The organism is Sphingobium indicum B90A, from assembly GCF_000264945.2.
Classification (GTDB): Bacteria; Pseudomonadota; Alphaproteobacteria; order Sphingomonadales; family Sphingomonadaceae; genus Sphingobium; species Sphingobium indicum.
This window is the reverse complement of record NZ_CP013070.1, coordinates 670820-900877: the sequence shown is the minus strand read 5'-3', so window position 1 is coordinate 900877 and position 230058 is coordinate 670820. Positions and strand designations below refer to the sequence as shown.

Annotated in this window: 205 protein-coding genes, 1 tRNA gene and 1 pseudogene (2 of these 207 only partly in view); 70 read left to right on the top strand and 137 right to left on the bottom strand. The window is 63.9% G+C overall.

Annotated elements, in window-relative coordinates:
* Nucleotides 1–236: the 3' end of a DUF3089 domain-containing protein gene (locus SIDU_RS04430; protein ID WP_007686470.1), read on the top strand. Its footprint begins 895 nt before the window's first position; 236 of the gene's 1131 nt are visible here — the last part of the coding sequence; its start codon lies off the left edge, out of view; its stop codon occupies nt 234–236.
* Between the two features lie 2 nt (nt 237–238).
* On the top strand, nt 239–709 hold the full coding sequence (gene ruvX, locus SIDU_RS04425) for a Holliday junction resolvase RuvX (RefSeq protein WP_007686471.1): 471 nt from the start codon (nt 239–241) through the stop codon (nt 707–709).
* 276 nt (nt 710–985) lie between these two features.
* Here ruvX and SIDU_RS04420 read toward each other — a convergent pair whose 3' ends face one another.
* From SIDU_RS04420 to wecB, 6 genes are all read right to left on the bottom strand, one after another.
* Entirely contained in the window at nt 986–2527 is a 1542-nt protein-coding gene (locus SIDU_RS04420) for a L,D-transpeptidase family protein (protein ID WP_457852760.1), read from the bottom strand.
* An 11-nt stretch (nt 2528–2538) separates the two neighbouring features.
* Complete coding sequence (locus SIDU_RS04415; protein WP_007686476.1) at nt 2539–2799, bottom strand: hypothetical protein; 261 nt, start codon at nt 2797–2799, stop codon at nt 2539–2541.
* Nucleotides 2800–3399: 600 nt separating this feature from the next.
* Nucleotides 3400–5493 carry a GumC family protein gene (locus SIDU_RS04410; RefSeq protein ID WP_007686479.1) on the bottom strand — a complete coding sequence of 698 codons (2094 nt, stop codon included), beginning with the start codon at nt 5491–5493 and terminating at the stop codon, nt 3400–3402.
* Nucleotides 5493–6203 (bottom strand): polysaccharide biosynthesis/export family protein, encoded by a 711-nt coding sequence (locus SIDU_RS04405; RefSeq protein ID WP_007686481.1) that lies wholly within the window; start codon nt 6201–6203, stop codon nt 5493–5495. The genes SIDU_RS04410 and SIDU_RS04405 overlap by 1 nt, the downstream gene beginning before the upstream one ends.
* A 110-nt stretch (nt 6204–6313) precedes the next feature.
* Nucleotides 6314–7624, bottom strand: a complete 1311-nt coding sequence (gene wecC, locus SIDU_RS04400) for a UDP-N-acetyl-D-mannosamine dehydrogenase (RefSeq protein WP_007686484.1) — start codon at nt 7622–7624, stop codon at nt 6314–6316.
* Between the two features lie 158 nt (nt 7625–7782).
* Nucleotides 7783–8925 (bottom strand): non-hydrolyzing UDP-N-acetylglucosamine 2-epimerase, encoded by a 1143-nt coding sequence (gene wecB / locus SIDU_RS04395; RefSeq protein WP_007686486.1) that lies wholly within the window; start codon nt 8923–8925, stop codon nt 7783–7785.
* Nucleotides 8926–9082: 157 nt separating this feature from the next.
* Between wecB and SIDU_RS04390 the strand changes: the two genes are divergently transcribed.
* Both SIDU_RS04390 and SIDU_RS20200 read left to right on the top strand, forming a co-directional pair.
* Complete coding sequence (locus SIDU_RS04390) at nt 9083–10402, top strand: UDP-glucose dehydrogenase family protein (RefSeq protein WP_013040480.1); 1320 nt, start codon at nt 9083–9085, stop codon at nt 10400–10402.
* Nucleotides 10402–10527 (top strand): hypothetical protein, encoded by a 126-nt coding sequence (locus SIDU_RS20200; RefSeq protein ID WP_007685378.1) that lies wholly within the window; start codon nt 10402–10404, stop codon nt 10525–10527. The genes SIDU_RS04390 and SIDU_RS20200 overlap by 1 nt, the downstream gene beginning before the upstream one ends.
* A 126-nt stretch (nt 10528–10653) precedes the next feature.
* Here the strand turns inward: SIDU_RS20200 and SIDU_RS04385 are convergent, their stop codons facing one another.
* Entirely contained in the window at nt 10654–11502 is an 849-nt protein-coding gene (locus tag SIDU_RS04385) for an ABC transporter permease (RefSeq protein WP_039979964.1), read from the bottom strand.
* Nucleotides 11503–11621: 119 nt separating this feature from the next.
* Between SIDU_RS04385 and SIDU_RS04380 the strand changes: the two genes are divergently transcribed.
* Entirely contained in the window at nt 11622–12287 is a 666-nt protein-coding gene (locus SIDU_RS04380) for a GcrA family cell cycle regulator (RefSeq protein WP_007685383.1), read from the top strand.
* Nucleotides 12288–12367: 80 nt separating this feature from the next.
* Here the strand turns inward: SIDU_RS04380 and SIDU_RS04375 are convergent, their stop codons facing one another.
* Nucleotides 12368–12793, bottom strand: coding sequence for an organic hydroperoxide resistance protein (locus SIDU_RS04375; RefSeq protein WP_007685385.1), 426 nt, complete (start codon nt 12791–12793; stop codon nt 12368–12370).
* A gap of 134 nt (nt 12794–12927) precedes the next feature.
* On the opposite strand from SIDU_RS04375, the gene SIDU_RS04370 reads away from it, so the two are divergent.
* The 3 genes from SIDU_RS04370 to SIDU_RS04360 all read left to right on the top strand — a co-directional run bounded on the left by SIDU_RS04370 (nt 12928) and on the right by SIDU_RS04360 (nt 16676).
* Nucleotides 12928–13365, top strand: a complete 438-nt coding sequence (locus SIDU_RS04370) for a MarR family winged helix-turn-helix transcriptional regulator (protein ID WP_007685387.1) — start codon at nt 12928–12930, stop codon at nt 13363–13365.
* A gap of 61 nt (nt 13366–13426) precedes the next feature.
* Complete coding sequence (gene parE / locus SIDU_RS04365) at nt 13427–15403, top strand: DNA topoisomerase IV subunit B (RefSeq protein ID WP_073507121.1); 1977 nt, start codon at nt 13427–13429, stop codon at nt 15401–15403.
* 217 nt (nt 15404–15620) lie between these two features.
* A complete protein-coding gene (locus tag SIDU_RS04360) occupies nt 15621–16676 on the top strand; it encodes a transglutaminase-like cysteine peptidase (RefSeq protein ID WP_039979969.1) in 1056 nt (351 codons plus the stop codon).
* A gap of 240 nt (nt 16677–16916) precedes the next feature.
* Here the strand turns inward: SIDU_RS04360 and SIDU_RS04355 are convergent, their stop codons facing one another.
* The 12 genes from SIDU_RS04355 to recO form a co-directional block, all read right to left on the bottom strand.
* Nucleotides 16917–18191 carry an HlyD family type I secretion periplasmic adaptor subunit gene (locus SIDU_RS04355; protein ID WP_007685402.1) on the bottom strand — a complete coding sequence of 425 codons (1275 nt, stop codon included), beginning with the start codon at nt 18189–18191 and terminating at the stop codon, nt 16917–16919.
* The gene (locus SIDU_RS04350) at nt 18188–19138 is read right to left on the bottom strand and encodes a cell wall hydrolase (RefSeq protein WP_007685404.1); all 951 of its coding nucleotides are present in this window, start codon (nt 19136–19138) and stop codon (nt 18188–18190) included. Before SIDU_RS04350 ends, SIDU_RS04355 begins: the two co-directional genes overlap by 4 nt.
* A 131-nt stretch (nt 19139–19269) precedes the next feature.
* The gene (locus tag SIDU_RS04345; protein WP_007685406.1) at nt 19270–21429 is read right to left on the bottom strand and encodes a type I secretion system permease/ATPase; all 2160 of its coding nucleotides are present in this window, start codon (nt 21427–21429) and stop codon (nt 19270–19272) included.
* Between the two features lie 53 nt (nt 21430–21482).
* Entirely contained in the window at nt 21483–22877 is a 1395-nt protein-coding gene (locus SIDU_RS04340) for a TolC family protein (RefSeq protein ID WP_020821156.1), read from the bottom strand.
* 12 nt (nt 22878–22889) lie between these two features.
* Complete coding sequence (locus tag SIDU_RS04335; protein WP_233431869.1) at nt 22890–23546, bottom strand: OmpA family protein; 657 nt, start codon at nt 23544–23546, stop codon at nt 22890–22892.
* 88 nt (nt 23547–23634) lie between these two features.
* Nucleotides 23635–32376 carry an Ig-like domain-containing protein gene (locus tag SIDU_RS04330; protein WP_007685412.1) on the bottom strand — a complete coding sequence of 2914 codons (8742 nt, stop codon included), beginning with the start codon at nt 32374–32376 and terminating at the stop codon, nt 23635–23637.
* 735 nt (nt 32377–33111) lie between these two features.
* Nucleotides 33112–33753 carry a tetratricopeptide repeat protein gene (locus SIDU_RS04325; protein WP_007685414.1) on the bottom strand — a complete coding sequence of 214 codons (642 nt, stop codon included), beginning with the start codon at nt 33751–33753 and terminating at the stop codon, nt 33112–33114.
* A 291-nt stretch (nt 33754–34044) separates the two neighbouring features.
* On the bottom strand, nt 34045–34836 hold the full coding sequence (locus SIDU_RS04320) for a LysR family transcriptional regulator (protein WP_007685416.1): 792 nt from the start codon (nt 34834–34836) through the stop codon (nt 34045–34047).
* The gene (apaG, locus tag SIDU_RS04315; RefSeq protein ID WP_007685418.1) at nt 34833–35231 is read right to left on the bottom strand and encodes a Co2+/Mg2+ efflux protein ApaG; all 399 of its coding nucleotides are present in this window, start codon (nt 35229–35231) and stop codon (nt 34833–34835) included. Before apaG ends, SIDU_RS04320 begins: the two co-directional genes overlap by 4 nt.
* Before the next feature lie 33 nt (nt 35232–35264).
* Complete coding sequence (metZ, locus tag SIDU_RS04310) at nt 35265–36473, bottom strand: O-succinylhomoserine sulfhydrylase (RefSeq protein WP_007685420.1); 1209 nt, start codon at nt 36471–36473, stop codon at nt 35265–35267.
* A gap of 10 nt (nt 36474–36483) precedes the next feature.
* Nucleotides 36484–37530, bottom strand: coding sequence for a 3-isopropylmalate dehydrogenase (leuB, locus tag SIDU_RS04305; protein ID WP_007685422.1), 1047 nt, complete (start codon nt 37528–37530; stop codon nt 36484–36486).
* A 61-nt stretch (nt 37531–37591) separates the two neighbouring features.
* Nucleotides 37592–38326 carry a DNA repair protein RecO gene (gene recO / locus SIDU_RS04300; RefSeq protein ID WP_007685424.1) on the bottom strand — a complete coding sequence of 245 codons (735 nt, stop codon included), beginning with the start codon at nt 38324–38326 and terminating at the stop codon, nt 37592–37594.
* A 223-nt stretch (nt 38327–38549) separates the two neighbouring features.
* Here recO and SIDU_RS04295 point away from each other — a divergent pair, with 223 nt between their 5' ends.
* Nucleotides 38550–40223 (top strand): sensor histidine kinase, encoded by a 1674-nt coding sequence (locus SIDU_RS04295; RefSeq protein ID WP_013040498.1) that lies wholly within the window; start codon nt 38550–38552, stop codon nt 40221–40223.
* Nucleotides 40220–40879, top strand: a complete 660-nt coding sequence (locus tag SIDU_RS04290; protein ID WP_007685429.1) for a response regulator — start codon at nt 40220–40222, stop codon at nt 40877–40879. Before SIDU_RS04295 ends, SIDU_RS04290 begins: the two co-directional genes overlap by 4 nt.
* 190 nt (nt 40880–41069) lie before the next feature.
* Here SIDU_RS04290 and SIDU_RS04285 read toward each other — a convergent pair whose 3' ends face one another.
* From SIDU_RS04285 to SIDU_RS04165, 25 genes are all read right to left on the bottom strand, one after another.
* On the bottom strand, nt 41070–41600 hold the full coding sequence (locus tag SIDU_RS04285) for an A24 family peptidase (protein ID WP_007685431.1): 531 nt from the start codon (nt 41598–41600) through the stop codon (nt 41070–41072).
* Complete coding sequence (locus SIDU_RS04280) at nt 41597–42409, bottom strand: tetratricopeptide repeat protein (protein WP_007685433.1); 813 nt, start codon at nt 42407–42409, stop codon at nt 41597–41599. Before SIDU_RS04280 ends, SIDU_RS04285 begins: the two co-directional genes overlap by 4 nt.
* A complete protein-coding gene (locus SIDU_RS04275) occupies nt 42406–43182 on the bottom strand; it encodes a tetratricopeptide repeat protein (RefSeq protein ID WP_007685435.1) in 777 nt (258 codons plus the stop codon). The genes SIDU_RS04280 and SIDU_RS04275 overlap by 4 nt, the downstream gene beginning before the upstream one ends.
* 19 nt (nt 43183–43201) lie before the next feature.
* Complete coding sequence (locus SIDU_RS04270; protein WP_007685437.1) at nt 43202–44170, bottom strand: type II secretion system F family protein; 969 nt, start codon at nt 44168–44170, stop codon at nt 43202–43204.
* A 4-nt stretch (nt 44171–44174) separates the two neighbouring features.
* The gene (locus tag SIDU_RS04265; RefSeq protein ID WP_007685439.1) at nt 44175–45176 is read right to left on the bottom strand and encodes a type II secretion system F family protein; all 1002 of its coding nucleotides are present in this window, start codon (nt 45174–45176) and stop codon (nt 44175–44177) included.
* Complete coding sequence (locus SIDU_RS04260) at nt 45176–46531, bottom strand: CpaF family protein (RefSeq protein WP_007685441.1); 1356 nt, start codon at nt 46529–46531, stop codon at nt 45176–45178. Before SIDU_RS04260 ends, SIDU_RS04265 begins: the two co-directional genes overlap by 1 nt.
* Complete coding sequence (locus tag SIDU_RS04255; RefSeq protein ID WP_007685442.1) at nt 46531–47766, bottom strand: AAA family ATPase; 1236 nt, start codon at nt 47764–47766, stop codon at nt 46531–46533. The genes SIDU_RS04260 and SIDU_RS04255 overlap by 1 nt, the downstream gene beginning before the upstream one ends.
* Nucleotides 47763–48410: a TadE/TadG family type IV pilus assembly protein gene (locus SIDU_RS04250; RefSeq protein ID WP_007685444.1), complete on the bottom strand. Its 648-nt coding sequence runs from the start codon at nt 48408–48410 to the stop codon at nt 47763–47765. The genes SIDU_RS04255 and SIDU_RS04250 overlap by 4 nt, the downstream gene beginning before the upstream one ends.
* The gene (locus SIDU_RS04245) at nt 48407–48916 is read right to left on the bottom strand and encodes a TadE family protein (RefSeq protein ID WP_007685445.1); all 510 of its coding nucleotides are present in this window, start codon (nt 48914–48916) and stop codon (nt 48407–48409) included. The genes SIDU_RS04250 and SIDU_RS04245 overlap by 4 nt, the downstream gene beginning before the upstream one ends.
* Before the next feature lie 5 nt (nt 48917–48921).
* The gene (locus SIDU_RS04240; protein ID WP_007685447.1) at nt 48922–50592 is read right to left on the bottom strand and encodes a pilus assembly protein TadG-related protein; all 1671 of its coding nucleotides are present in this window, start codon (nt 50590–50592) and stop codon (nt 48922–48924) included.
* 22 nt (nt 50593–50614) lie between these two features.
* On the bottom strand, nt 50615–50884 hold the full coding sequence (locus SIDU_RS04235; RefSeq protein WP_007685449.1) for a hypothetical protein: 270 nt from the start codon (nt 50882–50884) through the stop codon (nt 50615–50617).
* Between the two features lie 14 nt (nt 50885–50898).
* Nucleotides 50899–52383 (bottom strand): type II and III secretion system protein family protein, encoded by a 1485-nt coding sequence (locus SIDU_RS04230; RefSeq protein WP_007685451.1) that lies wholly within the window; start codon nt 52381–52383, stop codon nt 50899–50901.
* 10 nt (nt 52384–52393) lie between these two features.
* Complete coding sequence (gene cpaB / locus SIDU_RS04225; protein WP_174550387.1) at nt 52394–53323, bottom strand: Flp pilus assembly protein CpaB; 930 nt, start codon at nt 53321–53323, stop codon at nt 52394–52396.
* Between the two features lie 75 nt (nt 53324–53398).
* A complete protein-coding gene (locus tag SIDU_RS20330) occupies nt 53399–53878 on the bottom strand; it encodes a Flp family type IVb pilin (protein ID WP_409349301.1) in 480 nt (159 codons plus the stop codon).
* A gap of 390 nt (nt 53879–54268) precedes the next feature.
* Nucleotides 54269–55054, bottom strand: coding sequence for a DUF2569 family protein (locus SIDU_RS04215; protein ID WP_039979946.1), 786 nt, complete (start codon nt 55052–55054; stop codon nt 54269–54271).
* 146 nt (nt 55055–55200) lie between these two features.
* On the bottom strand, nt 55201–56856 hold the full coding sequence (locus tag SIDU_RS04210; RefSeq protein WP_007685363.1) for a sensor histidine kinase: 1656 nt from the start codon (nt 56854–56856) through the stop codon (nt 55201–55203).
* Nucleotides 56857–56997: 141 nt separating this feature from the next.
* On the bottom strand, nt 56998–58911 hold the full coding sequence (gene uvrC, locus SIDU_RS04205; RefSeq protein WP_007685362.1) for an excinuclease ABC subunit UvrC: 1914 nt from the start codon (nt 58909–58911) through the stop codon (nt 56998–57000).
* Between the two features lie 335 nt (nt 58912–59246).
* The gene (locus SIDU_RS04200) at nt 59247–59873 is read right to left on the bottom strand and encodes a F0F1 ATP synthase subunit B family protein (RefSeq protein ID WP_025160884.1); all 627 of its coding nucleotides are present in this window, start codon (nt 59871–59873) and stop codon (nt 59247–59249) included.
* Nucleotides 59866–60360 carry a F0F1 ATP synthase subunit B family protein gene (locus tag SIDU_RS04195; protein WP_007685360.1) on the bottom strand — a complete coding sequence of 165 codons (495 nt, stop codon included), beginning with the start codon at nt 60358–60360 and terminating at the stop codon, nt 59866–59868. Before SIDU_RS04195 ends, SIDU_RS04200 begins: the two co-directional genes overlap by 8 nt.
* 88 nt (nt 60361–60448) lie before the next feature.
* Nucleotides 60449–60676, bottom strand: a complete 228-nt coding sequence (locus tag SIDU_RS04190; RefSeq protein ID WP_004207392.1) for a F0F1 ATP synthase subunit C — start codon at nt 60674–60676, stop codon at nt 60449–60451.
* A gap of 53 nt (nt 60677–60729) precedes the next feature.
* The gene (locus SIDU_RS04185; RefSeq protein WP_007685348.1) at nt 60730–61515 is read right to left on the bottom strand and encodes a F0F1 ATP synthase subunit A; all 786 of its coding nucleotides are present in this window, start codon (nt 61513–61515) and stop codon (nt 60730–60732) included.
* A gap of 51 nt (nt 61516–61566) precedes the next feature.
* Nucleotides 61567–61887, bottom strand: coding sequence for an AtpZ/AtpI family protein (locus tag SIDU_RS04180; RefSeq protein ID WP_007685346.1), 321 nt, complete (start codon nt 61885–61887; stop codon nt 61567–61569).
* A gap of 189 nt (nt 61888–62076) precedes the next feature.
* Entirely contained in the window at nt 62077–62478 is a 402-nt protein-coding gene (locus SIDU_RS04175) for a YdbL family probable chaperone protein (protein ID WP_007685344.1), read from the bottom strand.
* A complete protein-coding gene (locus tag SIDU_RS04170) occupies nt 62475–62663 on the bottom strand; it encodes a YnbE family lipoprotein (RefSeq protein ID WP_007685342.1) in 189 nt (62 codons plus the stop codon). Before SIDU_RS04170 ends, SIDU_RS04175 begins: the two co-directional genes overlap by 4 nt.
* The gene (locus SIDU_RS04165) at nt 62660–65893 is read right to left on the bottom strand and encodes an intermembrane phospholipid transport protein YdbH family protein (protein WP_007685340.1); all 3234 of its coding nucleotides are present in this window, start codon (nt 65891–65893) and stop codon (nt 62660–62662) included. The genes SIDU_RS04170 and SIDU_RS04165 overlap by 4 nt, the downstream gene beginning before the upstream one ends.
* A gap of 86 nt (nt 65894–65979) precedes the next feature.
* Between SIDU_RS04165 and radC the strand changes: the two genes are divergently transcribed.
* Nucleotides 65980–66717 carry a RadC family protein gene (radC, locus tag SIDU_RS04160; protein ID WP_409349300.1) on the top strand — a complete coding sequence of 246 codons (738 nt, stop codon included), beginning with the start codon at nt 65980–65982 and terminating at the stop codon, nt 66715–66717.
* A gap of 250 nt (nt 66718–66967) precedes the next feature.
* Here radC and SIDU_RS04155 read toward each other — a convergent pair.
* Together SIDU_RS04155 and SIDU_RS04150 are read right to left on the bottom strand one after the other, a co-directional pair.
* Nucleotides 66968–67041, bottom strand: a tRNA-Gly gene (locus tag SIDU_RS04155).
* A 61-nt stretch (nt 67042–67102) separates the two neighbouring features.
* The gene (locus tag SIDU_RS04150; RefSeq protein WP_007685335.1) at nt 67103–68035 is read right to left on the bottom strand and encodes a sugar kinase; all 933 of its coding nucleotides are present in this window, start codon (nt 68033–68035) and stop codon (nt 67103–67105) included.
* A gap of 179 nt (nt 68036–68214) precedes the next feature.
* Here SIDU_RS04150 and SIDU_RS04145 point away from each other — a divergent pair, with 179 nt between their 5' ends.
* Nucleotides 68215–69786, top strand: a complete 1572-nt coding sequence (locus SIDU_RS04145) for an ATP-binding protein (protein WP_039979950.1) — start codon at nt 68215–68217, stop codon at nt 69784–69786.
* Between the two features lie 249 nt (nt 69787–70035).
* On the opposite strand, the gene SIDU_RS04140 is transcribed toward SIDU_RS04145, so the two are convergent.
* Nucleotides 70036–70395, bottom strand: coding sequence for a DUF2794 domain-containing protein (locus SIDU_RS04140; RefSeq protein WP_007685330.1), 360 nt, complete (start codon nt 70393–70395; stop codon nt 70036–70038).
* Nucleotides 70395–71105, bottom strand: coding sequence for a serine O-acetyltransferase EpsC (gene epsC, locus SIDU_RS04135; protein WP_007685328.1), 711 nt, complete (start codon nt 71103–71105; stop codon nt 70395–70397). The genes SIDU_RS04140 and epsC overlap by 1 nt, the downstream gene beginning before the upstream one ends.
* Nucleotides 71106–71265: 160 nt before the next feature.
* On the opposite strand from epsC, the gene SIDU_RS04130 reads away from it, so the two are divergent.
* A complete protein-coding gene (locus SIDU_RS04130) occupies nt 71266–72039 on the top strand; it encodes a sulfite exporter TauE/SafE family protein (RefSeq protein ID WP_007685327.1) in 774 nt (257 codons plus the stop codon).
* Nucleotides 72040–72078: 39 nt separating this feature from the next.
* Nucleotides 72079–73005: a hydrogen peroxide-inducible genes activator gene (locus tag SIDU_RS04125; protein ID WP_025772707.1), complete on the top strand. Its 927-nt coding sequence runs from the start codon at nt 72079–72081 to the stop codon at nt 73003–73005.
* 16 nt (nt 73006–73021) lie between these two features.
* On the opposite strand, the gene SIDU_RS04120 is transcribed toward SIDU_RS04125, so the two are convergent.
* From SIDU_RS04120 to pgsA, 3 genes are read right to left on the bottom strand one after another with little or no spacing between them, the layout of a single operon-like run.
* Nucleotides 73022–73462, bottom strand: a complete 441-nt coding sequence (locus SIDU_RS04120; RefSeq protein WP_007685323.1) for a molybdenum cofactor biosynthesis protein MoaE — start codon at nt 73460–73462, stop codon at nt 73022–73024.
* On the bottom strand, nt 73459–73713 hold the full coding sequence (gene moaD, locus SIDU_RS04115) for a molybdopterin converting factor subunit 1 (RefSeq protein WP_007685321.1): 255 nt from the start codon (nt 73711–73713) through the stop codon (nt 73459–73461). The genes SIDU_RS04120 and moaD overlap by 4 nt, the downstream gene beginning before the upstream one ends.
* Before the next feature lie 3 nt (nt 73714–73716).
* Nucleotides 73717–74280, bottom strand: coding sequence for a CDP-diacylglycerol--glycerol-3-phosphate 3-phosphatidyltransferase (gene pgsA, locus SIDU_RS04110; RefSeq protein WP_007685319.1), 564 nt, complete (start codon nt 74278–74280; stop codon nt 73717–73719).
* Nucleotides 74281–74436: 156 nt separating this feature from the next.
* Between pgsA and SIDU_RS04105 the strand changes: the two genes are divergently transcribed.
* Entirely contained in the window at nt 74437–75732 is a 1296-nt protein-coding gene (locus tag SIDU_RS04105; protein ID WP_007685317.1) for an MFS transporter, read from the top strand.
* Nucleotides 75733–75756: 24 nt separating this feature from the next.
* On the opposite strand, the gene SIDU_RS04100 is transcribed toward SIDU_RS04105, so the two are convergent.
* Nucleotides 75757–75957, bottom strand: a complete 201-nt coding sequence (locus tag SIDU_RS04100) for a hypothetical protein (protein ID WP_007685315.1) — start codon at nt 75955–75957, stop codon at nt 75757–75759.
* 109 nt (nt 75958–76066) lie between these two features.
* Here SIDU_RS04100 and SIDU_RS04095 point away from each other — a divergent pair, with 109 nt between their 5' ends.
* From SIDU_RS04095 to SIDU_RS04060, 9 genes and pseudogenes are all read left to right on the top strand, one after another.
* Entirely contained in the window at nt 76067–78136 is a 2070-nt protein-coding gene (locus SIDU_RS04095) for a transglycosylase domain-containing protein (protein ID WP_007685313.1), read from the top strand.
* 379 nt (nt 78137–78515) lie between these two features.
* Entirely contained in the window at nt 78516–78938 is a 423-nt protein-coding gene (locus SIDU_RS04090) for an iron-sulfur cluster assembly scaffold protein (RefSeq protein WP_021223149.1), read from the top strand.
* Between the two features lie 14 nt (nt 78939–78952).
* On the top strand, nt 78953–80773 hold the full coding sequence (locus SIDU_RS04085) for a monovalent cation:proton antiporter-2 (CPA2) family protein (protein WP_007685309.1): 1821 nt from the start codon (nt 78953–78955) through the stop codon (nt 80771–80773).
* Complete coding sequence (locus SIDU_RS04080) at nt 80770–81096, top strand: DUF423 domain-containing protein (RefSeq protein WP_007685307.1); 327 nt, start codon at nt 80770–80772, stop codon at nt 81094–81096. The genes SIDU_RS04085 and SIDU_RS04080 overlap by 4 nt, the downstream gene beginning before the upstream one ends.
* 52 nt (nt 81097–81148) lie before the next feature.
* Nucleotides 81149–81619, top strand: a complete 471-nt coding sequence (locus SIDU_RS04075; protein WP_007685305.1) for a Fur family transcriptional regulator — start codon at nt 81149–81151, stop codon at nt 81617–81619.
* Nucleotides 81620–81674: 55 nt separating this feature from the next.
* On the top strand, nt 81675–83600 hold the full coding sequence (dxs, locus tag SIDU_RS04070; RefSeq protein WP_007685303.1) for a 1-deoxy-D-xylulose-5-phosphate synthase: 1926 nt from the start codon (nt 81675–81677) through the stop codon (nt 83598–83600).
* 19 nt (nt 83601–83619) lie between these two features.
* Nucleotides 83620–83847, top strand: a pseudogene (locus SIDU_RS20170) (vanillate O-demethylase oxidoreductase VanB); the annotation flags it as partial.
* 109 nt (nt 83848–83956) lie between these two features.
* The gene (locus SIDU_RS20165) at nt 83957–84118 is read left to right on the top strand and encodes an SRPBCC family protein (RefSeq protein WP_335682227.1); all 162 of its coding nucleotides are present in this window, start codon (nt 83957–83959) and stop codon (nt 84116–84118) included.
* A complete protein-coding gene (locus tag SIDU_RS04060) occupies nt 84105–84434 on the top strand; it encodes an ArsR/SmtB family transcription factor (protein WP_007685302.1) in 330 nt (109 codons plus the stop codon). Before SIDU_RS20165 ends, SIDU_RS04060 begins: the two co-directional genes overlap by 14 nt.
* 16 nt (nt 84435–84450) lie before the next feature.
* Here the strand turns inward: SIDU_RS04060 and SIDU_RS04055 are convergent, their stop codons facing one another.
* The 8 genes from SIDU_RS04055 to gpmA all read right to left on the bottom strand — a co-directional run bounded on the left by SIDU_RS04055 (nt 84451) and on the right by gpmA (nt 92612).
* Complete coding sequence (locus SIDU_RS04055; protein WP_007685300.1) at nt 84451–84861, bottom strand: DUF3035 domain-containing protein; 411 nt, start codon at nt 84859–84861, stop codon at nt 84451–84453.
* Nucleotides 84861–85376 carry a signal peptidase II gene (lspA, locus tag SIDU_RS04050; protein ID WP_007685298.1) on the bottom strand — a complete coding sequence of 172 codons (516 nt, stop codon included), beginning with the start codon at nt 85374–85376 and terminating at the stop codon, nt 84861–84863. The genes SIDU_RS04055 and lspA overlap by 1 nt, the downstream gene beginning before the upstream one ends.
* A gap of 118 nt (nt 85377–85494) precedes the next feature.
* Nucleotides 85495–88455, bottom strand: coding sequence for an isoleucine--tRNA ligase (gene ileS, locus SIDU_RS04045; RefSeq protein WP_007685297.1), 2961 nt, complete (start codon nt 88453–88455; stop codon nt 85495–85497).
* Between the two features lie 126 nt (nt 88456–88581).
* Nucleotides 88582–89520 (bottom strand): bifunctional riboflavin kinase/FAD synthetase, encoded by a 939-nt coding sequence (locus SIDU_RS04040; protein ID WP_007685295.1) that lies wholly within the window; start codon nt 89518–89520, stop codon nt 88582–88584.
* Between the two features lie 8 nt (nt 89521–89528).
* Nucleotides 89529–90053 (bottom strand): dihydrofolate reductase, encoded by a 525-nt coding sequence (locus tag SIDU_RS04035; RefSeq protein WP_007685293.1) that lies wholly within the window; start codon nt 90051–90053, stop codon nt 89529–89531.
* Between the two features lie 132 nt (nt 90054–90185).
* Nucleotides 90186–91256, bottom strand: a complete 1071-nt coding sequence (locus SIDU_RS04030; RefSeq protein WP_007685291.1) for a 5-(carboxyamino)imidazole ribonucleotide synthase — start codon at nt 91254–91256, stop codon at nt 90186–90188.
* A 1-nt stretch (nt 91257) separates the two neighbouring features.
* Nucleotides 91258–91752: a 5-(carboxyamino)imidazole ribonucleotide mutase gene (purE, locus tag SIDU_RS04025; RefSeq protein ID WP_007685288.1), complete on the bottom strand. Its 495-nt coding sequence runs from the start codon at nt 91750–91752 to the stop codon at nt 91258–91260.
* A gap of 173 nt (nt 91753–91925) precedes the next feature.
* Nucleotides 91926–92612 (bottom strand): 2,3-diphosphoglycerate-dependent phosphoglycerate mutase, encoded by a 687-nt coding sequence (gpmA, locus tag SIDU_RS04020; RefSeq protein WP_007685244.1) that lies wholly within the window; start codon nt 92610–92612, stop codon nt 91926–91928.
* A 155-nt stretch (nt 92613–92767) separates the two neighbouring features.
* On the opposite strand from gpmA, the gene sppA reads away from it, so the two are divergent.
* A complete protein-coding gene (sppA, locus tag SIDU_RS04015) occupies nt 92768–94666 on the top strand; it encodes a signal peptide peptidase SppA (protein WP_007685247.1) in 1899 nt (632 codons plus the stop codon).
* A 273-nt stretch (nt 94667–94939) separates the two neighbouring features.
* Nucleotides 94940–97303: a ribonuclease R gene (gene rnr / locus SIDU_RS04010; RefSeq protein ID WP_007685249.1), complete on the top strand. Its 2364-nt coding sequence runs from the start codon at nt 94940–94942 to the stop codon at nt 97301–97303.
* Between the two features lie 103 nt (nt 97304–97406).
* Here rnr and SIDU_RS04005 read toward each other — a convergent pair whose 3' ends face one another.
* The 5 genes from SIDU_RS04005 to SIDU_RS03985 form a co-directional block, all read right to left on the bottom strand.
* A complete protein-coding gene (locus SIDU_RS04005) occupies nt 97407–97727 on the bottom strand; it encodes a hypothetical protein (RefSeq protein ID WP_007685251.1) in 321 nt (106 codons plus the stop codon).
* A 100-nt stretch (nt 97728–97827) separates the two neighbouring features.
* Nucleotides 97828–99204 carry an MATE family efflux transporter gene (locus tag SIDU_RS04000; protein ID WP_007685253.1) on the bottom strand — a complete coding sequence of 459 codons (1377 nt, stop codon included), beginning with the start codon at nt 99202–99204 and terminating at the stop codon, nt 97828–97830.
* Nucleotides 99204–100133: a DUF808 domain-containing protein gene (locus tag SIDU_RS03995; protein ID WP_007685255.1), complete on the bottom strand. Its 930-nt coding sequence runs from the start codon at nt 100131–100133 to the stop codon at nt 99204–99206. The genes SIDU_RS04000 and SIDU_RS03995 overlap by 1 nt, the downstream gene beginning before the upstream one ends.
* Nucleotides 100134–100247: 114 nt before the next feature.
* A complete protein-coding gene (locus SIDU_RS03990) occupies nt 100248–100496 on the bottom strand; it encodes a hypothetical protein (protein ID WP_007685258.1) in 249 nt (82 codons plus the stop codon).
* Complete coding sequence (locus SIDU_RS03985) at nt 100493–100834, bottom strand: hypothetical protein (RefSeq protein WP_007685260.1); 342 nt, start codon at nt 100832–100834, stop codon at nt 100493–100495. The genes SIDU_RS03990 and SIDU_RS03985 overlap by 4 nt, the downstream gene beginning before the upstream one ends.
* 203 nt (nt 100835–101037) lie before the next feature.
* Here SIDU_RS03985 and SIDU_RS03980 point away from each other — a divergent pair, with 203 nt between their 5' ends.
* Nucleotides 101038–101343 (top strand): hypothetical protein, encoded by a 306-nt coding sequence (locus SIDU_RS03980; RefSeq protein ID WP_007685262.1) that lies wholly within the window; start codon nt 101038–101040, stop codon nt 101341–101343.
* A gap of 29 nt (nt 101344–101372) precedes the next feature.
* Here SIDU_RS03980 and SIDU_RS03975 read toward each other — a convergent pair whose 3' ends face one another.
* From SIDU_RS03975 to SIDU_RS03960, 4 genes are read right to left on the bottom strand one after another with little or no spacing between them, the layout of a single operon-like run.
* A complete protein-coding gene (locus tag SIDU_RS03975; RefSeq protein ID WP_007685263.1) occupies nt 101373–102005 on the bottom strand; it encodes a trimeric intracellular cation channel family protein in 633 nt (210 codons plus the stop codon).
* 16 nt (nt 102006–102021) lie between these two features.
* The gene (locus SIDU_RS03970) at nt 102022–102561 is read right to left on the bottom strand and encodes a glutathione peroxidase (RefSeq protein ID WP_007685265.1); all 540 of its coding nucleotides are present in this window, start codon (nt 102559–102561) and stop codon (nt 102022–102024) included.
* A 34-nt stretch (nt 102562–102595) separates the two neighbouring features.
* On the bottom strand, nt 102596–103321 hold the full coding sequence (locus SIDU_RS03965) for a VIT1/CCC1 transporter family protein (RefSeq protein WP_007685267.1): 726 nt from the start codon (nt 103319–103321) through the stop codon (nt 102596–102598).
* Nucleotides 103322–103380: 59 nt separating this feature from the next.
* Nucleotides 103381–105240, bottom strand: coding sequence for an ABC-F family ATP-binding cassette domain-containing protein (locus SIDU_RS03960; protein ID WP_007685269.1), 1860 nt, complete (start codon nt 105238–105240; stop codon nt 103381–103383).
* A gap of 138 nt (nt 105241–105378) precedes the next feature.
* Here SIDU_RS03960 and SIDU_RS03955 point away from each other — a divergent pair, with 138 nt between their 5' ends.
* The 5 genes from SIDU_RS03955 to SIDU_RS03935 all read left to right on the top strand — a co-directional run bounded on the left by SIDU_RS03955 (nt 105379) and on the right by SIDU_RS03935 (nt 109161).
* Nucleotides 105379–106107 carry an SIMPL domain-containing protein gene (locus tag SIDU_RS03955; RefSeq protein WP_007685272.1) on the top strand — a complete coding sequence of 243 codons (729 nt, stop codon included), beginning with the start codon at nt 105379–105381 and terminating at the stop codon, nt 106105–106107.
* A gap of 196 nt (nt 106108–106303) precedes the next feature.
* Nucleotides 106304–106642: a hypothetical protein gene (locus tag SIDU_RS03950; RefSeq protein WP_007688182.1), complete on the top strand. Its 339-nt coding sequence runs from the start codon at nt 106304–106306 to the stop codon at nt 106640–106642.
* Nucleotides 106643–106677: 35 nt separating this feature from the next.
* On the top strand, nt 106678–107343 hold the full coding sequence (locus SIDU_RS03945) for a response regulator transcription factor (protein ID WP_007688191.1): 666 nt from the start codon (nt 106678–106680) through the stop codon (nt 107341–107343).
* A gap of 163 nt (nt 107344–107506) precedes the next feature.
* A complete protein-coding gene (locus SIDU_RS03940; protein ID WP_007688194.1) occupies nt 107507–108811 on the top strand; it encodes a sensor histidine kinase in 1305 nt (434 codons plus the stop codon).
* Nucleotides 108811–109161, top strand: coding sequence for a YbaN family protein (locus tag SIDU_RS03935; protein WP_007688196.1), 351 nt, complete (start codon nt 108811–108813; stop codon nt 109159–109161). Before SIDU_RS03940 ends, SIDU_RS03935 begins: the two co-directional genes overlap by 1 nt.
* A 246-nt stretch (nt 109162–109407) precedes the next feature.
* Here SIDU_RS03935 and SIDU_RS03930 read toward each other — a convergent pair whose 3' ends face one another.
* Complete coding sequence (locus SIDU_RS03930; RefSeq protein WP_039980378.1) at nt 109408–110631, bottom strand: polyhydroxyalkanoate depolymerase; 1224 nt, start codon at nt 110629–110631, stop codon at nt 109408–109410.
* Between the two features lie 125 nt (nt 110632–110756).
* Between SIDU_RS03930 and SIDU_RS03925 the strand changes: the two genes are divergently transcribed.
* Complete coding sequence (locus SIDU_RS03925; RefSeq protein WP_007688200.1) at nt 110757–111413, top strand: glutathione S-transferase; 657 nt, start codon at nt 110757–110759, stop codon at nt 111411–111413.
* Between the two features lie 85 nt (nt 111414–111498).
* Here SIDU_RS03925 and SIDU_RS03920 read toward each other — a convergent pair whose 3' ends face one another.
* From SIDU_RS03920 to acnA, 3 genes are all read right to left on the bottom strand, one after another.
* Nucleotides 111499–112200, bottom strand: coding sequence for a glutamine amidotransferase (locus SIDU_RS03920; RefSeq protein WP_007688202.1), 702 nt, complete (start codon nt 112198–112200; stop codon nt 111499–111501).
* Nucleotides 112201–112271: 71 nt separating this feature from the next.
* Complete coding sequence (locus tag SIDU_RS03915; protein ID WP_007688204.1) at nt 112272–112511, bottom strand: CBU_0592 family membrane protein; 240 nt, start codon at nt 112509–112511, stop codon at nt 112272–112274.
* A 300-nt stretch (nt 112512–112811) separates the two neighbouring features.
* Nucleotides 112812–115481: an aconitate hydratase AcnA gene (gene acnA, locus SIDU_RS03910; protein WP_007688206.1), complete on the bottom strand. Its 2670-nt coding sequence runs from the start codon at nt 115479–115481 to the stop codon at nt 112812–112814.
* Between the two features lie 414 nt (nt 115482–115895).
* Here acnA and SIDU_RS03905 point away from each other — a divergent pair, with 414 nt between their 5' ends.
* The gene (locus SIDU_RS03905; protein ID WP_007688207.1) at nt 115896–116159 is read left to right on the top strand and encodes a hypothetical protein; all 264 of its coding nucleotides are present in this window, start codon (nt 115896–115898) and stop codon (nt 116157–116159) included.
* A 19-nt stretch (nt 116160–116178) separates the two neighbouring features.
* Here the strand turns inward: SIDU_RS03905 and SIDU_RS03900 are convergent, their stop codons facing one another.
* The 5 genes from SIDU_RS03900 to SIDU_RS03880 all read right to left on the bottom strand — a co-directional run bounded on the left by SIDU_RS03900 (nt 116179) and on the right by SIDU_RS03880 (nt 120365).
* Nucleotides 116179–116379: a DUF5818 domain-containing protein gene (locus SIDU_RS03900; RefSeq protein WP_007688209.1), complete on the bottom strand. Its 201-nt coding sequence runs from the start codon at nt 116377–116379 to the stop codon at nt 116179–116181.
* A 3-nt stretch (nt 116380–116382) separates the two neighbouring features.
* Entirely contained in the window at nt 116383–116571 is a 189-nt protein-coding gene (locus tag SIDU_RS03895) for a DUF1328 domain-containing protein (RefSeq protein ID WP_007688211.1), read from the bottom strand.
* Nucleotides 116572–116648: 77 nt separating this feature from the next.
* Nucleotides 116649–117623: a copper resistance protein B gene (locus SIDU_RS03890; RefSeq protein ID WP_007688212.1), complete on the bottom strand. Its 975-nt coding sequence runs from the start codon at nt 117621–117623 to the stop codon at nt 116649–116651.
* Nucleotides 117620–119323 carry a copper resistance system multicopper oxidase gene (locus SIDU_RS03885; RefSeq protein WP_007688213.1) on the bottom strand — a complete coding sequence of 568 codons (1704 nt, stop codon included), beginning with the start codon at nt 119321–119323 and terminating at the stop codon, nt 117620–117622. The genes SIDU_RS03890 and SIDU_RS03885 overlap by 4 nt, the downstream gene beginning before the upstream one ends.
* A 43-nt stretch (nt 119324–119366) precedes the next feature.
* Entirely contained in the window at nt 119367–120365 is a 999-nt protein-coding gene (locus SIDU_RS03880) for a 2-hydroxyacid dehydrogenase (protein WP_007688214.1), read from the bottom strand.
* Nucleotides 120366–120483: 118 nt separating this feature from the next.
* Between SIDU_RS03880 and SIDU_RS03875 the strand changes: the two genes are divergently transcribed.
* Nucleotides 120484–120954 (top strand): SH3 domain-containing protein, encoded by a 471-nt coding sequence (locus tag SIDU_RS03875; protein WP_007688215.1) that lies wholly within the window; start codon nt 120484–120486, stop codon nt 120952–120954.
* Between the two features lie 7 nt (nt 120955–120961).
* On the opposite strand, the gene SIDU_RS03870 is transcribed toward SIDU_RS03875, so the two are convergent.
* Nucleotides 120962–122482, bottom strand: a complete 1521-nt coding sequence (locus SIDU_RS03870; protein ID WP_007688216.1) for a peptide MFS transporter — start codon at nt 122480–122482, stop codon at nt 120962–120964.
* A gap of 139 nt (nt 122483–122621) precedes the next feature.
* Here SIDU_RS03870 and SIDU_RS03865 point away from each other — a divergent pair, with 139 nt between their 5' ends.
* Together SIDU_RS03865 and SIDU_RS03860 are read left to right on the top strand one after the other, a co-directional pair.
* Complete coding sequence (locus SIDU_RS03865; protein WP_013040566.1) at nt 122622–123200, top strand: nitroreductase family protein; 579 nt, start codon at nt 122622–122624, stop codon at nt 123198–123200.
* Between the two features lie 72 nt (nt 123201–123272).
* The gene (locus SIDU_RS03860) at nt 123273–123617 is read left to right on the top strand and encodes a GntR family transcriptional regulator (protein ID WP_007688218.1); all 345 of its coding nucleotides are present in this window, start codon (nt 123273–123275) and stop codon (nt 123615–123617) included.
* A gap of 173 nt (nt 123618–123790) precedes the next feature.
* Here SIDU_RS03860 and prsR read toward each other — a convergent pair whose 3' ends face one another.
* From prsR to SIDU_RS03830, 7 genes are all read right to left on the bottom strand, one after another.
* The gene (gene prsR / locus SIDU_RS03855; protein ID WP_007688219.1) at nt 123791–125155 is read right to left on the bottom strand and encodes a PEP-CTERM-box response regulator transcription factor; all 1365 of its coding nucleotides are present in this window, start codon (nt 125153–125155) and stop codon (nt 123791–123793) included.
* Nucleotides 125155–127224 carry an XrtA/PEP-CTERM system histidine kinase PrsK gene (gene prsK, locus SIDU_RS03850; protein ID WP_007688220.1) on the bottom strand — a complete coding sequence of 690 codons (2070 nt, stop codon included), beginning with the start codon at nt 127222–127224 and terminating at the stop codon, nt 125155–125157. The genes prsR and prsK overlap by 1 nt, the downstream gene beginning before the upstream one ends.
* Nucleotides 127221–128609 carry a TIGR03013 family XrtA/PEP-CTERM system glycosyltransferase gene (locus tag SIDU_RS03845; RefSeq protein WP_007688221.1) on the bottom strand — a complete coding sequence of 463 codons (1389 nt, stop codon included), beginning with the start codon at nt 128607–128609 and terminating at the stop codon, nt 127221–127223. Before SIDU_RS03845 ends, prsK begins: the two co-directional genes overlap by 4 nt.
* A 177-nt stretch (nt 128610–128786) precedes the next feature.
* Nucleotides 128787–129038 (bottom strand): hypothetical protein, encoded by a 252-nt coding sequence (locus tag SIDU_RS03840; RefSeq protein ID WP_007688222.1) that lies wholly within the window; start codon nt 129036–129038, stop codon nt 128787–128789.
* Nucleotides 129039–129086: 48 nt separating this feature from the next.
* Nucleotides 129087–129743, bottom strand: a complete 657-nt coding sequence (locus tag SIDU_RS03835; RefSeq protein WP_007688223.1) for a sigma-70 family RNA polymerase sigma factor — start codon at nt 129741–129743, stop codon at nt 129087–129089.
* A gap of 113 nt (nt 129744–129856) precedes the next feature.
* Nucleotides 129857–129991, bottom strand: coding sequence for a hypothetical protein (locus SIDU_RS20195; protein WP_007688224.1), 135 nt, complete (start codon nt 129989–129991; stop codon nt 129857–129859).
* A gap of 92 nt (nt 129992–130083) precedes the next feature.
* Complete coding sequence (locus SIDU_RS03830) at nt 130084–130878, bottom strand: response regulator (protein ID WP_007688227.1); 795 nt, start codon at nt 130876–130878, stop codon at nt 130084–130086.
* A 351-nt stretch (nt 130879–131229) separates the two neighbouring features.
* Here SIDU_RS03830 and SIDU_RS19960 point away from each other — a divergent pair, with 351 nt between their 5' ends.
* The gene (locus tag SIDU_RS19960) at nt 131230–131484 is read left to right on the top strand and encodes a NepR family anti-sigma factor (RefSeq protein ID WP_125445834.1); all 255 of its coding nucleotides are present in this window, start codon (nt 131230–131232) and stop codon (nt 131482–131484) included.
* 164 nt (nt 131485–131648) lie between these two features.
* Nucleotides 131649–133226, top strand: coding sequence for a sensor histidine kinase (locus tag SIDU_RS03825; RefSeq protein WP_174550400.1), 1578 nt, complete (start codon nt 131649–131651; stop codon nt 133224–133226).
* 45 nt (nt 133227–133271) lie between these two features.
* Here the strand turns inward: SIDU_RS03825 and trxB are convergent, their stop codons facing one another.
* The 5 genes from trxB to SIDU_RS03800 all read right to left on the bottom strand — a co-directional run bounded on the left by trxB (nt 133272) and on the right by SIDU_RS03800 (nt 138570).
* Nucleotides 133272–134234: a thioredoxin-disulfide reductase gene (trxB, locus tag SIDU_RS03820; RefSeq protein ID WP_007688234.1), complete on the bottom strand. Its 963-nt coding sequence runs from the start codon at nt 134232–134234 to the stop codon at nt 133272–133274.
* Between the two features lie 225 nt (nt 134235–134459).
* On the bottom strand, nt 134460–135197 hold the full coding sequence (locus SIDU_RS03815) for a peptidase (RefSeq protein ID WP_007688235.1): 738 nt from the start codon (nt 135195–135197) through the stop codon (nt 134460–134462).
* Nucleotides 135198–135221: 24 nt separating this feature from the next.
* On the bottom strand, nt 135222–136091 hold the full coding sequence (locus SIDU_RS03810) for a transglutaminase family protein (protein ID WP_007688236.1): 870 nt from the start codon (nt 136089–136091) through the stop codon (nt 135222–135224).
* A 15-nt stretch (nt 136092–136106) separates the two neighbouring features.
* Nucleotides 136107–137039, bottom strand: coding sequence for an alpha-E domain-containing protein (locus SIDU_RS03805; protein WP_007688237.1), 933 nt, complete (start codon nt 137037–137039; stop codon nt 136107–136109).
* Between the two features lie 121 nt (nt 137040–137160).
* A complete protein-coding gene (locus tag SIDU_RS03800; RefSeq protein WP_007688238.1) occupies nt 137161–138570 on the bottom strand; it encodes a circularly permuted type 2 ATP-grasp protein in 1410 nt (469 codons plus the stop codon).
* Between the two features lie 385 nt (nt 138571–138955).
* On the opposite strand from SIDU_RS03800, the gene SIDU_RS03795 reads away from it, so the two are divergent.
* On the top strand, nt 138956–140179 hold the full coding sequence (locus tag SIDU_RS03795) for a hypothetical protein (RefSeq protein WP_007688239.1): 1224 nt from the start codon (nt 138956–138958) through the stop codon (nt 140177–140179).
* 301 nt (nt 140180–140480) lie between these two features.
* Here SIDU_RS03795 and SIDU_RS03785 read toward each other — a convergent pair whose 3' ends face one another.
* The 12 genes from SIDU_RS03785 to SIDU_RS03735 all read right to left on the bottom strand — a co-directional run bounded on the left by SIDU_RS03785 (nt 140481) and on the right by SIDU_RS03735 (nt 149372).
* Entirely contained in the window at nt 140481–140681 is a 201-nt protein-coding gene (locus SIDU_RS03785) for a hypothetical protein (protein ID WP_007688241.1), read from the bottom strand.
* A gap of 26 nt (nt 140682–140707) precedes the next feature.
* Entirely contained in the window at nt 140708–141250 is a 543-nt protein-coding gene (locus tag SIDU_RS03780) for a hypothetical protein (RefSeq protein WP_007688243.1), read from the bottom strand.
* A 127-nt stretch (nt 141251–141377) separates the two neighbouring features.
* Nucleotides 141378–141596, bottom strand: a complete 219-nt coding sequence (locus SIDU_RS03775; protein ID WP_007688244.1) for a hypothetical protein — start codon at nt 141594–141596, stop codon at nt 141378–141380.
* Between the two features lie 233 nt (nt 141597–141829).
* Nucleotides 141830–142573 carry a PGN_0703 family putative restriction endonuclease gene (locus SIDU_RS19200; RefSeq protein WP_148663242.1) on the bottom strand — a complete coding sequence of 248 codons (744 nt, stop codon included), beginning with the start codon at nt 142571–142573 and terminating at the stop codon, nt 141830–141832.
* A gap of 58 nt (nt 142574–142631) precedes the next feature.
* Nucleotides 142632–143705 (bottom strand): competence protein CoiA, encoded by a 1074-nt coding sequence (locus SIDU_RS03770; protein WP_233431867.1) that lies wholly within the window; start codon nt 143703–143705, stop codon nt 142632–142634.
* Between the two features lie 51 nt (nt 143706–143756).
* Nucleotides 143757–144518, bottom strand: a complete 762-nt coding sequence (locus tag SIDU_RS03765) for a GIY-YIG nuclease family protein (RefSeq protein WP_007688249.1) — start codon at nt 144516–144518, stop codon at nt 143757–143759.
* Entirely contained in the window at nt 144515–145291 is a 777-nt protein-coding gene (locus SIDU_RS03760) for an NYN domain-containing protein (RefSeq protein ID WP_007688251.1), read from the bottom strand. The genes SIDU_RS03765 and SIDU_RS03760 overlap by 4 nt, the downstream gene beginning before the upstream one ends.
* A gap of 24 nt (nt 145292–145315) precedes the next feature.
* Nucleotides 145316–146005 (bottom strand): hypothetical protein, encoded by a 690-nt coding sequence (locus SIDU_RS03755; RefSeq protein ID WP_007688252.1) that lies wholly within the window; start codon nt 146003–146005, stop codon nt 145316–145318.
* A 13-nt stretch (nt 146006–146018) separates the two neighbouring features.
* Nucleotides 146019–146666, bottom strand: a complete 648-nt coding sequence (locus SIDU_RS03750) for a hypothetical protein (RefSeq protein WP_007688253.1) — start codon at nt 146664–146666, stop codon at nt 146019–146021.
* The gene (locus tag SIDU_RS03745) at nt 146663–147667 is read right to left on the bottom strand and encodes a helix-turn-helix transcriptional regulator (RefSeq protein ID WP_233431866.1); all 1005 of its coding nucleotides are present in this window, start codon (nt 147665–147667) and stop codon (nt 146663–146665) included. Before SIDU_RS03745 ends, SIDU_RS03750 begins: the two co-directional genes overlap by 4 nt.
* Nucleotides 147668–147675: 8 nt before the next feature.
* A complete protein-coding gene (locus SIDU_RS03740; RefSeq protein WP_007688255.1) occupies nt 147676–148692 on the bottom strand; it encodes a hypothetical protein in 1017 nt (338 codons plus the stop codon).
* Nucleotides 148689–149372 carry a hypothetical protein gene (locus tag SIDU_RS03735; protein WP_007688256.1) on the bottom strand — a complete coding sequence of 228 codons (684 nt, stop codon included), beginning with the start codon at nt 149370–149372 and terminating at the stop codon, nt 148689–148691. The genes SIDU_RS03740 and SIDU_RS03735 overlap by 4 nt, the downstream gene beginning before the upstream one ends.
* Before the next feature lie 305 nt (nt 149373–149677).
* Here SIDU_RS03735 and SIDU_RS03730 point away from each other — a divergent pair, with 305 nt between their 5' ends.
* Genes SIDU_RS03730 through SIDU_RS03710 form a run of 5 tightly spaced genes read left to right on the top strand, consistent with a single transcriptional unit; the run spans nt 149678 to nt 161883 of the window.
* Nucleotides 149678–152287 carry a PD-(D/E)XK nuclease family protein gene (locus SIDU_RS03730; RefSeq protein ID WP_007688257.1) on the top strand — a complete coding sequence of 870 codons (2610 nt, stop codon included), beginning with the start codon at nt 149678–149680 and terminating at the stop codon, nt 152285–152287.
* Complete coding sequence (locus SIDU_RS03725) at nt 152284–155682, top strand: UvrD-helicase domain-containing protein (protein WP_233431865.1); 3399 nt, start codon at nt 152284–152286, stop codon at nt 155680–155682. The genes SIDU_RS03730 and SIDU_RS03725 overlap by 4 nt, the downstream gene beginning before the upstream one ends.
* A gap of 60 nt (nt 155683–155742) precedes the next feature.
* Nucleotides 155743–156909, top strand: coding sequence for a DUF6361 family protein (locus SIDU_RS03720; RefSeq protein WP_007688260.1), 1167 nt, complete (start codon nt 155743–155745; stop codon nt 156907–156909).
* Nucleotides 156899–158761, top strand: a complete 1863-nt coding sequence (locus SIDU_RS03715) for a phospholipase D family protein (protein ID WP_007688262.1) — start codon at nt 156899–156901, stop codon at nt 158759–158761. The genes SIDU_RS03720 and SIDU_RS03715 overlap by 11 nt, the downstream gene beginning before the upstream one ends.
* Entirely contained in the window at nt 158758–161883 is a 3126-nt protein-coding gene (locus SIDU_RS03710) for a C-terminal helicase domain-containing protein (RefSeq protein ID WP_007688264.1), read from the top strand. Before SIDU_RS03715 ends, SIDU_RS03710 begins: the two co-directional genes overlap by 4 nt.
* Here the strand turns inward: SIDU_RS03710 and SIDU_RS03705 are convergent.
* Genes SIDU_RS03705 through SIDU_RS03695 form a run of 3 tightly spaced genes read right to left on the bottom strand, consistent with a single transcriptional unit; the run spans nt 161865 to nt 163352 of the window.
* Nucleotides 161865–162557, bottom strand: a complete 693-nt coding sequence (locus tag SIDU_RS03705) for a HEPN domain-containing protein (RefSeq protein WP_039980356.1) — start codon at nt 162555–162557, stop codon at nt 161865–161867. The two genes, SIDU_RS03710 and SIDU_RS03705, sit on opposite strands and share 19 nt — an antisense overlap.
* A gap of 48 nt (nt 162558–162605) precedes the next feature.
* Nucleotides 162606–162845, bottom strand: coding sequence for an AlpA family transcriptional regulator (locus tag SIDU_RS03700; protein WP_007688267.1), 240 nt, complete (start codon nt 162843–162845; stop codon nt 162606–162608).
* A 45-nt stretch (nt 162846–162890) separates the two neighbouring features.
* Nucleotides 162891–163352 carry a hypothetical protein gene (locus SIDU_RS03695; RefSeq protein WP_039980357.1) on the bottom strand — a complete coding sequence of 154 codons (462 nt, stop codon included), beginning with the start codon at nt 163350–163352 and terminating at the stop codon, nt 162891–162893.
* A gap of 350 nt (nt 163353–163702) precedes the next feature.
* Between SIDU_RS03695 and SIDU_RS03690 the strand changes: the two genes are divergently transcribed.
* The 18 genes from SIDU_RS03690 to SIDU_RS03605 are packed head-to-tail and all read left to right on the top strand — an operon-like array spanning nt 163703 to nt 181768.
* The gene (locus SIDU_RS03690) at nt 163703–164032 is read left to right on the top strand and encodes a hypothetical protein (protein WP_007688276.1); all 330 of its coding nucleotides are present in this window, start codon (nt 163703–163705) and stop codon (nt 164030–164032) included.
* A gap of 26 nt (nt 164033–164058) precedes the next feature.
* Complete coding sequence (traL, locus tag SIDU_RS03685) at nt 164059–164346, top strand: type IV conjugative transfer system protein TraL (RefSeq protein ID WP_007688277.1); 288 nt, start codon at nt 164059–164061, stop codon at nt 164344–164346.
* 11 nt (nt 164347–164357) lie between these two features.
* On the top strand, nt 164358–164930 hold the full coding sequence (locus SIDU_RS03680) for a type IV conjugative transfer system protein TraE (RefSeq protein WP_007688278.1): 573 nt from the start codon (nt 164358–164360) through the stop codon (nt 164928–164930).
* Entirely contained in the window at nt 164930–165688 is a 759-nt protein-coding gene (locus tag SIDU_RS03675) for a type-F conjugative transfer system secretin TraK (protein WP_007688279.1), read from the top strand. Before SIDU_RS03680 ends, SIDU_RS03675 begins: the two co-directional genes overlap by 1 nt.
* Complete coding sequence (locus SIDU_RS03670) at nt 165681–167021, top strand: TraB/TrbI/VirB10 family type IV secretion system protein (protein ID WP_039980360.1); 1341 nt, start codon at nt 165681–165683, stop codon at nt 167019–167021. The genes SIDU_RS03675 and SIDU_RS03670 overlap by 8 nt, the downstream gene beginning before the upstream one ends.
* The gene (locus tag SIDU_RS03665) at nt 167018–167920 is read left to right on the top strand and encodes a DsbC family protein (RefSeq protein WP_007688281.1); all 903 of its coding nucleotides are present in this window, start codon (nt 167018–167020) and stop codon (nt 167918–167920) included. Before SIDU_RS03670 ends, SIDU_RS03665 begins: the two co-directional genes overlap by 4 nt.
* A 4-nt stretch (nt 167921–167924) precedes the next feature.
* On the top strand, nt 167925–168734 hold the full coding sequence (locus tag SIDU_RS03660) for a hypothetical protein (protein ID WP_007688282.1): 810 nt from the start codon (nt 167925–167927) through the stop codon (nt 168732–168734).
* Nucleotides 168734–171277, top strand: a complete 2544-nt coding sequence (gene traC, locus SIDU_RS03655; RefSeq protein WP_007688283.1) for a type IV secretion system protein TraC — start codon at nt 168734–168736, stop codon at nt 171275–171277. Before SIDU_RS03660 ends, traC begins: the two co-directional genes overlap by 1 nt.
* A 29-nt stretch (nt 171278–171306) precedes the next feature.
* Nucleotides 171307–171699 carry a hypothetical protein gene (locus SIDU_RS03650; protein ID WP_007688285.1) on the top strand — a complete coding sequence of 131 codons (393 nt, stop codon included), beginning with the start codon at nt 171307–171309 and terminating at the stop codon, nt 171697–171699.
* Nucleotides 171696–172103, top strand: coding sequence for a type-F conjugative transfer system protein TrbI (locus tag SIDU_RS03645; RefSeq protein ID WP_007688287.1), 408 nt, complete (start codon nt 171696–171698; stop codon nt 172101–172103). Before SIDU_RS03650 ends, SIDU_RS03645 begins: the two co-directional genes overlap by 4 nt.
* Nucleotides 172090–172614 (top strand): S26 family signal peptidase, encoded by a 525-nt coding sequence (locus SIDU_RS03640; RefSeq protein ID WP_007688289.1) that lies wholly within the window; start codon nt 172090–172092, stop codon nt 172612–172614. The genes SIDU_RS03645 and SIDU_RS03640 overlap by 14 nt, the downstream gene beginning before the upstream one ends.
* Nucleotides 172611–173258, top strand: a complete 648-nt coding sequence (gene traW / locus SIDU_RS03635) for a type-F conjugative transfer system protein TraW (RefSeq protein WP_039980363.1) — start codon at nt 172611–172613, stop codon at nt 173256–173258. Before SIDU_RS03640 ends, traW begins: the two co-directional genes overlap by 4 nt.
* Nucleotides 173259–173311: 53 nt before the next feature.
* Nucleotides 173312–174283 (top strand): conjugal transfer pilus assembly protein TraU, encoded by a 972-nt coding sequence (traU, locus tag SIDU_RS03630; protein WP_007688293.1) that lies wholly within the window; start codon nt 173312–173314, stop codon nt 174281–174283.
* On the top strand, nt 174280–175044 hold the full coding sequence (gene trbC, locus SIDU_RS03625; protein WP_039980364.1) for a type-F conjugative transfer system pilin assembly protein TrbC: 765 nt from the start codon (nt 174280–174282) through the stop codon (nt 175042–175044). Before traU ends, trbC begins: the two co-directional genes overlap by 4 nt.
* A complete protein-coding gene (locus SIDU_RS03620) occupies nt 175041–176768 on the top strand; it encodes a conjugal transfer protein TraN (protein ID WP_039980366.1) in 1728 nt (575 codons plus the stop codon). Before trbC ends, SIDU_RS03620 begins: the two co-directional genes overlap by 4 nt.
* Nucleotides 176749–177594: a conjugal transfer protein TraF gene (locus SIDU_RS03615; protein WP_007688300.1), complete on the top strand. Its 846-nt coding sequence runs from the start codon at nt 176749–176751 to the stop codon at nt 177592–177594. The genes SIDU_RS03620 and SIDU_RS03615 overlap by 20 nt, the downstream gene beginning before the upstream one ends.
* A 1-nt stretch (nt 177595) precedes the next feature.
* Nucleotides 177596–179032: a conjugal transfer protein TraH gene (locus SIDU_RS03610; RefSeq protein ID WP_007688302.1), complete on the top strand. Its 1437-nt coding sequence runs from the start codon at nt 177596–177598 to the stop codon at nt 179030–179032.
* 33 nt (nt 179033–179065) lie between these two features.
* Nucleotides 179066–181768 carry a conjugal transfer protein TraG N-terminal domain-containing protein gene (locus SIDU_RS03605; protein ID WP_007688304.1) on the top strand — a complete coding sequence of 901 codons (2703 nt, stop codon included), beginning with the start codon at nt 179066–179068 and terminating at the stop codon, nt 181766–181768.
* 3 nt (nt 181769–181771) lie between these two features.
* On the opposite strand, the gene SIDU_RS03600 is transcribed toward SIDU_RS03605, so the two are convergent.
* The 11 genes from SIDU_RS03600 to SIDU_RS03550 form a co-directional block, all read right to left on the bottom strand.
* Nucleotides 181772–181990: a hypothetical protein gene (locus tag SIDU_RS03600; RefSeq protein ID WP_039980386.1), complete on the bottom strand. Its 219-nt coding sequence runs from the start codon at nt 181988–181990 to the stop codon at nt 181772–181774.
* 147 nt (nt 181991–182137) lie between these two features.
* The gene (locus SIDU_RS03595; protein WP_050983563.1) at nt 182138–186883 is read right to left on the bottom strand and encodes a DEAD/DEAH box helicase; all 4746 of its coding nucleotides are present in this window, start codon (nt 186881–186883) and stop codon (nt 182138–182140) included.
* A 110-nt stretch (nt 186884–186993) separates the two neighbouring features.
* A complete protein-coding gene (gene brxL, locus SIDU_RS03590; protein ID WP_007688312.1) occupies nt 186994–189072 on the bottom strand; it encodes a BREX system Lon protease-like protein BrxL in 2079 nt (692 codons plus the stop codon).
* Nucleotides 189073–189081: 9 nt separating this feature from the next.
* Nucleotides 189082–191583: a BREX-1 system phosphatase PglZ type A gene (pglZ, locus tag SIDU_RS03585; protein ID WP_007688314.1), complete on the bottom strand. Its 2502-nt coding sequence runs from the start codon at nt 191581–191583 to the stop codon at nt 189082–189084.
* 2 nt (nt 191584–191585) lie between these two features.
* Nucleotides 191586–195122 carry a BREX-1 system adenine-specific DNA-methyltransferase PglX gene (gene pglX, locus SIDU_RS03580; RefSeq protein WP_007688316.1) on the bottom strand — a complete coding sequence of 1179 codons (3537 nt, stop codon included), beginning with the start codon at nt 195120–195122 and terminating at the stop codon, nt 191586–191588.
* A complete protein-coding gene (locus tag SIDU_RS03575) occupies nt 195122–195673 on the bottom strand; it encodes a hypothetical protein (RefSeq protein WP_007688318.1) in 552 nt (183 codons plus the stop codon). Before SIDU_RS03575 ends, pglX begins: the two co-directional genes overlap by 1 nt.
* Nucleotides 195670–196842, bottom strand: a complete 1173-nt coding sequence (locus SIDU_RS03570) for an AAA family ATPase (RefSeq protein ID WP_007688320.1) — start codon at nt 196840–196842, stop codon at nt 195670–195672. The genes SIDU_RS03575 and SIDU_RS03570 overlap by 4 nt, the downstream gene beginning before the upstream one ends.
* Entirely contained in the window at nt 196842–200411 is a 3570-nt protein-coding gene (gene brxC / locus SIDU_RS03565) for a BREX system P-loop protein BrxC (RefSeq protein WP_007688323.1), read from the bottom strand. Before brxC ends, SIDU_RS03570 begins: the two co-directional genes overlap by 1 nt.
* A gap of 9 nt (nt 200412–200420) precedes the next feature.
* A complete protein-coding gene (locus tag SIDU_RS03560; protein WP_007688325.1) occupies nt 200421–201032 on the bottom strand; it encodes a DUF1788 domain-containing protein in 612 nt (203 codons plus the stop codon).
* Nucleotides 201032–201655 (bottom strand): DUF1819 family protein, encoded by a 624-nt coding sequence (locus SIDU_RS03555; protein WP_039980369.1) that lies wholly within the window; start codon nt 201653–201655, stop codon nt 201032–201034. The genes SIDU_RS03560 and SIDU_RS03555 overlap by 1 nt, the downstream gene beginning before the upstream one ends.
* Nucleotides 201652–202524 (bottom strand): WYL domain-containing protein, encoded by an 873-nt coding sequence (locus SIDU_RS03550; protein ID WP_039980388.1) that lies wholly within the window; start codon nt 202522–202524, stop codon nt 201652–201654. Before SIDU_RS03550 ends, SIDU_RS03555 begins: the two co-directional genes overlap by 4 nt.
* Nucleotides 202525–202932: 408 nt before the next feature.
* On the opposite strand from SIDU_RS03550, the gene SIDU_RS03540 reads away from it, so the two are divergent.
* From SIDU_RS03540 to SIDU_RS19955, 4 genes are read left to right on the top strand one after another with little or no spacing between them, the layout of a single operon-like run.
* Complete coding sequence (locus SIDU_RS03540; protein ID WP_007688341.1) at nt 202933–203574, top strand: S24 family peptidase; 642 nt, start codon at nt 202933–202935, stop codon at nt 203572–203574.
* 12 nt (nt 203575–203586) lie between these two features.
* The gene (locus SIDU_RS03535; RefSeq protein ID WP_007688343.1) at nt 203587–204012 is read left to right on the top strand and encodes a thermonuclease family protein; all 426 of its coding nucleotides are present in this window, start codon (nt 203587–203589) and stop codon (nt 204010–204012) included.
* Nucleotides 204009–204314: a DUF5818 domain-containing protein gene (locus SIDU_RS03530; protein WP_007688345.1), complete on the top strand. Its 306-nt coding sequence runs from the start codon at nt 204009–204011 to the stop codon at nt 204312–204314. Before SIDU_RS03535 ends, SIDU_RS03530 begins: the two co-directional genes overlap by 4 nt.
* Nucleotides 204314–204511 carry a DUF6961 family protein gene (locus SIDU_RS19955; RefSeq protein WP_007688347.1) on the top strand — a complete coding sequence of 66 codons (198 nt, stop codon included), beginning with the start codon at nt 204314–204316 and terminating at the stop codon, nt 204509–204511. Before SIDU_RS03530 ends, SIDU_RS19955 begins: the two co-directional genes overlap by 1 nt.
* Nucleotides 204512–204534: 23 nt before the next feature.
* Here SIDU_RS19955 and SIDU_RS03520 read toward each other — a convergent pair whose 3' ends face one another.
* The 4 genes from SIDU_RS03520 to SIDU_RS03505 are packed head-to-tail and all read right to left on the bottom strand — an operon-like array spanning nt 204535 to nt 210528.
* Nucleotides 204535–204843 (bottom strand): hypothetical protein, encoded by a 309-nt coding sequence (locus SIDU_RS03520; RefSeq protein ID WP_007688348.1) that lies wholly within the window; start codon nt 204841–204843, stop codon nt 204535–204537.
* 1 nt (nt 204844) lies between these two features.
* Nucleotides 204845–207772: a MobF family relaxase gene (gene mobF / locus SIDU_RS03515; protein WP_007688350.1), complete on the bottom strand. Its 2928-nt coding sequence runs from the start codon at nt 207770–207772 to the stop codon at nt 204845–204847.
* Nucleotides 207773–207809: 37 nt separating this feature from the next.
* On the bottom strand, nt 207810–210206 hold the full coding sequence (locus SIDU_RS03510; RefSeq protein ID WP_007688353.1) for a type IV secretion system DNA-binding domain-containing protein: 2397 nt from the start codon (nt 210204–210206) through the stop codon (nt 207810–207812).
* A complete protein-coding gene (locus SIDU_RS03505) occupies nt 210196–210528 on the bottom strand; it encodes a hypothetical protein (RefSeq protein ID WP_007688355.1) in 333 nt (110 codons plus the stop codon). The genes SIDU_RS03510 and SIDU_RS03505 overlap by 11 nt, the downstream gene beginning before the upstream one ends.
* 439 nt (nt 210529–210967) lie before the next feature.
* Here SIDU_RS03505 and SIDU_RS03500 point away from each other — a divergent pair, with 439 nt between their 5' ends.
* Complete coding sequence (locus SIDU_RS03500; RefSeq protein ID WP_007688356.1) at nt 210968–211162, top strand: hypothetical protein; 195 nt, start codon at nt 210968–210970, stop codon at nt 211160–211162.
* 102 nt (nt 211163–211264) lie between these two features.
* Here the strand turns inward: SIDU_RS03500 and SIDU_RS03495 are convergent, their stop codons facing one another.
* Nucleotides 211265–211501, bottom strand: coding sequence for a hypothetical protein (locus SIDU_RS03495; protein WP_007688359.1), 237 nt, complete (start codon nt 211499–211501; stop codon nt 211265–211267).
* Nucleotides 211502–211825: 324 nt separating this feature from the next.
* On the opposite strand from SIDU_RS03495, the gene SIDU_RS03490 reads away from it, so the two are divergent.
* A complete protein-coding gene (locus tag SIDU_RS03490; RefSeq protein ID WP_007688360.1) occupies nt 211826–212056 on the top strand; it encodes a DUF6437 family protein in 231 nt (76 codons plus the stop codon).
* 115 nt (nt 212057–212171) lie between these two features.
* Here the strand turns inward: SIDU_RS03490 and SIDU_RS03485 are convergent, their stop codons facing one another.
* The 11 genes from SIDU_RS03485 to SIDU_RS03435 form a co-directional block, all read right to left on the bottom strand.
* Nucleotides 212172–212561: a single-stranded DNA-binding protein gene (locus tag SIDU_RS03485; RefSeq protein WP_007688363.1), complete on the bottom strand. Its 390-nt coding sequence runs from the start codon at nt 212559–212561 to the stop codon at nt 212172–212174.
* 303 nt (nt 212562–212864) lie between these two features.
* Complete coding sequence (locus SIDU_RS03480; RefSeq protein ID WP_007688365.1) at nt 212865–213293, bottom strand: DUF6915 family protein; 429 nt, start codon at nt 213291–213293, stop codon at nt 212865–212867.
* A 10-nt stretch (nt 213294–213303) separates the two neighbouring features.
* Nucleotides 213304–213765: a DUF6878 family protein gene (locus SIDU_RS03475; protein ID WP_007688367.1), complete on the bottom strand. Its 462-nt coding sequence runs from the start codon at nt 213763–213765 to the stop codon at nt 213304–213306.
* 122 nt (nt 213766–213887) lie between these two features.
* Nucleotides 213888–214841 carry a DUF2493 domain-containing protein gene (locus SIDU_RS03470; RefSeq protein ID WP_007688369.1) on the bottom strand — a complete coding sequence of 318 codons (954 nt, stop codon included), beginning with the start codon at nt 214839–214841 and terminating at the stop codon, nt 213888–213890.
* 300 nt (nt 214842–215141) lie between these two features.
* Nucleotides 215142–215564, bottom strand: a complete 423-nt coding sequence (locus SIDU_RS03465; protein ID WP_007688370.1) for a hypothetical protein — start codon at nt 215562–215564, stop codon at nt 215142–215144.
* A gap of 11 nt (nt 215565–215575) precedes the next feature.
* On the bottom strand, nt 215576–216517 hold the full coding sequence (locus SIDU_RS03460; protein ID WP_007688371.1) for an ArdC family protein: 942 nt from the start codon (nt 216515–216517) through the stop codon (nt 215576–215578).
* A 168-nt stretch (nt 216518–216685) separates the two neighbouring features.
* Complete coding sequence (locus SIDU_RS03455; RefSeq protein ID WP_007688372.1) at nt 216686–218674, bottom strand: ParB/RepB/Spo0J family partition protein; 1989 nt, start codon at nt 218672–218674, stop codon at nt 216686–216688.
* 179 nt (nt 218675–218853) lie between these two features.
* Complete coding sequence (locus SIDU_RS03450; protein ID WP_073507120.1) at nt 218854–219339, bottom strand: Mov34/MPN/PAD-1 family protein; 486 nt, start codon at nt 219337–219339, stop codon at nt 218854–218856.
* Nucleotides 219329–221116 (bottom strand): ThiF family adenylyltransferase, encoded by a 1788-nt coding sequence (locus SIDU_RS03445; protein WP_007688386.1) that lies wholly within the window; start codon nt 221114–221116, stop codon nt 219329–219331. Before SIDU_RS03445 ends, SIDU_RS03450 begins: the two co-directional genes overlap by 11 nt.
* A 3-nt stretch (nt 221117–221119) precedes the next feature.
* Nucleotides 221120–222253 carry an SMODS domain-containing nucleotidyltransferase gene (locus SIDU_RS03440; RefSeq protein WP_007688388.1) on the bottom strand — a complete coding sequence of 378 codons (1134 nt, stop codon included), beginning with the start codon at nt 222251–222253 and terminating at the stop codon, nt 221120–221122.
* 9 nt (nt 222254–222262) lie between these two features.
* On the bottom strand, nt 222263–223777 hold the full coding sequence (locus SIDU_RS03435; protein WP_007688391.1) for an SAVED domain-containing protein: 1515 nt from the start codon (nt 223775–223777) through the stop codon (nt 222263–222265).
* A 143-nt stretch (nt 223778–223920) separates the two neighbouring features.
* Here SIDU_RS03435 and SIDU_RS03430 point away from each other — a divergent pair, with 143 nt between their 5' ends.
* The gene (locus SIDU_RS03430) at nt 223921–224820 is read left to right on the top strand and encodes a WYL domain-containing protein (RefSeq protein WP_007688393.1); all 900 of its coding nucleotides are present in this window, start codon (nt 223921–223923) and stop codon (nt 224818–224820) included.
* Nucleotides 224821–224901: 81 nt separating this feature from the next.
* On the opposite strand, the gene SIDU_RS03425 is transcribed toward SIDU_RS03430, so the two are convergent.
* The 3 genes in view from SIDU_RS03425 to SIDU_RS03415 are tightly spaced (at most 53 nt apart) and all read right to left on the bottom strand, a layout consistent with a single transcriptional unit that may run on beyond the window.
* A complete protein-coding gene (locus SIDU_RS03425; protein WP_007688395.1) occupies nt 224902–225636 on the bottom strand; it encodes an RES family NAD+ phosphorylase in 735 nt (244 codons plus the stop codon).
* A complete protein-coding gene (locus SIDU_RS03420) occupies nt 225633–226046 on the bottom strand; it encodes an MbcA/ParS/Xre antitoxin family protein (protein ID WP_039980414.1) in 414 nt (137 codons plus the stop codon). Before SIDU_RS03420 ends, SIDU_RS03425 begins: the two co-directional genes overlap by 4 nt.
* A gap of 53 nt (nt 226047–226099) precedes the next feature.
* Nucleotides 226100–230058: the 3' portion of a strawberry notch family protein gene (locus SIDU_RS03415; protein WP_039980398.1), read on the bottom strand. Its footprint extends 283 nt past the window's final position; 3959 of the gene's 4242 nt are visible here — the last part of the coding sequence; the start codon falls outside the window, past its right edge; its stop codon occupies nt 226100–226102.

Sequence of the window (230058 nt, the reverse complement as noted above, 5' to 3'; positions counted from 1 at the left end):
CCAGCGCCAATCGCGGCACGCTGGACGCCCGCGACGCGGACAAGCCGACCCGGATCGTCCCCGGCATCGTCCCCGCCCGCTGCGACACCAGCGGCGTGCTGATGATCGGGGAGCCGGTGGACATGGGGCCGTTCACCCTGCCGGGGAATAATTACCACGTCTATGACTATGCGCTGTTCTGGGCCGATGTGCGCGAAGACGCCAGGCAGCGGCTGGCCGCGTTCCTGAAGAAATAAGCATGTCCATCCTCACCGCCGACCGCGCGGCCTTCCGCGAAGCCCTGCCCCATGGCGGCCGCCTGATCGGGCTGGACGTCGGCACCAAGACCATCGGCATTGCGCTGTGCGACGCGGGCTGGTCCATCGCCAGCCCGGCCCACACGGTTTCACGCGGCAAGTTCAGCAAGGACAAGATCGCCCTTGCCGCCTTCATGGAGCAGCAGCAGGTGAAGGGCGTGGTGATCGGCCTGCCGCTCAACCTGGACGGCAGCGAAAGCCCCCGCAGCCAGGCGAGCCGCGCCTTCGGACGGAACATCGCGGACCTGGGCCTGCCGATCCTGTTCTGGGACGAACGCTGGTCGACCCAGGCGGTGACGCGCACCCTGCTGGAAGCCGACGCCAGCCGCGCGCGAAGGGGCGAACTGGTGGACAAGCTGGCGGCCAGCTACATATTGCAAGGCGCAATAGATGGACTGATGGCGGGGTTCTAACCCCCACCCCGTTCGCTTCGAGCAAAGTCGAGAATTAAGTGATTTTGGGTGGGGATCGGACATCCCCCCTCCCGCAGGCGGGAGGGGGTTAGGGGGTGGGCTAGCGCGACATAAGCGGCTATTTCCATCGGCTAAGCCGGAAGCTCCCCCGGATCAAGTCCGGGGTCGCGCCCACCCCTAGCCCCTCCCGCTTGCGGGAGGGGAATGTCTTGGATTAGCCATTTCCCGGCATCCAAATTGTCCGCGCCGCCCACCCCCAAAACAAGCCCAGCCGCCCTAAACCCCATCCCGTCCATAGACATCCGGCAAAAACCGCACCCCATCCCCCAAAGGCACCGCCGTCAGATAGGTCAGATAGACCGGCACGGGCTGGGGCAGCGGCACATGCTGTTCCGGCTTGTCGCTGGCGGGCTTCAACGGCTTGCCGAAGAACCAGCGTCCCAGCCGCTGCGCATCCTCCAGCCGCACGCAGCCATTGCTGAACTGCCGCGCCGGTTTCGCCAGCAGGTCGCGGGATGGCGTGTCGTGCAGGTAGATGCCAAGGTCGTTGGGGAACATGAACTTGACCTTCCCCATGGCGTTGTCGCCGCCGGGAAGCTGCCGCACGCGCAATTCCGTGCGCCCGTCGGCCACCGCCCGCCAGTCGACCGCCGCCGGATCGAGCTTCCGCGCATTGGCGCTCCAGTCGGACAGCGCCTCGTAGCGCAGCTTCGTCAGCGAAGCGCCGTTCAGCATCCGGGGTGCCAGCTTCCGTTCGACCAGATCGGACGGCACGTTCCAATAGGGATTGAGCGTCGCATAGCGCACCATGCCCGCCATCATCGGCGTCTGGCTTTCCTTCGCCCCGACCACGACCTTCATCGTGCCGTCCTGCGCGCCCTTGCTGAAATACCAGAGGCGGGCGGAGGCCGCATCCACCACCACATGCCGCACCTGCGGGCCGGGCAACAGCCGCGCGCGTTCCAAGTTGAGCGCGATCAGCCGGTCATAATGGTCGTCGCCCCGGTTGAGGGCGGCGATGGTCGCCGCGCCCGCGACGCCATCGGGCTTGAGGCCGTGGTCGGCCTGAAACGCCTTCACCCTGGCGACCAGCGCCTTGTCATAGGCGGCCCCGCTCGCCAGCCCCAGGCGGCGGCGAAGCGCCACGGCACCCGCCTTCATGCCGGGGCGCAACTTGACATCGGCCGGCACCGGCACTTGCGGCAGGCCGCCCCAGCGCTGGGCGAAGTCCGTCCGCGCCTCGCGCAGCTTCACGTAGATGGGGCTCATCCAGCCGATCGACCGCACATAATCGACAAAGGACGGCGCCACCGCGGCGGCGCGCAGAATTTCCTTCGGTTCCTCGTCCTTCGGCTCCACCTCCGGATCGAGATAGCGCACCTTCACCTTGCGCGATGGCTTGCGCATGTCGCCCGCCAGCGCGGCGAAGGCCCTGGACAGGGCGATGTCAGCCCGCGCCAGGAGCCGGGGATCGCCGCTGGCATCGGCGTCCTTCGCCAGGGCCTTGAGCTCGCGGGCGCCATAGTCCTTCGGTTTCAAGCCGTCCGCATCGGCTCCCTCGATCAGCGCGATCAGGGCGTCGGCCTGCGGACCGACCCGGCCCCGTTCGATCCAGAGCGGCCAATAGCCGCGAGGGGCGTAGAAATCCCTCAGCTTGCCACCCGCGGACGAACGGATTTCCGCCGCCACGCTGGTGCGCTGGACGTCCGCGGCAGGGGCCGGTTGCGCCGCGGCCTGGGCAGGCCATGCCGCCAGCGCAAGCGCCGGAAGCAGGATGCCATGGAGCAAAGGGGCGCGGCGACGGCGCCGCGCCCGCAAATATGCGTTTGTCAGCCGCGTTCTCCGCGACGCGAGGGCGGCGGAGGCGGCGGGGGCGGCGGACAGGGCGGACCCTGGATTTCATGATACATGCCGTCGGGCGAATAATAGCCGTCGACGATGCCGTCGCCATTGCGATCCGCCGCGACGGTGCCGCTGATCGCGCCCGGACCGACCGGCGGCGCAGGCGCGACAGGCTCGTTGCCGGTCGACGCGCAGGCACTAAGCGCAAGCGCCGTGCCGCCGAGAAGCGCCAATAAGCTGATTTTCATACCCTCTCCCTTGGCGCTTCGAGGACCGTGCGCCGACTAGACTGCGGAAGCTGCGCAAGGCAGCGCGGATGTAACGACCAGCCGAGTGGTTGGATTCCATTACCGCTGCGGAATGACGACGATCCGTGCCTGAGCAACGATTAACCGTTACGCGATGATTTGGGTAGGGAGCGGACGCTCGCCTATTCGTCACCCCGGACTTGACCCGGGGCCCCGCTGCCTTGGGCGGGGCACGGACTCAGAAAGAAAGCGGGATCCCGGATCAAGTCCGGGGTGACGGTAAATGATGTCCGCAACTGGCCATTTCCGGACATCAATTCCTCCCTACGCGCAGCGTGGGGAGGGGGACCGCCGCCGAAGGCGGTGGTGGAGGGGAGAGTCCGCAGGGCGCCGGAGGTCGTGCCCCATTCCCCTCCACCAGCCTTCGGCTGGTCCCCCTCCCCATCTCTCGATGGGGAGGAATAGGATAGGTCGGCTAACCACCCTTCTCCGTCATTCCCGCGAAAGTGGGAATCTATCTCTCGACGTCACATCAAGCGCAGCGCTGGGGAGATGGATTCCCGCTTTCGCGGGAATGACGGGGGGAGGTCGAAGGTCTCTTTAGCCGCCCCGGTGATAGTCATATTCGAAGGGGCGGCCTTCCTGTTTGGTGAGGATCGCGCCGATGATCGCGCCGCCTGCCCGCCGCAGCCGGTCGACCGCCACACGCAGGCCGCCATGGTGGTTGCGGCCCCATTCGACCACCAGCAGCGTCACCTGCGCCTTGCTCGCCAGCAGGCAGGCGTCGGACAGGCCCAGGACAGGCGGCGCGTCGATCAGCACCGTGTCGTAGCGTTCGCGCACGGTCGCCAGCAGGGAGTCCATCGCGGGCGTAACCAGCAGTTCGGCCGGGCTGGGCGGGATTGCGCCGCAGGGGAGCAGGGACACGCCCGGCACGCCGCTGTCGACGATGACTTCATCCATCTTCGCCTGGCCCGTCATCAGTTCGCTGATGCCGCGGGTGGGCGCAATGCCGAACAGGCTGTGCTGCTTGGGCCGCCGCATGTCGGCGTCGATTACCAGCACCCGCTTGTCGAGCTTCGCCAGCGCCTTCGCCAGCGCATATAGGGTCGAGGACTTCCCCTCCCCCTCCTGAGCGCTGGTGACGAGGATGGAGCGCGGCAGGCCAGCCGCCGAACCCAGCAGCAGCGCGGAGGCCATGGGCGCGAAAATCTCCGCCGCCGGTTTCTCGCCCGCCGGGACAGCGCCGAGGAGGGGCAGGTTGATCCGTTCGGCCAGCGTGTCGGCTGACGTCACGGCGTCATCAAAGATATGCCGTCCGGCGACCGCCATCAGGCCGAGGATCAGCCCACCCAATGAAGCGAACAGCATGGTGACGCCGATATTGGGCGAGGATGGGCGCGAGGGCACCGCCGCCCGGTCCAGCGGCTGGATGCGGCCCGCCTGGAAGCCCGCCTGGGAGGCCATGTCGCGATAGCGCTGGAGCAGGCTGTCGTGCAGCAGGCGGTAGGTGTCGACCTGCCGCTCCAGGATGCTCATCTGCACGCCGCGTCCGCGTTCGGCCTGGGCCTGCCGCTCGACCTTGGCGATTTCGGACTGGATCTGCTTTTCGCCATGGACGGCGACGTCGAACTGTTCCTTGAACGAGGCGCGGATGGTGTTCGCCATCCCCTCCGCCTGATCGTCCAGCGCGGCCAGCCGGGCGCGGGCTTCGCGCATTTCGGGGTGGGCGTCCTTGCGGAACTGGCGTTCCTGCACGACCTGCGCCCGCGCCTGCGCCCTTTCCGTCATGATCTGCTGCATCGCGCCGTTGTTCAGCACTTCGGGCAGGGTTTCGACGCTGGACAGGCGGGCGCTTTCCCAGCGCTTCTGCGCGGCGATGCGGTCGGCTGTCGCCTGGGCGCGGAAGGCGTTGAGCTGCGCCAGCCGGGTCGCGGTGGTGCCTTCGGGCGGGGGGCTGTCGCCATCGTTCGATTCCGGCGGGGCCATGACCCCGGCGTTGGCGGCATAGACCGCCAGATCGCGCTCCGCCCGTTCCAGATCCTTGCGCGCTCCGTCCAGTTCCCCCAGCAGGAAGCGGCGGGCCTGCACGCCGGATTCGAAGCCGCGTTTCAGGTCGGCGCGGATCAGGCTGTCGGCATAGCTGTTGGCGACGCGGGCCGACAGCACGGCGTTGGCGCTGGTGAAGCCGATGCGGATGACGCGGGACTTGCCCGGCAGTTCGACATGCAGATTGTCGCGCAGCAGGTTCACGACCATTTCGGTTTCCACCTGCCGCTGGCTGAGCGAGCCTGCGCCCCGCTCCGGGCGGCGGACGTCCATGCCGTCGAAGAAGGTGCGGCTGCCGACCAGCGCCAGTTCGCGGGCGACATCCTCCGCCAGGGCGCGGCTGCGCAGCACCTCCAGTTCGGTCTGCATCAGCGCTTCATTGTCGGACGGGGTCGCTTGCCGTTGCGCGGCGGCGGCGCCTGCGGCTCCGGCGGGGACATCCTCCACCTCGACCGAGGCGGTCGCCCGGTAATCGGGGGTGGAGAGCAGGATGAAGACCACGCCCGCCAGCACGCAGAGCGCCATGGTGACGAACAGGATGATGCGATGCCGCCGCACCGCCGTCCATGCGCCGTTGGCGGCGGCGGCGAAGCGCGCGGGGCGGCCCTCCATCGCGGCGTCGATCAGCAGGCCCGGTCCCGCCATCAGAGCCCCCCGTCCAGCGCGACGAAGCCCGCGCCGACCGCCGGCAGGGCGAGCAGCGCGCCGCCCAGCACCGCCTTGGCGCGGGAGAGGCCGACGATGATCGTGTCGCCGGGCAGGATTTCGGGATCGGGTGCTTCGCCCTTGCGGATAGCGCCGAGGTCGAACATCGCCGCCTTGCGCTGTCCGTCGGACTGGCGGACCACGACGACGCGGCTGAGGCTGGCGAGGCGGGTCGGCCCCTTGGCGAGGGCGACCGCCTGTTGCAGGCCGAGGCGGCCGTCGAGCGGGAACAGGCCCGGTTCGCGGACTTCGCCGTCGATGGTGATACGGCGGCCCACCGCCTTCTTGACGAAGACCGTCACCTGCGGGGAGACGAGGTAGCGGTCGCCCAGCCGGCCGGCGATGACGTCGGAAGCCTCGCTGGCGGACAGGCCCGCGATGGAGACGTCGCCGATCAGCGGCATGCGCACCATGCCCGCCGCCGTCACCTGCGCGTCTTCCAGCGACAGGCCCGGTTCGTGATAGACCTGGATACGCAATATATCGTCGGGGGAGATGCGGTAATCGACGCCGACGGCCGGGGCTGGCGGGATGGCGGCATAGGCGGCCTCCCCCTTCGGCGCGTCCTCCACGGTGGAGCAGGCGCCGAGCAGCGCGCAGGCCATGATCGTGGCCAGCATCCGGTTCCTGCTGTCGGTCGGCCGGTTCATGCCGTGAGAAATCCCCGCAAATTCATCGGGCACGCATGAAGCCTGCCGTTGCGGGTGGGGTTAACGGCGCGGCGGGGACATGGCAACCATGGCCGCGTTCGCGCCGCCGATCAGATGGCGATCCGGGCCTGATCCGGGGCAGTCTGACCGGCACTTGGTCGCCGGGGCTGATCCGGCCAGACGCCGCGCGTGTCGTAGACCGCCTTGTCGGCGCGTTCGTCCACCGGGACCGATTTGAACATGTCATGATCGACAAGAATGACGAAAACGCCGCATTGTTCCAGAGCCGTATCGAGATCGATCAGTTCGGCGCCGGTTCCGGCGAACTCCATCGGCAGGTCATGGGCATAGGGTTCGACCAGCTTGATGCGGCGGCCGTAGCGTTTGGCGAGGCGGGCGGCGACCTTCACGGCGGGGCTTTCGCGGAAATCGTCGATATTGGGTTTGAAGGCGAGGCCGAGGCAGGCGATGTCCTCGCCGGGGAACTCGTCGATCAGGTCGGAGGCCTTGGCGACGACATAGTCGGTCTTGCCGTCATTGACTTCGCGGGCGGTGCGGATGAGGCGGCTGTTTTCCGGGTCGCCATGGACGATGAACCAGGGGTCGACCGCGATGCAGTGGCCGCCGACGCCGGGGCCGGGCTGGAGGATGTTGACGCGGGGGTGGCGGTTGGCGAGGCGGATGACTTCCCACACGTCGATGTCCATGCGTTCGGCAATGACGGACAGTTCGTTGGCGAAGGCGATGTTGACGTCGCGGAAGCTGTTTTCGACCAGCTTCACCATTTCGGCGGCGCGGGCCGACGTGGTGATGCAGGCGCCCCGCACGAACTGGCGGTAGAAGCCCAGCGCCTTGCGGGCGCAGCGGGGGGTGATGCCGCCGATACAACGGTCATTGTCGATCAGTTCGACCAGGATGCGGCCGGGAAGGACGCGCTCCGGGCAATAGGCGATGGCTATGTCGCCCGCCACGCCGGGTTCGGGCATTTTGAGGTCGGGGCGGATCTGAGCGAAGAGGTCGCGCATGGCTTCGGTGGTGCCGACCGGGGAGGTGGATTCCAGGATCACCGTGTCGCCCGATTTCAGGACTTGCGCGACGGTGCGGGCGGCTTTCAGGACATGGCTGATGTCGGGAGCGCGGTCTTCGGCGACCGGCGTGGGGACGGCGATGATGAAGACGTCGCTGGGCTCGACCTCCAGGCTGGCGCGGAGGTTGCCGCGGGAAACCACGCCTTGCACCAGGCCGTCGAGGTCGACTTCCTCGATATGGACGCGGCCGCTATTGACCGTCTCCACGACATGGGTGCTGACGTCGACGCCGACCACCTGCGCGCCGCCGCGAGCGATCAGGGCGGCGGTCGGCAGGCCGATATAGCCCAGGCCAATGACGGATACCTTCTGCTGGAGCTTTTCGAGGGGCATGGGGGAGTCCTGGGAAGCCGATGATTGGCCTCGCTTTGTAACGGGAAATGCTGAAGATTTCGGTAATATTGGTGACAATAACAGCGTGTTGCGAAGGCAGGAACCCAGGTCAGACGGCGGGACTGGGTTCCTGCCTTCGCAGGAACACGGTGCGTTGATTAGGCAGCTTCTTCCAAGCCATCAGACTGCGCGCTGGCGGCGATGATGGTCGCGATCCGTTCTGCCGCGTGGCCGTCGCCGAAGGGGTTGTGGGCGCGGGACATGGCGGCGTAGGCGGCTTCGTCATCCAGCAGGGCGAAGACCGACTGGACGATCTTCGTTCGGTCGGTGCCGACCAGTTTCGCCGTGCCGGCCGTCACCCCTTCCGGGCGTTCGGTGGTTTCGCGCATCACCAGCACCGGCTTGCCGAGCGAGGGCGCTTCCTCCTGCACGCCGCCGCTGTCGGTCAGGACGAGATGGCAGAGGTCCAGCAGGCGGACGAAATGGGGATAATCCAGCGGCTCGATCATGGCGACATTGGGCAGGCCGCCCAGCACCGCGTCCATGACCGGGCGGACATGGGGGTTGGGGTGGACGGGGAAGATCACCGCCACGTCCGGGCGCTCCGCTATGTCAGCGATGGAGCGGGCGATTGCCTCCATGCCGCCGCCGAAATTCTCCCGCCGGTGGCTGGTGACGGCGACGATGCGCTTGCCCGCGAAACGCCCGGCCAGATCGTCGAGGCCTGACGCGAGGCCGGGTTCGGCCAGCACCCGCTTACGGGTGGCGAGCAGCGCGTCGATCACCGTGTTGCCGGTGACGTGGATGGTCGCCGGGTCGCGATTTTCCGCCAGCAGCGCATCGGCGGCGGCCTGCGTCGGGGCGAAGTTCATGTCGGCGATGCAGGCGACGACGCGGCGGTTCACCTCCTCCGGCCAGGGGTGGTGGATGTCGCCGCTGCGCAGGCCCGCCTCGACATGGGCGACCGGAATCTTGCGGTAATAGGCGGCCAGGCTGGCGACCATGGTGGTGAGGGTGTCGCCATGGACGACCACGCGGTCCGGCTTTTCCGCGTCGAAGGCCTTGCCCAGTTCCACGATCAGCTTCGCCGTCAGGCCATCCAGCGTCTGGTTCGGCGTCATCACGTCCAGGTCGATGTCGGGCGCGATCCCGGCAATCTCCAGCACCTGATCCAGCAGGCCGCGATGCTGCGCGGTCACGATCAGGCGGGTTTCCACATCATCCCGCGCCCGCAGCGCATGGATCACCGGAAACAGCTTGATCGCCTCGGGGCGCGTCCCGAACACCAGCGCAACCTTCATTCGTCATCCTTTGCAAGCCGTCTTTCGGGTAAGTCTCTGGCAGAAAATGGTAACCATCCCCTGAACATGGGTAATCCCGACGCCCGCTTTCGCATTGGCCGACAGCTATGCTAGAGGCCAGCGGGACCATCTTTCCCAATCGAGGGCTCAGTAATTTATGAAGATCACGATGATCGGCACGGGCTATGTCGGGCTGGTGTCAGGCGCCTGCTTCGCCGATTTCGGCCATGACGTGGTGTGCGTGGACAAGGATGCGGGGAAGATCGCCGCCATCGAATCCGGGCGCATGCCGATTTTCGAACCCGGCCTCGACCATCTGGTGGGCAGCAATGCGGCGGCCGGGCGGCTGACCTTCACCACCGATCTGGCGGCGGGCGTGAAGGGCGCGGACGCGATCTTCATTGCCGTCGGCACGCCGTCGCGGCGCGGCGACGGTCATGCGGATTTGAGCTATGTCTATGCGGCGGCGAAGGAAATCGCGGAAGCGCTGGATGGGCCGACCGTCATCGTCACCAAGTCCACCGTTCCGGTCGGCACCGGGGACGAGGTCGAGCGGATCGTGCGGGAAGCGCGGCCTGACCTGGACATACAGGTGGTGTCCAACCCCGAATTCCTGCGCGAGGGCGCGGCCATCGGCGATTTCAAGCGGCCCGACCGCGTCGTCGTCGGCACGACGGGCAATGAGCGAGCCATCGACGTGATGGCGCAGGTCTATCGTCCGCTGAACCTCAACCAGGCGCCGGTCATGTTCACCGGGCGGCGGACGGCGGAGTTGATCAAATATGCCGCCAACGCCTTTCTGGCGACCAAGATCACCTTCATCAACGAGATGGCGGACCTGTGCGAGGCGGTCGGTGCGGAGGTGCAGGACGTGTCGCGGGGAATCGGCCTCGACAACCGGATCGGGTCGAAATTCCTGCATGCCGGGCCGGGCTATGGCGGTTCCTGCTTCCCGAAGGATACGCTGGCGCTGGTGAAGACCGGGCAGGATTATGACACGCCGATCCGCATCGTGGAGACGGTGGTGCAGGTGAACGACCTGCGCAAGCGGGCCATGGGGCGCAAGATCGTGAAGGCGCTGGGCGGCGAGGCGCGGGGCAAGACGGTCGCGCTGCTGGGACTGACCTTCAAGCCCAATACCGACGACATGCGCGACGCGCCCAGTCTGGCCATCGTGCAGGCGCTGGAGGATGCGGGGGCGCGGATCGTCGCCTATGATCCGGAGGGCATGGCGGTCGCCGCGCCGCTGATGCCGGGGGTCAGCATGGCGAAGGACGCCTATGAGGCGGCGGCCGGAGCCGATGCGCTGGTGCTGGTGACGGAATGGGATGCGTTCCGGGCGCTGGACCTGAAACGGCTGGCGGCTTCGATGAACGGGGCGGTGCTGGTCGACCTGCGCAACATCTATCCGCGTAGGGAGGCGGAAGCGGCTGGCTTTGCGCTGACGCGGGTCGGAGGCAAGGGCATTTCGGCCTGATGCGGTTGAAACCGGAGGGCGGGCGCGACGAGCGCGCCCTGCCCCGGCTGAGTCATTGGGTGATGGCGGCGCTTGCCCTGTGCGCGATCATGCTGGTGGTGCCGGTGATTGCGGGGTTGACCTGATAGAACGACGTGCTCCTGCGAAGGCAGGAGCCTAGCTCGATGTCGGATTGATTAGGGAAGGCCTGAACTGGGCTCCTGCCTTCGCAGGAGCACGTTATCTTATGCTCATCCCTATGCTCACTTTGGTCAGGCCTTCAGCTTCCACCCTCGCTTGAGCAGCGCGTAGCACAGCACGCCCAGCGCGACGTTCAGGCCCAGCAGCACAAGGCTGCCCACCACCACATCGCCGTCCGCCGCCGCGACGAAGCCGTAGCGGAAGCCGGAAATGGCGTAGAAGAAGGGGTTGGCATGGCTGATCGCGCGGAAGACGGGGGCGAGGCGGTCGATGGAATAGAAGGTGCCCGACAGCAGCGTCATCGGCCCGATCACGAAATTGGTGATGGCGGCGGCATGGTCGAACTTTTCCGCCCAGATGGAGGTCAGCACGCCGATGAAGGCGGTCAGCCCCGCGCCCATCAGCCCGAACCACAGGATCGCCCAGGGATGCGCCGGGGTCACATGCACGCCCGGCCACAGCGCCATCGCCGCCCACAGCGCCAGCCCCACGCAAAAGGCCCGCGTCACCGCCGCGCCCACCAACGCCAGCAGCAATTCGCCGACCGACAGCGGCGGCATCAGATAATCGATCAGCGTGCCCTGCATCTTGCCCGCCAGCAGGGAGAAGCTGCTGTTGGCGAAGGCGTTGTTCATCATGCCCATGATCATCAGGCCCGGCGCGATGAAGTCGGCGAAGGGCACGCCCAGCACATGGCGATTGGCCCCGCCCAGCGCCAGGGTGAAGATGACCAGGAACATCAGCGTCGTCACGGCGGGCGCCCAGATGGTCTGGAGCTGCACCTTCATGAAGCGCCGGATTTCCTTCCGGTAGAGCGCGCGCGTTCCCGCCCAGTTGATGTTGCGGATGACCATTTCGCCCGGCTCGTGGAAAGGCGGCCGGTGCGACGGGGAGACAGCAATTTTGGACTGGTCGTTCATGGTCGGATCGACTATCGGCTGAGGGGTTGTGCCGCAAGGGCGTTATGCACGGGAAATTGAACCCCGGGCCGGCGCGCCCCATATAGGGCGCGAATTTTGAGATTTTGAGGAGTCATTCATTGTCCTGGACCGACGAGCGCATCGACCAGCTCAAGGCAATGTGGGAACGGGGCCTGACCGCCAGCCAGATCGCCGACGAACTGGGCGGGGTCAGCCGCAACGCCGTGATCGGCAAGGCCCACCGCCTGGGCCTGCAATCGCGCCCATCCCCGGTGAAAGCCAACGAGGTGCCGAAGAAGGCGGCGCCGCCCGCGCGCAAGCCCGCGCCCGAAGCCGAAGCGCCCAAGCCCGCCGCGCCGGTGCAGCATGCCGCGCCCGCCCCGGTTCGGCCTGCCGCGCCTGCCCCTGTGTCGGCCGCTCCGGCGGCGGAAGCGCCCGCCGCGCCGCAGCCGCGCATCATCTCCGTGGGACCTGGCGGCTTCCTGCGCCAGGGGCCGGGCGACCAGCAGGCGCCGATCCCCCCTGCCCCGCCGCGCCGCCTGGTTCCCGCCAAGCCCAGCCCGGACATTGCGGGCAAGACGTCGCTGCTGGACCTGACCGAGCGCATCTGCAAATGGCCGATGGGCCATCCGGGCGAGCCGGATTTCCATTTCTGCGGCGAAGCGGTGAACCCCGGCTTCCCCTATTGCGTCGAACATTGCGGCCGCGCCTATCAGGCGCAGCTGCCGCGCGGCACGCGCCGTCCGCCGCCGCCCTTGCCCTTCGGCGGGCCGCGGGTTCGCTGATTGCCCGGCATGAAAAAAGGGCCGCTCCAGTCAGGAGCGGCCCTTTTTCATTGGCCCCGCGCCGGGATCGGACACCCACATCAGACGATGGTCAGCCCGACGTCGAGGTTATTGCGCGTGGCGTTGGAATAGGGGCAGATCTGGTGCGCCGCCTCGACCAGCCTTTCCGCGTCGGCGCGCTCCACGCCCGGCAGGCTGATTTCCAGATCGGCGGTGATGCCGAAGCCGCCCGCCGAGCGCGGGCCGATCCCGACCGTCGCGGTGACGCTGACATCCTGCGGCACGCGGATCTTCAACTGGCCGCCCGCGACCTTCAGCGCGCCGATGAAACAGGCCGAATAGCCCGATGCGAAAAGCTGTTCGGGGTTGGTGCCGTCGCCGCCGGGTCCGCCCAGTTCCTTGGGGGTGGACAGCTTCACGGCGAAACGGCCGTCTTCCGTGCGGGCTTCGCCGTCGCGGCCGCCGGTGGCCGTGGCGCGGGTGACATATTTCACATCGATGGACATGGGCTTGCTCCTTTATAGTCTGCGATAATGTTTATCGCAATAAATATCGAATAAGCGAGTCGCGCCCTCTTGTCCAGCATTTATTTATCGCGATATATATTTCCATGCCATGGAACCGGCAAAGGAGACACGTCATGCCCGCCGCCCTGCCTTTGGACGATCAACTCTGCTTCTCGCTCTATGCCGCCAGCATGGCCATCGGCCGCGCCTACAAGCCGATGCTGGACCGGCTGGGCATCACCTATCCGCAATATCTGGTGCTGCATGCCTTGTGGGAGCAGGACGGCCGCACCATCGGCCAGATCGCGGAGCGGCTGTCGCTCGAATCCAGCACGGTGACGCCGCTGGTCAAAAGGCTGGAGGCGGGCGGCTTCCTCACCCGCGCCCGCAGCGCGGCGGACGAACGGCGCGTGGACGTGCGCCTGACGGAGCGCGGCGCCGCGATGCGAGAGGAATGCGGATGCCTGGGCGAGGCGCTGCTGGAACGGTCGGGCATGGACGGGGCGCAACTGGCCGACCTCAATGGGCGGGTGAAGCAATTATGGGGGGCGTTGCGCGATCCTCTGCCCTGACCTCCCTGCCATGACGAACGCGCGCTTGCGCCCGCCGCCCGCCTGCTTATAGCTTGCGTCCATGTCCGAAGACCTGTTCGCCGCCAATTCCTCCACCGCCCCGCAATATGACGCCTCCGCCATCGAAGTGCTGGAGGGGCTGGAGCCGGTGCGCCGGCGCCCCGGCATGTATATCGGCGGCACGGACGAGCGCGCGCTGCACCATCTGGCCAGCGAAGTGCTGGACAACAGCATGGATGAGGCGGTGGCGGGCCACGCCACGCGGATCGAGGTGCTGCTGGAGCCGGGCAACAGGCTGACCATCACCGACAATGGCCGGGGCATCCCGGTCGATCCGCATCCCAAATTTCCGGGCAAGTCGGCGCTGGAGGTGATCCTGACCACGCTGCATTCGGGCGGCAAGTTCAGCGACAAGGCCTATGCGACGTCGGGCGGCCTGCACGGCGTCGGCATCAGCGTGGTGAACGCGCTGTCGATCAGCACGGTGGTCGAGGTGGCGCGCAACAAGGAATTGTTCCGCCAGAGCTTCACCCAGGGCCTGCCCAGCAGCGACCTTCAGAAGGTCGGCGCGGCGCCCAACCGGCGCGGCACGTCGGTCAGCTTCATTCCCGACACGGAGATTTTCGGGGAGCAGAAGTTCAAGCCGTCCCGCCTCTACCGGCTGGCGCGGTCCAAGGCCTATCTGTTCGCGGGCGTGGAAATCCGGTGGAAATGCGCGCCGGAACTGATCGCCGACGAGACCCCGGCGGAGGCTGTGTTCCAGTTTCCCGGCGGGCTGGCGGATCATCTGAAGGAACAGGTGGGCGACCGAGAATGCGCGACGAGCGCCTTCTTCTCCGGATCGCAGGATTTTCCCGACGCGGCGGGTCGGGTCGAGTGGGCGGTGGCGTGGCCGCTCTGGTCGGACGGCTCCTATAGCTGGTATTGCAACACCATCCCCACGCCCGACGGCGGCACGCATGAGACCGGCCTGCGCGCCGCTTTGGTGAAGGGCATCCGCGCCTTTGGCGATCTGGTGGGGCAGAAGAAGGCGAAGGACATCACCGCCGACGATATCGTGACCTCTTCGGAGATCATGCTGTCGGTCTTCATCCGCGACCCGCAGTTCCAGAGCCAGACGAAGGACCGGCTGACCAGTCCGGAGGCGGCGCGGCTGGTCGAAAATGCGGTGCGCGACCATTTCGACCATTATCTGTCCGACCATATGGAGCGCGGCAAGGCGCTGCTCGCCTATGTGCTCGACCGGATGGACGAACGGCTGAAGCGCAAGCAGGAGAAGGAGGTCAAGCGTAAGACCGCGACCAATTCGCGCAAGCTGCGCCTGCCGGGCAAGCTGACCGACTGTTCCAACGACGATCCGGAGGGCGCGGAGATTTTCCTGGTCGAGGGGGATTCGGCGGGCGGCTCCGCCAAGCAGGCGCGGGACCGCAAGACCCAGGCGATCCTGCCCCTGCGCGGCAAGATATTGAACGTGGCATCCGCCAACACCGCCAAGATCCTGGCCAATCAGGAGATTGCCGACATGATCCTGGCGCTGGGCTGCGGCACGCGCAAGGACTGCAATCCCGACAATCTGCGCTACGAACGCATCGTCATCATGACCGACGCCGATGTCGACGGCGCGCATATCGCAACGCTGCTGATGACCTTCTTCTTCCAGGAGATGCCGGAACTCGTGCGGCGGGGGCATCTCTATCTGGCGCAGCCGCCGCTCTATCGGCTGGTGGCGGGAGGCAAGAGCCTCTACGCCAGGGACGACGCGCATCGCGAGGAAATCCTGGCAAAGGAGTTCAAGGGCAAGAAGGTGGAGGTCAGCCGCTTCAAGGGGCTGGGCGAGATGAATCCCGGCCAGTTGCGCGAAACGACGATGGACCCCAAGACCCGCAGCCTGATCCGCGTCACGCTGCCCGACGATATCGAGGACCGGCAGCAGGTGCGCGAACTGGTCGAGCGGCTGATGGGCACCAATCCGGCGCATCGCTTTGCCTTCATTCAGGAGAATGCGGCGAATGTGGATGAGGAAAGCATCGACGCCTGAGAAGCGATTTACTTGAAAATCGCGGCAACCAGATTTCGCGATTTACTGGAAAATCGCGGCGATCGGATTGCGCGATTTACTGGAAAATCGCGACGGGCGGATTTCGCGGTTTGACTGAAAATGGCCCGGCAAAAAACTGCCGGCAATTTTTTGCCTACCGGCGCGTTAACCAGCGCGGGGCACCTGATGTTCAAATTTCGGCGCGATACCGGCAAGCATGTCAGGCTTCGCCCCGTCCTGTTGCACGGCCCCTTGCCGCACCGCGCTTCGCGCCGCCCCTGCCCTGCTGCTGGCAATCGCGAGCGGCCATGCCTTGGCTCAGGCTCCGCTGGCGGCGTTCCCGGACGCTTTCGGTCATAGCCGCGCCTATACGCCCGCCGAACGCATCTCCGCCAATCTCCTCGCCGGCGGCATGAGCCGTCTGGCGGCGATCAGCGCGCAGCAGGGCGGCGCGGCGAGTCCCGCGCCCTGGGCGACGCAACCGGCCGCTCCGGATGCGATCGTCAACGAAAGGCGCATCAGCGACTTCAGCGGCAAATTGCCCGGCTGGCGGTTGCAGGGCGTCCAGCTTTCCGTGGTGAGCTATCGCCAGCCGGAACTGGTGCCGGGCTTCATGCGGGGTTTCCTTCCCGCGCCGACGGCTGCCGCTGTTCCGCAGGCGAGCGCCTTCGTCATGCCGGTTCGCCAGGTTCCCGCGCTTTCGGGCCAGGTCATGCCGCCGCGCAACGGCCAACCCGATGTGTTCGGATCGGTCGCCATGCCGATTTCCCGGACGCTGCTGGACGGCAAATGGGCCTCCGTTTCGGCGGCGCTGCCCGGCAAGGGCGTGTGGAGCGGCATGTTGAACGCAGCGCGAGGATCGGCGGCGCAGCAGCAGGTCGAGATGATCAATAGCTGGGTCAACGGGCGGCTGCGCTTCGTGGACGACCGGCAGGGCGGCGACAATTGGGCGTCGGCGGCGCGGACGCTGCAAAGCGGCGTCGGCGATTGCGAGGACTATGCCATCGCCAAGATGAAGCTGCTGGAGGCGGCCGGTTTCGACCGGCATTCGATGTTCCTGGTGATCGCCCGCGATCTGGTGCGGCAGGCGGACCATGCCGTGCTGGCGGTGCGGATCGGCGGGGAATTGATGATCCTGGACAATATGACCGACCGGGTGCTGCCTTCGTCCAGCGTCGGGGACTATCGGCCGATCATGAGCTTCAACGCCTTTGGGCGGTGGACCCATGGCTATCGCGTGACGCCCGCGAAGGTGCAGTTCGCGGCGCGGTGAGCGAGTCCTGGGTGGCAAATGGCCATTTCAGGACATCAATTCCTCCCTGCGCGAAGCGTGGGGAGGGGGACCATGCGAAGCATGGTGGAGGGGAAATGGCGTGACCTGCGTATCTTTCCCTCCACCAGCCTTCGGCTGGTCCCCCTCCCCATCTAGCGATGGGGAGGAATAGGATAGGTCCGTAATCCAACCAATCACCTGCCTGCGCAGGAAAGAGCAGGATTCCCGTGGCGTGAAGGCTTACCGCTCCCGCAGCGCTTCCGAACGGGCCTTCATGATGGGTTTCAGCAGATAGGCCAGCACCGACTTGCGGCCGGTCAGTATCTCCACGTCGCACACCATGCCCGGCGTGATCGGCAGCTTGTGCGCGCCTGAGCCGAGCCAGGCGCGGTCCGTTTCCACGACCACGGTGAAATAGGCTTCGCGGGTCGCTTCGTCATAGACGCTGTCGGCGGAAACCTGCTGCACCGTGCCGGTCAGGCCGCCATAGATGGAGAAATCATAGGCCGTCACCTTCACCACGGCCCGGTCGCCGGTCTTGATGAAGGCGATGTCGTTGGGCTTCACCCGCGCCTCCACCAGCAGTTTGTCGCCGACGGGGACGATCTGCATGATCTTCTGACCCGGACTGACATAGCCGCCGATGGTCGTCACCTGCACGTCGTTCACCACGCCGTCGACGGGCGAGCGGATCTCCGCCCGCTGCGCCCGTCCCTTTGCGCCCCGAAGAGACTCGCTGTTGACGGCGATCTTCGCCTCCAACTGGCTACGCTCGTTGAGCGCGTCCTGACGGAACTGGTAATTCGCCTCCGACTGCTGCGCCTGCGCCTCGCGGATGGCGGCGGCGGCGCGGGAGGCCTGCTGCTGCGCGGCGTTCAGGCGGCCCTGCGCGTCCACCAGATCGCGGCGGGCATCCAGCAATTCGGTCTGCGGGATGATCGATTTGGCGGCGAGCGGCTCCAGCATCGCCACCCGCTGGCGCGCCAGTTGCACGCTGCCGCCCAGGCTGTCGATGGTCGCCTGCGCCTCGCCCAGTTCACGGCGGCGCTGGTCGACCTGGGCCGACAGCGCGTCCTGCTTGCTGCGCAAGGCCGACTGGCGGACGGCGGCGAGCGCCTGTTCCTGCGCGCATTCCGGCCCGCCGGTCGTGCAGGCCGCGCCCTCGCCCGTGCCCTCCCGCTCCAGACGCCCCGCGCGGGCGGTCAGGGATCGGGTCTCCGCCTGAAGCTGGCCCAGTTCGGACGCCAGCATCGCGTCGTCCAGCCGTACCAGAAGCTGGCCCTTGCTCACCTTCTGGCCGGATCGGACCAATATTTCCTCGATGGTGGTGGGTTCGGCGGACTGGATGACCTGCGCCTTGCTGGACGGGATCACCCTGCCCTGCCCGTGCGTCACCTCGTCCACCGGCGCGAGGCTGGCCCACATCAGGAAGACCAGCATGCCGCCGCCGCTGTAGAGAATGACCTGCTTGTTGCCCGGTTGTCCCCGCAGCCAGCCTATCCAGCGCGAAATCATGGTTGCACCCCTTGGAGATGATGGTCGTCCGCCGCCAGTGTGACCGGCGCGGCTTTTTGCTGGCGGGCGAGCATGTCGCTCAGCGCGCCGCCGCCTGTCGAAGGATCGGGGATGGAGAGTTTCCAGCCCTTGGTCGGGTCCATGCGGCCGCCCACGTCATTGGCCGCCCGCCGTTCGGGCAGGGCTGCGACGGGCGGATAGTCGATGTCCGGTTCGGCCGCCCTGGCGAAGCGAGACGGGTCGAAGGCGGGAATATGCTCGCCGCCCGCATAGTGGCCGGTGAACGCGCCGGGCATGCCCCAGCCGCCCGGCCAGCGGTAGAAGATATGCGCGCCGATCTGCGCCAGCTTCGCCAGATGCGGCGCCCAGCGCGGGAAGACATAGTCGGCGTGATAATGGGTCGCGGTGCCCACTTCCTTCTCGACCCGGCCGGTCAGCGCGTCGGCGGCGATCCGCTTCGCCCGGTTCCAGAGGTCGGGCAGCGGACGGCGCGCCAGCGATCCATCGCAGACGAAGCTGAACTGGCAGACCGAGGCGTCGAAGCGCTGGTAGACGACACCGCACACCGTCTTGGCGAAGGCGGGGTGGCGGACGCGGTTCAGCACCACCTGCGCGACGGCGCGCTGGCCGCTTTCGGGTTCGCGGGCGGCTTCATAATAGACGGCCTGCGTCAGGCACTGGAGGGCGCGGTCATGGTCCTCACCCGCGGCGGCGAGGGCGCGGAAGGGCTTGGCGGCGCCGGTCGCGCTGGAGAAGCCGAGGCGCTGGTTCTCCTCGCGGGCCCGATCTCCTTCCAATGCGCCGCCTTCCGCCGCAGGGGCGGTTTGCTCCGTCATCTGGACCAGCGCCAGATATTGGCGGGGGATGGCGGGGGCGGCTTCCACGATCTTCGCCTGGATGGCGGGCTGGGGTTGGCCTTGGTGCCAGAGCGCGGCAAGGGCAGCCATGGCGGCTAATCCAAAGCCGATAGCCGCAGCGCCTCGTGTTCCTGCGAAGGCAGGAACCCAGTTCGGCCGGCGGGACTGGGCTCCGGCCTTCGCCGGAGCACGTTCCGTCAGGAGGGGGGCCTTAACCGCGCTCATTGCCCTGCCCCCCGCTGGAGCTGGCCGATGATCTCGTCACGCGGGCCGTCGGCCAGCACCACGCCCTGATCGATCACGATCAGCCGGTCCACGATCCGCAGCAGCGCGTGGCGGTGGGTCGACACGATCAGCGTCTGGTCCGGCTCCAGCGCCTTTTCCAGATGGTCGATGAAGAGATTTTCGGTCTGGTTGTCCATTGCGCCGGTCGGCTCGTCCAGGAAGAGCAGCTTCGCCGGTTCCACCAGCGCCCGCGCCATGACCAGGAAGCTGCGCTGCCCGCCCGAAAGGCGACTGCCGCGCTCCCCGATATGCAGGTCGAAACCCGCCGCGTCGCGCCCGAAGAAGCGGGACGCGCCCGAACGTTCCAGCGCCTCCAGCAGCTTTTCTTCGCTGGCTTCGCGAGCGCCTAGCAGCAGATTCTCCCGCACCGAACCGCTGAACAATTCGGCGTCCTGTCCGACATAACGAAAAGCGGAGCGCAGCTCATGCGGATGATATTGGCGGCTGTCCACGTCATCGACGGTCAGCAGGCCCCCGGTGGGAGGATAGAGGCCGCAGATCACCCGGCCCAGCGTCGACTTGCCGGACGCGACCCGGCCGATGATGCCGATGCGCTCGCCCGGCTCGATGCGCAGGTCGACGCCCTTCAGGCTGGGCTGGCTGGCGCCGGGATAGGCGAATTCCAGGCCCTGCGCGACGATGGCGCCCTTGCGGATTTTGGGGATGATGCCCCGCGCCCCGTCCAGCCGTTCGTCGGGCTGGTCGATCAGCGTCTGGAGGCTGTCGAGCGTCGTCATCGCCTGCCGCGCCCGCACGATGACGAAGGCGAGTTGGCCCACCGGCGCGAGCGAGCGCCCGGCCAGCATGACGATGGCGATGATCGCGCCCATCGAAATGTCGCCCGCCGCGAACATGTAGAAGCCGCCAATGACCAGCGCGATGCTCGTCACCTGCTGGCACAGAGCCGCCAGCGTGACGCTCTTGGAGGAGAGCCTGCGCAGCTTTTCCTGGGTCGCCGCGCTCATCCGGGCGTAGCGGCGCCAGCGTTCCAGCATCCGCCCCTCGGCGCGACAGGCCTTCAGCGTCTCTATGCCGCCTATGGCTTCGACCAGAGCCGCGCTTTGGAGGCTGGAATCGGCCTGCGCATCGCGGGACAGGCGGGCCATCGACCGTTGCAGGAACCAGCCCGCGCTCGCCATGATCGCCATCATGACGACTGGCACGATGGCCAGCCAGCCCCCCAGCAAAGCGATGATGGCGACGAAGAAGAAGAGGAAGGCGATGTCCACCACCAGCACCACCGTGGTGGAGGTGAAGAATTCGCGCACGGATTCGAATTCCGAAACCCGCCGCGCCAGCGCGCCCGTGCTGCCGGAACGGGCGGAAAGCGGCGTGTTCAGCACCTTTTCGAACAGGCGTTGCGACAGGCGTTCGTCGATTTCGCGACCGGCCTCGTCCACCAGCCTTGAGCGGGCGATGCGCAGCGCGAAGTCGAGGCTGAAGGCCAGCATGACGCCGACGCCCAGCACCCACAGGCTGGAGGCCGCCTTGTTCGGAATGATCCGGTCGTAGACGTTCATCGTGAACAGCGGCAGCGCGAAGGCGAGCAGGTTGATGATCGCCGCGGCCAGCATCACATAGCCGAAGCCGCCGCGGGCGCGCCAGACTTCGCGCCAGAACCAGTGCTGGCGGGCGCGTTCGTCCCAGGGGCGTTCCTCGGCGCGTTCGCGGCCATGGTCGGCCATGACCACCAGCGCCTCACCGGTGAAATAGCCCTCCAGATCGCTGAGCGGCGCCCAGACGGCTTCCTGCGCGTGCGGAAGCTGGACCAGCGCGTCGCCGCCCTTGATGTCCATGAGCAGCAGGAAGCGCCCGCCACGCAGCGGCAGGATGGCGGGCAGGTTGCCCGGCCGCCATTTGTCCAGCCGGCCCCGGACATGATCGCTCAGCAGGCCGATCTGGTCGAGCGCGGATTCCGCCTGATGAAAGGGCAGCCGCCCGGATTCATCGACGGCAAGCCCCGCGCGAAGGCTGACGACCCCCGGCGAGCGGTCGAAATGCCGCGCCGCGTGGGCGATGCTTTCGACCAGCTCGTCGCCGGGCGCGCCCTGATGGTCCAGCCATTCGGCCAGACTGAGTGTGCTTCGTTCCAACATTGTTTACCCCGCGCCATCCCGGCTTGCACCGGGATGACCCCCAATAATGAAACTCAGCCCGGATAACGCCGCCGCTGCAATTCAGCGGGCGGCAGATCAGGGACATTATAGGTCTTCCGCGCTTCCGCCTTGGCGTCCGAAGGCGCGGCGAGACCCAGCGTGTCCAGCAGCGTGTTGGTGGCCGCCAGGATCTGATATTGCGCGAAAATCTCGGAGAAGCGGGCCGTTTCCGTCCGCACCTGGGTGTTGAAGCGGGTGTTCTGGCTGTCCAGCACGTCCAGCAGCGAACGCCGCCCGACATTGAACTGCTCGCGATAGGAGACGAGCAGCCCGTCGGACACCGTGCCCTGCCGCGACAGGTCGGTCACGCGCTTCTTTTCCGTGTCCCAGCGGTTCCAGGCGGTGCGGACATCCTCCTCCGCCTCGCGCAGGCGCTGGCTGAGGCGGAAGCGCGCTTCGCTGGCCCGGCGGGTCATTTCCTGGACCTTCGCCCGGTTGATGCCGCCATTATAGAGCTGCCAGCGCACGACCACCCGGCCCTGAACGTCGTTGGTGCTGCCCCGGAAGCCGTCCACATCCTCACCGATGCGGCCCGTTCCTTCCAGCGAGACCGTCGGCCCAAGCTCCGACTTCGCTTCGTCCACGACGGCGTGCGCCGCCTGGATGTCGGCTTCCGCCTCGCGCACCAGCGGATTGTGGGTGCGGGCGGCGGCGATGGCTTCGTCCAGCGTCGGCGGCACGGCGCTCGTCACCGGATCGGGCATCACCACCTGATCGATGGACAAGCCGGTCAGCGTGCGGAAGGAAATGGCCGCATTGGTCATGTCCTGCTCCGCCTCGCTCTTGCGGACGAGGGCGGCTTGCAGCCTTTCCTCCGCCTGCTGCTGGTCGGCGATGCTGATCGAACCCTTGGAGACACCCTCGCCCAGGTCGCCCAGCAGCTTGCGGTGGAAGGCGATATTGTCCTCCGCCGCCGCGACGACCCGCTGCTGGAGCATATAGTCCAGATATTGGCGGGTGACGTTCAGCGCCACGAATTGCGAGCGTTCGCCCACGCGCAGGGCAGCGCCGTCGGTGCGGGCCGCCTGCCGCCGCTTTTCAGCGCTGCGATAGCCGGAGTCCCAGACGGTCTGTTCCGCCCGGACGCTGGCTTCCAGCGGCCAGAGCGTCTGGTCGTCCAGGTTCAGCGCGCGGCGGGTGGCGTTTTCCAGGCGGCGGACGCCCGCCGACCCTTCGACGCTGACGCGGGGCAGATAGAGCCCCTTCGCCTGTTCGCGTTCGAATTCGATGGCCTGCTTGTTCTGGATCGCCTGGTTGATCTCCGGATGGCTGTCGATCGCCGCGGCGATGGCGCTCTTGAGATCGGTGGTCTGGGCCCAGCCCGTCGAAACCATGGCCGCCGCGCATAGGGCGATCAGGCTGCCGCATGTCTTGCGCATGATAGTCATGCCTTCCTCCCCTTAATTCGCGCTGGCGGTGATTTCGACCCGACGGTTCATCGGTTCGCGCACACCATCGGCGGTTTCGATCTTCAATTGGGTTTCGCCCAGGCCGGTGACGGTGATGGCGTCGGCGGACACGCCGCCCTGGCTCATCAGGCTGGCGACATTGCGCGCCCGGCGCAGCGACAGCCCGTCATTATAGCGGTTGCTGCCCGACGTGTCGGTATAGCCGGTGACGCCGAAGCGGGTCCAACCGCATTGCGCCGCCGTCTGCGTCAGCGTGGAGATGGTGCTGACGCCTTCGGGAAGCGGGGTGTCCATGTTCCAGTCGAAGAAGATTGACACCGCCGGCGCCGTGCAGTCCAGCGCGGGTGGGGCTGAAGCTGCCGGCACCGGCGGCGGTGGCGGCGCCGAAAGGCGGGCCACAAAGTCGTCGCACTTGTTGATGCTGTCCGCATCCTTCGTGCCGGATTTGATGAAGCCGATGGCGATGCCGCACTGGTTCTTCGCCTCGACCGCGTAGGTCCAGCGGCTGTCCTGCGCGGCGCGCACGCTGGCGTCGCCAACGGCCTTGACCGCCGTGTCGTACCGGCTGGTCAGCGCGTCCCGCAATTCGGACTTGCCCAGTTGCAGCAAGGGCGAAGCAGGCGCCGCCCAGGCCGCTGTCGTCAGCATGACGGTCGCCAACCCGGCGGCCGCAGCCTTTCCAACTGCATTTCGCATATTCACTCTCCCCAAAATTCCCCGCGAGAAAATCGAATTGTCAGCCATGGGCGACCGCCATCGCTTCATGCGCGACCATCGCCGCTTCGAAGATGGCCGTAGCCGCCGCCAGATGCCCGCTGTCCACCGCCTCGCCCGCGACCGGGTTCAACAGGATGGGCGTCGAGGCATGCTCGCCACCCGGCAGGGCGGCCAGCAGCGCGTCGATGTTCGGCGCGTCATGGGCGCCCAGCGCTTCTTTGACGACATCGGCGGCATTGGCTGCCGGAGCGGCCTGCTGCGCAGCCAGGACCACCGCCGCATTGCCGTCGAAGGCAGGCGGCAGGTCGATGGACTGGGCCAGCAGACCCTGATGACCGCTGAGGTCGGGCTGAGGCGCGTCGGCCGTTTCGACGGTCGAGCCATGCGCATCGCCATCGGACAGGGTGGCATGGTCGGGCGCGGCCTCTTCAGCGGCGTGGCCGGTCGGCGCAGGCTGCTCATGGGTCGCCTGATCGTCGTTCGCGGCGAGCGTGGCGGGCGCGCTTTCCTGCGTGGCGGCAGGCTCGGCCTCGACCGTGGCGGCCGGGGCGGTTTCCGTGACCGGCACGGCGCTTTCGGTCGCGGTCGGCGCGGGTTGCTGCTCGGCCGGAGCCTCGGCCGCGCCCGCCACGGCGACCAGGCTGGCCGCGACCAGCGCCTGGTTGAAGCCGCTGGCGGTGCTTTCCGTCTTGCTGACGTCGCTTTCCTTGGCTCCCGTGGCGAACATGACGTCGCCGATGGTTCCCTTGGTGCCGTCGGTGCGGGTGAAGCTCGCTTCGCCCAGCACCGTGACGTCGCCATTGGCGGCGCTGTAGGTCTTGCCGTCGGAATTCAGGTCGATGGACGCGATGCCAAGATCGGTCAGCGACTTGAATTCGCCCTGATCGACCGCGCCATTGCCGTTCGCGTCCTGCCACACGCCGAATTCGGCGAAGGCGGTGTCGGCCGTATCCAGCTTGCCGTCGCCATTGCTGTCATAGGCGAGGCGGAGGCCTTCCAGGTCGGTCTGCGCACCCGGAGCATCGTCGGTAAAGACGATGTCGATGCCCTTGCCCGTGACATGGCCAAGTAGTCCGTCTTCGGACGACACCCACGCCGTCGCCACCGCGCCGTTGCCATAATCATGGGTGACGCCGGCATCCAGGCCCACGAAATGCAGGCCGTCGCCGTTCAGGTCGATCGCCACCGGCGGCGTCGGGCTGGTCGCGTCGACGAAGACGTTGAGCGTCGATGTGGAGGTGACGTCGCCATCCTTGTCCGTCGCCTGCACAGTGAAATGCAGGTCGATGTCGGAGGGCAGGATCGTCTTGTTGATCACCAGGCTGGTGAAGCGGACGCCCTGGCCGCTGCCGCCCACGCCCTCGATCGAAACGCGGTTGAATTCCGACATCACGGGATCGATCAGGGTGGACGTGCCGGTGACGTTGAAATTGGTGTAGACCACCTCCGACTGACCGGTCACGTCATTATAGACGGTGACCTTGATGCCCAGCGATCCGTTGATGTTGTCGTTCTTGAGGATGATGGAGCTCACCATATCCGGATTGACAGTTGCGGCCTGATCGCCCGCCTGTCCCGGATTGTGGAATTCGATGGTGAAATTTTCTCCGTTGCCGACAAATTGATTGTCGACGCCGAAGCCCTGGGTGGACGAGTTCACGCCATTGCCGTTGCCAGTGAATTCGACCCGGCCGTCCGTCGTCTGGACGAAGGGAGTCGGACCGCCCGCGCTGAGGCCCAGCAGCGAAATCGTCTCGCTGGTCGCGGCCTGCGGCGTCACCAGCGTGAAGACCGAAGTGCCGTTCGCATTCACCTGAAGGGTGAAGACGGTGACAGGCGGATTGCCCCCCGGGCCGTCGGGATCGGTCGTGGCCGTCAGCAGCGCGCCCGTGGCGTTCTGCGTGGTGGTGTAGCTGATGCCGGGCAGCACCGGGCCGGTGATGGCGAAGCTGCCATGCCCGTCGGCGCCTGCATTATAACTGAACGTGCCATTGCCCACGACATTGGCGCCGTTGACGACGGTGATGTTGCTGAAGGCGCCAAGCGTGCCGACATCGTCCAGGAAGCTGATGGTCTGGCCGAAATTGATCTGCTGGCTCACCGTATCGCCGTCGCCGTCCACGGCGGTCGCCGTGAGGGTGATGAGGCTGCCCACATCAAGTCCGATAGCCTGATTGGGTCCGGTGTCGGGCGTGTGGAGAACGGCGCGCTGCTGATCCAGCGTCACCGCGCCGAGCGCATCGACCGTCAGTTGGAACACCACCGGTCCCCCGGCCGCATTGCCCGAACTGGTGCCTTCACGGCCCACGACCTTGCCCGATTCCACGAACAGATAGACGCGATTGCCGGTGGCGGTATCGAAGAGGTTGGTGGCCGCGCCCTGCGCGCTGACGCCGAGCGAATAGCTGAGCGACCCCTTGCCGTCGGCCCCGTAGAGCGCAGTGAAGTTGCCTGCGAAGCTGGCCGTGGCGTCAAACGCCAGATTGCTTTCGTCGACGACCAGCGAACCCGCGGCGGGCAGGGTCGCCGTCACCGCCGGGCTGTCGTCGTCGATGGTGACGCTGATCGTGCCGCTGACGCTTTCATTCTCGGCATCCGTCACGGTCACCGCGACGGTGAAGGACTGGTCGTCCTCGCTCGCCGGATCGCTGTGCTTGACGGGCGCGAGAAGTTCGAAGCGATAGGCGCCGCTGGCCACGTCGGTGATCTGCAACGTGAAGACATTGTCCCCCGTCACCGCATCCTTGCCGGTCAGCATGTGGATCGTGCCGTCCCATACCGTCTGGATCACATGGTTGGACAAGGTCCGCAGGCCCGTGTCGGCCACCGCGCCCAGCACGATATTGCCGGGGCCGTCATTGCCGAAGTTGAGTCCCGCCAGCGTCCCGGTCTTGACGATGTCCGCGCCGTCCACGTCGCCCGTCACCGGCTGGGTCACGCCGTTGGCGAGACCGTCCTCATCGACCGTGAAGGCCGCCGCCGCCGTGCCGATCGACGGCCCCGTGTCGGTCAGCAGGACCGAGAAGGTAGCCGAGGAGGTGTCGCCGTCGCCATCCTTGATGGTGTAGGTAAACGTCTCGCCGATGGAGGCGTAAGGCGCCGCGATATTGTGGTGCGACGTGTAGACGAGGTTGCCGCCGACTATGGAGATGGTGCCGCCCAGATTGCCGGTGCCGATCGCGATGGCGGGCGAGCCGGGGCCGTCCGCGCCGAAGACGTCATTGCCGAGCAGCCCGGCGACCGTGCCGACGACCACGCCGCTGGCATTGTCATCGACGATGGCCAACTGGCCGTCATTGACCGCTTGCGGCACGTCGTCCGAAACGGACAGGTTGACCGTCGCGGTGGCGCTGTCGCCGTCCTGATCGGACGCGACGAGGCCGACGCTGCCCAGGGCGACGCTGTCGTCCAGGGCGATGTTCGGATGACTGTCGTAATTGTCGAGCAGCGTTGCCGTCACCTGCACATTGCCGCTTAGGCCCGCGCCGATGGAGGCGGGCGCCGTCAGCGTCAGCGCGACGATCTTGACGCCCGTGCCGACCGGACCGTCCCAGCCCTCGATCAGCGTGTCGCTGACGCGGTCCCAGGTCAGGCCGCCGCCCAGAGCGGACAGGTCCGTGGCGAAGGCGAAGCCGGTCAGGGCATCCGATCCGGCCGTGAAGCTGACGTTATCCTGCGCGAAATCCGGATTGCCGGCGCTGGTGCCGCCCGCCAGATTCTGGTCGTCCAGCGCCAGGCTGATCGGGGCGCCCGCGGAGGGGTTAGCCCCGTCCGTGACCGTGATCGGCTGCACGGCGGTCGACTGGTCCCCATCGCCGTCGGTGATGACGTAGGAGAAGCCCGCGCTGACGCCGCTGGCATTGTTGAGGTTGGTCGACGGGTTGAAGGTCCACGCGCCCGCGGCCGTGAAGGTATAGGCGCCGAAGGCCCCGCTGACGTTCGTCGTGCCCACGGCGTTGATCGCCGTGGTGACGCCGCCGATGGTGACGGAGGTCAGGGTCGCGCCGTCCGCGCCGGGCGTGTCGTTGGTCAGGACGTTGCCGCCGATGTCGGCGCCATCCTCCGCCACGCTGAGGCCAGCGTCGTCCGCCGCGGTCGGGACATCGTCCACCACGTCGATGGTGATCGTGCCGTTGGCGATATTGCCGGATCCGTCGACCGCCTGATAGGTGAAGACCTCCGCGCCCGCGAAGGTCAGCGGACCGTCATTCGCCGTCGGGCCGTCCACCGGCGAGGTCAGCGTGTAGGTGTAGCTGCCATTGGCGTTCAACTGAATCTGGCCGTGGCTGCCGGTGGCGGAACTGGTCAGCGTGTAGCTGACCGCGCCCGCGACGTTGAGCTGGCCGGTCGCGGTTTCGGTGGGCTGGCCCGGCGCGCTGCCGGTGACGCTGCCCGCCGCGATGTCCGATCCGGTGATGCCGGTGTCCAGCGCGGCTTCGAAAACGGTCTTGGTCTGATTGTCCGGGGCCAGCGCGACATTGGCGACGTCGATGGTCAGCGTCGTGGTCGCCAGATCGCCGTCCGCGTCGCGGATGGTGTAGACGAACACGTCCTGCTGATCGGCCGAAATGGCGTTGGGCGTCGCGTCATAGCGATAGCTGCCGTCGGCGAAGAGCGTCAGCGTGCCGTAATCGCCCGCGACCGCCGTGCCGACCTGGCCGCTGACGGGGCTGGACGGATCGCTGCCCTTGGCCACGCCGACCACGCCCGGCGCATAGCCGTCCGCGCCCGGCTGGTCATTGTCGAGCACGCCGTCGGCCGCCGCGACGATCAGCGAGCCGCCCTCGCTCACCGAACCGCTGTCGGCCGCCGCGATGGGCGCGTCGTCCAGCACGGTCACGTTGATCGTGTCGGCCGGAGAGACGTCGCCGTCGCTGTCGGTCACGCGCACCGCGAAGGCGTCGCCCGCCTTGGGGTCGGCCGCGCCGCTGATGCCGTCGCCGTCGCTGGTGACATTGTCGGGGTGGGCCGGGTCGTTGACCGCCAGGGTGTAGCTATAGCTGTAATGCCCCGCCCCGTCGGACGTCACGGTCAGCGCGCCCGCCGCGCCTGCGACGACCACCGGCGTTCCCGCCGTCGCGCCGGTCACGTCGACCCAGGCGCCGTTCTTGTCCTGCACCTCGACCTTGGTCAGCGTGTCGCCGCCGGTCGCGATGGTCATGGAGCCGGTCGCGGTCTCGCTGTTCCCGGCCTGCTGCGTGCCGCCGGGCAGGCCCGCTTCGGACACGGTCATGTCGGTGACGCTGACGGTCGGCGTCGAATCCTGGAGCAGGTTGATCGTCACCGTGGCGGTGGACTTGTCGCCATCGCCGTCGGTGATCGTGTAGGTGAAGCTGTCGCTGCCCTCCGCGCCCGCATTGGGGGTGTAGAGGAAGACGCCATTGCCCTGATAGACGACCGTGCCCTTGGCCGCGCCGCTCTCCAGCGCCACGCCGCTGGCGAGGTTGACGCCGTCCGCACCGGCCACGTCATTGGCGAAGACGTCGATCGTCACGGCCGCATTTTCGGCAAGCTGGCCCGCGACGTCGTTCACCGCCATGGGCACGTCGTCGACCACGCGGATGTCCAGGCTGGCGCTGTCGGTCGACCCGTCCGTGTCGGTGACCACGACCGCGAAACTGTCCGTCAGGCTGCCGTCATTGACGCCGCTGTGCAGCAGCGTGTTGTCGGTGAGGACATAGCTGTAGCTGACGGTCCCGCCGATCACGTCGCCGTCCGCGCCCACGACCGGGGTGAAGCCGGTGATGCTGAGCGTGCCATAGGCGTTGGCGATGGTGACGCCGCTGATGAAGCCGCCCGCGCCGAAGATCGGCTGGCCGCCGACGGTGATGGTCGCCACGCCGTCCGGCGCGGACAGGGTGAAGCCGCCCGTCTGGGTCAGCGCCGCCGCATTTTCCGAACTGCCGCCCGGCAGGTCGTTTTCGAAGACGGTTTCCTCCGCCCCTTCGCCGTCCAGGCCGTTGATGGTGACGCCATCGTCGCTGCCCTGGATGGTGATGGTGATGGTCGCGGTGCGGGCATCGCCGTCGCCGTCGGTCAGTGTGTAGGTGAAGGTCTCGGCCAGGGTCTCGGTCTTGTCCAGCCCCTGGACCACGCCATTTTCATTGTTCAGCGTATAGGCATAGCTGCCGTTCGCCTGGATCACGAGCGATCCGTACAGCCCGGCCAGCGGCGCGCCGACGGTTCCGGCCGTCCCGCCGAAGGCGATGGCGCTGATCTGCGCGCCGTCGGCGCCCTGCACGTCGGCATTGCCGTCGGTGCTATTGGCGTCGCTGCCGCCCGAACCGGCGATGACGTTGCCGTCGGCCACCAGCGGGCCGTCCTCGCGCACCGAGTCCGTGTCGTTCGTCGCGGTCGGCACGTCGTCCAGGATGGTGATGGTCAGCGTATCGGTCGCCGTGTCGCCGTCCACGTCGGTGACGGTGACGACGAAGCTGTCCGTCACGTCGTCGCCGGTCGTGTTGGTCGTCAGTTCATAGGTGTAGTCGATCTGGCCTTCGTTAAGGCCGGTGATCGTCAATATGCCCTTGTCGGTGGCGATGGTCGTTCCGATGATGACCGGCTGGCCGTTGATCGTCACGGTCGCCGGGCCGTCCGGCGCGGTGTAGGTGATGGTGCCGTCCGTCGTGTCGACGCCGCTGCCCGCATTGGAACCCATCGGGTTGACCAGGCCAGATTCGTCGACGATCGTGCCTTCGCCCACCTTGGGGATGGAGATGATCATGACATTGCTGTTCGCGATGTCGATCCGCAGCGTGGCGGTGGAGGTGTCGCCGTCGCCGTCGAGCAGCGTGTAGCTGAAGCTGTCGCTCACCCCGCCCGGCGTTCCGGCCGCGCGGACATAGCTGTAGCTGCCGTCGGCGTTCAGCGTCAGCGTGCCGTAAGCGCCCTCGAACGTGCCGGTGGTCGACACGACCGCGCCGTCCGCGCCCTTGACGTCGGCGCCCGCCGCGCCGGAGACGGTGCCTGCCCCGGTGATGACATTGCCGGTTTCCGGCCCATAGGCGCCGGCGGCGACGCCGTCGACATCATTGTTGGCGGTCGGCACGTCGTCCACGATCCGCACGTCGACCGAGGCGTTGGCGGCCGATCCGTTGCGGTCGGTCGCCACCACGGCGAAGCTCTGCAGGATGCTGTCCGCGCCCGCCGCGCCATGGCCCAGGCTGTTGTCGGTCAGCACGAAGCTGTAGGTGAAGGTTCCGGCCGTGGGCACGCCGCCCTGCGTGGCGGTGGCAGTGAAGCCGGTGATGGTGAGCGTGCCGACCGGCGTCGTCACCACCTGCCCCGTGACGAAAGCGCCGTTCGCCAGCACCGACACGCCGCCGACGGTGACGCTCGACAGGCCGTCAGGGCCATTGACGCCGAAGGAGCCGGTCTTGGTCAGCCCCGCCGCATCGGGCGAGCTGCCGTCGGACAGGTCGTTTTCCAGCAGCACGACTTCAGCGCCCTCGATCCCCGGCGCGCCGTTCAGGCCGGTGATGGTGACGCCGTCGTCCGCGCCGTTGATGGTGATGGTCAGCGTCGCCGTGGAGGTGTCGCCATCGGCATCGGTGATCGTGTAGCTGAAGCTGTCGGTCAGCGTCTGGCCCGGCACCAGGAACTGCACCGCCGCATTGCCGTTGGCCAGCGCGTAGCTGTAGGCGCCCGACGCGGCCAGCGTCAGCGTGCCGTAGCTGCCCTGGAAGCTGCCGGTGGTCGACACCACCGCGCCGTCCGCGCCCTGGATGTCGGCGACGCCGTCGGTCGCGTTCGCGTCGCTGCCGCCGCTGCCGGTCCGGACATTGCCGTCGGCGACCAGCGGGCCATCCTCGGTCACGCTGTCGGCGTCGTTGACGGCGGTGGGCGCGTCATCCGCGATGGAGATGGTCAGGGTGGCGCTCGCCTGATCGCCATCGCTGTCGGTGACGACGACGGTGAAAACTTCGGCGGGCGGCGCGCCCACCACATTGTCGCTCAGCACATAGCTGTAGCCGATGGCGGACGGCGTGATCGAGGTGATGGTGAGGACGCCAAGCGGCGTCGTGACCGTCTGACCGACCGTGGCGATCGCAACGCCGTTGATGGTGACGCCCGCCAGCCCGTCGGTGGCGGTGATGGCGATGGTGCCCGTGGTGCGCTCGCTATCGCTGGCGGCCGCCGAACCGGCAGGCTCGCTGCCGCGCGCGGGAAGGCCAGCTTCGCTCACCCCGGCGGTGGCGGCAGTGGCGCCGGCCGGCTGGTTGGGGGTGACGATGGTAACTGCCGGCTCTTCATCATCCTGCGGCGCGATCGGCAGGACTTCCCGCGTTTCGGGCTGGGTGAACAGCAATTCGGTGGGCGGCAGCAGGTCGCCCAGGCCATGGGGATCGCCCACATTGCCGTCCGGACCAATGAAATTGCCGCCGGAGCTGCGCGGCGGACCGGCGGCGGGCTGGGGCTCTTCGCCGATCAGCAACGCGGCCAGGTTGACCGAAGGAATTTCGACATCGCCCACGACCAGGCGCGGCATGACCACCGCGCCGTCCAGGATCACCATGTCGGTGCCGTCGGGCAGATGGACGATCAGATTGCGTCCCGAAACCTCGATCTGGTTGATGTCGGTTCCGGCGGGCAGCACGACGGTGCCGTCGGGATTGGGCGCGACCGTCCGCACGACGTCCGCATGATGCATCTTGCCGGGATGGACCGCCTTGCCCTTCGCCGCCAGGGCGGCCGCTTCCGGATGAAGGGCCTGCTGATGGTCGACGGTGCCTTTGCTATCCCAATCGCGCTCGAAATCCATTGTCCATCCCACCTGTCGCCATGGGGGCATGGAAGGAGCGCGCAAAAGGCCTTGCCCCGAATGCATGTGCACGCGGACCTGTGCCTTCACCGACATTGCGGCAATCAGCGGATCAGCTATTGCCCCTAGTCACGTTCTCCCGCCGGCAGGATCTTTTTTGCCAAGATCGACTGCCGCCCCGGATTAACCATCTGCTTTTGTGTTTTTTACTGACCCGATGGCTGATCTTATTCGCCGCCCGGATAAATGAGTCACGCAGAATCAAGTTTTGTTAACCATTTTAACGCGATAGGGCCGAAAAAATAACTTAAGGATTATTACGAAGGATATAGTTTCTGAAATTTCGATATATCCTTGCACCTATGCTCAATTGGGATTTGGTTAACAAACAAGGCTTACGGCATATGCGACTCGGACGAGTCGACTGCCTGCCCGGTTCATCCGAACCGCGTCGATGGAAATGAAATGCGACAAGAGGCATGAGGAAACGGGCGACCGGCTTGTTCAGCCAGCCGCCCGTCCGAATTGCGACCCATAGGCTTATCGTGCGGAGCCGTGCTTTCCTTTCCCCGGCTTCGTCCGGCCAGCCTGCGACCGGCGATAAGCTATGGAAAATCAACCCCCTCCGACGAGAATCAGGAATAACCGACACATTATTTTAATCAATTGTCCCGACGACTTATATCCAAGGTTAATTTTTCGAGACCGGGCAAGAAAAAGCAAGGATATCCGCGATCAAGGACGGTTTTCGTCTGTCGACTCCATTGCAGGAGGCGGCATTTTTTCCACATCATCCTCTTGCCGCACCGCTTCGGGAGGGGACGGCGGCGGCACGGCTGGAGCCGGTTTCGGCATGGCGGCGACGATCCGTTCCATGCGCTGGCTGCGCGCGCTGCCCGCGCCGGTGGTCCGCCGGAAGCTGCGCAGCGCATAGTCGGCGAGCGGCCCCGCCGCGTCAGGGCGATTGCGCGCCACATAGAAATCGACCAGATTTTCCAGGGCAAGCTGGCTATTGGGATCATCCTCCCCCCGCGTCCGCAAATAGCTGTCGAAGACGCGCCGGTACAGCCCTTCCGCCTCCCGGTAATGGCCGGTCGATTCCAGATGCAGCGCCAGGTCGTTGGCGGAAATCAGCGTGCGGGGATCGTCCGGGCCGAACAGATCGTCCGCCAGCGTCAGTCCCTTGCGCGCCGGATCGATGCCGTCCGCCGGCTTGCCCGATGCATAGGCCGCCTGGGACGCCGCCACCAGCTTGCGCCATTCCTTTTCCCGCGCCTCGGTGACGTCGGGCACATAGGGCGCCTGGGCATGCAAGGGCGGCGTCAGGCAGAGCAGCAGGGCGCTCCGCAATATCCAGCCCGTCCTGCCGCCGGTCATGGCCCATCCTCTCCGCGTTAAGCCCTATCGGCACAGGCTATGCGCGAGAGGATTAAGAAAGTGCAAGTGGCGTGGGGGTGGGTAGATGTGGAATGGGGGGAAGTTTTGGCCAATTCCCGTCATCAGTTTCCCGTCACCCCGGACTTGATCCGGGGTCCCGCTTTCCTTTCTGAGTGCCCGCCCCGTCCAAGGCAGCGGGACCCCGGATCAAGTCCGGGGTGACGAATAGGGGAATGACAGCTCTCCACCCCGATCGGCCGGTCTGGCGGACCCGCAAGCCATGGCGGAACCCTATCCCGTCAGCGCCTCGACCAGCGCCTTGACCTTCTTCTGCCGCCATTGCGGCAAAGGGGCGATCAGCCAATAGGCCAGCGGCGAAGGGGCCGCGTCGCCCACTTGCCGGACCCGTCCCGCCGCCATGTCCGCCTGCGCCAGCAGGAAGGGCACGCAGGCATGGCCGAAGCCGTTGGCCGCCGCCTCGATCGCCAGCCCCGCGTCGGCCACGCGGATCGTCGCGGGCGCGTCTCCCTTGGGGCAGCCGGGCCATTCGATGCGGTGGTCGGGGCCGCCTTCGGCCGCTTCGACGGTGACGAAGGAGGCTTCGCCCAGCCTGATGCCCTCATTCTCGCCCGGCCCTTCGGCAAGGCGCAGGGCTATATCCAGATTGGCCTCGGTGAAGTCCAGCGTCTCGTCCGCCGCGACCAGCGCGAACTTCAGGTCGGGCTGGCTGGCGGCATAGCCCGCCAGGCGCGGCTGGAGCCATTTGGCGGTGATGTCGCGGGGCGCGGCGATGGTGAGCGAGCTGCTGGACTGGCCCGCCTGCATGGCGCGCACCGCTTCCTCGAACTCCAGGAAACCGGCGCGCAGGGCGGCAAGGCCCGCCTCCGTCTCCGGCGTCAGTTCCAGACCCTTGGGCGTGCGGCGGAAGAGGACGACGCCCAGCAGATCCTCCAGCGCGCGTATCTGCTGGCCGACGGCGGCGGGCGTCACCGCCAGCTCGTCCGCGGCGCGGGTGAAGGACAGGTGCCGCGCCGCCGCATCCAGCACGCGCAGGCCGTTGAGCGGCAAATGGGTACGCTTCATTCGGCCACCGCGGGCGCGATCAGCGCGAAGTGGGGGATGGCGATGTCGAACGTCTCGCCGCTGGCGCCGATCATGTGATAATGGCCCTTCATGGAGCCGGTCGGCGTGTTGAGCGGGCAGCCGGACACATAGTCATAGCTCTTGCCCGGCTGCACCACCGGCTGTTCCCCCACGACCCCGTCTCCGTCGACCCGATGCTGCGCGCCCCGCCCGTCGGTGATGATCCAGTGCCGGGTGAGAAGTTGCACCGGCTGATCCCCGTCATTCTCTATGCGGATATGATAGGCCCAGAACCATCGGCCCCGGTCCGGTTCCGACTGTTCGGGCAGGAAGGTGACGGCGACGTGCACGTTGATGTCGCGCGTCGTCGCGTGGAAGGGGAAAAGTGCGTTCACGGCTTAAGAAATGCGCCTTTCACCCCTGCCCCGTCAACGGCCTATCGACTTGAGGGCGCGATCCAGATCCTCGATCACGTCGTCCGGATCTTCCAGGCCGACATTGAGGCGCAGCATATCCTCCGTTATGCCGACCTCAAGCCGCGCCGCTTCCGCCATGCCATAATGGGTGGTGGAGGCGGGGTGCGTCATCAGCGAGCGCGAATCGCCGATATTGTTGCTGATGTCGACCAGTTCCAGGCCGTTGAGCAGGCCATGCGCCTCCGCCCGGCCGCCGCCGACATAGAGGGAGAAGATGGGACCGGCCATCTCCATCTGCCTGGCGGCAAGGGCGTGCTGCGGGTGGCTTTCCAGGCCCGGATAGAGCACCTTCGCCACCCGGCCTTCCAGGAATTTCGCGACCTTCAGCGCATTCTCGCTCTGGCGGCGGATGCGCAGGTCCAGCGTCTCCAGCCCCTTCAGCACCACCCAGGCGTTGAACGCGCTGAGCGTCGGCCCGGTATTGCGGTGGAAGGGCAGCAGCGTGTTGATGATGAAATCCTCCGTGCCGCAGATCGCGCCTGCGAGGACGCGGCCCTGCCCATCCATCATCTTGGTCGCGCTATAGGCCACCACGTCCGCGCCGAACTCCATCGGCCGCTGGAGCGCGGGCGTGGCGAAGGCGTTGTCGACGACGCTGACGATGCCATGCGCCTTCGCAATGCCGCAGATGGTAGCAAGGTCGGCCACGTCCATGGTCGGATTGGCCGGGGTTTCGAAGAAGAAGACCTTGGTGTTGGGACGGATCGCCGCTTCCCAGGCGGCATTGTCCGTCGCGTCGACCGTGGTCGTCTCGATCCCGAATTTGGGCAGCAGAGTGTCGGTCAGCCAGCGGCAGGAGCCGAACAGCGCCTTGCCCGCCACCACATGGTCGCCCGCCGACAACTGGCACAGCAGCGCCGCCGTCATCGCCGCCATGCCGGTCGCGGTGGCGCGGCAGGCCTCCGCGCCCTCCAGCAGGGCGATGCGCTGTTCCAGCATCTCCACCGTGGGGTTCTGGAGGCGCGAATAGGTCATGCCCTGCTGCTCGCCCGCGAAGCGCGCCGCGGCGTCCTCCGCCCGGTCGTAGCTGTAGCCGCTGGTCAGGAACAGCGCCTCGGACGTCTCGCCATATTCGGTGCGGGCGCTGCCGCCGCGCACGGCAAGCGTCGCGGGACGCCAGTTCCGGGTGATTTCGGGGTTCTGCCCGCTCTTGCGCTTCATATTCCTACCCTCAGTTGAGCGCGGCCAGCACGGCGTCGCCCATTTCGACCGTGTTCATCGTCCCGCCCAGGTCGAAGCTGCGCGCCCCATCGGCCAGCGCCTTGGCGACGGCGGCCTCGATACGGTCGGCCTGTTCCGGCAGGTTCAGCGAGTAGCGCAGCATCATGCCCGCCGACAGGACCGTTGCCAGCGGATTGGCCTTGCCCTGCCCGGCGATGTCCGGCGCGGAGCCGTGGATCGGCTCGTACAGGCCCTGGTTGCTGTCGTTGAGCGTGGCCGACGCCAGCATGCCGATGGAACCGACGCACATGCTCGCCTGGTCGGACAGGATGTCGCCGAACATGTTGCCGGTGACGATGACGTCGAACTGGCCGGGATTGCGCACCAGCTGCATCGCGGCATTGTCGACATACATGTGGCTCAATGCGACGTCGGGATAGTCCGCCGACACTTCGATCACGACGTCGCGCCAGAGCTGGCTCGTCTCCAGCACATTGGCCTTGTCCACCGAGCAGAGCTTGCCCCGGCGGGCGCGCGCGGCCTGGAAGCCCTGATGCGCGATCCTGCGCACCTGCTCCTCATTATAGGACATGATGTCATAGCCTTCGCGCAGCCCTTCAGGCGTCTTGCGCATGCCCTTTTCGCCGAAATAGACGTCGCCATTGGTCTCGCGCACGATCAGCAGGTCGATGGCGCTCGCCACCTCCTGCTTGAGCGCGGAGGCGTCGGCCAGTTCGGGGAAGACCTTGGCCGGACGGAGGTTGGAGAAGAGGCCCAATTCCTTGCGCAGGCCCAGGATCGCCTGTTCAGGGCGCAGGTGCCGTTCCAGCGAGTCGCAATCCGGATCGCCCACCGCGCCGAACAGGATCGCGTCGGCGCGCTTCGCCAGTTCCAGCGTTTCGGGCGGCAGCGGATGGCCCACCGCCTTGTAGGCCGCGCCGCCGACCAGCCCTTCCTCATAGCGGATGCCGGGGATCGCCAGCGCGTCCAGCACGCGCTTCGCCTGGGCGACGATCTCTGGACCGATACCGTCTCCGGGAAACAGGGCGATCAACATGGGGCAACTCCTTCAAACGCGTCGCCGCCCCTTATGAAGCCGCCGCCGCCAGCGCAAGCGTTTAGGCGACCGCTCTTTTCAGCCTGTCCACCAAGCGCTCCCGCGCCGCCAACACATCGGCGCGCCAATCGGTGAGGACGGAGCGTTCGAGGAAGAAGCCGGTCAACCGCAAGCCGTCCAATATGGCGGGCCATTCTCCTGCCCCGCCCTCCAGCAGGAAAGCGGGCAAGGGCAGCAGCCGGTCCTCATAGCCGACGGCGCCCGCCCGGCTGACCGCCGCCGCGCTGCGCGGGGAGACATAGGCCAGATCGTCATTCCCGCCGGTCGCCGCGCAACGGCCGAGGTCCAGCCCGAAGCCCAGTTCCGCCAGCAGCAGCAATTCGTAACGGATCAGCGCCGTGGCCCAGCCCCGCGCCGCCGGCGCCGCCTCCACCGCGCCCAGCACGCCGTCCAGCGCCTGATGGAGCGCGGGATAGGGCGTCCCTTCCGGCAAGGCGACCGCGGTGAGCGCGCAGGCCCAATCGATCGCCGCCGCCGGCAACGGCTCCGCCAGGAGCGGGGCGCGGCTGTGCTCCAGTTCGACGGTCAGTCCGGCCAATTGCTCCTCCGTCCGGGCGCGGAACTCGGCCTTCACGGCATTGCCCGGCAACAGCACGGGGCGCAACCGACGCGAGCGCCCGCCCCGCACATAGCCGGCGAGCAGGCCATGGCCAGGAGTCAGAAGACGCGCGATCGCCCCATGTTCGCCATGTGGGCGCAGCGCGCAGACCAGGGCCGGGGTGATCAGCGTCGCCATGCCCCTTTCATATCGGCCAACGGCCCGGCGCGCCATCCATGTCCGCTCGCGGCCGGACTGTCCCGAAATCGCGCAAAATCGCCGCGCAAGGCCCTGCGGCCCTTTCGATATAGGTTGCTTTTCCATCAGGTCATGCGCACAATTATCGATGGGGACTTGTCGGGGGACAAATTTCGCCATGTATCACATGCCCTTGGCGTCATCTTCCGCGATGGATCGCCTGGTGCTTTGGCTGGGACGTTCGCCGACGCTGGGTTTTGCCATATCCCGCGTCGCCTTTTCGGCTGCCGCGACCTGGCAGGTCGACGCGATGTTCAGCAACGAACCGGATTTCGCCCATACGGCCTTGCTGCTGAAGGCTGCCGTGTGGACGTGGACGGCGATCAGCATCGCGCAGAATTCGCTGACGCCTCCGCTCGGCCTGCTGCTTCGCCCGATTTTCCTGATATTCGACCTGATCGCCTTCCTGACGGTCATCGTGCTGTGCGAACCGTTGCAGATCGCGGCGCTGGGATGCCTGTTCTTCGTCGCATGGTCGGCGTCCGATCGGTTCGGGCGCGGGGCCGTCCTCATCCTGGGGGTGTGCCTGATCTTCGCCTTCATCGCGCGCGGCTATTATGAAAGCTGGGCTTCGGTCCGCCATGTGCCGGCGGTGGACCGCGCCACTGACAGCCTGACCATCGTCATCGGCTGCGTCATCGCGGCGTCGATGTTGAGCATGAACATCCTGGAACGGCGACTGATAAGCTGGTCGGAACGGTTGCAGGGCGTCGGCCTGTCCTTCCAGAAGTCGCTGGCGCAATTCCTGGTCGAGCAGGTCTCCCAATTGATGAACTCCCGCTATTGCGCGTTCGTGTGGGAGATGATGGACGACACCGACGTCCATTGCGAACTGTGCGACGCCGATGGCGTGCGGCATGTCATCCTGCCGCAGAAGCAGATCGACGGCCTGTCGAACGTGACGCCGCGTGAGGCGCCCTTCCTCTATTCGACCCAGTCGCCGCGGCTGTTGCTGCGCAGCCGCCTGGGCATATTGCGGAACGAGCGCGCGGCGGACCTGACCGACAGCATATCGGACGTGTTCGGCCCCGGCCAGGGCGCCAGCATCCACATCCAGGCGGGGGAACTGCGCGGGCGGCTGTTCATCGGAACCAGCCATGGCTGGTCGCCTGCCGTGCTGTTGCGATGCCTGCGCATACAGGAGGGGATCGACCTTTTCCTGGAGCGGCATTTCTTCTTCCTCGCCTGGCGCCAGCGCACCTTCGCCGAGGCGCGCCAGGCGCTGAGCCGCGACCTGCACGACAGCGTGCTCCAGACGCTGGCGGCGCTGCGCGTCCGGCTGGCGACCACGATCCACGGCCTGTCGGACGCCGCCGTTCCGGACCAGTTGACGGAACTCAAGTCGATGGAGGAACTGGTGACGGCGGAACAGGCGCATCTGCGCCGGCTGCTCAGCCAGCAAAGCCCGGTGTCGGCCGAGACCGACGTCGACCTGGGCCGCGAAGTCGAACGCTGCTGCCGCTTCATCGCGCTGCAATGGGCGATCGATTGCCGCCTGCACCTGGTCGAACGCCCCATGACAGTATCGGCGGAAACCGCGGCGGAGATCGAATATCTGATCCGCGAAGCCGCCGCCAATGCGGTCAAGCACGCCAATGCGCGCCACATCACCGTATCCATCGCGCAGGTCGACGATGAAATATTGATCGCGTTGAAGGACAATCCCGGACCGCAGGCGGTCGCCCGCGAAAACTATACCGGCGACTTCGAACTCCAGTCGCAATCGATCATGAAGCGACTGGGCAAGATCGGCGGAACGGCGTATTTTCACAATCTCAGCATGAACTCGCTGATTTCGATCAGATTACCCTCCTCTCTACCAAGGTCTCCCATATGATGGCCCAGATAGCGATAGTCGACGATCATCCGATCTTCCTGGACGGCATGGCCCAGTTCCTGACCTCCCACGGCCATGACATATTATTTTGCGCCCGGTCGGTAGAAGAGGCGCTGGAACGGATGCAGGCGGAGGAACCGGACCTGCTGATCCTGGACGTCAGCATGAAAAGCGGCGGCGGCCTGGCGATCCTGTCAGCCATAAGGGGCAGCGGCAGCACGGTGCCGGTCATCTTCATGACCGTGCATATCCGCCCGGAACAGACGCTGGAAGCGATCAAGCTGGGCGTCGACGGCGTCGTGCTGAAGGACAGCGACCCCAACGAACTGCTGAGCTGCATCCAGCAGGTCATGAGCGGCAACAAGAGCATCGCCCCCTTCGTCATGGAACAGGCGCTGGTGCACAGCATTTCCGCGCCCGCCAGCGAGGCCAATGCGCTTGCGGCGCTGACGGAACGGGAATTGGAGATCGCCGGTCTGATCCGCGCAGGCCTTCGCAACCGGGAGATAGCGAGCCGGTGCGGGCTGACAGAAGGCACGGTGAAGGTGCACCTGCACAGCATCTTCCAGAAGCTCAACATCAAGTCGCGCTCCGAACTGATCATCATGATGATGTCGATGGACAGCGAAATGCCCGCCATGGGGGTGGAGCATTAAAGGGGCTGTGGTGGATGATGGTTGGAAGCGGACGTTCCCCTGTTCGTCACCCCGGACCCTTCGACAAGCTCAGGACAGGCTTGATCGGGGGTTCCGCTTTTCCCTCTACACTGCACCTCGTCCAAGGCAGCGGGACCCCGGGTCAAGCCCGGCGTGACGGTGGGGCAAACTGGCCGAAATCAAGACAGCCTTATCTCTGGCGCAGGCCTTGGACGAAATCGGGCATATGGGCGATTCCGCTGGGATTCGGCCCGGCCATATAGAGCGCCATGATCGTCCCCAGCGCGATCGCAACGCCGTAGGGGATCGGCCCCTTCTTGTCGAACAGCGCGATGGACGAGCCTTCCCGCACGCTTTGCGGCACCAGCCGCCGGCCGGCCATCAGCACCAGCGCCAGCACGCCGCCGCCGACCGTGACATAGACCAGCCACGGAACCGCGCCCGCCCAGTCGAACCACAGCGCGCAGGCGCTCATCAGCTTGACGTCGCCGCCGCCCATGGCGCGCATGGCGAACAGGCCGCATCCAAGTGCAAACATGCCCAGGAAAACGGTGCCGTTACGCCAGATGTCATTTTCCCACCCCACCACAGCGACCCAGGCCGCATAAAGCCCGATGACCAACAGGGGGAAGATATTGGATATGCGCAGCCGGGCCATATCCTCCACCGCCGCCGCGACTAGGACAAGCGAAACGGCAAGCAGAACCAGATCCTTCATCATTTCCCCGCAGCCTTCATGCTGTCCAGCGCGGCCGCGGCTTCGGGCACGAAGCTGTCGGCCTCGCTCACGGCGCGGCTGAGATAGGCCTGCGCCTTCGGCAGATCGCCCATCCGCATCGCCGCCTGTCCGGCATTGCTGAGCCGGCGCGCCCATTCGTCGGCGGTGTCGGCGGGCCGGCGGCTGATGTCCCGTCCCGCCATGACATAGGCCGTGTCGCCGTTGGCGATGATCCGCGCATCGTCCGGGGCGCTTTCGCGCGCCTTGTCGAAGATCGTCGCGGCCTTGCCGGCCTTGCCCTGCTTGAGCAGCGACAGTCCGTAATTGTTGAGAACCTGGGAAGGCTTGTCGGTGAGCTGGAACGCCCGCTCATAAGCGGCGCTGCTGAGCGCCCAGGACTCCGCCTGGTCATAGGCCACGCCGAGCGCGTTCCACGAGCGCCAGCGCCCCGCGCAATCGGCCACGGCCCGGCGCAGCGGCTCCAGCGCCTCCTGCGCGCGGCCGAGGCGCAGCAGCGCGATCCCCCTGCCCTCCCCGACGCGGCAGTCCCTGAGGCCGCCTTGCTCCAGCGCGGCGAAACGCGCCAGCGCTTCCTCATCGCGCCGCTTTTCCAGCGCCATGCGCGCATCCGCCATTTCCATCGCCTGCCGGTCGTCCGGTTGCGCGGCGGCGCGCCACTGGCCCAGCATCGCTTGCGCCTGGATGATCCGCCCGCCGTCCATGGCCTCTTCCACCAGCCGCGCATAATCCAGCGAAGACGGCATCGCCCCGGCGGTCGGCGCGGCGGTCGCCAGAAGCAGCGCCCAGATCATCCCCGCGTCCCCTTCCGGGCGGGCCGCGCCATGCTTTTCCACAGCCGTTCGAACAGCCCGTCATGAGCGGGCCTTGTTTCTTCGCCCGCCGCAAATTCCGGCGGAGCCTTCGCATCCGGCGTGCCGACGGTGATGATCGGCGCCATCAGTTCGGGCCGGGCCTGCGTTTCGGCCACGGTGACGATCCGGGTTGTCAGTTGCGGATTGGCGCGGGGCGCGGACGCCCCCGCCTCCATCGTCCGCAACCGCACCTCGCCCAGCGAAACGCGCTCCAGTTCCATCCCGGCCATCGGCGCCGGGCGCCCGGCCGGAACGGCCGACGCCAGTTGCGCCAAGGTCGGGCGAGCGGTGACGGGCGCGCCCGCCGACGCTCCGCCCGACTGGGCGAGCAGCGCGTCGGCTTCGCCCTTCAGGCCTTGCGCCGACAGGCTCCGCGCGAAGTTGCGGGCGATGCGCGCATCCTCCGGCGCGCGCGACAGCGCCAGTTCGAAAAACTCCCGCGCCAGATCGTGCCGCCCCATGGCCGCATAGCTGATCGCGACGCCGTTCAGGCCATGCGCGTCGGTCGGATCGTTGCGCACGGCGCGGCGGAAGGCGTCCAGCGCCAGCGCATATTCCCCCCGCGAAAACAAGAGGTCGCCCCGCACCAGCGCATCCTGCGCCGGCGCGGCGGGCTGCCGATCGACCGGCCTGATCGAAAGCACGCCCTTTTGCGGCCCGCTGCACGCGGTCGTCGCAATGATGAGAGCGACTGCCACTGCCCCTTTGTTCATGGTCCCCCTCCCCCTTTTCCTAACGAGTCATGACCGGCAGGATGTCGCGCACCACCCGCACCACCGCCGGCAGCATCAGCACGCCGATCATCACCGGCAGCATGCAGGCGACCAGCGGCACCGACAGCAGCACCGGCAGGCGATGCGCCTTCTCCTCGGCGCGCATCCGCCGCTTCTCCCGCATTTCCGAGGCGTAGACGCGCAGGGTCTGCCCGACGCTCGATCCCAGTTGATCGGACTGGATCAGCAGCGTCGCGAAGGAGCGTATCTCATCCACGTCGACATCGTCGGCCATGCGCCGCAAGGCGTCCTGCCGGCTGCGCCCCGCGCGCAGTTCCAGAACGACCTTGCCCAGCGCCGCCGACACCAGCGGATGGGACAGCGCCAGTTCCCGGCCGACGCGATCCATCGCAGCCTCCAGGCCCAGGCCCGCCTCGACGCAGACCAGCATCAGGTCCAGCGCATCGGGAAAGCCGTGGACGATTTCTTCCTGCCGCCGCGAAGCCTTGGCCGAAATAAAGAGGTTGGGCATGTAAAGCCCCAGGACCGCCAGCAGCGATGCGACCATATAGAGGGTGAGCGCAGTGGGCGGTTCCGGATTGCCGAGCGATGTGATCACGAATATCGCGGGCAGGGCAAAGGTCAGCACAAGGCGAAAGAGAGTGAACAGCTTTGGCGCTTCCGGCGACATGTAGCCGGCCGCGATCAGGCGCCGGCGCAGGTCCACATTGTTCGTGTCGACCAGCGAAACCCCCATCTTCTCGATGCGGTCGACCAGCTTCTTCCACTCGCTGCTGTTGCGTTCGCCGCGCAGCGTCTGGCTGCCATTCTGGGACGCCCCGCTTTCTCCCACCAGGTCGAGCCGGCTGCGCACCCGCGCGTTGCGCATCACGACTTCCGACAGGCCGAAGACCAGCGCGACGATGGCGATGAACAGAAAGCCGAGAATGAACGGCCGCAACTGGATCAAGAACGCGGAATTCAGCATCGCATCATACCTTCAGGTCGACCATGCGGCGTATCGTGAAGAAGCCGATCAGGTAGAGGACGATCAAGCCGACAAAGCCGATGATGAACATGCTGTCCTGCGCGACGTCCAGATAAAAGGCCGGATTGACCAGGAACAGGCCGACAAAGGCCAGGATCGGCAAGGCGGTTAGCATCACCGCCGTCATCCGCCCTTCGGAACTGAGCGCCCGGACCTTCATGAACAGGCTCGCCCGCTCGCGGATCACGGTCGAAAGATTTTCGAGGATCTCCGCAAGATTGCCCCCCGTCTCGCTCTGCACCGACAGGGAGATGACGAACATGTGCATCTCGTTCATGTCCCATCGTTCGGCCATGCGCTGCAACGCGTCGCGCAGGTCGGCGCCATAGGTGACTTCATCGACGACGATGCCGAATTCGCTGCCGATCGGATCGCGCATCTCCTTGGTCAAAAGGTCCAGCGCGGCGGCAATGGGATGCCCGGCGCGCAGGCCGCGGACGAAGGTGTCCAGCGCCACGGGAAACTGCTCCTCCATCTTCTTGCGCCGCCGCTGGGCGAGGCGCGTCAGCACCATCATCGGCAACGCAATGCCCAGCGCGCCCGCAAAGGCCAGCGCCATCACGAACATCCCCGCCGTCAGGGCATAGCCCGCCGCCATGCCGCCCACCATCACCAGCAGGAACAGCGCGCTCGTCGCGATCAGCATCAGCGTCAGCACCGTGCGCGCCGGGAAGGTCAGCCCGGCGCCGTGCAGCACCCGCATCACCCCCAGCCCCGCCCGCCCGAACAGGGAGGAACGGTCGAAGCTCACCGCCTCGTCGCTCCGCCGCAGCTTGGAAAGGACCGTGCTGCGCTCGAAACCCGCGGCGATCATCTTCAACCGTCGGTTCACCACGCGATCGGTCGTGGCGCGGGCGCGAAGCCAGCCTGCAATGCCCTCGATCGTCAGGATCACCGCCGCGAACAGCAGGACGAGGACGAAGACGCGGATGTAGAGCGGGTTCATCAGTGGATCACCGCATCGGGACGGAACAGTTCGGCCGGCAGGGCGATGCCCCGGTCGGCCAGTTCCCCCATGAATTTGGGCCGGATGCCGGTCGCCTCGAAATGGCCGCGCACCATGTTGTTCTCATCGCGGCCGGTCATCTTGAAGCGGAAGATTTCCTGCATGGTGATGACCTCCCCCTCCATGCCGGTGATTTCCGACAGGCTGAGCAGGCGGCGGCGCCCGTCGGCAAGGCGCCCCACCTGCACGATCACGTTCAGCGCCGAAGCGATCTGGGCGCGGGCGGAACGCGGCGAAATGTCGATGCCGCTCATGCCGATCATCTGCTCCACGCGGGACAGCGCGTCGCGCGGCGTGTTGGCGTGCACGGTCGTCATCGATCCGTCATGGCCGGTGTTCATCGCCTGGAGCATGTCGAACGCCTCCCCGGCGCGGACTTCGCCGACGATGATGCGGTCGGGCCGCATGCGCAGCGCATTCTTCACCAGGTCGCGCTGCGTGACTTCTCCCTTGCCCTCGATATTGGGGGGACGGGTTTCCAGCCGCGCGACGTGGCGCTGCTGCAATTGCAGTTCGGCCGAATCCTCGATGGTGACGATGCGCTCATGCTCGTCGATGGCGGCGGACATGGCGTTGAGCAGGGTCGTCTTGCCCGAACCCGTGCCGCCGGAAATCAGCACGTTGCGCCGCGCCGCCACCACCGCGGAGAGAACCTGCGCCATCGGCGCGGGCACGCTGCCCAGTTCGGTGAGGCGCGCCATGCTGATCGGCACCTTGGCGAACTTGCGGATGGAAAGCAGCGAGCCGTCGATGGCCAGCGGCGGCACCACCGCGTTGACGCGGGAGCCGTCGGCCAGGCGCGCGTCGACGAAGGGCGAGGATTCATCGATCCGCCGTCCCACCGCCGCGACGATCTTCTGGATGATGCGCAGCAGGTGCTTTTCATCCTTGAAGCGGGTCGCCGTTTCGACCAGCCGTCCATTGCGCTCCACGAACACGACCTTGTGCCCGTTCACCAATATGTCGGTGATGCTGTGGTCCTTCAGCAACGGCTCCAGCGGACCCAGGCCCAGCAGTTCGTCCAATATGTCGGACACCAGCCGGCGGCGCTCCTCCAGATTGAGGGCATGCTTCTGAAGCGCGAGCTGTTCGTGGACGATCTCGCCCACTTCGGCCTCCACCTGCGCCCGCGACATGCTTTCCAGCGCGGAAAGATTGATGATGTCGATCAGCTTCTGGTGCAGCGCGACCTTGAGTTCGGTGTGCCGGTCCTCCTCCAGAAGCGCGGCTTGGGTCTCGATCGGCCCCACTTCGTCGCGGGGGTCGCCTCGTTCGCCTTTTCGGATCTGCCACATCAGCCCTTCTCCGCCTGACGTTCGGCCTCGGCCGCCTGGGTGCAGCAATCGACGATGTCCTGCATGTCCTTGCAGATGCGGCTGCGCGCCTTCAGTTCCTGGATCAGCACGCCCTGGTCCAGCGCGGAACTGACCAGCGGGAAGTCGTTGGCGATGCTGAGCTTCACAGGGTGGTCCAGCGCCGCCGCCGCATCCTCCAGGCCGATGGCGCGAAAAAATTTCTTTTCCACGCGATTGGCGACGACATGAATGCGCGCAGGATCGATGTCCTGGTCGCGCAGCAGCGAAATCTGGCGCCGCGCCTGGCGCAGGCTGGCGATGGTGAGTTCGCACACCAGGAAAATGACCTGGGAACGCGCCACCAGAGACATCGACCAGTTGGTCCAGTTGCCCGGCAGGTCCAGATAGATCGTATCGAAACCGCGCTGCGCCAGTTCGACGATGCGGAAGACCTGGTCGGCGTTCACCGCCTCGATCGGCATGATCTCCGCCGGCGCGGTCACGACCCTGAGGCCGGTGGAGGTTTCCACGGTGACGGTCCGCAACAGCTCATTGTCGACGCGGCTGCCCGCGTTGAGCAGGTCCGCCAATGTCAGGGGCGAGGAAATCCCCAGGAAGGTGCCGGCATTGCCGAACTGTATGTCGAAGTCGAACAGGCAGACTTCGCCGCCGCCCTGCTTTTTTGAGCGGGCGTGAAGACTCGCCGCCTGCGTCGCGATGGTCGTCGCGCCGACGCCGCCGACGCTTTTAATGATGGAAACGATCTGGCCGGTCCTGACGTCGTCCTGGCGGCTGGCCGCGATGCGGCTGCGCAGATCGTCCAATATCGCCGCAAGGTCATGGGCGCGCAGCGGCAGTTCGATGACGTCGTTGATCCCGCTGCGCAGCAGGGCGCGCACGACCGCGATCTGCGCATCGCGCACCGCCGCCACCAGCATCAGCTTCGGATTGGCGGCGCGCAACCCGGCGAGCCGCGCCATGGACGCGTCATTGTCGGGCTGAACCTCTATGATGATCGCTTTGGCATCGGCGGCCAGTTGCGGCGGCACGGGCGCGCCGGCGGCGAGCATGGAGAGGGTGAGCGACTGGCCGGTCAGGCGGTCCCCCAATATGTCGGACGCCTGCACCTCCTGCTCCGACAGGATGAGATGAAGGCCCTCATCCCCGATATTGAGGGTCCAGCTCTCGGCGGGTTCCGCTGCGTTCGTCACGATGCCCACGATCTTGTCCCTCAATTTGCCACCGTACCCTGGCCGTCTTCCATGGTGAGAGCGGCGCTGAAACCGGGTAGGGTGATGGAGCCTCTGAAAAGCATTAAAAGCAGCGGCCGGAAGGTAAGCTGTTTCAACGAAACCTTCACCAGCGGCGAAACGTCCGATCCGTTAGGATCGCCGGCATAGCCCAATCCCGAATAGTCATAATCGATGGTGACATTGGCGGAACCGATTTCCGGCATGAACAGCCGCATTCGATTAACGATATTGTTGAACGCCGTCAGCGCGCTGGCTTGGTCGCTATTGCTAGTGCCGACCAAATTGGCGGGACAAGTCGCGCCAGTCTTACAGGAACAACTTACCGCGCCGGCGTTGATCAAGCAGGATGCGCCGCCAAAGGCACTTTCCGGGACGGGGTCGCCCTGCGTGATCGTGCTGCCGTTGACGAAGCTGTAGGAGTAGAGCCCATTGGGAACCATGTCGGCTGCTATCGCATAGCGCACACCCATCTGCGTCGCCTTTTCTGCGCGATTCCATGTCCACATCAACCGACCGACGTCAATGATCCCCAACAGAAAAATGAGCAGCAACGGCAGCACAAGCGCGAATTCGGCAGCCGAGGACGCACGCGTATTCCGAACAAGGGAGGCGAGCCAGCGCTTCATATTCCTTGCACCGTTGCTTCGGACTCGGAGACCAAGTTCAGGGTGGAACTGGTAAAACCAAGGTTGTTGAACAAAGACCTATAAGGAACGACGGCGGATACCTTTATTCTGGGAACGTTCGACATCCCCTTGTAGATACCTGAATAATTTCCTCCGCTGATCGCCGTGCAGTTAAGCGTCACGGTTACAGTCGTGGCAGCGGTCCAATTAGTCAGTCGCGCCGTGCCTCCATTCGCAATCTGTCCGGTACGGGTGATATTGCGCGTTTTGTCCACTACGTCGCTGGCTACGCTATTCGGGCAGGAAAAGTCCGTGAACGCTCGACGCGCTGCGTATCGCGCACCATCGCGCACCGCCTTCGCGACGACATGCTCGCTCAAAAAATAATTGCCCAGCTCGAAAGAACCGAACATCAATATGATCAGGAACGGCATTATCAGCGCCATTTCAGCGGCAGCGGCGGCCCTGTTGGTTGCAAGAAGGCGAGAGAGCAAGGCGATAATCATGGCTGTCACTCGATCAAATAGGGGACAGCGCGCTGCGTAACCTGACTGGCTGTCGCACCTCCTCCACCCAAAGTCGTTTCGCCAATGACTTCGGCATAGACATCGTTTGCATCTGTCCTTGCACGATTGAGAGATGGCTCGACCAGGAAAAGTTCGATCCACTTCTTGACCGGGTAAACGGTTCCACCGCCACCATGCACATTATAGGCATTGCAGTTGATCACGGCCGCAGAAATTCTGCGACGATCTACCGTACTGCCACCGGGCACCAGTCCCGATCCATATCCCTGAAGAGGGGAGCAGATGGGGGCATCATAATCTTCCGATGACGGCGAGGAACTGGTCGTGCGCGTCGACAAAATGACTTTGCCGCCAATGGTTTCGCCGCGATGCTGTATTTCCCAATTATACACCTGATAGCGCGTAGGATTGGATGGGAGAGGATTGGTAGCTGTACTTGTGTAAACAGGCCAATCGGCACTGCCCCAATTATAATTCACGTAAAAATACGCGTTTCTATCCCAATTCCCATCACCGACTTTGCCCGCGCTACAAGACCCCGCTGTGGAGACGGCATGACATTTATCCCGTGGATAGCCCATGGCCTGCGGCATATTTGCCAAAGCAAGATCAGCTGTGGGGGATGATGGCGAATATTCCGGGGAAGGCAATTCCCATTCATTGTTGGCGAACCCGCATTTGTTCGCGCTACCGGGAGCATTTTTGCGAACGACATCCTTCACCGTATTGATGGAAGGAGGGCAAAGACCGCCGCTGGGACAGGAAGCGTTATTGCCATTCCCGTTATTTCCGGTGCCGCTCTCCGCATTATTGTTGGCCCGTTCATAAATGTCGAACCGGGTATTAATCGCCTGCGTCACAGTCGTACCTGCACCAGTACGCGTTTTAACGCCTTCCAAGCTGGAACAGTCGCCAGGCACAGAAATCCAACCGAGCGCTTCGCGCAATTCCACATTGGGGTTCGAGGTCGATGAACCAGTATCGAGATAGCCAAAATTGCCCGGCGCCCAGGCGCTGTTACCATTGCCGACCGCGACCAGTTTGAGCCCTTTGCCTATCCGGTTGGCAACTACGAAATCATAATCCACATCGGTGTTGCCAATCGGCTCATCCGGGTTGCAAATCATCACCGGCGGCACCTTGCAAATGGCTTCCCCCAATCCGGCATAAGCCGTGGCCGATAAAGGACCGGAGGAAAACATCGCGACGACAGGCGTCAACGCAAAACGAGCCGTGCGAGAATTGACCGTAACCTCTACGAAATTGACATCCGCATCGGCGAGCGTTCCAGTATCACTCCGATCCTTATTCTTGTAGAATTTGATGAAGCCCGTCCGGTCGCATGTGGCCTCATTCGCTACCGTGATTGCGAGACCGCTGGCATTGCCATCATTGGCAAAACGGGCATCATTTCGTATCAGGGCGCTCGCCGCGTTCGCGGCGCGGCTGCAGGCGCCCGTTTTACCGTCAAGCTGCGTCGCCGCCGCAAGCGCAGCCTGATCCGCCGCATTCTGCAACTCGGAATCCAGACTCGCCATCCGCGCATAGTCGAAAGCGATACCCCCCACGGCGATCAATCCGAAAAGCGACAGCGCAACCGTGGGCGCCACCGCACCGCCGGTCGACTGCAACAGGCCTTTCCGAATGCGGGGCATGGGATCACTTCGCCTCCTTCGATCAATTGCCGCCGCTGCCGCCACCGCTGGAGCCGCTCGTCGTGCGGATCGACTGCGGTTTCTTCACCTTGTCGGTGCGATAGCGTTCCACAGCCGCGGCCGAGCGCTGGCCATCACCGCCCTCGACCAACGCGCCTTCATATTGCGGATCAGGATTGATCACCTGCATCGCGTAATTGCTGCGCACCGCGCCGCCGAAAGTCGGGTCGTTCGCCGTGCAGCCCGCCAGCAGCGGCAACATCAGGGCGCTTCCAATATAAGCAACGCGCATCGTCAGCCTCCTGCTCACAATTCATATCCGCTGGGCGTCTTGCCCGAAGCGGGCGCTTCCTTCGCCGGAGCGGGCGCTTTTTTCGGCGCTTCGGGCGGCATCGCATCGGGGTTCAGCGGGTTGATGCCCACCGCCTTGTCGGTCCGTCCCATCAGGAACAGGTCAAGCTCATGCGGCGGCTTCACCCGGTCGGTGGGCAAGGCAACATCCTCCGCCCGCATCGGCTTCACCAGACGCGGGGTCACGATGATGACCAGTTCGGTCTCGCTCTTCTGGAAACCGCTCGAACGGAACAGCGCGCCAATGATCGGGATGGAACCCAAAATCGGGAATTGCCGCACCGTGTCCTGAAAATCCTTGCGCAGCAGTCCCGCCAGAGCAAAGGATTGCCCATCACGCAATTCCAGCGTCGAACTGGCCCGACGCGTTTGCAGCCCCGGAATGGTGAGGCCGTTGATCGTCACCGACGCCGAAGGGTCGATGGAACTGACCTCCGGTTCCACCACCAGGTTGATGATGCCGTCTTCCAGCACTGTCGGCGTAAAGCCCAGGCTGACACCGAAAGGCTTGAACTCGACAGTGATGGCATTTGTACCGCCACCGCCACCGCCACCGCCGCCACCACCGCTATTGCTCTGAGCGACTGGGATGGGAAATTCGCCACCCGCCAGGAAGGAAGCCGTCTCGCCCGAAAGCGCGATCAGCGTCGGCTCCGCCAATGTGGTGGCCAACCCTTTGCGTTCCAGCGCATCGAGCGCGGACGCAATATTCAGACCGGCAAATTCCGTAAGACGGCCAAGAACGCCCGCACCATTGGTCAGGGGCGCAAGATCTACTGTACCCCCTGAAACTATAGCGGCAGCCCCTTTTGATCCCACATCGCCGATACCGCCAACGAATTTACCGCTATCATTCACGAAGCTGTGATTGATATTCAACTGCTTGGCGGCGCTGCGTGTCATTTCGGAGAAGCGCACCTCCAGCATCACCTGCTGCGCCGCGCCGACCGACATCATGTTGACGACCTTGTCCCCGGCATAGGTCTTGGCGATCTGCACCGCCCGGTCGACCGCCGCCGCGCTGGACACGGTGCCGGTCAGCACCACCGCGTCATTGGATATGCGGGCGCCAATGGGCTGACCGGGCAGCAGGTCGGACAATTGCCGCTTCAGCGTCACGACGTCCGGCCCGACAGCCACGTCGACCACCGCGATCATCATGTTGCGGCTGTCGTAGAGGGTCAGGCTGGTCGTGCCCATCTTCTTGCCCAGCACATAGACCGAACGGTTGGTCATGGGCAGGACATCGGCGATTTCCGCATTGCCGACCAGCGCTTTGGCGAAGGGCCGGTCGACCGTCAGCACCTGGCTCTTGTTGAGCGGCACGTCGAGTTGACCGGCATGATTGGCGTTGCTGACATTGAGGGAGGCGACCTGCGCCTGCGCCTGCATCGGCAGCAGCGACGCCCCGGCGCCAAGCGCCAGCAGGGACGCCAGCATGGGCAAGGACTTAGCGGGAACCATAGCGCTTCACCTCATAGCTGGTGCCGGTCGTGCCGCGCACGATTTCGACCGATGCGGTTGACGGCAGGGCGTTCATGTTCTTCGGCACGGCGCGGCGCGCAGGGCGGAAGGCGGAGGCGGGACGCGGCGGCAGATAGGCCATGTCGGCGAAACGGGCGCGGGGGCCGGCATAGCCGCCAACATAGGCGCCGTCGCGCAGATCCTCTATCCCCACGGTCTGCACCGCCGGATTGGGCTTGTCGGTCAGGTTGCGCAGGACCAGCGTGAGTTGCCCCACCTGCTGGGCCAGGACCAGCTTCTGCGCGTCGACCTGGTTGACCTCCAGCGTGGCGGTCTTGCCGACGGCCGGGTCTTTCGACGTGTCGTTGGCGTTCTGGTCGATGGCTATGACGCGGGTGCCTTGCAACAGAACATCGGTAATCTGCTGGCTGGCGCCGCCCATCGGGTCCTGAAGCGTGCGCGTCACGAAGACGTCGACCGTATCGCCGGGAAGCACGAAGCCGCCCGCGGCGGCCACATCGCTGACGCGGACGGCGACGGCGCGCATTTCCGGGGCGAGCACCGCCGACATGGTGGCGCGCCCTCCTTCTCCGGAGAGCTTGGAGGCCAGGATCGGCTCGCCCGGCTCGATCTGTCGGAGAACCACGCGGCCCTTGCCGAGCGAGGTCAGTTGGATGGGATCACGGAAAGCGCCGGGCGGCACGGAATTGGCGGGCCAGTCGACCACGCGGATTTTCTCGGCCGTGACCGCCGATCCGAAGGGCAGCGGGACGGTCGCCACTACGACCTTTGCCATTCCGCCTTCCGGTGGCGGCACCTTTTCAGCACGGCTCAGATAGGAGTTGGCGACGAAAACTGCTGCAAGGCCCAGCAATATTGCGAGGCCAAGGACTATAAGAGATCTGCGCTGCCCCACGACAACTCCCCCCGGAATTGTTTTAATCGATGAAAACTGGCCAGCATATATGCTGGCCAGTATCTAATCCATTATTTAAGGAGTAGCAGCCGCAACTCCACACGCGGTGCTTGCCGCGCTCGAACTATTTGCTGCAATGCAATCTTTGGCCTTGTTCATCGAACCGCTGATCGCACCACCCAAATTCCATGCAGCGACCGCAATACCGGTGCCAACAATCGCCAGGATCAGCGCATATTCAGCAGCCGAAGCGCCGCTCTGGTCATTCCACAGCTTCTTGAAAAAAGTCATGTCTTTCACCCCTATTTCGCCGGTAACCATTGCCGGCCGCTCTTGCTCAGCTCTACGGTAGGGGCCTGTCCACCTCGCGACCCCGGCGGCGGTTATCGTTCCGATCGCCAGGTAGTTGGCAGTTCCCGTAGAACTTGGGGTCAAATTGAAGCAAAGCCGATGCAAGTCAACATGGTAAAAAATACGTATATTTTCCAGTGACTTATGGCTATTTTTTGTTAACCTTTTCCGGAAACCAATATTGTTACCATAAGTAAACGACATTGATTTTAAGTATATCTTTGGATATATGACTTTAGAAAATAACAACTTATATTATATTTTACTCCGATTCTGATTTTCATCTACATTTTCGTTTCAAAATAAAATTCCCAGTAACATGAATAATTCTGGGTTTTTATTTCAATCAAACGAAGAGCCTTCATAGAATAATCCCACGTCTGTTTGGACGAATGATTGGAAAGCGGAAGGGGAATTGCCTGAATGGCTAACACCTTCGTACTAGACTGTTCGGATCGCGGAAAACGGACGACTTGAGCCGGAAAAACCGCTGGCGGCACGGTTCGCCGCGAATCAGGTGCGAATCATCGACAGAAGCTCGGCGCAATTCAGCCGCTTACAAATGTCCCATTTCGGGAAAAACGCAAGCCCGCTTTAATGCGCACTGACGCGCTGGCGGAAGGTGACGTTCACCCGTTCCGACAGCAGCAGATAGGGCAGCCAGATGGCGGCGCTGATCAGCACCTTCTTCACATTGCCCGTCAGCATGTTCAGCAACGCGGCATCCACGCCATGGGGCACATTGTCGATCCCGGCGACCAGATGCGCGATGCTGATCTGCGCCAGCAGATCGATGCCCCATACCATTACCAGGAAGCGCGGAAAGAGCGGCGCCAGTCGCAGCGCCATGGCGAAGGCGAACATGTAGAGGCTGGACAGGATCACCACGTCCGCCAGCATCACGCTGTACAGACCGACGAACCACGGCGGCGAGTAGCTGCCCAGAGCGGGAATGGAGCCGAGAAATTCCAGCGTGCGCACCGGCACGTTCAGCGCGATCCCCACCAGCAGCGACGCCATCACGCCATAGAGGCCGAATTGCGACATCTCCCGCGCCTTCAGGCAGTCCACCTTGCGCCAGCGCCCGACCTGCGCCAGCCGAAAGGCAGGCTGGGCATGGATGCGCCCGGCCGGAAACAGCTTCAATCCCAGCAGCAGCGACCCGACGGGCGCGCCGACGACCAGCAGATAGGGCAGCAGGCCCATCCCGCTTCCCCAGGGCGTTCCGCTGTAGGGCGTCGCGGGAAAGGCCAAGCGAAGGCCGCAGGCGAAGGCGGCGGCCATGATCCAGATGGCGACGATCCGCTCCAGATTGACCTGCATCGACAGCACGACGGCCACGCTCTTGCGGTAGAGACGGTCCCTCACCATTCGCACCATGGAACCGGACCTCCTCCGAACGCCGAACCTCTCCGCGACTATCCGCGATGTTGGTAAACGCCAGGTAAATGCGCGGCCTGGGGAAAAGTTCTACGGCGCCGAAGGGATATGGCGAGCCATCGGAAAAGATAAAGTCCGGCCGCCCCTCACTTGCGCGGAACGGTGATGCGGATGGTCGTGCGCCCGCCGATATTCTGGAGGAACACCTCCCCGCCCAACATCTGTATCCGCCGCATCAGCGACCGCGAAGGCACCGCCCCGCTCGACCCCAGCCGCGCCATGTTGGGGACGCCGTCGTCGCTGACCTGGAGGGCGATGCGGTTGCCGTCCGGCTCCAGCGCGAAATTCACCATGGTCGCCCCCGCATGGCGCACCGCATTGGCGACGATCTCCCGCACGGCGAAGCTCAGTTCCCGGCCGATCAGCGCGCTGGTCGCGCAATTGCCGTCCTCCACCTTCAACTCGCAGCCTATGCCCCATTGCTCCCCCAGGGAGCGCACCACCATCGCCAGCGTTTCGGGCAGATAGGCGAAATCCTCCTCATCGGCTTCCGGATTGATGATCCAGCGGATCGTGGCGATCTGGTCCTTTGCGATGCGGTCGACATTCTGGATCACGGCGCGCGGCTCAACCTGCCGCCCGCCCAGCAGCGGCGCGATCTGGAAACGGATGCTGGCCAGCGCCTGCAGGACGCTGTCGTGCAGTTCGCGCTGCAACCGTTCCCGCTCCCGCGCGCCGGCGATGACATGGGCAAGGTCCAGGCTGTTGCGGACGGTAAGTTCCTCGCACGCGCTTTCGAAGACCCGCTGGGCGATGGCGACGCGGTCCTCATGGCAGGGATCGCCCAGGCGGGCCGCTCCCACCGCCTCGAAAGTCCCGATGGTCACCCTGACGGTCAGCAGCGTTTCGGCGTCCAGCAGCGACGTCCATGCCCGGCCGCCCGCGGACAATGGCCGCAGCACGGCTATTCCATCGGCCGACAGGGAAATCGACGCATGTCTCGTCCGGTCATGCCAGCCGGTCTCCGCCGTCAGCAGGTTGCCGAAACCCACTGACGGCATTTCCTGCGCCGCGCTGCTGGCGAAGCGCGGGGGTTCATGGCTGGCAAGGCGGAACAGCACCGCAACCCCCTGCCCGCCGGTCGCAAGCCGCAGGGCATGGAGCAGGAACGGGCCGTGATCCCCGCCGGCGGGCGGCAGCTCGCCCTCCAGCAAGCGCCGGTCCCGTTCGAATTCCAGCAGCGTTTCCCGGCGCGGTCCCAGCAACACGCCGGTCACCAGGATCGCCACCGCCAGAAAGCAGGCGCGAAGCACGATCCGCTCCGCTTCGGGTTCCGAAGGCAGGGAAATGATCTGGTCGGCCCATGTGGTGCCGACCGCCACCAACCCGGCCATCAGGGCGACCAGCAGGTGCAGCCGCCGCCGCACGATCAACGCCACTTCGATGGCCACGAAGAAGCTGCCGGAAAAATAGGGGCTGTTGGACGGGTTGGTGACGACCAGCAGCGCCAGGAACAGCAGCGTGTCCAGATAGATGACCGGCCGCCTGATCCGCATGTCCGTCACCCAGGAACGCGACGACAGGAACACCGCGGCCAGCGCCAGCAACAGCATGAGCAGGATCAGCGCATGCTCCGCGATCTCCGCCCAGTAGCGGGCGCTGGAGAAGCCGAAGCTCACCACGGCATAGATGACGGCCAGCAACAGCCGGGTGAAATTGAGCGTCTGCCAGGGGCGCAGGGCCGACAGCGTCCGCGCGTCCCACCAGCTCAAGCGCATCGCGATTTCGCCCGGCCCATTCATCGCGTGACGCACATCCTTCATCCGGCCCGATGCATATTGTCTGGCGGGCCGCTCCTTATGGAAAGGAAATCATGCCCCGGTCAAATGGCGATGGTCAAACGGGGATGGCTCCGTTCGTCGCAGGGAATGCCCTGAGACCGATCAGCCGTGGAAATAGTCATAGACCTGCTGCGCCACAGCCTTGGAAACGCCCGGCGCCTTCAGCAGGTCTTCCAGCGCCGCGCTTTTCACCGCCTTGGCGGTTCCGAAGTGCATCAGCAGCGCCTTCTTGCGGGACGGGCCGATGCCCGGCACCTCGTCGAGCGAACTGACGGTGATCGCCTTGCTGCGCTTCTGCCGGTGCGCGCCGATGGCAAAGCGGTGCGCCTCGTCCCGCAGGCGCTGGAGGTAGAAGAGCACGGGATGGTTGAGCGGGAAACTGATCTCCCGCCCGTCAGGCATGTGGAAGACCTCCCGCCCTTCGCGCCCATGGTGCGGCCCCTTGGCGATGCCGATCATGCAGACATCCTCTATGCCCATATCTTCCAATATGGCGCGGGCGGCGGACAATTGCCCCTTGCCGCCGTCGATCAGCACCAGGTCCGGCCATTCGCCGCTGTCGCGATCCGGGTCCTCCCGCGCCGCCCTGCCGAAGCGTCGCTCGAACATCTCGCGCATCATCGCGAAATCGTCCTGGGAGGTTGCGGGGTTCTTCATGTTGAACTTGCGATAGGCGTTCTTGCGGAAACCCTCCGGCCCCGCGACCACCATGGCGCCCAGCGCATGGCTGCCCTGGATATGGCTGTTGTCGTATATCTCTATCCGGTCGGGCACGCCCTCCAGGCCGAACGCCTCCACCATCTCCTCCAGCACCTTGGCCTGGGTGGTGGTTTCAGCGAGGCGGCGGTCGAGCGCCTCCACGGCATTGCGCTGCGCCTGTTTGATCAGGCGGGTGCGCTCGCCGCGCTGCGGCACCTCTATCCGGACCCTGGAGCCGATGCGTTCGGTGAGCGCCTGCGCCATCAGTTCGCATTCCGCCGGCGCGCGATCGGCAAGGATCAGCTTGGGCGGCGGCACCTCCTCGTAGAATTGCGCCATGAAGCTGGCCAGCACCTCATCCTCCGCCACTTCGGCGGTGTGGACGGGGAAGAAGCTGCGATGGCCCCAATTCTGCCCCCCCCGGATGAAGAAGGCCTGGATGCACATCGCACCGCCCCTGGCCGCGAGCGCGAAGATGTCCGCATCGCCCAGCCCTTCGGCATTGATCGCCTGGCTGCCCTGGATGAAGGTCAGCGCCTTCAGCCGGTCTCGCAGCACAGCCGCCTGCTCGAAATCCATGGCGTCGGATGCCGCCTGCATCGCCTCCCCCAGTTTCTTCTGCACGGCGGTCGACTTGCCGCCCAGGAAATCCTGCGCATCCTTCACCAGTTCGCCATAGGCGGCGTCGTCGATCCTGCCCACGCAAGGCGCGGAACAGCGGCGGATCTGATAGAGCAGGCAGGGCCGCGAGCGATTGGCGAAGAAACTGTCGGTGCAGCTTCTGAGCAGGAACAGCTTTTGCAGCGCGTTGATGGTCCGCGTCACCGATCCGGCGCTGGCGAAGGGGCCGTAATAGCGACCCTTATATTTGCGCGCGCCGCGATGCTTCTGGACGCGGGGAAAGTCATGATCCTCGCGCAGCAGGATGAAGGGGAAGCTCTTGTCGTCGCGCAGCAGGACATTATAGGGCGGGCGGAAACGCTTGATGAGCTGCGCCTCCAGCAACAGCGCCTCCGCCTCGCTGTTGGTGGTGACGATCGTCATGGAACGGGTCTGGGCGACCATGCGCTGGAGCCGCTTGGGCAGGCGGTCGACCTGGGTATAGCTGGTCACGCGGTTGCGCAGCGCCCGCGCCTTGCCGACATAGAGCACGTCCCCTCGCGCATCCTGCATGCGATAGACGCCGGGGCGCGTCGGCAGGGCCTTGAGCGTGGTGCGGATCGCCTCCACGCCCGCCTCCATGTCGGGCTGGCTGCCGGTGACGGTGAAGGCCGCCTTGTCTTCATGGAAACGATCGGGAGATTGCGGGCCGGACATGCGGCAGAAATAGCGGGCCCGGCGAGGATCGCAATGGCGCCGGCGGACGGCATGGCAAAATAGGGGGGTCGGGTGGAGAGCGGACCTCTCCTATCCCTCCCCATCTTTGATGGGGAGGGGGACCGCCGCTGAAAGCGGTGGTGGAGGGGATGGGGCACGACCTCCGAATTTCCCCTCCACCATGCTTCGCATGGTCCCCCTCCCCACGCTTCGCGTAGGGAGGATTTAGGGGCCGCTAATGGCCCACCCAAACCACAAACGCCCACACGACCAGACAAACAAAAAGGCCGGCGCGACGATCCGCACCGGCCCTTTTTTCCACCCCTGGAACAGGCTCAGACGCTGGGGCCAAGCCCCTTGATCGCGTCGTCGACCAGCAGCTTATCGGCCTTGGCGTCATGCCCCTGCGCGATCAGCGACGCGGCGGCGCCGGTGGCGGCGCGCACGGCTTTCGTCCGGATGTCGGCGATGGCCGCGCGCTCGGCCGCGCCAATCTTGTCCTCCGCCATCTTCTGACGGCGCGAGACGAGAGCGGCCGCATTGGCCTTCGCATCCTCCAGCAGCGTGGCCGCCTCATGCTCGGCCGACTTGCGCATCGTCTCAGCCTCGCCGGCGGCGGCGGCCAGCCTGGCTTCATATTCGGCCTTGAGCGCTTCGGCTTCGGCGCGCAGCTTGGAGGCTTCCTCCAACTGCGCCTTGATCTGGGCGATCCGGCCGTCCAGCGCGCCGCCGATCAGGCCGGGCACCTTCTTGACCAGCAGGATCAGGATGAACACCGCCATCGCCAGGCTGACCCAGGCCGTGGCGTCCATGCCGACGGCCTTCGGGTCGGTATGCGGAGCCACGCCTTCATGGGCGACGGTGCCGACCGGCTCCATCCCCTCGGCATGGATCGCCTCGTTTAGGTGCGGGGCTTCCGCCCCACCCTGCTCTCCAGCTTTATGCTGTGCTGCCTCAGCCATGGGCCAGTGCCGCCTTTACTGCGTTGCGGGCTGCATCTTCCGAGGCGTTGACGCCGGAAATGCGAGCCACCATGTCGCGCGCTGCGTCAGCGGCAACGGTTTCAATCTCTGCCATGGCTGCGTCGGTTGCAGCCTTGATGCGGGCTTCGGCCGCGGCGATCCGGCTTGCGATGTCCGCATCGGCGGCTGCCAGCCGGGCTTCGGAAGCCTTGGCCGCCTCTGCCTTCGCCTTGGCCAGGCTTGCCTGGGCGACGGCGCGGCTTTCGGCATCGCGGGCGCGATAGTCGGCCTCCGCCTCGTCAGCGCGGGCGAAAGCCGCCTTGGCGGCATCCAGATCGCCGGTGATCTTCGCGTCGCGCGCATCGGCCGTCGCCTGAACCTTCGGCACCATGCCGAGGCCGATGACGAAGAAAACGAAACCGAAGGTCAGCAGCAGCCAGAAGATCTGCGATGAATAGGTTTCGGCAATTTGCGCGATTTGAGGCATTTTTCGGGTCCGTCCGATCGGGGCGCGGTCAATCAGGGAACGGGCATGGATGACATGGAGTCATCCATGCCCGCCCCAAAGCGGCTGTTCAGGCCACGAACACCAGGATCATGGCGATGACGAACGCCAGCAGACCCAGAAGTTCCGCGGCGGCGAAACCGATGAACAGGCGGCCCTGCTGACCGTCGGCGGCGCCGGGGTTGCGCAGCGCGCCTTCGAGGAACGAGCTGAAGACGTTGCCCACACCGAGGGCGGCGATGCCCGCACCGATGGCGGCCAGGCCAGCACCGAGCAGCTTTGCGGCTTCTGCGTCCATGTTCTAAACTCCTTTTCTAAATTCTATTCGAACGTTGAGGTAATGACGGAAAATCAGTGCAAGTTCTCGGCATCGTTGATGTAGACCGAGGTCAGCAGCGCGAACACATAGGCCTGGATCACCGCGACCAGCACTTCCAGGGCGCTGATGCCGATCATCAGGATGAAGCTGGCGCTGCCGACGGTCAGGCCGTAACCGACGCCCGCATTCGATGCGTTGATGACGAAGCCCGCCAGCACCTTCAGCAGCACGTGGCCGGCGGTCATCGCGACGAACAGTCGCAGCCCCAGGCTGAACGGGCGCACCATGAAGGAGATCAGCTCGATCGGGAAAATGACCGGGATCATCGGCAACGGAGTGCCGTGCGGCACGAACAGCGAGAAGAAGTGCAGGCCATGCTTGTAGAAGCCCACCGCCAGCACGATCGCGAAGCTCATGATCGCGAGCACGCCGGTCGCCGTGAAATGGCTGGTGAAGGTGAAGGGGTGCAGGCCGACCAGGCCCAGCGGCAGCAGGCCGAGCAGGTTCGCCAGCAGGATGAACATGAACAGCGAGAAGACATAGGGAATATACTTCTTGCCGCCTTCGCCCACATTGGCGATCAGCAGGCTCTTGATGAAGCCGGTCATATATTCGACCGCCATCTGCCAGCGGCCGGGGACCAGTTCCCGCTTCATGCCGCCGACGACGAAGATCCACAGCACGACAGCGGCGGCCACCATATAGAGGGCGCTGTTGGTGAAGGCGATGTTGAAGCCGCCGATCGACAGATGGTCCGTACCGAACAGCGGTTCGATCGCAAACTGGTGCATCGGATCGATTTTGCCGGATTCTGCCACGCTGGACCCCTGTAACGCCTAAACCTTCGGACCAAGATAAAAGCGTCCCTGTCAGTCGGGACGCTTCGTCGTCGTCAATCTGATGATGTTCCTGAACGCCGCCACGATCCCAAGACCGAGGAATGCCAACAGGAGCCAAGGGGATGTCCGCAGGAAGTAGTCCAAAGTCCCACCAACCACGGCACCGCCGGCAAGACCGCCGATCAGCTCCGCGAGAACCCTGTTGCCCAGGCGCGACCCATCGTCCGCCTGCTGCACCTGTGTCCCCTGTCTGACCTTTTCGGCTTGTTCGGCCTGTGCGATCCGCTCCTCCAAAGAAGCGATCCGCGCATCCTCCCCCGCCGGGTCCTGCCCCGGTGCATCCGCTGCCATGCCGCATCCCTCCGTCCAGGCTTTAGAAGCCAACGTCAGGCGGCATGGCGGTTACGGCTGCACCCGTCAAGGCGCGGCCCGTTTAGAAAGGGCTTTGGGGAGTGTCAACCGTCGTTGGGCAGGAGATTTTCCCGCCCGAACGAAGCTGGGTCCAAAGTCCACTAGCGCGGCCGGGCGACCCTTGGCAAATCAGCCGGCCGTGGCGCAATAGCCCGGCAGCGCGATGGGGCCGGCGCCCTTGGTCTGCCACGCGCCGGCGCCGATGCGATAGACCTGGCCGGGCTTCACCCGGCTGCTGAGCGTCTGGCATCCCGTCGCCGCCGCGACATCCTGCACCGTCACGCCGCGCTTGCCGGCAAGGTCGGTATAGGCGGCCCTGCGCTTGATGTTGATCGACTCGACCTCCTGCCGCACCGCGTCGCTGACCGATCCGGCAATGCCGAGATAGCCGTCGGCCTGCTCGCCCACCGTCCCCGCGCTCATGGCGGCGGCGACGGCGCCGGACTGCGCCCGCGCGGGGGAGGTCATGACCAGGCCGGTCGCCAGCGCCACCGCGGCCGACGCGGCGATCATCAAGAATTTGCGTGTCATTGCGGGAACAACTCCGGATTATTCTGGATCAAATCCTGCGCGTCGCGTTGCAGGCGGACGACGACTTCCTGCTGCACCTTCACATTGAGGTTGATCTCTATGGGCTTGTCGGGCGCCTTCACCTGGATGCAGCCCCCCAGGGCCAAACCGGCGAAGCCCGCCGCGATGATCGTTCGCTTCTTCATTTCTGCTCCCCGTTTCGCATAGTTTCGCTTTCGGCAGGCTGAACTGCAACCCCCTGTTGGCCCATCCTGGACCGCATAGCCTCCTGCATCTGGTCGCCTATGCTGTTCTGTATGAGGGTCGATGGGTCGATGAAGGATTGCGCCGTTCCCAGGAGGCCCCGGAAAGGCGCGGCGATCCGCACGTTGAAGATGAAGGGAAGGCCGGTGAAATTCCGCGCCAGCCCCGCCGGCGCCCCGCCGATCTGCCCTCGATTGACGCCGTTGAAGACGACGTTCGTCACCATTTCGCCGTCCAGCGCGCCGTCCATCAGGATGGTAAGGCATTTATATTGGAGATTCTTGAGCGCATCGAAGGCCAGCCGGCCCATCGCGCCCAGTTGCTCGTTGGACACCGGCCCCACATAGGACAGCGTCCCCGACTGGCGCGTCGGATCGCAGGGGATGGTGGGCAGAACGCCCTCCGGCATCATCAGCGGCGGCATGCCCTGCTGCCGCGCGGTCAGCACGCCGCCCGCCACGCGCCCGCCCTGCGCGTTAAAGATCAGAGGCATGATGCCGTCGAACGTCCCCGTGGCGGAAATATTCTTAAGGTCCATCGCCTGGATGAAGGCGCCCGCGTCCAGGCCGATGACGCGGAAGGTCATGTATCGGTCGACATCGGCGCTGAAATCCATGGTCGTCGGCAGCAGGACCAGTTGCCCCCCGGAAAAGGGCCATCCGCCCCCTTCGATCCGCACCTTCTGCCCCGCTTCCAGCCGATAGCGCACATGGCCGTCGCGAACCTCCACGCCCGGATTGACCGACCTCATCCGCACTTCCTGCCCCGGCGCGCTGACCAGGCCGAGCAGGTCGGTGAAGCGCAGTTCGCCCGACAGCCCCTCCACCGGGCCGAAAGCCGCCGCCAGGGCGGCATTGTCGGTCCGGAACAGGCCGTCGCTGGTCACATGCGTTCCGTTCCAGCGGATATGCCCTTCCCCGCTGACCTGCGCGGTCACATTGGCCACCACGCCAAGGGCGAGGCGGGTCACATCCTCCGGCTGCAGACCCGGACCAAAGGACAATCCCGGAACCGCCAGATCCGCCTTGCCGCGCCCGCTGCCCAAATCGTGCGCGATCACGGCACGGGCGACCAGCGCGTCGTTGCGCGGCGCCCGCAGCGATCCGGTCGCGGCGATCCTCGAATCCTTCAGCGTCAGCGCGAAGTCGGGGACGTTCAGCGGTTCGAACCGGCCCGGCGCCTGCGCATCGCGCACCGTCATCTCGGCGGCCAGCTTCAGCGCGCCGTCGGCGAAGCTCCAGTCGCCCGCGCCATTTTCGACGATCAGCGGCACGGACCCGATCCGTCCGCCCGCGCCAGTCAATCGGCCGCCCAGCCCCTTGGCCGTCGCCTTTCCGGTCAGCGTCGCCGCGCTCAGCCGAACCGGCGAATCCTGCGGCCCGATCGCCAGTTCGGCATTGGCGAGCGCGAAGCCCTGCCGCCCCATGGCAAGGCGGGCGCTGTCGGCGGAAAGGCGCATCGGGCTATCCCCGCTTTTCCCGGCCAGTGCTAGCTTGCGGATTTCGGCGCCGCCGCGCACGCCGCCCGGCCCGACCGCCAGCAGCGACCGCCCGACGGGGCACAGCGTCTGCCGGGTCCGCCCAAGCGAGAAATTGCCATAGCGCGCCTCGATCAGCGAGATCGGCACGCAGCGCGAGTTGATCGCCAATGCGCCGTCGGCGCTCATCTGCCCTTCGACCGGCGCCGCCAGCCCGCGCAGCCTTCCGCCGGGAAGCGGCCCGTCGAGCCGCAGCTGCGTCGAAAAGCGCGTATCGCCCTTCGGCCCCGCGACGAACCGCACCGGCTCCAGCGACAGCCTGGCATCGCCCGCCGCATAGGGTTCAACGAACAATTGTCCGCCCAGGCCTCCGCCCGGCCGACGCGCCAGCCGCAGCGCCGCCCTGGGAAATCCGCCGCCCTCCGTCGTGATCGCCCCGTCAAGCGCCCAGTCGACCGGCTGTCCGCCCTTGCCCGGCCAGCCGACCGTCACGCGGCCGCCTCCCGGAATGGCGATCCGCGCACCGCTGCGCGCCGAAAATCGGGCATCGGTCAGGGCCAGGCTGCCTCCCTTTCCCCGCTGCGCAAAGGCGAGGCCGGTTTGCAGGACATTGTCCTCGCCCGCCCGCCGCACCGCATCGGCGAGGCGCGCCGCCAAGGGGCCGACGGGCGTCCCGGCAGTCGATGCGCGCGCAGCGGCCAGGGGGTCGCGCCCGGCGAAGCGCAATTGCCGGACGGACAGGCGACCCTTCAGGCCCATATCGCCCCTGCCGGCATGCCAGGCCCCCCGAAAGTCGGCGGGGCCGGCCAGCGCGCCGCCGGCCGACAGGGCGGCCGCCCCGATTCGCGCTCGCCCGGCCGTCGCATCGGCCGTCCCGTCGAAATCGATCCGCCCGGCAGGCCGCGCCAGAACCATGCCGCCGGACCTGAGCGCCTCGCCCATAAGGTCGACCCGTCCGGTCCAGCGATCCAGCGCCTTGCCGAGTCGGACATCCACATCCGCGGCCGGTTTCGCGATGGCGATGCCGGCATCGCGGCAGGCCAGCGCTTCGCCGCGCAGCGGGCCGGAGAGATGCGGGCGTCCATCCTGCATCGCGATGTCCAGCATCGCCCGCAAATTTGCCAGGCCGCATCCCTTGCCGCCCGCATTGGGCATCGCCGCCGCCAGCCTGCCCCGGAAGCCCGACCGCAGGTTCCCCTGCCCGTCAATCTGCATGCCGATAGCCCCGGCATCTGTATCCAGCCGCAGCCGCGCATCGCTCAGCGCCAGCAGAATGTCGGGCAAGCTGAAAGGCGCGGCGGACTTCGGATCGCGGAACTTGTCGACCTCCCCCAGGTTCAGCACGCCGTTGCGCAGCGATCCCCGCATCCTGACGCCGCCGGCCCGCACCGCCGCCACTTGCGGGGCCAGCCCGGTGAAGGCGATGTCCACCTCCACCCAGCGCGCCGTCAGGTCGGGACGGGCGGGATCGCCCAGCACGATATTCTCGATCCGCTGGGTGCGCAGGCCGATGTCCGCCAGGTCGTAGCTGCCCTGCACGCCCCGACGGTTGAGTTCGCGGCTGATGAAATTTTCGGCGATGGGCGCGCGTTGCGTCCACAGCGCGGCAAGGACCAGCGCCAGCGACCCCGTGCCGACGCCAAGCCAGCGGAGCCAGCCCCGGCGAATCTCCTTTTCGCCGTCTTCATCTTCCATGCTTATGGTCAAACCCGCGTGCTCAAGTCCGTAACGCCTGCATAACGTCCGATCACTCCTAAATATCCTTGCCCGATAAATCCGCAATGAATAGCGTCCGCATCGGCACATGGGGGACAGGTAGGATTTTGGCGGACCGGAATTTGAAGGCCACGCACGACGGTATCGGGCATCGCGCCCGGCTGCGCCAGAAATTGGCGGAAAATGGCGGCGAAGCGCTGCACGACCATGAACTGGTCGAATATCTGCTGGCGCTGGCCATACCCCGGCGCGACACCAAGCCGCTGGCCAAGGCGCTGCTGCGGGAATTCGACGGCATTGGGGGGTTGATGGCGGCCGACTGGCAGGCCATCGCCCGCGTGCCCGGCATGGGCGACACCAGCATCGCGGCGATCAAGATCGTGCAGGCGACGATGCTGCGGATGCTGCGCAACGAGGTGGCGGAAAAGCCGGTGCTGGCAAGCTGGCAGGCGCTGCTCGACTATCTGCGCGCCGACATGGCCTTTCTGACGGTGGAGCGGGTGCGGGTGCTGCACCTCAACAGCCGCAACATGCTGATCCGCGACGAGCATATGGGCGACGGTTCGATCGACCAGGCGGCGATCTACGCGCGGGAGGTGATCCGACGGGCGATCGACCTGGGCTCGGCGGCGCTGATCCTGGTCCACAACCATCCGAGCGGATCGCCCGAACCCAGCCGCCAGGACATAGAGATCACCCGGCAGATCGCCGAAGCGGGCAAGCGGCTCAACATCGCGGTGCACGACCACATCATAATCGGGACGCAGGGGCATAGCAGCCTGCGCGCGAAAGGATTGATCTAGGGTGTGTGGGGATTCAGCCCATGGCGGGCTGCAAATGGCGGCTTTCCGCGCTTCCGGTGCTCACGTACCTTTAGTACGCTGCGCTCCGGGTCGCGAAAAACCACCATTTTCGGCTCGCCATCACCTGAATGTCGATACAGCCTAGGACGCGCTGCGTCGGAGCGATTTTCAAGCAATCGACGGTTGAAATCGCGCAAAGCAAAAAAGCCGCGCCGGCGGCAAAGGCAAGTCTTTGAAGATCGGGAAAATCTGGAGCGGGTGAAGGGAATCGAACCCTCGTCGTAAGCTTGGGAAGCTTCTGCTCTACCATTGAGCTACACCCGCCCGGGCGAAAGCGGCTTAGCCTTTGATCCCGTTGGCGTCAACGCGGCCGCGGCGGAGAATTTCAGAGGTCGGCATAGGGCGCATCCGCATCGCGGGCCGGTATGGCGCCGCGGCGACCGATGTTCCAGCCCGCCAGGCGATGGCCCGAAAGCGCGGCCTGGCGCGGCGGGGAGCCGGCCAGGCGGGCATGGAGATAGCCGCCGTTGAACGCGTCGCCCGCGCCGCTCGAATCGACGACGGAAAGCCTGGCGGGCGGAGCGACGATGGCCCCATCCACCAGACAGCCTTCCGCGCCCAGTTTCACCACCACCTCGCGCCCGTCGCCGGCGCCCCAGCGTCGGGCCGCATCCAGGGCATCGTCGGCCTCGCCCATCTCCACCTCATCGGCCAGGGTGGGCAGGCCGATGTCGCTGAGCGCAACGGCACGGTCGCGCCAGTGGCGGGCGGTCGCGGCGTCGGGCCAGAGCCTGGCGCGATAATTGCCGTCGAACGCCACTCGGCCCCCATTTGCCCGAACCGCACCGCACAGGGCGAGCAGCTTTTCCCGCGCCTCCCCGGACAGGATGGCAAGCGTGATCAGCGAGAAGTAGAGCAGGTCCGATCCTGCGGCCCGCTCCACCATGGCGGCGCTTTCGGGCAGGTCGAACATGCGCCTGGCGGCGGCCTCCCCACGCCAATAATGGAAGCTGCGCTCGCCCTGGGCATCGGTCTCTATGGCGTAAAGGCCGGGCAGCCTTCCCTCGACGGCGAGCAGCAGGGAGGTGTCGATCCCCTCTCCTTCCCAGGCGGCGCGCAGGTCCGCGCTCATCGGATCGGCGCCGATCGCGCTCGCGAAGCGGACCTGGTCGCCGCAGCGGGCGAGATGGATCGCCGTGTTGATGACATCGCCGCCATAACGCAGGTTCCAACCCCCGCCCGAAACGCCTTCGCCCGAAGCGCGGCTGAGTTCCAGCATCGCTTCGCCGACGACGGTTATCCCTGCGGTCCTGCCCATGTCCGTTCCATCCTGCTGCCGAGGGCGCCTCCTTGGCGCGGAGGGCACGGCCAAGTCAATGCCGCGGCGTGCCCGGCGGGCGCCGACAATCGCTTTCGCAAGCGGAACGTCCGGAACCTCTGCGCGTTGTCCATATGTCCATGACGGGCATGCTATTCGAGGGGAATCCCCAAATGACTATGGCGGCACCGGAAGGGTCTGGAAACTGCTTCGAACTGCTGGTCCAGAACGTCACCGACTATGCCATCTACATGCTGTCGGCCGACGGCATCGTCATCAGTTGGAATGCCGGGGCGCGCCGCTTCAAGGGATATGAGGCCGAAGAGATCATCGGCGAACATTTCTCCCGCTTCTACACGCCGGAGGATCAGGCGGCCGGCATGCCAGCCCTTGCCCTGGAAACCGCTGGCCAGGCCGGCCGGTTCGAGGCGGAAGGATGGCGCGTGCGCAGGGACGGAACCCGTTTCTGGGCGCATGTCGTCATCGACGCGATCCGCAACGCGGCCGGCGAACTGATCGGCTTCGCCAAGATAAGCCGCGACCTTACAGAAAGGCAGGAAATGCAACTCGCGCTGGAAGAGGCGCGGGAGGCCGTGCTCCAGGCGCAGAAGATGGACGCCATCGGCAAGCTGACCGGCGGCGTGGCCCACGACTTCAACAATCTGCTCGCCGTCATCGTCGGCAGCCTGGACCTGGCGCGGCATAGGCTGGCGACCGGGGCGGACGTGTCCCGCTATATCGACAATGCGATGACCGCCGCGGAGCGCGGGGCGACGCTGACGCAGCGGATGCTGGCCTTTGCGCGCAAGCAGGAACTGAAGCCGCAAAGCGTCGACTGCGTGGCGCTGGTGCGGGACATGGCCGATCTGATGAAGACGACGCTGGGCAGCGGGATCGCCATCGAAACCCGCTTTCCCCTGCACCTCAGCGCCGCCCACGCCGATCCGGCGCAGTTGGAACTGGCGCTGCTCAATCTGGCGATGAACGCCCGCGACGCCATGCCCGGCGGCGGACGGATCATCATAGAGGGGGCGGAGGCCATCGTGTCGAAGGCGCAGCGCACCGATCTGGAGGGCGGCCATTATGTGCGCCTGTCCGTCATCGACGAGGGGGAGGGCATGGACGCCGCCACGCTGGAAAGGGCGCGCGAACCCTTTTTCACGACAAAGGGCGTCGGCAAGGGCACGGGCCTGGGCCTGTCGATGGTGCACGGCTTTGCCGAACAATGCGGCGGTTCGATGACCATCGTCAGCGAACAGGGCCGGGGCACCACGGTGTCGCTATGGCTGCCGATGGCGCCCGCCGGCCGGGTGGAGGAGGCTGTCGCCGACATTCCGAACGCCCTGGCATCGGTGGTGACGGAGCCGCTGGTGATCCTGGCCGTCGACGATGACGATCTGGTGCTGACCAACACCGCCGGCATGCTGGAAGAGCTGGGGCACACAGTGTTCCAGGCGACGTCGGGCGCGGACGCGCTGCGCGTTCTGGAGCAGGGCAGCGTCGACCTGGTGATCACCGACTATGCCATGCCGGGCATGACCGGCACGCAGCTTGCCGACGAAATCGACATGAGGACCCCGGGACTGCCGGTTGTCATCATAACGGGCTTTGCCGAACTGCCGCCGAACGTGACCCGGCGGCCACGGCTGGACAAGCCGTTCAAGCAGGCGGAACTGGCGCGCATCGTCACGGCGGCGACGCGGGGCGGTCAGAAACTCATCAGGCTGGCCGCCCATTCGGACGATCTGTGAAGGCGGCTATCCCTAGGGTGTATCGGCATTCAGAAGATGGCGAGCCGAAAATGGTGATTTTCCGTGACCCGGCGCGCAGCCTACTCAAAGTAGGTGAGCACCGGAAGCACGGAAATTGAAGCGAGGCACGTGACTCGCTTCAACCATTTGCAGGCCGTCAGGGCTGAATGTCGATACAGCCTAAGAATGGGAAGGGTCGGGAATGTCCTGCCCCCCTTTCCGCCGGCGCCCATCCGGACGACACGGGTCTCAATCACCCACGATCTTGAGCAGCCGCCGTTCCACCGGCGCGAGTATGCCCTGTAGCTCGGCGCCCCGCTTCAACACATGTCCCGCCTCCCCGATCAATGCCCACATGCCCTGGCGGTGACGTAGGGAAGGCCGCTTTTCGATGCGAAATTCCGGTCGTTCGGCTGATCGGCGGAAGGCGGAGAAGATCGCGGCTTCGCGGCCCAGGTCGATGGCATAGTCGCGCCAATGACCTGCCGCGACCATGCGGCCGTAAAGATCCATGATCCGCTGAAGTTCGAGACGATCGAACCCGGTCTGGCCGACCGGCCCCTTCGCACCCTGGGCCGATTGCGACGGGAACGGGGTCACATTGCTCATCAGGCGCGGCCACGCTCCTTGACCAGGGGGATGTCCTGCGCCGGCGCGCCGCCCCGTTCCGCAACCAGTTCGGCCAGGCGCTTCTGCAACTGGTCGATTTCAAGCTGGAGCAGTTCCAGCTTCTGCCTTTCCGGGTCGACGCAGTCGGAGCATGGCGTGCCATAGGGCAGGAATTCCCGCTGATAGGCGGTCACGTCGACCAGCATGGGCCGCGCCGGAATGCCGACCATGGTCGCCCCTTCCTTCACATCCTTGGTCACGACGGCATTGGCGCCGACGCGGGCGCGGGCGCCGACGCGGACCGGACCCAGAACCTGGGCGCCGGAACCGACGATCACGCCGTCCTCCAGCGTCGGATGGCGCTTGCCGGCGATGCCGTTCGCAGGATCGGTGCCGCCCAGCGTCACATTCTGGTAGAGGGTGACGTCATCCCCGATCTCCGCCGTCTCCCCGATCACGGTGAAGCCATGGTCGATGAAGAAACGCTTGCCGATGCGGGCGCCCGGATGAATGTCGTTGCCGGTCAGGAAACGCGAAAAATGGTTCACGGCGCGGGCCAGGAAATAAAGCCGCGCCCGATAGAGGCGGTGCGCCACCCGATGGAAGGCAAGCGACCACAGGCCCGGATAGAGCAGGATTTCGGCACGCGAACGCGGAGCAGGGTCGCGGGCTTTGACCGAATCCAGATAGGCGATGAGATTGCGCAGCATGGGGCGCCCCTGATGAAACCGACCAGACGGTACATAAGCGCAAAAGGATGAATTTTCCAGATGGCGGGCTATTTCGGCTTCGCCCGATAAAACAGAAAGTTTCTTGGCGGCCCGTGATATACCAATCAAGGCGGTAGACAATCATAGCAGGGACCAATGAATGATCGACATCTTTATCGCCCATTTCGGCGAAATCCTGCCTTTCATTCTCATCGGTTTCGGCGCCCAGATGATCGACGGCGCCCTTGGCATGGCCTATGGCGTCATCTCCAGCACGCTGCTCCTGGCGCTCGGCGTGCCGCCCAGCAGGGCGTCGGCCAGCGTCCATGCGGCGGAAACCTTCACCACCGGCGTGTCGGCGATCAGCCATATCATCCATCGCAACGTCGATTGGCGCCTGTTCGCGCGCCTCATCATTCCGGGCGTGATCGGCGGGGTCGCGGGCGCCTATCTGCTGTCCAACGTCGACGGGGCGATGATCAAGCCCTTCGTTCAGGCCTATCTGACGGCGATCGGCGTCTATCTGGTCTGGCGGGGCTTCCATTATCCGCCCCAGGCGCGCAATCCCAAATGGGTCGGCCCGCTGGGCCTGGTCGGCGGCTTCATGGATGCGACCGGCGGCGGCGGCTGGGGGCCGGTGGTGACGTCCAACCTGCTGATCCAGGGGTCCAGCCCCCGGCACACCATCGGCACGGTCAACAGCGTCGAATTCATCCTGACCACCTCCATCAGCATCACCTTCCTGCTGCATCTGGGGTGGGAAACCTTCACCACCTATACGGTCGGGCTGCTGATCGGCGGAGTGATCGCGGCGCCGTTCGGCGCGATGCTGGCCCGGCATGTCTCGCCCCGGACGCTGTTTATCGCCGTGGGATCGATCCTGACGCTGACTTCGCTGTTCGGCGTGGCCAAATGGCTTGGATATATCGGCTAGCACGATTATATTGCGCCTTCCAATCGAGGAAGGCGATCAATGTCGAGTTACATGCCCACGCTCAAGCAGCTACAATATCTTGTGGCGCTGAAGGAGCATGGCCATTTCGGCAAGGCGGCAGATAGCTGCTTCGTGACCCAGTCGACCCTGTCGGCGGGCATTCGCGAACTGGAATCGCTGATCGGCATCACGCTGGTGGAGCGGACGCGGCGGGTGGTGCGCTTCACGGCGCTGGGCGACCGCATCGTGGAAAAGGCGCATCGGGTGCTGCGCGAAGCCGAAGAACTGGCCGCCATCGCGGAGGCTTCGGGCAAGCCGCTGACCGGCGAATTGCGGATGAGCGTCATTCCCACCATCGCTCCCTTCCTGTTGCCGCGCCTGCTGCCCCGGTTGCGGGGCGAGCGGCCGGAACTCAAGCTCTATCTGCGGGAGGAGACGACGCAGGCTGCGATCGAATCCCTGCGGCACGGCAATGTCGATTGCGTGCTGCTCGCCCTGCCCTTTCCGACCGGGGAACTGGACAGCGAATTGCTGTTCCAGGACCGGCTCTATGTCGCCTTTCCCCGCGACGATCCCCGCGATCCGCCCGAATGGATCGCGCCGGAGATGATCGACGAGACCAAGCTGCTGCTGCTGGAGGACGGGCATTGCCTGAAGGACCATGCGCTGGCGGCATGCAACCGGCCGGAAATCCGGGCGAGCGCGATGATGATGGGGACGTCGCTGCATACGCTGGTGCAGATGGTGGATAATGGGCTGGGCATGACGATCATGCCGGAAATGGCGATTGCCAGCGGCCTGCTGGAGCATACGGACATCACGGCGCGGCCGCTGCGGTCGGAACGGGCGCATCGCGACATCGCGCTGGTGTGGCGCAAGAACAGTCCGCGGGAAAAGGAATTCCGGCTATTGGCGGAGCTGCTGCGCGATGCGGCGGATTTGCCGGAGGTCGGTGTCGCGGCTTAGGGGCGTGAGTTGAAAATTAGCGCTTCCAGCTGTCGGCTTTCGCGTCATCCTCGGCGCGGGCCTCGACCCAGGCAGTGCGATCCGCAAAATGCTCCTTCTTCCAGAAGGGCGCCTGCGATTTCAGCCAGTCGATGAGGAAGGCGCAGGCCTCCAGCGCCGCCGCGCGGTGGCGCGAGGCGGTGCCGACGAAGACGATCCGCTCGCCCGGTTCCAGCCGACCGAAGCGATGGATCACCCTTATCCCAAGCAGGGGCCAGCGCTCGCATGCCTCCGCCACGATGCGGTCCACCTGCGCCGTCGTCATCGCCGGATAATGTTCCAGTTCGAGCGCGATCAACCCTCCATCCCCCCGGACGATGCCGGTGAAGCTGGCGACGCCGCCGCCGCCGCTGGCCTCCAGCGCGGCGAGTTCGGCTGCCGGATCGAAATCCTCCGCCTGGATGGAGACGCGGCTCATCCGCCCGTGACCGGGGGGAAGATCGCCAGTTCCCGCGCTTCCCCGATGGGGCTGTCCAGCGGCACGAAGCGCTGGTCGAGCGCGGCGCGCAGCTTGTCCGGTCGGGCGAAAGCCTGCGCATAGCCGCCGCCCCGCGCCGCCAGCGCGGCGATCAGCGCGGCGACGGTGGTGCCGGGGGCGGGCCGTTCGATCCGTTCCTCGTCGCGGCCGACGGCTTCGCGAACCCAGGCGAAATAAACGAGGCTCAGCATCGCTCAGTCCATATGCCTGATGCCGACGCGCAGATAATCCCAGCCCGTGACCAAGGTGAGGATCGCGGCGGCCCACAGCGTGGCGATGCCGACCAGTTGCACGAAGGGGAATTGCGGAACAGCGCCTGCGAGGATCAGCGCGCCAAGGGCGATCAACTGAAAGGCCGTCTTCCATTTGGCGAGGCGGGATACCGGCACCGACACCTGCAACCCCGCCAGGAATTCGCGCAGGCCCGACACCGCGATCTCGCGCAGCAGGATGATCATTGCGGCGGCGATATGAATGCCCGAAATGTCGCGGGTCGCCGCCAGCATCAGGATCACCGCGCCGACCATGATCTTGTCGGCGATGGGATCGAGGAAGATGCCCAGCCTGGACACCGCGCCCTGCGCCCGCGCCAGATAGCCGTCGAAATAGTCGGTGATGCCCATCAGGCAATAAAGCCCGAAGGCCAGCATATAGCCGGTGGTCCAGCGCGCGCCGATCTCCGCCGGCCACAGCAGCGCCACCAGCAGCGGAACGGTCAATATGCGCGAAAGCGTCAGCAAATTGGGCAGCGTCAGCATGGCGGCGGACTGCCACAGTCGGGGCCGGCGCACAAGCGGATGCGCGATATGGAAAGGAAGGGGCCGGCACGGTTTCACGCAGAGGGGTTGTGCTGACCCGTCTTCTGTGGCTAGACCCCGCCACGCTCATCCACAGCGAAGAAGACCCCCTCGCCCATGCAAGCCTCTCTAAGGCTCCTCAACAAGCGACGTTTTCTGCCGCTTTTCATCACTCAGCTCCTCGGCGCCTTCAACGACAATCTGTTCAAGAACGCGATGGTGCTGTTCGTCGTCTATACCGTCTATAATGACGAGAAATCGGAAACCTGGTTCAGCGCGCTGGCGACCGGCATCTTCATCCTGCCCTTCTTCCTGATGTCCGCCCTGTCGGGGCAATTGGCCGATCAGCGCGACAAGGCGGCCATCATCCGCATCGTCAAGGCGGCCGAAATCATCATCATGGCCGTGGGCGCCATCGGGCTGGCGCTGATCTGGAGCGGCATTGCCGTCCATGTCCTTGCCATTCCGCTGCTGCTGGTCGCGCTGTTCGCCATGGGGGTGCATTCGACATTCTTCGGGCCGATCAAATATGCGATCCTGCCCCAGCATCTGCATGACGAGGAAGTGCTGGGCGGAACCGGACTGGTCGAGGCCGGAACCTATATCGCCATCCTCGCAGGGACCATATTGGCCGGGATCATCCCCGTGCAGGCGGCGGCGGTCTGCATCATCCTGACCGCCGTGGTCGGCTGGCTGGCGGGACGCAACGTGCCCGCCGCGCCTTCGCTGCTGGAGCGGCAACCGATCGATTTCCACATCATCCGCTCCTCGATCGCGCTGGTGCGGGGAACGATGCATATCCGGCGGCTCTACCTCGCCATCATGGCGATCAGCTTCTTCTGGGCGGTGGGCACGGTGCTGTTCATCCAGTTCCCGCCGCTGGTCAAGAATGTGCTGAGCGCCGACAAGTCGGTCGCCAGCCTGTTCCTGGGCATTTTTTCCATCGGCATCGCCATCGGATCGATCGCGATCAACCGGCTGCTGTGCGGTCATGTGTCGGCCCGATACGCGCCCGCGTCCGTGATCGGCATGGGGATCAGCATCGTCGCCTTCCATATCGTGTGCGACCTCTGGATGGCCGGGTCGGACGGGAAGATGCTCTCGCTGGCGGGATTCCTCTACCACCCGCTGGCGATCCCGCTTTCGCTCTGCCTGCTGTGCGTGGCGACCTTCGGGGGGATGTTCGTGGTGCCGCTCTACGCCTTCCTCACCACGACGGTCGAGAAATGCGAGGCGGCGCGGACCGTCGCGGCGAACAATATCGTCAATTCAGGAGCCATGGTGCTGGGATCGCTGCTGACCATCAGCCTCAGCATCGCGGGGCTTTCGGTGGTGAACCAGTTGCTGCTGGTGGCGGCGCTGTGCCTGCCCTGCGCGTGGATCGCCTGGACGCTGCACAAGGCCTGCGATTGACGGTGCGTGGCTGATAAGAAGCGATTAAAAGATAAAGCTGTAGAAGGCCGTGAAGAAGGCGCCGAAGCTCAGCATAAAGAGTTTCCAGTCATTGTCGTCGGAAACCGGCGGACGCTCGCGCGCGGCGGGGGCCGGTTCGACGCCGCGCAGGACATGGCGCGGCAGCCGCTGGCGGAACGGATGGCGCGCCGACTCGCTCGTCAGGACTAGAGGTCTGCTTCTCATGACGCATAGGTTAAGAGATTCTTTACCTTTTGGAATATCGCGGTTTACGGTTAACCCCCGATTGTCCCGCGACGGGACACGCTTGACCGTGTCAGGCAAATAACACAGCATGTCCGAAGCGATGACCGATCCCCTGCCGAATCCGGAGCCTGAAACCCTGCCGCCCCGCGCCTTCGGCGCCGGTCCGCCTAGCGCCTTCGCGCCGCCCCGGCCCTGGAAGCGGCGGATGCAGATCGCCGGATGGGCGGTCGCGGCGCTGCTGGCGCTGTTGATGATCCTGATCGCCTGGCTGGCGGTGACGGCGCCGCTGTCCCGATCCCTGAAGCCCATCGCGCCGCCCAGCATCAGCCTGATGTCGGCGGACAGCCATCTGATCGCCCGGCGCGGCGCGATCATCGACCGGCCCGTGACCGTCGCGGCGTTGCCCGAACATGTGCCGCAGGCCTTCATGGCGATAGAGGACCGGCGGTTCCGCAGCCATTGGGGCGTCGACCCGCGGGGCATAGCGCGGGCGGCCTGGCATAATCTCTGGTCCAGCGGATCGTCGCAGGGCGGCAGCACGATCACGCAGCAGCTTGCCAAGGGCGTGTTCCTGTCCGCCGACCGCACCTTCGGCCGCAAGGCGCGGGAGGCGCTGATCGCCTTCTGGCTGGAGGCGTGGCTGACCAAGGACCAGATCATGGAGAGATATCTCTCCAACGTCTATTTCGGCGACAATGTCTATGGGCTGAGGGCAGCGTCCCTCCATTATTTCAACCGACAGCCGGAGCGGCTGACCATCCCGCAGGCGGCGATGCTGGCCGGGCTGCTGAAAGCGCCTTCGCGGCTGGCGCCGACCGCCAATCTGAAGGGCGCGCAGGAACGCGCCGCGCTGGTGACGCAGGCGATGGTCGAGGCGGGCTATATCAGCAAGGCGCAGCGCAACGCCCTGTCCCCCGCCCGGCTCAACGTGCAGGAGGCGCCCGATCCGACCAGCGGCACCTATTTCGCCGACTGGGTGCTGCCGCAGGCCCGCGACCGGGCGGGCGCGGTCTATGGCGCGCAGAATGTGACGACCACGCTCGACTGGCGCATCCAGCGGCTGGCGGAGGCGGCCATCCGCCGCGCTCCGCTGGGCAAGGCGCAGGCGGCGCTGGTCGCGATGAAGCCCGACGGCAGCGTGGTCGCCATGGTCGGCGGCAAAAATTATCGCGAAAGCGCCTTCAACCGGGCGGTGCAGGCGAAGCGCCAGCCGGGATCGACCTTCAAGCTGTTCGTCTATCTGGCCGCCTTCCGCGCCGGGATGACGCCCGACGATTTCGTCGAGGACACGCCGATCACCACCGGCACTTACCGCCCGGCCAATCATGGCGGCAAATATCGCGGCAGGATCACCCTGCGGCAGGCCTTCGCGGCGTCGAGCAATGTCGCGGCGGTGCGGCTGACGCAGAAGGTGGGCGTTGACAATGTGATCAAGGTGGCCCGCGACCTGGGGGTCACCGCGCCGCTGACCGAGGATCTGAGCCTGGCGCTGGGCACGTCGGAAATCCCGCTGGTGGAGTTGACGGAGGCCTATGCTGCGGTGGCGGCGGGCACCTATCCGGTGCTGGCCCATGGCCTGCCGCCGGAGGAAGAGGGCTGGTTCGACCGGCTGATGAGCCGCCGAAAGCGTTTCAGCGACGACCATCTGGAGATGATCCGCGACCTGCTGTCCTCCGCCGCCAATCGCGGCACGGGCAGCGCGGCGGCGCTGCGCACCAGCACCTTCGGCAAGACGGGCACGACGCAGGACAGCCGGGATGCGATCTTCGTCGGCTATGCGGGCGGGCTGGTGACGGCGGTGTGGATCGGCAATGACGACAACAGCCCCCTGCCCGGCGGCGCGGCGGGCGGCGGCGTGCCTGCGCGGATCTGGCGCAACTTCATGGCGGGCGCGATCAACGAGCCGGTCGAGGATGCGCCGGAGGACACGAAGGACAGCGACCTGGTCAATGCCATCGCCAATGTCGCGACGGAGGCGGGCCTGGGCAATATGAGCGTGGGCCTGGATACGCAGGGCGTGACGGTGAATATCGGGGGCGGCCAGATCCGCCTGCCCATCGACCAGCCGCCAGGGCCTCCGCCCGGACCGCAGCCGGCAGCGCCGCCGCCGCGCATCATCGTACCGGCCGATCCGGCGGCGGGGGATCAGAAGCCCTGATGGCGGTGGAGGGATTGCGGGCTCCTGCGAAGGCATTCGACCGAGACAAGCGGCTCGGGAGAACCTAGGGTGTGTGGGGATTCAGTTCAGGGCGCGGCGAAAATAGTGGATTTCGAGAACCTCGAAACGAGGCGCGTGACTCGTTTCGACGCAGCGTACTTCAGTACGTGAGCACCGGAAGCGGAGAAAGCCGCTATTTGCAGCCCGCCATGGGCTGAATCCCCACACACCCTAGTTCAGGTGTTGGAACTGGGCTCCTGCCTTCGCAGGAGCACATCGCGCTTCAATCTGATCGGGATAAACCTCAGCCCCCCTCAAAAAAGCGCCTGCAAATCCATCCGCCCTTTCTCATGGTCGCGGACTGCCCTACATGGGCGGGATGAGCGCCCCCCTCTACAATAAGGACATCTTGCGGCTGGCCGCGAACATTCCCCATCACAAGCGGCTGTCGGACCCGCAGGCGAGCGTGGAGAAGCGTTCGCCCACCTGCGGGTCGCGGGTGACGGCGGACGTCAGGATGGACGCCGGGCGGGTCGCTGAGATCGGGCTGGACGTGAAGGCCTGCGCCCTGGGCCAGGCCTCGGCTTCGCTGATGGCGGCGTGGGCCGTCGGCCTGACCGCCGATGAGCTGGCCGATGCGCGGGACCGGCTGACCGCCTATCTGGCGGGGGAAAGCGACGATCTGGATTTCTGGCCCGGACTGGCGGTGCTGGCCCCGGCGCGGGGCTATCCGGCGCGCCATGCCTCGATCAGGCTGGGCTTCGAGGCCGTGGCCGAAGCTGCCCGCATGGCCGACGCCTGATGCAGGGACAACCGATGCAGGGACAGGCCGCGCAGGTCGCCGCTTCGCCGGTTTCCGCGACCGACATGCTGCTGTCCGAAGGCGTGGTCCTGCTGGGTGCGGCGGTGCTGTTCGTCATGCTGTTCCGTCGCCTTGGGCTGGGCGCGGTGCTGGGCTATCTGGTCGCGGGCGCGCTGGTCGGGCCGCAGGGGTTGAGGCTGGTCGGCGGGGCGGAATCGAAGCTCGCCATAGCCGAAATCGGCATCGTCCTGCTGCTGTTCCTGGTGGGCCTCGAACTGCATCCCGCACGGCTGTGGCGGCTGAAACGCGACATTTTCGCGCTCGGCATGGCGCAGGTGGTGCTGTGCGGATGCGCCCTTACCGCGATCATCTTCTACACCACCGGCTTCACCTGGGGCGCGGCGATTGCCTTGGGGCTGCCCCTGGCGCTGTCCTCCACCGCTCAGGTGCTGCCCGGCCTCAAGAGCAGCGGCCGGATCAATTCGCCCTTCGGCGAAAAGGTGTTCTCGATCCTGCTGTTCCAGGATCTGTCCATCGTCCCGCTGATCACCATCGTCGCGGCCCTCTCCCGCAACCCGGCCGATGTGGGCGGGCCGCCGGGATGGTTGATGGCGGGCTATACGGTGGCCGCCATCGCCGGGCTGGTGCTGGCGGGCCGCTTCGTGCTGCGGCCCCTGCTCCATCTGGTCGGGCGGCTGGGCGAGCGGGAATTGTTCGTCGTCGTCGGGCTGTTCACCGTGCTGGCGGCGGCGGCGTTGATGCATGCGCTGCACCTGTCGACCGCGCTGGGCGCCTTCATCGCGGGCGTGATGCTGGCCGATTCGCCTTACCGGCATGAGATAGAGGCGGATGTCGAACCCTTCCGCTCGATCTTGCTCGGCCTGTTCTTCCTGGCGGTCGGTATGGTGCTGGACCTGCATGCGGTGGCGGCCAACCCCCTGTTCGTCATCGGCATGGCGGGGATATTGGTGCTGACAAAGGCGGCGCTCATCACCGGCCTTGCCCGATTGTTCGGCATGGAGTGGAACCAGGCCATCGGTTCCGGCCTGCTGCTGAGCCAAGGCGGCGAATTCGGCTTCGTCCTGTTCGCGCAAGCGCAGAACGCCCTGCTGATCGCCCCCCAGGCGGCCAGCCTGTTCAGCGCCATCGTCACCTTCTCCATGGCGACGACGCCCTTCCTGATGCTGTTCGCCCGCAGGCTGGAATTCGCCAAGCCCAGGACGGGACTGGATTTGCCCCGACCCGAAGACGCGCCGCGCGGCACGGCGATCATCGTCGGCTATGGCCGGTTCGGCCAGACCGTCGCGCAGATGCTGATGGGCCATGGCTTCGGCGTCGTGCTGATCGACAAGAAGCCTTCGCAGATCGAGGTTTCCAGCCAGTTCGACATGAAAGTCTATTATGGCGACGGCACGCGGATCGACCTGCTGCGCCGTTCGGGGGCGGAGGAGGCGCGGCTGATCGCCTTCTGCCTCGACGATCCCTCGCTCGACGCGCGGGTGCTGGAGCCGATTGCCGAAGCCTTCCCGCAGGCGGCGCTGGTGGTGCGCGCCTTCGACCGGCGGCAATTGCTGGCGTTCAAGGACATGGACCTGGCGGGCATCGTGCGCGAAGTGTTTGAATCCGCGATTCTCATGGGCGTGCAGGCGATGGAGGCATTGGGCGTCCCGCCGGAGGAGGTCGAGGAGGTCGAGCGCCAATATCGCCGCAACGACGAGCAGCGCATGGCCCTTCAAATCGAGCATGGCGATTTCATGGCGGCCAAGGAATTGATGTACCGGCCCGGCCGGCGCATGCGCCTGGTGGCGAGGGGCGAAGGAGAGGATCAGGCATGATCGCGGTTCTGGCGGCATTGTCGGCGGCTCTGGCTATTGCGGCGGGCGCCTTCGGCGCGCATGGCGCGGCCAGCCCCCAGGCGGCGGAATGGCTGCGCACGGGCGGGCTTTATCAGCTTATCCATGCGGTGGGCGCGCTGGCCATCATGGGGGTGGCGCGGGGACCGGCGGCGCTGCACCTGGGCGGGGCGGCGATCTTCGCCTTCACCCTTTACGCCATGGCTCTGGGCGCGCCCAAATGGCTGGGCGCGGTGACGCCCGTCGGCGGGACGCTGATGATCGCGGGCTGGATATGGGCGGCCTGGATCTACTGGAGGGGGTGACGGATCGCGACCGCCACTTGCCCCCGCACCAACCCAGGCTTAGATTGAACCCATGGCCGACCATCATCATCACGACCATTACGAACCGTCGAGCGACAGCCTCGCGGATGCCGCCCGCGCCACGCTGGAGGCGAGCCACGAACAATGGACGCCGATGCGCGCCGCCATTTTCGATGCCCTGGCGGCGGAGGCAACCCCTGCATCGGCCTATGACATCGCCGACAGCGTGTCGAAGGCGCGCGGCAAGCGGGTGGCGCCCAACAGCGTCTATCGCATCCTCGACCTGTTCGTGAACAACAACATCGCGATGCGGGTGGAAAGCGCCAACGCCTATATCGCCAATGTCCATCCCGGCTGTCATCACGACTGCATCTTCCTGGTGTGCAGGAACTGCAAGCAGGCGACGCATGTCGACGACGACAAGGTGACGGACAAGGTCCGCGCAGTGGCGCGGGCCGAGGGTTTTCAGCCGGATCGCCCCGTGATCGAGATATTGGGCATCTGCGCCAAGTGCGCCGCGTGAGGGAGTTGCGCATCGGCCCGGAACGGCCTAGCGCCCTGGGGAGTCTATGTCCTTGATGAACGATCGCCCCTCCACGCCGCTGCTCGACCAGGTCGTCTGGCCCGCGGACCTGCGCAAGCTGCAACCCGACCGGCTTCGGCAACTGGCCGACGAACTGCGGCAGGAAGTGATTTCCGCCGTCGGCGTGACCGGCGGCCATCTGGGGTCCGGGCTGGGCGTGGTGGAGCTGACCACGGCGATCCATTATGTGTTCGACACGCCCAACGACAAGCTGGTCTGGGATGTCGGCCACCAATGCTATCCGCACAAGATATTGACCGGGCGGCGGGACCGCATCCGCACCTTGCGCCAAGGCGGCGGCCTCAGCGGCTTCACCAAGCGGGCGGAGAGCGAGTACGACCCCTTCGGCGCGGCGCATAGCTCGACCTCGATCAGCGCGGCGCTGGGCTTTGCCGTGGCGAACAGGATGCAGGGCAAGCCCGGCAAGGGCATCGCCGTCATCGGCGACGGCTCCATGTCGGCGGGCATGGCCTATGAGGCGATGAACAATGCGCGAGAGGCCGGAAATCGGCTGATCGTCATCCTGAACGACAATGACATGTCCATCGCTCCTCCGGTCGGCGGGCTGTCGGCCTATCTGGCGCGGCTGGTGTCGAGCCGGGAGTTCCTCGGCCTGCGTGATTTGGCCAAGCGGCTGGCGCGGCGGCTGCCCCGCCCGCTCCACAATGCGGCGCGCAAGACCGACGAATTCGCCCGCGGCATGGCGATGGGCGGGACTTTGTTCGAGGAACTGGGCTTCTATTATGTCGGGCCGATCGACGGGCATAATCTGGACCAGTTGATCCCGGTGCTGGAAAATGTCCGCGACGCGGCGGAGGGGCCATGCCTGGTCCATGTCGTGACGCAGAAGGGCAAGGGCTATGCCCCGGCCGAGGCGGCGGCGGACAAATATCATGGCGTGCAGAAATTCGACGTCATCACCGGCGCGCAGGCCAAGGCGCCTCCGGGGCCGCCCAGCTATACCGGCGTGTTCGCCAAGGCGCTGATCGCGGAAGCGGAGCGCGACCCCGCCATATGCGCGATCACCGCCGCCATGCCTTCGGGGACGGGACTGGACAAGTTCGGCGCGGCCTTCCCCGACCGGACCTTCGACGTCGGCATTGCCGAGCAGCATGCCGTGACCTTCGCGGCGGGGCTGGCGGCGCAGGGGATGCGGCCATTCTGCGCCATCTATTCGACCTTCCTGCAACGCGCCTACGACCAGGTCGTGCATGACGTGGCGATCCAGAATCTGCCGGTTCGCTTCGCCATCGACCGCGCCGGTCTGGTGGGGGCGGACGGTTCGACCCATGCGGGCAGCTTCGACGTGACCTATCTTGCCAGCCTGCCGAATTTCGTCGTCATGGCGGCAGCGGACGAGGCGGAACTGGTCCATATGGTCCACACCTGCGCCGTGCATGACGATGGGCCGATCGCGGTGCGCTACCCGCGCGGCAACGGCACGGGCATCGCCCTGCCCGCAACGCCGGAAAGGCTGGAAATCGGCAAGGGCAGGATCGTGCGGGAGGGGCGGCAGGTCGCGATCCTGTCGCTCGGAACCCGGCTGGAGGAGGCGCTGAAGGCCGCGGAGACGCTGGAGGCGAAGGGGCTGTCCACGACGGTGGCGGACCTGCGCTTTGCCAAGCCGCTGGACGAAGCGCTGATCCGCAGGCTGCTGACGACCCATGAAGTCGCCGTCACCATCGAGGAAGGATCCATCGGCGGGCTTGGCGCGCATGTGCTGACGATGGCGAGCGACCAGGGATTGATCGACAATGGCCTGAAGCTGCGGACCATGCGCCTGCCCGACATCTTTCAGGATCAGGACAAGCCGGAAAATCAATATGCCGACGCCCGTCTGGATGCGGGAGCCATTGTCGACACGGTGCTGACGGCGCTCCGCCATAACAGCGCCGGCATTGGGACCGAAGCGCGGGCCTGATCAGCAACCAAAAGGTTGTATGATACGGGTCATGGGTGATATAGGCAAGCTGGAGGTTGCCTATATGCCTGATTCCATCATCAAGACCATCGAGATCGCCGCACCTGTCGAGAAGGTTTGGGACGCCCTGATCGATCATGAGAAGTTCGGGATCTGGTTCCGCGTGGCGCTGGATCAACCCTTTGCCGTGGGCCAGGCCTCGACCGGGCATATGACCTATCCGGGCTACGAGGATTATCGCTGGGAAGCGCGGGTCGTGGCGATCGAGCCGATGACGCGCTTCGCCTATGAATGGCCGGCGACCGGGGGCGACAAAGCGTTGATGGAGAGCGGCGTGGCCGTGCCAGAATGGACTGGTGGAGTTTCTGCTGGAGCCGGTGGAAAGCGGCACGCGGCTGACGGTCACGGAAAGCGGGTTCGACAAGGTGCCGGAACCCCGGCGGAGCAACGTCATGCGGGATAATGACGGCGGCTGGGCCGAACAGGTGAAAAATATCCGCGACTATGCCGAGCGTTGAGCCTTCCCCTGCCCGCCTGTTCGCGGCCCTGGGCGACGCGACGCGGCTGGGCATGATCGGGCGGCTTTCCGATGGCGGTGAACGATCGATCGGTCAGTTGGGTGACGGATTGCCGATCAGCCGCCAGGCGGTGGCCAAGCATCTGGACGTGCTGCTGGGCGCCGGGCTGGTCACGCGGACCAGGTCTGGGCGGGAGGCGCTGTTCCGTCTGCGTCCCGAGGGCGTGGCTGAGGCCAGGGACTGGCTTGCCAAGGTGAATGGCCAGTGGGACGGGACTTTGGGCCGGCTCAGGGATTTCGTCGAGAGCCAGCCCTGAGTTCCGGTTTTTCCGATTATTGCGGGGTGGCGGCGCGAGCGTCCTGGCCGTCGCCTTCCGGGGCGGCGATGATGTCGCGGGTGGTGTCGCCCTTGTCGACCACTTCGGTCGCCGGATCGCCGACGGAGGAACGGATGCCCGCGGCCGCATTGGCGCGGCCGGCGGCGCTCAGCGTGGCGCTTTCGCCGGGGCTGCGGGCGGCGGGACCGCCGAACATGGCCTCCATCGCGGCCTTGCTCGAATCGACGGACGCGGCGGCGGGCGTGCCGGGTGCGGGCGGGACCAGCGCGAAGTCGGGCGGGATCACGAGCGGAGCCTGGCGCGAAACGGCAAATTCGTCGGGACGCGAACGGTTGAAGAGGCCGCCGCCGCCGCCGCAGGCGGACAGCATCGAAATCAGGCCAGCGGCGAGGATCAGTTTACGCATCAGTTCAGTGACTCCGTCTTTGCGCCCTTCTCGCGCAGCAGAAGCGCCCGCGCAAGCAGGATCAGCACGCCGAAAGTGATGGCCGCATCGGCCAGGTTGAAAATCAGGAAAGGCCGCCATTCGCCGAAATGCAGGTCGGCATAGTCGACCACATAGCCCAGCCGCACGCGATCGATGATGTTGCCGACCGCGCCGCCCAGCACCAGGCCGAGCGCCGCGACGTCCTGCCGCGCCTTTTCGCGCCACATCCAGACGCCCACGAAGGCCGCGATCACCATGGTCATGCCGACCAGCAGCCAGCGCATCACGTCGGTTTCCGCGTGGAAGAAACCCATGGAGACGCCGCGATTTTCCAGCCAGCGCAGGCGGAAGATCGGCAGGATTTCAATGCCGTCGTCCATCCGGCTTTTCAGCGCGAGCGGATAGGTGACGGTATATTTGACGAGCTGGTCTAGCGCGAGCGTGACGGTCGCGACGATCAGGCCCAAGGGGCGGTGGTTGACGGGATTTGGCATCAATGACTGCTCAACCTGCGAAATTTAGCGCACCGTGCTCCTGCGAAGGCAGGAGTCCAGTTCGGACCTCTGGACTGGGCTCCTGCCTTCGCAGGAGCACCTACCGCTTGGCAAGAGTTTATGCGCCCAGCACCTCTTCGCAGCGGTCGCAGAGGGCGCCGTCTTCCTCGACCTCGGGAAGCAGGCGCCAGCAGCGGCCGCATTTGTGCCAGTCGCTGGGCTTGACCACGATGCCTTCAATGCCTTGCTCAAACGCCACGTTCGCAACGATGAAATATTCGGACAAGTCCTGTTCAGAAACACTACGAATGTCGTTCAAAATAGCTGCTAAATCGGAAATACAGACATCGGCTTCCAGACTGGAACGGATGATCTTTTCGCGGCGGAGGGGTTCGATGGCCTCGTTGACCTGATTCCGCTGGTTGCGAATTTCAGCCCATTTGCCGTCGAGGCTTTGGCTCAGCCAAGCGGCATCAACTTCCGGCCATTCCAGGAAATGGACGCTTTCTTCGGGGTTTGGATAGCGGCTTTGCCACACTTCCTCAGCGGTGAAGGGGATGATCGGCGCGGCGTAGCGGACCAGCGCGTGGAACAGCGTGTCGAGCACGGTGCGATAGGCGCGGCGCTTGGGGTCGGCCTTGGCGTCGCAATAGAGGCAGTCCTTGCGGATGTCGAAGAAGAAGGCGGACAGGTCGCTGTTGACGAAGTCGAACAGGGCGCGGGTGTAGCGGCTGAATTCCAGCCAATTCTCGCTGCCCGCCGCCTTGTCGACCACGCTGCGCAGGTCGGCGTCGAGCCTGGCGAGCAGGTGGAGCATGTAGCGCTCCAGTTCCGGCATTTCCGCGACGGGCAGCTTCTCTTCTTCGGAAAAGTCGGAAAGAGCGCCAAGCAAGTATCGGAAACTGTTGCGAAGTTTGCGATAGGCGTCGGACGAACCGGCCAGCACTTCCTTGCCGATGCGGACGTCGTCGAAATAATCGGTGCTGGCGACCCAGACGCGCAAGATGTCGGAGCCACTTTCGGCGATGACCTTCAGCGGATCGACCACATTGCCCAGGCTCTTGGACATCTTCCGGCCCTGCCCGTCCAGCGCGAAGCCGTGGGTGAGGACCGCGCCATAGGGCGCGCGGCCGCGAGTGCCGCTGCTTTCGAGCAGGGAGGACTGGAACCAGCCGCGATGCTGGTCGGACCCTTCGAGATAGAGGTCGGCGCGGGCGTCGGGACCGTAACGGCCTTCCACCACGAAGCTGTGGGTGGAGCCGCTGTCGAACCAGACGTCGAGAATGTCGTTCACCACCTCATAGTCGTTAAGGTCGTAATCGGGGCCGAGCAGCGCCTGATGGTCTGCGCCGAACCATGCGTCGGCGCCTGCGCCCTTGAACGCTTCGATGATGCGGGCGTTGACCGATTTATCAACCAGATATTCGCCGGTCTTGCGATGGACATAGAGGGCAATGGGGACGCCCCAAGCGCGCTGGCGGGAGATGACCCAGTCGGGGCGGCCTTCCACCATCGAGCGGATGCGGTTGATCGAGCGTTCGGGCACCCATCTTGTGTGTTCGATGGAGTTGAGGGCCAGGTCGCGCAGGGTGGCGGCGTTGCCCTGCCCCACATTCGTCACCCCAGCGAAGGCTGGGGTCTCAGGCGTTGGCGCACTGAGGCCTGAGATGCCAGCCTGCGCTGGCATGACGGATTCGGAGCGATCCATCGGGATGAACCATTGGGGGGTGCAGCGGAAGATGATCTTCGCCTTGGAGCGCCAGCTATGGGGGTAGCTGTGCCTGAAGTCGTCGGAGGCCGCCAGCAGCCCGCCCGCTTCGCGCAGGTTGGTGCAGATCGGGCCGTCCTTGCCGACGAATTTCGGGTTGATGACCGATCCCTGGCCGCCGAGCCAGAGCCAGTCCTCGCGATATTTGCCGTCATTTTCGACGGCGAAGACGGGGTTTATGCCGTTCGCCTTGCAAAGCGCGAAGTCGTCCTCGCCATGGTCGGGGGCCATGTGGACGAGGCCGGTGCCCGCGTCGGTGGTGACGAAATCGCCCGCGAGGAACGGGCGGGGCTTGGCGAAGAAGCCACCGAGATGGTGCATCGGGTGGCGGGCGACGGCTCCGGCGAGTTGGGAGCCTTTGAACGTCCTCAGAACCTCGCCCGGCGGAAAGCTGGGCAACCCATACTCCACGCGCTTATGGAACTGCTCAAGCAAATCCTTGGCAATTAGATATTTATAGCTTTGAACCAGCGGGGTCGGTTTGCCCGGCTCATACCAAGCGGCATCACCCCGATAAGTTTCAACCAGAGCATACTCAACCTCAGGCCCATAAGCCAAAGCCTGATTGACCGGGATCGTCCACGGGGTCGTCGTCCAGATCACCGCATGCGCGCCGACCAGTTCCGGCGCGTTCGGCGCTTCGACGATCTCGAACGCCACGTCGATCTGGGTCGAGACGATGTCCTCATATTCGACCTCCGCCTCGGCCAGCGCGGTCTTTTCGACCGGGGACCACATGACGGGCTTCGCGCCGCGATAGAGCTGGCCGCTTTCCGCGAATTTCAGCAGTTCGCCGGCGATGGTCGCCTCCGCGTCGAACTTCATGGTGAGATAGGGATCGTCCCAGTCGCCCATGACGCCAAGGCGCTTGAACTGTTCCTTCTGCACGCCGACCCACTTGTCGGCATAGGCGCGGCATTCGGCGCGGAATTCCTGGGCCGGAACCTCGTCCTTATTCTGCTTCTTCTTGCGATATTCCTCCTCGATCTTCCATTCGATGGGGAGGCCGTGGCAGTCCCAGCCGGGGACATAGGGCGCGTCCTTGCCGAGCAGGGACTGGCTGCGGACGATGATGTCCTTCAGCACCTTGTTCATCGCATGGCCCATATGGATGTCGCCATTGGCGTAGGGCGGGCCGTCGTGCAGGATGAAACGTTCCCGGCCCTTCCGCCGTTCGCGCAGCTTGCCGTAGAGGTCCATCGCTTCCCACTGCGCGAGGATCGCCGGTTCCTTCTGCGCGAGGCCCGCCTTCATCGGGAAGTCGGTGACGGGGAGGAAGACGGTGGCTTTATAGTCGGGTGCGTCGGTCATGGGTATCCAGAACAACCAAAAATCCGTCGCCCTGAGCTTGTCAAAGGGCCGATCTTCCTTTCGAAAGAAAAGAAAGGGGCTTCGACAGGCTCAGCCCGAACGGGTGAGAAAAACGTGCCCGGTGCCCTACGCGAGGCGGGGCGTTCCCGCAAGGATTTGCCGCGCATCGTCGCAATCCCTGGCGATGGCGGCCATCAGGGCGTCGAGGCCGTCCAGCTTCGCTTCGGGGCGGAGATAGTGGATCAACTGCACCTCTATCCGCTGGTCGTAGAGGCTTTCGGAAAAGTCGAAGAAATGCGGTTCCAGCAATTCCTTGGGCGGGTCGATGCTGGGGCGGATGCCCAGATTGGCGGCGCCGTCCAGCACCCGGCCGTCGGGCAGCAGGGCGCGCACGGCATAAATGCCGTAGGCCGGGCGCAGATAATGGCCCATGTCGATATTGGCGGTGGGGAAGCCGATGGTGCGGCCCAGCTTGTCGCCATGCTGAACCACCCCCTCTATGGTGAAGGGGCGGGTCAGCAGGCGAGTGGCGGTTTCGCAATCGCCGGATTTAAGCGCCTGGCGGATGCGGGTGGAGGAGATGATTTCCCCATCCTGTCCGGTGATGGGGGCCACGGCCTGCGCCGTCAGGCCCAGGGGCGCGCCGAGTTCCGCCAGGGTGGCGATGGAACCGGCGCGGTCGCGGCCGAAGGTGAAATCCTCCCCCGTGACGACTCCGGCGACGCCCCATTGCGCCAGCAGGTCGACAAAGGCCTGCGGGTCGAGCGCGGCCAGTTCGCGGGTGAAGTCGAACACCAGCATCGCGTCGGCCCCCGCCCTGGCGAACAGGCGTTCGCGCTGGTCGAGCGTAGTCAGGCGGAACCAGGGCGTGTCCGGGCGGAACAGCCGCATCGGGTGCGGATCGAAAGTTGCGACGATGGCGGGGCGGCCCTGGGCGCGGGCAAGCGCGACGGCGCGGCGAACCACGGCCTGGTGCCCGGCGTGAAATCCGTCGAAATTCCCCAGCGCCATGATGCCGCCGCGCAGATGGGCGGGCATCGGGGCGCTGCTGTGCAGCCGCTCCATGAGGGGCGCTATAGGGGCGTGTCGGGCCGCTGGCAATGCGCGGCGGCGCGGCGGAGGGTGACGAAGCTGTAGGCCGGGCGGCCGTCCTGCGCGGGATGATCCTGGCGGGCGACCTCCTGCCAGTCGGCGGGGTCGGGATAGGGGATATGGGTGTCGCCTTCCGCGTCGACATGGACTTCGGTGAGTTCGATGCGGTGCGCGAGGGGGAGGAAGAGTTTCGTGATCTCCGCGCCGCCGATGACGGCGATGGTGGGCGCGGTGGCCCTTGCGATGGCGGCCTCCACCGTGGGGACGGGTTCGGCCCCCTCCCCTGCCCATGTCGCGTCGCGGGTGAGGACGATGTGGCGGCGGCCGGGGAGCAGGCCGGGCAGGCTGTCGAAGGTCTTGCGGCCCATGACCATCGGGTGGCCGAGGGTCAACGCCTTGAAATGTTTGAGGTCGGCGGGGAGGCGCCAGGGGAGGTCGCCATCCTTGCCGATCACGCCATTGTCGGCGCGGGCCAGGATGATGAGGATTTCGGGGGTGTCGGTCATAGGGTTCGGGCCGAAATATTATCGTTCATGACGCCTGTCCTCCACTCGCCCTGGGAATTTACTTCCTTTGAAGAAAGAAAAGGGCTTCGACAGGCTCAGCCCGAACGGAGGTGAGGGGGTGGCCTGTTCCGATCACAGAGTCAGCCGCGTCACATGGCCCATCTTGCGGCCGGGGCGGGCTTCGTGCTTGCCGTAGAGGTGGAGGTGGTTGGCCGGGTCGGACAGGATTTGCAGCCAGTCATTGGCCTGTTCGCCGATCAGGTTGCGCATCTCCACCTTCGCGGCGGCGAGGCCGGTGTCGCCCAGCGGCAGACCGCAAATGGCGCGGACATGGTTTTCGAACTGGCTGGTGAGCGCACCCTCGATGGTCCAATGGCCGCTATTGTGGACGCGGGGAGCCATTTCGTTGAAGACCGGGCCGTCGGCGCTGGCGAAGAATTCCAGCGTCAGGACGCCGACATAGTCGAGCGCGTCGGCGACCTTCGCCGCGAGGGCGCGGGCTTCGGGGAGTTGGCTTTCGACGAGCCATCCGGCGGGGACGGTGGAGGTGTCGAGGATGCCGTCCGTGTGGACATTGGCGGCGGAGTCCCAGAAGCGGATCTGGCCGTCCGCGCCGCGCACGAGGATGACGGAAAATTCCTGCGCGAAGGTGACGAAGCCTTCCAGGATGGCGCTCTGGCGGCCGATGGCGTTCCATGCGCCGACCGCGTCGCCGGGATCGGAAAGGCGCGCCTGCCCCTTGCCGTCATAGCCCATGCGGTTGGTTTTCAGGATCGCCCTGCTGCCGATCCGGTCGAGGGCTTCTTCCAGATCGTCCAGGCTTTCGACCGGGGCGAAGGGTGCGGTCAGGCCGCCCAGGTCGCAGACGAAGCGCTTTTCGGCAAGGCGGTCCTGCGCCACGCGCAGGGCCTGCGCGCCGGGGCGGACGAGGCCGTGGGTGGCGAGCACTTCGACCGCCGAAGGGTCGATATTCTCGAATTCATAGGTGACGACGTCCACGCTGTCGGCGAACGCCGCGAGGGCTTCGGCGTCTTCATAAGCGCCTTGGGTCCAGCGGGGGGAGACATCGGCGGCGGGGCCGCTCGATTCCGGGGCGTAGATGTGGGTGCGATAGCCAAGCTGCGCGGCGGCGATGGCGATCATGCGGCCGAGCTGACCGCCGCCTAATATGCCGATGGTGGAGCCGGGCGGGATCGTCGTCATCTTATTCCGGGGTTTCCGCCACGTCGTTGGTCTGCTTTTCGCGCCAGGCGTCAAGGCGTGCGGCAAGCGCTTCGTCGGTGGTGGCGAGGATGGAGGCGGCGAAGAGCGCCGCGTTGATCGCGCCGGGCTTGCCGATGGCGAGCGTGCCCACGGGGATGCCGCCGGGCATCTGGACGATGGAGAGCAGGCTGTCCATGCCCTTCAGCGCCTTGGATTCGACGGGGACGCCCAGGACCGGCAGGCGGGTCATGGAGGCGGCCATGCCGGGAAGGTGCGCCGCGCCGCCCGCGCCCGCGATGATGACCTTCAGGCCGCGGCCGACCGCGCCGGTGGCATAGTCGTAGAGGCGCTGGGGCGTGCGGTGGGCGGAGACGACCTTGCATTCATGGGCGACGCCGAGAGCCTCCAGCGTTTCGGATGCGTGGCGCATCGTTTCCCAGTCGGATCGGCTGCCCATGATGATGCCGACTTTCGCGGCTTCGACTGCCCCGGTCATTTCGCTGCGCACTTTCCCTGATCATGCGGAAAGCAAAGCCCCTTAGCGGGAGGTTGGCGGAGGGGCAATGCGGGAATTGCGGCTTTCCGTTTCTATTCCGTGCTCCTGCGAAGGCAGGAGCCCAGTTCGGACGGAAGGACTGGGCTCCTGCCTTCGCAGGAGCACATCGGATTTCAGCGTTCCGACAGGTAGTAACGGTCCTTGGCCGTCAGGTCGTCGGCAAGGTCATAGACGATCGGCTGGCCGGTGGGGATTTCCAGTTCGGTGATCTCGTCATCGGGGATGTTGGAGAGGTGCTTCACCAGCGCGCGGAGCGAGTTGCCGTGGGCGGAGATGACGACGCGCTTGTCCGCCTTCAGGTCGGGGGCGATGCGTTCCTCCCAATAGGGCAGGACGCGGGCGATGGTGTCCTTCAGCGATTCCGTCGAGGGGATGGGGATGCCCGCGTAACGGCGGTCCTTCGACAGGTCGAACTCGCTGCCCGGCTCCAGCGGCGGCGGGGGCGTGTCGAAGCTGCGGCGCCAGATCTTCACCTGATCGTCGCCATGCCTGGCCGCCGTCTCCGCCTTGTTGAGGCCGGTAAGGCCGCCATAATGGCGTTCGTTGAGGCGCCAGTCCTTTTCGACCGGCAGCCACAGGCGGCCCATTTCCTCCAGCACCAGGTTCAGCGTCTTGATCGCGCGGGTCTGGACGGAGGTGTAGCACTGGTCGAAGTCCAGCCCCTTTTCCCTGAGCAGGCGGCCGGCGGCGCGGGCTTCCTCCGCGCCCTTTTCGGTCACGTCCACGTCCCACCAGCCGGTGAAGCGGTTTTCGAGGTTCCAGGCCGACTGGCCGTGGCGGATGAGGACGAGCGTGGGCATGAAGCGTGTCTCCTGCACGAGAAACCAAGAATTGCGCCCTCCCATAGCGCGGGAAATATCCGACGCAAGCTTGCGCGGCCCCGGCCTGCCCCCACATTGCAGTCGGTCCGTCGATGGGATAGCCCACGCAGAAGCTGAAGGAAGGAACCGGCAACTTGGCATTTGTGAAGGGCGTGTGGCGCATATTGGTGGCCATCAAGGACGGGCTGGTGCTGTTGTTCCTGCTGATGTTCTTCGGGGCGCTCTATGCCGCCCTGTCCTGGTCGCCCAAGCCAGCGCAGAGCGTCGGCAGCGGCGCGCTGCTGCTGAAACTGGACGGGACCATCGTCGAACAGCCGTCGGAAATCGATCCGATGGCGCTGCTGTCGGGCGGGAGCGACCGGGCGAAGGAATATGGGCTGGCCGACATCGTTGCCGCACTGGATGCCGCCAGGGACGACAGGAAGGTGAAGGCCGTCGTGCTGAACCTGGATGGTTTCATGGGCGGCGGTCAGGTGGCGCTGGCGCGGGTGGGCAAGGCGCTGGACGCGGTGCGCGCGGCGAAGAAGCCGGTCTTCGCCTATGCGACCATCTACAGCGACGACAGCTACCAACTGGCCGCCCATGCGAGCGAGAGCTGGGTGAACCCGCTGGGCGGCGTGGCGATCACCGGGCGCGGCGGATCGGGGCTTTATTACAAGAGACTGATCGACAAGCTGGGCGTCAACACCCATGTCTATCGCGTCGGCACCTACAAGAGCTTCGTCGAGCCTTTCACGCGGACCGAGCAGTCGCCCGAAGCCCGTCAGGCCAATCAGGCCCTGGCCGACGCCCTGTGGGAGGATTGGCGACAGGAAGTGGCCAAGGCGCGGCCCAGGGCGCGGCTGGCGGCCTATGTGCGCGATCCGGCGGGCCTCGCTGAGGCGGCTGGCGGCAATCTGGCGAAGGCGGCCGTTAGCGCGGGACTGGTCGACCGGATGGGCGACGAAGCGGCCTTCGGCGCGCGGGTGGCAGAGGTTGCGGGCGATGCGCCGGACGACAAGGCCGGGGATTTCGCCGCCATCGACCTCAAAAACTACATGAAGGCCCACAAGCCCGCCAATGGCGGCGAGATCGGCGTGCTGACGATTGCAGGCGACATCGTCGATGGCGAGGCCGGACCGGGCACGGCGGCGGGAGACACGATTGCGGCGCTGCTGCGCAAGGCGCTGGCGGAGAAGGACTTGAAGGCGCTGGTGGTCCGGGTGGATTCGCCGGGCGGATCGGTGATGGCGTCGGAGAAGATCCGCAGCGCCATCATGGAAGCAAAGTCCGAAGGCCTGCCCATTGTGGCGTCCATGGGCAATGTGGCGGCCAGCGGCGGCTATTGGGTGTCGACGCCCGCCGATGTGATCTTCGCGGAGCCGGATACGATCACCGGCTCCATCGGCGTGTTCGGCATATTGCCCAGTTTCGAGGGCACCTTGGCGAAGATCGGCGTCACCACCGACGGCGTGAAGACGACGCCGCTGTCGGGCCAGCCGGACATCGCCGGCGGCACCACGCCGGAATTCGACCGGATCATGCAGATGGGGGTCGAGGATATTTACGGCCGCTTCGTCGGACTGGTCGCGCAATCGCGCCGCAAGACGCCCCAGCAGATCGACGCCATTGCGCAAGGGCGCGTCTGGGACGGCGGCACGGCGCGACAGATCGGGCTGGTCGATCGCTTCGGCGGGCTGGAAGAGGCGGTTGCCGAGGCGGCGAAGCTGGCGAAGATCGATCCGGCCAAGGCCAGGCCCTATCGCATTGCCAGGGAACCCGACAAGTTCGCCGAGTTCGTCCAGTCTATCATGGATCGGGAGGATGAGGACGATGCCGGTGCGCCGGAGGCCATGGTGGGGCGCGACCTGCTCGGGCGGCAGGCGATCGTGCAGCGGAACTGGGCGTTGCAGGCCGTTGCCGACGTGCGCGCGCTGGTGAGCGGCGCGGGCGTGCGCGCCGATTGCCTGGAATGCCGGGGCTATGGCGCGCCGCGAGTGGCGAAAACGGATGAGCGGGGATTGGCGGCGCTGTTGCTGGGGCTTTGGCGGTGATGGGTGTTGCTTGCTGGTGATGGAAGCTGATGGCCGGTTTTGGTCAGGAGCTGACATCAATTTTCCGTCACCCCGGACTTGATCCGGGGTCCCGCTTTCTTTCTGAGTCCGCGCCCAGCCCAAGGCAGCGAGACCCCGGGTCAAGCCCGGGGTGACGAAGTAGGGAATGGCGGGAAACCACCCCACGGGATTATGGCTCGGTCGGCGCGATTCGCATGATGCCTATCCCATGCGGCACTGGCATGTCGGTGCCCCTCTCCCTATAGCTGGTCCATGGCATCCACCGAAAAGAAGAAGAAAACCGACTCCGCACGGACCAAGGTTCGGCCCGCGGGCTTTCCGACGCGCGAGCAGGTGATGGATTTCATCGCCACGTCCGACCAGCCGGCCGGAAAGCGGGAGATCGCAAAGGCCTTCGGCCTCAAGGGGCAGGAGAAGATCGCGCTCAAGGCGCTGCTCAAGGACATGGCGGACGAAGGGCTGATCGACATCGGCCCGGCGCGGGCCTTCCACAAGATGGGCGGCGTGCCCAAGGTCACGGTGCTGCGGATCGTCGATGTCGACGACACCACCCTGATCGCCACGCCCGAACGCTGGGAGGCGGAGGGACAGCCCGCACCCCGGCTGCGCATCGTGGAGCGGGGAAAGCGCGGCGCGCTGACCATAGGCGACCGCATCCTGGCGCGGACGGAGGAAGCCGGGCGCGGCTGGGTCGCGCATCCGATGAAGAAACTCGCCAAGGCCAGCGAGGAATTGCTGGGCGTGGTGGAGGAAGGCGACGGCGGCAAGCTGTGGCTGCGCCCCGTCGACAAGCGCATCCGCCGGGACACGCCGATTTCGGACGCCGGCGCGGCGAAGAAGGGCGACCTGGTGCTGGCCGAGCCGGTGGGGCGCCCGCCCCGGATCACGGCGCGGGTCACGGACATATTGGGTGATCCCTTCGCGCCACGCAGCTTCAGCCTGATCGCCATCCACAAGCATGGCATTCCCCATGTCTTTTCCGAGCGGGTCGAGGAAGAGGCAGTGGCAGCTTCCAGCCTGGCCCTGCATGAGGAAAAGCGGGAGGATTTGCGGCATTTGCCCATCGTCGCCATCGATCCGGTCGATGCGCGGGACCATGACGATGCGGTCTGGGCCGCGCCGGACGACGATCCGGCCAATTCAGGCGGCTACAAGGCGATCGTCGCGATCGCGGACGTCAGCTATTATGTGCGGCCGGGCAGCGCGCTGGACCGGGAAGCGAGGAAGCGCGGGAACAGCGTCTATTTTCCCGATCTCGTGGTGCCGATGCTGCCGCACCAGCTTTCGTCCGACATGTGTTCGTTGCGGGCGGGCGAGGATCGGGCGGCGATGGCCTGTCACCTTGTCCTTGACGCTTCGGGCAAGGTGAAGAGCTGGCGCTTCTCCCGCGCGGTGATCCGGGTGGTGGCGGTGCTGGCCTATGAGGATGCGCAGGCGGCGATTGATGGGACGTTGGATATGGGGGCGGATGACGCGCCAGCCCACCCCCCGACCCCCTCCCGCCTGCGGGCGGGGGAGTTGCTGGAGACGGCGCTGAGGCCGCTTTGGGCCTGTTGGGCGTTGCTGCGCAAGGCGCGGGACAAGCGGGAGCCGCTGGCGCTGGACTTGCCGGAGCGGCGGGTGGTGCTGGACGACTATGGCAAGATCGTCAGCGTCGCGGTGCGCGAGCGGCTCGACGCGCATATGCTGATCGAGGATTATATGATCGCCGCCAATGTCGCGGCGGCCAAGGCGCTGGAGGCCAAGAAGGCGCCGGTCATGTACCGCGTCCATGAACCGCCGAGCCGGGACAAGCTGGTCGCGTTGAAGGACTATCTGGCGACCTTCGGCATCGAATTCGCCCTGGGGCAGGTGGTGAGGCCTGCGACCTTCAACCGGCTGATCGAACGGGTCGGGGAAGCGGAGGAAAAGCCCCAGATCATGGAGCAGATCCTGCGCAGCCAGACCCAGGCCTATTATGCGCCGTCCAATCTGGGCCATTTCGGGCTGGCCTTGGGTTCCTATGCCCATTTCACCTCGCCGATCCGGCGCTATGCCGACCTGCTGGTGCACCGGGCGCTGGTGGGCGCCTATGGGCTGGAACTGCCCGCGCCCAAGGGGGACATTCCCGACCGGTCTTCGCTGAGCGGCGAGGATATGGAGAATATGGGCCGCGTGGGCGAAATGATCAGCCAGCATGAGCGCCGCGCCATGGAGGCGGAGCGGGAGACCACCGACCGCTATGTCGCGGCCTTCCTGGCGGCGCATGTCGGCGATCTGGTGGAGGCGCGGATCACCGGCGTGCAGAGCTTCGGCTTCTTCGCCACGGTGGAGGGACTGGGCGGCGACGGGCTGGTGCCGGTGTCGACGCTGGGCGACGAGCGTTTCTTCTTCGACGAAGCCGGGCGGGCGCTGGAGGGCGTGGAGAGCGGGGATCGCTATACGGTCGGGCAGCGGCTGGCATTGCGGCTGGCGGAGGCGGATCCGATCAACGGATCGCTGCGCTTCGAACTGCCCGACGCCCCGCCCCAGCGGCCGAGCTTCAAGAAGGACCGGGTGCGCCCCGGCAGCGCCCGGCGCGGGCGGCCCGGCAATGTCCGGCACATCGGATCGAAAAGGGGCAAGCATCGGCGGTAAGGAGCCGCGTGCCTCCAGACACCACTTGAACCGAACAAACCCCAACGGAAAAGGGCGGCCCCGCGGGACCGCCCTTTTCCAACGCCGAACCCGCAATGAAATCTCAGGCCGCCGCGCTCTCCGGCTCCACCGCGAACAGGGTCACGCCCTTATACTTGCTGTCGGCCTGATCGTAGAGGCCGTGCATCGCCTCGAACTTCTCCTCGATCAGGCTGACGTCGTTCAGTCCCGCCAGCTTGAACGTGCCCAGCTTCAGCTCCCGCGGCGGGCGGCCGTCGCGCTCTATCGTCACCGCGTCGATGAACATTTCGTCATGGCGCGTGTACAGGATGTGCGGGGCGAGCTTCACGACCATCTTGTTATAGGTCGCCATCAGACATTTCTGAAGCGCAATCGCCTCGAAGAACATGGTAGGAGCGGTCATAATGCGTTTTCCATTACCGATTTGACGCGCCGGTTCAATTGCTTTGTGCGTCGCACCATCACCTGCCGACGCAATCCGGCGCATTCGCCAGACGAGCGAATCAAGCCTTTCCCTTGTGCGGCAGAAGATGTAGCTTCTCGCGCAGGGTCCAGCGCGCCACCAGCAGCAGCGCGACCGCGCCCAGCCCGCTTGCAAGGCCCAGCCAGATGCCCAGGCCCTGCAATCCCAGGGGAAAGGCCAGGATGACGCCGACCCCGATGCCGATCACCCAATAGCCGATCAGGGCGAAGATCATCGGCACGCGCGTGTCCTGAATGCCCCTCAGCACGCCCGCGCCAACCGCCTGCGCGGCGTCCACCAACTGGAACAGCGCGGCGACCCCCAGGAAACCGACCGCCAGCGTCGCCGTCCGTCCATTGGCGGGATCGGAAAGGTCCAGGAAGGCGGAGATCAGCATGCGCGGAAAGGCGATGAGCATCGCCGCCGCCATCAGCGCGAATCCGGTGCCGATCGCCAGCGCCAGCCAGCCGGCTCGCCCGACCGCCGCCAGGTCGCCCTTTCCATAGGCGAGGCCCACGCGCACGGTCGCCGCCTGGCCGATGCCCATCGGGACCATGAAGACGAGCGCGGCGATCTGGATCGCGACGGCATGCGCCGCCAGCGAATCGCGGTCGATCAATCCCATCAGGAAGGCGGAGGCGTTGAACACCGTCGTCTCCAGCCCCAGGGTGATGGCGATGGGCAGGCCCAGCGCCCAGACGGTGCGGTGCCGTTCCCGGTCGCGGGTCCAGAATCGCCCCAGCAGACGATAGCGGCGGAACCGCCGGTCGATCAGGATGACCGACAGCAGACCCAGGAACAGGAAGGATGAGGACAGGCTGCTGGCGATGCCCGCGCCGAAAATCCCCAGCGCGGGGAAACCGAAATGCCCGAAGATCAGGGCCCATCCCGCCAGCAGGTTGAACGGGATGGCGCAGACCATGATGACCAGCCCCCAGACCGGCCGTTCCAGCGCGGCGATGAAGTTGCGCAGCGTGGTGAAGCCCAGAAAGGGCAGCAGCGCCCATTGCAGCCCGCGCATCAGTTCGCCCGCCTGCGCCGCCAGGTCGGCCTCCTGCCCCATCAGCAGCAGGATGGATTCGCTTTCCCACAGCAGCGCCCAGGCGGGCAGCACGAACAGCGTCGCCGCGCGCAGCGTCTGGTGCACGGTCCGTCGGACGTCGCGCACCGAATGCAGCCGCCGTCCCCGCTCCGTGGCGATCAGCGGCGCGGCGGCGGTGACCAGGCCCATGCCGAAGATCAGCAGCGCGTTGAACAGGTTGATGGCCAGCGCGCCCGACGCCACCGCGCCCGCGCCCAGCCGGCCGAGCAGCAGCAGGTCCGTCGCCGCGATGCCGGCCCAGGCGATATTGCCCGCGATCATCGGCAGCGCGAGCGCCGTCAGCGCCCCGGCCTCCAGGCGCCAGGGTGAACGCATCAATGCTTTTTGAAAAGGTGCAGCGCCGCCACGACGATGCCGCCGACGATCAAGCCGACAATGCCCGCGCCCACCGCGTTCACGACCCATTCCACCGCCGGAGCGATGGCGGGCAGGCCATGGGCAGCGTCCGCCGCCACATGATGGATGGCGCCGGGGATCAGATCCCAGTGGAATTCATGCAGCCCGTGGACGATCAGCCCGCCGCCGACCCAGAGCATCGCCGCCGTGCCGACCACGCTCAATATCCCCATCAGCACCGGCATGGCCTTCACCATCGCCCGGCCCAGCATGCGCGCGCCGGCCGAGCGCCGTTCCGCCAGATGCAGGCCGATATCGTCCATCTTCACGATGAAGCCGACGACGCCATAGACGCCCGCGGTGATCAGGAAGGCGACGACGACCAGGATGATCGCCTGCTCCCAGATCGGCTCCGTCGCCACGGTGCCGAGCGCGATCGCCATGATCTCGCCCGACAGGATGAAGTCGGTGCGGATCGCGCCGGAGACCTTCTGGTCCTCCAATTCCACGGAACTGTGCGTTTCCAGCGCCTCTTCGGCCAGATCATGGCCGCCCTGCACCGCTTCGAGCAGCTTTTCCGCCGCTTCGAAACAGAGGAACGCCCCGCCCAGCATCAGCAGGGGAGGCAACAGCCAGGGCGCGACGGCGCTCAGCACCAGCGCAGCGGGAAGCAGGAACAGCAGCTTGTTGCGCAGCGAACCCTTGGCGATCTTCCAGATGATGGGCAGTTCGCGGTCCGGCGTCAGGCCCATGACATAGCGCGGCGTGACGGCAGTGTCGTCGATCACGACGCCTGCCGCCTTGGACCCCGCCTTGCCAGCGGCGGCGGCGACATCGTCCAGCGAACTGGCTGTGAGCTTGGCAATCCCCGCTACGTCGTCGAGCAGCGCGATCAGACCCGAAGGCATTGATGTTATTCCCCTGTTGGCCCGGCATGGGGCCGGCAGCCGCCTCAATAGAGGCGGGGCATAAACGGCGCAATGGATTGGGAAGCGATCTGATCGATAAGGCGGCCCGGCGCCTCAATGCAGGCCGCGATAATTGCCGGGCGGGTCGCTGGCGGGGAAACTTTCATCGATCTGCTCGTCCACCATGTCCCAGTCGCGCGCGTCGATATGCTGTTCGTCCGGCCCCGCGTCGCGCACGGGGCCGGACGAGAAGCCTGTCCCGCGATGGGCGCCCGCGTCGCGCCCCGCCTGCCGTTCCTTCCATCCCCGCCAGACGACGGCGCCCAGCCCGGTGACGAATGCGAGTTTCAACAACCCCTTCATTTCGGCTTCTCCTGTGTTTCGTGCAGATGGACCCATTCGGCCCGGTTGCCGCTGACGGTATCGGGCGTCAGCGGGATGTCGCCTTCCTCATCGGCGCCGCCGGGCGGTTCCACGGAGGGCGCGGAGGCGATGGACCAGCGCTGGCGCAGCGCCGCATCGATCATCGCCCGCCAGATGCGGTCGTCGCCCGCCTGCCGCATGACATCGTCGGGATCCTTGATGATGGCGAGCAGCCCGGCGGCGGCCTCCACCTGTTCCTGCCAGCGTTCCGGATGCGGATCGGGATGGCCCGACGCCAGATGACGCGCCAGACGTTCGAGAAGAGTGCGCTGCTCCATGCGCTGGTGAACGCAGGCCGGACCGCCCTGTTCCCCTTGGGCGTGTGGGGATTCAGTTCAAGGGGAGACGAAAATGGTGGAATTCGAGAAACTCGAAACGAGGCTCGTGACTCGTTCCCCCCTAATTCGTGACGCTTGTGCAGCGATGTGAACGGCCCGACGCATCGATCGTTGAAGCCGCATGCAAGCAGAAGGAGACGGTCATGCCCCAGGGCGACAAGAGCAGCTACACCGACAAGCAGAAGCGCAAGGCGGAGCATATCGAGCAGGGTTATGAGGATCGCGGCGTATCCCGCCGGGAAGCGGAACGGCGCGCCTGGGCGACCGTCAACAAGGAATCGGGCGGCGGCAACAAGTCCGGTTCCGGCCGGGGCAAGCCGGACAGCCATGCCTCCTCGCGCAAGGGCGGGAAGAAGGGCGGCGCGGCATCGGCCCGTCGGCCGGCCGCGGATCGTTCCGCCGCCGCCAGGAAGGGCTGGGAAACCCGGCGGAAAAAGGCGCAGGGTTGACGGCGGAGACCATCCACCGATTTTTTGGCTCAGTCTTCCGGCCGATAATGCGGCAGCGAAAGTCCCTTGCGGATCGCGACGGCCCGCAGCACGAAACCGACCAACGCGGCGATAAGGCCGGCGACGGGAACGTCCAGCCCCATCCAGCGCAGGAAGACGAACAGGCCCGAAGCCAGCGCCGCCGCCGTCACGTACAGTTCCGGCCGCAGCAATATGGACGGCTCGCCCGCCAGCAGGTCGCGCATGATGCCTCCCACGCAGCCGGTGACGACGCCCATCATCGCCGCGACCAGCGGAGGCACGCCATAGCTCATCGCCTTGGCCGCGCCATAGACGGCGAAGGCGGCGAGTCCCACCGCGTCCAGCCAGTCGAGAGCGCTGTCGCTCCACAAGCGGCGCGGGGTGAACCAGACAAGCAGCGCCGCCATCATGCAGGCAATGGCGGGCACCGCGTCGCGAACCCAGAAAACGGGCGCGCCGATCAGCAGGTCGCGGACAGTCCCGCCCCCCACCCCCGTCACCAGCGCGAAGAAGGCGAAGGTGACGAGCGTCTGGCGCAGGCGCGCTGCCGCCAGCGCCCCGGACGCGGCGAAAACGAATGTGCCGACGATGCCGAGCGTCTCGAGCACCGGGCCGATCTGCGGCAGCAGCGTCTGGTTCATGGCGCGGCGCCGGGCGCTATTTCGCCAGTTCCGCCTCTATCGCCGCCACCAGGCCGGCATCGTCGGGCGCGGTCGAGGGTGCAAAGCGGGCGGCGACGCTGCCGTCCTTCGCGATCAGGAACTTTTCGAAATTCCAGAGCACTTCGGGCTCCGGATTGGGCGTGATGCCATAGCCGACCAGCTTTTCGCGGAACTGGGCGCCCTCCCCCCGCGCATTTGGCTGCGCGCCGATCAGCGCGGCGTAGAGCGGATGCTTTTCAGGCCCGGCAACGACGATCTTCTCAAACATCGGGAAGTCGACGCCGAAATGGGTGGTGCAGAAGGTCGCGATCTCCTCATTGCTGCCCGGCTCCTGCGCGCCGAAATCATTGGCGGGGAAGCCGGCGACGACCAGCCCCTTGTCCCTATAGTCGCGATAGAGCTTTTCCAGCCCCTCATATTGCGGGGTCAGGCCGCATTGGGAGGCGACGTTGACCACCAGCACCACCTTGCCCGCATAGTCGGCCAGGCTGGCGTCGGCGCCCTTGATGGTCTTGAGCGGAATCTGCTGGATCATGGCAAGCTCTCCTTGGGATGGACGGTTCCCCCCATCATATGGCGGTGCCAAAGAGCTTGCCTACCCCGGAGGTCGCAAGCATCGCGAAAACGCCCCAGAAGACGACGCGAGCCACTGCCCGCGCCGCCCCGCCCCCGCCGAGCCGAGCGCCGACATAGCCAAGCATCGCCAGGCACAACAGCGAGGTGACGGCGACAGCGGCGATGGCGTTCGACGGGCTGGCGACGGCGGCCAGCACGGGGGCGACGGCGCCGGCGGAGAAGGTCGCGGCGGAGGTCAGCGCCGCCTGGATCGGGCGGGCGGTGCTGACTTCGGAAATGCCCAGTTCGTCCCGCGCATGGGCGGCCAGCGCGTCGGCATTCATCAACTGCGTCGCCACCTGGCCCGCAAGGTCCGCCGTCAGCCCGCGGTCGACATAGATGTCGCGCAACTCCTCCCATTCCACATGGGGTTGCTGGGCCAGCGCCTTCTTCTCCTTGGCCAGGTCGGCGCGTTCGGTGTCGGACTGAGCGCTGACGGAGACATATTCGCCCGCCGCCATCGACATGGCGCCCGCGACCAGAGCGGCTATGCCGGACAGCAGGATCGTCTCCCGCGCCGCGCCGGAGGCGGCGATGCCGGTCAGCAGGCTGGCGGTGGAAACGATGCCGTCATTGGCGCCCAGCACGGCGGCGCGCAGCCAGCCGACGCGGTTGACATAATGGACAGCGTGATGGCCGTCGATCATGTCGTTATCCTGCATCGTCGCGGATTGTTCCATGCATATTTCCCCTGGCTGGCTGTTCTGGCTAACAGATGAGGGGATTGGCGCAAGGCCTTCTAGCCGCCCAGCCCCTCGGCCTTTTCCGCCAGTTCCAGCCAGCGTTCCTCCGCCGCGTCCTTTTCGGCGCGGGCCTTTTCGATGGCCTTGGTGAGGGCGTCGAACCTCGCCGGATCGCGGCTGTAGAGATTGGGGTCGGCCAGCGCTTCCTCGTCGCGGGCGATGGCGGCCTCCATCTCCTCGATGCGCTGGGGGATCAGGTCGAAATCGCGCTGGTCCTTGTAGCTGAGCTTGGTCGCGGCGCTTTTCTGCGGCGGAGGCGCGGCCGCCTTCTTCTCCTGCCTTGGCGCATTCTTCGGCTGGCGCTTGGCGACCCAGTCGGCATAGCCGCCGACGATCACGTCGACGGTGCCGGAACCGTCGAGACCCAGCGTGACGGTGACGGTGCGGTCGAGGAAATCGCGGTCGTGGCTGACGATCAGGACAGTGCCTTCATAGTCGGCTATCACTTCCTGGAGCAGGTCGAGCGTTTCCAGATCGAGATCGTTGGTCGGCTCGTCGAGGACCAGCAGGTTCGATTCGCGGGCGAATTCGCGGGCGAAGAGGAGCCGCGAACGCTCGCCGCCCGACAGCGTGCCCACCTTCGCCTCTGCCAGCGAAGGATCGAAGAGAAATTCCTTCAGATAGCCGTGGACATGCTTGCGCACGCCGCGCACGTCGATCCAGTCGCCGCCTTCGGCCAGCACGTCGCGAACCCGCTTGTCGGGCTGCATCAGGCTGCGCTGCTGGTCGATGAAGATCATGTCGAGCGACTTGGCCTGCCTGACCTCGCCGCTATCGGGCTTGAGTTCGCCGGTCAGCAGTTTCAGCAGCGTGGTCTTGCCCGCGCCGTTGCCGCCGACGATGCCGATGCGGTCGCCGCGCTGGATGCGCAGGGAGAAATCCTTGATGACCGTGCGCCCCGGCAGTCCAGCCCCGTTCGTGTCGAGCGAAGTCGAGACGCCATCGGACTGCCGCTTCTCGACTTCGCTCGAAGCGAACGGAGAGAAGGATTTGGTCACATGTTCGGCGGTGATGACACTCTTCGTCTTGTTGTCGTCGCTAGCGACGGCGATCTTCGCGACGCCCTGCGGCCCGACCATGGCGGCGCGCTGGGCGCGCATTTCCCAGAGTTTGGCGAGGCGGCCCTGGTTGCGCTTGCGCCGGGCGGTGACGCCGCGCTCCAGCCAATGGGCCTCTATCTTGAGCTTCGCGTCCAGTTTCTCGGCGGCGCGGGCTTCCTCGGCATAGACGGCCTCCATCCATTCCTCGAAACCGCCGAAGCCGATTTCGTTGCGGCGGATGCCACCCCGGTCCAACCACAGCGTCTGGCGCGTCAGCCGGGTCAGAAAGGCGCGGTCGTGGCTGATGACGACGAAGGCGTCATTATAGCGGCCGAGCCAGCCCTCCAGCCAGTCGATGGCGTCGATGTCGAGATGGTTGGTGGGTTCGTCCAGCAGCAGCAGGTCAGGCTCGCTGGCCAGTGCGCGGGCGATGGCGGCCCGGCGGCGCTCGCCCCCCGACGCGGTGGCGGCTTCGCGGTTGAGGTCGGTGCCGAGCTGGCTGGCGATGGCGTCCACCTCATGGGCGGGCGGCGCGAACCGGCCCGCCAGCGCGAAATCGCGCAGCGTGGCGAAGCCGCTGACGTCGGGATCCTGCTCCAGCATGATGACGCGGGCGCCGGGACGAACCGAACGGGTGCCCTCGTCCGGTTCGATCTGCGCGGCGATGAGCTTCAGCAGCGTGGTCTTGCCCGCGCCGTTGCGCCCGATCAGCGCCAGCCGATCCCGCTCCCCGACGAAAATGTCGAGATTGCGGAAAAGCCAGTGGGTGCCCTGCGACAGGCCGAGATTTTCAAAGGAAAGGATGGGAGCCGCCATGGCGGTGCAGCTAGGCTTTCCGGGGGTCGAGGGCAAGAGGGGGAACCCGAAGCTGTCTGACGGCTTTCAACGCATGTCAGCGTCCGTTCATCGCAGCCGTTACAATGAGGCTGCATTGCTTCCTGAGGAGAAAGCCCTGTGAAATCCATGTTCGTCCTGGCCGCCCTTGGCGCCGCCCTGCCCGTCGCGGCGGTCGCTCAGACCAGCGTCACCATCGCCGAAACCGCGCCGGTCGTGACGCTGAACGTTACCGAAACCGTGGAAGCGGCGCCGGATATGGCGACGGTCGGCACCGGGGTCCAGACCCGCGCCCAGACTGCCGCGCAGGCGATGCGCGACAATGCGGTGCAGATGGACAAGCTGATCGCCGCGCTGGTGAAGGCGGGAATCCCCAAGAAGGACATCCAGACCAGCGGCATCAATCTGAGCGCGCAATATGATTACAGCAATCGCGACGGGCAGCCGAGCGGACCGCGCTTCATCGGCTATGAGGCGTCGAACCAGCTTTCGGTGAAGCTGCGCGACATCAAGAAGGTCGGGACGCTGCTGGATACGATGGTGGAGGCCGGGGCGACCAATGTGAATGGGCCGAGCTTCTCGATCAGCGATCCGACGCCGATGCTGGCGCAGGCGCGGGCGGCGGCGTTGAAGACCGCGAAGGCGCAGGCGGATTTCTATGCGCAGGCGGCGGGTTATCGCGCGGCGCGGCTGGTTTCGCTGGCGGAGAGCAACAGCGGCGGCCAGCCGCCCATGCCGATGATGGTGACGGCGCGGTTCAAGGCGGACGCGGCGCCAGCGACGCCGGTGGAGCCGGGACAGGTCGGGTCTTCTGTGACGCTGACGGTGCAGTATGCGCTGGAGAAATAGGATTGTGGCCAATAGCCGACATTAAATCCTCCCCATGCTTGCATGGGGAGGGGGACCGCCGCTGAAAGCGGTGGTGGAGGGGAAATTCGGAGGTCGTACCCCATTCCCCTCCACCACGCTTCGCGCGGTCCCCCTCCCCATCTCTCGATGGGGAGGATTAAGAAGGTTGGCTCCCTCCCCATTCACCACCTGTTCAATGGTTCGCGGCTATGCCAAGGTCATGAAAATGATGCGGTTCAGACTGATAGCAGGCTTGGGAGCCATGGCGGCGCTTTTCGCCGCGAATCCTTCCGCTTATGCTGGCAGCCAGCGCGACGAGCAGGATGCCGCGCGCCGCGCCATGCTGGACGGGCAGGTCATGCCCTTTTCCGTCATCAAGCGCCGGGTCGACGCCGCCATGGGCGGGGCGACCTATCTGGGCAGCGAATTCAATCCCTCCACCAACCGTTATCGCCTGAAATATGTGAAGGACGGCAAGGTGCTATGGGTTGATGCGGACGGTCGCACGGGCGATATAATCGGCTGGGCGCATTAGTCGCGCTGACAGCATAATAACGGAAACGGGGCCATATGCGTCTGCTGATCGTCGAAGATGAACCGAGCCTTGGGCAACAGCTCCGCAACACGCTGGAGGGCGCGGGCTATGCCGTGGACCTGGCCGATGATGGCGAGGACGGGCATTTCCTGGGCGCGACCGAAAGCTATGACGCGGTGGTGCTGGACCTGGGCCTGCCGACCATCGACGGGCTGACCGTGCTGGACCGCTGGCGCAAGGAAGGCCGGGGCTTTCCCGTGCTGGTGCTGACGGCGCGGGATAGCTGGTCGGACAAGGTGGCCGGGCTGGACGCGGGCGCGGACGATTATCTGGCCAAGCCGTTCCAGAGCGAGGAACTGATCGCCCGGCTGCGCGCCCTGATCCGCCGCGCTTCGGGCAATGCGTCGAGCGAACTGACGGCGGGCGACGTGCGGCTGGACACGCGTTCGGGCAAGGTGACGCTGAAGGGCGAGCCGGTGAAGCTGACCGCGCAGGAATATAAGCTGCTGTCCTACCTCCTCCACCACAAGGGCAAGGTGGTGAGCCGCACCGAGCTGATCGAGCATATCTATGATCAGGATTTCGACCGCGATTCCAACACCATCGAGGTGTTCGTGACCCGCATCCGCAAGAAGCTGGGCGCGGACGTCATCACGACGATCCGGGGCCTGGGCTATAGCCTGGATGAACCGGGGCGGTAACGCCAACCTCCGTTCGGGCTGAGCTTGTCGAAGCCTTGTTCTTCTCAAAGAAAGTGCGGCCCTTCGACAAGCTCAGGGCGAACGGAGATACAGGCTTGATCGTCTTTTGACCGATCTCCCCTCCCCTTCGCAGGTCCGTTCCACCGGATCGCTCAGCCGCCGGATGATCGGCATCGCGGCGCTGTGGATCAGCCTGCTACTGCTGGGCGGCGGGCTGGCGCTGGACCGGGTGCTGTCCGACGCGATCACGCGCAATTTCGACGACGGGATGAACTATGTGCTGACCGCCATGATCGCATCGGCGGAGATCGGCCCGGACGGCGAGGTGCTGTTCAACCGCGAACCCGCCGACCAGCGTTTCCTGGAGCCCAATAGCGGCATCTATTACCAGATCAGCGGCAAGGGGCATGAGGATTGGCGGTCGCGGTCGCTGTGGGACCGGGCGCTGAAGGTCAATCCGGAGCATCAGGACGACGCCCCGCACATCTATGACAGTGACCAGTTCCCCGGCGAAGACCTGCGCGTGATGGAACGCAGCATCATCCTGCCCGGATCGCGCACGCGATGGATGTTCATGGTGGCGCAGGCGCGCGAAGGGCTGGACGCGCAGATCAAGACGCTGCGATCGACCCTGTTCGAGAGCTTTGCCCTGTTGGCGCTGGGGCTGATCGTGCTGGCCACCTTGCAGACCATTTACGGCCTGCGCCCGCTGCGCAAGGTGCGGCAGGAGATCGTGCGCATGCGCGGGGGCGAGAAGAACCGCGTGACCGAGCCGATGCCCGCCGAAGTGCTGCCCATGGTGGAGGAATTGAACGCCCTGCTGGCCCATAATGAGCGACAGGCGGAGGAGGCGCGGACCCATGCGGGCAATCTGGCCCATGCGCTCAAGACGCCGCTGACCGTGATCATGAACGCCGCGACCGCCCAGTCGCCGGACCTGGGCGACACGGTGATCCGGGAGGCGACGACGATGCGGCGGCAGGTCGACCATCATCTGGCGCGGGCGCGAGCCGTCGGGCGGCGCGGCGCGGCGCACAGCCGGGCGGAAGTTTGGGCCAGCCTGGAGGCGGTGGAGCGCGCCGTCCAGCGGCTCTATCCCGAAGTGCGCATCGACATGGACGGCGACAAGGAAGCCGCCGTGCGGGTGGAACGGCAGGACCTGGACGAGATGCTGGGCAATCTGGTCGAAAACGCCGCCAAATATGGCGGGGGCAGCGTATTCGCGACCGTGGGGCGCAAGGAAACGATGGTCGAGATCATGGTCGAGGATGACGGCATGGGCATTCCGGAGGCGGACCGGATGCGGATTTTCGACCGGGGCGTCAGGCTGGATTCGGGGAAGCCGGGGACCGGGCTTGGCCTGGCCATCGTGCGGGACGTCGCGGAAATCTATGGCGGATCGGTGACGCTGGAGGAAAGCGAGGATCTGGGCGGCGCGCTGGTCCGGTTGCGGCTGCCCGCGGCCTGATGCGGCGGCATTTCTATCTTGCCTGCGGCTTCCTGTCATTGGGGCTGGGGGCGATCGGCGCCTTCCTGCCGCTGTTGCCGACCGTGCCGTTCATGATCCTGGCCGCCTTCTGCTTCGCGCGGTCCAGCCCGGCGCTGGAGGCGCGGTTGCTGGAGCATCGCCATTTCGGGCCGCATATCCGGCGCTGGCGGGAAAGAGGCGCGATCAGCCGGCGGGGGAAGAAGGCGGCGCTGGCGGCCTTTGCGTTCAGCGGGGTGCTGGCGTTGTTCCTGTCGCCCTTTCCCTGGTGCCTGATCCCGGTAGCCGCCGCGCTGATCGGCGGAACCTGGATATGGACGCGGCCGGAGTGAATGGAAGGCGGGACGGATCGGGGCAGCGGAACCCCGGATCAAGCCCGGAGTGACGAAGGAAGGAGTGGCGGAAATCCACCCGTGCCGGCTGATCCGCGTTCCCTAGGGTGTATCGACATTCAGATGCTGGCGAGCCGAAAATGGTGGTTTTTCGCGACCCGGAGCACAGCGTACTAAAGGTACGTGAGCACCGGAAGCGCGGAAAGCCGCCATTTGCAGGCCGTCAGCGCTGAATGCCGATACACCCTAGTTCATCGCCAGGATCATGTTCCGAACCTGCGGATAGACCTGCTTTTCCCATTTGCTGCCGGAAAAGACGCCATAATGGCCGACGCCCGGCTGAAGGTGATGGCGCTTCAAATGGGGACGAAGGCCCGTGCAGAGCGCGTGGGCGGCCGCGGTCTGGCCCACGGCGCAGACATCGTCCTTTTCCCCTTCGACCGTCAGCAGCGCGGTCTTGCGGATCGCGCCCGGATTGACCTTCCGCCCGCGATAGGTGAGTTCGCCCTTGGCCAGCAGCGTCCGCTGGAACACCCTGTCCACCGTCTCCAGGTAGAATTCCGCCGTCATGTCGAGCACGGCGAAATACTCCTCGTAGAAGGTCTTGATCTTGTTCGCCTCCACCTGCTTCCCGTCGGCCAGCAACTGGTACAACTCGCGATGCGCGGCGCCGTGCCGGTCCATGTTCATCGACATGAAGGCGGAAAGCTGGAGGAAGCCGGGATAGACCCGCCGGCCGCGCCCGGCATAACGCATCGGCACCAGGCTGATCAGATTTTCCTCGAACCATTCGATCGACTGGTCATTGGCCAGTTCGTTGACGACCGTGGGCGCGGCGCGGGTGTCGATCGGCCCGCCCATCAGCGTCATGGAGCGCGGCGTCGCCGGATCCTTGTCCTCCGACATGATGGCGACCGCCACCATGGCGGGCACGCAGGGCTGGCACACCGAAACCAGGTGCGATCCCGGCCCGATTTCCTGCATGAAGGTCATGACGTAATCGACATAATCGTCGAAACCGAAGCGCCCGGCGCTCAGCGGCACGTCGCGGGCATTCTTCCAGTCGGTAATGTACACGTCATGGTCGCGCAGCAGCGTCTGGACGGTGTTGCGCAACAATGTCGCGAAATGGCCGGACATGGGGGCGACCACCAGAACCCGCGGCTGAGGCGCCTCCACCTCGTCCTTCACGAAATGCAGCAGGTTGCCGAAGGGCAGGTCGAGCGCCACCTCTTCCCGCACGGCGACCACCGCATTGCCGCTGCGCACCTCCGTTATGCCATAGGCCGGCCGGCGATGCGTCAGCTTCGCGCCCTGGAACACGTCCATCAGGGCGAACATGCGGCGGGGCATGGCCCAATCCGCCGCCGGACCCATCCTGTCCTTGAAGGAAAGAGCGATCTGAGCACCGAAGCGCGCAGGGGCCATCATGTCGTTCCAGGCCTGATAGCCACTGTAAAGCATCATCATCTTGCTCAAACGCGTCCTAAGCTCTTTTGACACCGATTCGGCCCCATGCGCGGGCGTTATACAGGTTTTCCATATTGCACCGCATCATGAATGATGAAACATAGGGATGAAGCGGGAGGAACGCCATGGCCGAAGCCGAACTGACCATTTCCAGCAAGACTTATTCGTCCTGGTCCCTGCGCGGATGGCTGTTGTGCCGCATGGCGGGCCCGAAAGTCGTGGAAAAGACGATTGCTCTCGATGATCCTGAAAACCGGGCGGAATTGCTGCTGTTGTCGCCTTCCGTGCTGGTGCCCCGCCTGACCCATGAGGGGGCGAGCGTATGGGACACGCTCGCCATTGCTGAATATCTGCATGAACTTTATCCGCATGCCGGCCTTTATCCCGAGGAGCGGATCGCGCGGGCGCATTGCCGTTCGGTTTCGGGCGAAATCCACTCCGGCTTCATCAACCTGCGCTCCGCCCTGCCCATGAACCTGAAGGTCCGGCACGAGAAGTTCCCCGTCTTTTCCGGGGCCAGGCAGGATATAGAGCGCATCGAGGAAATCTGGACCGAATGCCTGAGCGCCTATGGCGGGCCATGGCTGTTCGGGGAAAAGCAGACGGTGGCCGACGCCATGTTCGCCCCGGTGGCGCAACGTTTCCTGAGTTATGCGGTGGCGCTGTCGGCGCCGTCGGCCGCCTATTGCAACTGGAGCAACGACTGGGATCTGATGCGCGAGTGGATCGACGCCGCTCGCCGGGAAGAGGACGAGGTCGAGGAACTGGAAGTCGAGTTCTAAAGCGGCTGATCTGACGGAAGCAGATCGACCGCTTTAGAGTCTTCGTTTTCCGCGATTTCTTAACCAGCGATCGGTTCCGATCGCCCTAATTCTCGATTCCGCTCAACCATTCGCCGATCATCGCGCGTCCTGCGGCCACGGCTGCGGGGCCATGATCGGCATGGTCCTGCCGCAGGGCAATGCCGCATTGCTTCGCTATGTCGAGGTCGGCCCAGAAATGGGTGAGCCAATCCTCGAAACGAGGGTCTTCGCCCATTTCCGCGTGGAATTGCAGCGCCAACAGGTTGGAGCCGCGGCGAAAGGCCTGATGGGCATAGCTTTCGGTCGAGGCAAGCAGTTCGACCCCCGAAGGCAGGTCGAAGGTGTCGCTGTGCCAATGGAGAACGGGAATGCCGTCCAGATGGCGCAACGGCGATCCGGCCCCTGCCCCGTTCAGCATGACCGGCGCGAAGCCCAGCTCCATCCGCCCGCCGGGATAGACCGGCGCGCCGAGCGCCGCGGCGATCATCTGGCTGCCAAGGCAGACGCCCAGGGTCGGCAGATCCTGTTCCAGCCGCGCGGCGAGCTTTTCGATCTGGAGCGGAATCCAGGGATGAATGTCCTGTTCATAGACGCCCATCGGGCCGCCCATCATGATCAGCAGGTCGGGGGTGCAGAGGTCGACATCGGCGAAGTCGGGGCTGGCGACGTCGATCCGCTCGATCGCGTAGCCGGCGGCTTCGATCGGCTGGAGATAGCCTGCCGCACCCTCCCGCGGCACATGTCGGACGATCAGCGCTGTCTTCATCTCTACCATCCTGGTAGCCAAAGGGAGCGCGACCTGCCACCCCAGCCTTTCTTGGGCTGATGAAATGGGGGCTATTGGCGGGCGATGCGCATCAATGCGGCGGTGCCTATGCCGAGCCAGATGATGTTGAGCACCATCGACGGGATGGCGCCGTGCCACCATGTGTTGAGGATGAACAGCGCCGAGCCGAGGGCGTTCATCCATTGAAACAGGGCCGACTTGCCGGAGACATGCCCGCTCGACACGAGCAGATAGGCGCCCAATATCAAGAGCGCGCCCAGCCAGCCGGCGATTTCGACAAGGATCGGCAATCCATCCTCCGAAGGCAAAATGATGATTGGGCCTGGTTGGGGCGGGGCTTGATTGTGGATTTGGGTGGATTCCCGCCACTCCTCCTTTCGTCACCCCGGGCTTGACCCGGGGTCCCGCTGCCTTGGACGAGGCGCGTATTCAGAAAGAAAACGGAACCCCGGGTCAAGCCCGGGGTGACGGGGGGATGTCAGCAATGGCCGGAACATCCGCGACTTTGCGATTTCGCTGCTTTTCTCCGAAGAAAAAGGGCTCCCTCCTCATGGAGAGAGCCCCCTTTCCCGTCAGCATGCGTCGGCCGTTCAGGCGGCCAGCTTGCGCAGCACATATTGAAGGATGCCGCCGTTCAGGAAGTAATCCAGTTCGTTGACGGTATCGATGCGGCAGAGCGCGGTGAAGGTGAAGGTCGAGCCGTCGGCGCGCTTCACGATCACCTCGACATCCTGGCGGGGCTTCAGGCCGGCGACATTCTGGATGGTGAAGGTCTCGTCGCCCGTCAGGCTGAACGTGTCCTTGTTCTGGCCGTCCTTGAACTGGAGCGGCAGCACGCCCATGCCGACCAGGTTCGAACGGTGGATGCGCTCGAAGCTCTCGACGATGACGGCGCGGACGCCGAGCAGGTTCGTGCCCTTCGCCGCCCAGTCGCGCGACGATCCGGTGCCATATTCCTTGCCGCCGATGACGACCAGCGGAGTGCCGTCCGCCTTGTGCTTCATCGCCGCGTCGTAGATCGGCATGACTTCGCCTTCATAGCGGGTCATGCCGCCCTCGACGCCGTCCAGCATCAGGTTCTTGATGCGGATATTGGCGAAGGTGCCGCGCATCATGACTTCGTGATGGCCGCGGCGCGCGCCGTAGCTGTTGAAGTCGGCCTGCGCCACCTGGCGCTCCTGCAGCCACTTGCCGGCAGGGCTGGTCGCCTTGATCGAACCGGCCGGGGAAATATGGTCGGTGGTGATCGAGTCGCCGAAGATCGCCAGCGGCTTGGCCTCGACGATGTCGGTGACCGGCTTCGGGGTCATGGTCAGCCCCTCGAAATAGGGCGGGTTGGCGACATAGGTGGAACCGGCGCGCCAGCTGTAGGTGTCCGAACCCGTGACGTCGATCGCCTGCCAGTGGGCGTCGCCCTTGTAGACGTTGGCGTAGCGCGCCTGGAACATCTGGCGGTCCATGCAGCCCGCCATGGTCGATGCAACCTCGTCATTGCTGGGCCAGATGTCCTTCAGGAACACCTGCTGACCGTCCTTGCCGGTGCCGATCGGCGTGGTGATGAAGTCTTCGACCACCGTGCCCTTGAGCGCATAGGCGACGACCAGCGGCGGGCTGGCCAGGAAGTTGGCGCGCACGTCGGGCGACACGCGGCCTTCGAAGTTGCGGTTGCCGGAGATGACGGCGGCGGCGACCAGGCCGTTTTCGTTGATCGCCTTGCTGATCGGCTCGGCCAGCGGACCGCTATTGCCGATGCAGGTGGTGCAGCCATAGCCGACCAGGTTGAAGCCGACGGCGTCGAGATGCGACTGGAGGCCGGCCCGTTCCAGATAGTCGGTGACGACCTGCGAACCCGGCGCCAGCGAGGTCTTGACCCAGGGCTTGGGCTTCAGGCCCAGTTCGTTCGCCTTCTTGGCGACGAGGCCGGCGGCGACCAGCACGCCGGGGTTCGACGTGTTGGTGCAGCTCGTGATCGCGGCGATGGTGACGTCGCCGTCGCCGATGTCGAAATCCTTGCCCTCGACCGGAACGCGCTGCTGCGCCTTCTTGTAGACGTTCGCCATGTCGGCGTTGAACACGTCGTCCACTTCGGGCAGCGAAACGCGGTCCTGCGGGCGCTTCGGGCCAGCAAGGCTGGGGACGACGGTGGCCAGGTCCAGTTCCAGCGTGTCGGTGAAGATCGGCTCGACCGACGGATCGATCCAGAAGCCCTGCTCCTTCGCATAGGCTTCGACCAGCGCGATATTCTCCTCGGTGCGGCCGGTCAGGCGCATATAGTCCAGCGTCTTGTCGTCGATGCCGAAGAAGCCGCAGGTCGCGCCATATTCCGGCGCCATGTTGGCCAGCGTCGCGCGGTCGGCCAGCGACAGGGTGGCGAGGCCGGGGCCGAAATATTCGACGAAGCGGCCAACCACGCCGCGGGCGCGCAGCATCTGGGTGCAGGTGAGGACGAGGTCGGTGGCGGTGACGCCTTCCTTGAGTTCGCCGGTGAAGCGGAAGCCGACGACTTCGGGGATGAGCATGGAGACCGGCTGGCCCAGCATCGCGGCCTCAGCCTCGATGCCGCCCACGCCCCAGCCCAGCACGCCCAGGCCGTTGATCATGGTGGTGTGGCTGTCGGTGCCGACGCAGGTGTCGGGATAGGCGACGGTGACGCCGTCCGGGCCTTCGCTCGACCAGACGCCCTGCGCGATATTTTCCAGATTGACCTGATGGCAGATGCCGGTGCCCGGGGGGACGGCATAGAAGTTGTTGAGCGACTTCGAACCCCATTTCAGGAAGTCGTAGCGCTCCATATTGCGCTGATACTCGATTTCCACATTCTGTTCGAACGCCTTGGGCGTGCCGAATTCGTCGACCATGACCGAGTGGTCTATGACCAGATGGACAGGAACCTGCGGGTTGATCTTGCTGGCGTCGGCGCCCAGCGCATTCATCGCGTCGCGCATGGCGGCGAGGTCGACCACGCAGGGAACGCCGGTGAAGTCCTGCAGCAGCACGCGGGCGGGGCGATACTGGATCTCGCGTTCCGCCTTGCCCTTGTCATTCTGCCAGTCGACGATCGCCTGGATGTCGTCGGTGGTGACGGTGACGCCATCCTCGAAGCGGAGCAGGTTTTCCAGCAGCACCTTCATCGAGAAGGGAAGCCGCGAAACGTCGCCCAGCTTGGCGGCGGCCTTCTTCAACGAATAATAGGCGATGTCCTTGCCGCCGACCTTCAAAAGGTCGCGCGTGCCGAGTGTGTCCTGTCCGATGGCGGTCATGAGTCGTGCGTCTCCTCGCAGATGCCCGGCCAGGAGCAGGCAGGATGACGCTATTCCACCAGGGGCTCGCCGGACGGCGAGAAAAGACCGGACGGCAAGGTGGCGGGATGCGCCCCAACTCACGGCCGAAGCGGATATGTCCCGATGCGCGCCGCCATAGCGCCTGCGCGCCTCAAGTCAAATGCGAAGCCGCGAAATGGCGCGGTTCCCGCGAATCTTTCTTGTAGACGGCATCGTCCGGGGCGGGATACATTGGGTTGCAGCCGCGTTCTGGTGCAAGGAGCGCGCTTTGCAGAGATGATAAGGGTCGCTCGCTCTGACGTTCGTCGTTGCATCCATGCTGATGTGAAGCTCGGGGGGACATTTCCGAATTTTGCGTCGATGCCGAGATATATGTCTGAGGAGGAAGAGACGATGCGCCCAGATTCGCTCGCGACCGGCAGGTCTTTCGACCCGGCCTTAAGGGGTTACATCATCCATTATCATCCTGGGGAAGCCAATCACTGCCCCAGTTGCGGCCGCAGCCAGTGGATGGTCGGGCGGCTGATGGCGGAATGCGCCTATTGCGAAACGGCCCTGCCGCTGGAGAATAACCGGGGCGTGGGCGCCTGCGCGCGCTTCGTCAGCACGCATGACGTCATGGCGTCGGGCGATCCCCGCGAATCGACCTATCCCTGATCGGGAAGGCCGCGTGCCGTCAGGCCGCGGCCACTCCCTCCACCTCCACTATGCCGTCCCCGGCATAATAGCCCTGCACCCGCACCCGCTTTTCCACATGGTCGACGGGCACGCGCAGCAGCACCAGGCGGAAACTGCCGCCCAGATCGCGCTGGAGCAGGAAGCCCGCCTGGTCGCGGACCAGCCGCCCGGTCTCATCCACTCCAGCACCGATCATCATGAGTCAGCGATCTATCGCGTTCTTGATCCCCTTGCCAGCCATCAGGCCAAGCACGAGGAAGATGACGAACAATGCGATCGCCAGCACGAACAGGAACTTCGCGATGCCCACGAAGGTGCCCGCCGCGCCGCCGAAGCCCAATATGGCCAGCACGGCGGCGATCACGAGCGAAATGATGGCCAGACGGATCATCCGACACTCCTTCCGTTGAAAGACCTGCATTTCCCAACGGATGGGGGGACCGGCGGTTCCTGTGCCCGGTCGAGAGGTCAGAACCAGAAGCGCACGCCCATCACCAGGCTGGTCGCGGACGCCCGCGCCCCTTGGGCGCGGGCGAAGCGGGCGGTTTCGCCCAGTTTTCTCTCCCAATTCACGCCGACATAGGGCGCGAACTCCCGCGCGAATTCATAGCGCAGCCGCAATCCCAGTTCGACGTCCGACAGGCCCGAACCGATGCCGAGTTCAGGCACGTCCTGCGCCGCGATGTCGATTTCCGCCGCCGGTTGCAGGATCAGGCGCTGGGTGATGCGCTGGTCATAGCTGCCCTCCAGCCGCAGATGCGCGTCGCCCTTGTCGGAGAGAAAGGCCTGCGCGCCGACCTCGAACCAATAGGGGGCAAGGCCGTCGATGCCCACCACCGCATAGGTCCGTTGCGGGCCGGGGCGAATGTCGTGGCGGACGCCGGCCTCCAGGTTGAACCAGGGATCGATCGCCCGGCTGTAAAGCGCCTGCACTTCCGCCCTTTCCAGCGGGCCGCCGAAATCTCCCTCCCCCTCCGTCTTGAAGGCGAAGCGGTTGAGGTCGCCGCCGACCCAGCCTTCCCCTTCCCAATGATAGGCGTCGGCGCCCCTGCCCATGCGATATTCCAGCCGGTCGAGCATGAGGCGGGAGAAGGTCATGCCGCCGCTTTCCCTGAGCATGGCAGCGCGGGCGCGCGCCATTTCCGCGGGGTCGTAAAAGGCTTCGGCGGCATGATCGGTCGGCGCGGGAGGCGCGACGCCTGCCGGCACGCCCGCATCGGGTGCGGGCAGGCCGTGGCCGGCATGGGGGTTTCCGGCAGCGGGCTGATGGTCGCCATGGTCCTGCGGCCGATCCATGCCGTCATGATTCATCCGGCCATGATCCATCTGGCCGTGATCCATCTGGCCGTGATCCGTCTGGCCATGACCGGCATGTTCCTGCGCTCCGGCCGGAAAGGCTGCGGCAGCGAGCGACAGCAGCGCTGCGAACGCCAGCGCCTTCATGCCGCGTCCGCCGCATGCCGAACGGTCACGACGCGCATCATCCCTGCATGCATGTGCATCAGCATATGGCAGTGAAAGGCCCAATCGCCCAGCGCGTCTGCCGTAAGGTCGAAGCTCACTTTCCCTCCAGGCAGCACGTTCACCGTGTGCTTGAGCGGATTATGGTCGCCGGCGCCAGTCACAAGCTCGAAGAAATGGCCGTGCAGATGGATCGGGTGCGGCATCATCGTGTCGTTGATCAGGTTCACCCGCACCCGCTCCATATGGCGGAAGGCGATGGGTTCGGCCCCGTCGGACAGCTTCACCCCGTCGAAGGACCACATGTAGCGCTCCATGTTCGCGGTCAGGTGGATGTCCAGCGTGCGGGTCGGCGCGCGCCTGTCGCGGTTCGGCTCAAGCGATTTCAGGTCGGCATAGGTCAGCACCCGATGCTCGACGCTCTCCAGCCCCGTGGGCCGGTCTGCGGTCCGGTCCACCGGCATGGGGGAAAGGGTCGCGACGCCCGGTCCCATCTTCACCTGCGGCGCGACGGACGGGTCGCGCATCTTCATGGAATGTCCGGGCATATCCCCCATGCCGGACATGTCCATGCCCATGTCCTTCATGCCCAGCAGCGGCCTTTCGCGCAGCGCGGGCACGTCCGCCGCCATGCCGATCCGGGGCGCAAGGGTCGCCCGCACCAGTCCGGAGCGGTCTATCGCCTCCGCGATCAAGGCATAGGGCTTCGCTTCGGTGGGCCGCACCACCACATCATAGGTCTCCGCGATGCCGATCTGGATCTCGTCGGTCTCCACCGGCTGGACATGCTGGCCGTCGCACTGCACCACCGTCATCGGCAGTCCCGGCAGGCGCAGGTTGAAATTGGTCATGGCGGCCGCATTGACGATGCGCAGCCGCACCCGCTCGCCAGGCGTGAAGAGTCCCGTCCAGTTCTCCGCCGTGCCATGGCCGTTCGCCAGGAAGCTGTAGGTCGAGCCGGTGACGTCGGATATGTCGGTCGGGTCCATGCGCATGGCGCCCCATTGAAGGCGCTCCTTCGCGTTCTGGTCCTTGCCCGCGAGCAGCCCCGACAGGGTCTGCTTCTGCATGTTGAAATAGCCGCCCATCTGCTTCAGCCGCCGCAGCAGGACATGCGGGTGAACCGGACTCCAGTCCGACAGGATGACGACATGCTCGCGCTCCGCCTGCACGGGGTCCGGCCCGGCGGGGTCGATCACGATCGGCCCATAATGGCCCACCGCCTCCTGCATTCCAGAATGGCTGTGATACCAGTAGGTGCCCGACTGGCGGACCGGAAATTCATAGGTGAAGGTCTCGCCGGGGCGGATGCCGGGAAAGCTGATCCCCGGCACCCCGTCCATCTGGAACGGCACGATCAGGCCGTGCCAGTGGATCGACGTGTCCTCCCGCAGGCGATTGGTGACGGACAGCCGGACATTCTGCCCTTCCCTCAAGCGGATGAGCGGCGCGGGCAGCGTGCCGTTGATCATCACCGCGTGGCCCGAACGCCCGCCGGTCGAAAAATGCCCCTCCGCCACGGTCAGCGCGATAGTCTCGCCGCTCAGCGCTCCGGGAGCCAGGGACAGGCCCGCCGTTCCGCTCTGCGCCCAGGCGGGAAAAATCCGGCTGAGGGCCAGCGCGCCTCCCAACCCGCAAAGGCTGCGGAAAAGGCTGCGGCGATCGACATCGGAAAGGGTCATGCAGGACTCTGAAATCTAGGTTGTTCCGCTATGGCCGGCCTGCTCAGACCCAGCCTTCCAGCACCTGGTTGGGCGGCCGGTGTCCGTCCACCCAGCTTCTGATATTGGCGATCACCCGCGCCCCGGTCGCGTCGCGCCCCTCGATCGTCGCGGACCCCATATGCGGCAGCAGCACGACGTTGGAAAGGTCCAGCAGCCGGGGATCGACCGCCGGTTCATGGGTATAGACGTCCAGCCCCGCCCCGGCGATCCGCCCTTCGGCCAGCGCCGCGATCAGCGCCGGTTCGTCCGTGATCTCTGCCCGCGAGGTGTTGATAAGATAGGCGTCGGACCGCATCAGCGCGATCCGCCGGGCGTCAATCATCCCGCGGCTGTCGGCGTTGAGCGGACAGTGGATCGACACGATATCGCTTCCCGCCAGCAGGGAATCGAGGTCGCCGTGCCAATGCGCCTGCAATTCCTGCTCCACCTCGAAGGGCAGGCGATGGCGGTTGTGATAGGCGATGGACAGGCCGAAGGCGGCGGCGCGGCGGGCCACCGCGCGACCAATGCGGCCCATGCCGATGATGCCCAGCCTCTTCCCGCCGATCCGGTGGCCCAGCATGCCCGACGGGCTCCAGCCCGTCCACGCGCCGGATCGCACCAGCTTCTCCCCCTCCGCCAGGCGGCGCGGCACCGACAGGATCAGCGCCATGGTCATGTCGGCGGTATCCTCCGTCAGCACGCCGGGCGTGTTGGTGACGATGATCCCCTTCTGCCGCGTGGCATGGAGGTCGATATGGTCGACGCCGCTGCCGAAGCTGGCGATGAGTTGCAACCTCTCCGGCGCGGCCTCGATCAGCGCGGCGTCGAGATGGTCGGTGACGGAGGGCACCAGCACGTCGCACTGCGCCATGGCGCGGGTCAGCGCGGCCCGGTCCATCGGCACGTCGCCGATGTTGAAGACGGTGTCGAACAGTTCGGCCATGCGCGCCTCGACATTGGGAGGCAGGCGGCGCGTGACGATGACGCGCGGCGTGGCGGGGCGCGGTTTCTTGGCCATATCCGGCCGCTATTCCCCGGGAGCACGATGGTCAAGCGCTTATCCATATCCGCAAGAGAGCGGTTGTCGCTGACGGCCGCTAACGGCTATGGTCTGACGGTCAGACGATGGGGACGATATGGGCATGAAGGGCTATCTGGGCGCGGGCATGGTGGCGGCGCTGTGCTGGACGGGCGGGGCATGGGCCGCGCCTGCGAAGCCGGTGCCCTATTGGGCTTCGCTGACGCAGGAGGAGGCGCGCATGCGCGTCGGCCCCAGCCTGGATTACCCGTCCAACTGGGTCTATCGCCGCCGCGACCTGCCGGTGAAGGTGGTGCAGGTGCTGGGCCTGTGGCGTAAGGTGGAGGATTCGAGCGGTACGCAGGGCTGGATGCATGTGCGCCTGCTGAGCGACACGCCGACCGCCATCGTCACCGCCGACATCGCGCCGATGCGCGATTCCCCCAGTGAAGACGGCCGCGCCCTGTTCCGCGCTCAGAAGGGCGTGGTGGGACGGCTTTCCTCCTGCGGCAAGGGCTGGTGCGCCTTCGACGTCGGCGGGCAGAAGGGCTTTGTCCGCGCCAGCGACATTTGGGGCGCGACGCGGTAGCGCCGCCCTACTCGCCCTCCTCCGCGAAGCGGTCGGCGTGCATCAGCCGCTTCACCAGCGGCGCCAGCGCCATGACGGCCAGTCCCGCGCCGACGGACCACCAGCCGATCGTGCCGTAAACCGCCAGCACGTCGCCGCGGGAGGCGGCTCCCCCCTCCCCGCCCGTGGCCGCGGCGATCAGACCGGCGGCATATTCGCCCAGCGCCATGGCCAGGAACCAGATGCCCATCATCAGGCCGATCATCCGCGACGGCGCCAGTTTCGACATGGCGGACAGGCCGACCGGCGACAGGCAGAGTTCGCCCAGCGTGTGGCAGAGGTAGAGCAGGAAGATGAACAGCACCGGCGTCAGCGTGCCGGGCGCTCCGGTTCCCGCCACCAGGATCAGGAATCCCGCGCCCACCAGCGCCAGCGCGATGCCGAACTTGGCCGGGGTGGACGGTTCCCATCCCCGCTTCGCCAGCCAGATCCACAGGCCCGCCAGGACCGGGCCGAACATCAATATATAGGCGGCGTTGACCGACTGGAACATCGAGGCGGGGACGTTGAAGCCCCATATGGTGCGGTCCGTATAGCGATCCGTGAACAGGCTGAGCGACGATCCGGTCTGTTCGTAGAGGCCCCAGAAGATCGGGTTGACGACGAGCAGGAACAGCGCCGCCAGCATCCTGTCCCGCCCGATCCGCTCCATCCGGCCGAAGGCTTCCCAGAGGATGTAGAGCACGACGGCCGCGCTCGCCGCCGCCAGCATCCAGCCGACGATCACATGGTTCTGGATCAGGAACCAGCACAGCCCGATCGACGCCAGGCTGGAGAGATAGACGAGCCATTCGCGGCTGACGACGCCGCCGACCCGTTCCTTCAGCCGTTCGGGATCGCGGGGTTCGCCCCGACCCTGCAACAGCGGCTTGCACAGCATGAAGCCGATCACCCCCGCGATCATGCCCACCGACGCGGCGCCGAAGCCCCAGTGCCAGCCCCATGTCTGGCCCAGATAGCCGCAGATGATGGGGCCCATGGTCGCGCCCACATTGATGCCCATGTAGAAGATCGTATAGGCCGGGTCGCGCCGCATGTCGTCCCGCGGATAAAGCTGGCCCACCAGCGCCGAAACGCTGGATTTGAGGAAGCCCGTGCCCGTGATCACGGTCGCCAGGCCGAGCCAGAAGAGGCCAAGGCCCATCGCGCCCGCATCGTCGCTTTCCATGCCCAGGACGATATGGCCGATGGCGATCACGACGCCGCCGAACAGCACCGCCTTGCGCTGGCCCAGATAGCGGTCCGCCAGATAGCCGCCCATCAGCGGCGAGATGTAGATCAGCGACATATAGGCGCCATAGGCGTAGCTGGCGTCGCGGTCGGAAAAGAGGAAATGCTGCGTCAGGTAGAAGATCAGCAGCGCGCGCATGCCGTAGAAGGAGAAGCGTTCCCACATCTCCACGAAGAACAGCAGGAACAGCCCGCGCGGATGGCCAAGCCAGGTCTTGCCCATCCCCGCGCCGGCCGCGGTTGAAACTGAGGTCGCCATCCGGCTCCCGATCCTATCTTGTTGCGGGGCCTGCGGAACGCATCCCTTGTCCAGGCCAGCCTAGAGCCCAAACTATTCATCTGTCAAAGAGCGGCCACGCCCCTTGCGCCATGCGCGTTGCCGGGCCATCTGGGCGGCCATGTTCAATGATCGCACTTCGCCCCTCTCGCTCCTCCAGACCCGCCGATCCGGCAAGCCCCGCGACCTGATCGCGCCGGGACCGGACGAAGGCCAGCTTCGCACGATCCTGGAAGTGGCGCAGCGCACGCCCGATCATGGCAAGCTGGCGCCCTGGCGCTTCGTGATCGTGCCGTTGGAAAAGCGAGACGCTCTCGCCGCATTGCTGGAAAATGCCTATCGCGCCGAAAAGCCCGATGCCGGACGGCTGGAGATAGAGGCGATGCACCAGTTCGCGCATCAGGCGCCGACACTGGTCGTCGCGCTTTCCGCGCCGGTCGAGGGCAGCAAGATCCCGCTTTGGGAACAGGAACTGTCGGCTGGCGCGGCGATCATGAACCTGCTCCATGCGGCTCATGCGCTGGGCTTTGCGGGCGGATGGCTGACGGGCTGGCCCAGCTATAACGAGGATGTGCGCGCCGCCTTCGCCAAAGCCGGGGAACGGATCGCCGGCTTCGTCTTCATCGGCACGCCGGGACGGGAGCAGGAGGAGCGTCCTCGGCCAGAATATGACAATATAGTTTCCATCTGGGACAGATAGTTGCATGGTTGACCCGATATTGCGCAAGGGCGTCGCTTGACCTGACACGCTGTATTATGGCACTGATGCACCATGGCCGACGATTCGAAACCCGTCTATCTCCGCCTTCGGGAGATCATTGCCGCTTCGATACTGGACGGGGAATTTCGCGACGGGGACATGTTGCCCTCTGTGCGCGCCCTGGCCGCGCAGCAGGGCGCCAATCCGCTGACGGTGGCAAAGGCCTATCAATGCTTTCAGGACGATGGGCTGATCGTCGTCAGGCGCGGCGTCGGCATGTTCGTCGCTGACGGCGCGACGCGCCGGTTGCGGGACATGGAGCGGGCGCGGTTCATGGATACGGTCTGGCCGCCGGTGGCGGAGCAGATCAGGCGGCTGGGGATCAGCGCGGCGGATCTGGGAGTCGAGAGGGTATAGAGGTAGGCCGATTTGGTCGGGTTACCTATTCCTCCCCATCGATAGATGGGGAGGTGGCAGCGCGAAGCGCTGACGGAGGGGAAAATGCGCAGGTCACGCCATTTCCCCTCCACCACCGCCTTCGGCGGCGGTCCCCCTCCCCACGCTGCGCGCAGGGAGGATTTGCTGGCAGGCTAATTCTGCATCCGATATTGCTTCAGCAGGTCGTAGAGCGTCGGACGGCTGATCCCCAGCATCTTCGCCGCGCCTGAGATATTGCCGTCCGTCCGCGCTATCGCCCGGCGGATGGCGCGGCGGTCGGCCATTTCCCGCGCCGCCTTCAGGTTCACGACATCGCCCCCCTCGGCGCGGTCCCCGTCCAGGTCGAGGTCGGCGGCGGTCACATGCTTCCCATCCGCCATGATGACGGCGCGCTTCATGCGGTTTTCCAACTCGCGCACATTGCCCGGCCAGCCCCAGGCGTCGAGCGCCGCCAGCGCGTCCGGCGCGAGTCCCTTCACCTGCGGGTTCATGTCCTTGGCGAAGCGGTTCAGGAAATGCCGCGCCAGCAGCGCCGGATCGCCGGGCCGTTCCCGGAGCGCGGGAATGCGCACCACGATCTCCGCCAGGCGATAATAGAGATCCTCCCGGAACGTGCCCGCCACGATCATCTCCTCCAGATTCTGGTGGGTGGCGCAGACTATCCGCGTGTCGACCGCTATGGGCTGGCGCCCGCCGATCCGTTCGATCACCCGATCCTGCAGGAAACGCAACAGCTTCACCTGCAGGGCCAACGGGATGTCGCCCACTTCGTCGAGGAACAATGTGCCGCCCTGCGCCAGTTCGATCTTGCCGGGCGTGGTCTTGACCGCGCCGGTGAACGCGCCCTTCTCATGCCCGAACAGTTCCGCCTCCAGCAGCGTTTCCGGGATCGCCGCGCAGTTGATCGCGACGAAGGCCCCTTGCCGCCTTGGGCTGGCGTCGTGCAGGCCCTGCGCGAGCAATTCCTTGCCGGTGCCGCTCGCCCCCAGCAGCAGGACGGATACGTCCGCCGCCGCCACCCGCTCTATGGTGCGGGCGACCTTCATCATCTCCGGCGCGGCGGTGATCAGCCGGCCCAGCACGCGCCCTCCTTCCGGCGCGGTTTCGGCAAGACGGGCATTTTCCCGCTCCAGCGCATGGACATGGAAGGCGCGGCGGACGATCAGCCCCAGTTCGTCGATGTCGACCGGCTTCTGGTAGAAATCATAGGCCCCGCCAGAAATGGCGTGGAGCGCGCTTTCCCGGGCCCCATGGCCGGATGCGACGATGACCTTCGTGTCCGGCTTGATGCGCAGGATTTCCTCCAGCGTGGCGAAACCCTCGCTGGTGCCGTCGGGATCGGGCGGGAGGCCCAGGTCCAGCGTCACCACGTCGGGCGCGTGCTCGCGCAGCATCTCTACCGCCTCCTCGCGGTCGCCCGCGATGAAAAGCTGATATTCCTCATAGGCCCAGCGCAACTGCCGTTGCAGGCCCGGATCGTCCTCCACGATCAGCAATTTCGGTCGCATGTCGCTCATCAGGCGGCCTTCCCCCTAAAATCCCCTAGCGCCAAAGGCAGGCGCAATGTGAACCGGCTCCCCACGCCGGGCTTGCTTTCCACATCGATCCGCCCGCCCATCGCCTGGGCCAGCGCCCGCGCCTCGTAGGCGCCGATGCCGAAGCCCCCCGCCTTGCTGGACGAAAAGGGCTTGAACAATTCGCGGCGGATGAATTCGGCGGTCATGCCCCGGCCCCGGTCGATCACCTCCAGCAGAGCGTCGGTCCCCTCGGCGGACAGGCGCAATTCCACCGGGCTGTCCGGATTGCTGGCGTCGATGGCGTTCTGGAGCAGATGGGTGACGATCTGCTCCACCCGCGCCGGATCGGCCAGCACCGGCGGCGCGTCGCCCGTGACGCCTATTGCGTGCTGGCGCGAGCGGGTTCGCGTCACCTGCTCCGCCACATCGCGCAGCGCCATCGGGCGGGGTTCCTCCGCCCGGCCCTTGTTATGCTGCGACAGGCGGGCGAGCATGTCGTTCATCTTGCCCACCGACTCTTTCAGCGTCAGCACCATGTCGGCGCGAAAGTCCGGATTGTCGGCATGCCGCTCCGCATTGCGGGCCAGCAGCGAAAGCTGGCTCACCAGATTCTTGACGTCATGGATGATGAACGCGAAACGGCGGTTGAATTCCTCGAAACGCTGGGCGTCGTCCAGCGCCTGCTGCCCCTGCGCCTCGCTCAGATAGCTGGCCGCCTGCCGTCCGGCGGCGCGCAGCATGTCGAAATCCTCCCAGTCCAGCCGCCGGTTGATGGGCGGGCGAGCCAGCAGGATTGCGCCGATCAGCCGGCCGAAATGGATCAGCGGCACCAGCGCCCAGGCGCGGCGATCGAGGCTCATCCAGCCGGGGGCGCTGATTTCCCCCGCGCCATTGGGCGGCCGGTCGATGTCGATGATCCAGCCGCTCTGTTCGATGAGCGCGGCCAGCGGCGCAGGGACGACCGCCCCGTCGGGCCTGTCGCCCTGCCAGTTCCAATGCGTCTCGAACGCCAGCGCGCCATCCTCCGCCCGCAGCATCAGGAGGGCGGCGGGGGAATCGGTGATGTCGGCCACCGCCTTCGCCACGCGCTCTCCCAGCGGCAGGGCGTTGTCGCCGGGGCGGCCTATCGTATCGCCGAATCGCATCCATTCGGTGCGGTAATCATAGCGGTGCTGGAAGAAATGCTTGGCCACCTGCACCTTCCAGAGGGCGCGCAGCCGGCGGGAGGGCAGCAGAACCAGCGCGCTCACCGCCAGGAAGAAGACGCAGCCGATCTCGACCAGCCGGGCATAGGGACCGGCGACCAGTTCCACCAGCACCGCCGTCGCCGCCAGCACCGCGACGTAGAGCGCGATGGCGGCAAGGGAAAGCGACTGGAAGGTCAGGGCGCGCGACAATTGCAGCCGTCCCGCCATGTCGGCGCGCATGCCCGCCCCGATCACCGGCGCCAGCAGCGCCATCATCGGCCCCCTCAGCGCGTAGAGGTCGCTCGCCCGGTCGACGGCGAAGGCGGCGATGGCGTAAAGATTGAGGTCATATGTCCACATCGCCGCCAGCGCGCCCAGCAGCAGCGCCACCCGCTGCCGTTCGCGCACCGGCCAACTGACGTAGAGGTGATGGACCAGCATCAGGCTGCCGATGGCGGTCATCAGGTGCAGCACCAGCGAGGCATGAAGAAGCGCGCGATGCAGGTCGCTCGATGTCGGCAATTGCCGCCAGATGAGGTCCGTGAAGGTCTGGAGCAGGATGATCCCCGCCACGGCGGCGTAGACCGATCCGATCGCCAGCAGCGATTCCCCTCGCGCAGCGCCGTTCCGCCGCAGCAGCGCGAACAGCAGCAGCAGCCAGGCGGCGTTGCGGATATTCTCCCCGATGCCGGTCAGCGGCTTGTCGACCCCGCCGAAGGAGACGTAGAGCGACCAGCAGGAGGTGAGCAGCAGCGCGACGGCCAGCAGGCGCTGTTCGGCGCCTTCCTCCCGGCGGCGCAGGGCGAAGATGCCGAGCGCCGCGAACAGCACGGCGGCCAGCGCATGGCCCCAGTCGCCGACGAATTGCAGCAGGCCGCTCACCGCGCCCCCTCCGGCCAAAGGATGACGCGCAGCGTCTGGATGAGGATCAGCAGGTCCAGGAAGGGCGTGTAGTTCTTGGCGTAATAAAGGTCATATTCCAGCTTGTTGCGGGCATCCTCTATCGACGCGCCATAGGGATAGTTGATCTGCGCCCAGCCGGTGATGCCGGGCTTCACCATGTGGCGCTCCGCATAATAGCGCAGATGCTGTTCCAGATCCTCGACGAACTGGCGGCGTTCGGGGCGCGGGCCGACGAAGCTCATCTCCCCCTTCAGCACCGTCCAGGTCTGCGGCAGTTCGTCGATGCGCAGCTTGCGCAGCCAATAGCCCAGGCGGGTGATGCGCGGATCGTCCTTTTCCGCCCATACCGCCTGACCGGTCAGTTCCGCGTCCTGCCGCATGGTGCGCAGCTTCACGATCCAGAATTCCTCGCCGTAAAGGCCGACGCGCTGCTGGCGGTAGAAGGCGGGGCCCTTGCTGTCGAGCTTCACCAGGATCGCCGCCAGCAGGATGACGGGGCCGGTCAGCAGCAGCAGGATCGAACTGGCGACGATGTCGAACAGCCGCTTGGCGATGCTGGACAGGCGGCGGCCCGCCGAAAAGCCGTCGGAGAAGATCAGCCAGCTCGGATTCACGCTGTCCAGGTCGACGCGGCCGGTCTCGCGCTCCAGGAAGGTGGAGATTTCGTTCACATGGACGCCGGTGGTCTTGATGCGCAGCAGGTCGCCCAGCGGCAGGGCGTTGCGCCGCTCCTCCAGCGCCAGCACCACCTCGCTGGCGGCCAGGCGGACCACGAAATCGGCGAGGTTGTAGATGGCGTTGCGGTTGATCGCTTCCGGGATCACCTGCGCGCCGTCGTTCATCGCGATATAGCCGACGACGAGGAAGCCGGAGCCCTTGCGCTGCTCGATCTCCCGGATGCGGTCGGCGCGATTGCCCGCGCCCAGCACGACCAGCCGCCGCTTGAACGCCTCGCCGCCCAGCATCGACCCCAGGAGGAGTCGGATCGCCAGCAGCAGGGCGATGGCCAAGCCCATGGCGTAGAGCGAATTGGACCGCCAGAGCGTGATGTCGGGCAGCAGGAAATGCATGACCGACAGGAACAGCACGCCCAGCGAGATGGCGACCAGCAGCCGCGCCAGCGCATGGCGGATGGATTGCAGCGATTCCGGGCCGTAGACGCCGACCGCGATCATGGCCGTCTGGATCGCGATGCCGAAACTGACCAGCGGCGCGATGCGGGTCGCGATATGGTCGACCTCCATGCCGATCTGTCGGGCGCGCAGGAGCCACCCGCCCTCGGCCGCCGCCAGCAGCAGCATGAAGTCTAGCAGGCCGAGCAGCAGGACCGCATAGGGCACATAATGTTTGAACAATCTTATCATTTGTCGCGCGTTCCCGCTGCGCCCGGCGGGCAGGTTATGGCCGGATCAGCTTACAGGCGCTGTAAGGAAATCCGACACTGGCGGCAGATTGCACGACAATCGCAAAGATTTTCTGAACAGGATCGCGGGCCCGCCGCGCTCCGTCGGCATGCAGGCGGAGCGGACCGGCAAAGGCGGTCAATCATGGTTGCGAAGCGTGTCCGCCGCGCTCCTGGCGGCGTTGCCCACTACATGGGCGGCGCTGTCGAGGGAACCGGCCGCCTGCGTCAGGGCGTCGGCGCGGCGATCGTCGCGATCCTTGGTCATGTAGAAAAAGCCGATCGCCAGCAGCAGCGCCATGGCCACCAGCAGGAATATGATCAGGCTGCCCCGCGACCGACCCGGCAGGGGAGCCGGCTCGAAGGGTTCGTCCTTACGACCTTCGTCCATTCTCCTTCTCCCGATCCTCGTATCCCGAGGCGGAGAGCATAGCACAGATCAGTCCGGGTCGGAGTCGGTATCTTCGCCTGCTTCCCTGGCCTCCCGGCCGCGGCTCAGCCGGTCGACATCGTCCATGATCTCGTCCAGCACCGCCGCGTCGCTGCTTTCCTGGCTGCGCCGGGACGGCAGGTCGCCATTTTCCAATATCTGCTCCAGCGCGGCGCGGCCCCTGGCGACGCGGCTCTTGATGGTGCCGACGGCGACGCCGCAGATTTCGGCCGCTTCCTCATAGGCGAAGCCGCCCGCGCCGACCAGGATCAACGCCTCCCGCTGGGGCTGGGGCAATTGCAGTAATGCGCGCTGCATGTCCGACAGCTCGACATGCTTGTCCTGCCCGGCGGGCGCCGCGAGCAGGCGATCGGCCGCCAGATCGTCCCAATCGCCGCGAAAGCGGGATCGGCGCATCTGCGAGAGATAATGATTGCGCAGGATGATGAAGGTCCAGGCGCGCATGTTGGTGCCCGCCTGGAAACGGCTGCGCGCCGCCCAGGCCTTCAGCAGCGTTTCCTGCACCAGGTCGTCCGCGACGTCGCGATTGCCCGACAGGGACCGGCCGAAAGCGCGGAGATGGGGAATGACCGCAGCCAGTTCCCGCTTGAAATCCGCGTCGGACAGCGTTTCGCGTTCAACATCCTGGCCCACGCCGTCGCTCATGGTAACAACCCCTTCACCGGCTGTCGCCCTCGCTGCATGAACGGAAGTCGTCAAAGCCATATGTGCGTCCGCATCCCAATCTTTTTCTTCTCAAGGACCAATTGCCGCAGCATTCAATAGCCCCATAATATCACAATCATCACGATGATCGCGAGCGTCAGTGAAACGCCGAGCACGTAACGCACGACATGCGGCGTGGAGCCTGCCCGGGCTTCTTCCGTCGCAATATGCCGTTCCCGTTCGACCATGGGTCTCTCCCGATCGTTACGCATCAATAACGCGAGTCGCGGACCGGGGTTCCCCCTTTTCCAGCCTAATTTTCGAACGCCGGGATCGGCGGTCAGGCCGGGGCGGTCGCTTCGTCGAAGAACAGCGCCTGCGAGATCGCGGCCTTGACGGTCGAACGCTGGAAGGGCTTGGTGATGAGGAAGGTCGGCTCCGGCCGCTCGCCCGTCAGCAGGCGTTCGGGGAAGGCGGTGATGAAGATCACCGGCACGGAGAATTCGGCAAGTATGTCCTTCACCGCGTCGATGCCGCTGGAATCGTCGGCAAGCTGGATGTCGGCCAGCACCAGGCCGGGCCGTTCCGCCATGGCTTCGCGCACCGCATCCTCCCGCGTGACGGCGATGGCGGTCACTTCATGGCCCAGGTCGCGGACGATGGTCTCTATGTCCATCGCGATGATCGGCTCATCCTCTATGATCAGCACCTTGGCGCGGGTCTGCGCCTCGATCTCGGTCAGCGCTTCCTTGACCAGCGCCTCGACATCGTCGCTGTCCAGGCCGATCAGGTAACCGACATCGTCGACCGTGAATCCCTCCAGCGCGGTCAGCAGCAGCGCCTGGCGCGGCAGCGGCGTCAGGCGGGCGAGTCGCGCCTGGGCGATCGCCTCCTGCCCGTCGGCGCCGGTCAGCACCGGCACGTCCTCCAGGTGGGAGGAGGACCAGATGGCATGGAAGGTCTTGTAGAGGCCGAGGCGGGGATCGACGTCCGAGGGAAATTCGTCGGGCGCCGCCACGATCGCCTCCAGCGTGGCGCGCACATAAGCGTCGCCATGCGCCTGGCTGCCCGTCAACGCGCGCGCATAACGCCGCAAGAAAGGAAGGTGGGGGTGCAGTTGCTGACCAAGCGACATCTGTAAAACTTCTCCCAGCCCATCGGGCGCCTTGTCCTGAGTTAAGGCCGCGCCTTAACAAAATTTCGAAACATTCGCCGGACAGGAGGATGGATGGACGATGCCGATGTGGCAAGCCCCCTTGACCCCCTGTCGGAATGGAAATGCGTCCGGCATCAGCGCCCGCATCGCCTCCATCCTAACCACCGAACGTGCGCGGCGGGCAAAAAATGCTTCGGCATGGGAACCAACAACCCAACGATTTGTTTCACTGCCGTTCGGTTTTTTCGAGAATCTTTGGAATTTTGTGTTTTGATTTCCCAGACGCTGAATTGACGTCACCAGGGGAAAGCCGCAAAAGAGCAGGCTGGCATGACATTGATGGCTGCAGAGGGACGTGTTTTGGTTGCTTCAACGACGGAACGGGACGTGACGGGAGGGCACAGGAAAGATGTCGGCACCAGCACTCCGGATTCTGGCGTGAAGGGCGGCGCCGCCCGCAAGAAACGCGCGGCGGCCGCGAAAGATGACGGGCAGGTCGCCAATGCGTTGCGATCCGTCTACCAGCGCGCGGTCGATGAGGATATTCCCGCGGAAATGCTCGACCTTCTCAGCAAGCTCGACTGACTCTCCCTGATCGGCCGGACCGGGGGGAGCCGGAAACAAGCGGAGGGGACATGGCGCATCTGGTAAATTCCGGCCGGCAAGCGACGCCCTCCCCCACAGATCGGCGTTCGATGTTCAGCGTCAGCTAGATGGACAGAAGTTCTCCACCGCCGCCCGCCGCGGACATGCCTCCCTCGGTGACCGCTTCCCTGCTTCGGAAATTGAACGCGGTTTCGCATTCCACCGGCGTCAAGATGTTCCTCATCCTGACGCTGGCGCTGCTGCCGCTCGGCCTGATCGCCCTGGCCGCCTCGCTCCAGGCGATCCGCACCACCGATCTGGAAAAGGAAGCGCTGCTGCGCGTCGCGGTGACGCAAAGCGCGCGGAAATTGTCCGCCGATCTCGCGTCCGACCGAACGGCGCTGATGCTGACGGCCAATGCCTTCGCGACGTCGGGCGCCGATCCGGCAATGTGCGCGCGCCTTTCGGTATTCCTGGCCTCTCATGATCGCGGCGGGGGCCGTTATTATATCCACGACCGATCAGGCCGGCGGCTGTGCGGATCACCCCTGCCCGAGCCGGCGGGCCTTTCCCTGTCGGACCGTTTCGACGATGCCGCCGCGCAACTGCTGCCGGACTCGCCCTATCTCGTCAGCCGGGCAAGGAGCGCCAATGGCGCGGTGGTCGCCATCGCTTATTATTCTCGCGGCTATCTGGAGGCGATGACCAACCCGGCGGGCAGCTCGCAGAACCGGCAGATCAGCCTGCACCAGGGGCGGCGCAGCCTGCTCATCACCCGCCCGGCCAGCTTTGCGGGCGGGCACAGCACGACGCTTTCCGCGCGGCTCGACCCGCCCGACATCGTCCTTACCATGACGGTGCGCGATCCGCCGGTCACCATCGCGCGCATGTTGTCGCTGTTCCTGCCGCTGGTGATGTGGTTCGCTGCGGCGGCCATCGGCTGGTTCGTCGTCAACCGCCTGCTGATACGGCCTCTGGTGCTGCTGCGCCGCACGGTGGCGGCCTATCAGCCCGGCGAGGTGCTGGAACCGATGCGGCGCATCCGCACACCGGCGCAGGAGATCGTGGCGCTGGGCAACACCTTCCGCGAAATCAGCGAGGATGTCGCCACTCATGAGGCGGAGATGGCGGAGAGCCTGGAAACCCAGCGCAAGCTGACGCGGGAGGTGCATCACCGGGTCAAGAACAACCTCCAGATCATCGCCAGCCTGATCAACCTGCATGCGCGATCCGCCCATGACGCCGAAGCGGTCGAGGCCTATGCGACGATCCAGCGGCGGGTCGACGCGCTGTCGGTCGTCCATCGCAACCATTATGCCGAGCTGGAGGAGCATCGCGGCGTCGGGGTGCGGTCGCTGATCAGCGAATTGTCGGCCAGCCTGCGCGGCACCGCCCCGGCCGAGGCGCGACGCTTCGGCATCCAGATCGACAGCGACAACCTGCACATCAGCCAGGATGTCGCGGTGCCGGTCGCCTTCCTGCTGACCGAGCTGGTGGAACTCGCCATGCTGTCCAATCCCCGCACGGCGATGCGCATATCCGTGCAATTGGAACCGGGACGCACCGACCGGGCGGTGCTCCACATCCTTTCGCCGGCGCTGCGCGGATCGCCGGACATGACCGCGCGGCTGGAGGAACGCTACGGGCGAGTCCTGACCGGCCTGTCGCGCCAATTACGCGCCCCGCTGGACCATGATCCGGAGACAGGGGATTATGCGATCGTGATCACGGTGCTGGAATAGGCTCTTGGCGCTTGGGGATGGGCCGCCATCCCCCGTCCAGCCCCGTTATTCGGCCGCGACAGCCTCAAAATCGGCTTCGGCCAGGAACTTTTCCACGTCCAGCGCAGCCATGCAGCCCATGCCGGCGGCGGTCACGGCCTGGCGATAGACCTTGTCGCTGACGTCGCCTGCCGCGAACACGCCGGGAATGGCGGTCTTCGTCGTGCCCTTTTCCACCAGCAGATAGCCTTCGTCCATCGGCAGCTTGTCGACGAACAGTTCCGTCGCGGGCTGGTGGCCGATGGCGACGAAAGCGCCGTCCGTCGCGATATGCGACTTGTGGCCCGTCACCGTGTCGACCAGGTCGACGCCCACCAGCCCTTCCGGATTGCCGCCGCCGACGAAGCGCTCCACCGCCTGGTTCCACAGCACCCTGATGTTCGGATGCGCGAACAGGCGCTGTTGCAGGATCTTCTCCGCCCGCAGCGAATCGCGGCGGTGGATCAGCGTGACGTCATGGCTGTGGTTGGTGAGGTAGAGCGCTTCCTCGACCGCGGTATTGCCCCCGCCGATCACGACCACCTTCTTGCCGCGATAGAAGAAGCCGTCGCAGGTCGCGCAGGCCGAAACGCCCTTGCCCTGCAACAACTGCTCGCCCTCCGCGCCCAGCCATTTGGCCTGCGCGCCCGTCGCGATCACCAGGCTGTCGGCATAGTAGAGCGTGCCGCTGTCGCCCTTCAGGCGGAAGGGGCGTTCGCTAAGGTCCACGTCGACGATCTGGTCGTACATCATCTGCGCGCCGACATGTTCGGCCTGCGCCTGCATCTGCTCCATCAGCCAGGGCCCCTGGATGACGTCGCGGAAGCCGGGATAATTTTCGACATCGGTGGTGATGGTCAACTGCCCGCCCGGCTGCATGCCCTGCACCACGATAGGCGCCAGGCCCGCGCGCGCGCCGTAGATGGCGGCGGACAGGCCCGCCGGGCCGGAACCGAGGATCAGCATGCGGGTCGAATGAGTGGCGGTCATGAAGGTCTTTCCGGCTGCGATTCGTCTGTCGGGATGAGATAGGCCAAGCAGGCTGGCGCGCAAGCGATGGATTTGCTTGAAGGGCTGGAAGCTGAGCCTCTTCGTCTCCCCTCCCCCCGCTGTCGTCATCCCAGCATAGGCTGGGATCTTGTGGGGCTGTGCTGTGCCCTATGGCCTGAGATCCCAGCTTTCGCTGGGATGACGGAAAGGGGCTGGTGGGGCTATTTAATCGAGGACGTTGGGCAAATCCTCGAAACCCTTGCGCAGCGCGGCCGACCAACTGTGGGAGAGAAGCTGGAACTCCTCATTGTCGGCCTCTATCCGGGTCCGCACGCGGAAATCGAAGGCGTCCCGCTCGATCACCGTCAGGTCCAGCGGCATCCCCACCGACAGGTTGGAGCGAAGCGTCGAATCCATCGACACCAGCACCGCCTTGGTCGCATCCTCCAGGCTGGTTTCGCGCTTGATGATGCGATCGAGGATGGGCTTGCCATATTTATGCTCGCCGATCTGGAAGAAGGGCGTGTCCTCCGTCGCCTCGATGAAATTGCCGGCCGAATAGATGAGGTAGAGGCGCGGCTTGCCACCCCTGCGCTGGCCGGCGATCAGGATGGAGGCGTCCGCCGCCGCCCCCTGCATTTCTATGGTGCTGCGATAGCGGCCCTGCATGGTGCACATCGCCTCTCCCACGATCTGCGCGACGCGGTGCATGGTGGGACAGTTGAGGATCGTCTCCACATCCAGGTCGAGCGCCGAATCCTTGATCGCCCGGCCCAGCATCGCCTTCACCCCCTGGGTGATCGACAGATTGCCCGAGCACATCATGGTGATCGCCCGCTCGCCCGGCACGCTGTAGGTGAAGCTCTTGCGGAAGCGGGCGATATTATCCATCCCCGCATTGGTGCGGGTGTCGGACAGCATGACCAGCCCCTGGTCCACGCGCACCGCCACACAATAAGTCATGGCCCCAAGGGCTCCTATCGTCGTTCAACCCTGCGTGGTGGTCTGCGCGCCTTGTTGCTGCTGCCGCTGGAGCTGCCGCTCCTCCACCCCGTCCTCCGCCTGCGCGATCCGGACGTCCGCGTCAATCCAGATATCGCCCGCCACGGTCACGGAACCGCGTATCGGCGCGGCCTCATCCGCATCCAGCCCGCAAGCGAGGCGCAGGTAGCGCTCCGTCACGCAGACGCGGTTGGAGGGGTCGAAACCCACCCATCCCAGTTCGGGCACCAACGCCTCCGCCCAGCCATGGGTTTCGTGCAGCACGTCGCCCTCGTCGGCCAGCAGATAGCCGGACACGTAGCGCGCCGGAATGCCCATGGCCCGCGCCCCGGCGATGAACACCTGCGCATGGTCCTGGCAGACCCCGGCGCCCAGCGCGAAGGCCTCCGCCGCCGTGGTATCAGCGCTCGTCACGCCCGCGCGATAGGCCACAGCATCGCTGACGGCGGTCGACAGGGCGTGCAGCCGGGCCAGCGGCCCGTCTTCGTCGGGAAGGGCCAACGCCATCGCCCGGATTTCCGGCGACGCCTGGGTCAGCCGCGTATCCCGCAGGAAATAGCGCGGGTTCACCGGGCAGCCCAGCCAGCCGAGCACGCCATGGCTCTCCTGCGTCTCGACCAGTCCTTCGGCGACGATCACGGCATTGTCGGTGCGGTCGTGCCGGACCCAGATCGCCTCCATCTCGCCATAGCTGTTGGGACGGAAGCCGGTCAGCGGCTCGCCGTTGACGCTGACCTGCCAGTCCAACACCTTCTGGCTGGGCGTGTCGACCGGCATCAGCTTCAGCCGCATCGCCACCCGCCCGGCGGCGGCCTCATAACGATAGATGGTCTGGTGACGGACGAGCAGTTTCACCGCGTCCCCTCCCCCTCATCCGAAATGATAGGCCTGGGCGATCTCCACGCCCAGCCGGTTGGTGCTCATCAGGCCGCTCTGGACCGTTTCGTGCAACCCCGCGCGGAAGATTTCGCCGCTGTCCAGCTTCTCCAGGTCGGCCACCATTTCGCGCACGGTATCGTGGCAGGCGGCCCGCGCATCGTGCCACCCCGCAAGGCGGTTCAACCGATAGGCAAGCTGGTCGTAGCAATAGGCGACGCTGCGCGGGAACAGGCGGTTCAGCATCAGGAAATCCGTGATCTGCCAGGGCGTGTAGGTGCCGCCATAGACATGATGGAACGCCCGCGCGCCCGACAGAGCGTACAGTACCGACGTCCATTGATAATGGTCGCGATTGCCGCCCACCACCTCGGTCTCCGGCAGCAGCACATAATATTTGATGTCCAACAGGCGCAGCGTCATCTGCGCCCGCTCCAGCGCCGATCCGGCGCGCAGGAAATCATGCCCCTCATTGCGGAGCTGGCCGGAATGGGCCGCGCCGCGGAAGGTCATCACCCGCGTCTTCACCCAGTCGATCAGCGCGGGAAGCTGCTGCCGCGCTTCGGCCACGTCGTAGCTGTCGAGCTTGCGCCAGCCCTCGTTCAGCGCCTCCCACATGTCCTGCGTCAGCATGGTGCGGGCCGACTTGGCGTTGGCGCGGGCCTTCAGCAGGCTGGAACGGATGGAGGAGGGATTGTCGAGGTCGAGCATCAGGAAAGCGATGGCGTCGCTCTCCGTCACCTGGGCGCCTTCGGGGAAATGGTTGAGCGCTCCGGTGGCCCGCACCACCGATCGCCATTCATCGCGATGATGCGCGCCGGGCAGGATCGCCATGCGCTGGCCCATGGTCAGCAGGCGGGCCGTGGCCTCCGCCCGCTCCATGTAGCGCGCCATCCAGAAGAGATTTTCGGCGGTGCGGCTCAGCATGGGGGTGCCTCCGTCATCCCGGCAAAAGCTGGGATCTCAGGCGAGAAGGCACAGCATAGCCGCACGAGATCCCAGCTTTCGCTGGGATGATGAATAAGGAAAAGGGACAGGTCCACGATCATCAATCCTGCAAAACCCAGGTGTCCTTCACCCCGCCGCCCTGGCTGGAGTTCACGACGAGCGATCCTTCGGTCAGCGCCACGCGGGTGAGGCCGCCGGGCACCAGCCTGATCTGCTTGCCCACCAGGCAATAGGGGCGGAAATCCGCGTGGCGCCCGACCACCGCAGCCGGGCCGAGCGTGGGGACGGTCGACAGGTCCAAGGTCGGCTGGGCGATGAATTCACCGGGATTGGCCCGGATGCGGTCGGCATAGGCGGCGATCTCGTCCTTGGTCGATTTCGGCCCGATCAGCATGCCATAGCCGCCCGACCCATGGACTTCCTTCGCCACCAGTTCGTGCAGATTTTCCAGCACATAGGCGCATTCGTCCGGCTTGCCGCATTGCCAGGTCTGGATATTGTCCAGGATCGGCTGCTCGCCGAGGTAGAAGCGGATCATCTCCGGCACATAGATATAAACTGCCTTGTCGTCCGCGATGCCCGATCCCGGCGCGGACGCAAGCGTCACCCCGCCATTGCGATAGACGTTGAAGATGCCGGGCACCCCCAGCAGGCTGTCCGGCCGGAACACCAGCGGATCGATATATTCATCGTCGATGCGCCGGTAGATGACGTCGACCGCCTTCGGCCCCAGCGTGGTCTTCATCCACACCCGGTCGTCATCGACGAACAGGTCCGCCGGTTCCACAAGCTCCACGCCCATCAGGTCGGCGAGAAAGCTGTGCTCGTAATAGGCGCTGTTGAGCGAGCCGGGCGTCAGCACCACCACCACCGGATCGCCCTTGCAGGCCGGGGGCGCGACTTCCTTCAGGCTTTTCAGCAATTCCGCCGGATAATCGTCGACCGGCGCGACCACCCCCTGCGCGAACAGTTCCGGGAACATGCGGGTCATGATCTCGCGATTTTCGAGCATGTAGGAGACGCCGGAAGGGGTGCGGCAATTATCCTCCAGCACCTCGAACCGGGTCGGGCCGGTGCGGACGATGTCGATGCCGACGATATGGCTGTAGACCTTCCCCGGCGGGGTGAAGTCGGCCATTTCGGCCAGATAGGCGCTGTTCCGGTAGATGATGTCGGCGGGCATGATCCCCGCCTTCACGATTTCGCCGCGATGATAGACGTCGTGCAGGAAGGCGTTGAGCGCGCGCGCCCGCTGGCGGATGCCCTTGTCCAGCACGCGCCATTCCTGGCCGGTGAAGATGCGCGGCAGCAGGTCGAAGGGGATCAGCCGTTCCGGATCGCCGCCCTCGCCATAGACGGCGAAGGTGATGCCGATGCGCCGGAAGATCGCCTCCGCCTCATCCATCCGACGATTGAGCCCGGCAATGCCCGTCCGCTCCACCCAGTTCTGCACTTCCGCGTAACAGGGGCGTATCGAACCGTCCGGCTCAAACATTTCGTGGAAGGGCAAAGTGTCGATCCTCCCTCAGCCGGCATTCGGCTAGTTGTGCATTGCAACATTAGTGCAACAGGAAGGAACGAATGCAAGCGGAAAATCCGCCTATGCCTAACATGCCGGAAAGGATGGTAGCGGAGGAGGGATCTTTAGGAACCCCTTAACTAGCTAATTCTCATCGATTTCCCGGCCATCACGGCGCAGAATACCCCCAATGGTACCCCCAAAAAGGGACCTTTGCGGCGGGCCGCCCTAGCGGTGCGACAGGACCATTTTGTTTGGTCGATTCTGCAATCTGCGGGCTTTTCAACATCAGGTGACGTAGGACCAAGCCTCGCGGCAAGACGCCATCCTGCTTTATGCCGCACAATTCTGAATGGAAGTCTGGAGGCCTGCCGAGATGAGCCAAAGGTTCACCCGCGAAGAGTTCTATGAACTGGTCTGGTCGAAGCCGATGACGCACCTAGCCAAGGACTTCAGACTGTCAGACGTGGCGCTTCACAAGATCTGCAAGAAGCATGATATCCCCAACCCGCCCCTCGGCTGGTGGGCCAAGCATGCCGCCGGCCAAAAAGTGACGCGAATTCCACTTCCGAAGGCCAAAGCTGGGGTCGCCCTCACCGTAATCATAGCGAGCGGTGAGGTCCGGCAAGAACACGACACCTTAGTGTCGGCACGAGAACAAGCACGCGTAAAGGCGTCGGAACTCGATCTGTCGGGAGCGGCGCTCTCGCATCCCTTGGTGCAAAAGAGCTTCGACAAGCTGCGGAAGGCTAAGCCCGGCAACACCGGTCTCGTCAGCCTATCATCGGACGGACATGTGCAGCTCGAAATTGCTCCGGGTTCGATAGACCGGGCAGAGCGCTGTCTCCTTCAGATCGTAGCTGCCGCCAAGGCGCAAGGATTTGAGCTGTCTGCGAAGGCAAGCAAGGCTGCCTTCACCAATGGCTCCGTCGCTATCCCGTTCGCCATCAAGGAAGGCTACAAGCGCATCAAGCATGTTCTGACAGCCGAGGAGATCGCCGAAGACGAGCGTCGTCAGCGACGGCGATCGCGGGATTGGAGCCGCAGCGATTGGACGCCTCACAGCTTCAGTTTTGGACGACCGGAATGGGACTATGTGCCCACCGGTCAGCTGGCATTCGAGTTTGATATCTACCTACGGTATGCGTCACAGGTTCGCAGAGCATTCAAGGATGCCAAGCTCCAACGACTTGAGAATTTGGCGCCAGACATTGCTGTTGGGCTCGCCGTTCTGGCTGCCGCAAAGGCAGAAGACGACCAGAAAGCAGAAGAGGCCCGGCAACGAGAGGAGGAGGCGAAACGACGTCGTATCGAAGCACAGCGGCTGGCCTACATTGCCGAGCGCAGGGACAAGGTCCTCGAGGATGTGCTTGCCCGTCTTGAACGCAGAGATCGCCTGGCAGCTTTTGTTACAAGACTGGAGGAGGAACTAGCGGGCGAACAGGCCACTCGAGTGGCCGAATTCTTGACCTGGGCCCGGACAAAGTTGGCTGCGGCCGATCAGAGGTTAAGTGCAACTGGATTGAACGAGTTGTTTCAGGAGCACCATATTTTTGGAGCTGACGATGATCGCGGGTTTTACCCAGAATCGTACTGGTGACAGACATGCGGTGAAGCGAGGTCTGCCTAGCTATCTGCGTTATCTGCATCGGGACGAGTGAGAATACGGCAGCCCCTGCCGTTGGGGAACATCTGGATCAACTCGTCGGGGTAACCGTTCTCGCGCAGCCAGGAATCGAAATCGAGAGCGTCAATGTCCCCCTCGAACGGCTTGGGGAACCCATATGCGTGGCCGTCGGGAGGATCGAGGAAGTAGCGGGGCATGTGGGGATGATAGCAGCGCTGGCAGACAGCGCCAACACGACAGTCGCCGCCGCAGAAGGTGGGGATGGAAGGACCCGCTAGTAATAGGAGCGCGTGGGCTTCTTGCCTGCGGCAATGGCGCGCGCATCAACACGAGCCAGTAAGGCTCGCTTTTCTGGGCTGCGGTTGCCGCCCTTGTTGCGGAGCGCATCGGTCGACGCTTCGTCGTCGACCCATCCGATTTCGCGCTTCTTGGCCTCTACATGGTCACGAAGCTTGGCCATGCTGATCGTGGTCATCGCGAGCCTCCCTTCCAATTCGAGGTTCAGTTTAGCAGTTCAAAGCTGCCGCCCTCTTCGGCGACACGCCGTTTCAAATATTCCAAATCGAGTGCAACCGCCACCCTAAACAGCAATCGCGCCTGCTGCAGGAGCGGACTGTCCGGCGATCGGTCCACCGCGTGCTGCCCCAGACGGTCCGCAATCATGTCTTCAAATGACGGCGTGGTGATCGCCTCGTCGCCATCAAGGGTGATCCGAAGTAGCCGATCATGGTCGGACCGCCCATCAAAGAGCTGGCCCGAGATCGCTTCTATCCCATAGGCCGGGTAGTCAGGGTGATAATACCCACCGCGCAGCCGACCCTTGCGATCTTCTCGCTTGAAGCCGGCACCAACAAGGCATTTTTCCAACAAAACGTCGTTTGGCGCGTAGAGATCAAGATCCCCCGACATGAAGGCGCCGAGCGTCTGGATGGCAATAGCCCCGCCGCCTACAATCACCGGTGAGTAACCCGCTTCGGCTTCATATGCCGCAAAGGCGGCTGCAGCCTGTTCAAGTAAGCCGCTAAAGTCTTCAGGCAGGGACATACCCAGACGCTACTGGAATGCGCTGGCGACGCAATATCTGACGGTGGGTGGCTGATCCATTAGCGGAATGTGTCTGTCAAGCCGCGACCGAACCTCGCCTCCTCATGCGTCAATCGCAACTTCAACCTTACAGATTTGATCTTGCAGCATAAGCCGCGCATAGCTCGGCATAGGCTGCGTTGAGCGCCTTGAGATCAGCTCCCGAGTGGATCGAATCGCTTTCGTCGTCGGGATACCAACCCGGGACCTGGACCGTCTGGACGAGCGAGCCGAATGTCACAGCCTGCTCGCGCACGCCGCGCGTCAACCGCTTCCCGGTTTCGGGGTGAATACGGCTCTCGGTCATTGGCACGCCTCCGTGAACGGTGTCAGCACGATATCGATCAGCTTCTCGCCGGCGAAATTCAGATAATGCCACATACCATCGAACGGACTACGATGGCTCGTTCTTCGCCACCTGATAGATCATCATCCTGTACGCCACGGCACCACGCGGACAAACAGGTCGTACAGTCGCATGATGAGCAGCATCAGGTCGAACCAAGATCTTGGCACAAGGGGGCGACTCAGTTCGCCGATCTATGGCTGAAACTTCAAGCGCAGGGCCTGCGCATGAGCGCTTACCGCAGGTGTAGCCTCTGGCCCCACGAAACGCGCCAGCCACTCCGCCCAGCTCGTCGCAGCAAATCGAACACGCGCGCCGCGCACCGCGGCTGAGAAGCGATCGATTTCCGCGCGATGCTCTGAACAAGCAGAGGCAGGCACACGTTCAGGCTCGGCGTAGAGATACAGCAAGATCGGTGATCGGCTAACCCGTTTGGCTTCGGTCGAAAGCCCAAATGCGTGCTTCACGAGCTGCGCTGCATCAAGGTAGCGATAGGAGCGCGGATTTCCACGCAGAGAATCCCGAATGGCCAGCCAAGGCTCCATTGCCTCACCCCAAACATCTCGATCATAGGCCTGGGCAAGCACCGCCTGCTTCCTATCGCGGAATGGCTCGTATCGTTTGGACTCCACCCCGATGAGATGAGTTTCGGTCACAACGGCGGCATCAAGCCAGGGGTGACGACCGCCCTGCCAGGGAAAGCGCATCTTCCGTTCAATTTCCACCGAGGCAGGTGGCCATTCGATGTCATCAAGGCCGGGGAAAGCCGGAAGCAGGTTTGGTCTCTCGATGAACCAGCCAAATCCATTAGCCGCCAAGGCGGCACTGCTTTCGGGACTTGCGAATTTACCGGAGGCCAGTTCGTTACCACCCGCCCTATCCAATGACAGGCGGACCAGATCAGCTGGCACGCCTGGGAGAAACAGTTCACTCATCATCGCCTCATGTATCGGCCATACGCCAGAAGCGGTCGTAGCTTAGATCTACAAATGGTATTCACACGCGATCGAAGGGGGATATATCCCGGTTGGCAATCCTCTCCACATGCACGCCCCACCCCGGCTCGTCACCGAGGTCGATCGCCAATTGCCGCATCGCTTCATCGACAACGGTGCGGAACCTCGCCACGACATCCTGGTCGTTCCAGGCCTGATATTCGTAATGAGCGCCGATTAGAGCGCCACAGTGGGCGCATCCGTTGCTCAGGTAACGAGATCCAGCCTCCCGGCTGTTGCGGTGCATGATCCGGCCAAGCGATGCTTGTGCAGGGATCGCCTGCAAGGTCCGCCGCACGAGATCAGGATAACTGCCGAGATCGGAGATGCTCGCCGAAACCTTATGCGGACCAATGCTGATATCGAGTCCGGTGATGATCAGCGTCTCAGCCCCGCACTTCCAGCAATCCAAATTGCCGCACCGAACCTCAACGTCTGCCGGGGCGCCGAGCGGCAGGCCAAATTGATACTGCCGGCTCAAGGCAGCAGAAATGAACGACGAGAGTGGCAGAACCTGCTCGCCGGCGCCGGTCGGAACGAAGACATCGTAACCATCGATTGGGTTGCCGCTGATCCGTACAGCAGGAATGTCCTTAGATGCGTCGAAACGCGCCTGCCTGAAAAGCCAAAGACCGCGGACGCCGGACGAGGCGTAGCGGGACTGTCGGCGAGCCGTCTCCTCTTGGCTCTGCTTCGACCATTGCACCTCGATCGCGATGCGAACAGCCCCCTTGGTGAGCAGCACGTCGGCCCTCCATGGCTCATTCTCGCTGCTCAGCCCGTCGAATTCTGCCTCTGCACACCAACCATTGGCTCTCGCCGCCTCGACAATCACACGTTTCACTTGGCGATGGTCTTCGCTTTCCGGCGCGCTCGTGCAGGCGCCGCGAAACCTATGGACGAAATGCTGGGTGCCGAGCTTGGAACGCCGGAGTATTATCTCGGCCTGACAGCAAGGTGCGCGGAGATGCCGTTCGCGCGCATTTTGGGCGGCAAGCGATTGCCAGTCCTGTGGCGCAAATTCGAACGCATGAATGCTCTCGCCCGAATGAGTGTCGATAGATCGCAGTGCCATCTAAGCCCCCGGCGAAATCAGCGAGCGCATGCAAGAGCGGCACAAGGCATCTTATTCGAGCATTTCGTAAACATAGACAGTCGTCGAGCTGTTGCTGGGGCCAATTCGCCGAGTGAGGTTCACCCGACAAAGTTCAGCGATCTTTCTCCCGCTGAGTGCTTGGCAAACCGATGGAAACGCGTTGCGCAGCCCTAGTGCATCGTGAATTTCCCGTGCTGAGATTTCGACAATGGACCGACCTGCATCCCGGGCCGGATCGAAGAACCGGCTCTCGGCATATTCGCGAATGCGGTCGGCGGTTGTCGTTCTTTGGTTGGGAACTGCGGATCCTGAGGGGCAGGCACTTTCGGCCGAACTGGTCGGTGGGCGTCCCGTCAATGCCGAAGACATCTGCGTTGGAATCGTCCCTCGCCGATTCCAGGGCAATCGGAAGCTGCGAATGATCGCTGCTTCGAGACCCTCGGCGCCGGACACTTTCCACCCATTCCATTCGAGGTCGGGTGGGTTCGCCACATAGACATCGACGATGCTGCCGACTGCGAGCTCGTCGCGGAGAGCCGCGTTCAGGCGAATATTGGTTCGCTGGCTAATGCCAGGGCGGCTGTACATATAAAGCCGCTGCGCGAGGCTTCTTGACGCGACGCCGACATACCGCGCTCTTCCGGCCTGCACGAAAATGTAGACGCCGGGATGCTTCGGCGCATTGCCCGCGAAAATCAGCATCCCATCGGCGTTCAAGTCCCACCTACCAGCGTGGACGAAGCCGCCATCAGCGATCGTGGAAAGGAAGAGGTCGGGTAGCTCTTCAGTCATGCAGGTTTAGACTGCTTTGCCTTGGCCGGCTTCGCCTTGGCATTCGGGAGCACGCGAATCTGGAGGTGGCCGGCGTCGGTCCTGCGCGACTCAAACCCCCCGGCCTTTTCAACCAGATCGCTGAGTTTGCTTTGGCCATACGTTCTTGGGTCGAAATCAGACGCGAGCGCAGCCAAGCGCTGGCCAACCCGTCCGAGGGGAACCCAACCTGCCTCATCGTCCAACTGCGAGATTGCGGTCCGAATCAATGGTGCTGCAGAAGTCGGCGGCCTTTTGACATTCGCGGGGCGCGTATCAGGCCGTTCTGGCTCGTCCGGCGTTGGTGCCTCCGGCAACAGGTTTTCGGAATAGATGAACCTGTGGCACGCTTGGCGAAAACTTTCCGGGGTCTTCTGTTCCCCGAATCCATAGACATCAACGCCTTGCTCGCGAATGCGCGATGCCAGACCGGTGAAGTCGCTGTCGGAAGAAACGAGACAAAAGCCATCGAACCTGCCGGTGTGCAGCAGATCCATCGCGTCAATGACCAAGGCTATGTCCGAGGCATTTTTGCCGCTGGTGTACGCAAAGTTCTGGTGCGCCTTGATGGCATGTGGCGCGAGAACGTCGGCCCAGGATTTCAGCCTGGTTCCGGAAAAGTCGCCGTAAATGCGCCGTACGCTCGCTTCGCCGATTTTCGCAATCTCTTCAAAGAGACGGGGTGCGATTCGCGAAGAGGCGTTATCCGCATCAATCAACACGGCAAGTCTGGGGGCACGTGGTTCAGTAGCCATTTACGCACCATGCCTCATTTTGCATTAATCAGCAGATAAAACTGAACCTGAGCCGGCCTGTGTCCTGAAGTCCTGGAGGCGTCTGCTTACGATCTCTTTGTCGTTGGTATGCCTGAGCAGGCGCTTGGCGCTATCATGGGGAAATTCATCCACCTCAAGAACGACTAGCCTATAGCCATGCTTCGGCAGCAAATCGGCCCGACGTTCATCATATCGTCGGCGCTGCTCGCCTCGAGGCACGCCGGAAACCGTCGGCTTGTCGTCGAAAAATCCCACGCGCTCGCGGTGCTGGCGCTCATGATATTCCACGACGAGGCTGAGAGCCGGGTAAAAGCCGTCGACAGGCAAAGGCTTCCGGTAACCACGCCGATCAGGATCTCCGGTGAGAAACGGAAAGCAATGCTGGCGGACGGCCTTCAGTCCGAGAACTGCATCGCAGAGATCGAGCACATAATGCTCGTCGCGGATTGCTGTCCGAGAAACGTCTTGCGCCGCCTTTGGCATCGACCGGAGGGGGGCGCCTCCTCCGCCCAGCCGAGCCATGACCCTTTCCATGTCATGGTGCTGATCGCTTCCTCTCTCGACCTCCCAACGCCCGTTGTGCGGATGCCAGCCGAGGCCCGCAGCTCTAAGAGCTGCGCGAAAGCGCTTGGGATCGATTCCGCTCGCGATGGCCATATCGACGGCGGTGATCAGCTGGCCTGGAATCGTCATGCCCGGTGCCCCTTCACGCAAATCCGCGGACCATTGCTGCCTCGATACCAGCCCAATCCTGCTCGTGTGATCCGGAATTGTTCGGCATGCCCACCTTGGTCAAACAGCCCTTAGGATAGGTATAGCTGTCGATCCGTCGCTCCGGCTCCTCGCACCAGGCAATGTTCACGGCCCAAAACTTCGGGAAGAAATAGAGGCTCGAATAGGGCAGGTGATCGTGGATCCACCAAGCAAGTTTGCGCCAATCCCCCTCTGCCTGGAATGCGTCCCAAAAAGCTGGAACGACGACGCACGCCGTGGCGCCCATCCGGCCTTTGGCATCGCGTCGATCCCAAATGTGCCCGGCAAAATTGGCTTCGTTGGAAGCACAATTGTACCCGCTCTTCCCTGCCGCCTGCATCTCGTTGCCCAACCCGTTCACTTCGCACGAGCGAAACGCGGAACGTATGGCGATGCGGCCAAACCTATCCTGCAACGGCTCGAGCAGTTCCTCGCAAAGCCTGCTTCCCGCGGTGATCGCCAGATCAGGGTCGTCGGGCACGTTGCTCAGGCCATGTACCGCTGCAATGTCGGAGAACAGGAAATCACGCATGAAGAACGACTTCGACAACCGAACGCGGCCAAAATCAGCGAGCGCAGAAACAGAATCGGGTTTTCTCATGTCCCTGCCCTAACGTCGTGCTGCGTCAAAAACGGTCGCAGGCATGCGCTGGCCGCCTCCAGTCGCTCCCGCATAACCGCTTGGAGCGCGTCGGGGCCTTCGATCACAACCTCCCCGCCCCATGTAAAAAGATGCTCGGCAATTTCTCGGAGGCCGCCAGCCCTGAACCTTACGGTTAGGCCCTCAGCCGTTTCTTCCAGCTCCTGAGCGGGATGGAAGCGCCATTGCCGTGCGCGTTCGACGGAGGATGGGAGCACGCGCAACACGACTGCGTGATCTTCCTCCCGCCAGATGCCAAAGCTTTGTGACAGCCACCGGTCGAGGTCCCAGTTTTCCGGAGGCAGTCCCGACGTGTTGGCCGCACGCACGTTTTTCATCCGATCCAGACGGAAGGGCACAGGGTCGGCATCTCGATCGGGCATTTTGCCGATCAAGTACGTGATTGGACCATGCACAAGGCCAAAGGGTATCACGCGGCGCCATCGTGAGATATCAGCCCCGTCAGCGCGATAATCGAATTCCACACATTGCCCTGCCATGATAGCGCCCTGGATAGCGGCCAGATTTTCAGGGTCGGCGACGACGGCCGGCCCGGCGGGAACCCTGCTGCGCTGAAGGCGGACCAAGGCTTCCAGATCCGGATCGACCCTTCGCTTTTCGCGATCATCCAATGCAGCTTTTGTCTTATCGAGCAGGCTGGAAAGCAGCGCTGCCTGAGGTGCCATCTCGCGATTGCGAGCGTCGGCTTCAGCCTGGAGTGCCGCGATCTCGGCAGCCGTGGGACGCGTGTACACCCGCCGCAGCGCGTCTTGAATGCGAAACCGTTTGGTTCGTCCATCGCTGTCCTCAACGACATCGAAATGAAGAGCGATGACGTCGCGCAGGCGCTCGGCGGTTCGCCTGGTAACCCCGAGCCCGGCAGCCATCTCGTCCAGGGTCAGGCCTTCGCCGCTGTCGCACAGCATATGAACGAGCTTCAGCGTGCGATCGAGCTTGGCCATCCTCTGGGTCACGGCGTTTCCCCTTGCAGTTCGAAGGGCCCAACCGGCAGGAATAGCAGAGGGCTGCTGTCCTCGGATCGCGAGGCTTCCAGCCAGTCGCGTCCGGAGATCTCCTGCCTTGCCAATTCTTCCAGCGTCTCCGCGCTGGCGGCCGCGGCGAGTTCGCGTTCGCGCGCTGATTTAACGATGGTGCGAAAGTCTTCGGTTCGCTGATCCATTCGCTCTTGCCACTGCGGCGTTGCCGCCAGGTCATTGTCTGGCGAAGCTGCGAGAACCAACCGGCCAAGGCGCACGGGCTCGCCAAGCGCCAGAAGCGTGTGGGTACGAGCCGTAGCGGCCTGACGCGCCATGTCATCCTGGCCTGCGGCCAACCTCGCGGTAATGCGCAGTCCCGAAGCCAATGCATAGGCATCCACGAAGGGTTCGCCACAAAGACGATCACTGGCATCGTCAAGGTCACGGGCACGGCGTTCGAAGCTGTCTGCGAGGAAATGGGAATCGCGGGCAATAGCCGTCCATTCGGTGTGGGTGGCGGATGGAAGCCATGCTTCCTCGACCTGGTCGGCCAGAGTGCGAAGGCGTGTAAAATCTTCCGCAATTCGCTCGGTTCGCAAACCCTCAATCCCTCGTGCAATCGCTGCTAGTCCGGGAAGGATGGCATCGACCTTCTGCTCAACGCGCGCGATCCGGCGGGCAAGCAGGGCGGTTCCCGCAATCGACACCCCAATCGATATGCCGCTCAATGCGAGGTTGGCTACCTGGAGCGACTGGACCACCGCGACCGCGGCTTTGATCTGTTCGTTCTGGACGACGCTCACGGCCTCGAGCGCCAACTGGGGCAACCCCAGGGGGCCGGAACTCAGCAACGAAGAGAGCGCCGAGGTCTCTTGCAAATGCCCGACGATCCTTCCCGAGGTGACGGACTGGATGATGGAGCCCGAGACGCGGTATTCGCCCGAGGCAACGCCGGTCAGAAGGTGACCGGGAATCTCGCGCAGCAGCGTGTTCGCAAGCGAGCCAATCATAGGGACTTCGCCCGCTTGGCGGCTCGGTTAAATTCGGTCGCGAGTTGCTGCAGGATTGCAGGAGACTGTTCGCTTCCGTCGATCAGCGAGGCGACGATGAAACCTCGCACCCGTTTTCGCAGACGGACCAACGTGCGATCGCGTATCTTAGCTGTGTTGAACACGCCGGTAGCAAGACCCAATCCGGCAAGGGCACCGCCACCCAGCACCACCGGCCAACTTATAGCTGTGGTGGTCACCAGCCCGAGCCAGGCCGTCGTGGTCGTCACCGCTGCGAATGGAAGGGCAGCAGCGGTAGCCGCCCCCGCGGCCAACGGAACCGCGGCTGCGGCGACATCCCTTGCCCCCTCGAAGACACCTTCCGGTTCCTCCGCATGCTCTGGCCCCCGCACCCAAACGGCCTGCTCCTCAACCAGTTCAAGGAGAGCCGCGTTTGCCTCGTCGAGGATCTCGATGGCGACGGGTTCCGCCACGGATCGCACCATTGGCGCGATACGCTCTTGGATGAAGGTGGCCTGGCTGAACAACCCGTCTTTCAGGCCGACCTTGGCGATCTCATCTTCGGCAGACACGATCAGATCCGCCGCAACCTGATTGAGCGTTCTCGCAGCGACGAGGGTGTAATCGGACGCCCATTCGTCGATCTTTTGTCCGGCAAAGATCCGGTTGAACAATCCCATGAATACCCCCGCCGCCCCTCGGCCGAATCCGGACTTCCGGTCGGACCTTGGAGACAGTCTCCACGACAGAACCGGTCGCAGCAAGCTTGAATCTGATCAAAATGCCGTTCGGGCACCTTGCATCCGATCATCAAAAGGCTTGTATGAGCGGTACTCGTAGGGGGCTGCCAATAATCACAAGATTCACGATTCTGCGCGCCAAGTCGGCGTAGCAAGATCATTTAGTTTGCTGACTGCTTGTCAGAAGGAAATCGATTGTGAATGCTGCTTGTCGCTCAACTATTGTGTGCCACGGAAGACATGCCATGCGCTGCGAGCGGCTGCATGCTGCACGCTATCGGCATCATGGCACCCAGATCATGTCCTTCGAGCAGGCAGCGGTGCGGTTGGCCGGAGGCTTCATCAAGCCGATTGACGACGAAACGCTTCGTTCGACGTTGCAGTCAGTGCTTCCCAATACGCCGCTCGGTGAGTTGGAAAACATCAAATCACTCCCCGGTATGGTCAACGCTGCGGCCGACACTCTTCACAAGGTTTGGCGGGCTGGGATCGACCTCTCCGCAGGCGCAGGAGGCCATCCCAGGCTAGAGGCGCTGGCCCACCTCGAAGCTGCTGTTCTGGCCGAACTTCCCGCGGGAATGCTCAGGCCGATGGATATCGTCGCCTGCGCGCGGAGCCGGATTCATCATTCTCAGAAGGTGCTCGGCGCCCTGACCGTTGAGGGATTGACCGAGCTATCGCCGTGCTGGCGCCCATTGCTGATCGAGCTCGCGACCGAGATTCCGGTGACGTGGAGTGCCGGGCCGCGCCGGATTCCGGCCTGGTTGGTGGGATCCGCGATAAAGGTAGTCGAAGCTGCGGCCCAGCATCCCGAGGTCAGCGTCGCAAGCGCCGCCTCGGGTCTCCACGAGGCTATCGAGGCGTTGCGCTGGGTACGATCCCTTCTGGCATCCGGCGATGTCGCCCCGCACGAAATCGCAATCGCAGCGGCGTCGACTGCCGAATATGACGATCATTTCCTGGCGCTGCGGTCCGATGCGAACATCGACCTGCACTTTGTCCATGGCGTTCGGACAGTCACGACCCGCGATGGTCAGGCCGCTGCGGCATTGGCCGACATTCTCGTTCGCGGCCTGTCGCAGACCCGTATCCGCCGCCTCGCCGCACTCTGCTCGGATGGCCCCGCACTTTCAGTCCTGCCGGAAGGGTGGCTGCGCGTCTTGCCAACCGATGCACCGATGGCGACGTCAGCTGCGTGGAACCGGCTGTTGTCGGGTCTCGAAGCCGAAGATTGGCCGGATGGAAGCGACCATTCACCCGCTCTGAAGTTCGCGATCGAACTGCTCGCGAAAGGACCCGACGCTGCCGATGAAATCGGCCCGGCCTTTCTTTCAGGCCGCGCGCTCGCGATTTGGCGCAAGGCACTCATGGCCGGCCCGGCCGCATCGATCGACACTTCGCTGGAAAACCTGAAGCAGGATGACGGCCTCGACTCCTGCGTCTCGGTTACGTGGATGCCAGCAAGTGCCCTTGCCGCCTCACCGCGCCGGTTTGTCCGGCTGATTGGCCTGAATTCCTCGCGTTGGCCGCGTGGCATTTCTGAAGACCGCTTGATCCCCGATCACATCATCCCAACCCATGTGCTCGATCCACTTCCGATCAACCAGGCGGATAGGCGCGATTTCGAGACTATTATGGCGACGACATCTGGCCAGCTCGTACTTTCTCGTGCCCGCCGCGACAGCGACGGCCGGCTCCTCGGACGTAGTCCGCTGCTCTCCGGACTTGGCACCGAGATGTATCTTCGTCGCAATGCGGTTCCGCTTCATGCTTTCAGCGAAACCGATCGGTTGATGGCCAGAACGGAAGAGTTTCGCGGCTATCCCCAAGCGGTCAGCGCCTTGGCCTGCTGGCGGGATTGGAAGCGGGAGGAGATTACCGCTCACGATGGCAAGGTGAGGCCAGACCATCCCCTGATCCAGGCCGTTCTCGATCGCACGCAGTCAGCCAGTTCGCTGCGACGCCTGCTCCGCAACCCTCTCGGCTTTGTCTGGGTTTATGGACTCCACTGGAGCGCCCCTGACGCCGGGGCCGAACCGTTGGTGCTCGATCCGCTGGAAATGGGCGACCTTGTCCACATGGTGCTCGACATCGCCCTCCAGAGCATCGAGGCCGCCGGCGGGCTCGGCAGCGCAACGGCGCAAGTTGTCGACGAATTGGTCGAAAATGCCGCAGCCCGAGTGGCGGCCGATTGGGAAAGTGAACGTCCGGTGCCGCCGGCGATCATCTGGACGCGCACGCTCTCAGACGCTCGAATGACGGCAAGCAATGCCCTGACCTATGGCAATCAGGAACTGGTGGGAGCGCAAAGTTTTGCCGAGGTGCCGTTCGGTGGTTCTACTGCCAAATCGGACGGGGCCATTCCCTGGGATCCGAGCACCAGGGTCGAAATTCCCGGCGCAGGCTTTGCTATCAAGGGGTACATCGACCGCCTCGACATTCTTGACGATGGCAAGCGCGCCATTGTGCGAGACTATAAGACCGGACGCGCTCCACGGTCGGCCATTCGCCTCAACGGGGGCAAGGAGCTTCAACGCTGTCTCTATGGCTTCGCAGTGAAATCCTTGCTCGGCGAGGATGTGAGCATAACCGCGTCGCTGTTGTATCCTCGGGAGAACCTGGACCTCCAGCTCGACGATCCCGACGCCGTCCTGTCCGAGGTCACCGGCTACCTCGTTGCTGCCCGGTCGAACCTGCAATCCGGGCTGGCGATCCCCGGCCCCGATACCGGCGATGATTACGACGATCTCGCCTTCGCGTTGCCCGCAAACGCCGGCCCAACCTACTGCAAACGCAAGCGTCCAATCGCGGCAGCAATGCTCGGCGATGCGGCTCAGGTGTGGGAGGCGGAATGATGACGACCATGTCTGCGCAACTGAAGGACGACGGTGCCCGCTTCGATGCAATTGGTCGGCATACCCGCTCGATCCTTGTCGAGGCCGGCGCTGGCTCGGGAAAAACCGCGGTAATGGCGGGGCGTATCGCCGTAATGCTCGCGGAGGGAACCTCTCCGCGCGCCATCGCTGCGGTGACATTTACCGAACTGGCGGCAAGCGAATTGGTGTCGCGGGTCAGGGAGTTTGTCGCCGAGTTGAGCGAAGGCCGGATCGCGCCAGAGCTGAAAGTCGCGCTTCCCGATGGCCTCAGCGATACCCAGCGCAGCAATCTCGTCACCGCGAGCGCGGCGATCGACGAAGTCACCTGCTCGACGATTCACGGCTTCTGCCAGCGCCTCATCAAGCCCTACCCGGCTGAGGCAGATATCGATCCTGGCGCGACGGTCATGGATCGGAACCTGGCTGATCTTGCCTTTCTCGAAATCGTCGATGGCTGGCTGCGAGAGCGGCTATCCGGCGAACACGGCGGCATCATTGCCGAAATGGTGCTCTACAATCCTAAGGCTACGGTCGAGCTGCTCCACAAAATCGCGGCCAATTTGCGCAGCAGGCGAACGCTCAAGGCGCCTTCACCCTCCCCGTTCGCTCAGCGCATGGCGGATTTCCAACAGGCGGCCACGGCTTTGGGCGACTTCATCGACAATGCTTCGGCCCACGAATCCGAGACAGCCAGCTATGCGGCAGGCTTCGCACAGATGGCAGAGGCAGTAGCTGCAGTCGCCGAACCCCAATCACCCGCGGGCCTTGTCCAGTTGCTCGTTGCGCGCGCCCATCCGGACGTATGCACCAAGACCGGTGGATTTGCCGCCTATCGCAAGAAGGGCAAGTGGGTCGAAGCGGCGAAGCAGGCCGGTTTATCCAAAGCCGATGGTGAGCAGCTCAACGTCGCCGCCGACGATCTCTACGTGAAATGCTGCGCGACGTGGGCTGCGATGCAGCAGGCGATTGCCGGCCACGTTCTGGCTGCGCTTGTCTCCGAAGCCGCTCCAATCCTCGAGCGTTACCGCGACTACAAGCGTTCCAGCGCACAGCTCGATTTCGACGATCTGATCTATGCCGCGCGCGACCTGTTGCGCAGGCATGAGGCCGTACGCCAGGCGCTTGGCAAGCGTTTTGCCCACGTCCTCGTCGATGAGTTCCAGGACACCGATCCGCTCCAGACCGAGATCTTCTGGCGGTTATGCGGTGATCCGCAGCAAGAAGGCGACGATTGGGCGGATTTCCGAATCCGCCCCGGCGCGCTGTTTCTCGTGGGTGATCCGAAGCAAGCGATCTACCGCTTTCGCGGCGCCGACGTCGGCGCTTATGTACAGGCTCGCAACGCGTTCATCGCGCACAGTCAGGAAAGCTTGCTCTCCATCTCGACCAACTTCCGGTCGTGCGCCTCGATTCTGACCTTCGTCAACGAGCGCTTCGAAGCCGTACTCTCTGCCGATGGTCAGCCGGGCTTCACAGCCCTCGATGCCTTCCACTCCGATCCCGCCGAAGGCGTGTGTGTAGCCGCCCTCGACGTCGCAGTTGCCGGCGAGGATGGCAAAGCGAAAGTGGAGCAGCAACGGGACGGTGAGGCCGAAGCTGTTGCCGACCTCTGCGCTCGGCTGATCGGCGGGCACGAAATTGCCGATCGCCGGTCCGGCACTCCGCGCCTCTGCCAACCGGGCGACATCGCGTTGCTCGCGCCGACAGGCTCCGAACTATGGCGATACGAAGAAGCTTTGGAACGGCGCGGCATCCCGGTTGCGACCCAAGCCGGCAAAGGACTCTTCCGCCGTCAGGAAATCCAGGATTTGATCGCGGTCACGCGTGTCCTTGCTGATCGTCGCGACACATTGGCGCTGGGCGCCCTGCTTCGGGGGCCGTTGGTCGGCCTTACAGATGAAGAATTGCTCGATATTGTGTGGGCGCTCCCGCGCAATGAGAGCGAGCCCGACCGTATCCCGCGCCTGAGCCTGTCAGTCGATGCTGACGCCATCACACACGATCTGGCTCGGGCGGTGCTGGTCAAACTTCAGGCTCTTGCGCGGCGCGCAAACAGCACCACGCCGCATGAACTTCTGTCGCAGGCGATTGATGTCTTGCGCATCAGGCCCATTCTGGTCGAGCGTCATCGCGGTCAGGCGGAGCGCGCGCTCGCCAATGTTGACCTCTACCTCAATCTTGCGACCGCCTATGCGGTGCGCGGCCTGCGGTCATTTTCCGAGGCGATGACGAGGGCGTGGGAGGATGAGGCCCGAGCAGTCGAAGGTCGTCCCGACTCGCAAGAGGAAGCCATCTCGCTCTTCACGATGCACGCGGCGAAGGGCCTGGAATGGCCTGTCGTCATTCCGATCAACACCATGACCGGGGTCATGGGTCCCGACAGCGCGGTGACAGATCGCCAGTCGAACACATTCTATTGCCCAATCTTCGGCGTGCCGCCCGAGGGCCACGAAGCGGCAATCGAGGCGGAAAAGCTCGAGCTGGATCGGGAACGGATACGTCTGTGGTACGTGGCGGCAACGCGGGCGCGCCAATTGCTGATTCTTCCTCGCCTCAATGTCTCGCCATCGAAGTCGGCATGGATAAGCTTGCTCGACCTTTCGCTGGCCGAGCTTCCAGCCATCGATCCTGGCGAACTGCCAGAGCGCGTGCCATCGCCAGCAGGGGAAGCGGGCAATGCTCAGACGCGAGAGATATTTGCGGCGGAAGCTGAAGAAATCCTGCAACGGCAGGTCCAACTTACATGGCTCGCCCCAAGCCGCAGCGAAGAATCTTCCGGCCCCGTCATCGTCTCGGAGGAACCAGATCTCTGGACCGATTCTGACGACCAGCAGCCTCAGAAGCTCGCGCCGCAGCTCGCCATTCAAGGAAGCCGCGAGCGGGGCCTGATCCTCCACAAGCTGATGGAAGAGGTTCTGACGGGTGAGACTTTCGACAACCTTGGCTCGCTGACCGAGCGAGCGGAGGAGTTGATCGTTCAGTTCGGCCGAACTGCGGTTAGCGATGCTGCGACGGGCCTATCCGCCGAGGAGCTGGCGAGTTGCATCGACAAGACACTCAAACTTGATCCGATTGCGGCAGTACGCGGCGAGCTGATAGCCGAATTCCCGGTGTTTGCGAGTCACACCACGGACGGGCATGAATATGCGACGTCCGGAATTGCTGACGCCCTCACCCTGACGCCCGAGGGCAAGCCGGGTACGATTGTGGATTGGAAGAGCGATGTAGCGCCCGATGCCGCGTCGCTCGAGCACTACAAAGGTCAGGTACAGGCCTATCTCGACATGACTGGTGCCGAACGGGGCATGATCGTCCTGATGACCAAGGGGGAGATCATCGAGGTCTCACCATCCAGCGTCGGAGCGTCGCCGTGAACAGGTGGAGGATCTGACCTCTCTGCCCCGCCCTACCAAGCACCTCCCGAAGAAGCATTCATGTCTTATCTCGCCTGGATTGATTTTGACCCCGAAGAGCGTCGCCGCGCTCAAACCCTGATCGACCTGTTCAAACAGCCTGAGGCGCGCGACGAACTCGGCCTCGGCACGGTTCGTGACGGACTGGCCGATCTGCTCTTTCCCGGTACCAGCACAATCCAGACGCGGTTGCGCTACATGCTTTTCATCCCGTGGATCTATCTGGAGGCACAGGGGCGCAAGGCTACACAGGCAGAACGTATTGTAATCGCTCGTGATCTGGAATTCCAGTTGAGCGAAGCGCTGCTACGGGGAGGAGAGACGATCGGGGTGATCGGTCGAGACGCGGGTCGAAACCTCAAGCGTCTTGCATCAAGCGTCTATTGGGCCGGCCTGAACACTTTGGGGATCCGAACATTGGCGGGAAGCCATTCGACATTCATGTCCTATGGACCGGAGAGCTTGAAGGACCACGATCTCAAACTTTGGTCGTCGAACCTGCCAAAGCCGCCCGCAGATTTCTTGGTCGAAACCTGTTTTGCCTTAACTGAAGGCGAAGCCGCCTTTCTGCGGGACCGCATCGAAAGTCATGCAGGCGCAAGTCTGCTCAATGAGCTGGCTCGCAAGGGCAAAACGTTCACGGAGGATTGGCCTTGGCAGGTCAGCGAAGACACAATCTCAGACGCCAATCGTGCGATCCTCCGACATGCCGAACGATTTTCCGGCGTCATGTACGGAGCCAGCCTTCTCTATAACCTCCTGCTGGCCCTTCGTGCTGCAGACCGGCCAAACGCCAAGAAACATGCCGATGCGGACACATTGGCGGCGGACTATCGCTCACGCATCGAAGTTTGGAAGTCGGAGCTGGATCACCTGGCGTTGGGCGACTGGGATCTCGACGACCTTTTTGGGCTGATTGGCAGGACTAGCCACAACCTCACCAAGTCATCGCGGGATTTCATTCGGGGGTGGGTAACAATCGCCCGAGATGGCACTGGTCCGGTTGAGGCTGATCACCACGCTATAGAACTGCTCAAGCAGCGGGAGCATGGGCTGAAACGCATGAAGGCAAGGCTCCTTCACGATGCGCCGCTTGAACGCTGGTCAGGGGCTTCTGGGGACGCGCGGCTCGATTTCAGATGGGGCATCGCCAGCCGCTATCTCGGGGAGCTTGCCGATGCCGGTTGACCCCGCCTTCGACCCTGAAAATCGCGAACTATACACGTCGCTCATGCGCTCGCCGGACGGCTATAAGTTCGACCACGCCGTAGCTACCACCTATTCGCTCGATTTCGAAACCGCCCTCGCCATCCCGATCGCCATCGTATTTCGCGATGCGGAGAATCGCGACGAGATGCTGCGCAGCCCCCTGGCTTTGTTGCAAAGCGTCGAACGGATGGCGGGCCGGATGGCCATTTACTGCGATCGGGGTCGCATCAAGGAGGCGCGCCCGAATGCAGCGCGCCTGATGGCCCTCTATGAGAAAACCATTACCGAAGTTGCGGCGCCGGGAGGCGGAGCATTTCATCCCAAATTGTGGTGCATTCGCTTCCAACCAGAACGCAAGGGCAAGCCCATCCGCATGCGGCTGGCGATTCTTTCGCGTAACCTGACCAATGATCGGTGCTGGGATTTGGCGCTTTGCCTCGATGGCACGGTCGCCGACGATATTTGCGAAGGCAATGAGCCAGTCGTCGGGCTCTTACGCGCTCTTCCGGGACTGGCGAACGCGGCCAATCGGCCGACGGCGCCAAAGTTTCTCCCGTCACTGTTGCGCGATCTCGCCTGCTGCTGGTGGGACGATCTTCCCGCCGGGGCAACCAAGATCCGCTTCGCCGTCAATGGCTTGGAAGCGGGCGCTTGGACGCCGCAAAAGGGGGAGCGCCTCGCTATCCTGTCCCCCTTTGTAAGCGGGGATGCGCTCAAGCAACTGGCTTCGGGATACGACGATCCCGCATCTTGCCAGCTCGTCGCGCGAGCAGAGGAACTCGACTGCATCAAACCGGCCATCCGCAGTATGTTTGAGATACAAACGCTCGACGAGCGCGCCACCGAATACGAGCAAGAAGATCGCGAGGAGGCATGCTCGGCCGATCTCGAGGGACTTCATGCCAAAGCTTATGTCGTCGAGCGCGGCTCGCGCCTGCATATCCACCTCGGTTCAGCCAATGCGACGACGGCTGCGCTTGTGCCGACGCACGGAGGACGGACGCAAAACGTAGAGATCATGGCCACGCTCGATGGCCCGAAATCCCGGATGGGAACGATTGAGGATGCGGTGTTCTCGGAAGGATTTCGCCGCCTCCTGGCTCCTTATACACCATCCGAGCCGCCCGAGCTGGGCGCTGCGGCGGCAGCCGAAAAGGCGCTGGAGAAACTGCGCATCAAAATCGCGGCGCTCGCGCTCGACCTTCATTGCACCCAATTGACGGATACCATCGCGCTGGACGTCGAGATTGCCGGCAAAGCCCCATCCGTGGAGCTGCCGGAGGGCGTAAGCTGCTTCATGCGCGCAATCACCGTTGCGAACGAACGGGGATATGATGCTGCGGCGTTGCTCTCGAAAGCACAGCCTCGAATGACTCTTGGTTCGGTGCCATTGAGCGAGGTTTCCCGCTGGTTGGGAATCCGCCTTCGCGACGAGCAGACCGGCGTTGAGGTCGCCTTCACCCTTGGTGCGCGGCTTGTCGGGCTCCCTGATGGGCGCGACGCCGCCGTGCTGCGCGCGCACATTGCGAATGTAGAGAATTTCTTTCGATATTTGAGCTTGCTCCTCGGAAGTCTGGGCGAAGGGAGTTTCCTCGAGAGCGAGGCCGCCGGCGAAGGGCAATGGCTGCGTCGGCTCGGTCAGGGCGGAACATCACTTCTGGAACCGATGGTCCGCGCTCTTAGCTTCGATGGCGGCGAGCTCGCCGAGATCGATCAGCTCATCAAGCGCCTCGAGGATCCCGACGGGCGCACGAGCATAGTTCCACCAGAGTTTTGTGCGCTTTGGGCAAGTTTTGCGCCGCTCCTTGCCACCAAGGGAGCGCGGCGGTGACATATCAGGCGAACGACCATCTGGAGCTCCTGAAGCCTTTTCAGCGCGTTACGGTCGACTATGTCTTCCAGCGCCTGTTCACCGATACGACGCCTACCCGTCAGTTCCTTGTTGCCGACGAAGTCGGCCTGGGGAAAACCATGGTCGCGCGCGGCGTTATCGCCAAGACGATCGAACATCTGACCGGCAAGGTTGACCGGATAGACGTAGTCTACATCTGCTCGAACCAGGCGATAGCCGAGCAGAATATCAAGTCCCTCAATGTTATTGGATCAGCAACGAAACCGCTGAACACCCGCCTCACACTCCTGCCGATTGAGATCGAGCAGGAAGGAGGGATCGCATCTAGGCCCATAAATCTCATCAGCCTGACGCCGGGAACGGCGCTCGATCTCAAGTCATCGTTGGGCACGGCAAAAGAGCGCGCTCTCATTTATGAAATGCTGAGGAAACGGCTCGGTATCCGGCATGGTGGCGTGCAGCGCATTTTTCGTGGCGGAGTTACGCCTGAAAACTGGCCCGGCGAGGTAGAACGGATCCGCAATCAGTCCATTTCGAAGGAGATTGCTGGGAAATTCAACGACGCTATCGGGGATGAGTTCATCCAGCGCATCCGCAATGCGGCTGAACTGGCACGGGTCAAGAAGAGCCCGAATTATCCACCCGAGTTGCGCCCGGTCGCCATAATCGGCGAGCTTCGCCGCATCTTGGCACGAATATGCGTCGACGCGCTTACCCCAGACCTCATCATTCTGGACGAGTTCCAGCGGTTTGCCGAATTGCTGCATGAGCACGATGAAAACCTGGCGCCGGAAAAAGCAGCGGCGGCGGAGCTCGCCCGAGCCTTGTTTTCCTACTCCGGCCCAGACGGTTCATCGGCACGCCTACTGTTGCTGTCCGCTACGCCGTACCGGATGCTCACCTTGAGCAGCGACGATCCGGAAGAAGGCGATCACTATAGCGATTTTCTGCGAACCATGCGCTTCCTCTTCGGCGACGAGGACGGCGAGGCGCGAGTCAGGGAACTCGAGAATGAGCTCTCGCAATTCCGACGTGCGTTGCAGGCGATGCCTGCTTCAAGATCAGCCGCGCGTATCCAGCGGGACCGCGTGCATCACATCCTCAGCCAGGTCATAGCCCGGACGGAGCGCGTAGACTCCACTGCGGACCGCAATTCTCTTGTGAGGGAATTGAAGCCCCCGCTGACGATTGCAACGGACGATCTGAGGGAGGCGAAAGCGGTCTCGCAGGTGGCCGAACTCGTCAGTGCGCCTGGCATCGTCGAATATTGGAAGTCGTCGCCGTACCTTCTCAATTTCATGCGTGGGTACAAGCTGCGAGAACGCCTGCAGGCAGTCAAATTGCGGCCGGCCAAGGAGTTGCGCACCGCGATTAGAGCCGCGGCTCCGTACTTCATCGACAAGGCACAGGTCGAAAACTTCGCAGAGATTCCACTTCGCAACGGACGAATGCGCGCGCTCGCTGAAACAGCCTTCCAACACGGCCTTGATCGTGCGCTGTGGATCCCGCCTTCCCGTCCTTCATTCGGAGAGCCTGTTCCGGCGACCAAGACGCTGGTCTTCTCGGACTGGTCGATGGTCCCGGACGCGATTGCGGCACTCCTCTCGCATGAGGCGAGCCGGCGCATGAATATGTCACCGGATCTGGTGGGGCGCACAAGCCGTCCAATCGGCGTCGAGGAAATGGTGCCGATGTTGTGTCCATCTCCGACCCTTGCCGCTTGGGTGGATCCCTTGCAGCTAGAACAGCGCCACGGACGAGCGACCACTTATGCTGAACTGCTTGTCCAGGTTCGTCAGGTTCTTGGGGAACGCCTCGATCCGGCGTGTCTTTCCCGACTTGCCGAGCGATCCGACCGTCTGCTGCCCCTTACCATCGAGGCCGAACTGGACCGAGGTGTGGACTGGGGCCGCGTCGGCGCGATCGAGCACGAGGCGCATGACGAACATGGCGCGATGGCACGGACGATCGAAGCGATTAGGCAAGCATTGGCGTCCGACGACCATCACGGCGACCCCGATCCAAGGGACATAGTCGACAAGCTGGCGGAATTTGCGCTTGGCTCGCCTGCGACCTGCGCGCTTCGCGCTCTCGCTCGCCTTTGCCCGGAGTTACAGATCGACGATCCGGCGCTTATTGGCGCGGCGATCGTAGTCGCGCTTGGGTTTCGCAGCCTGTACAACCAACCGGAGAGCCGCGCTCTACTGGAGGAAGCCTCGCCCCTGAACTATTGGCGCCAGGTCAACGCACACTCGGCGCAGCACGATCTTGCCGCGGTGCTGGATGAATATCTCCATCTCGTGCTGGAAAGTGAACGCGCCGAGCAAGTCGATGCGGTCGAACGAGCACGGCTCATCGCCATCAAGGTAGTCGAAGTTGTCGCACTGCGGCCCGCTCAGATCACGCTGGATCACTGGACGGCAGGCCGAGCGCGTTTGCAGGACCAGACATTCGAAATCCGTGCTCGGTTCGCCATGCGCTTCGCGACCAAAGCCGAAGAGGAAAAGGGCGTTCGCCGAACCACTCTCGTCCAGGCTGCTTTCAAATCGCCATTTCGCCCATTCGTCCTGGCATCCACGTCAATCGGACAGGAGGGCCTCGATTTTCACCCATACTGCTCGCGGATCGTCCACTGGAATCTTCCGCGCAATCCGGTCGACATCGAGCAGCGCGAAGGACGCGTCCATCGCTTTAAAAACCATGCTGTGCGCCGAAATATCGCGGCGGATTTTGGCAATCGCGCTTCAGCGCTTGTGGGCATCGAAGCACCTTGGACCGCGATGTTCAAAGCCGCGGAGGATCTGCAAACTGTCAATGGGTGTGACGGCGATATCGTGCCCTACTGGATATATCCTGGTGAGACGAAAATCGAACGTATGGTGCTCATGCTTCCTTTCAGCCGTGAGCTCGAACGTTACGAGAACCTGAAAAAATCGCTCGCGACGTACCGACTCGCCTTTGGGCAGCCACGACAGGACGAGCTGATCGAACTTTTCTCGGGGATGAGCGAAGACATCGTGAGCGAGCTGGCTGAGTTTCAGATTTCGCTCAGACCCGTAGCACGCTCAAGAGAATTACCAGATCATTCAACGACGGGATAATTTGGCATTGGCCATTCGTACGCAGGATTGTCCATCATCAGGTCAATGAAGATGGGCAGCAGGCATCCGAGCAGCGATGCCCCATCCCTCACTTGGTCGCGATTGACGTCGCTGTTCCATGTCGCGCCACCATGCACCAGCTGGTTTCGCAGAACATATAGCCGATCGAACAGGATCGAAAGAATCCGGGCGGTATCATGTTCGCGCAGGGCATGGTTGATTGCAGTCCGGCTCCGGTCAAGCTTCTGCTCCCAATCCGTATATCCAAACACTCCGTTCTGGTGCTGCCAGAACGGATGATAGACATAGCGATTGTCCAGCAGCAGCCGGATTTCCTGGCTGAACCGCTGCCAGACCGCGTCGTAGACACGGTGACGCCCATCAAACTTCACCAATGTCGAGAAAAACGACTGAAACAGCCCACGCTCGCCTTCCGGTGCAGAGCTGCTGGCTGACGCCTCGACATCACCGGCATAGGCGGCGTTGAAGCCGATCCACAGAAGAATGAAGCGGACGTCATGGTCCTGATCCTCGGCTTCCGCACGCCGAAGCCAAGATAGCGCCCGGTGAACGCGAAGTGCCAAGGGCGTCTGAAAGCCATCGCGCAATGAGCGCTGCTTCTCTTTCAAGGCTTCGGGATGGAGAGAATTGCCAAGGGGGTAACGGTAAACCATTGGCACAGCTTAGCGCGGGGAATCCTAAACGAATAGATCACAGCGTCATCAGTTTTGAATTCGCGATACTGCTCGGATCCACTCGTCAATTTCAGCCTCAACCCAAACTGCGCATTTGGGGCCGAGCGATCGCGACCTTGGGAATCGCCCCTCGCTCATTCGCTGGTAGATTGCGGAGCGGCGTAGTCCGACGCGAGCGATAACTTCCGGCAGGCGCAAAAGCCTTGCAGGCGGCGCTGCTTCGGGCGGTTGAGGAGTGTGCGTTTCATCTGGTGTTGCATGTGACATTGCTGATCTCATTCGCAAGGTTCGGTCCCCTCCGAACTCAAGGATTTACCGGGACAGCGACATCGCGATGTCTCGGCCCACAAAATCATCGATGTGCTTGGCAAGCATTCGCGCCACGAGCTGTGAGGTGCCGTTGGCCCACCGAGGCCGCAGATCCTCAATCCGCCGCCCCAGGGTCCGCTGCAGATGGACTGGGAGGCTCGTGAAGAACTCTTCAAGAAATTCGCCCATCTCGCCATGCATCCACTCGCAAGCGAGCTCTTCTTGCCCGGCAAGAGCAAGGATCATGGTCGCGCGGGGGTGCGCTCCACAGGCGGCGAGCACAAGTGCCGCTTCGTCGAGCCCAATTGGCCGCTCGCCGCGCGCAACGCGAAGCAGGGTCTCGCGGTGCATCCCGCATTCACTGGCAATCCTGTGGCGGGGTTTGCCGGCGGCATCGATCGCATGGGCGAGCACGCGAGCCAGACTTTGATTGGCCGGTCTGGCGACGGCGGTTGGATGGTGCATGGTTGTCTCCTTGCTTCTGCACTGGTGCGACTCGCAGGCATATCGCGAAGCATCCCATGTAGGAAAATGAAAAGAACATACACAGAACATCTCGTTTAGAGGCGAATCGGTTCCTCTATCCGAGTCGTCGCCAAATCACGGCTACTGCGACGGTTATCACCGACATAAAAAGCCTGATTTAGCGTCGTTATCGTTGGCTTTGAGCGTCGGACTGGAAAAGATGCGTCCGCATCCTTCCACCTCCACACGGGATTTTCGCCGAACACTTTCCTACGAACATTTCCTAGATGCATGTGGAACACACAGCGAACGCAAGAACGCTGTGACGACCCCTCCAACCGGAGCTTCACATGCAGTCTCTCACCCTCCCCCGGCGCGCCAGCGTCAAGGGTCTCGGCAAGGCCCTCAACATTGCCATCCCGGTCGCAGTCGCGGCGCTTGCGGCGAGCGCCGCCTATGCCGGCGCTGACACGACCTTCACCCCTGCCCTCACCAAGTTCACCGACTTTCTGGAAGGTTCGGGCGGCAAGATCATCACGGTTCTCAGCCTCGCTGGCGGCCTGATCGGTCTGGCATCCGGGCGCTTTTCGCTCGGCCAGGTCGCCGTTCCGGTGGGCGTCGGCATCGGTGTCGGCACGGGTGTTCCGATCGTCACCTCGGTCGTGACCGCGGTCATCTGAGCGCGGCAAGGGAAGGCGGCGTCGCCATGGCAGACCCTTACATCATTCCCCGGCGTCTCGATGACCCGGAGCTTATCGGCTTCTGGACCATCGACGAGTTCGCGGGAATGCTGGCCCCCTTCACCTGGGGGATCCTGGCCCAGCATATCTTTATCGGCATCATAGTCGCCTTCGGCGCCTGGTTCGCATTGCGAAAGGCAAAAGCAGGACGCGCCAGCTCCTGGGTAGCCCATGCCGCATACTGGTATCTGCCTGCAGGATTTTTGGGCCTCAAGGCAACGCCGCCTTCCCACTGCCGACTACTCGCCGGTTGAGGGGCACTCCCATGTTTTCCGACATATCCCACGAACGTCAGCAATCGCTGCTGCGCCAGCGGAACCTCTTTGCGCTCACCAGCGCCGGCCTTGGCATTGCACTGGTCGTCGCTGGGAGCCTTGCCGCTACCCGCGACCGCGAGGTGGTGCTGGTTCCGACCGTTCCCAAAGCGCTCACCGTGAGCAGTGCCGGGGTCGAGGCCGATTATCTCGAGCTCGTCACCCGCGATGCGGCCCTTGTTCTCCTCAATCGCAGTCCGGAAGGCCTCGATTACTGGATGAACGAGATCCTGAAGCTCGCTGATCCCGCAAACTATGGCCGCCTCAAAGCCGAACTCGTGCGGATCGTCGAAGAGCAACGGGGCTCGGACGTCACGCAGGCTTTCGTGGTCCGTTCGATGACTGTCGATCCCAAGGGCCTCACCTCGGATGTGACGGGCACGCTCAAGACTTTCGTCGGCGCGCAAGTGATTGCGAGTGACGAGCGCCGCTTCCGCTTCAGCTGGACTTACCGCGGCCTGCGCCTGGCGCTCTCCGGGTTTGTCCAGCTCCCCCCACAGGATAAATCGAAGGAGGCCCAGTGATGGCTTACCGATCAGGGGCCCAGGCACGGGTCCTACTTCCGAGCGCGGCGGCGCTGCTCGCCGTAGCAGCCGAGCCTGCCCATGCGGCCGACCAGTTCAAACAGGCCGCCGATGGCGCCGCGATCGAATGCAGTGTTTCGGCACGCGAGCTCACCCGCTTCGCATTGGTCGACGACCAGTTCGCCAGCGTCTCGAAGATCTCGACCGGCACGCCGTACAACGACTTTGCCGTGACCAACGAGCCGGTGCGCGGCGACATCTACGTGTCTGTGCCGGAAACCTACGCGGCGCGGGCCATCAGCTTCTTCGCCACGACCAAAAAAGGCTTCGTCTACAAGGTCGCGTGCCGGGTCGAGCAGATCCCGGCAGCGCAGATCTTCGTGACCAACCCGGCGATCGCGAAGAACCGTGCCGCTGACTGGGAAAGCCAGACCCCGCTCGAAACAAGCGCCGTCAGGCTCATTCAGGCGATGGCCAATGACCGGTCGGTCGATGGCTTCGAGGTACGCCAGGCTACCGCTAGCCCTGCGCGCGTTGGCGATCTCGAGCTCCAGCTCATCGCCGATTATCGCGGCGCCAGCCTCACCGGGAAAGTCGTCCGCATCCACAATCGCGGATCGAAGAGCGTGACGCTCGCCGAACGCGATCTGGCACCGCGCGACACGCTCGCCGTCTCGATCGCCGAACCAAAGCTCGAACCCGGGGCCAGCACCACGGCCTTTGTTGTCGGCGCAAACGGGGAGACCGGCCATGACTGATGCAGCCAATACGCCAGGCACTGCCCCTTTGCAGGCCGAGAGCGCGGCATCGTCCGAACTTTCCGGGCTCAACGCCCGCACCGCGCGCCGTCAGAAGCTGCTGCTGGGATCGCTGGGAGCACTCGCCCTCATCGGCGGAAGCTGGTTCATCCTTGGCGGCGATGACAAGGCCAAGACCGGCGATCCCAATGCGGCGCAGACGATCGACACGGCAGGTCTGGTCAACCGCGATCTGTCCCAGCGCGAGTTCGTCGCGACTTATGGCAACCGTCTGGATGCGGTCACGCGCGAACAGAAGGCGCTCAAAGACGGCAGCATTCCACGAAGCGAGATCGAAGCGCAGCTGGCGGCTCTCAAGGCCGAGAACCAGGCCATGCGGGTCGATGGACAGTCCGCGATCGATGCCATCTCGGCAGAGAACGCTGAGCTCAAGACCCGGCTTGCCGCGCAGCCTGCATCGCCGGCACCGGCTGTACCGCCACCGGCCTATGGGCCGCAGGCAGGCGGCTATGACGCACGGGCCCGTTCACCTCAAACCAGCGCCGTCGCCGCAGCAGGCGACCCGCAGGGCGGAATGATCCCGTCGCCTGGCGAGGTGAAGCTGATGAGCTTCAGCTCGGACAAGGCTGGGGTGAGCGGTCTGAGAGTGGGCCGCCCCGAGGCGCCCCCGGTCGTCGTCGAGGATTCGCCCGATTACCTGCCGCCCAACTCCTACGCGCCGGCACGCGTAATCGTCGGCGTCGATGCCTCGGCAGGCGTCGCCAGCCAGACCGATCCGCTGCCTGTGGTGCTTCGGATTACCGGCCCTGCTCGTTCGGTCATGCAGAACGGAAAGGTTCTGACCACCCGGATCCAAGGCTGCGTTGTCAACGGCGCGGCACGCGGGGATCTCAGCAGTGAGAAGGTCTATGTGAAGCTCGCCCGTATGACCTGCGATCAGCCTGGCGGCAGGGTCGCAGTGAGCGAGGTCAAAGGCTTCATCAGCTTCGCTGGCAAGTCCGGGGTCCGCGGCCGCGTCGTAAGCCGCGAAGGCAGCCTCATCAGCCAGGCCCTGCTGGCCGGGATCGTCGGCGGCTTCGGGCGCGGCTTCTCGGCCAACGCCAACAGCGTCTTCTCCGGCGTCACGACCAACCCCGACGGCAGTCGCTCCAAGCTCTCGGCCGGCGATATTCTCGGTGGCGGGCTTGGCCAGGGCGCCGCCGACGCTGCCGACACGGTCAGCAAATACCTGATCGAGCGCGCCGAACAGTACCAACCCGTCGTCGAGATGCCGACCGGCATCGATGTCGAGATCGTGTTCCTCGACGGCGTCTACGTGAGGAACTCCCAATGATCGACAATACTCTCCTCGAGCAGGACATTGGTCGGCGCCGCTGGTTGCGCCCGGCGGCCGGACTGGCGGCGATCATCGCCGTGTCGGCCGCGACGGGATGGGGTGTGGCAAGCCTTGCTGCCCCTGCTGCCGCTCCGGACACGGCGAAGGTTCGAGAGGCGCTCAAGCTGCGCCTGCCCAAGACGCCGATCGACGCGATCAACTGCAAGGGCCTTGGCGGCCTGTGCGAGGTCGCGTCCAAATCGACGCTCTTCTACGTCGACCGGGCTGCGAAGTATCTAGTGATCGGCCGGGTCTACGACATGGAAGCCCGTCAGGATCTGACGGCTGCCCGGTTGCTTGCCCTCAATCCGGACCTGTTGGCAGCAGGGGCAGCGCGGCGCAGCAATCCCGAGACGCAATCGGAAGGCGGCCCGAGCGCAGCCGCAGCGTCAGCCCGAACCACCCCGCCGCGCCATGTCCCGCTCGGCAATCTTCCCTCCAAAGGCGCGATCACCTGGGGGCCTTCCAATGGCCCGCGCGTCGTCGTCTTCTCGGACTTCCACTGCGGCTATTGCAAGAAGCTCGAGGCCGAATTGAAGGCGATCGGAGCGCGGGTCGAAGAGCGGCCGATCTCGATCTTCGGGGCGGAAAGCCGGCTCGATGCCGAACGGGTTCTGTGCTCGCCGCGGCCTGAGCTGGCGCTGCATATGGCCTATTCGGGTCTGGCGCTCGCCAATCCCAAACCCTGCGACACGAGCGGGCTCGATGCCAACGAGGCCTTCGCGCGAGCCCACGGCTTTGGCGGCACGCCTGTGATCGTGCGCCCCGCCGATGGCGCTGTTCTCGAGGGCTTCCGGCCTGCTGCCGTGCTCCGGGAATTCCTGCGCGCTGCCCCCACCCCTGCTCCCAAAGGATAGACCCATGCGTTTTCCGACACGTCTCCTTGCCTGCGCCTGTCTGGCCGGTCTTGCCAGTGGCTGCGCCACGTTCGGCACCAACGTCGAGGGCGATTTCACCTGCCGCGCGCCGAAGGGCGACTGCGCACCGGCTCACGTCATCGATGCCAAGGCGACGGACAATCTGTCGAACGGCACGCTGCTCCATGCTGACGCGCGGCAGAGGTCAGGCGTCGTGGATGCCGACACCAGCCGCACAGCGGAACGCACCTTGCGCGTCGTCTTCCCCGCTCATGTCGATGAAGCTGGAACGCTGCACGATGAAGCGGTCGCCTGGACCGTCGTCGAAAATCCGCGCTGGGCCACCGAGCTGCGCCGCAAGGCGGGTGAGGACCAGGGCGGATCCCTGATGCGCCAGGTCCGTCGGCAGCTGAAAGCCGCTCAGAGAGCCCCTGCACCGGACGGCGCGGAGGGAGACCCGAACGTACCTGATGAGGCGTCGCCCTTCTCGTCTGCACGCGACGACGCGGGTCAGGCTGGCGGCATCTCGGGCGCCGATGCCCCCAGTCCCTTCAACGAAACTTCAGATGCCTCGCCGCTGGTCCTCCCCTCCACGGCGCGCGAGGCCGTTGCCGGTGCCAAGGCACCGGCGGTCGAGGGGTTCGACACGTCGCCTCCCCCGCGTGATCGAGCCCCTCGGCCTGAGGCGGGGCAGAGCGCTCCGGTGTTCCCGACCGCAGCGGCGATTGAAGCCGCGAAAGCTGCAATCCGCCCGGCAGTCAGAACCGGCGAACAGCCGATCGTCAACACCTCGCAGCCCAAGGAGCCCAAGTGATGGCCGAACAACTCAAGACCGTCGTCGATCGGCTGCTTAGCGGATTGCTGGGTGATGCCGAGCACACCGACAAAGCCCGCCCGCAGCTCATGGTCGACATGCTCTCCGACTGGCTCCCCTACCGGGTCTACGATCCGGCAACCCGCCTGTACTTCAACGCACGCTCGAAGGGCTTTGTCCTTTCGGTTACGCCGCTGATCGGAGCCGACGAGCGCACCGGGGAAATCCTGGGACAGTTCTTCTCGGAAGGCCTGCCAGCAGGGGCCTGCCTTCAGGTACTCCACCTTGCAAGCCCGCGCATCAGCAGGATCATCGCCCCGTGGTTCGCCCCACGGTACATTCAGGGCGGGGTGTACGAGGCGATTGCCCGGCACCGGGCGCGGCGGCTCTATTCGCTCGTATGGGAGTCCGGCTCGCCGGACGCGCCCTTCCATGCGCGGCATCACCAGGTCATCGTCTCGGTCGGGGTGCCGACCTCCAAGTCGGTCAGCAATGAGGATCTCAAGCAGACCCGCGATGGCCTGGTGGCGATGCTCAAGTCGCTCAATCTCGGCGTGGTCGAAGTCGGGCCGGAAGCGCTCATCGCTGTCATCGATGATCTGACTTCGCCCACCACCGCCCCGCAGGACGATGCGGTGCCCTACAACCCGAACGATTCGATCGCCTCCCAGGCGATCCGCCACGACATCGAACTGGTGGTAGCTGAAGACCGCATGCGGCTCGTGACCGAGCGTTTCCGCCCCACTGGCAAGGTCAATGACGGCGTGCCCGAGATCGGGACCGTCTATCCCGATGCCTTCGATGTCCGGCATTTTGCCGTACGCAACATGCCATCGCGCTGGGCCCCGTGGGAATGCGCGCGGCTGATCGGCGACCTGTTCACCGACAAGCTGCGCTTCCCCTGTCCGGCCGCCACCATGCTTTGTCTCGTCTATCCGGACCAGGAGGCTGCATCGGCGAAGGCCGGATTCAAGTTCATGCGGACAACCAGCCTCGCCGGGACCCGCAGCGCCCGGTTCCTGCCGCGGATCGGAGAACAGGCCGCCGAGTGGCAACATGTGCAGGCCGAGCTTCAGGAAGGCCGCCGTCTCGTGCGGGTCTTCTACGGTGTGACGGCCTATTCGCCGCTGGGCCAGGGTGACCGCCATGAACGCGCGATCAAGTCGATCTACAAGGCGGCGGGTTGGGACCTCACCGACGAGCGCTACCTCCAGATCCAGGGATTCCTCGCCGCTATGCCACTCACCCTGGCTGACGGGCTCGGCGCCGATATGGAACGGCTGAAGCGGTTCAAGACCGTGCTGTCGACGACCGCAGCCAATATCGCGCCCATGCAGGGCGAGTACCTCGGCAGCGCCCACCCCCACCTGCTGTTCGTCGGGCGGCGCGGCCAGCCCTTCTTCTGGTCCCCGTTCGAGAACGAGGCCGGCAACCACAATGTCGCGATTTGCGGCAAGTCGGGATCGGGCAAGTCGGTGCTGCTCCAGGAGATGTGCGCCGCTCTTCGCGGCGCCGGCGCGCAGGTTGTCGTGATCGACGATGGCCGCAGCTTCGAGCACTCGGTCAAGCTGCAGGGCGGCCGCTTTGTCGAATTCACGATGAAAGCGGGCTTCTGCCTCAACCCGTTCTCGATGATCGATGGGACCCGCGCCGCCGAGGACGAGGACTACCGCCTCGACTGCTTCGGGATGATCAAGGCCATCGTCGGGCAAATGGCTCGCCACAGCGCGAAGCTGACCGATACCGAGCGCGGATTGATCGACCGGGCGGTCAACCTCGTCTGGGCGGAACACGGCGCGGCTGCCACAGTCACGACCGTCGGCGAGATGCTGGCCAGTCTCGGCCATGACACTGCCGCTGACATCGCAACCGCGCTTGCCCCCTACATGGCGGGCGGAACTTACGGCGCCTTCTTCGAAGGCCAGGCAAGCCTCGACCTCGATGCAGACTTCACGGTCTTCGAGATGTCCGACCTCGCGAGCCGGGAGGATCTGCGCAGCGTCGTGCTCTCAGCCATTATGTTCATGACCAGCCAGGCCATGACGCGAAGCCCAAGGTCGCTGCGCAAGCTTCTACTTATCGATGAAGCCTGGTCGATGCTCAAGGGCGGTTCGATGGGCGAATTCGTCGAAACCTACGCCCGCACCTGTCGCAAATATGGCGGCGCGCTTGCGACAGCTACGCAGTCGCTCAACGACTATTACAAGTCCGACGGGGCGACGGCGGCGCTCGAGAACAGCGACTGGATGCTGATCCTTCAGCAAAAGCCGGAGACGATCGCCGATTTCAAGGCAAGCAAGCGCCTCGACATGGACGATCGCACGGAGACGCTGATCCGCAGTCTCAAGCGCTCCGGGAGCGACTATTCCGAGGTGTTCATCAAGGGGCCGGAGACCGAGGCGATCGGGCGGCTCGTGCTTGATGACTATTCGGCAACGCTCTTCTCGAGTTCGCCCCAGACCTTCGCCGCCATCGATGCCGAGATCGCGCGCGGACACCAGCTCGCCGATGCCATCGAGCGCATCGCTCATCCCAACCGCTGACACCCCATCACCAAAGGATCCCTATCTCCATGCCTCTCCACCTCGTCACCCCCTTCGACCGGACCGACCCGTCCGAAGACGAACAGCCCGTCAGCCAGCCAGTCCAGACCTTGCGCTCGCGCATGGCCGATGGCTGCTACATTCTGCTTCGCGGCTGCCTGTTTCTCGGCTCATCCTACCTGATGGCGCTGGGCCTGCCGCTGCTGTTCTTCCTGCTGTTGTCGGGCGGCAATCCCGATGCCTTCTTCGCCCATGTCGCCAATCTCGGTGACCGCTTCCTGGCGGCCGACCTAGCACGGCGCGTGGCCTTCCTCGGTCAGTGCAAGTTCGTTCTGATCGGTCTCGCGACGCTCGTCGTCGTGTGGCGCATGCCGCGCTTCATCCGCGATCTCGACCGCGAACTCTCGGGAGAAAAGCTGTGAAGAACATTCGGGCAACATCGAGCCTGCGCGGGCGGCTTGCATCGATCAATCTCACCGCTGTCGTGGTCGGCGCCGGCATGGTCGGTCAGGTGCTGTGGGGGGTCTGGGCGACGGACAAGCTGCTCACGCTGGAAAAGCGCGAAGTCGTCACGGTTCAGCTGAGCCGGATCATGGGCGACTTCATCGAAGCCGAAGCACGGGCCGGTCGGCCGCCTGAAGAAACCAGACTGCGCGTCCAGGCCTACCTCAAGGCCGTGGAAGCCTCGGTGCAGAAGCTCGGACGCGAAGGCCGGACAGTTCTGGTCGCGGAGGCAGTGGTCGCCGGAAGCACGCCGGACCTGACCGGGTCTGTGCGTGCCGACGTCGTGCGCCGCATGGGAGCCATTCCCGATGCAGCCCGCTGATCTCTTGATCCGCTCAGCTTCGGCGCGCCGGCTCGTGCTTTGGGGCGGGCTCGGTGCCGCGGCGCTGGCGCTCTCCTCGCTTGCCGCCTTTGCGCAGGGCCATGCATTCATGATCAACGTGAGTCCCAGCCTGCCATACTGGGCCATCTGGGTCACCCGGGGGGCAACCGTGCACCGCGGGGACATCATCCTGTTCGACCCGCCTGCCTCGCCTTTGTTATCCAAGCATTTCGGGGCGAAACCCAAGCCGTTCGGCAAGCGGGTGAGCGGTGTTCCGGGCGACATCATCACCGAGCAAAACCGCATCTACTTCGTCAACGGGCAGGCCGTGGCCAAGGCCAAGCTTGAGAGCCGCTTCGGCGAACCGCTGGCGATTGGACCTACGGGGCGCGTGCCGCAAGGCTGCTATTTCGTCACCAGCGAACACAAGGATGGCTTCGACAGCCGCTATGCCGCGATCGGTTGGATCTGTGGGCCGCGCATACTCGGGGTCGGGAGGCCAATCCTGTGAGGCTCCTCACTTTGCCCGTTTGCGCCACTGCGCTGGCGCTGGCCATCGCACCACAGGCAATGGCTCGCGATTACGGCCAGCACGGCGCGGTATGGCCGGTCATCGAACCGGACCTGCTTCAGCAGATCCATGCCAGGCTCACCCAGCTTGAGAAAACCGGCGAAACGGCCCGTCTCAACGAAGAGCTGAAGCGGCGGACAATCGCCCGGGTCAACCGGCCAGAGCCTGTCGCTGGCGTTACCCTCGCCTCCGCGCTGCGCAGCTGGCGCTTCGATCCGACGATCACTGTCGAGCGCGACATTGTCGACGACAAGGGCCGGGTCATCATTGCCGCAGGCCGCCAAGTCAATCCGCTCGATACCGTGCCGCTCCGGGCTCCCCTCGTCTTTCTCGATGGGGATGACCCGGCACAGCTCGCCTGGGCCACCCGCCGCTATGCCGGCACAAAGGCCAAGCTCATCCTCGTGCGGGGTGCGCCGCTCGAACTCATGAAGGCCCGCCAGCGGCGCTTCTACTTCGATCAGGGCGGCAGCCTCGTGAAGCACTTCGGCATTCGCGCGGTGCCGGCAACCGTCGAGCAGCAGGACCGCGCGCTCCTCATCACCGAGCAGCCCGTGCCTCTTAAGGATCGTGCGCCGTCATGAGTAAGAAACATCGCCTTCTATCATGGCTTTGTGGAGCACTTCTGCTCACCAGCATGAGCGTCGTGTCCAGTGCCCCTGCCCAGGCTGCGGCCGGCCCTGGGCGCTGCACTGGCAAGTTCGTCAATCCGATCACGGACATCTGCTGGTCGTGCCTGTTTCCGATCTCGATCGGTGGCCTGAAGATCTGGCCGTCGAGCCGTCCCGATACGAGCAACCCGGCTCTCCCCGTTTGCCTCTGCGGTTTGCGGCCGGGCATCGCGATGGGGTTCTGGGAGCCGGTGCGGCTCGCCGATGTCAGCATGAAGCCGTGGTGCTTCGTCAATCTGGGCGGGATGAAGCTCGATCCTGGGTTCGACATCGGCTTCAAGTCGATGGCGGGGCCATCGGCGGTCGGCGGCGCCACGCAGTACAACTCGCAGTGGCATGTCCACTGGTATGCCTATCCGCTGATCTACTGGATGGAGATCGTCGCCGATTTCCTGTGCCTCGAGTCCGGCTCGATCGACATCCTCTACATCACCGAGATCGATCCGCTCTGGCAGGACAGCGAGCTCACCGCGATCATCAACCCGGAAAGCGTGCTGTTCGCCAATCCGCTGGCGCTTGCGGCCTGTGCAGCGGACTGCGTGGCGGCAACGGCCAAGTTGCCGACCGATGAACTGTTCTGGTGCGCGGGCTGCCAGGGCACGATGTATCCGCTCAACGGCAATGTCTCGGCAACGATTGGCCATGTGCAGGCGTCGCGGCTCGCGCTCGCTCGCTTCTCCTACAAGCTCCACCGCGAGCTCGTCGCTTGGGGGACGATGGGCAGCAAAGGGCTTTGCGGCAAGTACCTGATGCCGGTGATGCGCAAGCAGCAGTACCGCTTCCAGGCCACCAATCCCAATCCGCAGACCAAGGGCCGCTACGCCTGCGCGCCCATTGGTGCCTCCACCACCTTCATGTCGGCAGGCCAGGTCTATCCCGCCATTGGCGAGGACATGGGCTACCTGGTCTGGCGCAAGCGGAATTGCTGTGCGCTATGAATAAACTCCCTCATCTGCTTGTAGTCGCATCGCTTTCCAGCCTTGCTGCTTTGGCTGGCGCCTCGGCGCAGACGGCCCAACCTGACCTCGATCTGGCCGCTATCCGGGCGCGGACAAGTGCGGGCGCCGGCGATGCCGACGCGCTGTCCGCCAATGCCCGCGCCAGAGCCGAAGCCCTCGCGCGGGAGGCGAGGACCAGCTCCGACGAGGCCGAGGCGCACGCTCGCCGCTACACGCGTGAGGCCGCCGCAAACGCGAAGCCTGGTGAGGCCAGCACATTCGATTTTGACCGGATGGTGGCTGATGCTGGCGCCATGACCAGCGAAGGCATGGGCGAGGCGCCGAGGTTCATCGCCTTTGCTTCGCTATCGATGCCGCCTGCAGCGCTGCGTGCGATGATCGACGACGTGACCAAGGCTGGCGGTGTTGTTGCCTTGCGCGGGCTGCCCGGCAACAGCGCCAAGGCTCTCACGGCGGCATTGGCCAAAGTTGCCAAGCCCGGCGAGCAGCTGGACGGCGTCGGCATCGACCCGCGGCTGTTCCGCGCCTTCGGGATCGAGGCGGTGCCCACCTACGTCGTCACCAGCAGCGACTTCGATCTGTGCGACGGATTCGACTGCCAGACGCAGGTTCCGCCGCACGACCGGATGAGCGGCAATGTCAGCGCAGCTTACGCGCTGGAGACCTTCGCGCGCGGCGGCGGCCCCGGCGCTTTGCTCGCCGCCCAGCACCTCGCCCGTCTTGAAAGGCAGGTTCCATGAAACGACCAGTCCTCTCTCTTGCTGGCGTGGGCGCGCTTCTGCTCGCCCTCGCCGGCCCGCTCCACGCCCAAACCACAACCGATGCTGCCAAGGCCGACGGCAAGGCTTTCGGGCGGGACAAGGCAGCCTCGGCGCAAAGCGCGGCAACGACGAACCCGGATGCAAGCCGCATCCCCAATTTCGGCGGCACGCCGAGCCAGTCGGGTTACTTCGACGATCCTGACCGGATGAGCCGCGAAGCGGCAAGCCAGGCGACGACCAACACCGGCTACAAGGCCATACGGGATTCGATGGACCGGCGCGCGCGGTTTGCGCCGCAGGATCTCGATGCAACGATCGCGCGCAGCAATGTGATCAGCGATGACCCGCTCGCCTATACGAGCGGAATGGCCATCGGCGGCTCGCAGGGACGCTGCGTGCCCTTGCCGCCGGCCAGCGGAACCGCGGCGCGCTACATGGCGACCTGCAATGTTGGCTTTACCGCAACACAGGAAACACGGACCTGCCCCGTGACGTTGACCGCGCGTGTCGAGCAGCGGCAGGTCTACGGCTACTACTGCGTTGGTGGTAGCGGGGTCGACCCGGCTTCGATCTACAACTGCAACCGCTACCCCGCGCCGCAATGCACAGTCACGCAGTCCTATCCGATCAATCTGTGCGATCCCTATTTCGGGATCTACTGGGGCTGTAACTCGGGCAATCTAAGGGTCGATCTCGTTAGTTGCACGGCGCCGGTCGATGGCGCGACGCCCTACACGGTGACAGGCGAGAACGTCGTCACGACCACGCGCGATGAAAGCCAGTGTGCTGGTCTCGCGGCTGATACCTCGTGCCAGCAAGACACCGAGACGTGCACGGACAGCGATCCGGTGACCCGCATCGTCGATGGCATCGCCGTGACGCAGCCTTGCTGGGCGTGGAGCCGCAATTACAGCTGCGCGCAGTTCACTGAGGCCCAGGACTGCCAGACACTTGAAGCCACCCTGGGCTGCAAGCTGGTGCGCGAAGACTGCCTCGCGGGGGAGCCTTGCCGCACCTGGGAGCGGGTCTATGATTGCCCGGTTCCAGACCAGCCTGCGAACACCAACCAGTTCATCTGCGACGGCGATGTCTACTGCATCGATGGCTCGTGCGAGACCATCCAGCGCGAGGCCAACGACGAGTTCAAGGACGCGGCCGTCGCCTTGAACGCGATGAACCAGGCGCGCCGCGAATTCGATCCGGACAACCTCACTCTGTTCAAGGGGACCCGAGAAAGCTGCTCATCCAAGGTCTTCGGCGTGCTCAACTGCTGCAAGGGCAAGGGTTTCCCACTTATCCCGGGCATCCAGCTGCTCGTGGCGCTGGGCTGCAGCCGCGAGGAGATGCTGCTGCATCAGAAGGATGCGCAGGGTTTGTGCGCCTACGTCGGCACTTATTGCTCGTCCTCCTTCCTTGGCGTGTGCCTGACCAAGCGCAAGGTCTACTGCTGCTTTGAATCCAAGCTCTCGCGGATCCTGCAGGAGCAAGGCCGCCAGCAGCTAAACAAGCCCTGGGGTAAGCCGAAGACCGAGCAATGCCAGGGCTTCACCATCGACGAGTTCGCCCGGCTCGACCTCTCGAAAATGGATTTCAGCGAGGTCTACGCCGAGTTCACCGACGCCGCCCGCCTGCCTGACGAGCTGCAGGCCACCCAGGACATCCAACAGAAGATCGAGGACTACTATGCCCGCGCCCGCCAGTAAGGTCGCGTGGCGGCTGCTTGCCGCCTGTGCGATTGCCAACGCCGTTTCCCTGTCATCCCCTGCGCTTGCCCAGAGTGCCGCAACCCGAGCCGATGCGCCGCCCCATGCGCAGTCTGCCGAACGCCAGGACAGCTTCTACTGCGAGGAGCGGCGGCTCGGATACTGGTTCTATTGCGACCGGCCCAAGCCGCCGGAGCAGGACGAGCCCGCGTCTGCGGCCAGCGCGACCAGCCAACTTGACGCGATCACGGCGACGTTGCGCGAACTGAAGGCCAAGGCGATCCTCGAGCCGACGCCGGCGAATGTGGCGGCCTATATCCGCTTCCAGCGCGCCCAGCTCGACCGCGCGTCGCTCTTCAGCGACGTCTGGCAGCGGGCGATCTGGCAGGATCCCGAGCTCGACTACACGCTGCAGCGCCCGGTCTCGACGCTTGGCAAACGTCAGTGGCAGGATTCGCGAAGCGCGGAACGGAACGCTGCGATGGCCCAGCTTTCCGAGCGCTACGGGCTGTTCTACTTCTTCGCGCAGAGCTGCGGCGCCTGCGAAGTCATGTCGCCGATCGTGCAGAGCGTTGCCTCGACCTGGCATATCGCTGTGCGCGCGATTTCGACCGACGGCGGCCCGTCGCGGCATTTCCCGAACTACACGGTCGAGACCAACCAGCGCAGCCGCATGGGGCTCGAGCCCAAGATCACGCCAGCGGTCGTGCTCTGGGACGCGCAGACCGGCCGCCCCATCCCGATCGGCTACGGCGTCATGAGCGCCGACGAACTGCAGGACCGGATTTACCTCCTCACATCGAAGGAAGCTGGACGTGACTACTAGCATGAAAAGAGCCGTCGCTGCGCTCCTTGCAGCCGCCATCCCCCTCACCCTCCCGCTGTCTGGCGCATCGGCCGATGTCGGCAGTTCGATGGACTCGTTTCTGAACGACGTCGGGGGCGCTGCCAACGTCAACGGGCCGACCGCGTTCCAGGGACAGTCTGCCGGCTATTACAGCCTCGGCAATGTCTGGACACGCTTCCCGCAGAAGACCACCAACATCGCCAATCTGCAGCTGCCGCGCGCCCGCGCCGGTTGCGGCGGCATCGACATCTTCGCCGGGTCCTTCAGCTTCATCAACGCGAGCGAGATCGTCGCGATGCTGAAGGCAGTCGCGAACAATGCGGTCGGCTTCGCCTTCAGCCTGGCGATCGACACGGTCTGCCCTGAATGCTCGAAGATCATGCAGGAGTTCAGCCAGAAGGCTCAGCTCATGAACAACCTCAACATCAACTCCTGCGAGATGGCCCAGGGTCTGGTGGGCGGAATTTGGCCGAAGGGCGACCTTGCCGACAAGGCGATCTGCGAAGCGATCGGCAACTCCGAAGGGATCTTCACCGACTATGCCGCAGCCAAGCATGGGTGCGGCACCAGAGGGCAGCGCTCGAGCACGACCGCGCAGGGGTCGGGCAAATATGACGACGTCAATCCCGGCGTGCCGCGCAACTACACCTGGACGATCCTCAAGAAGTCGGCGTTCTTCTCGCCAGGCGGCCGGTTCGACGAAGAGCTCGCCGAATATGCTATGACGCTGCTGGGCACGATCATCTACGTGCCCCCCAAGGACGATGAGCCGGGCAAGTTCGTGCCGATCGTCGGCGAAGCTTCGTCCACCCTCGTGACTTCGCTGCTGGATGGCACCGCTAATGGCAACGTCCTCATTTTCGACTGCGACGAAACGGAGAAGTGCCTCAACCCGGGCTTCAAGTCGCTGAGCCTACCGGCATCGAAAGCGCTGCGGCCGCGCGTGGCTGCGCTCATCGGCGGGATGGTTCAGGCCATCCGCGACGACACCGCGATCAACGAAGAGCAAAAGGAACTGCTGCAAGTCGCGTCCATCCCGCTCTACAAGATCCTGACCGTCCAGGCGGCCTATGGCCGGGGCATGCCGACTGACGACCGGGAGACCCTGGCCGAGATCGCCAGTGTCGACCTGCTGTTTGCCGTGCTCGACCGGATCGTGAGCGAGGCGGGCCGCTCGATGTCGAGCTTCATAGGGGCCGACGAAGCCAAGATCGCGATGTGGCAGAACCAGGTCAATGTCGTGCGTCAGGCGCTCGCTGACCGGCAGGCCAACACGCATCTCAAGGTCAATGCGGTGCTGCAGATCATCGAGAAGACGGCGTTCATCGAGAACATGCTGGCCGCCTCGATGTCGCCCGGAATGGCCGCATCGCTGGACTGGTCGCGCGGCGTCCAGAGCCGCGCCCTTACCCACTGACCGAGCCAACCACATCCAGGCGGGACAACAGACATGGTCGAGATTTTCACGGTCGGCGGCGGGGACTATCTGGTCAACGTCTTCCAGGCGGTCGCCGCCTGGACCGGCAACGGGGGCTACAAGAGCCTGCTCCAGGTGGTGATGGTAATGGGGCTTGGCCTGTCCGCCCTCACCCTTGCGTTCAATCAGGACTGGCGCGCCTGGATCAACTGGTTCCTCGGCGCAACGCTCATTTACTCCTGCCTCATGGTGCCGCGGCTCGATGTCCATGTGACCGACCGGCTCAACCCGAGCCTTGCCCCGGCCAATGTCAGCAACGTGCCGCTGGGTCTTGCCTTGATGGCGAGCTTTACCAGCCAGGTCGGCGACTATCTGACGGGCTCGGCAGAAGTGGTGTTCGGCCTGCCCGGAGATCTCAACTATTCGAAAAACGGGATGATCTACGGCGCTCGGCTCTACGATGCGACCCGGTCCTTGCGGATTTCCGATCCGGAGTTTGCTGCCAATCTCGACGAGCACTTCCGGCAATGCGTGTTCTACGACGTTCTGCTCGGCCGCTACTCGATGAAGGAGCTGGCAGAAACCGGCGACATCTGGGCGACGATCGCGCCGGGCAGTCAGGCGCGCGCGCAGCGGTTCCTGACCCGGGATGCCACTTCAGACCAGGTGAGCTCGAACATCGTGACCTGCCGCGAGGCCTACGACACGCTCAATGCGCAGTGGGCCGGACTGGTCGATGCGATGGGATCGGTGTTCGGCCGTCAGCTTTACCCCAACCAGACGGCTGCGCTCGCCAAGGCGAAGCTCTTTGCCGACCTGCCAGTGGCCTATCAGTACCTGACCGGCGTCTCGGCCAACGCGACCGAAATCTTCAAGCAGACGCTGACTATCAATGCGATGAGCCAAGCCATGCATTCGATGTCCGGCACCAGCGGCGCGGGCAATGTCGACGTCTACGCCCAGACCCGCGCCGACATTCAGACCGAGCGGACCTATGGCTCGATTGCGAGTAACGCGATGAAGTGGGTCCCGCTCCTGAACGTCGTGCTGACCGTGCTGTTCTACGCCCTCTTCCCGGTCCTGTTTCCCCTGTTCCTGCTTCCCAAGACCGGGCCTGTCGCACTCAAGGGCTATGTGACGGGCTTCTTCTATCTCGCGGCCTGGGGACCGCTATTCGTGATCCTCCACATGATGCTGATGTACAAGGGCGCGGCTGACATGAGCGCGGCCACGGGCAGCAACGGCCTCAGCCTGGCGAGCTTTACCGGCATGGCCGACGTCAACAGCGATATCGGTCTGCTGGCAGGCTATCTCATCGCATCAGTGCCGTTCCTGGCAGGGGGTGTGGCCAAGGGCGCCATGGCGATTTCCCACCATGCCACGAGCTACCTCAACCCGAGCCAGAACGCGGCCGAGGAAGCGGCCCGGGAGGCAAGTACCGGCAACGTCTCACTCGGCAACACCAGCTTCGAAAACTCGAGCGTCCTCACCCGCCAATTCGCACAAGGCACGATCGCGCCGAGCTTCACCTATGGCGCGCCGCAGACGCGGACGTTCAGCGACACCGGAGCAATGACCACGAGCTTTCCGGATGGCAGCTACGACCAGATCCCGACCTCCAGCTATCCCTTCACGCCGACGCTCGGCCAGGAATTCACGGCGCGCCTTTCGACGATGGCATCGCAGGCCCGCGCCAACAGCGAGACCTATGCCAATGTCGCCACGGAATCGACGACCAGCGCTGTCACGAAGTTCCGCGAGCTGAGAGACCAGTTGAGCCGCGGCGCGTCCTTTGAGAGCGCAACCGGCACCTCGAACTCCGACAGTATCCAGACCGCATTCAGCGAGGTCGATCAGGCATCGACCAATCTGCAGCGGCAATTCGGGCTGTCGCGCAGAGCAGCCGATGACATCACTGTTTCCTGGTTTCTAAATGGAGAGGCTGGCGCAAGTGCCGGCATCACCAATGGAGTGGCATCGGCGAATATCGGAGCCAAGGGTGGTCGTAACCAAGCATGGACCGACAGCGACATCGGCATCGCGTCCGAAGACCGTTCCCGGATTTTTGGGAGCCTGTCCCAGATGTCTGACAGCCGGAATTGGTCGAGCACCCGCGATGGGTTCGTTCGCTCGGTCAGCACCTCATCAAGCTCGTCGATCTCGAGCACCGCGAGCGGCATGAACGCATCTCTGACAGAAGCCCAGAGCTTCACAATCGAGGCTCGTCGGGCCGAGGAGCTTGCCAATCGCCTCGAGAGCCAGGCTTCTTTCTTCGAAGGAAACAGCGCTGCAGGCAGCCTCAATTTGTCCCAAGCCTACCGCGAATGGGGTCTCGCCGAGATCGAAAGCAACCGCGATTTCTATGGCAATGCGCGGTTCGACGATGTCACTTTCCAGCTCAGCCCGGAAGGCCAAGCATTGCAGGCAAAGTTCGTTGAAAACTATGCCGAGCAGGTTCGCGACGGCATCGATGATCGCCTCGTACTCGCCCCCGGGGTGCCTATAGCCCGTCCATCAGTTTCTAGCGCGGGATCTGTGCGCGGCCGGGCACAAACCGGCGGCGGCGGGGCCGGTTCAGTGCCCCGCGTACGTGCCGGCGATCTGCATGAAGAGGTGCAAAGGACCCAGGGGGCCGGTCGCCAGAAAGTTTCCGGCTCTAGGGGGCGCCTGGACGCGATCACAAAGGGGGCACAAGGCGCGAGTGCGGAGGCTGCCGATGACGTCAAAGAATGGTAGGCGTCAGGCCCTCAGAAAGTCCCAATAAATCACGAAACCAGCGAAAAGGACCAGGATAAGAACGACGGTGATACTCAGGGTCCGAGACCACGGATCAGCCCAAGCTTTCTTGATCCGATACTCCATCAGACGATTTTCACGGATCGCCTGATCTATCTCGGAAAAGCCACCAAACGCTTTTTCAGGTTTCCGGTTAGGCTCTTCGGTTTGATTGTCAGTCATGGCTGCACTCACTCTAAATTGGAGAGAACATACCAGAAACATGCGCAGCGCATAGTGCAATATCATCGTCATCGGCTCCACTGGGGAGCGGTCCGACCCAGTCCCCCTTCTTTGGTGGCAAAAGCACCCCACTTGCTGTCGGCGAGATCACTGTGAATGAAAAAACCGCCGACAATAGTGATATGCCAGTCGATCCCGATAGCTGAGTATGTTGTCCTCGACGGTAGATATCAGGCAGCTTTCCGTGCCGCCATTTGCGGGCCCTCGCAGCCCTCGTCCCACCATTTGCATATATCTGACAGGGCTAAACACGGGCCTAGAAATCAGGATCATGTCCGCCTTCGGCGCGTCGAACCCTGTTGTAAGGACGCTATGGTTGCACAGGACCTTCAACTCCCCGCTTTTGAAACGTCTGATGAAGTGCTGACGTGCCAATCTGTCCGTTTCCCCGCTCACCGCCGCGGCCGAACAGCCCGCCAGGTGGAGACGTGCAGCAAGATACTGGGCGTGCTTGACCGAGTTCGCAAATAGCAAGATCGACGACGCATCGCTGTTGAGGACGCATTCCAAGATGCGTTCGTTCCGGTCGGGATCGTTGCCGATTTCCTCGATCAAGCTGTCTGGAAGCTCCCCATACTGATCGAAATATTTGACTTGCTCGGGTGTTAGGCTGATCTGCCGATTATACCGGATCGGTGAGTAATGCAGGGCGGAGAGGACGCCTCTACGGCGTAAACGCTCATACAAGGCTTCCTGGTCATGCGGCATCCAGCGCCGATCGAATCTCGCAGCCAAACGTTGCGATTCATCGTCGTCGCGCCCTCTCCACGGAGTTGCGCTGAGCCCAATCACCGGGGGCTCGGTCTCACGCTCGCTTTCACTGCCGGTCTGGACATCGAGCCAGCGCAGCAGCGAGCTATAGCTAGGTGCAATCGCGTGGTGGCATTCATCGATCACGACGACGCCCGGCTTTGCCAGCCACGAAAGGTGAGCAACCTCTAGACGCGCATTTAAAGTCTGGATGCTTGCCACGACTACAACAGGTTCATTGCCTTCGGGCGGAGCCGGGTTGTTTTGTCCTCCCCATAGCCTGACAATTCGGAGGTCTTCGCCGGGCGCACCGACATTCACCCACAGCTGACGGAAGCATTGCACCGCTTGCTCGCACAGCTCGTCGGTCTGTGCCACCCATAAGGCGGTTCGCTTCTCGGAATTGTTCAGAACCAGTTTGACGACTGCTTCTGCAGCAACTCGGGTCTTGCCACCGCCAGTTGGCAAGCTGACGACTGCGCGGCGACGTCCTGATCTGGAATCCAGCAGCCCCCTCAGCCCTTCCAGAATTTCGTCCTGATAATCATGCAGGTCGGGAAGATCTATCGGACCGCTGATCGTGAGTTCAGGCTCGCGCCTGACGTTGGCACTGGCCGCGAACTCAGCGGGAAAACCCAGGTCAAGAACGAATAACCGGGCAGGCTCCCCCCCCCACCTTTGCGGAGGCGCCAACCCCTGCGCAGCCAAGCTGTCGGTCAGCTTGGAGAGAATACTTGGTCCGACAACAGCAAGCGCCAATCGCGCCCAATCGATGTTAGATATCCGGCTTCCTGCGGCCTGACGTGCTGGCGCTGGCAGGACCGCGATCAAAGCATCAGCCGAACTGCCGACTGCACAAAGTAACCGCTCTTCGATGGTAGGCTGACTACGAACGTGAGCCCGAGCATCGTCAACCCGCGTGGTCGCCAGCCGATCCATGAGGCTTGGCACATCAGTGAGAAGCATCCCGTGGCGGTCGAGCATGGTCAGGACGGCCAATATCCGGTCATTCCAGTTCAAGCCTTCGAAACGCTCTCGGTCGAGCAGAAACAGGCCTGTCGCGTCACGGGCAATCACTGGGCGCCCTTCGATTGGGCCTGTAGTCTCAGAAAGACCCGCAACCCAAACGGCATCCGCTTTGCGCGCATGCGCGTTCGCCAGTACCTTGTTGCCAATGATCTTTCCAAGCTCCGGGAAAATCTCACGAAGCGTTAGAGGTTCGCTCAAGCGCTCGGAGAAATTGATCTCAGCTTTCTTCTCCAATGAGCGCGCACCGGCATTTATCCACGCCTGAAGCGCTGCGGGCCCGAGACATACGACGCGGCCATCTGCTGAAACCCCATCTACAGCGACGGAGTCCTCTGTGACATAGATCTGACTGAGTGGCAGCGCGCCCTTCGAAGTCGGCACCATCTCGGGAACCTGGTCAAAGGAGGCGGCGAGCTCCCAAGCCGGTCCCAATGCGCGGAAGTCGCCTTCGTACGAGGAGAGGATTGCGAACAGGTTCGGCCAAAAGGCCGAAGCTGTCGCACTATCCATTTCAGCCTTGCTGAGACCGATTTTCAGATCAACCGGAAGGTCCAGCCACTGGTAGAATGCAGCGGCAATCACCGCCGCTGGACCGCCACCCAACGACACGGCCCCAGATAGCTCACGGGAAATGAGCTTCAACGGATAGACGGCCTGTCCGATCTGAATCCGACCAAACTCGTTCAGCCAATAGAGAAACGGATGAGGTGCAGAAAACTTCGGGTAGTTGTCCGGACGCGTTGTGTGGGCATAGGTGATCGTGCTTAAAAAGAGACGCTCGTCCCTTGCGCATTCAATCAGCTGGCGCGTCAACTCGGCAGCCAGACGCCCACCGAGCGATGGGAGCAGCCTCCATCCCAATGGCATTTCGATTCCTCGCCAAGATTCCAGCTCGAGGATGTCCAACAAATGATGCCTGGGATTGCCGGGCATCTTCCGCCAACCGGCAGACTTAACGGCAGAAAAAAACGGCGCCATTCGCTTGGCGAGAGGCTCGGTCCAGTCAGTGACGGTCACTGTTTGAGATGAAGGAAACCTCTCCCGCAAGTGCTCTGGGATCCGCAACCAATGCCCCGCGTGCCACCGCTGGTCCAACTGCTGATGCGCTGGAGCGTCTTCGCGCTCATGCTCTCCGAGAAGAAGCAATTCGCCACGAGGCACGAAGGAACCAGCCAGATTGCGCAGACAGATCTCTTCGTCACCATGGAGATCAAAGAATTCCTCGACTGCATCGTCTGGGGCAGCCTCAATGTTCAGCCAGAAATTCTCCCAACCGGTGTCATCCACGGCCCTGGAGAATGCGCTGCTAAGCAAGCCCTCCCAATCTGCATCGGCCATTGAACTCACACCGAGGCAACGCGTCAGGACATCTCGAGATTTGGGATTGGATGCGACGGTCGCCAGCACGGGAGCCCGTCCCGCTGGTGCTTCAGATGGTGACGCGATGATCGCCCTGCTCGGAGTTACCAAGCCGTCACGGAGGCTTGGGACTATGACGGGATCGTGAAGTTGCCAATTGTTCAGCTGCCGAGCTTCGAAGAGATCACCGACGAATCCAAGGAACGCGATCGCACCTTCCGCATCTTCTCGAGCTATCAGCTCCAGCCAGCTCTTCTTGCTCACCTGCTGCAGAGCGGCCAAACCCCGGTTTAACTTCAGTCGCTCCATTCCCGTCAGGCGGTCAGCTAGCTCTCGCTGAAGCGCCTCGAGCCGCGAAGCACGAGGTTTGCTCGAATAACAACTGGAATGGACCAGGTTGGCCTGGCAACTTGGGCCTGCCAGCGCGACCCAGCGCTCGACCACTTCGACTTCCTCTATCGGATGGCGATAGAGGTCACGCGCAGTTTTCAGTTGCCCGGATGTATCTGGAACGATTTCCAGATTAACAAGCTTTTCCCAAAGTGCCTCGACCAAGGGAACCGCTGGATCGTTTTGGCGATCTGGTTTGCGTGGGAGCGCCGCGATCGGTGCTCCAGGATCCTCTTCCGTGGCCAAGTAGCCTATATTCGCCGCAATGAGATCAGCGGCTGCCAGCATTAGGCACTCATTCCATGGGCCGGGTATAATGTTGGTCCGGTCGCTGTTGAGCTTCCAGGGTGCATTCAATATCCCACTCGCCAAGGTAGGCGTGTTTGTCGGGAAAAATGCCCAAAACCGACCTTGGCTTTCCCGCGCTCCTAGAGGGACAGCCCACGCCAATGGCACCTTGTCGCGAGCCTGAAGGTGCTGAGCGTCGGATAATGCATCAGGATCGGTTATTGCGACGGTCTCGTTGAAGACCCGCCAGCGCTCGTCCTTTGTACCGTCGGAAGTGACGATTTCGTCATTCTCGCGCCGCTTGCTGATGCTTCGGACCTTGCCAAACCCGAATTCGAGGGTCAGTTCAACATCTGCGCCGAGGAAGAGAACGAACTCCTGCGGGAAGTCTTCCATTTCCTTGGTCAGGCGCTCGTACGCCTTTTCATCGGTAATGGTCGCCGACACCACAGTCGTCGCCCACGCGAAATCGGCGTACTTCCAGAGAGGGCTATCCTCAGCGTTTGGATCGAGAACCTGCGCCAGTCGCATGCCTGGAGCGCGGGCATTGGCTGGCAATCCCAGATGTTCTCGGATCTTCGCACGGCACCAATCCGGATCAAACCGAAGCCCGATCGAACGGCTGACAATATCAACGATTCCGCCAAGTTTCAGTAGTGATTTGAAGCCGATACCGAACCGGCCGATCTGCCCCGCCCGCTTGGCCGAGCTTCGAGCATTCAACAGTGCGACGATGCCGTCTTGGTCCAACGGCGCCCCAGTGTTGGCCGCCAATAGCCGTGTAGGTTCCAAACGAACATGAATGCGTCCGGATGCCTCCCCTGACTCTTGAATGGCATCGGCTGCGTTCTGAACGAGCTCGAACAGTTGGCGATAGGCATAACCGCCCGAAAGGACCTCAATTTCCGTTTCAAAATGCTCATTCGCATCGCGAGGCTGCGCTTCATAGGCACGCAGCCGTCGGCTACATTCATCATCTACAAAATCGGCAAGCTTCGATCGATCGCAATCCAACACAGACCCGCCCCTCGGCCACTGTTCATAACAATGCAGCTAAAAATTCTATCTCACACCTTCTTTGAGATCTAACCGCAAAACCCGACTCTGCTTCCTTTGAGATTGAAATATCAAACAGAGTTATTCTTCAGGTAGATAACTTCGAAAGCCTTTACAGAACGGAATTGCTGCAGCCGATTGGCGAAGCTGAAGGCATCATTGAGCTCGTACTGTTGGAAAATGTCCAAACCCCGATCGAGGGCAATTTTCCAACCAGTGTCGGTCACGATGTGGCGCGCGTGGATCGTGTTGGTCTCGTCAAACTCCCAAGTGAACGTGATGCCGACGCCTTCGCAAGATGCGGCGATCGCACCAAGGTTCTCGGTTTGCTTTTCGGGACGTATCCCGTCCACGCATGTGACGAGGTGTACCTCGACCTCATCTGCGGGTGACTTGGCTTTCGCAAGCGTTTCGATGAACTCCATCACATTTCGAACCTGATGAAAGGCTCGGATGTAAGGATCGGTGATCGTGATCTTCTGAACTCCGACCAGATAGGGGCCGAACAGATTGTCGAAGGTCACGCCTCTTTGGTTTTCGTTGTATGTGAAATGGCCAGTCTTCGGGCCCTCTGAAACCGAGGTGACTGCTGTTGCGCCTGCGTCGAGCTGGGGCGCTGCTGCTGCTTCAGACGCGTCATCGCCTGTAGGCTCGGTTATTGGGAGGCCAAGCCCTCCAGCGCGCCGGTAGTAAAAGCTCGGAAACTCGTTTTCCTCGAGCGTTGCCACTTTCACCTTTTCGCCATTCTTGCGCGAAAATGAGAAATCCACGTCCGGGTAGGTGGCGTCGAGCCGCATGAGCTGATCTTTGACCCGCTTGCGACCTTCCAAGGCGAGCTTGAGAATCTCCTCCATTTCATCCGGCGTCGCTTCACCAGTTGGGAAGAGGATCTTCATCAGGCCGGAAAAGGTCTTGTGAACCCCATCCCGATCGCGGGTCGAGATATCCGACGACAACTCAAAGTTCGACCGGTAGCGGTCCGAATAGTCGTCGTTGCGCAGATGGCGAAGGATCTCGGCAAGGTAATCGACGACAAAGCCGTATCCGTTGGAAAACATCTCGCCGCGGATCACACCGACCTCCCAGCCAGGGATGTAGGTGTGCAGTCGGTCAATGAAGGCGGAATCGTAGTACTTGTCGGGTAACTCGTCGAACAGATCGGTGTTCTTGAGCATGTAGGGAACCGTGTGTTTGGTGTTCCCGACAAAGACCATGGAGGCCTCGGCACCCAGCGGTTCAACACCGCGAGAGAAGGTCTTGTTAGCCATGTAGTTCTTGAGGATGTCGACCAGTGCTTTGTCGACCTTCTTCTGCTTGCCCGCGAACTCGTCGAGAGCCACCACATCCCAGTAGCCGACAAGGCCCAACTTGCCGGAACTGTTGCTAACGAACAGCTTCGGCACCGTAACCTCGCCCCCCGAGATCAGGATCCCGTGCGGTGAGAATTCTGAGTAGATGTGCGATTTGCCGGTGCCCTTCGGGCCCAGCTCGATCAGGTTGTAATTGCGTTCAACGAACGGGATCAGACGCATCAACTGGATTAGCTTGGACCGACGACCGAACATCTCCGGGTCGAAGCCGACGGTCTGGAAGAGAAGGTCAATCCATTCATCGGTTGTGAAGCCTTTGCGGGCTTCCAGATATGCTTCGTAATCAAAATGCGACAGCTGGATGGGCTTCATCGTGCCTAAGATCCAGGGGGTCACATTCTTGTCTTCGGTGTAGTCGTACTCGATGTCGGCGATGCACCAGACCCCACCAACCAGAAGCTTGGGATGGGTCTTTACGGTTCCGGAATCGATCAGGACCTTGGATATGCCAAGATTGGCAAAGCTTGCTTCGTAGGTATCGCTCTTTTCATTGAGGGCAACGCTGATCCGATCAATGATTTTCCAGCGACCTTTTTCGCGGATATTGGACTTGATGAGTCCAGCCTCATTGCGATGGACGTAGTGCTTTCGCAGGATCTCCCGAACTGTCTCGATGCCTGATTGGATCGACGCCTCATCGTTGGTCGCACAATATTGGCCGAGCAGATATTCCAACACGTAGGTCGGAACGATCGCATTGCCCTTGACCGCCTTCACCAGGTCCTTGCGGACCACAAGGCCGGGGAAGCGTTCGTTGATCTTGTCATCAAGTGCGGTCATGCCGGCCTCTCAGAAATCAAAGTCGTTGGTGAAGCTGCGACGCAGGATGTAGCGCGCACTTCTATATTCGCTGTAGTGCGATGTGTCCCCGTGCTGCTCTTCCAAGCGCAGGACCACCTCCTGGCCGTTGCAGTCGTCAGCCTTGCGAGACAGCAGGAAGCGGACCGGGTGCTCGCGCTCCCGCGGATTTTCAGACCGAAAATCGAAAACGAGTTCGTGGCTGTCTGAAATCAGTTCACCCGATTGCGAGAATATTCCGGCGCGCAAGCGGCGTGCCTGCGTCTTCTCAGTCGCCGGAACGGACTGGTAGAATCTGACCGATATCTGGCTGGCCGTAATGACCTGATTTGTGCTGCCAATGATTTCGACATCGACAATGGACGTGTCACTCTGACGCTTCTTGTTGATCCGGACGACTGGAACTACCGCCTCCTGCAGCGTGGCACCGCCGTGCACGAAGCGGCTACCTGAGCCCTTAAGCCGCAGGCGATTGATCGACTTGGGGATCAGGATTTCAACATCACCCTGCAACCTCGCCTCTCCCGACTTGTAGAGCCTGAGCCCCTGTTGGGGTTTCAGGCCACGTCCAAGCACAAAGCGGCGGTTGCGGAACAAGATGGTGTCGCCCACCACTTCAGAACCCGAAAAGTCGCTCTCATCGATGGGCCGGTGCTGGTAAATGAAGCCATGGTCTGCGGTGATCAGCAGATTGTTGGCATTGGCGGCCGCCAGCTTTTTGACCAGCTGAACCAGCTCGTCGAGCGTCTTCTCAGCAGCCTCGAATACTCGATCCTCCGTGGCCGGTTTGTCGCCGGTCGCATCGATGAGATTGTGGTAAACATAGATCACGTCGTGATCGCGAAACAGCGCCCGGTAGTCATCTCGCTGCATCTTAAGGAGGTCGTCGGCCAGCAATGCGGTCGTCCGGTCGCCCTCTCGTCCTTGGGCCAGGATTTTCCTACGGTTTTCGGAGCCCTGGGAGCTCTGCCCATCCACGATCACCGCGCTGGTATCGTTGTCAGCGATACGTATGTCGCGGTTGGGAAGCAGCGAGGCCATGCCGAGTTGGGTATAGGTCGGCAGTGATCCCAGCATCGGCTCGATCTCTGCGTCATAACGATCGAGCCCACGGACACGAGCCAATAGCTCCTCCGCCACCTCATACCGCATGGCGTCCGATATGATGACGCAGATCTTCTGGTCCTTCTGGCGATAAGGAACGACTTGGGTAGCGTAAAAAGTCCGCTGGGCCGGCACAGGGGCGGCATCCCACGTCGGTGCTGCATCGACATGTACCTGCCAGCTGTCGTTGAGGCGAAGCAGGTAGCTGTTCACATAATGGTTCTCTACCTGCTCATAGAGCTCGGCCATCAAGCTGGCCTGACCCGATTTCTGCATGTGGTAGATGAACTTGCGGTAGAGCTGGTCGATGCGGAACCAGTTTCCGGCATAGCGGCTGACGCCTTCAGCGAGGCTGGTCATGCCAAGGTTCACTTGCGCCATCGCCGCGTGGAATTCAGCCGCGAAGCCGATCGCCTCATAGAGATCTCGGAAACGGTCATACCAGTAGCTCTGGCGGCGCTGGCGGATCCAGCTTGCCACATCTCCGGCGGCAAGCGTGCAAGCAGAAACCCCGCGAACTAGCGCAACGATGATCGCCCGATCGATGTCCTCGAAATAGTCGAGTTCGATGAGGTGTCGGAAATCGCGTGTTTCCAGATCAGTCCGCACGCCCAGCACACTGGCATAGGAGGAGGACAGCGCCTCGAAGGCCTGAGCCGCGTGACGGTTGTTCTTCCAGCGGCGGAAGAACACCAGTGCCTCGGGCGAGAGGCCTCCCGCCTCTCCCAGCCCCATGGCATAGCAGGCCTTGAACAGAGAGACCGCGAAATCCTCAACGCTGGGCTGAACGGCCGTATAGCCATAGTGCCGCCCCATCTGGTCCCACAGGAAGGCGCCAAGCCCGGCCCGCTCGATCAGGCGGATGGCTTCGTCGGTGTCCACCGCGAGGTCGGCCAGCAGTCTCTCGACAACGGAATCGAACCCGCCTTCGCCACCGGCGCAAACGCTTAGCATCTTCAGGCGCAACGCGCTGGCCGTGTCGTCGTTGCGGGCAAGTCGCTTTAGCTGTTCGAGCCTGCGGGCCGAGCGGAAGAACTCCGCATGGGCGCGCACCACATCCTCAAGTCCCAGCCCAAGACCCAGTTCGGACAGCCACAGGGCTGCCTGGTCGGCCTTGAACGTACCATGGGCCAGCTGCACATCGAGTAGCCAATTGTGAATCTGCGCCGGCTCAGGCCCTTCGCGGTAGATCAGGAAGCGCCCCTGCGGCACCTCGCGCAGGATCCTGTGCTTCACTGCGAACTCGTTGTTGGCGAGCTGGATCTTCTCGACACCGGGCAGCTCCAGTGTCTCGAATGTCTCCCGCAACTCCCTCGCCGCATCGGTCCAGAACACGATACGGTGACGGTCGAAAGCCGCTTCCAGCCCTTTTGCGATGCGATCATTCATGCTCAGTCATCCGCATCCGACAAGCCCTTGATCGGTTTGAGCGCCGCGCCGAACTTCGGGTAATTGGCTTTCACCCCATCATCGAGATCGATCTCGATCTTCTGCGTGGCAAGCGGATAGAGCACGTCGCGCTCATAGCCATCGAGCTCCTCAATCACCTTGGTTGCCTCGCCCACTTCCTTCAGCGCCTTGGTCCGCTGGCCTGGCGTGACTTCGGGGTTGATGCTCTGCGCCTCCTGGGCCTTGCGGTGGGCTTCCAGCTTATTGCGGTACTCACGCAGATAATCGTTCAACACCACACTGACCGTATCCGGCCGGTAGCGGTGCATGTAGATCAGCGCCTGGAAGCTGCCCTTGGGGCTGGTGAACATCCAGTAGATCGGGCGCTTCTTGAAGCGGCGGACGTGGTAATCGAAGAAGTCCTTCGTGAACCACTTGCGGATGTCCTTGCCCAAGGCACCCTCAATGAAGGCCAGGTTCTCCTGAAACTTCGGCTCGCCGAAAGTCACCCGCAGGAACTTGCGGAAACGCTCGGCGATGTCGTCAGCGAACCAGTCTCCGTCCAGTACCGGGATGACGTTGTCGACATCCGGTTCGAATGTGGGCACTGGTACGCGAGCGAGATAATCGGCAAGTGCCTCGCCCTGGTTGGCGAGGATCAGGCCCGGCGCGTCGAGACTGTAGCGGCCGAACATGCAGCCCACGGCGTAGCTGAGGAACTCGGCGATGCTGTCGGCGCGCAGGCGGGTTTCACGGTCATCTTCAGAGCCCTTCACACCATAGCGATAGGCGGGGTTGCAGATAAGAGTGATCTCCTCGATCGGCACCTCGGGAGTCAACTCGTCCTGCAAGCCATAGGCGTCGATGAAAATGCGGTTGTTATCTTCTTCTAGCCGCTGCATCTCGTCCGTCATGCCCCGCCAATGGGCCCGTAGGCGGGCATAGCTGCCTTCCAGCGTCCCGGCCCGATGATCGGGCGAGAGCAACGGGAGCGTGGCGAAATCCCAGGAGGTCTCGTAGGCGTCCCAGTCGGATTTAGCTATTGAAGTCGCACGCGCGACGTTCTCATCGTGACTGCTATCCACCAATCCTCTCGGAACTGGGAACCGGGAAAAATCACCAGGCGTAAAGTGGTGGGTCGGATTAAGTACTTCGGAAAAGTAGGTTCCGAGTTTCGTGTTGCAGATTGCCCCGATGCACTTTTGTGACTGCCCCGAACCTTTCTCAAATGCAGAAACACCAGTGCTGTCGAAAATAAACCCCTTAGGATAGAATCTCACAGCCAGACCTTCGGTAGTGATGTCAGACCACGAAACCATTGGCTTGAAGATATAATCCAGATTGAAGTTGTGGGCCCATATCCTTTCTCCAGACGGATGCATCGTCGTCTGGAGTTCATGCCCATCATTTTCCCAGTTTACCACAAACTCACAGTTGCCATACCACTTGCGGAGACTCCCCCCCTTATTGAATGGAAACCATTTTTTGCCAGTAGCCTTGGCTTCACTCCTATCGCCACACGAGAAGGCAACATTCTTTGTCGAAACCTCGTAATGGAATCTCAGATAATAATCATTTCGACCGGTTGCGAGGCCAATCCGTGCGTCAAGAAAGTCACCAAAGGCATCGCCTTCCTTGAAGAGCTTTCTCGCCGTTTCTGGAAGCCAGTACGCAATTGGAGAGCCAGGAATCTTCTCGAAGTCGGACGTTCGGGCCTCAAAGCGGGGACCGTTATTCAGACTCTTTTTTGCTGACCGAAATAGTTCTGCCTTCGCTCTTTCAGAGGGGGCATCTGTGAGTCGAACATACGTGCCGAGATCCTGCTTGGGGCGAACGTTTCTTTGGACAAAGGCGGTGGTGGAAACCACTTCGCCTCCAATGCTGTCAAAGCCCCTTGTGCCAAGATGAGCCATCGAAACCAATGTGTTGCTTTTCACTATGAATTCGCGGAGCTTCGAGTATGTAGAAATGAACATCCATCCATGCATGGTGATCATTCCGAAATATCCGCCTTTACGGATTAAATCACGGTTTCGGTCGATAAACATCGCGTAAAGATCAGCCTTTGATCTCTTAAAAGCCTTTGCCGTCCAATCCTTCAACACACCATTCATGTTGCTTGCACCCATGTACGGTGGGTTGGCCACAACCACATGGTATTTGGGCGAGAGGACCTCAGCCATCTCCAGCACCTTCAGCACCCGCTCCTTCACCTCGCGCAGCAGCAGGTCGCCACCGAAATCCTTCAGCCGCACAACCCGGGCGACCTCGGCAGGGTCGCGTAATTTCGGCACGATGAGCGAGCCGAAGTTCTTGGCCTGCTCGAACTGCCCCATCGTTTCGCGAAAATCGGCGGTGAACAGATCGCTGCCCACCACGGCGGCAACGTCCTGCATCTCGGACGCCGTGAAGCGCACATCCTGCAGAACGCAGATGTTGGGCTGAACGGCTTGCCGCAGGAACTTTCGCCTTCCGAGCTTGGTCGCCGCCTTCATCGCCAGCGCAAAGGCGGCCAGCGCGCCCGCACGGTCATCGATTTCGATCCCATAAAGATTGTTGGTCAGGATCAGCCCGGGGATATCGGTCGCCTCGTACCCTTCTTCCTCATAAATCGCGTAGAGCAGATCAAAGGCATAGGTCAGCATATGGCCCGATCCGCAGGCCGGATCGCAGATGCGGATATCTTCGGGCCTGGAAATACGCAGGAAATCCGTCTCGGGCTCTTCCGGCGCGATGTAGTAATCCATCTGCGCCGCCAGATTCGAGTTCGGTCGGTTGAGCAACCAAAGCCGCCCCAGCGAATTTTCCACCAGATAGCGCACGATCCAGTGCGGGGTGAAAAGCTGGGTCGCGGCCGGAATGTTTTCCGCCGTGATCTTCTTGTTCTTCTTGAGGCCCGCAAAGACCTCGTCCTTCTTCTCCGAGATGTAGAACTGGTAAAGCCAGCCGATAACCTCGACATCCTCGCAGACGTCGGGCGTCATCGCCTCACGCACATAAGCGAGGATCGAGGCATTCGAGAGAAGGTCGTCTGGAAGCAGAAGCTCTGTGTAGTCGTCGATTCGCTCGAACAGGAACGGCATTGCCTTGTGCAGATCATTGCAAATGGCGACGATGAGGAACCGATAGGCTTCGGTCTGGGCATCCGTACTCGGGGTTCGGCCATCCAACAAGCTGCGGACCTTGTCGCGGATCCGGTCGGGCACGCGGTCTTCGTCCATATGCCCAGCCTTGGCCTCGGCCAGGATCTCTGGCTGAAACTGACCTGTGGTAGGAGAGACAACCCGGACCGGGTTCAGTTCGTTTACGTCCATGAAGCGAAGGGCCGAGAAGCGATTGAACCAGGTGTAGGCAACGCGCTCGACCACCTGATCCTTCCCGTCCTTGGCGATTGCCGATTCCAGCTTCCGCATCGCATCAGGATGCTCACGCCGAGCTGCGGAATTTTCGGCAACCACGGATTCAAGCTTGGAACTGACCTGGGTGATCAGGGCGCGGCGGGCAAACTGGGCGAATTTCTTGAGCTTCGAGGTATCCATCAGGCAGCTGCCCCTTCATTTGCGGCCGCTGCGGAAACCCGGGTCACGGGCCAGTCGGCGAATGTCTTGTTCCAGATGTCCACGGAAAGCACGACGCAGTCCGCAATGTGTTGGCGGCGCCAAGGTGTGTCCGTCTCGCAGCGAATGTCAGCGAGGAGCCGATCCTTGAAGCCGGTGAGAAGCGCTCGTTGATCTGCTGGATCGAAGGCATCCAAACCTAGCAGGACCACATACTTGAATGGCTTGGCATCGCGTTCCATCAGGTGAAGAAACGTGTAGGAGCTGCGGGCCTTCGGGGTCAGCTCCTGCGTAAGAATCGATTTGTCCGACAACCGCTTGAAATAGCTGGCCCGCTCTGCGTCCGGCACCTTCTTGTTTGACGGATCCTTGATCTCGACCAACAAGATGTCCTCCTCCCTTTCAATGACGAGATCCACAAACTTCATCTGAACCGGCAGCTTCACGCCTTGCCGATCCAGTTCGTCATAGGCGAGCTCCTCGGGAAAGGAGAATTCCAGGTCGGCGTCTGGTTCTGCTCTATACAGCCTCAAGGCTTCACTCCCCCCAGTGCCCGCACCACGTCCTCGTCAAATAGCTCGGCGAAGGTGTCTGAAATCGCCGTCTTGGAAATCAGAGAGTAGTTCTCAGAGGTCTCGACGGTGAGCTGGTCAGTTCCAGCGTCTCGGCAAAGGGCGTGAAACCGGATGTGATCTTCCTTGCGGCTGTCGATGAGTAAATCGAACCATTTCAGCAGGACATAATCGTGCGTGGCGAGAATGATCTGTTGGCCGTTGCGTGCTAGCTGGAGGAGGACCTGAACCACCTCTTTCATGAGTGCGGGATTCAGGTTTGCCTCGGGCTCATCCCATAAAAGAACGCCGGTGCTTCCCGGGTTGATCGATCCATTGCAGAGCAGGCGGTGGAGGACGCCAATTTTCCGGTAGCCTTCGGCCGTCATACCGCTGGAAAATGGTTCCCTACCTCTAGGGACGAACCGGAGAACCGTGGAGTCCTGGTACATTTGCGCAGTTTTGGCGCGCGACCGCTCCGGATCAGCCCTTTCCTCGTAACCCCCGGGTTCAAACTGAAACCCGCCGTCATTCGTCCAGCGGTATCGTCCCCCGACGAGGGCGACTAATTCGCGGACGATGTTCGAGAGCCTCGGGTCTTCTGCCAGGCTGGCGGCCTCATCCTCGAATCCGGGATTAGCCAAGAGTTCGGCGAGATCGAGGTAGGTGTCGTCGAAAATCATCTCGACGGTCGCCCGGTCATGGCTTTCGTCCTGCACCGCGCGAACGAGTGACAGGACTTCCTTCGTCGGGATGAACACGGGGCGGGACTGCGCTTCGGAGCGAGCGTCCCTCTCTACTTGAACGCCCCTGGAATTGCTGTTGAATGAAATGGCAACACGGGTGTCGTCGCTGCCCTTCAGGCACAGCCTGGCTCCTCCAGACGTTCCCCGGGCTCGCAGTGCACCAACTCTACTCTCATCAGGAGAGAATACCCGCAGAAGTTTGTTCGTCAGCTGCGCGTTTTCCTCCTTCTCTGAGCCCTCTACCGCCGATGCCGGCTGGCTTGCGATCGCCAGCGCGTAAATTGCTTTCAGCAGATGAGTTTTCCCGGTTCCGTTCGAACCGATGATCACGTTGATACGCGGCGAGAGCGGGATATCGAGGTTTCCGAACGCCGTGAAATTCTCGATTTCAATGCCTGCAATCATCAGACCGTGATCCTCTTGCCGCTGCGAATCTCGGCGAGCAGGGTTTCGCGGTAGGCTTGAAGGTACGTTTCAACGTCCGCCTCGCTGGCGAGATACGGACTAGCGAAGCTGACCTTCAGATTGGCGGTCGAGACATATTCCACGGGCGAGGGAGCAGGAGCTGGCTGCGGCGCAATCCCTCCGGCTGGTGCCTCACGCACCTTGCTTTCTCCCGACTGGGGCGGCTCGGTGGCAGGAGGCGCGGGTGGCGCCGGCGGAGTTGCCAGCCGGGCGACCTTTCCAAGCAGTGCTGGATAGGTTTCCGATCGGAAATTGGCGGTACGCTCGCGGATCATGGCCACCAGTTTGGCGTTGCGGACGCTGGTCTCGGCGGCCTCGCACTCGCTGAGGATCCCGGCCTTGGCTGCGGCATCCAGCTGCGCGAATTCTGGTACTGCCTCGATCTTGGCCTTGAGCTCGGTCAGCCCCTTCAGAGCACTGTCTCGCTCCTGCACCAGCAGGGCATCGACATTGGCACGCAGCTTGTCGAGCTCAGCCTTTACCTGCTGGATCGCATTGCCCTTGTAGCAGAGCGGATCGGCCAGAACCGCGCGGATTGCCTCGGCTTGAGTGCTGCCGGTGTAGGACAGGTTCGTTACCTGCTCGGCGAGGAAGTTGCGGGCCTCATCGTAGATCTTGCGCTGGGCTCCGCCCATAAAGCGTCGGATAGGGTCAATCACCTGCTCCTTCGCATCGAGCAATGCGTCTGCATGCCGGGCGAGGTCAGTGAAGTACCAGCCATAGGCCTTGCTCTCCACTTCGCGCAGATTTGCGATGACCGGGGTGATCGCCGCGAGGAACGGATAATCCTGGAGTTGCGCCTCCAGCGCTACCAGTTGAGCCACCAGCTTCGTGATAGCCTCTCCCGTTTCCTTGCCCAGGGCCTTTGCTTCGGAAGCGACAGGCTGGCTGTCGAACATCTCGGCATAGAATTCCCGCAGGGTCCGGACCTGGTTGGCGGTGAACTCCACCTGCAGATCGAGCACTATGTTCGCCAGTGCATGCGCGTTCTTCAGCGCCTTTTCCAGCGCGTCCCCCTCCAGCGGAGCGCCATCGGAGCGGGCTTCCAGCTTGCCATGGGCAAAGAGGCTGGCGACAGTGCACAGGATCGCGGCATTGGGCCAGCCATAGGGCTTGACCTCGAACTTCTCGACAATCGCCTTCACCGACGTGCGAACACCGGTGCGGACGTTGCCTTGCGCAAAGTTCAGGATTTCCTGCTCGGCTTCGGTAAGGTTGCTGGCACCCGAGATCAGCGCGCCGTCATTGGTCTGCCTCAGGAAGCGGCCGATATCGGTCTCGGCAAAGGTCGCCCCGCGCAGCATCGGCAGATTGGTGTAGACCTTGTCGACCAACATCTGGAATGCGCGCCGGACCCGCGCTTGCGGATCCTCGCCGCGCAGATCCAGTTCCTCACCGCGGACGAACAGCTGCGCTTCCGCAACCAGTGTTCTCGCGCGGGTTGAGAGATCTCTGTAGCGGTTCGCGTTCTGTTGACCCTTCTCGCTGATGATCCGTTCAATCGAGGCCTGGGGAGCGGTCGCCCGGGTCTGGCGGACATACTTCTCGGTCTGCTTGTACATCACCAGGTCACGGGCGAAGCGGTCGTCTGCCTTGAGAAGGATCACCAGCTCGTCTTTTGACATGCTGCCCATACGCAGCGCCTCGGCATTGCCGCTATGCTCGTGGAAAGGCGTGACCACATTGATCGAAAGCTCGTAATCCCGTCCTTGAAGGCGATCGTCGAGCTTGCGGGCAAATGAGTAGTCATGGGCCGCCCCGTCATGGCGGATCTTACGGTCCTTGATGACCCCATCAAAGATCAGCGCCTCCAACTCCCGAGCGACCTCGGCGGCATCGACATCGACGTTCTTGATCTCCTGTTCGACATCCTTTTCCTCGTCGGTCAGGAATTCGAAGAGGTCGCCATTGCGCTGGATGTAGGTATTTTGTTCGAGCAGGCTCAGAGCCGCCTCGACCCGGCGTTTGAGCGCGGTTTCATCCTCGTCGAATTTCTCGCGCATGAGGATGGCGATATTGCGGGCCGTCGGTTTGAACGGCTTCACATATTTGACGAGAAACAGGGCCTTCAGAATGCGCGTGGCAAACTCGTCCCCAAGGTTGCGTTCGGCAATCTGAATGGATTGCTGAACGCTGGACTTGAGTGCCGTGCGGATCCCCTCAAACATGAGATCGAAGGTCGCGATCTGGCCAAGCTCCAGTTCAGCCAGATGAATGGCGACCTCCTGGAATACGCCCAGCATCGAACGCTCGCCAACCGAACTATGCCGGCCTTCAAACGCGTTGTGCTGCGACAGCCCCTGTATGGCCATCTGGAACAGCGGGTACTGATATGGGATGAACGGGTAGCTGTGGATGAAGTGGTCGCGGTCCTCAAAGTTCTTCAGATGGATCGAACCATCCGCAAAATCGAACAACGTACGCATGTTGTTGCTCTCGCGGCGGTACAGATCAGAGAGGCTCTCCACCCCCAGCTCTGTCTTCTTAAGCAGGCGCTTCTGGATCACCTCTGCAACGTCCGCGCTGTTGAGCGGCATGCGATTGGCAAAACGCGCCTGGATCTTGGAAAAGTCGTTTTCCTGGCGCTCGTTCATGTCGCCAATGACGGCATTCATGTCCTGCTGCGCGGTTACGATAATCCAGGCTCGCCCGCGGCACTTGGTGTTCAGACTCTCGGCGATCGTCTGGAGGTTGGTCATCAGCTTGACGTTGTCAGCGATGTACTGGCCGACCTCGTCAACGAAGAAATTGAGGCGGAAATCCTTGCCTTGAGCATCGATATAGGCCTTCACCTTGTCGGCGAAATCCTCGATCGAAACCTTGTAGTCCGAGCGGTACTTGGTGAGAATCCCGGCTGCCTCGGACGCATCAGCACCGGTCGCCTTTGCATAAGCATTGGCGATATTAGTGCCTTCAAGCAGGGCTTGTTCTCGCCCACGCTCCCAGGGTTTTCCGGCAATCGCCTGATAGGCCTCTCTAAAGGCACTGAAGACATTTCGGCTGTCGAGATCGCGCTCGAACTGGGCAATGTGAGCCTGCTTGCCATAGTAGCCGCAGGCCTCATCAAAGACCTTCTGGAAGACCGACAGCAGCGCATCGATCTGGTCCTTTGAAATGACATCAGCCTTCTGGTCGATGTTGAACAGGATACTCCTTGACGGGATCGCAACGGCACGCTTGAGGTCAGCCGATAGGATTTCGTTATCCGCGCACTTGTCCTTGAACAGCTCATAGGCCGTTGCGCCGTCGACCTTGCGGTTCTCGAGCACCATCGCCAGCATCTTGAGAAGGTGCGATTTACCCGACCCGAAAAAGCCGGAGATCCAGACGCCATTAGCGGTCGTGTAGTTTTTGTAGGCGTCGAGAAACTTTTCGATCTGCTTCTCGATCTCGTTGGTCAGAACATATTCCTCGAGCTCGATACGCAGGCTCGCGTCGTCGTCTGCCTTGATGACGCCTTCAATCGGACGGTCGACGGGCTTCTCGAATATGTCGCGCAAAATGGTCATATCAGCCCCTCAAACCTCGTAATTGAAGATATTGAATGCACGGTAATATTTATCGTCGTGCAGAATTCCGAAAAGATCCAGCGAAGCACCGCTGGCCAAGGCATGGGTGTAAATGCCAGGGAAAAACATTACGGTTGGCTTTTCCTTGGCCGTGCTCTGCAGATTGTTCAGCACATTATGTGAACGGATATAGGGGAAGACCTCACCCACGCCGGACAGGAAGAGGACGTCAAACGATTGGCTTGCAAGCCTCTTGCCGATTTCGGGGATGAGGTGCGTCTCGGGATCAAGGACGTTCTGCAAAAGCTCCTTGAGCTCGTCCTTTGTGACACTGGGCTCGGCAGCGATCAGCTCATCCCAGATCCCGCGCTCGCGCAAGATATCGATCGCGAGGTCATAAAGATTGATATCGAGTGCTGTGACGCCGCGATTGGCGAGCTGTCTGACGAGCTGACCGCGCACCTGTTCCATGTCCACAGCGTCACTGGCCGGGAAGGGACAGATAAAGAAAGGAACCTCATTCCCAAGGCCCAGCTTCTTGAGAAAACGCTGGCTCGAAACAACTTCAAGCAAATGGTCCTGGCGCTCTCGCGGCGTCATCATGTTTGTATCTCTGGTCATCAGGCACCCCTTTGCCTGCCGAGCTCAGCGCCCGGGAAATATCGCAGTTCATGCGGGTTGGATTGCGTGATCAGGGCCATGAAACTCGGCGAAAGCAGAGCCCGGCAAATATGATCATCCTGGTTAAGGATCCCTGCCTCTCTCATGAGTCTAAAGAGGATCTGGCGCAGTTTTTCTCGGGTAGACGTACTGATTGCCTCGAGCTCTGGCTCCCACTCGGCCTTGGCCGCATAGAAAGCATCAAAGTCGTCATAGGTGATATGGGTGCGGAAACTCAGAAAGCGCTCGGACAGGAGTTCAACCGCGAACTCACCGATGAACCGATAGCCCCGGCACAGTGCCAGCCAGAGGACCGAAAGCTGATCCGCATAATCACCATGACAAAGCAGATCGATCTCCTCCGCCTTGAGAACTTCGAGGCGATTGGCGATCTCCCGGACCGAGCGGGTCACCGATGACTGTTTGCGGAATGGAATGACGCCCTTTGCCCCCGCAGCCTTCTTGACCGCAGTCCAGTCTCCTAGCTCCTGATAGAGGCGTGCGATCGCAACGCTCTCGTTCAAGAACAGGCCGCCGGTGCCGAAGGACATCCGATATTTTGGGGTATTTGCCTTCTGAGTCATAAGTTGGCGCCGTTCCGAAGCGAGAGCGCCACCTCGGCCGCGTTCAAGAGCACAATCTGCTGGTCCTGGGGCCTACGTGCTGCCGGATCAGTATCCAATCCAAGGCGCTTCATTGCGTAGTAGAGGAGAGCCCTTCGGACCGGGATGGTCGTCACGCCCCTTTCCATTCCATAGTCGAGCTCGATCGCCTTGCGCTGACCAGCACTCAATTCGGGATGAGGCGCGATCTGCAGCTCAACCTGCTCTTCCCATTCGCTATCGCCGGAAGGCCTAGCATCTGCCGGCTTCGATGAGCGGGTATCGGTGATGCGCGAGAGAACAAAGTCCTTGAAGGCGCTGCTGAGTCGGCAATGCGCGCGAGCATGCCATCTGAAGCCGTCAAACACCAAGGCATGAGGTTCGATCCACCGCCAAGCAGGCTCAGGGGATGACATCGATTGGTAGAAGACCTCGATCGCCTCTTGCCGCTTGATCGCTGTTACGATGGCCCTGAGAATTTTGGGCGAGACACCCCGGGCGGGAGTCGGGGCACAGGCGAAACTCGGCAAGCCCCCGATCCAGCTATCGTCGGCGGCAATGATTCCATCCGAGAGCGATCTGAGCTGGGAGAGATATTGTGCTGCGTCGGGCTGGTGGAAGACAGGGGTGAACGACGAGCTACGAACGTAAGTCCTGGCGCTCTTGTCGTAGACCATGTTGGCTTCAGCCAGGCCGAGATATCTGTTTAGATCCGTCGAAGCCTGATTGATCGAAACGCCGAAAACGTCGATCAGGTCACTGCGGTTGACATGCCCTTCCCAGAAGAGCCTAAATTCGATGAACTCGAGGCGGCTCTCAACCCCGCGCCTCAATCCCGAATCGCTGTCCATCCCCAGATCCCCCAAGAAACTGGGCTAAACCAGTTTCTGTATGGGTAATCGTAGTGGATGCTTGATGGCGAGGCAACGAGATTCGGAAAGCTGCTTGCCCTGGTTTCGCTGTTCTACCTGCGGCTAATTGCCTCTGAGCTCGCAAGAAATTCCGACACTTTCTGGCAGGTCTTGCTGCGTGGCCTGCGCCCGTCCCGAAGGTCCTGAACGAAGCGAGGATCTGCCACGACGTGCCGACCGAAGGTGCTCGGCGACGTCCGTGTTTGCGCCAGATATGCCTCGATCTGCTCCAGTAGCTCCATCGCCCTCGACTCGCTTTAGGCTTGCGTTCTTGTTATGTTCTTACTAGGAAGGCTTCCTAGAGTCTAGGATCGATTTTCCTAGGTGCCCGCGATAGGACTGGCAGTCATGGACGACGCACGGAGAGCCCTGGACGAACTGATCCAGCAACGAGGGGTGAATTATTCCTCGGTTTCGCGCCTGCTGGGGCGCAATGCCGCTTACATCCAGCAGTACATTCGGCGCGGCAGTCCGCGGCAGCTGGACGAGCAGGATCGCTCGGTTCTGGCGCGATTTTTCGGAGTCGATGAGAAGGTTCTTGGAGCCCCTGCCCGCCGCTCAGGCCCGGTGGTCGAGCTCGTCCATGTGCCTTTGCTCAATGTCGAGGCATCAGCCGGCCACGGCGCTCTGGCCGAAATGGAAGCCAAATCCGCGCAGTTCGGCTTCGACGAGAAGTGGCTGCGCCGACTGACCGCGAGCAAGGCATCGAGCCTCTCGATTATCGCGGTCCATGGGGACTCCATGGAACCCACCCTCCACGATGGCGACGAGGTTATGGTCGATCTCGGGGATGGACAGTCGCGGCTGAGAGACGGGATCTATGTCCTGCGGATGGACGACATGTTGAGCGTGAAGCGCATTGCCCTCGAACCCCAGGGCAAGCGCGCGTCGGTTCTGAGCGACAACCCTGCCTATCCAAGCTGGCGCGGCCTCGAGAAGCGCACCCTCAATATCGTCGGGCGGGTTCTCTGGTTTGGTCGGGCGCTCTAAGGTGGCCATCTGATGCTTGCCCTGCTTGCCGCTTCGATCGTCGCTTCCGGGCAGACCTTTACCTGCACGCCCACTCATGTCTGGGATGGAGATGGTCCGGTCTGGTGTGCGGAAGGCCCTCACCTGCGGATCGCCGGTATCGCTGCCCGGGAAATGGACGGCACTTGCCGCGCAAATCAACCCTGCCCTGATGCCACCGCAATTGAAGCGCGTGACGCCCTTGTACAGCTGATGGGCGGCGCGAAGGGAACGATCTCGACCGGCCACGTGATGGTGAGAGGTCCGCGGCTAACATGCCGCTCCGAGGGGGCCGCTGGCGGAAACAGGACCGCTGCCTGGTGCCGCCTGCCGTCAGGTACCGATCTGTCATGCGCCATGATCAATACCGGCACTGTCCTGCGCTGGGATCGCTACTGGAAAGGACCGGCTTGCCGGTGAGCAGCACCACGCATTTAACCGGCATCGTTGAGTGGGCGGCCAACGGACTGGTCCTACGAACTGATGGTGGCGGGACCTGGGAACTCGACAACACCCATCAGGTACGCAAATTCATCGGTTCTCGCGTCGAAGTGGTCGGGGAGCGTTCGGGGTTCAACGGGTTTGCCTGCGACCAGATATGGTCGGTCGGACAGCCTCGTCCGACCGCATTCAAACTCCGCCTCGAATTCATTCTTGCCGCAGCCTTCGTCGCCTATGGCCTCTACGCGACGGTTGGCGGGGTCGTCAGCGTGCTAGGCTGATGCTGAGCGACTGGGAGCTTTGGGCCTGCGCCAACCATGTCCTGCTGACTCATGGCGACAACGCACCCTTGTACGTCGCCGAGCAGATTGGGGCTCTAGCACTTGCCGGCGATGGTGCCGGAATTCGGACATGGCAGGCTATCGCCGAGCGGATTGTCCAGCTGAGTTCCAACGCCCCGGACCGGCCACTCCAGTAACCCTCCTCGACAAGGCTACGAGTTCATCCGATCGGCGACAGATCGCCCGGAAACAGACACGATTGCGCGCCTGTGCCGCCATGGCTGTCGCCCTCGATTGTGAAGCCACGCATGCGTTCGACCAAATGGCGAGCAAGATCGACCCTGGCACTGCGCTGGGCTCGTGGATCATCGGCATTGAGACGGATGAGCGTGTGCTCCGGCGCAACGGCCAGCGCGACTTCGAGATGCGTGAGGAGGATGTCGTCGGAGATTCGGGGCATGGACCAATGAGAACAAATAAAGAACTTCTCGTCAACCGGCAGTGTGCGGACGGATGGGGACAGCAGCATGCTATATGCCGATCTCGAACGGCCTGGTGATCGACCGGTCAAGCTCTGGCGGTTTGCGTTCCGGTGCAGGAACCGCACGATCTTTGGCCTGCCCTTTGGATGCCGCATCGCGGAGGAGATCGACCGTTTCAAGCGCCGAGCTCTTCATGCCGGCATTCCGCTCGACCGCGGCCTCGAGCTTGCCAGCATTATCGACATAGAGCGTGAGGCCATCGCGCAGCCGCGTGACTGTCACCAGGAACGTTTGCTGGTTGGCCAGATTACGCTCGCGGCTGTCCATCACCGCAATGCCGCGATCAGAGGTCAGCCCCTGAGCCATATGGGCATTGAGCGCATAGGCAAGATCGAGACGGCGGAGCATCGGGTCGCCCTGCTCCAGCCTGTGCTCTGCGCCCAAGGATGTCTTCACCACGACAGCCTCTTTGTCGACAGCGACAATCCTGGCCTGGTCGGCATTGAGCAGGCCCCGCTGGTGATCGGTCTCGGTCCACCGGATCTTGTCGCCGGTATAAATGTCGAGGGCGCGAATTTCGAACAGGCGTAGCGGATCCTGCTCACCTTGCGGCCGGATCTGACCAGGACGAAACTCGAACTGGCGGCCACGCTCGTTCTCCAGCGTGACTCGCTCGCGCGCCACATCGGTTCCGACCACCCGGTATTCGCCTGCTGCAAGGCCCTGGCTGCGCTGACGCCGCGCCACATCGACCACCATGCCGGGGGCATAGGTGCTCGCATATCGCAGCTCCTCGCGGGTCACATTGACGCGCGACAGGGTCTGGAGCCGCATGGTTTCAGGACCGAGCTCCCTGCTCGCTTTAAGGCCGGTCTGCACCGCATTGTTCACGGCGGTGCGCAGGTTTCGGCCTGAAGCATAGATTGCGGTTGCCTCGCGTTCGGCGGTCGAGAGCGACAGCCAGGCTGCGGCAGCTTCGACAGCAGCATCATTCCCCACCTCGATCACCTGGGGTGCCAAATGGCGCATGGCGTCTTCGATGCGCCCTTCTTGCGCTGCCTCTTGGGCTTCACGCAGGCCTTCGCTGCGCGCGCGAAGATTGGTGCTCATCACCGCAGTCTCGATCCCGGCCTGCTGCATCACATCGAATGGCTTTCCGGCATCGACCGCACCCAACTGCTTGCGGTCGCCAATGCTGGCAAAGCGGCCGAGTTCGAGCAGGTTTGCCAGCCGAACCAGCTTTTCCTTGTCGGCATTGCCAACCATCGATGCCTCGTCGAGCAGCACGACGGTGCCGCGCATGTCGGCCCGCGCCTCGGCGAGACGGTCCGCATCGGCCCCTTCAAGGAGATCGCGGTGCCGGGCGAGAAACCGCGACACCGTCATCGACGCAATGCCTGTATCGCGCTCGAGCATCTGGACCAGCGTGTTCTGCACCGCGAGCCCGAGCACGGCCCTTCCCTCCTCGCGCAGGATATCAGCGACAGGTTTGAGGACCGTGCTCTTGCCTGCGCCCGCGACGCCCTGGATCGCGACGATCCGGTTGTTCGAGCCAAGTAGCAGACGCCCTGCCCCTTCCTGTCCAGCGTTCAAGGTCAGCCCGTATTTGATCTGGGACAGGGCCTGCAGACGGGACCCGGCAAGGTCGGGAGAAACAATCGCCGGCGCGGCGCCGCGCCCGTCTTCAACCCCGGCAATGATGAGTTGTTCGAGGCTTATGGCGTCGCGTGTCGTCAGCAGTTCCCGGTCGGCACCCCTGCCCTTCTCCAGATGCCCCTGGCGAAGCAGCTGGTCGACGCGCTGCTCGATGTCTGCAAGTGAAGTCGGGAGCGCAAAGCCAAGCGCTGCGCGGTAGATCTCGGCCCGGGTGAAGGCCGCCTCCCGCTCGCCCAGATGCCGGACAGCCGAGGCGACTGCATGAATTGCGGCGACCTGCTCGACACTGCGATTGGTCAGCCGGGCAGGTATCAGCGGGTCACTTTCCCGCAGGCCGAGCCGTTCGGTAAAGGTGGTTGCGAGGGCCTGAACATTGCGGACGAGCGCGCGCATGGTTGGCCCCAAGCCGGTCACATTGCCAAGATCCTGCGCACTGCGAGCATTGGCTCTGGCTATCACCGTGGCGGGATCAAAGCCCAGCCTCGCGGACGCTTCCTGCCACTGCTGCGTCAGCGCATCGCGATCTTCGATCCGCCCCTTGTCAGCCCGGGTCATCAAGGTTGCGGCATCAAGAACGCCTGGCCCTGAGAAATTCATCTGGGCGGCCGCTTCCAGGATTTCCGCTCGCCGGGAACTGAAGGCATCGCGGACAGCCTTGGGCACACCTACGGCCTCGAAATTGCCGTGCTTGCCGAACTCCCCAACCTCGTAGCCGAGCTTCTCGACGCTCAGACGAAACCGCGCCATCGTCATGGCATTGAGCAAGGTATTGTGCTGCCAGAGGTTGTCATTGCGCAGCGCCCGCCATTTGCCGTCGCCCCCTCGCGTCACATTGGCAATGACGGCATGAAAGTGCGCGTTGGGCTCCTGGTTGCGATTGGTGTCGTGCTGGAACAGCGCGATCGCAAGGTTGCCGGTCTGGACGGTACGCTCCTTTCCGCGAACCTCCATCCGGGTCTCGGCTAGGTTCTTTTCGGCCCAGCGCAGGGTTTCCCGGACGGCCGACCCGTAGGCATCGAGGATCCGTTTGTCGCCGCCCACCAGAGCCAGGACCGACCAGCTTTTCGGCATCGAAAAGGTGAGGTCGGTCCCCGCCCGGTGCGCCCGGTTGTCACTGCCCACGCGGCTACCATCGGGCAGCAGTCCCTTAAGGACCGCCTCGAATTGCCGTGCGTCTACGGAACCAGTAAGCCCGAGCGCGGCAGCGCCCTTCCCCAGCCATTCACCCGAGCGATCGGCATCCGCCCGCGTGTAGTAATTGTCGGCAGCGAAGTAGTTGGCCGCGCCGCCGGCGGTGCGGACATTGGCTACCGACAGCATCGATCGGTGCCCAACGCCAAGGCAGTTGGCGACATGCTCACATCTCCATGTCGCCAAGATCCGGACCAGTGATCGGCGGAGGCTCGTGCTCCCGCGAACCATCCTCGATCATCAGCTTGCGCGCGGTAGCATCACTCGAGCTTTGGCTCTTCGGGTTATCTGGCTTGCCCTGTTGCAGCCCTTCCGTTCCGGGCGTGCTGGCCTGAGGCGTGCCCTTAGGCGAAACCGACTGATCCCGCGCCGCTGCGGCTTCGCCTGTCGGGAGAAGTGGACGGGCGGAAGGTCCAGCTTTTCGCGCACGCGCATCAGTTCTGGTATTCGACCGGTCCGTCTTGGCCTTGCCCGCCTTGTCTTGCCCGGAACGAGTTGCCGGTTCTCGCTCCTTCGACGTCTTGCCGGGTGTGCGTTCCACTGCTCGCCCAAGATCCTTGGCAGGCGCTTCAGGCTCCTTTTTCGAGGCAGCTCGCGCACCCTGGTCGAAGGCGAGCTCGCCCTGCTTCGGGACGACCGGCTTGCCGGCGCCGTCGTCGTTCGACGAGGGATGCTCGCCGCCTGTCGGCGCTGCCTTCTGCTCTGCCTGCTCCGCCGCCGGATGGATCTCCGTGACCCTTGCCTTCGGGCTGTCCTTGACCCTGGCGATGAAGGTTTCCGCCCGCTTGGGTCGGTCGACGGGCTTCAGCTTGACCGGTGCGGCGGGAAAGCCATCAGGGAACTTGATGTACCCCGACAGGCGCGGAAGGTTCATCAACTGGTCGGGCAGCAAGAGCGGCTCGATGTGCTTGCGCGGGGTGAGGCTGACCGCATCGCGGGCATTGTTGTAGCCATAGGTGTAGCCCTCTTCCATGTCCCTGACCTGGCGATGGCCGATGAAGTCGGAGCACCAGGTGGCCGTCTCGCGGTCGGCGGTTCCAAGGATCAGTTTGGTCCGGGCGAGCGATGCCAGCGTCATCGCCATGTTCTCGCCGTAGACCTCCTTGAGCTTGGCATAGGCGTGAAGGCCAAGGACAATCGCGCCGCCGAAATTGCGCGCTGTCTGCAAGCCTTTCTCGAGCGCCGGCAGGCGGTGCAATGCACCCAGCTCATCGACGAAGAACCAGCACTTGAGATCGCGGGTGCGGGGCATCGTCATCAGCGTATTCATGGCGGTATCGAGCCAGAGCGTGAGCAACTGCGCGCAGACGCTCATGTCGACATAGCGGGCAGAAATGAACAGGATCGAGCCTTCGCTTCGAGCGCTATCGGCCCCGTCCTCGATCCACTGGCGAACCGAGAAACGAGGTCCGGCAGTCGGCAGCAGCTTGAGCGCCTTGGCGTTGACGTTGAAAACGGCCCGGATCGATTCCGCCATGCGGGCGGCTTCCGGCGCGGTCAGCGGATCGGCGATAGTACCGCGCATCATGGCATGCACGCGCGACAGGTCAGCAGTCATGAGCTCACGGGCTAGGGCGTCGTTGGTCGCTCTGCCTTCGGCCACAAGTTTGAGGCAGAATTCGACGAAAAGCGCGCGGGCAGCGATCACCCAGAACTGGGCTTCTCCGCCCCCGTCATGGGGGACGAGGGCGTCCGCGGCGGCCCAGAACTCACCTTCGGAGCGGCATTCGTCAAACAGGCTCCACTGCGGGCAGCGCGCATCGAGCGGGTTCAGAATGATGTCGCAATGGGCAGCATGGAAGTGCTCGATAAAGGCGCCGGTCAGATCGAAGACCACGCAGCGCTGACCCTTGGCTCTTGCTTCCGCCATCATGTCGGAGATCGCCACGGTCTTGCCCATACCGGTGGTGCCAATGAGCATTGCGTGGCTTTGTTCGAGCCGCCAGGGATAGGAGACCGTGGCGATGTGCGATGGCCGATACGGAAAGACCCGGGCGATCTCTCGCGGCAGACTGAGGCGCCATTTCCAGCCCAGCGCGGTATCAAGCTCACGGGTGCGCTCGCGCCGGTTGTGTGCGGTCAATTCATCGACGAGCTCGGGGAGCGTGACGAGCATCGCGCCGCGCTCATGCTTGCGTTCTTTGGAGCGGCCACCGAACCGCTCGGCGAACCAGTAGAAGACGGCAAACGCAGGCACCAACAAGAACCCGGAACGCCACAAGGCACTGGTCAGAAGCGCCATCAGCTTCTCCCACGCATGGACCACCGGGGGGTAGTGATCGAGCTGGGCAATCGGAAACTGGATGGTCGCGCCGAAGGCGGTTTCCAAGGTGATCCGTTTGGCAGGATCGAACTCCATGAAGCCGTAGATGGCAGCGTAGATCCGCATCCAAACGAGATAGACTTCGTGATCGGTGAGGCCTGCCGAAATGGTCCACCATGATGTCCATGAGATCACGAGCGCGGCAACGATCAGTGGGCCCTTGAGACCCGCCGCGAACATGAAGCTGAAGTGTCCGAGCAGCTGGCTGCCACGCGTGAAGTTGACGAGATTACGCTTCATCGGAGCCTCCCTCGCCAGCTGCTGCGGAAAGACCGAGTTCCTTGCATTTGCGCACGTAAGCCTGGTGAGCCCGACCGCGCAGCGCGTGGTCGGGGTGGCCCGCCAGCAGCGCATCAACCCCGACCATGAGGAACACCGAGCGACGGGAAATGCGTTCAATGGCAGCGTCGAGCCGCGAGGCAAGCTCGTCCTCGGTGCAGGCATTGGCGAGCAAGGCGCGAACCCACTCGCTCATGCTGATCCCCTTGGCCTTGGCAGCCATGCGGATCAGCGAGCTGAGCTCGCTGGAGATGTAAACCTGGAGACAGATTGGCCGTGTCATCCACGGACTCCTTGTGGTCAGGAGCCCGATTCACACTGCGAAAGGCACGACCGAAGCTAAGTCAGATTCAAGAACATGTCAAGAACATCAAGGACTGCGGAATTCCGCCATTTTTGACCTGACCTTGGTCAAATCCACGTAACTCCCCTCGCCCCCGTCAATTTTGACGGAGAAGCTGCCATTTCACAAAACTCGATCTATTCCTCTGAGATTGCGTATTTTTTCTGCCCGCCTTTACAGCGACCAGTCGCGTAGGGTGTGCCCAACTGTCCCCAACTGCGAGGACAGGAACCAGCTATTGATCCTGTAACGGATGATGCGTTTTGGGATCCCCATTCCCAGGGTCCTCGGCAAGTAGCCGATCCGCGGATCGCGATAGGCACAGACGGGATCGACGCCTATTATGCAGCCAGTATTCCGGGCAGAAAAGAGGCGCCGCATGGGCCAGGTCACATTGAGTGCGACACCGAAGGGCAACGGCTTCCAGGCGACAGTCACTTACCCGAACGGGGTATCGATCAGTTCTTCCGAGGCTTTCCCGACACAGGCGGAGGCAATCGAAGCCGCCGCGTTGAAGGTCCTGGGTATGCCGGAGCGGCTCACCGATCTCGACCGTCCCGATACCCCCGACTGACGCTGGAAACCCGCCTCCCCGTCCCGGCCGAGGGATGCCGAAACGGTCTACGAGCAAAAAGAAAGGAGGAAGCCCTGACGGACTTCCTCCCAAACCGGCGGGTCAGAATTCATCGCTGAGACGGCCCGGCACAGTATCGATGACACGGTCCAGCATGGCCTTGGGCAAGGCACCGTAGTCGCCTTCATCGACCGCGATATAGCCTGCTTCGTCATCGGTCAGGACGTACTGCGTGAAGTAGCTGTGAAAGGACCGGGCATGGGCCTGATCTAGGGCAGCAACGAAGGCTGCCTGATCGGCGGCGGGACCAGCAGCGGCAATGTTCAGTGAAGCGTACATGATCTTTCCTCCTGATGTTCGATGCGTCGCATCAGGAGCTGCGAAGGATGTGGGTGACGGGCTGGGTCAGGGACCGCGATAGCGGCCGCGAAGCGGCGATGGGGGCAACGATTTTTGCCGGGCTTGCCCGGTAAAAATGGTGGGGCCCCGTCGTCCTTGACGCAGCCCCAAAGCCCGCATCAGACTTGGTCTTTCTGCGAGAGAGACGCTCTTCAACGTCAGCGTAGAAGTGCGACGTCTGCCCCACAAACCATTTTCCTACATCCCCTCGCAGTGCCAAGATCGAAAGCGGAGGGGACCAACGGCCAGCAAGAAGGAAGCACTATGGCCAGGTCCAAACCCACTGCACGAGATGCCTTGAAGAAGCTGCGTGAACAGCGTGCCCAACTCGAGAACGAGGAGGCACGTCTCCGCGAAGAAGCAGCGACCGAACTCGGAAAGCTGCTGATCGAGTGCGGCGCGGAGACGATCGAACCGGCACAGTTGCGCCAGATCGTTCGCGCATCGATGGCGCTCGGGATCGAGGAAACGCTGAAGCGGATTGCTCCCGCGTAAAGTTCACTCCGCGGCGGCAAGGGGTTCGATGCCCCGCGCCGCCGCATCGCCGGCGTGCAAAAGAAAAGGCCCCGATGGCGTCTGCCAGCGGGGCCTTGTCGTGAGGTGAGGATATTCAGTCCTCGTCGATGTCGGGGGCTCCCTCGTTGCTGCCCGAACGGCCCTTGGTGAGGAAATCGACCTTGTCGGCGATGATCTCGCAGCCGTAGCGCTTGGTGCCGCTCTGATCTTCCCACTGGGTGTAGTGGATGCGCCCTTCGACCGTCACGAGCTGGCCCTTGGTGCAATACTTGGCCACATTCTGGCCCAGGCCGTTGAAGCAGGTGATCCGGTGGAATTCGCTGTCCTTGGCGGTGTAGCCGTTTTCGTCCTTGTAGGTCTTGCCATCCTTGCGGGCCGGACGGTCGGTCACGACCGAGATCGAGGTGATGCTGGTTCCGCCCTGGGTGGTGCGGGTCTCGGGGTCGCGAGCGATGCGACCAACGAGGATAACGAGATTGGTCATGGGCTTTCTCCTGATCGAGCAATCCGGGTCCATCCCGGCTGCAAACCCGAGCAGAAGCGCCCCATGGCGAAGCGCACCGAAGGGGAACCCGGAACTGGTTCGGGTGGTGCGGGCAGCCGGGCACAGCCCGGCAACTCGGCCGGACCTGATCCGGGTTGCGCGTCTCGACGGGGGGTGATTCAGGGACAGGTTTGCATCGAAGCCGGGTGGAGCTGGATGCCTTGAACAGGTCAGCCCTGACTCGTTTCCCTCCGGTCTTGGCCGGATCATTCCCCCGCCAGCCCTCCACCGGAGAATGCCTTCCTAGATCACGGTACGGACCGCTCCTCCAGTAGGTGGCTCATTCCTGGACGAAACTGCTTCGCCTGGGAGAGGCATGTCGATCGTCACCCCTTCAGCGCCGTCCAGAGGGTTGCCTCGAAGCATCCAGGCCTGCAGCGTGATCAAGCGCGCCCAGTCGGCAAATGAGGGGATCGAGCCAAGGTCTTCGCGTACGTGCTGTTCGCCGACCAGACGCACCGGAACGACCCGGCCATCGGCATTGACGAGGGTCTCGCCGAACAGGGTTTCGAGCATGAATATCCCCTCGGCATGGTGCCGCAGCGCGCGGTGCCGTGGGTCTGCGAGAATAGCCTTCGACTGGTCGAACCACTGGTGCAGCGGGAGATAGTCATCGACCGTGCCGCCCCATTTCCGGACCGACGAGAGGGCGTGGTAGTAGCAGTGGGCCATGCCGGGCCTCCTAGAGTTCGGTCGAGTGATCATCGGTCGCGGTGAAGCGCAGACTGCAATCCAGCACGAAGGTTGCTTCAGCCACATCGATCACGAGTTCGCCGCAGGCACCGTCGTTGATCTCCCAGCCAGGATGGTGACGTTCGAGCGCCAGATAGGTCAGCTGCTCCAGAGCTTGCCCAAGTGACTGCAGCTCCACGGAACCGGCACCATCCGCCTTATCTGCTTCGCCTTCCATGAGGGAGACTTCCGGGCACGGGATCGCCGCGCCCTCAGCATCCAGACAAGCACATTCCTCAACGGCGCCGCTGTCGCCGCAGCCGTCAAAGCGGATCTCGACACGGGCGATGCCGACTTCCTGCAAGCGCGGAAGAATGGCGACCTTGAGCTGCTGAATCTCTTCTGCAACCTGCATCTGCCGCTCGGCCTGGCGAACGGCAAAGTCGGCCATCACGGCCTCGATATCGATCATGGAATACCTCCTGTAGAAAGGAGCCATCGACCATTCGCTGGCTCCAAACTACAGGCGCGCGCCTTTCCTCTGACGGACGACGCCAGCGCCGGCCCGGCGCTGGCGCGAAGACCGGCATGACCTCAGTCAGTGCCTGCCGAAGTGCTCTTCGGATTGGTGCCAAGGGGCCCGCGCCGATCGACCACGGTGATCCGCCGAGCTTTGGCCTCGATCACCAAGCGTTCGAGTACGCCATTGCCGGGAAAGGCGATGACGTAGCGCGGATCGAGGGAGAGCATTCGTTCGTTGCGCTTGAAGCCAGCACGGGCGCCGAGCCGCATGTCGAGCGAGAACGTGACCTGCGGGATGCCGCGCCGTTCGGCCCAGCTCGATGCCAGGCGGTCGACGCCCTTGGTGTCGCCGCCGTGGATGAGCACCATGTCAGGCACGCGGTCGCGGACCTTGTCGAGGGTGGCCCAAACGTTGTTGCCGAAGGTCAGTGCATCCTCTTCGCATCCATGACGAGTGCGCCCGCCAGCGAAGACAACCGGGGTTCCTTCGGGCACCGCTGCACGGCGTTTGGCCTCGGCACGGGCGCGCAGGAAATCGCGCCCTTCGACCAGCGCGGAGGTAAGCATGACACTGTGATTGAAGCGAGAACTGGAGACCGGCTTCCACGATGATCCGAACTCGTTGAGGTAAAGGGCTGCTGCGACCTCGCGCATCTCCTCAAGCGCCAGCATCGCGCTTTCGGCGCACTGTGCCCGCTCGACCTGGGTCTCAAGGTCATGGGTGTGAACCTCGGATCCATCGGCCGTAGCAATCAGCGCGCGGACCTCGTCGGTCGCCCGGTCAAGGGCCGTCGATTTGCGTTCGGCGGAGCGGTGGAAGATGTTGACGAAGGCCCAGCCAAGATCCTCGGCGTCGGCTTCAAGAGCGGTCCCGGACACCATGGCGAAAAGATCGGACCAGACCGCTTCGAGGGTTTGGACGACCGCTTCGCGGACCGGGAAATCGCTGGTCGATAGGGGAGCGGGTCCGATGGAAAAGCCGGCAAGATCGAGCCCGGCGAGTTGATCGGCAAATGACGTGTGCATGGGAAAGTCCTCCTGACTGGCGTGAGGCCGACGCACCCGTTCATGGCTGCGCCAGCGAGAGCCCGTCAGGGCCAGCTTCAGGCAGAATTGCGCACCCGTAAGGGGGAACCCGTCTTGGCGGGCTGGCGCGGGCAGGCCTTGAGCCCGAAGGGCCAAGGCCAACACGGGCCCGCCCAAGCCGGGTTGCGCAAGACTGGCGGCTGGCCCAGGGCCTCTCTCGCATGGCGACAGACCATGAGCGGCCGGCAAAGTGCAGTCAGGGATGGCAACCCGGCGCCGCGACCAACCAACTCGCAGGCCTCAAGCTGCGCGCTTGGTGTAGAACCCCTCGCCGTTCGACATGTGCCCGAGGCAATCGTAGTTGCCAAACAAGGCATCGAAACGGGATGCGATCTGCGACAGCCAGCGCTGTGCCCGCGGTGAGCGGGCCGTGCGCCAATCGGCGTCCCAATAGGCCCCATCATCGCGTTCGACGATCCAGACGGCAACCAGCCCGCCATAGACCGACACGCCGAAATCCGCATAGGCATTGCGCATGAGGATCCGGTCCTCCCGGCCGCGCCAGCCGTCATGCGGGATCAGCGACGGGAAGGCTTTGGCGGCCCGCTCGCACAGATCGTCACGCAGCCATTCATACTCGAATTCCCAGTCGTCCTCGGCTTCGACCTCGAGAACCGTGAAGGCAACGATTGCCCCGCGGGGATAGCTGACCGATCGGCCCATGATATCCTCCCTCAGGCCGCGAGCGCAGCGTCGTCTGACGCGTCGTCAAACTGTTCAGGCATGACCCTCCCGCCGAGCTTCAGCAGCAGGCTCGCAGCTTCCTCGGCCTTGGCCGCAGCGGTCAGAATGGCGCGGTCGTCATCCTTCAGCAGCCTGAGCCAATGCTCGATATAGCTCGCGTGGTTGTCGAGATGCGTAACGGGCAGCCCCAGCTCGGCACCCAGCATTGCGCTCGAAAGTTCGGCGACCAGTTCCTCGGCGGCGTAGGCCGCTGTGCCGAAGCGGTTCTTGAGGTCACGCCCCAAGCGGCTGGCATGGCCGGTCCAGTGCGACAGCTCGTGGGCGAGCGTGGCGTAGTAGTGATCGAAACCGTTGAACAGGCTGACCGGCGGCATGGTGACCCGGTCAGCGGTGGGTTCGTAGTAAGCCTCGCAGCCCTGGTGACGCAAATTGACGGGGATGCTAGCGAAGAATGCGTCGAGCTCGGCTTCGCGCCCTTCAGGCTCGACCAGTTCCAACGTCGCGGCCGGATGAAAGCGCTCGGGCAGACCTTCGACCTGATCGGCATTGAAGACCGGATAGGCCTTGAGCACCCGGCGGGCTTCGTCGGTCTTTTCGCCGGTATCGGGCGCTTCCACCTCTTTGGTGTAGCTCTTGTAGAAGATCGCGATGGTCGACTTCTCGCCTTTGCGGACCTGGGCTCCGAGTGATTTTGCCTGGTTGTAGGTCATCCAGAACGGCGAAGCGTAGCCGCACATGTCGGCGACCATCCACAACCAGAACACGTTCATACCGCGGTACGGAATCCCGCAGGCCCGCAAGGGCCGCGAGACCGGGACACCGCGCCACGGCTTGATCCACGGCTTCGTGCCCGCTTCCAGACGAGCGATGATTTCCTGGGTGATGCGGGCGGCGGGCGACAAGCCGCCGCTCTGTCCCTTGCGATAGGCCATGATGGGTCTCCTGATTGAGGCATCCGGACAGTTGGCGACGGGGCTCGCCGGTCAGTGCCACAGGGTTTCGAGCCCCCTCCGCTCTGCTTCCAAAAAGGAAGCGGCCCTCCGGCGTGAGCCGAAGGACCGCTTCTCGAGGTGCGAGTAGCCGAACCTGTCAGGAGGAGGTCAGGCGGCCAGCTCGCGGGGGGTATGAGTTTCACCGTCGATACCAGACTCAGCGTCAGCTTCGTCGAGCTCGGCTTCGGCAGCCTCCAGGGTAGTCGAGGCGAACCGCATGACCTCAGGCACCCAGGCCAGAGCCTTTTCGCGGACCTCGACCTCGGTGATGTAGGTGCCGGCGAAGACGCGCTCGGCGCTCATCGCGAGGTCACCCTTCTTGACCGAGGCAAAGCGGGAGGAAAGCTCAAGACCGCCGACATCGGTCAGCGCATCGAGGATCACCTGCTTCGACACCCGGTCAAAGTAGTTGGCCGCAGTCGGTCGCCACCACTGCGCCATGTCGATGCCGATCAGGCTACCAAGGTGATCCTGGAACGGCAGTTGACGCTCGCCCGTCATGTTGAGGCTTGCCTCGAGCGACCGGGCAACGACAAAGCCAAGCCATGCGGCTCGGCTTTCATCGGGCAGCGCCCGAAACAGATCGAAGCGGGACGTTGCATCAGCCCCGGCGCGCCAGCTTTCGTCGAGACCAGACCTGAGCTCGGCAAGCGCGCTGCTCGCCGACGCATCCTTGGCTTCGAAGCCGATGATCGGGCCTGCAGGAACGGGGGCGCGCAGCGTGGTCGAAGAGCGCGCCCGCCAGTCGTGGGTATCGGCATCGGCGAGGGTGAAGACCATGATGTCGAGCGCCAGCCCGGGATCGGATGCAACGTGAAGTGCCAGAACATCGCGGCGCTGCATCGCGAGTTCGTCGACCAGACGTTTCGACAAGGTGGTCCGGCGCCTGTCCGAACCTTCTTCGCCTGCAACGACTTCGATCCCGTCGTCGGCTTCGGTGGGTTCAGCCTGACGCTCGCCGTAGAACACCGGCTGGAGAACCGGCGTGCCATCGCGGGAGAGCACCAGCACCATTCCTGCCTCGGCCTTGAGCTCCGGCGCGATAACCGGCGGTCGGGCACGGATTTCCTGACACTCGCGTTCGATCGCCTCAATCGCCGCTTCGGCGGCTTCCACAGCCTCCTCGGCACTGTCCTCATCCTCGAGGATCGCCGCATGCTCGTCATAGGAGGCATCGAGTTCGTCGAGCCTTGCCACTTCAGCTTCGGTCAATGGCGCCGGTTCGGCGGGAAGCCTGACCAGCCCTTCGACCAGGTCGTGGCTGGCATAGGGATCGAGCGTCGGCTTGACCCAGGCAAGACCCTGCTCGGCGGCGAGGGCTTTGGCCTGCTCTTCCATCTTTGCTGCGGCGAGGCTTTCGAGCAGGGCAACATCGACCCAGGATTCGCTGTCATCATCGTCGAACAGTTCGCGCTCGATCCGGCCGCCAGCGGCAATATAGGCATCGCGGCCAACAAGGCGCGCGCGCGGATCGCTGCCCCGGACTGTGCCGGACAGGACCATGCGCCGGATGCTGTCGGGATTGGGCGCATAGTAGGCCGAGGAAACCTGCTCGAAGACACGGGCCTGGATCTCTTGGTCCGAGGTAGCGCCGAACGCTTTGGCAATGTCGAGGGTGATCTGGCCCGATGCCAGAGCCTCGAACACGACGGGCGCAAGCGTTGCGAGACGCAGGCGTCCCTCAACAAAGCGGACAGTCAGACCGAAGCGGCGGGCAACCTCTTCGACAGTCGCACCCCCAGACACGAGCGCCGTAAAGGCCTGGGCTTCGTCGGCCGGGTTCATGGCGAGACGGTGGAAGTTCTCCGCAAGGCTGGTCTCGACCGCCGCTTCAGCGCTGTCCTCGAGAACGAGACACGTGACTTCGTGATCACGCGCGAGAATGTTGTCGTCCGCGAGCGCAAGCATCGCTCGGCGACGACGCTCCCCAGCTTCGACCTCGAATTTGCCCTTGGCAGCGGGGCGGACGATCAGGTTCTGCAGCAATCCATGCGCTGCAATGCTGGCTTTGAGTTCGGCATCTGCCGCCGGATCGCCGTGACGGCGGACATTACGCGGAGACTGGACGAGCTTGTTCAGCGGGATCGACTTGATCATGGGACACACTCCTGATTGTGAGCCCGGTGCATCGACCATCGACGCCCAAATGGCTCAATCAGGGCAAAGCCCACTCTTCTCCGGCGCATCCGCAGCAGTTCTCACGATAGGCACGGACAAGGGCGAATGACTATGGTTTGGACAAAGCGGCCATCGATTAATGGCGAGAAGCGCGAGATTCAGGCATGCGAAAGGCTCACCAAAGTTTCGCGCCGGACCACCGATACAGACAGCTGCCACTGTTGAGGCGGTCGGCCTCCAATAATTACTAGGACCGGCTCCGGGCATTGATACGCTGGATCGACCGATATCTTGCGCATCGAAAAAATGTCGGTGCCGCTGGGCGCAGGCGAGCCATTCGGGTGATAGTGCCATTCGCCAAGATAATGGTATCCGTCCGCCCAGCGCGCGGCAAGCAACTCGCGCAGGCCGGTGGTGCCGCGTCTGAACCACCACCACCCCGCCCGCGATCCACGCGGCTTCGAAGTGGCCTCAGTGATTTCGGCCACCCATCCTTCGGCATCGTAGCGACCGATCAAGATGCCACCTGTCTCGCGACTCCCTGCCTGAGCCGCAGTGGCGAGGATCGTGTCAATCGCTGTGCTGGACAGCCATACGCCATAGCCCGAAGCAAAATTCCGGAACTCCATGGCTTCAGGCCGCATGGCGTACGATCGCACCATAGTCGTCCTGGACGAAATGCTCGCACAGGCGACCACGCTCAATCACTGCGCGTCGGATGAACTTGGTCCCGATCGCGGCCCAGAGCCGAACGTCGTCGGCGGAAGCGGGGAAAACGGGGTGCCAGCACCCGATACCCTCCATGAGGTCTAGCGCCCCCTCCTCGGGCCTTGCCGACGCGGCGAGGAAGCGCTCCATCGCATCGGTCGCCGGGAACGACGCCTGCTCATCGGCGTAAACGACCAGTCCTTTTGCGCGCCATGTCATGGACAGGCTGACGAACATTTTCACGCCGTCCCAAGGATATTCCGCCATCGCACGCAGGACCGCATCCTCCGCGGTGCAGTCGACGATCACATCCCAGCCCTCGAGCCGCTTGCGCTCGGCCGCCTTGGTCGGCGGGAATGCGATCGTGAGGTCCACGACCTTGGCGTCAGGCATCGTCCGGTTGAGCGCCGCCGCAAGCGCCTTCGCTTTGCCGTGCCCCAATTCTCGCATCGAGAGCGCGTGGCGGCTCAGGTTGCCGAGGGTCATGACGTCCGCATCTACGAGCCCCATGCGGGTCACGCCCATGCGCACCAGGTTCTCCGCAACCGCACTCCCGAGTGCACCGCTTCCGATCAGGAGAACCGACTTTCCCCGCACCTCTTCCTCGGCAGCGCCGCGCCGTCGAATTTGGTCGGGCGCCCAGTTCGCCGTCTTGACGTAGTCTAGCGGTCGCTTGTCAGCCGCAAGTGCCCGATCCCACCGGCGTCGGGCATCGGCGCGATCGGAGAAGCCGCGACGCACGTCGCCTCTGCGAGCCGTCCGCATGTTCCCGATCGCCAACCAGTGCATCCTCTCGGGTTCCGCCCCCTTCGTCTCCGCCATTGGGAAGCCCAAGAGCAGCGTCGAGGGAGCTCGCCGACCGGGTCGCTCGATATGACGCAGCTGGGCTCCGGCCTGAGCCAGGATCCCGGGCAGATCGACCGACACCTCGGAACAGTAGCCGGTCAACTGCTCCCAAGTGTCCGGGAGGCGCCACGGCGCGCCGACCACGAGAACGGGCATGACGAGCCACACTGCGTCGACTTGACCGGGCGTGAATGTAAGCCCTGGTCCCCATGGCGGACGTCGGATGCTGGCACGCTGTGGATTCATGAAGTCGGCGACCGCAGCCGTGCCCACGGCACCGGACACATTGGCCAGCGATGCGAAGCCCCAGGGCACCCCGGCGCTCCTCCACCAATCAAGCCCGGCAGGCTCCTCCCAGAAACCGATCGTCACGCCAGTAATGGCGGATGGCAGGACCGGCAGTTCGATCGGGTCGCCCTCTTCGAGAAGCCGGTCGGTCGCCGCCGCGTCGATCCATGTCAGCAGCCTGCCAATGTACCAGTCGATCCGCCGATCCAGATCTGCAGGCTCGTCGCTCCAGCCTTCGCGGCGGAACGTTGCCGCCGGGCGTTCGAGACAGGGATTGCCGGTGCGCCAGGCGCCGCCTTCTCTCGGCGGGCCGTTGTGGCTCTGATGTGGGAAGGTCGCAGTGATGCCCTCATCGGCATCCGGATAGACGTTAATATCGAAGCTGCCGCCGCATAGCGAAGCGACAAGATGCCAACCCGACCACTCCGCAATGTGTTCACTCGCCGGCACCGAAAGCGCCGCGCGGAACCGGAACGACCAGACGCAGTCACCGCGCTCCGTCCAGCCGTCGGCGAGTTCGAAGCGTGGATCTGCAGGTATGTTCGCCAGCGCCGCCGCCAGCGGTTCGGGGACCATCATCCGTCAGGCGAAACGGTTTGTCTTCGGCTGCGCCGCGATCGCGGGAGACGTGAAGCCGCGCGCCCGGTCTCCGCCCTGTGGACCCGGCAGCGGGAAGCACTTTCCGAACAGGCCTTGCCATATCTCGCCGCTCTCCGCGGCGTCCTCCGAGTCCAGTGCACGGCGCGCTTCGCCAGCGGCAGCCGAGGCGGCCGCATGGAAGGCGACGAAGTCGGTCACAGCGACGCGCTTGAGCACGTCGTGGGTCGGCACGCCATGGTCGGGCAGGAACGGCACCATCTTGGCCTGCGCGTGGAGGCGGAACTGGTCGCGGATGCCTTCGAAGGCGAGCGTGACGCCTTCCGCGACGCTTTCGATGCCGTTGGGCAGGACATAGCCGATCATGTGCTCGAGCGGATAGCCCTTCGGGTACTTGGGCAGGCTGTCGACATGCTCCTGACGCCACCACTTCATGGCGCGGACGACGTTGATGTAGTGGCCGTTGCAGGCTCGATTCTTATCCGCCGTCCACTTGATCTGTGCCAGCGGGTGGGTCGGCCCCCAGTCCTTGACCATGCGGTCCGGCAGCATGAGCGGATGCGGTTTCCAGTCGGCCTCCGGCATGGCGTCGTTCGCCATGAACGCGGTGACGGCGCCATCGGGGTTCCAGCTCTTGCTGAGGTTCCAGTCGGACCGCTCCTCAAGCGAAGCGGTAGTCTCGACTGCCTGCGACCGGTAGACGGCCAGCAGTTTGTCGCGATCGCTCGCATTGGCTGGAAGCGCCGTGACGACCAGGTCGAGGTCGACATAAGACAGTTCGATGCCAAAGGAGCGGTCCTGCTGCACCCACTTGCCAGCATAGTGCTCGTTGAGGAAGGGAACGAAACGCTTCATTGCCACGGCTGGCTGCTCGGCGTTGTGGTCGATGGTGGTGACGATCACCACGTCGACGTCGGACCTCTTGCCGCCGGTGGGGCGCACTGCGGTCGACCGGCGGACGCTGCCCTGCAGGAATGACGACACTATCAGCGGCGACAGGTCGGGATCGGCCATGAGACGAGTCCGCAGCGTGCGAGAACCCATTTTCCATTCCTCCTTGTGCCGCTCGCTCGGGCGGATGTCGCGAAGGAACTGATCGAACTGCGGACGAAGCTCCATGATGCTGCCTCAAATAGTGAAGGTTGGGCGGTAGAGGCCATCGACGCGGCCCCCGAAGTCGAACTCGTACGGCGCGCACATCCCCATGGAGTCCGCGTGCTGGCCGAGGAGGAAGGAAAAGGCGTTGGGCGCGGCGACGAAAAGATGCGTCGTGCCACCAGGCCGACGGACCCTTGCCACCGCTCCGGCAACCGCATCGGCTATCCTGGCGGCATGCGCGCCTCCAGCAACGGACTGCGGGCCCGGTCCGCCTTCGGGGGCGATCATGAGTAGGCGCCCGACCGACGGCAGGCTGCCTGCAATGTAACTGCGGACGTCAGTGATGGTGTCTCGGGTCACGGCTACGGAGACCGCGACATCTGCACCTTCGCCGATCGCCTCCTCGGTGATCACCGGATCAGGGCCGTCGCGTCCGTCGCTGGGGTTCCAGACGATGCTCGTCGCGCGCCCCTTCTGGAGAAACTCAACGTTCGCGCCCGACTTGAAGCCAAAGACGGTGCCGGCCAGGAAGGCGAGCGAGCTGTGGGCGTCGAGGAACAGACGCAGCATCTTCCCGCGCTCCAGCACGCCCTCTAGGAAGGGCAGCGCCTCGTCTCGAAGGGCATCCCAGGTGACGCCCTCGCGGGGATGGCGCATGTTGAATTGCCGCACCAGCGAGAGCGTGTTCTCCGGGGCCGCCTCCAGCATGTCGGCGGCGGTGACACCCTTCGTGAAGGACCGGATCGCCACATTCATGCGATCGAGCCCTACGGAAGGCTCCGGCTGCAGCCAGTTCTCCTCGCGGCACAGCCTGTCAAAGGCCTCGCGGGTCAACCCATTGATGCTCCTGACGAGCAGGTTCCGAGCTGCCTGATCATAACGGAACGTCGATGAGGTCTCGTCCCCGAGCAGGCCGACGAGCCGAAACTTCTCGCTCACCCGTCCGCGGAGGTCCTCGAGCGAGTCGCTGTTAGGCTTGATGAAGAAGTCGGTCAGCAGATCCTTCAGCTGTTCATCACTGTCGAACTGCATGTGCTCGCGCCAGAGCTTGCGCACCTGGCCCATGCGGCTCCCGTCCGTCTTGGTGCCATCGAATAACTTGTGGATGCGCAGTCGGCCGTCGTTTCGCGAGACGAGCTCGCCAAGCACGTCGCCCTGCGTGATCTGGTCGGTCGTCACCAGCGTGAATGCCGCCTCCTTCGGGACGTTGGGATTGGCCTTGGCCTGCGCCAGACGTTGGAGGATCGAGAAGGCTTTGCCGCCGACGAAATCAGGATCGATGAGCCGCTCATATCCGAAGTGGCCGCTGTGGTCTGAGTGCCACTTCACCTGATGGTAGTCGACCGTGATGCGATACGGACCGGAGCTCGGTCGGCCGGGGTCGTACCGCACGACGACGTCGTCGAACGCCTTGGGCTCTTTCGCCTCGAAAGTGACCTCGACGACGTCCGGGCGCTGCGGATCGCGCAACGCGGCCGCGTGCAGCCAGAAGAAGCGAGATTGGTAGTCGTCCCCATGCCATCGGGGTATCACGGCGTCGGCCATCGTCGTTTCCTTCCCTGGTCGCGCCGCAGCCCCCGAATGCCGTCTGCGTCTTGACCCGGCGACTCGGATGGGTTTTTGTAACCCGACTTGAAACTAGATGGGTTGCGTCTCTATATGGGTCAAGAGGCTAGAGGGGTAAAATTGTGAGCGACGATCCGAAGCGGCCGTGGACGCAGAACCGGCGGTTCGAGTTCATCGAATGGAAGCTCTTCTGGGAGGGGCAGCTCAACCGAAGCGACCTCGAGACGCAATTCGAGATTTCCACCCCGCAGGCCTCGGTCGATCTAAAGCGCTATCGCGACATGGCGGGCGACAACATTGCGTACGACGCCACGGAGAAGGCGTTCGTCCCCACTCGCCGTCTCGTTCCGCAGTTTTTGGTGCCGTCCGCCGATCGTCTGCTGTTGCAACTGCGCGCACTCCTCTCCGCTGCGCTGCCGCGGCGCGACGTCTGGTTCAAATCCCTTCCGGCGATCGACATGGCACCCGATCTCGTCCGGCACGTCGATCCCGACTGCCTCCGGGTAATCCTTCGGGCGATCCGCACGCGATCGGCGATCAATGTCGAGTACCGGTCGCTGACCAACATCCGCTGGCGTAAGATCGCTCCGCACGCGCTCACGTTCGACGGGCACCGATGGCATCTTCGGGCCTGGGCCTGCGACCGGCACGACTTCCGCGACTTCGTCCTCAGCCGGATCGGCCAGTTCGGCGAGATCGAAGCAGCCTCGTACGATCCCGAGGATGACATCGAATGGGGAACGCGGATTAAACTACGCCTGAGTCCACACCCAGGCCTAACCGAAGACCAAAGGCTAGCCATTCAACGAGACTTCGACATGGATGACGGTCGTCGTGAGGTCGAGGTCAGGCTGTCGATGGCGTACTACTTCATCAAGCGGATGAACCTGGATCTCCCGGACTTGCCAGCCACGCGTGTCCAGCTCTGCATTGAGAACATCGATGAGGTCGATGCCGCTATCGCCGCCGCGAAGGAAGAGGGAAGAAGGAGGATCGCCGAGAGGATGTTGCAGTCGAGGTGAACGCCGTTGGGACTTCGCTGCCCCGGAGTTGTTCCACCCTGGAGATCCTACAGCACTCGGCCGGAAACCCAGCTCGTTCGGTCAGGCGGGATCGGGCGGCAAATCGACAATCCGGAAGACAGCGCCCGATCCCGCATCACGGACCAGATCAACCCGCGCGCCATCCCAGTGATAGTCGAGGTGCCGACCCTGGAGCGGATTTGAAGCGCAGTCCGGGTAGAAGAGCGCGACGCATTCCCCGCCGGGGTGCCGGATGCTCGGGTAAGCAATCCCGTTCGATCCCGCGCCCCTGAGGTGCCGCGCGAGCGCTTGAGATGCAGCGTAGCTGTCAGGATCGAGCGCCGAATCCGGCTTCCCCGCCACGGTTCGGAGATCATGTAAGTCTACATCGACCGACATGATGATTTCGCGGAACTGCGAGGTCCATCCCGGCGCTTCCCGGGTTCGTGCCATGAAGCGGGCATGGTGGTGGATCGTCTCGAACAGCGCGGTCTCGAACCGGTCCCCAACGTAGAGCACGCCGTAGCTGCCATCGGTAAAGCGACTCGGTCGATCGGTGCTAACGTGGGTGAATGGCGCCATGAGGTAGGAGGCTCCGTTACCGCCGACGCGTCGGTCGACCGGAACGAGGTCGAGATTGCCAATCGTCGCCATGATGCGTGGATTGGTCTTCTGCTCTGCCGAGATCAGCAGCGGCCAGTCCGCGGGATCAGCGATATCCTCGAACAGATCGATCGGCGGAAAGGCGCTGCGGATGATTCTGACAGCGCCCTTCCACTCAACTCGAGAAACGGGGATATCTGACGTTCCGCTCACCAGCCACCGCGCTCGGCGTCGAGATAGCGGCGCACCCGCATGATGTCGGTGAGCTCGCCTCCCAGCATTACGTCGAGCGCACTGGCTCCGCCGAACACATGATTAGCCGCCCTGATCCAGGCATACCCGCGGGCAGCCTCCGTGAAGATGATCCGGAGCGCCTTATGGATGCCCATGAGGTTGGACAGACGCGCACGCCCATCGCGCGAAACGCGCCCGGGGCCTTCCGCCTTCCATCGGCGATAGGAGCGCACCGGCATGTCGAGCAGCGTTGCCGCCTGCTCGTCGGTCAGTTCCCATTTGCCGAACAGATTGAGGACCGCCCGGAACATGGCAGCAGCCTCGTCCTGTGTAATCGGATCGGGACGGAATGCGGTAATGGCAGTATCAACGGGTTGCAGAGCCAGCATGGCATTTCTCCATATGGCATCATATACGACAATGAATGCCATTTGGCAAGGAATTATGCCGATGATGCCAGTCTGGCAATCACGCTCGCTGCGCCTTCGATCGGCACGAAAAGCCGGGTCTGGTAGCGGATCATCTCGGTGAAGCAGCCTTGGGCCTTGTACCAGTCGAGGCGGGCTACGCTCCAACCGGTGAGCTCAATTCGCTGTGAGCCATTGACCAGGCTGCGTTTCACCATGAGCTGCTCGCGTCCCGCAAATTCCATAGCCCGGCCAGTAGCAAGAACGGTCTGCACGATTTCATCGGCGGACAGCGTCAGCTCGCGCTCGAGACCCAGCGCCCGACACAGGTCCGGAACAGAATGGACGGGGACCTCGCGGCCGAGAAGCGAACGGCCATCCGCAGCCGAGATGCGGCTCACCCTCACGAAGTCCGAAGGGAGCTTGTCCCAGACCGGCAGAAGGAGGCCCGTCGCAAGATGCAAGCGCTCGCGCTTGTGGCTGGTCCGCGCTTCCTCAACCTCGGCTGCCCAGGCCTCGAGGAAAGCGTCGACGGAAATTCTCTCCCAGCTGCTCTCAGCGAGCTGATCCTCGGTGATGTGAGTGCGCTTCAACGGGCGCAGCAGTTCGAAGCGGGAAACGCGGGTGCCGTCATCAGCAAGAATACTGCGGGCAGGCACGAGCAAGGCAACCCGGCCTGAGCGAGCATTTCGAACCGCCCGTTGCCGCTGCCCAGTGATGCCGTAAAGCTCCTCGAGCCGCTTCAGTGTGAGCGGCTTCAAGGCTCTGGCGATTTCCAGTTCCAGCAGATGGGTGGTCGCGCCCGATGCCGGGTCGGTGCGCAGCAACGTGTCCGACAAGATCGTGAACTCCTCGACTGCGATGGTCTCGAGGCCGAGATCGAGTGTGCCCGCCTGTCGGGCGGCATCGATGCGCGCTTCGACCAGCCCCATGAACTCATCGAAGATCGCGTTCTGCAGGGCAATCGGGAGCGCCAGGATGCGATTGAGCCAGCGCTGGATCGATGGCAGGTCACCGACCATCGCCCCGTCAGGCCCTTCGATCCTCAGGCCTGTCAGCTCCTGAAAGCGCCCGAGACTGACGGCTTCGAGCTTGCCGGTGAACAACAGGCCGAACCAGCGATGGAGCGCCTCCTTCGCGTAGATGCTTTCAAGATTGTCGGCCGGATCGAACAGGTTTTGCCCCCCGGTCTGGCGTTGCCCGCGCGTCAGAGCGCCCAGGCTGTCCAGACGCCGTGCGATCGTCGAGATGAAGCGGCGCTCGCCGCGCACATCGGTTGTCACCGGCCTGAACAGCGGGGCAGATACCTGATTGGTGCGATTGGTGCGGCCAAGCCCCTGGATTGCGGCGTCAGCCCGCCAGCCCGGCTCGAGCAGGAAGTGGACGCGGCGGGCCTGGTTCTTCGCGGCCAGATCAGCATGGTAGCTGCGCCCGGTTCCTCCGGCATCGGAGAACACCAGGATGCGCTTCGCGCCGTCCATGAAGGCCTGGGTCTCGGCGACATTGGCGCGCGGCGAGCGGGATTGGAGTTTCTGGCGACCACCGCGGCCGACGATCAGCCGACGCGTCCGGCCAGTGACTTCCGCCACCTGATCAACGCCGAAGCGTTCGATGATGGCATCAAGTGCAGTGGCGATGGGCGGCAAGGCGCAGAGCTGCTCAATCATCCGGTCGCGCGCGGCAAGTGCGGAGCGGCAGAGCACCGGTGCGCCTTGCTCATCACTCATCGGCTCGGAGCGAGGATTACCATTTTCGTCGGTGAACACTGCCATCAGGCGAACAGGAAAGCTCTTGGCGAGATAGTCGATCACATATTCCCGAAGGGACAGGTCGATCTCCAGCGCTTCGCGTTCCTCGTCCGAGAGGTCGGCAAGCCGGCGGTCGAGCATGGCTTCTGCCGTCGAGACCAGCTGGACGACAACAGCCTGCCCATCAGCAATCGCCGCATCGATGGCGGGCAATAGGCTTGGTAGCTTCATCGACAGAAGCAGCTGCGCGAAGAAGCGCTGCTTGGTGCCCTCGAAGATCGAGATGGCTGCGGACTTGGCACCGGAGTTGAGCGTCCCGCCTGTTTCGCTGTCGACGATCCGCGTGGCTTCCAGCGCTTCACGCAGGTTGGCGTGGATGATCGCCCAGGCTTCGGCATAGGCATCGTAGACCGCGATCTGATCCTCGGTCAGGCAATGCTCGAGGATCTCATACTCGACACCGGCGAACGAAAGGGCCCGGGCCGTGTAAAGACCGAGCGATTTGAGATCCCGCGCAACCAGTTCCATCGCTGCTATGCCGCCGTCGCGAATGTCGGCAACGAAGGCCTCGCGATTGGCGAAGGCGGTCTCCGGCCCCCAGAGCCCGAGGCGCGTCGCATAGGCGAGGTTATTCACGTCGGATGCTCCGGTGGCCGAAGCGTAGAGCACCCTTGCCCGGGGCAGCAGGTTCTGCAGACGCACCCCAGCAATGCCTTGTTCCGATCCCTTGACCTTGCCGCGCGATCCTTCCCCGCCGGCAGCGTTGGCCATGGCGTGCGCTTCGTCGAACACGATGACGCCGTCGAAATTGTCACCGGCCCAGGCGACGATCTGATCAAGCCGCGTTGCATCGTTTCGGCCTGAACGGAGGGTCGGATAGGTGACGAAGAGGATCCCGTCGCGCATCGCAATGGGGGTTCCCAGCTTCCAGGACGCGAGCGGTTGGATGTCGATCGGGAGACCGCCGAGGGCGGCCCAGTCGCGGCGAGCGTCTTCCAGCAGTGCCTCGTTCTTCGAAATCCAGATATGGCGGCGTTCGCCGCGAACCCAGCGATCTAGAATAACGCTCGCGACCTGGCGGCCCTTACCAGCGCCGGTTCCATCCCCGAGGAAATAGCCTTGCCGGTAGACCTGACCTTCCGCCGACGCCTTGAGCGAACAGCCCTTGTCCTCCGGTTCGAACCGGCCGGGGAGATCGCGCGCATGGGCGCTTGCCGCGTAGATCAGAGTCTCTGCTTGGGCTGCCGACAGCAGCCCTTTGGCAACCAGACCGTTGGGCAGCTGCGGCACCGCTTCGGGCATCGGTGCGGCGATCGACCCCATGGCAACAGATTCGACGAGCGGCGTCGGATGCTCGGCCGCGCCATCGATCACAATCCTGCTCGGGCGATAGGGCAGATAGTGGCCAACCTGAGGGGCAAGCCGCGCAGGGGTTTCAAGCGACTGGTAAGTGAGCGACCCGATGGCGGAGGCTGAAGGCGTGATCCTGGCTGGTGTAGGCAGCGGCCTGCGCGGAGCGGCCACGAGGCGAAACGGCGCACGAGCCGGAAGGCTCAATTGCTCAGTAACAGCCTCCAAGCTGGCGCGAGCCGGCAAAGCATCGACAAGATCGACCAGCTGGCGAAAGTCGTTTGTGCGGATAGCGACAGGCTCATTGGAGCCTTCCACCTTGTCGAAGACCAACAGCCGGGTGGTGATGCCGGTGCCCTGTTTGACGAACGCGCGTTCGACGGCGGCATTGAGCCGCAGCGAGATCGGTCCCTTCAGCCCCGCCAGGAACTTCGCGCAGTCGAACCATTCAGGCATGATCGCGACAAGCCGCCCCCCGGACGCCAGACGGTTCCAGGCCGACCGCAGATGGCGCGAGCCAGTGCGACTATCGTGCCCTCGCTCAATGCCGTGGGAATAGGGAGGGTTCATCAGCGCGACGCTGGGGCTGATGGCCGGATCGAGCAATTCGTCGATCAGCTCAGCATCATGTCCGGTCACGCGGGCGGTCGGAAACGCCGCAATAAGGCAGTCGCGGCGCAGCGGCGAGATTTCGTTGAGGGCAAGGCGGGAGGCAGCCTTGGCGGCCCAGACAGCGAGCATGCCTGTTCCGGCCGAGGGTTCCAGCACAAGCTCGCCAGTGGCCAGCGCGCAAGCCCGGGCAGCGAGCCAGGCAAGGCGCGGCGGCGTTGCAAACTGCTGCCATTCGATCTGCTCGTCGCTGCGATTGCTTTGGGTCGGCACTTGGGCATCGAGGC

Bases quoted from the DNA above. Each gene is read 5' to 3' on its own strand.
- ruvX (WP_007686471.1), top strand. From the start codon at position 239: ATGTCCATCCTCACCGCCGACCGCGCGGCCTTCCGCGAAGCCCTGCCC.
- SIDU_RS04415 (WP_007686476.1), bottom strand. From the start codon at position 2,799: ATGAAAATCAGCTTATTGGCGCTTCTCGGCGGCACGGCGCTTGCGCTT.
- SIDU_RS04410 (WP_007686479.1), bottom strand. From the start codon at position 5,493: ATGGCGGGACCGGGCCTGCTGATCGACGCCGCGATGGAGGGCCGCCCC.
- SIDU_RS04405 (WP_007686481.1), bottom strand. From the start codon at position 6,203: ATGAACCGGCCGACCGACAGCAGGAACCGGATGCTGGCCACGATCATG.
- wecC (WP_007686484.1), bottom strand. From the start codon at position 7,624: ATGCCCCTCGAAAAGCTCCAGCAGAAGGTATCCGTCATTGGCCTGGGC.
- wecB (WP_007686486.1), bottom strand. From the start codon at position 8,925: ATGAAGGTTGCGCTGGTGTTCGGGACGCGCCCCGAGGCGATCAAGCTG.
- SIDU_RS04390 (WP_013040480.1), top strand. From the start codon at position 9,083: ATGAAGATCACGATGATCGGCACGGGCTATGTCGGGCTGGTGTCAGGC.
- SIDU_RS20200 (WP_007685378.1), top strand. From the start codon at position 10,402: ATGCGGTTGAAACCGGAGGGCGGGCGCGACGAGCGCGCCCTGCCCCGG.
- SIDU_RS04385 (WP_039979964.1), bottom strand. From the start codon at position 11,502: ATGAACGACCAGTCCAAAATTGCTGTCTCCCCGTCGCACCGGCCGCCT.
- SIDU_RS04375 (WP_007685385.1), bottom strand. From the start codon at position 12,793: ATGTCCATCGATGTGAAATATGTCACCCGCGCCACGGCCACCGGCGGC.
- SIDU_RS04370 (WP_007685387.1), top strand. From the start codon at position 12,928: ATGCCCGCCGCCCTGCCTTTGGACGATCAACTCTGCTTCTCGCTCTAT.
- parE (WP_073507121.1), top strand. From the start codon at position 13,427: ATGTCCGAAGACCTGTTCGCCGCCAATTCCTCCACCGCCCCGCAATAT.
- SIDU_RS04360 (WP_039979969.1), top strand. From the start codon at position 15,621: ATGTCAGGCTTCGCCCCGTCCTGTTGCACGGCCCCTTGCCGCACCGCG.
- SIDU_RS04355 (WP_007685402.1), bottom strand. From the start codon at position 18,191: ATGATTTCGCGCTGGATAGGCTGGCTGCGGGGACAACCGGGCAACAAG.
- SIDU_RS04350 (WP_007685404.1), bottom strand. From the start codon at position 19,138: ATGGCTGCCCTTGCCGCGCTCTGGCACCAAGGCCAACCCCAGCCCGCC.
- SIDU_RS04345 (WP_007685406.1), bottom strand. From the start codon at position 21,429: ATGTTGGAACGAAGCACACTCAGTCTGGCCGAATGGCTGGACCATCAG.
- SIDU_RS04340 (WP_020821156.1), bottom strand. From the start codon at position 22,877: ATGACTATCATGCGCAAGACATGCGGCAGCCTGATCGCCCTATGCGCG.
- SIDU_RS04335 (WP_233431869.1), bottom strand. From the start codon at position 23,546: ATGCTGACGACAGCGGCCTGGGCGGCGCCTGCTTCGCCCTTGCTGCAA.
- SIDU_RS04330 (WP_007685412.1), bottom strand. From the start codon at position 32,376: ATGGATTTCGAGCGCGATTGGGATAGCAAAGGCACCGTCGACCATCAG.
- SIDU_RS04325 (WP_007685414.1), bottom strand. From the start codon at position 33,753: ATGACCGGCGGCAGGACGGGCTGGATATTGCGGAGCGCCCTGCTGCTC.
- SIDU_RS04320 (WP_007685416.1), bottom strand. From the start codon at position 34,836: ATGAAGCGTACCCATTTGCCGCTCAACGGCCTGCGCGTGCTGGATGCG.
- metZ (WP_007685420.1), bottom strand. From the start codon at position 36,473: ATGAAGCGCAAGAGCGGGCAGAACCCCGAAATCACCCGGAACTGGCGT.
- leuB (WP_007685422.1), bottom strand. From the start codon at position 37,530: ATGTTGATCGCCCTGTTTCCCGGAGACGGTATCGGTCCAGAGATCGTC.
- recO (WP_007685424.1), bottom strand. From the start codon at position 38,326: ATGGCGACGCTGATCACCCCGGCCCTGGTCTGCGCGCTGCGCCCACAT.
- SIDU_RS04290 (WP_007685429.1), top strand. From the start codon at position 40,220: ATGATGGCCCAGATAGCGATAGTCGACGATCATCCGATCTTCCTGGAC.
- SIDU_RS04285 (WP_007685431.1), bottom strand. From the start codon at position 41,600: ATGATGAAGGATCTGGTTCTGCTTGCCGTTTCGCTTGTCCTAGTCGCG.
- SIDU_RS04280 (WP_007685433.1), bottom strand. From the start codon at position 42,409: ATGATCTGGGCGCTGCTTCTGGCGACCGCCGCGCCGACCGCCGGGGCG.
- SIDU_RS04275 (WP_007685435.1), bottom strand. From the start codon at position 43,182: ATGAACAAAGGGGCAGTGGCAGTCGCTCTCATCATTGCGACGACCGCG.
- SIDU_RS04270 (WP_007685437.1), bottom strand. From the start codon at position 44,170: ATGCTGAATTCCGCGTTCTTGATCCAGTTGCGGCCGTTCATTCTCGGC.
- SIDU_RS04265 (WP_007685439.1), bottom strand. From the start codon at position 45,176: ATGAACCCGCTCTACATCCGCGTCTTCGTCCTCGTCCTGCTGTTCGCG.
- SIDU_RS04260 (WP_007685441.1), bottom strand. From the start codon at position 46,531: ATGTGGCAGATCCGAAAAGGCGAACGAGGCGACCCCCGCGACGAAGTG.
- SIDU_RS04250 (WP_007685444.1), bottom strand. From the start codon at position 48,410: ATGAAGCGCTGGCTCGCCTCCCTTGTTCGGAATACGCGTGCGTCCTCG.
- SIDU_RS04245 (WP_007685445.1), bottom strand. From the start codon at position 48,916: ATGATTATCGCCTTGCTCTCTCGCCTTCTTGCAACCAACAGGGCCGCC.
- SIDU_RS04240 (WP_007685447.1), bottom strand. From the start codon at position 50,592: ATGCCCCGCATTCGGAAAGGCCTGTTGCAGTCGACCGGCGGTGCGGTG.
- SIDU_RS04235 (WP_007685449.1), bottom strand. From the start codon at position 50,884: ATGCGCGTTGCTTATATTGGAAGCGCCCTGATGTTGCCGCTGCTGGCG.
- SIDU_RS04230 (WP_007685451.1), bottom strand. From the start codon at position 52,383: ATGCTGGCGTCCCTGCTGGCGCTTGGCGCCGGGGCGTCGCTGCTGCCG.
- SIDU_RS20330 (WP_409349301.1), bottom strand. From the start codon at position 53,878: ATGTCGTTTACTTATGGTAACAATATTGGTTTCCGGAAAAGGTTAACA.
- SIDU_RS04215 (WP_039979946.1), bottom strand. From the start codon at position 55,054: ATGGTGCGAATGGTGAGGGACCGTCTCTACCGCAAGAGCGTGGCCGTC.
- SIDU_RS04210 (WP_007685363.1), bottom strand. From the start codon at position 56,856: ATGAATGGGCCGGGCGAAATCGCGATGCGCTTGAGCTGGTGGGACGCG.
- uvrC (WP_007685362.1), bottom strand. From the start codon at position 58,911: ATGTCCGGCCCGCAATCTCCCGATCGTTTCCATGAAGACAAGGCGGCC.
- SIDU_RS04200 (WP_025160884.1), bottom strand. From the start codon at position 59,873: ATGGCTGAGGCAGCACAGCATAAAGCTGGAGAGCAGGGTGGGGCGGAA.
- SIDU_RS04195 (WP_007685360.1), bottom strand. From the start codon at position 60,360: ATGCCTCAAATCGCGCAAATTGCCGAAACCTATTCATCGCAGATCTTC.
- SIDU_RS04190 (WP_004207392.1), bottom strand. From the start codon at position 60,676: ATGGACGCAGAAGCCGCAAAGCTGCTCGGTGCTGGCCTGGCCGCCATC.
- SIDU_RS04180 (WP_007685346.1), bottom strand. From the start codon at position 61,887: ATGGCAGCGGATGCACCGGGGCAGGACCCGGCGGGGGAGGATGCGCGG.
- SIDU_RS04175 (WP_007685344.1), bottom strand. From the start codon at position 62,478: ATGACACGCAAATTCTTGATGATCGCCGCGTCGGCCGCGGTGGCGCTG.
- SIDU_RS04170 (WP_007685342.1), bottom strand. From the start codon at position 62,663: ATGAAGAAGCGAACGATCATCGCGGCGGGCTTCGCCGGTTTGGCCCTG.
- SIDU_RS04165 (WP_007685340.1), bottom strand. From the start codon at position 65,893: ATGGAAGATGAAGACGGCGAAAAGGAGATTCGCCGGGGCTGGCTCCGC.
- radC (WP_409349300.1), top strand. From the start codon at position 65,980: ATGAATAGCGTCCGCATCGGCACATGGGGGACAGGTAGGATTTTGGCG.
- SIDU_RS04150 (WP_007685335.1), bottom strand. From the start codon at position 68,035: ATGGGCAGGACCGCAGGGATAACCGTCGTCGGCGAAGCGATGCTGGAA.
- SIDU_RS04145 (WP_039979950.1), top strand. From the start codon at position 68,215: ATGGCGGCACCGGAAGGGTCTGGAAACTGCTTCGAACTGCTGGTCCAG.
- SIDU_RS04140 (WP_007685330.1), bottom strand. From the start codon at position 70,395: ATGAGCAATGTGACCCCGTTCCCGTCGCAATCGGCCCAGGGTGCGAAG.
- epsC (WP_007685328.1), bottom strand. From the start codon at position 71,105: ATGCTGCGCAATCTCATCGCCTATCTGGATTCGGTCAAAGCCCGCGAC.
- SIDU_RS04130 (WP_007685327.1), top strand. From the start codon at position 71,266: ATGATCGACATCTTTATCGCCCATTTCGGCGAAATCCTGCCTTTCATT.
- SIDU_RS04125 (WP_025772707.1), top strand. From the start codon at position 72,079: ATGTCGAGTTACATGCCCACGCTCAAGCAGCTACAATATCTTGTGGCG.
- SIDU_RS04120 (WP_007685323.1), bottom strand. From the start codon at position 73,462: ATGAGCCGCGTCTCCATCCAGGCGGAGGATTTCGATCCGGCAGCCGAA.
- moaD (WP_007685321.1), bottom strand. From the start codon at position 73,713: ATGCTGAGCCTCGTTTATTTCGCCTGGGTTCGCGAAGCCGTCGGCCGC.
- pgsA (WP_007685319.1), bottom strand. From the start codon at position 74,280: ATGCTGACGCTGCCCAATTTGCTGACGCTTTCGCGCATATTGACCGTT.
- SIDU_RS04105 (WP_007685317.1), top strand. From the start codon at position 74,437: ATGCAAGCCTCTCTAAGGCTCCTCAACAAGCGACGTTTTCTGCCGCTT.
- SIDU_RS04100 (WP_007685315.1), bottom strand. From the start codon at position 75,957: ATGAGAAGCAGACCTCTAGTCCTGACGAGCGAGTCGGCGCGCCATCCG.
- SIDU_RS04095 (WP_007685313.1), top strand. From the start codon at position 76,067: ATGTCCGAAGCGATGACCGATCCCCTGCCGAATCCGGAGCCTGAAACC.
- SIDU_RS04090 (WP_021223149.1), top strand. From the start codon at position 78,516: ATGAGCGCCCCCCTCTACAATAAGGACATCTTGCGGCTGGCCGCGAAC.
- SIDU_RS04085 (WP_007685309.1), top strand. From the start codon at position 78,953: ATGCAGGGACAGGCCGCGCAGGTCGCCGCTTCGCCGGTTTCCGCGACC.
- SIDU_RS04080 (WP_007685307.1), top strand. From the start codon at position 80,770: ATGATCGCGGTTCTGGCGGCATTGTCGGCGGCTCTGGCTATTGCGGCG.
- SIDU_RS04075 (WP_007685305.1), top strand. From the start codon at position 81,149: ATGGCCGACCATCATCATCACGACCATTACGAACCGTCGAGCGACAGC.
- dxs (WP_007685303.1), top strand. From the start codon at position 81,675: ATGAACGATCGCCCCTCCACGCCGCTGCTCGACCAGGTCGTCTGGCCC.
- SIDU_RS04060 (WP_007685302.1), top strand. From the start codon at position 84,105: ATGCCGAGCGTTGAGCCTTCCCCTGCCCGCCTGTTCGCGGCCCTGGGC.
- SIDU_RS04055 (WP_007685300.1), bottom strand. From the start codon at position 84,861: ATGCGTAAACTGATCCTCGCCGCTGGCCTGATTTCGATGCTGTCCGCC.
- lspA (WP_007685298.1), bottom strand. From the start codon at position 85,376: ATGCCAAATCCCGTCAACCACCGCCCCTTGGGCCTGATCGTCGCGACC.
- ileS (WP_007685297.1), bottom strand. From the start codon at position 88,455: ATGACCGACGCACCCGACTATAAAGCCACCGTCTTCCTCCCCGTCACC.
- SIDU_RS04040 (WP_007685295.1), bottom strand. From the start codon at position 89,520: ATGGAGCGGCTGCACAGCAGCGCCCCGATGCCCGCCCATCTGCGCGGC.
- SIDU_RS04035 (WP_007685293.1), bottom strand. From the start codon at position 90,053: ATGACCGACACCCCCGAAATCCTCATCATCCTGGCCCGCGCCGACAAT.
- SIDU_RS04030 (WP_007685291.1), bottom strand. From the start codon at position 91,256: ATGACGACGATCCCGCCCGGCTCCACCATCGGCATATTAGGCGGCGGT.
- purE (WP_007685288.1), bottom strand. From the start codon at position 91,752: ATGACCGGGGCAGTCGAAGCCGCGAAAGTCGGCATCATCATGGGCAGC.
- gpmA (WP_007685244.1), bottom strand. From the start codon at position 92,612: ATGCCCACGCTCGTCCTCATCCGCCACGGCCAGTCGGCCTGGAACCTC.
- rnr (WP_007685249.1), top strand. From the start codon at position 94,940: ATGGCATCCACCGAAAAGAAGAAGAAAACCGACTCCGCACGGACCAAG.
- SIDU_RS04005 (WP_007685251.1), bottom strand. From the start codon at position 97,727: ATGACCGCTCCTACCATGTTCTTCGAGGCGATTGCGCTTCAGAAATGT.
- SIDU_RS04000 (WP_007685253.1), bottom strand. From the start codon at position 99,204: ATGCGTTCACCCTGGCGCCTGGAGGCCGGGGCGCTGACGGCGCTCGCG.
- SIDU_RS03995 (WP_007685255.1), bottom strand. From the start codon at position 100,133: ATGCCTTCGGGTCTGATCGCGCTGCTCGACGACGTAGCGGGGATTGCC.
- SIDU_RS03990 (WP_007685258.1), bottom strand. From the start codon at position 100,496: ATGAAGGGGTTGTTGAAACTCGCATTCGTCACCGGGCTGGGCGCCGTC.
- SIDU_RS03985 (WP_007685260.1), bottom strand. From the start codon at position 100,834: ATGGAGCAGCGCACTCTTCTCGAACGTCTGGCGCGTCATCTGGCGTCG.
- SIDU_RS03980 (WP_007685262.1), top strand. From the start codon at position 101,038: ATGCCCCAGGGCGACAAGAGCAGCTACACCGACAAGCAGAAGCGCAAG.
- SIDU_RS03975 (WP_007685263.1), bottom strand. From the start codon at position 102,005: ATGAACCAGACGCTGCTGCCGCAGATCGGCCCGGTGCTCGAGACGCTC.
- SIDU_RS03970 (WP_007685265.1), bottom strand. From the start codon at position 102,561: ATGATCCAGCAGATTCCGCTCAAGACCATCAAGGGCGCCGACGCCAGC.
- SIDU_RS03965 (WP_007685267.1), bottom strand. From the start codon at position 103,321: ATGGAACAATCCGCGACGATGCAGGATAACGACATGATCGACGGCCAT.
- SIDU_RS03960 (WP_007685269.1), bottom strand. From the start codon at position 105,240: ATGGCGGCTCCCATCCTTTCCTTTGAAAATCTCGGCCTGTCGCAGGGC.
- SIDU_RS03950 (WP_007688182.1), top strand. From the start codon at position 106,304: ATGGTTCGCGGCTATGCCAAGGTCATGAAAATGATGCGGTTCAGACTG.
- SIDU_RS03945 (WP_007688191.1), top strand. From the start codon at position 106,678: ATGCGTCTGCTGATCGTCGAAGATGAACCGAGCCTTGGGCAACAGCTC.
- SIDU_RS03940 (WP_007688194.1), top strand. From the start codon at position 107,507: ATGATCGGCATCGCGGCGCTGTGGATCAGCCTGCTACTGCTGGGCGGC.
- SIDU_RS03935 (WP_007688196.1), top strand. From the start codon at position 108,811: ATGCGGCGGCATTTCTATCTTGCCTGCGGCTTCCTGTCATTGGGGCTG.
- SIDU_RS03930 (WP_039980378.1), bottom strand. From the start codon at position 110,631: ATGATGATGCTTTACAGTGGCTATCAGGCCTGGAACGACATGATGGCC.
- SIDU_RS03925 (WP_007688200.1), top strand. From the start codon at position 110,757: ATGGCCGAAGCCGAACTGACCATTTCCAGCAAGACTTATTCGTCCTGG.
- SIDU_RS03920 (WP_007688202.1), bottom strand. From the start codon at position 112,200: ATGAAGACAGCGCTGATCGTCCGACATGTGCCGCGGGAGGGTGCGGCA.
- acnA (WP_007688206.1), bottom strand. From the start codon at position 115,481: ATGACCGCCATCGGACAGGACACACTCGGCACGCGCGACCTTTTGAAG.
- SIDU_RS03905 (WP_007688207.1), top strand. From the start codon at position 115,896: ATGCGCCCAGATTCGCTCGCGACCGGCAGGTCTTTCGACCCGGCCTTA.
- SIDU_RS03900 (WP_007688209.1), bottom strand. From the start codon at position 116,379: ATGATGATCGGTGCTGGAGTGGATGAGACCGGGCGGCTGGTCCGCGAC.
- SIDU_RS03895 (WP_007688211.1), bottom strand. From the start codon at position 116,571: ATGATCCGTCTGGCCATCATTTCGCTCGTGATCGCCGCCGTGCTGGCC.
- SIDU_RS03890 (WP_007688212.1), bottom strand. From the start codon at position 117,623: ATGAAGGCGCTGGCGTTCGCAGCGCTGCTGTCGCTCGCTGCCGCAGCC.
- SIDU_RS03885 (WP_007688213.1), bottom strand. From the start codon at position 119,323: ATGACCCTTTCCGATGTCGATCGCCGCAGCCTTTTCCGCAGCCTTTGC.
- SIDU_RS03880 (WP_007688214.1), bottom strand. From the start codon at position 120,365: ATGGCCAAGAAACCGCGCCCCGCCACGCCGCGCGTCATCGTCACGCGC.
- SIDU_RS03875 (WP_007688215.1), top strand. From the start codon at position 120,484: ATGGGCATGAAGGGCTATCTGGGCGCGGGCATGGTGGCGGCGCTGTGC.
- SIDU_RS03870 (WP_007688216.1), bottom strand. From the start codon at position 122,482: ATGGCGACCTCAGTTTCAACCGCGGCCGGCGCGGGGATGGGCAAGACC.
- SIDU_RS03865 (WP_013040566.1), top strand. From the start codon at position 122,622: ATGTTCAATGATCGCACTTCGCCCCTCTCGCTCCTCCAGACCCGCCGA.
- SIDU_RS03860 (WP_007688218.1), top strand. From the start codon at position 123,273: ATGGCCGACGATTCGAAACCCGTCTATCTCCGCCTTCGGGAGATCATT.
- prsR (WP_007688219.1), bottom strand. From the start codon at position 125,155: ATGAGCGACATGCGACCGAAATTGCTGATCGTGGAGGACGATCCGGGC.
- SIDU_RS03845 (WP_007688221.1), bottom strand. From the start codon at position 128,609: ATGATAAGATTGTTCAAACATTATGTGCCCTATGCGGTCCTGCTGCTC.
- SIDU_RS03840 (WP_007688222.1), bottom strand. From the start codon at position 129,038: ATGGACGAAGGTCGTAAGGACGAACCCTTCGAGCCGGCTCCCCTGCCG.
- SIDU_RS03835 (WP_007688223.1), bottom strand. From the start codon at position 129,743: ATGAGCGACGGCGTGGGCCAGGATGTTGAACGCGAAACGCTGTCCGAC.
- SIDU_RS20195 (WP_007688224.1), bottom strand. From the start codon at position 129,991: ATGGTCGAACGGGAACGGCATATTGCGACGGAAGAAGCCCGGGCAGGC.
- SIDU_RS03830 (WP_007688227.1), bottom strand. From the start codon at position 130,878: ATGTCGCTTGGTCAGCAACTGCACCCCCACCTTCCTTTCTTGCGGCGT.
- SIDU_RS19960 (WP_125445834.1), top strand. From the start codon at position 131,230: ATGACATTGATGGCTGCAGAGGGACGTGTTTTGGTTGCTTCAACGACG.
- SIDU_RS03825 (WP_174550400.1), top strand. From the start codon at position 131,649: ATGCCTCCCTCGGTGACCGCTTCCCTGCTTCGGAAATTGAACGCGGTT.
- trxB (WP_007688234.1), bottom strand. From the start codon at position 134,234: ATGACCGCCACTCATTCGACCCGCATGCTGATCCTCGGTTCCGGCCCG.
- SIDU_RS03815 (WP_007688235.1), bottom strand. From the start codon at position 135,197: ATGACTTATTGTGTGGCGGTGCGCGTGGACCAGGGGCTGGTCATGCTG.
- SIDU_RS03805 (WP_007688237.1), bottom strand. From the start codon at position 137,039: ATGCTGAGCCGCACCGCCGAAAATCTCTTCTGGATGGCGCGCTACATG.
- SIDU_RS03795 (WP_007688239.1), top strand. From the start codon at position 138,956: ATGAGCCAAAGGTTCACCCGCGAAGAGTTCTATGAACTGGTCTGGTCG.
- SIDU_RS03785 (WP_007688241.1), bottom strand. From the start codon at position 140,681: ATGACCACGATCAGCATGGCCAAGCTTCGTGACCATGTAGAGGCCAAG.
- SIDU_RS03780 (WP_007688243.1), bottom strand. From the start codon at position 141,250: ATGTCCCTGCCTGAAGACTTTAGCGGCTTACTTGAACAGGCTGCAGCC.
- SIDU_RS03775 (WP_007688244.1), bottom strand. From the start codon at position 141,596: ATGACCGAGAGCCGTATTCACCCCGAAACCGGGAAGCGGTTGACGCGC.
- SIDU_RS19200 (WP_148663242.1), bottom strand. From the start codon at position 142,573: ATGATGAGTGAACTGTTTCTCCCAGGCGTGCCAGCTGATCTGGTCCGC.
- SIDU_RS03770 (WP_233431867.1), bottom strand. From the start codon at position 143,705: ATGGCACTGCGATCTATCGACACTCATTCGGGCGAGAGCATTCATGCG.
- SIDU_RS03765 (WP_007688249.1), bottom strand. From the start codon at position 144,518: ATGACTGAAGAGCTACCCGACCTCTTCCTTTCCACGATCGCTGATGGC.
- SIDU_RS03760 (WP_007688251.1), bottom strand. From the start codon at position 145,291: ATGGCTACTGAACCACGTGCCCCCAGACTTGCCGTGTTGATTGATGCG.
- SIDU_RS03755 (WP_007688252.1), bottom strand. From the start codon at position 146,005: ATGACGATTCCAGGCCAGCTGATCACCGCCGTCGATATGGCCATCGCG.
- SIDU_RS03750 (WP_007688253.1), bottom strand. From the start codon at position 146,666: ATGAGAAAACCCGATTCTGTTTCTGCGCTCGCTGATTTTGGCCGCGTT.
- SIDU_RS03745 (WP_233431866.1), bottom strand. From the start codon at position 147,667: ATGGCCAAGCTCGATCGCACGCTGAAGCTCGTTCATATGCTGTGCGAC.
- SIDU_RS03740 (WP_007688255.1), bottom strand. From the start codon at position 148,692: ATGATTGGCTCGCTTGCGAACACGCTGCTGCGCGAGATTCCCGGTCAC.
- SIDU_RS03735 (WP_007688256.1), bottom strand. From the start codon at position 149,372: ATGGGATTGTTCAACCGGATCTTTGCCGGACAAAAGATCGACGAATGG.
- SIDU_RS03730 (WP_007688257.1), top strand. From the start codon at position 149,678: ATGCGCTGCGAGCGGCTGCATGCTGCACGCTATCGGCATCATGGCACC.
- SIDU_RS03725 (WP_233431865.1), top strand. From the start codon at position 152,284: ATGATGACGACCATGTCTGCGCAACTGAAGGACGACGGTGCCCGCTTC.
- SIDU_RS03720 (WP_007688260.1), top strand. From the start codon at position 155,743: ATGTCTTATCTCGCCTGGATTGATTTTGACCCCGAAGAGCGTCGCCGC.
- SIDU_RS03715 (WP_007688262.1), top strand. From the start codon at position 156,899: ATGCCGGTTGACCCCGCCTTCGACCCTGAAAATCGCGAACTATACACG.
- SIDU_RS03705 (WP_039980356.1), bottom strand. From the start codon at position 162,557: ATGGTTTACCGTTACCCCCTTGGCAATTCTCTCCATCCCGAAGCCTTG.
- SIDU_RS03700 (WP_007688267.1), bottom strand. From the start codon at position 162,845: ATGTCACATGCAACACCAGATGAAACGCACACTCCTCAACCGCCCGAA.
- SIDU_RS03695 (WP_039980357.1), bottom strand. From the start codon at position 163,352: ATGCACCATCCAACCGCCGTCGCCAGACCGGCCAATCAAAGTCTGGCT.
- SIDU_RS03690 (WP_007688276.1), top strand. From the start codon at position 163,703: ATGCAGTCTCTCACCCTCCCCCGGCGCGCCAGCGTCAAGGGTCTCGGC.
- traL (WP_007688277.1), top strand. From the start codon at position 164,059: ATGGCAGACCCTTACATCATTCCCCGGCGTCTCGATGACCCGGAGCTT.
- SIDU_RS03680 (WP_007688278.1), top strand. From the start codon at position 164,358: ATGTTTTCCGACATATCCCACGAACGTCAGCAATCGCTGCTGCGCCAG.
- SIDU_RS03675 (WP_007688279.1), top strand. From the start codon at position 164,930: ATGGCTTACCGATCAGGGGCCCAGGCACGGGTCCTACTTCCGAGCGCG.
- SIDU_RS03670 (WP_039980360.1), top strand. From the start codon at position 165,681: ATGACTGATGCAGCCAATACGCCAGGCACTGCCCCTTTGCAGGCCGAG.
- SIDU_RS03665 (WP_007688281.1), top strand. From the start codon at position 167,018: ATGATCGACAATACTCTCCTCGAGCAGGACATTGGTCGGCGCCGCTGG.
- SIDU_RS03660 (WP_007688282.1), top strand. From the start codon at position 167,925: ATGCGTTTTCCGACACGTCTCCTTGCCTGCGCCTGTCTGGCCGGTCTT.
- traC (WP_007688283.1), top strand. From the start codon at position 168,734: ATGGCCGAACAACTCAAGACCGTCGTCGATCGGCTGCTTAGCGGATTG.
- SIDU_RS03650 (WP_007688285.1), top strand. From the start codon at position 171,307: ATGCCTCTCCACCTCGTCACCCCCTTCGACCGGACCGACCCGTCCGAA.
- SIDU_RS03640 (WP_007688289.1), top strand. From the start codon at position 172,090: ATGCAGCCCGCTGATCTCTTGATCCGCTCAGCTTCGGCGCGCCGGCTC.
- traU (WP_007688293.1), top strand. From the start codon at position 173,312: ATGAGCGTCGTGTCCAGTGCCCCTGCCCAGGCTGCGGCCGGCCCTGGG.
- trbC (WP_039980364.1), top strand. From the start codon at position 174,280: ATGAATAAACTCCCTCATCTGCTTGTAGTCGCATCGCTTTCCAGCCTT.
- SIDU_RS03620 (WP_039980366.1), top strand. From the start codon at position 175,041: ATGAAACGACCAGTCCTCTCTCTTGCTGGCGTGGGCGCGCTTCTGCTC.
- SIDU_RS03615 (WP_007688300.1), top strand. From the start codon at position 176,749: ATGCCCGCGCCCGCCAGTAAGGTCGCGTGGCGGCTGCTTGCCGCCTGT.
- SIDU_RS03610 (WP_007688302.1), top strand. From the start codon at position 177,596: ATGAAAAGAGCCGTCGCTGCGCTCCTTGCAGCCGCCATCCCCCTCACC.
- SIDU_RS03605 (WP_007688304.1), top strand. From the start codon at position 179,066: ATGGTCGAGATTTTCACGGTCGGCGGCGGGGACTATCTGGTCAACGTC.
- SIDU_RS03600 (WP_039980386.1), bottom strand. From the start codon at position 181,990: ATGACTGACAATCAAACCGAAGAGCCTAACCGGAAACCTGAAAAAGCG.
- brxL (WP_007688312.1), bottom strand. From the start codon at position 189,072: ATGACCGCACTTGATGACAAGATCAACGAACGCTTCCCCGGCCTTGTG.
- pglZ (WP_007688314.1), bottom strand. From the start codon at position 191,583: ATGAATGATCGCATCGCAAAAGGGCTGGAAGCGGCTTTCGACCGTCAC.
- pglX (WP_007688316.1), bottom strand. From the start codon at position 195,122: ATGGATACCTCGAAGCTCAAGAAATTCGCCCAGTTTGCCCGCCGCGCC.
- SIDU_RS03570 (WP_007688320.1), bottom strand. From the start codon at position 196,842: ATGATTGCAGGCATTGAAATCGAGAATTTCACGGCGTTCGGAAACCTC.
- brxC (WP_007688323.1), bottom strand. From the start codon at position 200,411: ATGACCATTTTGCGCGACATATTCGAGAAGCCCGTCGACCGTCCGATT.
- SIDU_RS03560 (WP_007688325.1), bottom strand. From the start codon at position 201,032: ATGACCAGAGATACAAACATGATGACGCCGCGAGAGCGCCAGGACCAT.
- SIDU_RS03555 (WP_039980369.1), bottom strand. From the start codon at position 201,655: ATGACTCAGAAGGCAAATACCCCAAAATATCGGATGTCCTTCGGCACC.
- SIDU_RS03550 (WP_039980388.1), bottom strand. From the start codon at position 202,524: ATGGACAGCGATTCGGGATTGAGGCGCGGGGTTGAGAGCCGCCTCGAG.
- SIDU_RS03540 (WP_007688341.1), top strand. From the start codon at position 202,933: ATGGACGACGCACGGAGAGCCCTGGACGAACTGATCCAGCAACGAGGG.
- SIDU_RS03535 (WP_007688343.1), top strand. From the start codon at position 203,587: ATGCTTGCCCTGCTTGCCGCTTCGATCGTCGCTTCCGGGCAGACCTTT.
- SIDU_RS19955 (WP_007688347.1), top strand. From the start codon at position 204,314: ATGCTGAGCGACTGGGAGCTTTGGGCCTGCGCCAACCATGTCCTGCTG.
- SIDU_RS03520 (WP_007688348.1), bottom strand. From the start codon at position 204,843: ATGCTGCTGTCCCCATCCGTCCGCACACTGCCGGTTGACGAGAAGTTC.
- mobF (WP_007688350.1), bottom strand. From the start codon at position 207,772: ATGCTGTCGGTAGCCAATGTCCGCACCGCCGGCGGCGCGGCCAACTAC.
- SIDU_RS03510 (WP_007688353.1), bottom strand. From the start codon at position 210,206: ATGAAGCGTAATCTCGTCAACTTCACGCGTGGCAGCCAGCTGCTCGGA.
- SIDU_RS03505 (WP_007688355.1), bottom strand. From the start codon at position 210,528: ATGACACGGCCAATCTGTCTCCAGGTTTACATCTCCAGCGAGCTCAGC.
- SIDU_RS03500 (WP_007688356.1), top strand. From the start codon at position 210,968: ATGGGCCAGGTCACATTGAGTGCGACACCGAAGGGCAACGGCTTCCAG.
- SIDU_RS03495 (WP_007688359.1), bottom strand. From the start codon at position 211,501: ATGTACGCTTCACTGAACATTGCCGCTGCTGGTCCCGCCGCCGATCAG.
- SIDU_RS03490 (WP_007688360.1), top strand. From the start codon at position 211,826: ATGGCCAGGTCCAAACCCACTGCACGAGATGCCTTGAAGAAGCTGCGT.
- SIDU_RS03485 (WP_007688363.1), bottom strand. From the start codon at position 212,561: ATGACCAATCTCGTTATCCTCGTTGGTCGCATCGCTCGCGACCCCGAG.
- SIDU_RS03480 (WP_007688365.1), bottom strand. From the start codon at position 213,293: ATGGCCCACTGCTACTACCACGCCCTCTCGTCGGTCCGGAAATGGGGC.
- SIDU_RS03475 (WP_007688367.1), bottom strand. From the start codon at position 213,765: ATGATCGATATCGAGGCCGTGATGGCCGACTTTGCCGTTCGCCAGGCC.
- SIDU_RS03470 (WP_007688369.1), bottom strand. From the start codon at position 214,841: ATGCACACGTCATTTGCCGATCAACTCGCCGGGCTCGATCTTGCCGGC.
- SIDU_RS03465 (WP_007688370.1), bottom strand. From the start codon at position 215,564: ATGGGCCGATCGGTCAGCTATCCCCGCGGGGCAATCGTTGCCTTCACG.
- SIDU_RS03460 (WP_007688371.1), bottom strand. From the start codon at position 216,517: ATGGCCTATCGCAAGGGACAGAGCGGCGGCTTGTCGCCCGCCGCCCGC.
- SIDU_RS03455 (WP_007688372.1), bottom strand. From the start codon at position 218,674: ATGATCAAGTCGATCCCGCTGAACAAGCTCGTCCAGTCTCCGCGTAAT.
- SIDU_RS03450 (WP_073507120.1), bottom strand. From the start codon at position 219,339: ATGCGGCCTGAAGCCATGGAGTTCCGGAATTTTGCTTCGGGCTATGGC.
- SIDU_RS03445 (WP_007688386.1), bottom strand. From the start codon at position 221,116: ATGATGGTCCCCGAACCGCTGGCGGCGGCGCTGGCGAACATACCTGCA.
- SIDU_RS03440 (WP_007688388.1), bottom strand. From the start codon at position 222,253: ATGGAGCTTCGTCCGCAGTTCGATCAGTTCCTTCGCGACATCCGCCCG.
- SIDU_RS03435 (WP_007688391.1), bottom strand. From the start codon at position 223,777: ATGGCCGACGCCGTGATACCCCGATGGCATGGGGACGACTACCAATCT.
- SIDU_RS03420 (WP_039980414.1), bottom strand. From the start codon at position 226,046: ATGCTGGCTCTGCAACCCGTTGATACTGCCATTACCGCATTCCGTCCC.